137 protein-coding genes and 13 pseudogenes are annotated in these 173,882 nt (G+C 72.3%); 69 read left to right on the plus strand and 81 right to left on the minus strand.

What is annotated here, in order from left to right:
- Nucleotides 1-706: 706 nt before the first annotated feature.
- On the plus strand, nt 707-991 hold the full coding sequence (locus ACZ45Q_RS25870) for a hypothetical protein (RefSeq protein ID WP_468265531.1): 285 nt from the start codon (nt 707-709) through the stop codon (nt 989-991).
- 334 nt (nt 992-1,325) lie between these two features.
- Here ACZ45Q_RS25870 and ACZ45Q_RS25875 read toward each other — a convergent pair whose 3' ends face one another.
- Together ACZ45Q_RS25875 and ACZ45Q_RS25880 are read right to left on the minus strand one after the other, a co-directional pair.
- Complete coding sequence (locus ACZ45Q_RS25875; RefSeq protein WP_468265533.1) at nt 1,326-2,768, minus strand: hypothetical protein; 1,443 nt, start codon at nt 2,766-2,768, stop codon at nt 1,326-1,328.
- A gap of 413 nt (nt 2,769-3,181) precedes the next feature.
- On the minus strand, nt 3,182-3,709 hold the full coding sequence (locus ACZ45Q_RS25880; RefSeq protein ID WP_468265535.1) for an HIT family protein: 528 nt from the start codon (nt 3,707-3,709) through the stop codon (nt 3,182-3,184).
- Between the two features lie 574 nt (nt 3,710-4,283).
- On the opposite strand from ACZ45Q_RS25880, the pseudogene ACZ45Q_RS25885 reads away from it, so the two are divergent.
- Together ACZ45Q_RS25885 and ACZ45Q_RS25890 are read left to right on the plus strand one after the other, a co-directional pair.
- Nucleotides 4,284-4,739 (plus strand): annotated as a pseudogene (locus tag ACZ45Q_RS25885) (methyltransferase domain-containing protein); the annotation flags it as partial.
- 306 nt (nt 4,740-5,045) lie between these two features.
- On the plus strand, nt 5,046-5,612 hold the full coding sequence (locus ACZ45Q_RS25890) for a 2'-5' RNA ligase family protein (RefSeq protein WP_468265537.1): 567 nt from the start codon (nt 5,046-5,048) through the stop codon (nt 5,610-5,612).
- Nucleotides 5,613-6,293: 681 nt separating this feature from the next.
- Here ACZ45Q_RS25890 and alr read toward each other — a convergent pair.
- From alr to ACZ45Q_RS25920, 6 genes are all read right to left on the minus strand, one after another.
- Nucleotides 6,294-7,463, minus strand: coding sequence for an alanine racemase (alr, locus tag ACZ45Q_RS25895; protein WP_468265539.1), 1,170 nt, complete (start codon nt 7,461-7,463; stop codon nt 6,294-6,296).
- 61 nt (nt 7,464-7,524) lie between these two features.
- Nucleotides 7,525-8,760: an MFS transporter gene (locus ACZ45Q_RS25900; protein ID WP_468265541.1), complete on the minus strand. Its 1,236-nt coding sequence runs from the start codon at nt 8,758-8,760 to the stop codon at nt 7,525-7,527.
- A 35-nt stretch (nt 8,761-8,795) separates the two neighbouring features.
- Nucleotides 8,796-9,569 carry a thioesterase II family protein gene (locus ACZ45Q_RS25905; protein ID WP_468265543.1) on the minus strand — a complete coding sequence of 258 codons (774 nt, stop codon included), beginning with the start codon at nt 9,567-9,569 and terminating at the stop codon, nt 8,796-8,798.
- Between the two features lie 10 nt (nt 9,570-9,579).
- A complete protein-coding gene (locus ACZ45Q_RS25910; protein WP_468265545.1) occupies nt 9,580-11,310 on the minus strand; it encodes a non-ribosomal peptide synthetase in 1,731 nt (576 codons plus the stop codon).
- A 1-nt stretch (nt 11,311) separates the two neighbouring features.
- Nucleotides 11,312-12,349, minus strand: a complete 1,038-nt coding sequence (locus ACZ45Q_RS25915) for a TauD/TfdA family dioxygenase (protein ID WP_468265547.1) — start codon at nt 12,347-12,349, stop codon at nt 11,312-11,314.
- Nucleotides 12,350-12,453: 104 nt separating this feature from the next.
- Nucleotides 12,454-12,672 (minus strand): MbtH family protein, encoded by a 219-nt coding sequence (locus ACZ45Q_RS25920; RefSeq protein ID WP_468265791.1) that lies wholly within the window; start codon nt 12,670-12,672, stop codon nt 12,454-12,456.
- Nucleotides 12,673-13,138: 466 nt separating this feature from the next.
- On the opposite strand from ACZ45Q_RS25920, the gene ACZ45Q_RS25925 reads away from it, so the two are divergent.
- Nucleotides 13,139-25,402 carry an amino acid adenylation domain-containing protein gene (locus tag ACZ45Q_RS25925; protein WP_468265549.1) on the plus strand — a complete coding sequence of 4,088 codons (12,264 nt, stop codon included), beginning with the start codon at nt 13,139-13,141 and terminating at the stop codon, nt 25,400-25,402.
- 166 nt (nt 25,403-25,568) lie between these two features.
- Here ACZ45Q_RS25925 and ACZ45Q_RS25930 read toward each other — a convergent pair whose 3' ends face one another.
- The 3 genes from ACZ45Q_RS25930 to ACZ45Q_RS25940 all read right to left on the minus strand — a co-directional run bounded on the left by ACZ45Q_RS25930 (nt 25,569) and on the right by ACZ45Q_RS25940 (nt 27,666).
- Nucleotides 25,569-25,910 (minus strand): MerR family transcriptional regulator, encoded by a 342-nt coding sequence (locus ACZ45Q_RS25930; protein ID WP_468265551.1) that lies wholly within the window; start codon nt 25,908-25,910, stop codon nt 25,569-25,571.
- Nucleotides 25,911-26,420: 510 nt separating this feature from the next.
- Nucleotides 26,421-26,783 carry a hypothetical protein gene (locus tag ACZ45Q_RS25935; RefSeq protein ID WP_468265553.1) on the minus strand — a complete coding sequence of 121 codons (363 nt, stop codon included), beginning with the start codon at nt 26,781-26,783 and terminating at the stop codon, nt 26,421-26,423.
- Between the two features lie 481 nt (nt 26,784-27,264).
- Nucleotides 27,265-27,666: a RidA family protein gene (locus tag ACZ45Q_RS25940; protein ID WP_468265555.1), complete on the minus strand. Its 402-nt coding sequence runs from the start codon at nt 27,664-27,666 to the stop codon at nt 27,265-27,267.
- A gap of 101 nt (nt 27,667-27,767) precedes the next feature.
- Between ACZ45Q_RS25940 and ACZ45Q_RS25945 the strand changes: the two genes are divergently transcribed.
- The 4 genes and pseudogenes from ACZ45Q_RS25945 to ACZ45Q_RS25960 form a co-directional block, all read left to right on the plus strand.
- Nucleotides 27,768-28,151, plus strand: a complete 384-nt coding sequence (locus ACZ45Q_RS25945) for a winged helix-turn-helix transcriptional regulator (RefSeq protein ID WP_468265557.1) — start codon at nt 27,768-27,770, stop codon at nt 28,149-28,151.
- Nucleotides 28,152-28,245: 94 nt separating this feature from the next.
- Nucleotides 28,246-29,172, plus strand: a complete 927-nt coding sequence (locus ACZ45Q_RS25950; protein ID WP_468265559.1) for a tetratricopeptide repeat protein — start codon at nt 28,246-28,248, stop codon at nt 29,170-29,172.
- A 91-nt stretch (nt 29,173-29,263) separates the two neighbouring features.
- Nucleotides 29,264-29,488, plus strand: a pseudogene (locus tag ACZ45Q_RS25955) (transposase); the annotation flags it as partial.
- A 115-nt stretch (nt 29,489-29,603) separates the two neighbouring features.
- A pseudogene (locus ACZ45Q_RS25960) lies at nt 29,604-29,972 on the plus strand (transposase family protein); the annotation flags it as partial.
- Here ACZ45Q_RS25960 and ACZ45Q_RS25965 read toward each other — a convergent pair.
- The 3 genes and pseudogenes from ACZ45Q_RS25965 to ACZ45Q_RS25975 all read right to left on the minus strand — a co-directional run bounded on the left by ACZ45Q_RS25965 (nt 29,962) and on the right by ACZ45Q_RS25975 (nt 32,081).
- Nucleotides 29,962-30,147, minus strand: coding sequence for a hypothetical protein (locus ACZ45Q_RS25965; protein ID WP_468265561.1), 186 nt, complete (start codon nt 30,145-30,147; stop codon nt 29,962-29,964). The pseudogene ACZ45Q_RS25960 and the gene ACZ45Q_RS25965 overlap by 11 nt on opposite strands.
- 652 nt (nt 30,148-30,799) lie before the next feature.
- Nucleotides 30,800-31,096: pseudogene (locus ACZ45Q_RS25970) on the minus strand (molybdopterin dinucleotide binding domain-containing protein); the annotation flags it as partial.
- 361 nt (nt 31,097-31,457) lie between these two features.
- Nucleotides 31,458-32,081 carry a TetR/AcrR family transcriptional regulator gene (locus tag ACZ45Q_RS25975; protein ID WP_468265563.1) on the minus strand — a complete coding sequence of 208 codons (624 nt, stop codon included), beginning with the start codon at nt 32,079-32,081 and terminating at the stop codon, nt 31,458-31,460.
- A 140-nt stretch (nt 32,082-32,221) separates the two neighbouring features.
- Here ACZ45Q_RS25975 and ACZ45Q_RS25980 point away from each other — a divergent pair, with 140 nt between their 5' ends.
- From ACZ45Q_RS25980 to ACZ45Q_RS25990, 3 genes and pseudogenes are all read left to right on the plus strand, one after another.
- Nucleotides 32,222-33,181, plus strand: a complete 960-nt coding sequence (locus tag ACZ45Q_RS25980; RefSeq protein ID WP_468265565.1) for a quinone oxidoreductase family protein — start codon at nt 32,222-32,224, stop codon at nt 33,179-33,181.
- Between the two features lie 70 nt (nt 33,182-33,251).
- A pseudogene (locus tag ACZ45Q_RS25985) lies at nt 33,252-33,687 on the plus strand (helix-turn-helix domain-containing protein); the annotation flags it as partial.
- A gap of 981 nt (nt 33,688-34,668) precedes the next feature.
- The gene (locus ACZ45Q_RS25990; protein ID WP_468265567.1) at nt 34,669-35,973 is read left to right on the plus strand and encodes a hypothetical protein; all 1,305 of its coding nucleotides are present in this window, start codon (nt 34,669-34,671) and stop codon (nt 35,971-35,973) included.
- Between the two features lie 398 nt (nt 35,974-36,371).
- Here ACZ45Q_RS25990 and ACZ45Q_RS25995 read toward each other — a convergent pair whose 3' ends face one another.
- On the minus strand, nt 36,372-36,566 hold the full coding sequence (locus ACZ45Q_RS25995; RefSeq protein WP_468265569.1) for a hypothetical protein: 195 nt from the start codon (nt 36,564-36,566) through the stop codon (nt 36,372-36,374).
- Between the two features lie 292 nt (nt 36,567-36,858).
- Here ACZ45Q_RS25995 and ACZ45Q_RS26000 point away from each other — a divergent pair.
- Nucleotides 36,859-37,183 (plus strand): annotated as a pseudogene (locus tag ACZ45Q_RS26000) (transposase family protein); the annotation flags it as partial.
- A gap of 57 nt (nt 37,184-37,240) precedes the next feature.
- Here the strand turns inward: ACZ45Q_RS26000 and ACZ45Q_RS26005 are convergent.
- Both ACZ45Q_RS26005 and ACZ45Q_RS26010 read right to left on the minus strand, forming a co-directional pair.
- Entirely contained in the window at nt 37,241-37,405 is a 165-nt protein-coding gene (locus tag ACZ45Q_RS26005) for a hypothetical protein (protein WP_468265571.1), read from the minus strand.
- A gap of 126 nt (nt 37,406-37,531) precedes the next feature.
- Nucleotides 37,532-37,906: a hypothetical protein gene (locus ACZ45Q_RS26010; RefSeq protein WP_468265573.1), complete on the minus strand. Its 375-nt coding sequence runs from the start codon at nt 37,904-37,906 to the stop codon at nt 37,532-37,534.
- Nucleotides 37,907-38,468: 562 nt separating this feature from the next.
- On the opposite strand from ACZ45Q_RS26010, the gene ACZ45Q_RS26015 reads away from it, so the two are divergent.
- Entirely contained in the window at nt 38,469-38,732 is a 264-nt protein-coding gene (locus ACZ45Q_RS26015; protein ID WP_468265575.1) for an alpha-amylase, read from the plus strand.
- A 212-nt stretch (nt 38,733-38,944) separates the two neighbouring features.
- On the opposite strand, the gene ACZ45Q_RS26020 is transcribed toward ACZ45Q_RS26015, so the two are convergent.
- Nucleotides 38,945-39,535, minus strand: coding sequence for a cysteine hydrolase family protein (locus tag ACZ45Q_RS26020; RefSeq protein ID WP_468265577.1), 591 nt, complete (start codon nt 39,533-39,535; stop codon nt 38,945-38,947).
- Nucleotides 39,536-39,689: 154 nt separating this feature from the next.
- Between ACZ45Q_RS26020 and ACZ45Q_RS26025 the strand changes: the two genes are divergently transcribed.
- On the plus strand, nt 39,690-40,679 hold the full coding sequence (locus tag ACZ45Q_RS26025) for a GlxA family transcriptional regulator (protein WP_468265579.1): 990 nt from the start codon (nt 39,690-39,692) through the stop codon (nt 40,677-40,679).
- A gap of 277 nt (nt 40,680-40,956) precedes the next feature.
- On the opposite strand, the gene ACZ45Q_RS26030 is transcribed toward ACZ45Q_RS26025, so the two are convergent.
- From ACZ45Q_RS26030 to ACZ45Q_RS26045, 4 genes are all read right to left on the minus strand, one after another.
- Nucleotides 40,957-42,231, minus strand: coding sequence for a hypothetical protein (locus ACZ45Q_RS26030; protein WP_468265581.1), 1,275 nt, complete (start codon nt 42,229-42,231; stop codon nt 40,957-40,959).
- A gap of 146 nt (nt 42,232-42,377) precedes the next feature.
- Complete coding sequence (gene rph, locus ACZ45Q_RS26035) at nt 42,378-45,035, minus strand: rifamycin-inactivating phosphotransferase (RefSeq protein WP_468265583.1); 2,658 nt, start codon at nt 45,033-45,035, stop codon at nt 42,378-42,380.
- A gap of 248 nt (nt 45,036-45,283) precedes the next feature.
- A complete protein-coding gene (locus tag ACZ45Q_RS26040) occupies nt 45,284-45,619 on the minus strand; it encodes a hypothetical protein (protein ID WP_468265585.1) in 336 nt (111 codons plus the stop codon).
- 167 nt (nt 45,620-45,786) lie between these two features.
- On the minus strand, nt 45,787-46,533 hold the full coding sequence (locus ACZ45Q_RS26045; RefSeq protein ID WP_468265587.1) for a phosphotransferase family protein: 747 nt from the start codon (nt 46,531-46,533) through the stop codon (nt 45,787-45,789).
- Between the two features lie 213 nt (nt 46,534-46,746).
- On the opposite strand from ACZ45Q_RS26045, the pseudogene ACZ45Q_RS26050 reads away from it, so the two are divergent.
- Nucleotides 46,747-46,905, plus strand: a pseudogene (locus tag ACZ45Q_RS26050) (transposase); the annotation flags it as partial.
- A gap of 9 nt (nt 46,906-46,914) precedes the next feature.
- On the opposite strand, the pseudogene ACZ45Q_RS26055 reads toward ACZ45Q_RS26050, so the two are convergent.
- A pseudogene (locus ACZ45Q_RS26055) lies at nt 46,915-47,069 on the minus strand (ankyrin repeat domain-containing protein); the annotation flags it as partial.
- A 52-nt stretch (nt 47,070-47,121) separates the two neighbouring features.
- Nucleotides 47,122-47,526, minus strand: coding sequence for a type II toxin-antitoxin system PemK/MazF family toxin (locus ACZ45Q_RS26060; protein ID WP_468265589.1), 405 nt, complete (start codon nt 47,524-47,526; stop codon nt 47,122-47,124).
- Between the two features lie 483 nt (nt 47,527-48,009).
- Here ACZ45Q_RS26060 and ACZ45Q_RS26065 point away from each other — a divergent pair.
- Nucleotides 48,010-48,222: pseudogene (locus ACZ45Q_RS26065) on the plus strand (TetR/AcrR family transcriptional regulator); the annotation flags it as partial.
- Nucleotides 48,223-48,507: 285 nt separating this feature from the next.
- Here the strand turns inward: ACZ45Q_RS26065 and ACZ45Q_RS26070 are convergent.
- Nucleotides 48,508-49,347 (minus strand): annotated as a pseudogene (locus ACZ45Q_RS26070) (amidohydrolase); the annotation flags it as partial.
- A gap of 95 nt (nt 49,348-49,442) precedes the next feature.
- Here ACZ45Q_RS26070 and ACZ45Q_RS26075 point away from each other — a divergent pair.
- The gene (locus tag ACZ45Q_RS26075; protein ID WP_468265591.1) at nt 49,443-49,643 is read left to right on the plus strand and encodes a hypothetical protein; all 201 of its coding nucleotides are present in this window, start codon (nt 49,443-49,445) and stop codon (nt 49,641-49,643) included.
- Between the two features lie 110 nt (nt 49,644-49,753).
- Here the strand turns inward: ACZ45Q_RS26075 and ACZ45Q_RS26080 are convergent, their stop codons facing one another.
- Nucleotides 49,754-50,212, minus strand: a complete 459-nt coding sequence (locus tag ACZ45Q_RS26080; protein ID WP_468265593.1) for a hypothetical protein — start codon at nt 50,210-50,212, stop codon at nt 49,754-49,756.
- A gap of 103 nt (nt 50,213-50,315) precedes the next feature.
- The gene (locus ACZ45Q_RS26085; protein ID WP_468265595.1) at nt 50,316-51,767 is read right to left on the minus strand and encodes an amidase; all 1,452 of its coding nucleotides are present in this window, start codon (nt 51,765-51,767) and stop codon (nt 50,316-50,318) included.
- Between the two features lie 126 nt (nt 51,768-51,893).
- Between ACZ45Q_RS26085 and ACZ45Q_RS26090 the strand changes: the two genes are divergently transcribed.
- Entirely contained in the window at nt 51,894-52,520 is a 627-nt protein-coding gene (locus ACZ45Q_RS26090; RefSeq protein ID WP_468265597.1) for a TetR/AcrR family transcriptional regulator, read from the plus strand.
- Nucleotides 52,521-52,664: 144 nt separating this feature from the next.
- Nucleotides 52,665-53,135 (plus strand): hypothetical protein, encoded by a 471-nt coding sequence (locus ACZ45Q_RS26095; protein ID WP_468265599.1) that lies wholly within the window; start codon nt 52,665-52,667, stop codon nt 53,133-53,135.
- A gap of 249 nt (nt 53,136-53,384) precedes the next feature.
- Here the strand turns inward: ACZ45Q_RS26095 and ACZ45Q_RS26100 are convergent, their stop codons facing one another.
- The 5 genes from ACZ45Q_RS26100 to ACZ45Q_RS26120 all read right to left on the minus strand — a co-directional run bounded on the left by ACZ45Q_RS26100 (nt 53,385) and on the right by ACZ45Q_RS26120 (nt 62,200).
- Nucleotides 53,385-54,533 carry a phospholipase D-like domain-containing protein gene (locus tag ACZ45Q_RS26100; protein WP_468265601.1) on the minus strand — a complete coding sequence of 383 codons (1,149 nt, stop codon included), beginning with the start codon at nt 54,531-54,533 and terminating at the stop codon, nt 53,385-53,387.
- 123 nt (nt 54,534-54,656) lie between these two features.
- The gene (locus ACZ45Q_RS26105; RefSeq protein ID WP_468265603.1) at nt 54,657-57,710 is read right to left on the minus strand and encodes an FAD-binding and (Fe-S)-binding domain-containing protein; all 3,054 of its coding nucleotides are present in this window, start codon (nt 57,708-57,710) and stop codon (nt 54,657-54,659) included.
- 442 nt (nt 57,711-58,152) lie between these two features.
- Nucleotides 58,153-59,355, minus strand: coding sequence for an ABC transporter substrate-binding protein (locus ACZ45Q_RS26110; protein ID WP_468265605.1), 1,203 nt, complete (start codon nt 59,353-59,355; stop codon nt 58,153-58,155).
- A 108-nt stretch (nt 59,356-59,463) separates the two neighbouring features.
- Nucleotides 59,464-59,862: a hypothetical protein gene (locus ACZ45Q_RS26115; RefSeq protein WP_468265607.1), complete on the minus strand. Its 399-nt coding sequence runs from the start codon at nt 59,860-59,862 to the stop codon at nt 59,464-59,466.
- Nucleotides 59,863-60,616: 754 nt separating this feature from the next.
- Complete coding sequence (locus tag ACZ45Q_RS26120) at nt 60,617-62,200, minus strand: glycoside hydrolase family 32 protein (protein ID WP_468265609.1); 1,584 nt, start codon at nt 62,198-62,200, stop codon at nt 60,617-60,619.
- A 160-nt stretch (nt 62,201-62,360) separates the two neighbouring features.
- Here ACZ45Q_RS26120 and ACZ45Q_RS26125 point away from each other — a divergent pair, with 160 nt between their 5' ends.
- The 4 genes from ACZ45Q_RS26125 to ACZ45Q_RS26140 are packed head-to-tail and all read left to right on the plus strand — an operon-like array spanning nt 62,361 to nt 67,005.
- Nucleotides 62,361-63,764 carry an extracellular solute-binding protein gene (locus ACZ45Q_RS26125; protein ID WP_468265611.1) on the plus strand — a complete coding sequence of 468 codons (1,404 nt, stop codon included), beginning with the start codon at nt 62,361-62,363 and terminating at the stop codon, nt 63,762-63,764.
- The gene (locus tag ACZ45Q_RS26130) at nt 63,761-64,717 is read left to right on the plus strand and encodes a carbohydrate ABC transporter permease (RefSeq protein ID WP_468265613.1); all 957 of its coding nucleotides are present in this window, start codon (nt 63,761-63,763) and stop codon (nt 64,715-64,717) included. The genes ACZ45Q_RS26125 and ACZ45Q_RS26130 overlap by 4 nt, the downstream gene beginning before the upstream one ends.
- A 15-nt stretch (nt 64,718-64,732) precedes the next feature.
- Nucleotides 64,733-65,587: a carbohydrate ABC transporter permease gene (locus tag ACZ45Q_RS26135; RefSeq protein ID WP_468265615.1), complete on the plus strand. Its 855-nt coding sequence runs from the start codon at nt 64,733-64,735 to the stop codon at nt 65,585-65,587.
- Entirely contained in the window at nt 65,584-67,005 is a 1,422-nt protein-coding gene (locus ACZ45Q_RS26140) for a glycoside hydrolase family 32 protein (RefSeq protein WP_468265617.1), read from the plus strand. Before ACZ45Q_RS26135 ends, ACZ45Q_RS26140 begins: the two co-directional genes overlap by 4 nt.
- On the opposite strand, the gene ACZ45Q_RS26145 is transcribed toward ACZ45Q_RS26140, so the two are convergent.
- Nucleotides 66,953-68,017, minus strand: coding sequence for a LacI family DNA-binding transcriptional regulator (locus ACZ45Q_RS26145; RefSeq protein ID WP_468265619.1), 1,065 nt, complete (start codon nt 68,015-68,017; stop codon nt 66,953-66,955). The genes ACZ45Q_RS26140 and ACZ45Q_RS26145 overlap by 53 nt on opposite strands.
- Before the next feature lie 470 nt (nt 68,018-68,487).
- On the opposite strand from ACZ45Q_RS26145, the gene ACZ45Q_RS26150 reads away from it, so the two are divergent.
- From ACZ45Q_RS26150 to ACZ45Q_RS26170, 5 genes are all read left to right on the plus strand, one after another.
- Nucleotides 68,488-70,077, plus strand: coding sequence for an SDR family oxidoreductase (locus tag ACZ45Q_RS26150; RefSeq protein WP_468265621.1), 1,590 nt, complete (start codon nt 68,488-68,490; stop codon nt 70,075-70,077).
- 4 nt (nt 70,078-70,081) lie between these two features.
- Complete coding sequence (locus ACZ45Q_RS26155) at nt 70,082-71,455, plus strand: cryptochrome/photolyase family protein (RefSeq protein ID WP_468265623.1); 1,374 nt, start codon at nt 70,082-70,084, stop codon at nt 71,453-71,455.
- Nucleotides 71,456-71,673: 218 nt separating this feature from the next.
- Entirely contained in the window at nt 71,674-73,350 is a 1,677-nt protein-coding gene (crtI, locus tag ACZ45Q_RS26160; protein WP_468265625.1) for a phytoene desaturase family protein, read from the plus strand.
- On the plus strand, nt 73,347-74,345 hold the full coding sequence (locus ACZ45Q_RS26165) for a phytoene/squalene synthase family protein (protein WP_468265627.1): 999 nt from the start codon (nt 73,347-73,349) through the stop codon (nt 74,343-74,345). The genes crtI and ACZ45Q_RS26165 overlap by 4 nt, the downstream gene beginning before the upstream one ends.
- Nucleotides 74,338-75,342 carry a DUF5914 domain-containing protein gene (locus tag ACZ45Q_RS26170; protein ID WP_468265629.1) on the plus strand — a complete coding sequence of 335 codons (1,005 nt, stop codon included), beginning with the start codon at nt 74,338-74,340 and terminating at the stop codon, nt 75,340-75,342. The genes ACZ45Q_RS26165 and ACZ45Q_RS26170 overlap by 8 nt, the downstream gene beginning before the upstream one ends.
- Before the next feature lie 55 nt (nt 75,343-75,397).
- On the opposite strand, the gene ACZ45Q_RS26175 is transcribed toward ACZ45Q_RS26170, so the two are convergent.
- From ACZ45Q_RS26175 to ACZ45Q_RS26185, 3 genes are all read right to left on the minus strand, one after another.
- Nucleotides 75,398-76,978: an FAD-dependent oxidoreductase gene (locus ACZ45Q_RS26175; RefSeq protein WP_468265631.1), complete on the minus strand. Its 1,581-nt coding sequence runs from the start codon at nt 76,976-76,978 to the stop codon at nt 75,398-75,400.
- 193 nt (nt 76,979-77,171) lie between these two features.
- Entirely contained in the window at nt 77,172-77,894 is a 723-nt protein-coding gene (locus ACZ45Q_RS26180; RefSeq protein WP_468265633.1) for a methyltransferase domain-containing protein, read from the minus strand.
- Nucleotides 77,891-79,102 carry an FAD-dependent oxidoreductase gene (locus tag ACZ45Q_RS26185; protein WP_468265635.1) on the minus strand — a complete coding sequence of 404 codons (1,212 nt, stop codon included), beginning with the start codon at nt 79,100-79,102 and terminating at the stop codon, nt 77,891-77,893. Before ACZ45Q_RS26185 ends, ACZ45Q_RS26180 begins: the two co-directional genes overlap by 4 nt.
- 240 nt (nt 79,103-79,342) lie before the next feature.
- Here ACZ45Q_RS26185 and ACZ45Q_RS26190 point away from each other — a divergent pair, with 240 nt between their 5' ends.
- Entirely contained in the window at nt 79,343-79,780 is a 438-nt protein-coding gene (locus ACZ45Q_RS26190) for a glutaredoxin domain-containing protein (protein ID WP_468265637.1), read from the plus strand.
- A gap of 180 nt (nt 79,781-79,960) precedes the next feature.
- Here the strand turns inward: ACZ45Q_RS26190 and ACZ45Q_RS26195 are convergent, their stop codons facing one another.
- The 14 genes from ACZ45Q_RS26195 to ACZ45Q_RS26260 form a co-directional block, all read right to left on the minus strand.
- Nucleotides 79,961-81,073 carry a sensor histidine kinase gene (locus ACZ45Q_RS26195; protein WP_468265639.1) on the minus strand — a complete coding sequence of 371 codons (1,113 nt, stop codon included), beginning with the start codon at nt 81,071-81,073 and terminating at the stop codon, nt 79,961-79,963.
- Nucleotides 81,066-81,782, minus strand: a complete 717-nt coding sequence (locus tag ACZ45Q_RS26200; protein ID WP_468265641.1) for a response regulator transcription factor — start codon at nt 81,780-81,782, stop codon at nt 81,066-81,068. The genes ACZ45Q_RS26195 and ACZ45Q_RS26200 overlap by 8 nt, the downstream gene beginning before the upstream one ends.
- 72 nt (nt 81,783-81,854) lie before the next feature.
- Nucleotides 81,855-82,577 carry a VanZ family protein gene (locus ACZ45Q_RS26205; protein WP_468265643.1) on the minus strand — a complete coding sequence of 241 codons (723 nt, stop codon included), beginning with the start codon at nt 82,575-82,577 and terminating at the stop codon, nt 81,855-81,857.
- Nucleotides 82,578-82,795: 218 nt separating this feature from the next.
- Nucleotides 82,796-83,320, minus strand: coding sequence for a hypothetical protein (locus ACZ45Q_RS26210; RefSeq protein WP_468265645.1), 525 nt, complete (start codon nt 83,318-83,320; stop codon nt 82,796-82,798).
- A 169-nt stretch (nt 83,321-83,489) separates the two neighbouring features.
- Nucleotides 83,490-84,482 (minus strand): LacI family DNA-binding transcriptional regulator, encoded by a 993-nt coding sequence (locus ACZ45Q_RS26215; RefSeq protein ID WP_468265647.1) that lies wholly within the window; start codon nt 84,480-84,482, stop codon nt 83,490-83,492.
- 31 nt (nt 84,483-84,513) lie between these two features.
- The gene (locus ACZ45Q_RS26220; protein WP_468265649.1) at nt 84,514-86,763 is read right to left on the minus strand and encodes an alpha-galactosidase; all 2,250 of its coding nucleotides are present in this window, start codon (nt 86,761-86,763) and stop codon (nt 84,514-84,516) included.
- Between the two features lie 34 nt (nt 86,764-86,797).
- Complete coding sequence (locus tag ACZ45Q_RS26225; RefSeq protein WP_468265651.1) at nt 86,798-88,831, minus strand: beta-galactosidase; 2,034 nt, start codon at nt 88,829-88,831, stop codon at nt 86,798-86,800.
- A complete protein-coding gene (locus ACZ45Q_RS26230; protein ID WP_468265653.1) occupies nt 88,828-89,727 on the minus strand; it encodes a carbohydrate ABC transporter permease in 900 nt (299 codons plus the stop codon). The genes ACZ45Q_RS26225 and ACZ45Q_RS26230 overlap by 4 nt, the downstream gene beginning before the upstream one ends.
- Complete coding sequence (locus ACZ45Q_RS26235) at nt 89,724-90,650, minus strand: carbohydrate ABC transporter permease (RefSeq protein ID WP_468265793.1); 927 nt, start codon at nt 90,648-90,650, stop codon at nt 89,724-89,726. Before ACZ45Q_RS26235 ends, ACZ45Q_RS26230 begins: the two co-directional genes overlap by 4 nt.
- Before the next feature lie 92 nt (nt 90,651-90,742).
- Nucleotides 90,743-92,104 (minus strand): ABC transporter substrate-binding protein, encoded by a 1,362-nt coding sequence (locus tag ACZ45Q_RS26240; protein WP_468265655.1) that lies wholly within the window; start codon nt 92,102-92,104, stop codon nt 90,743-90,745.
- 289 nt (nt 92,105-92,393) lie between these two features.
- A complete protein-coding gene (locus tag ACZ45Q_RS26245) occupies nt 92,394-93,608 on the minus strand; it encodes a cation:proton antiporter (protein ID WP_468265657.1) in 1,215 nt (404 codons plus the stop codon).
- 27 nt (nt 93,609-93,635) lie between these two features.
- A complete protein-coding gene (locus tag ACZ45Q_RS26250) occupies nt 93,636-94,100 on the minus strand; it encodes an alkyl sulfatase C-terminal domain-containing protein (protein WP_468265659.1) in 465 nt (154 codons plus the stop codon).
- Between the two features lie 397 nt (nt 94,101-94,497).
- Nucleotides 94,498-95,469, minus strand: coding sequence for a hypothetical protein (locus ACZ45Q_RS26255; RefSeq protein WP_468265661.1), 972 nt, complete (start codon nt 95,467-95,469; stop codon nt 94,498-94,500).
- A gap of 18 nt (nt 95,470-95,487) precedes the next feature.
- Nucleotides 95,488-95,871: a hypothetical protein gene (locus tag ACZ45Q_RS26260; protein WP_468265663.1), complete on the minus strand. Its 384-nt coding sequence runs from the start codon at nt 95,869-95,871 to the stop codon at nt 95,488-95,490.
- On the opposite strand from ACZ45Q_RS26260, the gene ACZ45Q_RS26265 reads away from it, so the two are divergent.
- Nucleotides 95,870-95,998 carry a hypothetical protein gene (locus ACZ45Q_RS26265; RefSeq protein ID WP_468265665.1) on the plus strand — a complete coding sequence of 43 codons (129 nt, stop codon included), beginning with the start codon at nt 95,870-95,872 and terminating at the stop codon, nt 95,996-95,998. The two genes, ACZ45Q_RS26260 and ACZ45Q_RS26265, sit on opposite strands and share 2 nt — an antisense overlap.
- Before the next feature lie 484 nt (nt 95,999-96,482).
- Entirely contained in the window at nt 96,483-97,754 is a 1,272-nt protein-coding gene (locus ACZ45Q_RS26270; RefSeq protein WP_468265667.1) for an APC family permease, read from the plus strand.
- 200 nt (nt 97,755-97,954) lie between these two features.
- On the opposite strand, the gene ACZ45Q_RS26275 is transcribed toward ACZ45Q_RS26270, so the two are convergent.
- The gene (locus ACZ45Q_RS26275) at nt 97,955-98,260 is read right to left on the minus strand and encodes an Rv3488 family transcriptional regulator (RefSeq protein WP_468265669.1); all 306 of its coding nucleotides are present in this window, start codon (nt 98,258-98,260) and stop codon (nt 97,955-97,957) included.
- A gap of 101 nt (nt 98,261-98,361) precedes the next feature.
- Between ACZ45Q_RS26275 and ACZ45Q_RS26280 the strand changes: the two are divergent.
- The 5 genes and pseudogenes from ACZ45Q_RS26280 to ACZ45Q_RS26300 all read left to right on the plus strand — a co-directional run.
- Nucleotides 98,362-98,511: pseudogene (locus ACZ45Q_RS26280) on the plus strand (three-helix bundle dimerization domain-containing protein); the annotation flags it as partial.
- Between the two features lie 326 nt (nt 98,512-98,837).
- On the plus strand, nt 98,838-99,248 hold the full coding sequence (locus ACZ45Q_RS26285) for an SRPBCC family protein (protein WP_468265801.1): 411 nt from the start codon (nt 98,838-98,840) through the stop codon (nt 99,246-99,248).
- A gap of 137 nt (nt 99,249-99,385) precedes the next feature.
- A complete protein-coding gene (locus tag ACZ45Q_RS26290) occupies nt 99,386-100,144 on the plus strand; it encodes a radical SAM protein (protein WP_468265671.1) in 759 nt (252 codons plus the stop codon).
- A 95-nt stretch (nt 100,145-100,239) separates the two neighbouring features.
- Nucleotides 100,240-100,947 carry a hypothetical protein gene (locus ACZ45Q_RS26295; protein ID WP_468265673.1) on the plus strand — a complete coding sequence of 236 codons (708 nt, stop codon included), beginning with the start codon at nt 100,240-100,242 and terminating at the stop codon, nt 100,945-100,947.
- Nucleotides 100,937-101,728: a class I SAM-dependent methyltransferase gene (locus ACZ45Q_RS26300; RefSeq protein WP_468265674.1), complete on the plus strand. Its 792-nt coding sequence runs from the start codon at nt 100,937-100,939 to the stop codon at nt 101,726-101,728. The genes ACZ45Q_RS26295 and ACZ45Q_RS26300 overlap by 11 nt, the downstream gene beginning before the upstream one ends.
- 16 nt (nt 101,729-101,744) lie before the next feature.
- Here the strand turns inward: ACZ45Q_RS26300 and ACZ45Q_RS26305 are convergent, their stop codons facing one another.
- Complete coding sequence (locus ACZ45Q_RS26305; protein ID WP_468265675.1) at nt 101,745-103,337, minus strand: MFS transporter; 1,593 nt, start codon at nt 103,335-103,337, stop codon at nt 101,745-101,747.
- Nucleotides 103,338-103,564: 227 nt separating this feature from the next.
- Between ACZ45Q_RS26305 and ACZ45Q_RS26310 the strand changes: the two genes are divergently transcribed.
- Nucleotides 103,565-104,149 (plus strand): helix-turn-helix domain-containing protein, encoded by a 585-nt coding sequence (locus tag ACZ45Q_RS26310; protein WP_468265677.1) that lies wholly within the window; start codon nt 103,565-103,567, stop codon nt 104,147-104,149.
- 128 nt (nt 104,150-104,277) lie between these two features.
- Here the strand turns inward: ACZ45Q_RS26310 and ACZ45Q_RS26315 are convergent, their stop codons facing one another.
- Nucleotides 104,278-105,495, minus strand: coding sequence for an NAD(P)/FAD-dependent oxidoreductase (locus tag ACZ45Q_RS26315; RefSeq protein WP_468265679.1), 1,218 nt, complete (start codon nt 105,493-105,495; stop codon nt 104,278-104,280).
- A 165-nt stretch (nt 105,496-105,660) separates the two neighbouring features.
- Nucleotides 105,661-106,989 carry a zinc-dependent alcohol dehydrogenase gene (locus tag ACZ45Q_RS26320; RefSeq protein WP_468265681.1) on the minus strand — a complete coding sequence of 443 codons (1,329 nt, stop codon included), beginning with the start codon at nt 106,987-106,989 and terminating at the stop codon, nt 105,661-105,663.
- Nucleotides 106,990-107,548: 559 nt separating this feature from the next.
- Between ACZ45Q_RS26320 and ACZ45Q_RS26325 the strand changes: the two genes are divergently transcribed.
- The 24 genes from ACZ45Q_RS26325 to ACZ45Q_RS26440 all read left to right on the plus strand — a co-directional run bounded on the left by ACZ45Q_RS26325 (nt 107,549) and on the right by ACZ45Q_RS26440 (nt 137,970).
- Nucleotides 107,549-109,087: a PP2C family protein-serine/threonine phosphatase gene (locus ACZ45Q_RS26325; protein ID WP_468265683.1), complete on the plus strand. Its 1,539-nt coding sequence runs from the start codon at nt 107,549-107,551 to the stop codon at nt 109,085-109,087.
- Between the two features lie 234 nt (nt 109,088-109,321).
- Nucleotides 109,322-110,014: a hypothetical protein gene (locus tag ACZ45Q_RS26330; RefSeq protein WP_468265685.1), complete on the plus strand. Its 693-nt coding sequence runs from the start codon at nt 109,322-109,324 to the stop codon at nt 110,012-110,014.
- An 833-nt stretch (nt 110,015-110,847) separates the two neighbouring features.
- The gene (locus ACZ45Q_RS26335; RefSeq protein ID WP_468265687.1) at nt 110,848-111,462 is read left to right on the plus strand and encodes a helix-turn-helix transcriptional regulator; all 615 of its coding nucleotides are present in this window, start codon (nt 110,848-110,850) and stop codon (nt 111,460-111,462) included.
- Complete coding sequence (locus ACZ45Q_RS26340; RefSeq protein WP_468265795.1) at nt 111,459-112,250, plus strand: enoyl-CoA hydratase/isomerase family protein; 792 nt, start codon at nt 111,459-111,461, stop codon at nt 112,248-112,250. The genes ACZ45Q_RS26335 and ACZ45Q_RS26340 overlap by 4 nt, the downstream gene beginning before the upstream one ends.
- 233 nt (nt 112,251-112,483) lie before the next feature.
- Nucleotides 112,484-113,437 carry an ABC transporter ATP-binding protein gene (locus ACZ45Q_RS26345; RefSeq protein ID WP_468265689.1) on the plus strand — a complete coding sequence of 318 codons (954 nt, stop codon included), beginning with the start codon at nt 112,484-112,486 and terminating at the stop codon, nt 113,435-113,437.
- 72 nt (nt 113,438-113,509) lie between these two features.
- A complete protein-coding gene (locus ACZ45Q_RS26350; protein ID WP_468265691.1) occupies nt 113,510-114,316 on the plus strand; it encodes an ABC transporter permease subunit in 807 nt (268 codons plus the stop codon).
- A gap of 204 nt (nt 114,317-114,520) precedes the next feature.
- Nucleotides 114,521-115,813 carry a beta-ketoacyl-[acyl-carrier-protein] synthase family protein gene (locus ACZ45Q_RS26355; RefSeq protein ID WP_468265693.1) on the plus strand — a complete coding sequence of 431 codons (1,293 nt, stop codon included), beginning with the start codon at nt 114,521-114,523 and terminating at the stop codon, nt 115,811-115,813.
- Entirely contained in the window at nt 115,810-117,597 is a 1,788-nt protein-coding gene (locus tag ACZ45Q_RS26360) for a CoA-transferase (RefSeq protein WP_468265695.1), read from the plus strand. Before ACZ45Q_RS26355 ends, ACZ45Q_RS26360 begins: the two co-directional genes overlap by 4 nt.
- On the plus strand, nt 117,594-118,637 hold the full coding sequence (locus ACZ45Q_RS26365; protein ID WP_468265697.1) for a ketoacyl-ACP synthase III: 1,044 nt from the start codon (nt 117,594-117,596) through the stop codon (nt 118,635-118,637). The genes ACZ45Q_RS26360 and ACZ45Q_RS26365 overlap by 4 nt, the downstream gene beginning before the upstream one ends.
- 65 nt (nt 118,638-118,702) lie before the next feature.
- Nucleotides 118,703-119,671, plus strand: a complete 969-nt coding sequence (locus tag ACZ45Q_RS26370) for a ketoacyl-ACP synthase III (protein ID WP_468265699.1) — start codon at nt 118,703-118,705, stop codon at nt 119,669-119,671.
- Nucleotides 119,664-120,575, plus strand: coding sequence for an SDR family NAD(P)-dependent oxidoreductase (locus ACZ45Q_RS26375; protein ID WP_468265701.1), 912 nt, complete (start codon nt 119,664-119,666; stop codon nt 120,573-120,575). The genes ACZ45Q_RS26370 and ACZ45Q_RS26375 overlap by 8 nt, the downstream gene beginning before the upstream one ends.
- Nucleotides 120,572-121,396, plus strand: coding sequence for an SDR family NAD(P)-dependent oxidoreductase (locus ACZ45Q_RS26380; protein WP_468265703.1), 825 nt, complete (start codon nt 120,572-120,574; stop codon nt 121,394-121,396). Before ACZ45Q_RS26375 ends, ACZ45Q_RS26380 begins: the two co-directional genes overlap by 4 nt.
- Nucleotides 121,393-122,781 carry a beta-ketoacyl synthase N-terminal-like domain-containing protein gene (locus ACZ45Q_RS26385; RefSeq protein ID WP_468265705.1) on the plus strand — a complete coding sequence of 463 codons (1,389 nt, stop codon included), beginning with the start codon at nt 121,393-121,395 and terminating at the stop codon, nt 122,779-122,781. Before ACZ45Q_RS26380 ends, ACZ45Q_RS26385 begins: the two co-directional genes overlap by 4 nt.
- Nucleotides 122,771-124,051: a beta-ketoacyl synthase gene (locus ACZ45Q_RS26390; RefSeq protein ID WP_468265707.1), complete on the plus strand. Its 1,281-nt coding sequence runs from the start codon at nt 122,771-122,773 to the stop codon at nt 124,049-124,051. The genes ACZ45Q_RS26385 and ACZ45Q_RS26390 overlap by 11 nt, the downstream gene beginning before the upstream one ends.
- Nucleotides 124,048-125,673 (plus strand): SDR family NAD(P)-dependent oxidoreductase, encoded by a 1,626-nt coding sequence (locus ACZ45Q_RS26395; RefSeq protein WP_468265709.1) that lies wholly within the window; start codon nt 124,048-124,050, stop codon nt 125,671-125,673. Before ACZ45Q_RS26390 ends, ACZ45Q_RS26395 begins: the two co-directional genes overlap by 4 nt.
- Nucleotides 125,670-126,482: an SDR family oxidoreductase gene (locus ACZ45Q_RS26400; RefSeq protein WP_468265711.1), complete on the plus strand. Its 813-nt coding sequence runs from the start codon at nt 125,670-125,672 to the stop codon at nt 126,480-126,482. Before ACZ45Q_RS26395 ends, ACZ45Q_RS26400 begins: the two co-directional genes overlap by 4 nt.
- The gene (locus ACZ45Q_RS26405) at nt 126,482-128,242 is read left to right on the plus strand and encodes a CocE/NonD family hydrolase (protein WP_468265713.1); all 1,761 of its coding nucleotides are present in this window, start codon (nt 126,482-126,484) and stop codon (nt 128,240-128,242) included. Before ACZ45Q_RS26400 ends, ACZ45Q_RS26405 begins: the two co-directional genes overlap by 1 nt.
- The gene (locus tag ACZ45Q_RS26410; protein ID WP_468265715.1) at nt 128,239-129,906 is read left to right on the plus strand and encodes an ATP-dependent acyl-CoA ligase; all 1,668 of its coding nucleotides are present in this window, start codon (nt 128,239-128,241) and stop codon (nt 129,904-129,906) included. Before ACZ45Q_RS26405 ends, ACZ45Q_RS26410 begins: the two co-directional genes overlap by 4 nt.
- Nucleotides 129,903-130,796 (plus strand): enoyl-CoA hydratase/isomerase family protein, encoded by an 894-nt coding sequence (locus tag ACZ45Q_RS26415; RefSeq protein WP_468265717.1) that lies wholly within the window; start codon nt 129,903-129,905, stop codon nt 130,794-130,796. Before ACZ45Q_RS26410 ends, ACZ45Q_RS26415 begins: the two co-directional genes overlap by 4 nt.
- A gap of 179 nt (nt 130,797-130,975) precedes the next feature.
- Entirely contained in the window at nt 130,976-131,815 is an 840-nt protein-coding gene (locus ACZ45Q_RS26420) for an alpha/beta fold hydrolase (RefSeq protein WP_468265719.1), read from the plus strand.
- A gap of 14 nt (nt 131,816-131,829) precedes the next feature.
- Nucleotides 131,830-132,336, plus strand: coding sequence for a GbsR/MarR family transcriptional regulator (locus ACZ45Q_RS26425; RefSeq protein WP_468265721.1), 507 nt, complete (start codon nt 131,830-131,832; stop codon nt 132,334-132,336).
- Nucleotides 132,337-132,498: 162 nt separating this feature from the next.
- Entirely contained in the window at nt 132,499-133,542 is a 1,044-nt protein-coding gene (locus tag ACZ45Q_RS26430; protein ID WP_468265723.1) for an amidohydrolase family protein, read from the plus strand.
- 169 nt (nt 133,543-133,711) lie between these two features.
- Nucleotides 133,712-136,858, plus strand: coding sequence for a glycosyl hydrolase 115 family protein (locus ACZ45Q_RS26435; RefSeq protein WP_468265725.1), 3,147 nt, complete (start codon nt 133,712-133,714; stop codon nt 136,856-136,858).
- 32 nt (nt 136,859-136,890) lie between these two features.
- Entirely contained in the window at nt 136,891-137,970 is a 1,080-nt protein-coding gene (locus ACZ45Q_RS26440; protein ID WP_468265727.1) for an endo-1,4-beta-xylanase, read from the plus strand.
- A 52-nt stretch (nt 137,971-138,022) separates the two neighbouring features.
- Here ACZ45Q_RS26440 and ACZ45Q_RS26445 read toward each other — a convergent pair whose 3' ends face one another.
- The 13 genes from ACZ45Q_RS26445 to ACZ45Q_RS26505 form a co-directional block, all read right to left on the minus strand.
- Entirely contained in the window at nt 138,023-138,532 is a 510-nt protein-coding gene (locus ACZ45Q_RS26445; protein ID WP_468265729.1) for a GNAT family N-acetyltransferase, read from the minus strand.
- 88 nt (nt 138,533-138,620) lie between these two features.
- On the minus strand, nt 138,621-139,490 hold the full coding sequence (locus ACZ45Q_RS26450; RefSeq protein ID WP_468265731.1) for an AraC family transcriptional regulator: 870 nt from the start codon (nt 139,488-139,490) through the stop codon (nt 138,621-138,623).
- Nucleotides 139,491-139,668: 178 nt separating this feature from the next.
- Complete coding sequence (locus tag ACZ45Q_RS26455; RefSeq protein WP_468265733.1) at nt 139,669-140,193, minus strand: gluconokinase; 525 nt, start codon at nt 140,191-140,193, stop codon at nt 139,669-139,671.
- A 25-nt stretch (nt 140,194-140,218) separates the two neighbouring features.
- The gene (locus ACZ45Q_RS26460; RefSeq protein WP_468265735.1) at nt 140,219-141,265 is read right to left on the minus strand and encodes a glucose 1-dehydrogenase; all 1,047 of its coding nucleotides are present in this window, start codon (nt 141,263-141,265) and stop codon (nt 140,219-140,221) included.
- A 120-nt stretch (nt 141,266-141,385) separates the two neighbouring features.
- Nucleotides 141,386-141,958, minus strand: a complete 573-nt coding sequence (locus tag ACZ45Q_RS26465; protein ID WP_468265737.1) for a GNAT family N-acetyltransferase — start codon at nt 141,956-141,958, stop codon at nt 141,386-141,388.
- 106 nt (nt 141,959-142,064) lie between these two features.
- Nucleotides 142,065-142,955, minus strand: coding sequence for a hypothetical protein (locus tag ACZ45Q_RS26470; protein ID WP_468265739.1), 891 nt, complete (start codon nt 142,953-142,955; stop codon nt 142,065-142,067).
- A gap of 4 nt (nt 142,956-142,959) precedes the next feature.
- Entirely contained in the window at nt 142,960-143,319 is a 360-nt protein-coding gene (locus ACZ45Q_RS26475) for a peptidase inhibitor family I36 protein (protein ID WP_468265741.1), read from the minus strand.
- A 99-nt stretch (nt 143,320-143,418) separates the two neighbouring features.
- Nucleotides 143,419-144,420, minus strand: a complete 1,002-nt coding sequence (locus ACZ45Q_RS26480) for a helix-turn-helix domain-containing protein (protein WP_468265743.1) — start codon at nt 144,418-144,420, stop codon at nt 143,419-143,421.
- Between the two features lie 272 nt (nt 144,421-144,692).
- A complete protein-coding gene (locus ACZ45Q_RS26485; RefSeq protein ID WP_468265797.1) occupies nt 144,693-145,328 on the minus strand; it encodes a response regulator in 636 nt (211 codons plus the stop codon).
- Entirely contained in the window at nt 145,328-146,536 is a 1,209-nt protein-coding gene (locus ACZ45Q_RS26490) for a sensor histidine kinase (RefSeq protein WP_468265745.1), read from the minus strand. Before ACZ45Q_RS26490 ends, ACZ45Q_RS26485 begins: the two co-directional genes overlap by 1 nt.
- A gap of 89 nt (nt 146,537-146,625) precedes the next feature.
- A complete protein-coding gene (locus ACZ45Q_RS26495; protein WP_468265747.1) occupies nt 146,626-147,288 on the minus strand; it encodes a DedA family protein in 663 nt (220 codons plus the stop codon).
- A 700-nt stretch (nt 147,289-147,988) separates the two neighbouring features.
- The gene (locus ACZ45Q_RS26500; protein WP_468265749.1) at nt 147,989-148,768 is read right to left on the minus strand and encodes a hypothetical protein; all 780 of its coding nucleotides are present in this window, start codon (nt 148,766-148,768) and stop codon (nt 147,989-147,991) included.
- Between the two features lie 166 nt (nt 148,769-148,934).
- Nucleotides 148,935-149,909 (minus strand): AraC family transcriptional regulator, encoded by a 975-nt coding sequence (locus ACZ45Q_RS26505; RefSeq protein ID WP_468265751.1) that lies wholly within the window; start codon nt 149,907-149,909, stop codon nt 148,935-148,937.
- A 117-nt stretch (nt 149,910-150,026) separates the two neighbouring features.
- Between ACZ45Q_RS26505 and ACZ45Q_RS26510 the strand changes: the two genes are divergently transcribed.
- Nucleotides 150,027-150,707: an NAD(P)H oxidoreductase gene (locus ACZ45Q_RS26510; protein WP_468265753.1), complete on the plus strand. Its 681-nt coding sequence runs from the start codon at nt 150,027-150,029 to the stop codon at nt 150,705-150,707.
- Between the two features lie 49 nt (nt 150,708-150,756).
- Here ACZ45Q_RS26510 and ACZ45Q_RS26515 read toward each other — a convergent pair whose 3' ends face one another.
- Nucleotides 150,757-151,374: a hypothetical protein gene (locus ACZ45Q_RS26515; protein ID WP_468265755.1), complete on the minus strand. Its 618-nt coding sequence runs from the start codon at nt 151,372-151,374 to the stop codon at nt 150,757-150,759.
- Nucleotides 151,375-151,394: 20 nt separating this feature from the next.
- Nucleotides 151,395-151,745, minus strand: a complete 351-nt coding sequence (locus ACZ45Q_RS26520) for a DUF6223 family protein (protein WP_468265757.1) — start codon at nt 151,743-151,745, stop codon at nt 151,395-151,397.
- A 71-nt stretch (nt 151,746-151,816) separates the two neighbouring features.
- Between ACZ45Q_RS26520 and ACZ45Q_RS26525 the strand changes: the two are divergent.
- A pseudogene (locus tag ACZ45Q_RS26525) lies at nt 151,817-152,239 on the plus strand (sensor histidine kinase); the annotation flags it as partial.
- A 77-nt stretch (nt 152,240-152,316) separates the two neighbouring features.
- On the opposite strand, the gene ACZ45Q_RS26530 reads toward ACZ45Q_RS26525, so the two are convergent.
- Nucleotides 152,317-153,855 (minus strand): fused MFS/spermidine synthase, encoded by a 1,539-nt coding sequence (locus tag ACZ45Q_RS26530; protein ID WP_468265759.1) that lies wholly within the window; start codon nt 153,853-153,855, stop codon nt 152,317-152,319.
- A 175-nt stretch (nt 153,856-154,030) separates the two neighbouring features.
- Nucleotides 154,031-154,576 (minus strand): CGNR zinc finger domain-containing protein, encoded by a 546-nt coding sequence (locus ACZ45Q_RS26535; RefSeq protein ID WP_468265761.1) that lies wholly within the window; start codon nt 154,574-154,576, stop codon nt 154,031-154,033.
- 137 nt (nt 154,577-154,713) lie between these two features.
- On the opposite strand from ACZ45Q_RS26535, the gene ACZ45Q_RS26540 reads away from it, so the two are divergent.
- Together ACZ45Q_RS26540 and ACZ45Q_RS26545 are read left to right on the plus strand one after the other, a co-directional pair.
- On the plus strand, nt 154,714-155,169 hold the full coding sequence (locus ACZ45Q_RS26540) for a VOC family protein (RefSeq protein ID WP_468265763.1): 456 nt from the start codon (nt 154,714-154,716) through the stop codon (nt 155,167-155,169).
- A gap of 113 nt (nt 155,170-155,282) precedes the next feature.
- Nucleotides 155,283-156,203, plus strand: coding sequence for a pyridoxamine 5'-phosphate oxidase family protein (locus ACZ45Q_RS26545; RefSeq protein WP_468265765.1), 921 nt, complete (start codon nt 155,283-155,285; stop codon nt 156,201-156,203).
- A gap of 69 nt (nt 156,204-156,272) precedes the next feature.
- On the opposite strand, the gene ACZ45Q_RS26550 is transcribed toward ACZ45Q_RS26545, so the two are convergent.
- The 5 genes from ACZ45Q_RS26550 to ACZ45Q_RS26570 form a co-directional block, all read right to left on the minus strand.
- Complete coding sequence (locus ACZ45Q_RS26550; RefSeq protein ID WP_468265767.1) at nt 156,273-156,848, minus strand: hypothetical protein; 576 nt, start codon at nt 156,846-156,848, stop codon at nt 156,273-156,275.
- 235 nt (nt 156,849-157,083) lie between these two features.
- Entirely contained in the window at nt 157,084-157,740 is a 657-nt protein-coding gene (locus tag ACZ45Q_RS26555) for a hypothetical protein (protein ID WP_468265769.1), read from the minus strand.
- Nucleotides 157,737-160,178 carry a glycoside hydrolase domain-containing protein gene (locus ACZ45Q_RS26560; protein ID WP_468265771.1) on the minus strand — a complete coding sequence of 814 codons (2,442 nt, stop codon included), beginning with the start codon at nt 160,176-160,178 and terminating at the stop codon, nt 157,737-157,739. The genes ACZ45Q_RS26555 and ACZ45Q_RS26560 overlap by 4 nt, the downstream gene beginning before the upstream one ends.
- A gap of 10 nt (nt 160,179-160,188) precedes the next feature.
- A complete protein-coding gene (locus ACZ45Q_RS26565; protein WP_468265773.1) occupies nt 160,189-160,779 on the minus strand; it encodes a peptidoglycan-binding domain-containing protein in 591 nt (196 codons plus the stop codon).
- 41 nt (nt 160,780-160,820) lie between these two features.
- Nucleotides 160,821-161,408, minus strand: a complete 588-nt coding sequence (locus tag ACZ45Q_RS26570; protein ID WP_468265775.1) for a peptidoglycan-binding domain-containing protein — start codon at nt 161,406-161,408, stop codon at nt 160,821-160,823.
- Nucleotides 161,409-161,662: 254 nt separating this feature from the next.
- On the opposite strand from ACZ45Q_RS26570, the gene ACZ45Q_RS26575 reads away from it, so the two are divergent.
- Nucleotides 161,663-162,643, plus strand: a complete 981-nt coding sequence (locus ACZ45Q_RS26575) for a transcriptional regulator (protein ID WP_468265777.1) — start codon at nt 161,663-161,665, stop codon at nt 162,641-162,643.
- A gap of 293 nt (nt 162,644-162,936) precedes the next feature.
- A pseudogene (locus ACZ45Q_RS26580) lies at nt 162,937-163,874 on the plus strand (aldo/keto reductase).
- 24 nt (nt 163,875-163,898) lie between these two features.
- Here ACZ45Q_RS26580 and ACZ45Q_RS26585 read toward each other — a convergent pair.
- The 5 genes from ACZ45Q_RS26585 to ACZ45Q_RS26605 all read right to left on the minus strand — a co-directional run bounded on the left by ACZ45Q_RS26585 (nt 163,899) and on the right by ACZ45Q_RS26605 (nt 170,918).
- Entirely contained in the window at nt 163,899-164,597 is a 699-nt protein-coding gene (locus ACZ45Q_RS26585; protein ID WP_468265779.1) for a DUF899 family protein, read from the minus strand.
- Between the two features lie 349 nt (nt 164,598-164,946).
- Nucleotides 164,947-165,831: an NAD(P)H-binding protein gene (locus ACZ45Q_RS26590; protein ID WP_468265781.1), complete on the minus strand. Its 885-nt coding sequence runs from the start codon at nt 165,829-165,831 to the stop codon at nt 164,947-164,949.
- Between the two features lie 84 nt (nt 165,832-165,915).
- Nucleotides 165,916-168,135, minus strand: a complete 2,220-nt coding sequence (locus ACZ45Q_RS26595; protein WP_468265783.1) for an MMPL family transporter — start codon at nt 168,133-168,135, stop codon at nt 165,916-165,918.
- Between the two features lie 204 nt (nt 168,136-168,339).
- Nucleotides 168,340-169,548 carry an NAD(P)/FAD-dependent oxidoreductase gene (locus tag ACZ45Q_RS26600; protein WP_468265799.1) on the minus strand — a complete coding sequence of 403 codons (1,209 nt, stop codon included), beginning with the start codon at nt 169,546-169,548 and terminating at the stop codon, nt 168,340-168,342.
- Nucleotides 169,549-169,685: 137 nt separating this feature from the next.
- A complete protein-coding gene (locus tag ACZ45Q_RS26605) occupies nt 169,686-170,918 on the minus strand; it encodes a cytochrome P450 family protein (protein WP_468265785.1) in 1,233 nt (410 codons plus the stop codon).
- Nucleotides 170,919-171,180: 262 nt separating this feature from the next.
- On the opposite strand from ACZ45Q_RS26605, the gene ACZ45Q_RS26610 reads away from it, so the two are divergent.
- Together ACZ45Q_RS26610 and ACZ45Q_RS26615 are read left to right on the plus strand one after the other, a co-directional pair.
- Nucleotides 171,181-171,615: a VOC family protein gene (locus ACZ45Q_RS26610; protein ID WP_468265787.1), complete on the plus strand. Its 435-nt coding sequence runs from the start codon at nt 171,181-171,183 to the stop codon at nt 171,613-171,615.
- 290 nt (nt 171,616-171,905) lie between these two features.
- A complete protein-coding gene (locus ACZ45Q_RS26615) occupies nt 171,906-173,699 on the plus strand; it encodes a beta-ketoacyl-[acyl-carrier-protein] synthase family protein (protein WP_468265789.1) in 1,794 nt (597 codons plus the stop codon).
- Nucleotides 173,700-173,882: the final 183 nt, after the last annotated feature.

The raw sequence follows: 173,882 nt of genomic DNA on the forward strand, positions 1-173,882 counted from the left end.
GAGCGCAGACCGGGCCGCTGCGCGGCCCGGTGCATCGCCTTGCTGTGCAAGGCGGGTGACGCTCCGTCCGCTGCGCTCCCGGAGCGTGCGGGGCGTTGCCCCGCGGGTGGCCTCCGCTGCGCTCCGGCCACGGGTGACGCTGCGCGTCACCTGGTGAACCGCGCTGCGCGCGGTTCACTGCGGGCCTGCGGCCCGGGCGGCAGCAGGGTTGAGCGGTGTGGGGCGGCTCGGTGAGTGACAGTGTGTCAGGGATTGGTTCCTCGGGGCTCGAGGTGTACCGCGATCCCGCTGCCTCTGGGGGTGTGCATCAAAATGATGCCCGGATCGAAACTGGATCTGGTGTGCCCCACCGATCCGGCCGATCCCGCTGGAGGCCGACGGGATCGTCACCAAGATGACAGTGGACCACGTCAGATGTCATCAGTCCGCGGCAGCTGAACACCGCCGCCGAGCAGATCGGCCTGCTCCTGGACCGTCGAGGAGGCCGTGCGGGCCCGTGAGGAGGCCGGCGCCGAGGTGCAGAAGTCGTACGTAATGGAGCTCCGCGAGATCAAGAAGCAGTGCCGGGCAGATCGTCGAGCTGCTGGACTCGGCCACCGTGGCGGTGACGTCGCTGTGAGCCTCGACTGCTGCACGGAGCCCGTCCCCGGGCCGGTGGTCGACACGCGGTGCTGCGTCACGCGTGGACGGCGCTCGGCCCGCTGGCATGCGGCGGCTGGCCGATCCCGTACGCCTGGCGCCCGGTCGGCGTGCGCAGACGTTCGCGGGGCTGGACGAGGTGCTCGCCGGGCTGTACCTGGCGGTCGACGCCGACGGCCGGCTGCGCTGGCTGGGCAAAGGCCACCGCGGCGGCGGCATCGGTGCCCGGCTGAGGGATCACCTCAAGCACCCGGAGCGGGCCCGCGTCTCCATGGGGGTGTTCGTCGTGGCGGCCGACTCGATCACCTGCCGCAGGCCATCAAGGCCGCTGAGGGCCGGGCCGCCGACCTGATCGGGCTGCGTGGCCGCATGGGCCCGCGTACGTGGCCCATGGTCACCCAGGCGCAGTGGCTCGCCTTGGTCGTCTCCCGGCCCGCGTCGCGGATCGTCGGTCCCCGGCCTGCCGGGGGCGATACCGGTGGCCGGTCGGCAACACCGGCCTGACGGACTTGCCCCGGTCCGTGAACGAGTGCCTTCCTGGCCTCCCGCCGGGGAGGCGCTCCGCCGGTGGGCGTAGGAGCCAGACCGTAGCAGGGCTGCGCCGGGGAACGGTGACGTCGGTGCGGCGCGAGGCCGTCGCCGAAGAGGTCTGGCGTGGCGGCCCGTCGTGCTCAAGCGTCTGCTGGCTACCGGCGCAGGTGCGAGAGCAGGCCGGGCCGCCTGGGCGCCTTCGGATCGGCATCCGGCACGGCGGTCTCGGGAGGCTGCGCGCCGCCGATGTCACCGGTGTCTCCGAAGACGGCGTGTCGCACGGCATCCCAGTCTTCGCGGCGCCACCAGTCGAACAGGCGGGCGCTGCCGATCACCGGCACGGGCAGGGCGTCGGCGAACGCGCGGTCGGTGTAGACCTCGGTGTCCCGCTGCGTGGGGTGGAGCTTGATCTGGTGGTTGACCACCAGGACGCCGCCGTCAACACGCTCGGTCCCGGTCAGACCGGGCCAGGTGTTCAGGTGCTTGAGCAGTTTGTCGGGCAGGCTCTGCGGTGGCCGGTTGTTCGCCGACTTGACCTCGACCAGGACTCGGCGGCCGCCATACTCGGCCAGCAGGTCCGCCGACTTGGTGCCGTACACGTCGTCGAGACGGGTCACCGTGGCGCCAGCCGCCACGAGGACGTCGTGCACCGCGTCCTCCAGCGGGTGGCCGGTGCCGAACAGCAGACCGTCGCGCAGCGGATCGGCCACGGCCCGCAGCGCGGCAAGCTGCTGCTGCAGCTCGGTCTGCCGCCGCTCGTGGGCGCGCTGCTCCTCGGCGATTGTCTCGACCAGCCGGGCTTCGGCATCGGTGGCGAACGCCGGGTCGCGCACCAGGGGCGAGCGGACGCGGGTCAGCGCGCCGGGCACGTACGCGGGTAGCGCGTGCTGGACCAGCCACTCCACTAGCAGTCGCTGGTCGGTGCCGTGAGGAACCACGAACCACCGGGCCCCGCCGCCTGCCGGCACCCACACCCCCGCCACCGGGGCGCCGAGGCCGTCGACCAGGATCGGGCGAAGCTCCCCCTCCCCCGGCGGCGGCCACACCCTGGCAGCTCCGGGGCGCGAGGACCTGGATTCCCTGAGGTAGGTCAGTCGGAACCAGGTGTCCGGGGGACGGTTGAGCAGCCGGGTACCAAGGTCGTGTTCGGCGTGGTCCAGGCCGTCGGCGAGTTCGGGACTCACGCCGGCGGGGAGCGGGTTGGCGGAGATCGAACCGTAGTAGTGGGGCAGGTGGATGCCGGGAGCGACGGTGCCGGAGAAGACGTTGTGGCTGCGTGTGCCCGCGCCGGTGCAGGCGACGACGAGGGCGGTCTCACCTCGCTTGCGGGCTCCCTCGGCGTAGCGCTTGTAGGGCTCAAGGCCGGTGGCGGGTCCGAGGAAGGGGGACAGAATGGCCGCGCAGTCGCCTGTCTCCTGATCCTTCCACCGCGGCTCCACCCCAAGCGCCGTCCAGTCCACCACTCCCGGCCGCACCGCAGGGTCGGGCCGTCGTCCCGACCCTGCGGACGTGCCGATCACGTCGGGGGCCGGGGGCGCCGGCGGTTCGCCAGCGATGTGCAGCGGGATCGGGGCGGCGTTCGGGCCGGACGTGCTCATGGTGGACACGGTAACCGCGCCCCCGGCGTGGTCCCTCGTCAATTCTCCGGGAGGCGACGTGCCATGAGCCTGCCCGCTGGCTCATGGCAGCCCTGGGGCCCGCGTGGATGCCTGCCCTGCCGCCCCCGTCACCCCGGTGCCCAGCGGCGAGCAGCAGGGAGCGCACCGGGCAAGGGGCCGCCGGCGCCCGGCTCCCGTACGACGGACAACCGGCACGCACAGCCGTAACGCCCCCCGCCGGGCGAGCAGCTGCCCGGCACCGTCGTACGCCGGCTCAGCCACGGGGACGTGGAAGGGGCCGCCCGTGACGGTGAACGGCCCCTTCTTGAGCGCCGGGCGCGCATCACCGTGCCGGGCGGCGGGTTCCCGGTTGGCATCGGTTTGCGGTGAGTAGCGGTTCAGGGGACTGACCGTCACCGATCACCGGGCCCGCCGACCTGACGGTCGGTGGGCCCGGAACAGTGAGGTCCCGAGCGCAGTTGGTCCAGTTCGCTGCCGATCGCTTCCCGCAGCGCGTCGTGCTGCGGACCGAGCCTGAACTGCTCGTCGCTCCACCGTTCGCGCGGATAGAGCCACACTGGCTTGCCCACCATGTCGGCCGGCTCCCACTCGAACCGCGGCCAGACATGAGCGTGCAAGAACGGGTCCGTGTTCCCCAGGATCTCCAGGTTGACCCGGCGGAAAGCCGGGTCCAGCAGCTGGCAGGCGCGCTCGACCGCTTCACCGAGCTGGTCCATGTCGGACAGGAACGACAGCCGCTTCGCCCTCGGCAGGTCCGACAACCGCTGCACATCCGGTTCGTCCACGAGCAGAACCGAGTAGCCCGGCAGGAACTGAACATCCCCGATCACCGCGAACCCCGACGTCAACCGTCGCAGCACGGTCGGGTTCTCGCCCCTCAGCGCAGCCCCGATCCGGTCCGTCCGCCAGTCACCAGTCATGGCCAAAACCTACATTCCGGTGATCAAGCACCGCTCTCCGATCCTCATGATCCCCGGTACAAGGGCGTCGGGCCTGGGCCCGGGGGCGGGGTGTCGGTTTCGGTGCCCCTGCCCTGCGCGGCTCGAAGGGTTCCGTGAGCCGGTTCCTGGACCGTCGGACAGCGGCGCCGCCTGCCGCGCTCCCGGTCCTGACCCGTCGTCGGCCGTGGTCCCGGCCCTGCTCGGGCTTCCCACGTAGATGTCGCCTTACGTGACATTTCTGTCAGCCCAGCACGACATTTCTCGGCGTTGTGTCCCCCTTGAGGGGACACAACGCGCCCCTTCAGCCAGGTCCATAAGATCTCGTGTCAGCGACGAGCCCGGGTGCTCGTCGTCTCGACCACTGGCATGTCGCCGGCGGAGTCCTCGTTGAGCGGTAGTGGTCGCAGGCTGGTGGCTGCTTGGCTTACTTGCGGGAGTAGGCGGAGGGCGTAGTGCGGTTACCGGCGACGATGCCGACGACAACCGCACGGTCTGTTGTGGCCCCCCAAGGCCGGTGGGTGGTGGTCCAGGCGACTTCATCGACGCGCAAGTTGGCCAGCTCCTGGGCGGCACCGTCTCTTTCATGTCCGCGCGCACGCACGCGGCGCCGGCGTTCGGCAACCCCGCCCACTGGGCCGCGGGCCTACCGGAGACCGGCCTGGCCGCCCGGCACTCCCCGGAGCGCATCACGGCCGGGACCGAAGAAGCGTTCCATCTGCGGTTCCTCGCCCAGTGCGCCGCCCCCGACGCGCAGCTGACGACCGTCGGCGAGGTCGTGCACCTGGTCGACGTGACGACCGGCTCCGCCGCCACCCTCACCCCCGTCGATAGCCGGTGGGAGGTCCGCGAGGGCGGCCCCGTACGGCTGTGGGAGCGGTTCGAGCGCGTGCTGTCCGCGTACGACGAGGCGGACAGGCCCGGGCCGCAGACGTTCACCCTGCACGTCTACGACAGCGGGCAGCACCTGCGGCATCCGCAGATGCCCGGCCTGCCGCTGCCCAGACCCTGAGGGCCCCCAGGACGTCAGGCGCCGGGGCAGGGGGTGTGACGGCTCCCCGCCCGGGCGCCTGGCTGCGTTCACCGGGTTCACTCGTACTCGTCGTCCGCGTCCCATCCGGCGTCGCGGTCGCCGTCGAGCAGGTCACCGCACACCTTGCGACGCGCTCGGTGGGCTTCACGGCTTAGAGTCCAACCACCAGCAGCGGGAGTGAGCGGGGGATATGGAGAGCTTCTTTGCCAGGGTCGAGCGGGTGTGGCCGCGGGGGCGCCGGGATCTTCACTGGCATGTGCTGCCCGCTCCCGCCACGAAGCGGCGGTGCTCGGCAGGCCGTATGCCGGCCTGACCGACACTCCTGGCCTGCACCGGGTCGTGCCCGAGTGGACGCACTGCACGCTGGTGCACGCGATCGGCGCCGACATCGACTCCGACCCGGCCGTCCATGGGGGCATCGGCCGCCTGGTCGAGGACGTCGCACGCCGCGTCCAGGACGTCGAGCCGTTCACCCTGACCTTCGGCCGTCCGGACATAGGGCAGGTCGCGGTCGAGGCGGCCGGCTGGCCCGGCCGGCCGCACCAGGCGCTCGTCGAGCACGTCATGGCAGCCCACCGGCAGGTGTGGGGCGACGCGCACCGGCTGTCGCCCAGCCGGTATCCGCACATCTCCCTCGCCTACGCCGGGCACGGCGCTGAGCACGTCGACCGGCCGGGGCTGAAGGCACGGCTCTCCGACATCGAGGGCCCGCAGACGGTCGACGTGTACGTCGATCGGCTGCACTTGGTTACCCAGCACCACGACGGCGCCCCCATCACCTGGAAGCCCCTCGCCCAAGTGCCCCTCGAGGGCGTCGATGACGAGGCCGTCCTCGACGGCCTAGGGGTGTAGGGCTGCGCGCTGCCGGCTCGGCACAGCGGAGGGGCGGCCTGGGGACCTCCCGCCCGATCAGCCTGACGCGGGCACCGCGCCCTGGCCGAACGCCGGCACGTCAGCAGGCGTGACGTCCTGGCGGAGCCGGGAGAACCGGACGGGGTGGCGCCAGGCACCGCGGTTCTGTGGGGTGTCGACGGCGATCTCGGCCACCAGGTGCGGTTCGACCAGGACGACATCCAGCGGTGTGCGGGACCCCCACGACGTGGTGAAGCGGACGCCTTCCCAGGGGTGGCCGGCCCCGGCCGGGGCGAGGTCGGCGGGCGGCGTCGGGATGCAGGGGGTGTGCTGCGAGCGACGGCGCGCAGGACGCGGTCGGTGTTATAGCGGCCCAGCATCAGGGTCTGGGGGCGGGTGAGGGGGCCGGTGACAGCACCGATGATGGCTTCGGTGGTGTCACGTCGGCGGACCTTGAACATTGCGCGAGCGCCTGGCAGGTAGCGCTGGGCACGGCCGCGGGTCACCAGACCCTCGATGCCCGGCACCCGTGTCCAGGACGTCAGCCACTCCTGCGCCTGCGCGACGTCGTCGGTCTCGGGGCACAGCGTCCACAGCGCGGCCAGCCCGTACTCGGTGAACAGCGACAGCCGCGTCGATTTGGGGATACGCGGCCGGCCCGGTCGATACTCGTAGGCGGGTTCAGCCCGTCCAGGGCCGGGCACCGACCACCGGCACGGTCTGCCGGTTGACGTGCGGGCGATCGAAGTAGGTGGCGACCTCGCACGGGGTGGTGCTCATGGCGAGCGCCCATTCGTGGATAGTGGGGTCGCCGTCCGACTCGCTGCCGATGAGGACCACCTCCTCCCCCTCCTCCACTTTCTCGTCGCCGCAGTTGACGATCATCTGGTCCATGCAGATGCGTCCGACGACGGGGTAGCGCCGGCCGCGGATGGAGACCGCGAGGCGTCCGCTGAGGGAACGCGGGATTCCGTCGGCGTAACCGACCGGGATCAGGGCCAGGTTGAGCGCGCTCGGCGCGACCCAGTCGTGTTCGTAGGAGACGCCCTGACCGGCTTCGACCCGCTTGGTCAGCGCGACGTGACTGGTGACCCGCATGGCAGGCCGGAGGTCGAAACTGTGGCGCTCGGTATACGGCAGCAGGCCGTAGAGAGCCGATCCGGTCCGGATCATGTCGAGGTGGAGGTCGGGCCTGGTGAGCGCCGACAGTGATCCGGCGAGGTGGCGTCGGACGTCGAGGCCGGTGTCGACGGCCTGCCGCCAGGCATCGTCGAGCAGTCTCGCCTGTTCGTCCAGCGTGTGGTGGCCCGGGACTTCGCCGTGGGAGAGGTGCGACCACACCGAGACCACCTCGATCAGGCCCTGGCTCTGGGCGGCCTTGGCGGCGTCCAGCAGGGCCACCGAGTGCTGGAGCGCCGCCCCGCCGCGGGCGAGCCCGGTGTCGACCTCCAGGTGGACCCTGGCCGGGCGTCCGGTGCTTCGTCCAGCGTCGACCGCGAAGGCCAGGGTGCGGGCGGACTGCACCGAGACGTCCACGCCGGCCGCCGAGGCCATGCGCATGCTCTCCGCCGAGTTGTGCGACCAGGCGAGGATCGGGGCGTCAAGGCCAGCCCGGCGCAGTTCGAGTGCTTCGGCCGTGGTGCACACGCCGAGCCAGGTCGCCCCGGCGTCGAGCGTAGCGCAGGCGACGTCGATCGCGCCGTGCCCGTAGGCGTCGGCCTTGACGACGGCCATCACGGCGGTGGCGGGTCGGCTGACGGCCTGTCGGACGACGCGCGTGTTGTGCGCGACGGCTGGCAGGTCCACCAGCACGTTGAGGTAGCGACGCGGAACGATCGACCGAGCCTCCATAGTCAAATCCATTCGTAGCGGTCGGCGTACTGCTGTTCTCTCTTCGCCGCGTCGCTGGTGCTCAGGCGGCCTCGGCCGAGACGTGCCTCGGTCGGGCCGCTTCGCGCAGCAACAGGGTGGTGGCCACGCTGCCCACTCCGGTCAGCGCGATCGCGACGCCGACCGGCACGAACTCGGCGAACACGCCGAACACCAGGGGGCCGACGCCCTGGATGCTCATGGTGGCGGTATTCAGCAACGCGAAGCCCTGACCCTGGAGTTCAGCGGGAACGGCTTCCAGGAAGCGCCGCTGCAGGCCGAGCAGGTAGGCGGAGCCGGTGCCGGTGACGACGTAGGCGGCGGCGACCGCCGGATAGGGCAGGTCCAGGGCGAGCGTGAGCGAGGGGGCGCCCATCACCAGCAGCAGCGGCAGGACCAGACGTTCCCGGGTGGCGGGCCCGAACGCCCGGCCGATGACGATGTCGCCGATCAGCATGCCCACCGAGGTGGCGGCCAGCAGGACGCCGGTCTGCTGGGGGCTGAACCCCCGATGCGCGCTGTACGGGATGAGCAGACTGCCCGCCGCGGCCAGGTAGGCGGCGGGCAGGCACTGCACCATGATCAGCTTGAGCACGCCGGGGTTGGCGACCAGCGCCGCGTTGCCCCGGAGGGTCCGGCGCACGATCGACCCGCTGCCCGTCGCCGGCGCGCTCGCGCGGGGCGCCCGGGCGGGCGACAGGAACAGCCGGCTGATCGCCGCGGCGACCAGGTGCGCCCCGGCGGTGACCAGCATCGTGCGCTCCACGCCCAGCCAGACCACCAGTGTCCCGCCGGCGGCCATGCCCACCATCTGGGCGGAGACCGCGATGAGGTAGGACAGCGAGCGCCCGAGGACGTAGGTGTCGCCGGTGAGGGCTTCCGCGAGGACCCTGGCCGTGGCACCGGTGGTGACCGGGGTCAGGCAGGCCACGCCGGCGACCAGGACCAGGCTGGCGGCGACCGGGAGGTGCCCGAACGCGAGTAGCAGCCCGACCGCACACTGGAGGGCGTAGCCGGCGCTGATGAGGGTGCGCGGGGTGAACCGGTCCGCCATCGCGGCGAGGAACAGACCGCCGGCGGCCTGCGGCAGGAAGTTGATGGTCATCGTCACCGCGGTGAGCAGCGGCGAGCCGGTCCGGTCGTACACCAGCACCGCGAGTGCCACGGCCCGCAGGGTGTCGGACATGACGCCGAGCAGTCGGGCGGCGAAGACGGCACGAAACTGGGCGACCGCGAAGACCTGGCTGTAGGTGGCCTTCACGGTGAACTGATCGGTCATGGGCTGGGTACTCTCGGAGCCTTCGTAGGTCGTTTCTACAGGTTGATCGCGCTGATCCGGGTGGGCAGGGTCCGCCACACCTCGGGGGTGTAGAAGTGGCCGCCGGGCAGCTGGTCGTGCCGGTAGGGGCCGAGGGCCAGCTCCTTCCACTGGGCGGGCGCGTCGGCCTCGATCACCACGTCGTCGGCGCCGGCGAGGAACTGCACCGGCATGGTGACGCCCAGGGCGCCGTTGTGGTGGAAGGTGTCGCGCACGGCGATGTCGGCTCGCATGATCTCCACCGCCATCTCCAGCAGGTCCGGGTCGCCGAGCACGTGTTCGGCGACCAGCCCGTGGGTGCGCATCCAGGCCATCAGGTCCTCGTCGGTGTCCTGGCGGGCCGGGAACATGTCGCGCGGGGTGAGGCCGCGGGCCGGGGCGTTGCACGAGGACACCACCAGGGCGTCGGGGGCGGAGCTGCCCCGGGCCTCCAGCCGGGTGGCGACGTCGAAGGCCACCCAACCGCCCATGCTGTGGCCGAACAGGACGTAGGGGCGGTCGCCGACGGCGGAGACGACGGCGCGGGTGGCGTCCTCGGCGAGCTCGTCCCAGGTGGTGGCGAAGTCCTCCATGAAGCGGCCGTCGCGGCCGGGGTAGCAGACCAGCGCAAGGTCCACGTCCGGTGCGACGGCCTCGGCCCACGGGTGGTAGGGCGCGGTGCCACCGCCGCAGAAGCCCAGGCAGACCAGGGTGGTGGTGGCGGTGTCGTCGAGCTGTTTCGGGCGGATCACGGCGGTGTTCTGCCGGGCCGCGCCCAGGCGGTTGGTCATGTGGTCTCCTCTAGCGCGGGGGCGTCGCGTCCGCGCCGACGTGGGCGGCGCGGACGAACTCCGCGAAGTCCCGTAGCAGCGGCCGCCGGTAGACGTCGCGGATGGACAGGGCCGTGCCGAGCTCCTTCTTGACCCGGGCCACGACGCGGATCGCCATCAGTGAGTGGGCGCCGAGGGCGAAGAAGTCGTCGTCGGCGAAGACCCGGTCCCGGCCGAGGACGTCCGCCCACACGTCGGCGACCAGTTCCTCGTACTTGCCTTCCGGCTGCCGTCCGTCGGTCCGGTCGGCGTCGGGGTCGGGGAGCCCGGCGAGGTCGATCTTGCCGTTGACGGTCAGCGGGAACGCAGCGATCGGGACGAGGCGTGCGGGGACCAGTTGGGCCGGCAGCTGTGCGGCCAGGTGCGCGCGCAGCCCGTCGAGGTCGACGTCGCCGACGCAGTACGCGACCAGGTCGTCGGCCCTGGCGACCACGACGGCGGCGCAGCCTTCGCGGTAGGCGGCGACGGCGGCCTCGATCTCGCCGGGTTCGACCCGGAAGCCGCGCACCTTGACCTGGCGGTCGGCCCGGCCGACGAACTCCAGTACGCCGTCGGCCCGCCACCGGACCTCGTCGCCGGTGCGGTACATCCGGCCTCCGCCGCCGGCGAACGGGTCGGCGACGAAGCGTTCGGCGGTCAGGCCAGGGCGGTTGACGTAGCCGCGGGCGACGGCGGGGCCGGCGAGGTAGAGCTCGCCGGTGACGCCCACCGGGACCTTCGCCAGACGGTCGTCCAGCACGTGGGCCTTGACGTCGGGCAGAGGCAGGCCTATGTGCGGCTCGTCGCCCTCGATCGGGGCGGTGGTGGAGTCGACGGTGCACTCGGTCGGCCCGTACAGGTTGTACGCCTCGACCCGGCCCTGCCGCCCGGCCTCGGCCAGTCGCCGCCACAGCGCGGGGGAGACCGGCTCGCCGCCGAGGAACAGGCGCAGCGACGGGCTGGTGATCCCGGGCTCCACGGCCTCCCAGTGGGACGGGGTGGCGTCGATGTCGGTGATCCCGTACTCGGCCAGTGCGGAGCCGAAGCGGGCGGGGTCGCGCCGCTCCTCCTCGTCGAGGACGACGATGGTGTCGCCGCGGCAGATCCGTGCCCATTGCTGGACGGAGGCGTCGAAGGACGCGCTGGCGTTCCAGCCGACCACGCGGTGCTCGTCGGGGTAGGCGCCGACGGCTTCGAGCCGGTGCAGCAGGGAGGCCACGCCGCCCCGGGTCGCGACGACGCCCTTGGGCACGCCGGCGGAGCCAGAGGTGTAGATGACGTAGGCGGCGTCGGCGGGGGTCACAGGCACCGGCGCGGTGGCGGGGCCGGCGACGGCGGGGACGATCACCTCGACGTCGGCGAGCCGGGTCGGGCGGTCGTCGGCCGCGACGACCAGCCGCGGGCCGCAGTCGCGGGTCATGAAGGCGATCCGCTCGTCGGGGTAGCGCGGGTCGAGCGGCACGTATGCTGCGCCCGTGCTCCAGGCGGCGAGCATTGCGGTGACGAGGTCGACGCCGCGCTCCAGGCAGACGCCGACGTGGTCGCCGCGGCGTACGCCGCGCTCGCGCAGGGCGCCGGCGAGGGCGGCGACGCGGTCGGCGAGCTGGGCGAAGGTGAGGCCGACGTCGCGGGAGCGGACGGCGGGGCGGTCCGGCGTGGCGGCGGCGGCCCGCAGGAACCGGGCCAGCGGGTCGTGGCTGGCGTCGTGCTGACGGTCGGTCATCTCAGACGAACCTCGCCTCGGCGTCGACGGTGGGCAGGCAGTCCCGGACGTTGACCGGGTCGCCCATGGCGACGACGATGCGGCGCTCGCCCCGGAACGGCTCCCGGCCGTGGGCGGTGAGGATGTTGTCGACCACCATCACGTCGCCGGGCTGCCAGGAGCGCCTAGCGGTGGCGGCGGCGTAGGCGGCGTTGAGGGTGGCGAGGTCGTCCTTGGTGAGCGGCTCGCCGTCGCCGAAGGACGTCTCGAATGGGAGGCCGTCGGGGCCGAACTCGTCGACCAGGGATTCGCGGATCTCCTCGTCTAGGGACCACGAGTTCCAGAACGCCATGTGGTTGAACCAGACTTCGTCACCGGTGTGCGGGTGCGTGATGATGCCGGCCCGGATCTGGCTGGTACTCAGGTCGTCGCCGCTCCAGCGGGCGGCGATCAGGTTCTCGGCGCAGTAGGCCTCCACCTGTTCGGCGCGGTCGGCGGCGAAGGCGGTGCGCCAGTCCAGCGAGATCAGGTCGGAGTAGTTGCGCCGCAGCGCCCAGCCGGTGGCACGCATCCGGCGCACCAGGTGGTCGGGCAGCTCACGCAGGATCGCCCGACAGTCGGCGACTGGGGTGGCGCCGCCCTCCGCCGGGGCGGTGATGCAGCAGAAGACCAGCGTTCCCGGGAAGTCCAGGGTGTAGCTGTTCTCGTTGTGCATGCGGATGGGCTGGGCCGGCGGCAGGTCGGTGGAGGAGAACACGTCGTCGCCGTAGCTGTGCCGCGGTGTGGCCTTCTCCCGGTACGGGGTGCGCTGCGGGACGAGGAGGTCGCGGACGGCGCCGAAGTCCTGCACGTCGCGCACCGGCAGGCCGCGCAGGTACAGCGCCCCGTGGGTGCGGGTGGCGGCGCGGAGGTCGTCATCGACCGAGCGCAGCCAGTCCAGCGCGTCTGCGAGTGCGGGCAGCTCAGGGGTGACCACCAGCGGCGGGGCCCCGGCTTCGAGTTGGATTTCGAGCCTGCTGCCGAACTGGCTCGCGACTCCTTGATCGGTGACATTCGCCATCTGACGCCGAACCTCTTCCGGAATTGTGAAAGTCGCATAACGAGAGCATGAAATCGCCGGTGGACGCGCTGTGCACGGGGATCACCGATCCAAACGGCCGCAAATCACCGACCGCCGCCGCGCAGTGCTTCGATCAGCGATTTCGGACGCAGATCGGTCCAATTCTGCTCGATATATTCGAGGCACTCCTCCCGCACTTCCGGCCCGTGGACTGGGCTCCAGCCAGCGGGAACGTCGGCGAATGCAGGCCACAGCGAATGCTGTCCCTCGACATTGGTCAGCACAAGGTATTGACCTTCTGAATTATCAAAAGGATTCGTCAAAATAACCACCCCCATAGCGGCATATTGCTTTTAGATCACCACCCTAACCACGACTTCGAGCGCCTGACAACCGCCTCCGAGAGGCAGCGGCGCCGCCGCGTCGAAATCGGCCGGATCCGTTCGATCGGGCGCGAAATCTGGTGTTGATTATCTTGAATCTAGCACCTACGTTGAAATCGTCATGGCGGCCGGAATCTGCCTGTGGCGTGCCCATCGGCACCCGGGGCCAGACCTGACAGCCGCCGAACCCACGCCCCGGTGACACCGGTCGCGTGTGCCCGGAGTCGGCGCGTCGTGTCCTGTGCCGCTACTTCGGGGGAAGGACGGAAAGAGGCGTATGCCCAGGTTGCCGAAGCTTCCGCACGCACCGCAGGACATTAGGGGGGCCGACGGATCGAATCCGCCCTCCGGGGAGGGAAGCACCACTCGCGCACTGGCCCCTGAACTGCTCGTAGCCACCCGCTCGTTGGCGGCCGACAACGACACCGACCTGTTCTCCGTGCTGACGGCCGCCTACGCAGCGGTGCTGGCCCGGTACGACGGCCCCGAGCTGATCGAGCTCGGCGGCGCGCCCGGCGAGTTGCTGGCGATCACGCCCGGGCGCGAGGACACCTTCGCCGACCTCCTCCGCACCGTCCGCCTGACCGGACGCCGGCAGGTCGACGAGGAGCGCTACCTGTCCGCCGACGCGGTGTTCCGGCCAACGGCCGACGAGCCGTCGAAGCACCAACTGGTGGTCGAGGTGCGGGAGTCCGCCGAACAGATCCACCTGGACGTGGCCTTCGACGCCGACGCGTTCGACCACGCAACCATCGAACGGCTGCTCGGGCACCTGACAACCCTGCTGGCCGCCTGCGTCGCCGACCCGGGCCTGCGCCCGCGCACCGAGGCCCCGCTGCTCACGGCCGCGGAGCAGCAGCGGATGCTGGTCGACTGGAACGACACCCCGACCAGGTTCGACCACGACCGCACCCTGCACGCGTGCGTCGCCGAACGGGTCGCGGCCGACCCCGACGGGGTGCTGCTGATCCACCGCGGCACGGCCTGGAGCGCCGGCCGAGTCGACAGGGCCGCCAACCGGCTCGCCCACCGGCTGCGGGCGCTCGGCGTCGGCCGGGGCGGCCGGGTCGCGCTGTGCCTGGATCGGGGACCGGATCTGATGGTGGCGATCCTGGGAATCCTCAAGGCGGGCGCCGCGTACGTCCCGATGGACGCCGACTACCCCGTCGAACGCCTGGCGTACATGATGGGCGCCGCCGACTGCCACGCCCTGGTCACCGAGGCGCCGCTGGTGCCGCGGCTGCCGCGCACCGACGTCCCGGTGGTGCTGATGGACCGGGACGCCGCGGAGCTGGAGCAGCTGCCGGACCACGCCCCCGAGGACGTCGCCGGCCCGGACGACCTCTGCTACATCATCTTCACCTCCGGCTCCACCGGCCGGCCTAAGGGCATCGCCATCCGGCACCGGGGCGTCGTCAACAACCTGCCCGACATCAGCGCCACCGCCGGGGTCGGCCCCGCGGACCGGGTGATCGCGCTGTCCTCGCCGAGCTTCGACATGTCGGTCTACGAACTGCTGGGCCTCGCCGTGGCCGGCGGCTCGGTGGTCTTCCCCGACCCGGGCCGCAGCAAGGACCCGGCACACTGGCACGACCTGGTGCGGGAGCATGGTGTCACCGTGTGGAACTCCGCGCCCGCTCTGCTAGAGCTCTACCTCGAGCACGTGCGCGCGCTCGACGGCCGGACCGGCATCCGCACCGTGATCCTGGGCGGCGACTGGAGCCTGCCGGACCTCCCCGAGCGCCTGGAGGCCCTCTCCCCCGGCATCCAGGTGCACGTCTTCGGCGGGTTCGCCGAGGTATCCATCTCCTCCACCTGGTTCCTGGCGGGCAAGCCGCTGCCGGGCTGGTCGAGCATCCCGTTCGGACGGCCGATGGCCGGCCAGCGGCTGTACGTGCTGGACACGGAGAAACAGCCGGTCCCGGTCGGCGTGGTGGGCGAGATCCACATGGCGGGCCTCGGCGTCGCCGAGGGGTACTACGGCAACCCGGAACTGACGGCGACGAAGTTCTTCCAGTGGTCGCACGGCCCGGTGCGCTCGGAGCGCCTGTACGCCACCGGCGACCTGGCCAGGTTCCACCCCGACGGGCTGGTGGAGCTGGTTGGACGGATCGACCACCAGGTCAAGATCCGCGGCGTGCGGGTCGAGCTCGGCGAGATCGAATCCGTGCTGCGCGAGGACCCGTCGGTGGCCCGAGCGGTGGCCCTCGCCCGCAAGGACGCCGCGGGCGACCAGCGGCTGGTGGGCTACGTGGTCGCGCGGGCCGGCGCCGAGATCGATCCGGCGGCGCTGCGGCGGCGGATCCGCACCTGGCTGCCCGAGCAGATGGTGCCGTCCGCGATCGTTGTCCTGGACGAGCTGCCGATCAGCCCGAACGGGAAGGTCGACCGCAAGGCGCTGCCGGCACCCACGTACACGGCCGCGGGCGGCCGGGAGCCGAGGGACGCCGCCGAGCGGGAGCTGTGCGCGCTCTTCGCCGAGCTGCTCGGCGTGGAGCGGGTGAGCATCGACGACAGCTTCTTCGACCTCGGCGGCAACTCGCTGCACGGCATCCGGCTGGTGCGGCGGCTGCGGGCCCGGTACGACGCGGACCTGTCGATCAGGACCCTGTTCGACGCGCCCACCGTCGCGCAGCTGGCCGCCCGGGTCGGCGGGCAGGCCGGCCGGCGGCGCGCGCCGCTGACACCGCTGGAGCGCCCCGACTCGCTGCCGCTGTCCCCGGCGCAGCAGCGGCTGTGGTTCGTCGAGCAGCTCAACGGGCCGTCGGCGCTCTACAACATCCCGTTCAGCTTCCGGATCACGGGCCCGGTCGACACCGGGGCGCTGATCGAAGCACTGCGCGACGTGGTGGAGCGGCACGAGACCCTTCGCACCGTGTTCGTGGCCGACAGCGGGGTACCGGAGCAGCGGATCGTGGCCACTCCGGTCGCCGAGAACCTGGTCCGGCAGATGCGCCTGCCGACCGCTGAGTTGGACGCGGCCGTCCGGTACGCGGCCCGGCAGGAGTTCGACCTGGCCACCCAGATCCCGTTCCGGGCCTGGCTGTTCGAGGCCGGGCCGGAGCTGCGCCAGCTGCTGGTGGTGGTCCATCACATCGCGGGCGACGGCTGGTCGATGCGGCCGCTCGCCGACGACCTGACGGCCGCCTACGCCGCCAGGTGCGCGGGCCGGGCGCCCGGGTGGGCGGCGCTGCCGGTCCAGTACGCCGACTACACGCTGTGGCAGCGCGACCGGCTCGGCGCGGTCGACGCGCCGGATACCCCGCTGCACCGCCAAGTGCGGTACTGGAAGGAGCAGTTGGCCGACCTGCCGGTGCGGGTCGGCTTCCCCGCCGACCGTCCGCGTCCGGCGGTCGCCTCGCAGAACAGCGCGACGCTGCCGCTGACCGTCCCCGCCGAGCTACACGAGCGGCTGACGGAGCTGGGCCGCCGCACCGGCACCACCTTGTTCATGGTGCTGCACGCGAGCCTGGCGGCGCTGCTCACCCGCGCCGGCGCGGGCGCCGACCTGGCGGTGGGCACGATGGCGGCCGGCCGCACCGAGGACGAGCTCGACGACTTGGTCGGCTTCTTCGTCAACACCCTGATCATCCGCACCAGCACCGCGGACGATCCGCGCTTCGCCGACCTGCTGGGGCGGGTGCGGGAGACCTGCATCGGCGCCGACGAGCATCAGGACCTGCCGTTCGACCGGCTGGTGGAGGCGCTCAACCCGGTGCGCTCGACCGCCCACCACCCGCTGTACCAGGTCAGTCTGACGCTCCAGAACACGCCGGACGCGCGAATCGAGGTGGCGGGCGCGGAGGTCTCCGCGGAGATCCTGTCCACCGGGAAGCTGCTGACTGACGTGCACTTCGACGTCACGGAGTCGTGGACCGACGACGGCCGGCCGGGCGGGATCCGCCTGGTGGCGCATTACGCCCTGGACCTGTTCGAGGCGGAGTCCGTCCGCTCCCTGCTGGAGGGCTGGGTAGCGGTCCTGACGCAGGCCGCCGACGACCCGGCGACCCGGGTCAGCGAGTTCCCCGCGCCCGGCGGGCGGCAGTCGGCGGCACTGCCGGCGCGCACCGGCGCGGGTGCCGGCGCTCTCGTGCCGGAGCCGCAGGACGCCCTCGCGGCCGACGGCCGGGCCCCGCGCGACGGCCAAGAGGCGCTGCTGTGCCGGCTGTTCGGCGAGGTGCTGGGCGTCGACCGGGTGTCGATCGATGACAACTTCTTCGCGCTGGGCGGCCATTCACTGCTCGCCACCCGGCTGCTGAGCCGGGTCCGCGCCGCCACCGGCTCCGGGCTGCGGGTGCGCCAACTGTTCGAGGCGCCGACCGTCGCCGAGCTCGCCCAGAGGCTGCGCGACAGCGCCCCGCCGCGCGAGCCGTTGACCCCGCAGGTCCGCCCGGAGCGCATCCCGCTGTCGTACGCGCAGCGCCGCCTGTGGTTCCAGGACCGCCTGCAGGGCCCGTCGTCGACGTACAACATGCCGCTCGCGCTGCGTCTGGACGGGCTGCTCGACAGCGCCGCGCTGGAGGGCGCGCTCGGCGACCTGGTCCGGCGGCACGAGTCGCTGCGGACCGTCTACCCGGACGTCGAGGGCACTCCGGAGCAGCGCATCGTCCCGGCCGCGGAGGCGTTCGTTGAGCTCGACCGCCGCCGGGTGGACGCCGCGGACCTGGAGGGCGAGCTGCTGGCGGTCTCCTCCACCCACACCTTCGACCTGGCGCGCGATCTCCCGTTGCACGCCTGGCTGTTCGAGGTGGCGCCGCAGCGGCACGTGCTGCTGGTGATCGTCCACCACATCGCCGGCGACGGCTGGTCGCTGGTGCCGCTGGCCAAGGACCTGATGGCGGCGTACGCAGCGCGGCGCTCGGGCGGCGAGCCGAGCTGGGCACCGCTGCCCGTGCAGTACGCGGACTACACGCTGTGGCAGTTGGAGACGCTGGGAGCCGGCGACCCGGCGAGTGTGATGTCCCGGCAGGTCAACTACTGGACGGAGCACCTCGCGGGGCTACCGGAAGTGGTGTCGTACCCAACCGACCGGCCGCGGCCCGCGGTGGCCTCGTACCGGGGCTCGATGGAGACCTTCGAGCTGCCCTCGGAGCTGCACCGGGAGCTGGTGGCGCTGGCGCAGGACTCGGGCGCGACGCTGTTCATGGTGGTGCAGGCCGCGATGGCGGCGCTGCTGACCAGGATGGGCGCGGGCACGGACACCGCGGTCGGCGCGCCGATCGCGGGCCGGCTCGACAACAGCCTGGACGACCTGGTCGGGTTCTTCGTCAACACCCTGGTGATCAGGACCGACACCAGCGGCGACCCGACCTTCGCGGAGCTGCTGCGGCGGGTACGGGAGACCTGCCTGGTGGCGTACGAGCACCAGGACGTGCCGTTCGACCACCTGGTGGAGCGGGTCAACCCGCGCCGCTCGGCCGCCCACCACCCGCTGTTCCAGATCATCGTGGCGGTGCAGAACAACAAGGCCCCCGACTTCGCCCTGGCAGACCTGGACGTCGCCTACGATGCGCCGCCGACCGGCCGCACCCAGTTCGACCTGCACGTCGACCTGTTCGAGCGGTTCGACGAGGACGGCCGGCCGGCCGGTGTGACCTGCAACATCGACTACGCGACCGACCTGTACGACGCGGCAAGCGTGGTCCGGATCTTCGAGCGCTGGCAGCGGATGCTGGCCGGGGCGGCGGCCGCGCCGGAGACCCGGCTCAGCCGCCTGCCGCTGCTCACCGCCGCCGAGCGCGCCGAGCTGCTGGTCGGGCGCAACGACACCGCCCACCCGGTGCTCGACGCCCCGCTGACCGAGCTGTTCGCCGCGCAGGTCCGCCAGTCCCCGGACGCGGTCGCGCTGGTCTCCCGGGACGGGGAGTGGACGTACCGGCAGCTGGACGAGCGGGCCAACCAGGTGGCGAACTGGCTGCTCGCCCGGGGCATCCGGTCGGAGGACCCGGTCGCCGTCGCCCTGCCCCGCTCGCCGGAGCTGCTCGCCGTCCTGCTCGGCGTCCTCAAGGCGGGGGCCGCGTACCTCCCGGTCGACCTCGGCTATCCGGACGCCCGCATCGACTACATGATGGCCGACGCACGCCCGGTGTGCGTCGTCACCGGCGCCGACGCGGTCGAGCGGCTCGCCGCGCTGGCGCCCGACGCGCAGGTCGCCGACCTGGGCTCCGTGCTGGAGGGCCCCGCCGACGGCGCCGCGCTGCCCGTCGTGCAGCCGGACCAGCTGGCCTACCTGATGTACACCTCCGGTTCCACCGGCCGTCCCAAGGGCATCGCGACGACCCACCGCAACGTCGCCGAGCTGGTTCAGGACCCGGCGTGGGGCAGCGGGCACAGCCGGGTGCTGGCGCACTCCCCGCACGTGTTCGACGCCTCCACGTACGAGCTGTGGGTGCCGCTGTGCTCGGGCAGCACGGTGGTGCTCGCACCGCCCGGCGCAGCCGACCCGGCCGTGCTGACGGGGTGCATCGAGGAGTACGGCGTGACGGCGGCGTGGATGACGGCGGCGCTGTTCACGGTGGTCGCCGCAGAGTACCCGCAGCGGCTGCGCAGCCTGACCGAGATCTGGTCGGGCGGCGACGTGGTACCTGCGTCGGCGGTGGCCCTGGTCCGGGCGGCGGCGCCGGATGTCCGGATCGTCGACGGCTACGGGCCGACCGAGACCACCACGTTCGTCCTACACTTCCCGATCGACGCGGACACCGACCTCGGCGCCGACGTCCCGGTTGGCCGGCCGCTGGCCAACACCCGGGCATACGTCCTGGACGGGGCGCTGGAGCCAGTGGCCGACGGCGTCGCGGGCGAGCTGTACGTCGCGGGCGCGGGCCAGGCCCGCGGCTACCTGAGCCGGGCCGCGCTGACCGCCGAGCGCTTCGTCGCGGACCCGTTCGGGCCGCCCGGATCGCGGATGTACCGGACCGGGGACGTGGTCCGCTGGTCCGCGCGGGGGCAGCTGGAGTTCGTCGGCCGCGCCGACAACCAGGTGAAGCTGCGCGGCCACCGGATCGAGCCAGGCGAGGTCGAGGCGGTGCTGCGGGAGGACCCGGCGGTGCTGGCCACTACCGTGGTGGTGCGCGAGGACGTCCCCGGCGACCGCCGCCTGGTCGGCTATGTGGTGCTGATGCCGGACGCGGACGCCGACCCGGGCGCCTTCGTGGCCGACTGGGAGGCGACGTACGAGACCCTGTACGGGGACGAGAACGCCGTCGGGTTCGGCGCAGACTTCTCCGGCTGGAACAGCTCCTACACCGGCGGACCGATCCCGCTCGACGAAATGCGCGAATGGCAGGCCGCCACGGTCGGCCGGATCCTCGCGCTGGAGCCGGGCAACGTGCTGGAGATCGGCGTCGGCACCGGCCTGCTGCTCAGCGAGCTGCTGCCGCACGTGGAGTCCTACTGGGCCACCGACTTCTCCGCCTCGGTGATCGACCGGCTGACCCGTCAGCTGCGCGACACCGAGTGGGCCGGGCGCACCCACCTGTCCACCCGCGCCGCGGACGACTTCGAGGGCCTGCCCGCCGGGCACTTCGACACCGTCGTGATCAACTCCGTGATCCAGTACTTCCCGGCCGGCGACTACCTGGCGCGGGTGCTGGAGGGCGCGCTGGCACTGCTGCGGCCCGGCGGGCGGATCTTCGTCGGCGACGTGCGCAACCGGATGTCGCTGCGCGCCTTCCACGTCGCGCTCCAGGACGGACGCTTCGGTCCAGACGCCGAGGCGGCGCGGGTGCTGGAGGCGGCCGACGCGGCGTTACGGCTGGAGCGGGAACTCGTCGTCGATCCCGGGTTCTTCACGGCGCTGAGCGGGCGCACGGACGTCGGCGCGGTCGACGTCCGGCTGAAGCGGGGCCTGGGCCGCAACGAGATGTCCCTGCACCGCTACGACGTGACGCTACACAAGGCGCCCGTGCCCTCGCACCCAGTGGCACGGCTGCCCGAGGTGGCGTGGCCGGGTGGCGGCCTGGCGACCGTCGAGGAGATCGTCGCGGCGCACGCCGGCGGCGTCCGGATCCGCGGCCTGCTCAACGAGCGGACCGCGGCGGAGTGGCACGCCCTGAGGGCGCTGGAGGACGCTGCGCCCGGCGCCCGGCTCGCGGACCTCCCGGCGGCCGACACCAGGCACGCGCTCGACCCCGAGTCGCTGTACGCCTGGGGCGACGCCAACGGCCGGGCGGTGGTCACCACCTATTGCGGGAACCGCGCCGACCTGTTCGACGCGGTGGTGCTGCCGACCGAACTGGGCACCGCCCCGCTCGACGGGCTGTGGCAGGCGGAGTCTGGCCCGGGTGCGCTGGTCAACACGCCGACCCGGACGATGGCGGCGGGCCGGCTGATCAAGGTGCTGCGCGCCGGGCTCGCCGAGCGGCTGCCGGAGTACATGGTGCCCTCGGTGCTGATGCTGATCGACACCATCCCGATGACCACCAACGGCAAGGTCGACCGCCAGGCGCTGCCCGCGCCCACGTACACCGGCGACGGTTCGGGGCGCAGCCCGCGCGACGACCGCGAGGCGCTGCTGTGCGACCTGTTCACGGAGGTGCTGGGCGTCGATCGGGTCACCATCGACGACAGCTTCTTCGACCTGGGCGGCCACTCGCTGCTCGCCACCCGGCTGGTCAGCCGGGTCCGCACCGCGCTGGGCGTGGAGCTCCCCGTCCGGGCGCTGTTCGAGGCGCCGAGCGTCGCCGAGCTGGCCCAGCGCCTGACCGGCGGGATACGGGCCAGGCCGGCGCTGGAGCGGGCGGTACGGCCGGCGGCGCTGCCGCTATCGCACGCGCAGCAGCGGATCTGGTTCGAGCACAGCCTGGAAGGCCCGTCGCCGACATACAACATGCCGTTCGCGTTCCGGCTGACCGGCGACCTGGACACGGCGGCGCTACGCGTGGCGGTGGACGACCTGGTGGCCCGGCACGAGCCGCTGCGCACGGTCTTCCCGGTGCTGGACGGCGTTCCCGAGCAGCATGTGCGGCCGGCCGCCGAGGTCGCGGCGCCTTTCACCGAGGAGACGGTGCCGGCCGCGCAGTCCGCGGCCCGGCTCGCCGCGGCGGCCCGGCACGCCTTCGACCTTGCGGCCGAGATCCCGATCCGGACGTGGCTCTTCCGGACCGGTCCGGACGAGCACGTGCTGCTGATCCTGATCCACCACATCGCTGCCGACGGCTGGTCGATGGGCCCGCTGGCCCGCGACCTGGTGACGGCCTATACGGCCCGGCGCTGCGGCGGCGCGCCGGCCTGGGACGCGCTGCCGGTCGAGTACGCCGATTACTCACTGTGGCAGCGGCAGTTGCTGGGCGATCCTTCCGACCCGCACAGCGAGTACACCCGGCAGCTGGAGTACTGGGCGGAGCAGCTCGCGGAGCTCCCGGACGGGGTGGGCTTCCCCACCGACCGGCCGCGGCACGCGGCGACCTCGCAGCTGGGCGCGACCACCTGGCTGGAGGTGCCCGCCCGGGTGCACCGGGGGCTGGCGGAGCTGGCCCGCAGCCAGGGCGCGACGACGTTCATGGTGCTGCAGGCGGCCATGGCGGCGCTGCTCACCCGGTACGGCGCGGGCACCGACATCGCGATCGGTACCGGCATCGCGGGCCGCACGGACGAGGCACTGGAGGAGCTGGTCGGGTTCTTCGTCAACACCCTGGTGATGCGGACCGATACCTCGGGCGACCCGCGGTTCGTCGACCTGGTCGCGCAGGCGCGGGAGACCAGCATCGCCGCGTACGAGCACCAGGACCTGCCGTTCCACCAGGTGGTGGCGCGACTGAACCCGGAGCGCTCGGCGTCGGGGCACCCGCTGTTCCAGGTGGCGTTCTTCCTGCAGAACAGCCCGGTGGAGCGGTTCACGCTGCCCGGGATGAAGCTGGAGGTGCAGGAGGCGCCCACCGGGAACTCGGTGTTCGACCTGTTCTTCAGCGTCTCCGAGCGGCCGGACCGGGACGGCCTGGACGTGATGGTCCAGTACCGCACCGAGCTGTTCGACGCGGCGACCGTGGAGCGGATCACCTCCCGCTGGGTGGCCGTGCTCGACTTCGTCCTGGCGCACCCCGAGGCCGCCCTGTCGAAGATCGACATCGTCTCGCCGAACGAGCGGGCCGAGTTGCTCGGCAAGCGCAACGCCACGGAGGCGGTGTACCCGGAGCAGACCGTCGCCTCGATGATCGAGGAGTGCGCCCGGACGACGCCCGACGCGCCGGCGGTCGAGGACGAGTCCACCGTCCTGACGTACCATCAACTCAATGCCCGAGCCAACAGGTTGGCCCGCCTGCTGGCCGAGCGCGGGATCCGGCCGGAGGACCGGGTCGGCGTCCACCTGGCCCGCACGCCGGATCTGATCGTGGCGCTGACGGCGCTGCTGAAGCTCGGCGCCACGTACCTGCCGCTCGACCCGGCCTACCCGGACGACCGGCTGGCGTACCTGCTCGACGACGCCCGGCCCCGGCTCTGTCTGACCGCCAGGCGGCCCGCGCGGGTGCTCGACGGCGTGCAGAGCATCACGCTGAACGACGACGGGACGGCGGCTGCGCTGGCCGCACAGTCGGACCAGGACCTGGACGTGGCGCCGTGCCACCCCGAGCAGAGCGCGTACATCATCTACACCTCGGGCTCCACCGGCCGTCCCAAGGGCGTCCTGGTGCCGCATCGTGCCCTGTACAAGCTCGCGCAGGAGTACCGCGCCCTGATGCCGCGCGAGCGGCGGGTCGCCCAGTTCGCCGCCGCCGGTTTCGATGTCTCCCTCCAGGAGATGTGCACGGCACTGGCGTCAGGCAAGACCCTGGTGCTCTGCCCCGACGAAGTGCGGCGCGACCCGCAGGCGCTGGCCGCATGGATCGGCCGTCGATCCGTCACCGAGCTGCACCTGCCGAACATCGCGCTGCAGGCGCTGGTCGACGCCCTGCCCGGGACCGAGGACGACCTGGCCCCGCTGACGCACATCGTCCAGGCCGGCGAGGCGATGACCCACTCGGCGTCGCTGCGCCGCGCGCTGGCCCGCAATCGCGCCCTGACCGTGCACAACGAGTACGGGCCGACCGAGACCGGCATCGTCGTCATCGCGTGGCGCGGGCGGGAGCTGCCGTCGTCGCCCTCCGAGGTACCGATCGGCCGGCCGATGGCGAACGTGCGCGTGTACGTGCTGGACCAGTGGCTGGGCCCGGTGGTCGACGGCGTGATCGGCGAGCTGTACGTGGCGGGCGACACGGTGGCCAACGGCTACCTGGGGCAGCGCGCGCTGAGCGCGTCCCGGTTCGTCGCCGATCCGTACGGGCCGCCCGGGTCGCGGATGTACCGCACCGGCGACCTGGTGCGCTGGAACGCCGCCGCCGAGCTGGAGTTCCTGGGCCGGGTGGACGACCAGGTGAAGATTCGCGGGTTCCGGATCGAGCCTGGCGAGGTCGAGGTGGCGCTGCGCGAGGAGCCGGGGGTGGCCGCAGCCGCGGTGACCGTCCGCGAGGACGAGCCGGGCAACCGGTGGCTGGTCGGCTACGTCGTCCCGCCGCCGGGCGGGGCGATCGACACGGTCGCGCTGCGGCGGTCGCTGGAGCGGCGGCTGCCGGCGCACCTGGTGCCGTCGGCGCTGGTGGAGATCCCGGCGATCCCCGTCACCCGGAACGGGAAGGTCGACCGGCGCGCGCTGCCGGCCCCGGGCCGCTCAGCCGGTCGCGGCGGCCGCGCGCCCCGCGACGAGCGCGAGCGGGCACTGTGCGCGGTGTTCGCCGAGGTGTTGGGGATCGAGGAGGTGACCGTCGACGACAGCTTCTTCGAACTCGGCGGCCACTCGCTGCTGGCGACCCGCCTGACCGGCCGGATCCGGTCGGCGCTCGGCATCGACGTGCCCGTGCGGGTGCTGTTCGAGACGCCCACCGTGGCGGGCATTACCGCCCGCCTCGACGGCGCCACCGGCCGCGACGCTTACGCCCCGGTGCTGTCCCTGCGCGGGGAGGGAGATGCCGCACCTCTGTTCTGCGTCCACCCGCTGGGCGGCCTCGGCTGGCCGTACGCCGGTCTGCTGCCGCACCTCGACCGGGCGGCCCCGGTGTTCGCGCTCCAGGCGGAGGGGGTCGCCACCACCCCGGCCAGGTACACCACCCTGGAGCACATGGCCGAGGTCTACGCGGAGCGGATCGTCCGCGCCCACAGTGGCCCGGTCCACCTTCTCGGCTGGTCCTTCGGCGGAAAACTGGCCCACGCCACGGCCGTTCGGCTGGAGTCGCTCGGCGTGGAGGTGTCGTCGCTGACCATCATCGACGCGAGCCCGAACCCGGCCGGGCACCGCGAGGAGAGCGTGTACCTCGACATCCTCGGCATGCTCGGCCTCGACCGCGACGAGATCGACGACTCGATGCTGGAGTTCGAGGGCTTCATCGCCGCCCTGCGCTCCCACGCCGCGCCGCTGGCCGAACTGACCCGTGAGCAGGTGGGCAACCTCGCCGAAATCATGGCGGGCCACCTGGCACTGGCCGACCGGCACAGCGTCGGCGTCTTCCACGGCCGCACCACCCTGGTCGCGTCCAGCCTCACGCTGGCGGCCGGCACGGTCGGCGCGGAGGACTGGGCGCCGTACCTCGCCCGGCAACCCCGCTACAAGGCGGTCGACTTCGAGCACCTGCACCTGATGACGCCCGAAGCCCTCGAGGTCATCGGTCCGCTGGTGAACGCCACGCTCACCGACCAGGCCTGACCCCAGGCCTTCGGAACGCCGCCGGCCGCCGTCGATCACGGTGGCCGGCGGCGTTCCGGCGTTCCCGGGTTGGGGGGACTCTCGGGGATGGGCCCAGCGCCGGTATGCCGCCGACGACGCGAAGGGGCTGGGCCTCAATGCCCTGCCGGCGACCGGTGTTCCCTGGTCAGGCTGAGGTCTTCGGCTGCTCGCGGCCTTGTGCGCGCAGTTCTTCGTTGAAGCGCTGGGCTTCTTCGAGCTGGTCGTCGAGGATGACGATACGGCAGGCGGCCTCGATCGGGGTGCCCTGGTCGACGAGTTCGCTGGCGCGGGCGGCGATGCGCAGCTGGTAGCGGGAGTAGCGGCGGTGGCCGCCTTCGGAGCGCAGCGGGGTGATCAGGCGGTGTTCGCCGAGGGCGCGGAGGAAGGCGGGGGTGGTGCTGAGCGTCTCGGCGGCCCGGCCCATGGTGTAGGCGGGGTAGTCGTCGTCGTTGAGGATGTCGACGGGGCGGGTACTGCGAGGGGGCATAGACCTCTTCTTTCCTGGGGATGCGTCGGGGGGCTTGGGCGCCGTACTGGCACCCGGGCCCCGAGCTTTCAACACCATCTACCGGCCGGCTGCGCCGGCCTTGTATGTCCGCAGGGTCCGCCTGGGAGGGCGGGGCTGCGGGGATCGCGGATGCGTGACCGGGGACCACCTTCCGATCCGGGGCCTTGCGGTACCCGGGCGGACTGCTTCCTCGCCCGGGCGATCCTGATGGCGCGTTCGCTCCTCACCCGGCACAGGATGTTCCGCCAGACCTCATGCCTTTGAGCACGAGCGGAGCGCGTCCACGCCTCAGGCGCCTTCCGCCAGACCCGCACGGCAGGCGGCTGCTGAGCCCCCCTCCCCCGGGCAGGGCCCGAGGCCCAAGCGCTCCGGCGCGCCCCAACTACTGCCCGCTGCCCGCAGGCGTCAGACCGCGCAGACAAGGAGCCCCCCTGCCCGGGAAGGCTGGGGGCTCCGGATTGGTGCATGCGGCAGGGTGGACCGGCCGCGTTAGTCGATCTGCATGTAGAAGCGGTCGTTGGTCTCGGCGGGCCGGTCCAGGCCTTTGTCCCAGGCCAGCATCCGGTCGTCGACGTAGTACTCGCGCAGCATTCCGCCTGCGACGCGGTTGTCCTTCGCCGGCACGGACTTCACCGAGAAGTCCCAGTCGGCGTTGCCGGCTCCTTCGAGGGTGGAGGAGAGCAGCAGCACACCCGGCTCGACGCCACCGGCTTCCAGCCGCTCGGTCGCCAGATCCAGCCCGCCAGCGGCATCCGCCACATCCCGAACACCCATCCGCTCAAGAACCTGAGCAGGCGGAAGGTGCGCCAGCGTCACACACCAGCCCTCGCCGAACAGTTCGGACAGATCCACCAACCAAAGCCTCCACTCATCGCCCCGACGCCCCCCAGCCTCTCGATCCTCGCCCAACCCAGCAAGCAAGCCCCATACCCCTCCCCGGTACGACCGCAGACATGCCCGCGCAGAACCAGCCGCTGGGGCAGGGCAGTGCCGACACGCCCGCCGCGTGCCGCGTCAAGGTCACCGGGAGCTGGCGGCCGCCAGCTCCCGGACTCGGAGGCCGGCCGCTGGACGGTGCCGGCCTCCGTTCCGCTGCCGCTGCGGTCATCGGCCTTGGATCCGTACAAGGCGATGATCGACGGGATCCTGCGGGCGGTCCTGGACGCGCCCAGCAAGCAGCGGCAGCAGCAGCGCACTGTCACCGGATCTTCCACCGGCCGATCGAGGAACAGGGCACCGACGAGGGTAGTGGGGGCGTTCGTGGAACGGTCACTGTGACCGTTCCACGAACGGATCCCTCCAGAGAGTTGCGGGAGGGTGCGAGGAGGAGACCTCAGGCGGGCAGTTTCGTGTCGATGACGAAGCTGATTTCGATGACCTGCCCGGGCAAGGTCAGTTCAGTGACGCCCAAGACCGTGCTGGCCGGGCGGTGGTCGCCGAAGTAGCCCAGGTTGCCCTCCGCCGTCGCCGCGGCGTTCTGCCGCAGGTTCACCACGTACAGGGTTTGCGAGACGACCTGGTTCCGGGTGGCGCCGTAGTGGTCCAGGACCTTGTCCATGTTGGCGTAGGTCTGCTTGAGCTGGGCGACGAAGTCGCCCGCGTAGAGGAACCCGCCTGCCTCATCGAACGAGAGCTGTCCGGAGACGTGGATCAGCTCGCCGGACTTGATCGCCTGTGAGTAGCCGAAGTCGCTCTCGGCCGGCACGTTGTAGTTGAAGACATCAAAGGTGGCCACGATGCTCGCCCTCCCGGTCCGCTCTCTTGTAGTTACTCGGAAACTGTAGGAGAGTGACGTCTGACCTGGAAGAACGCACTTTTCGGTGACTGAGGAACCAGATGGTGACCAAGCAACTACTCAAGGGCCTGCCCGACGACGCCGACCTGCGGCGCGCAGACTCCCTGGCGCGGGAGATCTTCTCGGACGTCGCCAACAAGTGGGCGCTCCTGATCATCGAGGCGCTGGGCGAGCGCACCCTGCGCTTCAGCGAGCTACGGAACGAGGTCGAGGGCATCAGCCACAAGATGCTCACCCAGAACCTGCGCATGCTGGAGCGCAATGGCCTGGTCGACCGGAAGGTGCACCCCACCGTGCCGCCGCGAGTCGAGTACACCCTCACCGAGCCGGGCCGAGCCCTGCGCACCACGGTCGACGCGATATGCGGCTGGACCCACCAGTACCTCGGTCACATCGAGAGTGCACGCGGCCGTTTCGACGCCTGACGGGCACGCAGCGACACCCTCGCGCGATTCCGCAATCCCACACCGCTGGACACCATGTGGCCCGCGCTCCGCCCAGGGGCTGCGTGAGGAGGCCGTGACCACCACTCGGCAGGGCATCGCGGTATGCCGCCGACTGGCCGTGGCGGAACCCGCCAAAATCAACCACCTGGCGCTCGCTCTGAGCAACCTGGGCGGCATGCTCATCGACTGGGGCCGACCGGCCGAGGCCATTCCCCTGCTCGAGCATTCGATCAAGATCACGCGGATCTACAGCGACAAGAGCCACGAGTTCACCGCCGACCTGGCGGGAGCGCTGAAGAACCTCGGCAGCGCCCTGCAGGAGTGCGGGTCTCAACCGGAGGCGATCGCGGCCTTGACCGAGTCGATCGCGACGTATCGGAGCCTGGTGGAGCAGGGAAGACCGCAGTACGGGGTCCCCTTGGCCCGGGCGTTGAACAGCCTGGGGAACGCCCGCGGCCTGGTCGCCGAGGCGAAGGACGACTTCGACGCGGCCATCGCTCTCCTGCGCGGTGAGGATTCCGAGGAGGCGGCGATGCAGATGGCCGCAACGCTGGCCAGTCAGTGCGGAGTCCTGATGCACCTGAACGACCACGAGCGGGCCGTGGCCAAGTCCGAGGAGGCGGTGGCGATCTTCCGACGGCTCGGCGAAACCAACCCCACGGGGGTTGAGCCCTACTTGGCCAGTGCGCTTCCCACCATGGCGGAGGCCTTGATGGCCGTCGGCCGGCTGGACGAGGCGCACACCGCCGCCACCGAGGCGATCGGGATCATCGGCAGGTACTCCGCGGCCAATCCGGACGGGTGGCGACAGCGGCTGATCCGCGCGCTGCGCCTGCTCGGTGACCTGCTCCCCTCACTGAACCGGCACGCGGAGGCGGCCGCTCTCGCCGAGGAGCTCGCGCGGCTGGTCGAGGAGGACCGCCGCGATGCCAAGGCCCTCCACCGGCCCGCCACCGAGAAGCCGAAGGGGTTCTTCTCCCGCTTCAAACGCAGGCGCTGAGTGGGTTTGGTGCGTCAGGGGGTCCTGCCGGATGCGTTCGCGGAAGTGTCACACTTCCAGTCGGAGCTGCACGAGTGTCTGACTGCGCGGGGCGACGCGTGCTGACCGGTCCTTTTGCCACACGTTCGGCCGCGGTGAAGGCAAGCAACAGATGGTTCCCGGCTGGCCTTACTCGGTGGTGGCCGCACTGGAGACCGGCCGCACGTCCTGGACGGCAGTGCTGGACGCGCCCCGCCTGGAGCCCGGCGCCGACGGCGCCGCGGTCACCACGGTTCAGATCCGCGAGGTCGTCGAGCGGCTCATTGCCGCTGGCCAATCGAGGGCACCGTCCTCCTGCTGGCCGTGGAGAAATTGCCCAGCGGCGGCGTGAACAAGCCGCCGGTCTGGCTGTGATGGTCGGGCACCGGCGCCACCGAGGCGGACATAGACCGCTGTCCGCCGCCCACCTCCATGACAGCCAGGACTCATCCCTCTGGTCCGTGGCATCCCGCCCATCCGCTCCCGTCGTGGCCCGCGGCGCAGGCGGCCCGGGTGCGCTGCATCTGCACGGTGGCAAGGGCCACGACCACCGTCACCTGCGGCAATGGCTCGCGTCCCGCGGTATCCAGCACCGTCTTGCCCGCAAAAGCATTGAGTCATCCCAACACCTGGGCCGGCACCGCTGGGTCGTGGAGCGGACCGTGTCGTGGCTGTCCGGCTGCCGACGTCTGCACCGTCGTTTCGAACGCGAGCCCGAACACTTCCTCGCCTTCTCAGCCATCGCCGCGACCCTCATATGCCACCGCAGACTCACCAAGTGAAGTGCACGTGGTCGTCACCCACCGCGTAGACCGGCTGTGACCCGTCACGGAAGCGAACCAGCGAGGCGCCGGCGAACCCGAGACGCGCACAGAGGTCTTCCGCCCCAGGACGCATCACGCTCTCATCGGCGACCACAGCATCCCGGTCATCATCCGTTTCCACCACAGGCAGCACGACCGGGACCGTAGGCCACTCCCGACCGGGCGGCAACGGAGTTTCGTCGACACCATGGCCGCAGACAAGACGCATCATCCGCCGCCGACAAGCCGCGGGTCGCCATCCCCCGTCCGCTGACACGCAGCCTGCCTCACATCCATCGGGCCAGGAACCGGGCTGACAGGCAATCGGTGCCGCAACGACCCGCTGGTACAGGGTCCACAGGTCGCCCGGACGCCATCCGCTCAACAAGCGCAGCAGTCTCACCCCCGACTGCCGCAAGACCACGCCAACCGAAACGGCGTCTAAGGCAGGGCGGAGGGGCCCTGCCCATCACGCCGATGCTGGGCAGGCTGTGTCCGATCGTGCGTGATGACTTGGCGCCCGTGTACTGCCGGGGCGGTCACAGAAACCGGGCGATTCGACAATGATCGCCCCTGATCGATGGGAGGCGTCCGCATGCGGGGCGCGATAAGAACCGCGGTAGGCGTGGCAGCCGCTGGTCTGCTGGTCCTGACGATGGCCAACCCGGCATCCGCCGTCAGGCTTCTGTGATGCCGTACTGGTTGCCGACGCACTTGCGGGCGTCGGCGCCGAACGGCACGAAGGCCCGGTTGTGTGGGGGCCCTGCAGAGTGCTGGTGCCGCCGCAGCGGGCGGCCATGTGCTCATCAGGCGGTAAGGGACTCGATCCGCGCGGGGAGGTGCTTGTGCCAGGGGGTGGCGGCGATGGGGTCGCGCCAGGCGAGGTCGGTGAGGGTGTTCAGGGCGACGCCGGTGCGTTCGGTGTGGCCGTCCTCGGTGGGCAGGTCGAGGCCGAAGCCGTTGGGCAGGGCGGCGTGGCCTGCTTGCAGGCGGTCGTCGATCTCGACGACCGCCTGAGCGGTGGCGCGCTTGGTGGTGATGCGGGCGAGAGCGCCGTCGGACAGTCCGAGCTGTTCGGCCTCGTGCGGGCTGACGCGCAGCGTGCCCTGGCACCGCGCCGGACGGCACCGGGCCTGACGCGGGCCCCGGCACGGGGCCGGTACCGGTTTCGGGTGCGCCGGGGAATTGCGGACGGAGAAATCAGACGGGTTAGTCGGTGCCGATGCCGGGTGCGCTTGTGCTGTAAGGCGGCCATGGTCGAGCTGGGAGTCTGCGCTGCGCGCATGCGCTCATCGACTTCAACACCGAAGCGCCCGAGCTGCTCGCTCGTGGTGCTGCGAAGGTTCCCTCAGCCTCGTCCCGCTGGAGATTGAGGGTGCGTTGCGAGCCAAGACCTCACATTCTGACACGCAGGGCGGGGGCGTACAGGGCTCGGGAGTTGTGGTGGTGCGTCATTGCGGGGGCTCAGTGTCCTGCTTGCGTGCCGCGGGGTGATGAGCCGAGCAGGGGGAGCCATACCGTGTCCACGATCTCGACGATCTTCTCGTCCGGCACCGCGGCCATGGTCATCAGCATGTCGTGGCGCACCAGGTCGAAGGGCAGGTTCACGACGCAATCGGGACGCGGTACATCCGCAAGTTCGCCGCGCTCGACGGCGCGGTCGACGAGCGTCGCGAAGGGGGGCGTCCGGTCCCCGGGGCGCAGGCGGCTGCGCAGGTCGCTGAAGTTGGTGCCGGTCTCGCGGAAGTAGTCCGCCAGCTGGATGCGCAGGAGTATCACCGTACGGGCCCGCTCGGCGTTGACCGTGCGCAGGAGGGTGAGGGCGTCTTGGCGCAGGCTGCCGGTGTCGGGGATGTCCAGTGGACGCCAGTGTCGGGTGAGTGTGGCGATGAGGAGGTCCTCGCGCTGCGGCCAGCGCCGGTAGAGCACCGGTTTGCTGGTTCCCGCGCGTGCTGCGATGGCCTCGTAGGTGAAGCCGTTGTAGCCCAGCTCGACCAGCACCTCCCAGGCGGCATCGGTGATCGCGTTCTCCAGGGTGGCGCCCCTGCGCCGGGTGGGAGTGCTCTCCGTGCGCCGCTCACTCACCAATACCCCCTATGTCCATTTTCATGATACTTCTCCATGCGTTTAGATTCGCTTGCGTATCTTAACTCGCAGCCGTACGCTTGAGGCCACAAGAAACGGCATCGTATCTTAACGATGCCGTGCGCCACGCAAAGGAAACGTGCATGTCCATGATCAAAGCCGCGCTTGTGGAGTCCTTCGACGAGCCGCCGCACTTCCGCTCCGTCCCCGCCCCCGAGGCTGCCCCCGGCCAGGAACTGGTGGACGTCCTCGCCGTCGGTGTGCACCCCGCCACCCGCGGCATCGCCGCCGGCAAGCACTACACGAGTCCCAAGACATTGCCCGCCCTGGCGGGTGCCGACGCCGTCGTCCGCCGGGCAGACGGCAGCCTCGCCTACGTCATGGTCATGGGCGCGGGCACCCTGGCCGAGCGCATCGCCATCGATCCGGCCGCCGCCATCCCGGTCCCGGACGGAGCCGATCCCGCACGCCTGGTCGCCACCATGAACCCTGCCCTGTCCTCATGGGTTGCGCTGCGCACGCGCGTCCCGTTCCAGGCCGGGCAGTCTGTCCTGGTGCACGGCGCCACCGGCAACGCCGGCTCGATGGCCGTCAAGGTCGCCAAGCACCTCGGCGCGGAGCGAGTGATCGCCGCCGGACGCAACCGCACCCGCCTCGACGAACTCACGGACCAAGGCGCAGACGCTGTTGTTCAGCTCGTCCCCGACGAGGACGCCACCACGGTCGCGCTCGCCGAGGCCGCAGCAGAAGTCGACGTGGTCCTCGACTATGTGTGGGGGCCGCCCACCGAACTCGCCATGCGCGCCGTCCTCGGAGCGCGCACCCAGCACACCCGCCTGCTCGACTGGGTACAGATCGGCGGCATGGGCGGAGACGCGATCACCCTGTCCGGGCACGCCCTGCGCTCCAACGCCTTCCGCATCCTGGGCAGCGGCTTCGGCTCAGTGGACATGCAGGTCATGCAGCGGGAGTTCACCGAACTCGTCGCCGCGATCGCCGCGAACGGCATGGCCGTGCGCCCGCACCCGTTCCCGCTCGACCAGGTCGAGGCGGCCTGGGCCCACCAGGACGCACCCGGTGAGCGCACCGTCATCCTCCTGTAACACCCGCCGGCGGCTCCCCGGCTCGATGCACGACCAAGTCGGCCTGCTCTCGCACGCCCACCCCACACAACCCATCTCCCGCACTACCGCCCACAAGTGGGTCCGGCGATGGCGCGCCGAAGGCGACGCCGGGCCTGTACGACCGCTCCAGCCGCCCCCGGAGCACACCGCATCGCACCCCCAAGGACGTCGAGAAGCGCATCTGCGAGCTGCGGCGTGACCGCAGGCTCGGCCCCGCACGCATCGGACCGATCCTGGGCATACCCGCCTCGACAGTCCACCGCATCCTGACTCGCCACGGCCTGAACCGCTTTCGCTGGATCGCCCGACCTACTGGCCGGGTCATCCGACGCTACGAACGCGAGCGTCCCGGGGAACTCGTCCACGCCGACATCAAGGAGCTCGGCAACATCCCCGATGGCGGCGGACATCGGATCGTGGCCCGCCAGCAGGCCGCCAATAATCGGCAGGCCACCACGGACGCCCGTAAAGGCGGCCGGCCGATCAGCCCGGCCCCTCCGGTGACCAGGACGGTCGCCCCGGCAAGGCGCTGAAGATCCGACGACGGCCTGAGAACAGGGTTTTACTGGTGCCTCATGTGCGTGCCCCTTCGCGGGCTGTGGATCAGGAACGGCTGCGCAGCCCGCTGTTGGCGATGAGCGTCGGCACCGGCCGGGAGGAGAGGTCCGTGGGAGGTCGCGTCTGGTTCGCGCCGTCACAGACCGCGCACGGCCGGTGCCACGATGGCCGGGTGGATGACCGCGACTTACGCCCCCTCGCCCGCGCCCGCCGAGCTCTGCCGAATCGTGGCTATCCGCGCGCACCCCAGCATGCGCAGTTCATCGGCCCGCACCTTGGCCGCGGGGATGGACTGCTTCCCCTTCGTCGACGTCTCGGGGGAAGGGAGAGAGGTGTCAGCGTGCCGCGAGGCCCCCTGGCGGGCGGTGTGAGCTGCGGTGATGGGCACAGCGTTGGAATCGTTCGCGGCGCCGTTCAGGGCACTGGATTCCGGGCCGCCCGGAGGGCGTTCAGCACCCCTTGACACGGTCGGGCACGGCTCCGGTCCGGGCTGCCGGGCGCTGCCGGTGTACGTCATGACAAGGCTCCTCGTGCAGGTGGCGCTGGGGCCTGGATGGAATCGCCCCGTCTCACCTGCTAGAGGTGTGGCGACAGTCGACGGTGTGACACTCGCCTGAACGCCGTTACCGACCCGTGATCGTCAGGCAGGGGCGGCTGTCCTCTGACACTGAACAATGGACCGATGGCCAGGAAGGTTGGACAACCATGACGTTCCTGCCATTGATGTCGGACCGAGGGGGCTGGGGGCTCCCTTCGAAGCAGAGGCCAAGGCTGGGTGGGGGATGCGAAGATCAACGGTTTGGACACGCGGGTGGGGGTCGGCGGCGCTGATATGCGCGGCGGCAGTGGTTCTCCTTCCCGTCGTACGGTTCACTGCTGCGGCGCCGCGCGTGGACATGCTGGTTGCGATGACGATGGCGCTCGTGTGCGGCCTGGGGTGGGTGGCGGCCACGCGCCGGGCGCCCGTGCTGGAGCCGGGCCCGCCCGCCCTCGGCCTCGGCGAGGACCGCCCGCCGATCCCCTCGGTGCTCCCCCGGCCTTTCCCCGTCCCGCTCGGCCCGGCGTTCGCCCTCGTGCTCGCTGCCACCGCCGTCGCCTCGGCGTTCCTCGTGGGGCTGCGGCCGGACGGCGCCCAGGGCGAGGCGCTCGACAGGATCCAGCGCGCGCAGCCGCGGGTGTCGACGGGGACCGTCGTACGGGTGGACGGCGAGGAGTTCACCGGCGTCGGGAAGGGCAAGCGGAGCGGCGGCGGCTACTACTTCGCCGATCTGCAGGTCGAGCTGGCAGATCACACGTTGCTCTCCGTGGACCGCGGGATCGTCCGCTCATCCCCGGAGGAGGGCATGCACGTTCAGATCCTGCACGCCCACGGCCGCCCCGAACTGGGCGGCTGGGTGGACGACGGTGAGGACCTCTCGTCGTACCTCTCGCCCTGGTACGTGCCCCTGAACGGCGGAGCGGTGATGCCGTTCGCGGTTCTCCTGGTCGTGGCGTGCTGGGCCGCCGCCATGGTGAACCGGAACCATGAGCGGATCGCGGAGTACGGTCCGCGCAGGCTGCTGACCGAGGACGCGGCGGCGGGGCGGGTGAACGCCGGGTATGTGGAGCGGCTGACCGCGGTACACGACGCCCACACCACGCTCGGCGGCCGGGCCGGCAGCACCAAGGTGGTCGACGGGGTCTGGCTGAGCGCCACGGTCGACGGTGTCAGGTCGGTCGAACTGTGCGTCGACCGCGCCGACGTCCTCGCCCTGGCGACGGCTTTCGGCGAGACGACCGGCCGGCTGGTCTGGGCCCGGCGTTGGACCATGGTGAACGGCAAGACCACGGTCCCGGCGGTCTTCGTCGCCCCTGACGGCCAGACCTTCACCTGCTCCGTCTCCCGCGCCGACATCCGCCGCCTGACCGACGCCGCCGGAGGGACTCACGAGGCGGCGACCACCCCCGGCACGGCGGCCCGTCCCTGGAAGGGCGTCTGCCGCACCTCCCCCGGCATCCGGCTCACCGCCGTCGGGCTGTACGCGGCAGCCGGGGCATCCCTGCTCCCAGCCCTGACCGGGAACGCCAGCCACCTCACCGGCTACCTCCCGCTCGCCCTCACGCCCGTCGCCGCCATACTGACGGCCGTACTCGTGGCCCCCGGCTGGCGCCGCACCCTGCCGCTTCCGGGGTGGGAACGGCGGACGAGCCGGGACGCACGCGTGCGAGCGTGACAGGACGATCGGTGGCCGGCTTCGACGAGCGGGCCACCGCCGCGGCGGAACCTCAGCCCGCCTGCTCCGGTCTGGATCCCCCATCACTGGCAAAGAGTCCAGGTCCGTTGGCACAGGACAGCGACGCACAGCTCGCAGTGCGGTGCGCGCACCAGGTGCGGTGGACCGGTGCGCGCGAGAGTGCCGGGCATCGTCGGAGTGGTGCGGTGCCGGACGCGGTGGCGCACCATCGCGGGGTGCACCACGGTGGAGTCCATCGTCGTCCGGCGCACCCGGGTGGGCTCCACTCGGTGGAGCGTCGGGTGGAGTCCACTGAGTGGAGCCCACTCGATGTTCTGCATCCGGTGGCGGTGCGCGACATCGGGTGGGCTCCACTCAGTGGACGGTGCCCGGCCTCGTCACCACAGCCAGGCGTTGGAGGGCCGCACCCGGGACGGGCCCCGGCGTCGCGGCGCGCGGCCGCGCTGCCGATCCGGTTCTGCCGGGGCGGGGCCGGCGCGACTGCGCGGCGGCGAGGCGGCCATCTGCTCGCGGGCCGCATGGGCGCGGGCGAGGGCTTCGTCGGGGTTGGGCTGGTCTTCCAGGGTACTCACGTGACTCCTCCTGTGGTTCGGCCCGGTGTGCCGGGTGCCACTTTGCTGATCATGCGCTGCTCAACGGCATAGACGGCGTCACGGGCCGCGTGCAGGCGTTCCTGGCCGGCCGGGGTGAGGTGCACGGGCCGAGCGCGGCCGTACTCAACGGAAACCGTGTTCGCGCAGCGCATTGTCCGTGGCGGAGCGCAGCGCGGCCGAGGTGCGCTTGAGGCGGTATCCCACGTGCTCGGTGACGTCCTGTGGGTGTGGCGCTGTGGCTGCGTACCAGCAACGGCACCCAACTGCTGCCCTGTTGGACAAGGCCCCCACCGTCCCCGGCCGTGTCCACCGACCGCGCCGGCGGCCGGACGCCCTGCAGGCAGACGGCGGCTACGACCACAACAAGTACCGGCGCCCGCTCCGGAAACGAGGCGTCCGCCCGGTGATCGCCGAACGGCCACCCGCACGGCTCCGGCCTGGGCATCTTCCGCCGGGTCGTCGAACGCACTATCTCCCGGCCGCACGGCTTCCGCCGACTGCGTATCCGCTGGGACCGACGCGACGACATCCACGAGGCCTTCCTCGGCCTCGCCGCGTGCCCGATCACCCACCGCTACGTCCCACGCCTTTCCTAGGACCTCTGAGGCCGAGGGGAGAACGGAATCGGCACGGGGGCTGGGGCGGCCGTGTGGTCAGTCTTCGAGTGCGGCGGAGGGCTCGTTGCCGTTCTGAGCCTGCTGGGATCGCTTGGGGAGCATTGTGGCCAGGTCCCGAACGCCGTCTTCGTCGATGTCGCCCTTGTGTGCGGCGGACTGCACGGTCCACAGCAGCGTCCTGCCGACCCGGGTCTGGGTCACGGCTCCGGGCTCGCCCTTGAAGCCGGCGGCGTCGAGTCGGGCGTCGTGCTCGTCGCCGATCGGGCCGAGCTTCAGAGGCTTGGCTTTCTGGCCCGCCAGGCCGGCCTGGTTGCCGCAGTAGCCGTTTCAGAGCACGTCATAGGCATCCTGGGCAGCCTGTTCGCTGCCGCAGGCGATGACCTGGAAGGTGACGGAGGCGAAGGGGTCCTCGCGACGGAAGACCGCGGCGCCGAAGAAGCGGGAGTTTTCACAGCCCGCATTGCCGTTGACGGGGCAGGCCTGTCGGCGGTAGAGCTTGTCCATCTCGACGGCTATGGGCTCGAAGGCTTGTTTCCAGCCCCTCATGGCCTCGCCGTCCGGCAGCGTCCGGCCGACCTGATCCTTCGTGAGCACCGCCGCCTTGCCGGTTGTGCCGTCGCTCTCGGGCGCGCCTCCGCAAGCAGTCAGCAGCAGTGGTGTCAGCGCGGTCGCAGCGTGCCACCGGCGCATTCCCATGGCCATGCCGCCTCCCCCTGTGAGTTGGTCATCGTACGCGGACCGCAGGAGATCGCCGCCTGCCCGCTGGTGTTCACCGACCAGCCGTTGTACGAGAGCGCAGCACGCTACGGGCATGCGGTGCACGCCCTCATCGCGCCGGCGGTTCCCGAGGGGACGCCCGCGACGGGATGCGGTCGTATGCCGGTCCCGGCGTCGTGGCAGGGCGGGTGGCGGGCGTCGGGTACATGGGAGGCGATCACCTGCACATCGGCGGTCACGTCACTTCATGAACGCAGAAATCATTGAAGCAACAACTGCGGCACCCCGGACGAGCGTCCTGCATCCGCGCAGATCAAGCAGCTCGCACGCCTGAAAGCGGTCAACTGGCCTGAGTTCGTGATCCCCTCATCGCGCACACCGCTGCATGACTGACACTGTCATTTGTCGAACACAAGACCGCAGCAAGCTCGTCTTGTGACTTCAGGAATTGGATTGAATCCTAGGAAGGCGAACGGTTATGCGCATGCGGGTACTTCGACACGCGGCTCTGGTGGGTGCGGGCGCAGCGCTCGCCCTGTCTCCCCACATGACAGGGCCTGCCTCCGCCGAGGCGCTCCCTGCCGATCCCGCCCCCTCGTGCGTCGCCCTCTACCAGAGCTGGCGGTACGCGCAGGCCCACAACGGCTGCGCCGAGACGGTGACCGTGAAGGTCGTCTACGAGGACGGCGCCGAAGGCACGTGCTCCGCCCTCGGAGCGGGTGAGATCGCCACCGTCGGCGAGGGGTACATCGGCCAGCACGGGCACGCCCGCTACCTCGCCCGCTGTCTGCCGGTCCTGTCCGATGACTGACCGGCGGTGGGTCGGGGTGGGCTGACGGATGCCGCGGGGGAGCGGACAGCGCTCCTGGCGCTGGGTGCCGACGGTCGTGGTCGTCCGTGACGGGCACACCGGGCGGACCAGAACGCCAACCGCTTGCGGCGGCCGGAGGCCGGCGGCAGGCCGGCCGGCCTTCGGCCGCGCGCTGTACACGGCCCACGAGGTGGCCGAGCGCTACAGCTTCATCAGACGATCTCCTTGTACGACGGAACGACAACCCCGTACAGATCGGCGATGGTGGCGAGGGCGCTGTCGTGGACCTGCCGGGCGGGCAGCTCGGTGCCGGTGACCGGCAGCGCGCGGGTGGCGCAGGCGTCGGCCACGACGGTGGGGCGGTTGCCGCGCAGGAAGGCACCCTGGGCGGTGAACGCCACGCACATGTGGGTCATGAAGCCGGCGATGACGAGGTCGCTGTGGCCCGCCGCGTCGACGTGCGCGTCCAGGTCCGTGCCGACGAAGGCGTTCGGGGCCTGCTTGACGACGACGGGCTCGCCGTCGACCGGGGCGACCTTCGGATGAATCTGCCCGATCTCGGCCCGGATGTCGTACGGGGTGCCCTCGCCGCCGTCGTTGACGACGTGGATGACCTTCATACCCTCCCTGCGGGCCCGGGCCAGCAGCTCCGCGGCGGCGTCGAGCGCCTCCCGCCAGCCGTCCAGCTCCATCACGCCGGTCGTGTAGGTGTTCTGGTAGTCGATGAGGACCAGCGTGGACTCGGCCGGCTTCGCGGGGGTGTCGTCGAATCCGTTGAGCCGGCGCAGCGTGGTTCTGGGCATGGCAATACCGCCTGACGATGTGGTCGGGTCATGAGGGGGGCAGCTCACCCATCGCGGTGACCTGCGCCTATGACGCTATGACCCGAACCCGGACGTCGGCAATGTCATCTAACATGCAGTTACCGACATCCATGATGGCTGCTACGGGGGGCCGTTGAGCGTGCGACGACTGATCGTCATCGTTCTCTTCGAGGGCGTCGACCTGCTCGACGTCACCGGACCACCGGAGGTCTTCTCCCTGGCCCGCCGGGAGACGGACGAGGCGGCCGCATACGAGGTGCTGCTGGCCGCCGAGACCATGGCACCGGTCACCACCGCCGCCGGGGTACGTGTCTTGCCCGACACCACCTTCGGCGACTTGTCCGGCAGGAGCCTCGACACCCTCGTCGTGCCGGGCGCCGTCGAGATCGACCGGGAGCGCCGCGTCCACCCGCTCACCGATCCCGCGGTGGTGGACCGCGTGCGGCAGCTGGCCGGCCGGACCCGCAGGGTCACCTCCGTCTGCGTCGGCGCGCACATCCTCGCCGCCGCCGGGCTGCTCGACGGCAAGCGGGCCACCACCCACTGGTCGACAGCGCAGCAACTCGCCGCCGAACACCCAGAGGTCGAGGTCGACGCCGATCCGATCTTCATCCGCGACGGCGCCGTGTGGACCGGCGCGGGCATCAGCGCCTGCCTCGACCTCTCCCTCGCACTGATCGCCGACGACCTCGGCGAGTCCGTCGCGCTGCGGGTCGCCCGTCAGCTCGTGATGTACCTCAAACGCCCCGGCGGCCAGAGCCAGTTCAGCGTGCCCCTGGAGCAGGTGGCCGCAACGCGGCGCATCGAGGATCTCCGCCACTACATCCTGCGCAACATCGCCGAGCCGCTCACCGTCGCGGACCTCGCCGCTCAGGCCCATGTCAGCGACCGGCAGCTCACCCGGATCTTCAAGAGCGAACTCGGCACGACCCCGCACGCCTACATCGAGTCGGCCCGTGTCGAGGCGGCCCGCCGGCAGCTCGAGTCCACCGACGCAACGCTGGAACGTATCGCGACGGCCAGCGGCTTCGGCACCGTCGACACCCTGGTCCGCGCGTTCCGCCGACGGCTCGACGCAACGCCGACGGAGTACCGCCGGCGGTTCCGTACGAGCGTGGCGTGAGTCCGTACGAGCATGGCGTGAGAGGGCGCCACGTTCCAACCGGTGCCCGCGAAACAGCCGTCGATCAGCTCCGGCCGGTTCTGGAGCGTCCTTGGGCGATGGGTGACCGTGTGGCTGGCGTGGGCCGTGTCGCCTGAGGGTCGAGGTTTCTGCTACGACGGCGCCCGTCGCCAGGGCGCCCCTCGTCTCCCGTTGCCATACTGATGACGCCCAGAGTGACCACGGTGACCTCGCCGACGGAAGGTGCCAGGCCAGTCGGACCCTGTTGTTGGATCTTCTAGATGACGGCGACTTTGGGATAGCGGTGGATCAGCTCTGCTGCTCGGTGCTTGACGTCGAACCCTTCGGTCATGGCCACGTAGCCACGCGTTTCGTGCAGGCCCCAGTCGCCGTCATCCTCCCGGTAGAAGGCGTGGGCGGTCCTGAACTGCTCGGGGGTGCCGATCACGACGTCGGCCAGGTACTCGGCGCTTCGCTGTTCGGCCGTTGGGTTGGCGGTCAGCCTGTTCACGGTGGTGCCGGTGATTCCAGCCACTGCGGTGAACATCTCGAACCACTCGAGTGACTCGGTCTCGGAGGCTGTCATCACGTGCACGCCGCCGCCGTGTGCGGGGCGGCCGGAGGCTGTCCGCGACTTGGTCGCGTAGAGCATGGCGACCGGGAGCGCCGAAGCCAGCTTGTCCCGGCCGTCCAACGCCTGGATCATGGCGCTGTTTCCGACGCTGCACGCCAGAGTCGCCCGAATCAGATCGTCACCGACCACAATACCCAGCTGTCTCCTGAGCATTTCGACAATCAGGGCGATCATTTCCAATCGCACCTTCTTGGCGAAATCCGTTTCGCTCAGCAGCTGCACCGGTTCGGTGTAGGTGATCCTCGCGGCACCGAGCCGCACCCGCTGCGCGCTGATCAGGCTCGGCAGCGGGTTGCCCGGCATCCGCCGGCGCAGGTCCAGCGACGTGGTCACCCCGACGGTGATCCAGTCCTTCGTGTCCAGCACGTCGCGCATGCTCGGGGGTGGCGGTGAAATGTGCCAACTGTGGGCCGTGGTCGCATCCTCGACCATCCGAGCGGAAATCCGGTCCGCGTCGACCACGACCGACAGCGACGGTTGCGCGATCACTCCGTCGAACAGGTCCGTGCCCATTCCGCAGGCAGCGAACCGGTCCAACGTAGCCAGACGCCATCGCCCGTTGTCCCTGCGCAACGTGGCGTACTCGTAAGAGGGGTTGATCAGGAATACCGGTGTGTTGCCCGTCGGAAGGAGGATGAGCGCCGCCCGCCACGTGACGTGCGGGAAGGCGGTGAACTCGGGCACGTCACCGGCCGGATACTCGAGCCATCGCGCTGACCGGCAGCCGCGGTGGTGCAGTGATGCGTCAGCTGTGTCGGCTGTCGCCTGCACCGCCAGGGCCGGCTTCTCCCATCGCCCGAACTGCCGACCGCATGTCTGACAGTCCACCGCCCAGAGGTTGGCGCGGAGCTCGGCCAGAAGTTCAGGGCCGAGTTGCGTTTGTGTGGTCGAGTCGGTCAACAGCCTGGACACCGGCATGCGGTGACCCCCGTCTCCTGCGGCGCGTCATCGGTGGTCCGTACGTGAATGAACTATGACGCTCACGCCGAGGCGCGCCAAGTACACAGCAGCCCCTTCTGACGAACTGTCCCCGGCCGCAGACGCGGGGGGGCGCGGGGCCTGGATCAGGGCAGGAGTTCGATGGAGCCGTCCGTGCCGTGGAGACGGATGCGTTGGCCGTCGCGGATGCGGCGGGTGGCCTCATGGACGCCGACGACGGCCGGGAGGCCGTACTCCCGTGCGATGACCGCGCCATGGGTCATCAGGCCGCCGACCTCGGTCACCAGGCCCGTGATGCCGACGAACAGGGGGGACCAGCTGGGGTCCGTGTACGCCGTGACCAGGATGTCGCCCGGCTCGAGGTCGGCCTGCGCCATGTCGTGGACCACGCGGGCGCGTCCCTCGACGGTCCCGGCGGAGACCGCGAGACCCGTCAGGGCTCCGGGCGGCACGTCCTCGCGCCGATAGGCGCCGTGGAAGCTCTCCCCGTCGGAGGTGAGCACCCGCGGTGGGGTGAGTGACTCGAAGACGCGGAACTCCTCCTTGCGCTGCCGCACGAGCCGGCCGTCGACACGCTGCACGCGCACGGCGTCGTGCAGCTCCTGGAAGGTGAGGTAGTAGATATCCTCCTTCTCGGACAGCACACCGGCCTCCACCAGGCGTTCGGCCTCCTCGAGCAGGGCCTGCCGGTAGACGAAGGAGCGGCTGACGATGCCGTACTTGGGATACTCCCGGTACCCGATGAAGGTGCGGACCCGGTCGATCATGCGCTTGGTCTCGTCGGCCTTGCGCTGCCCGTCCGGCAGGGTGCGCAGGCGTGCCAGCACGTCCTGTTCCTTCTGCCGTGCCTTGTGCCGTCCCTCGTCGAAGCGACGCTTCGCGGCGTCGGGTTCGAAGTTGCGGACGTTGTCGAGGATCGCGGGCAGGAGCGCGGTGGGGCGTTCACGCCAGCGTGGCCGCGTGATGTCGATCTCACCGGCGCAGCGCATGCCGTAGCGGTCGAGGAAGGCCTCGATGGCGTCACGGGCTTGGGTTCCGCCGGGCAGCTTCGGCAGTCTGTCGAGGAAGTCGTCGTCCTCGGCGCTCTGCAGGAACGCCACCACCTGTGGATGCGGGCGGATCGCGTCCGCGACGTCGAGCAGGTCCAGTCCCATCTGCGAGGTGATGTTGCCGGGGACGGACAGGGTGAGCGTGTCGGCGGCGTTCGTCTCCCCCAGCCACTGGTACAGGCGGTCGTTGAGCCACCGCGTGGCCTCCATCCCCGCCATGATGACCTGCATGCTGAGCGGGTCGCCCAGGACGCGCTTGTGCTCCTCGAAGGCCTCGAGGAGGAAGTCGAACAGCGCCGGTCCGGTCCTGGTACGGATCTCGCGTTCCAGGGCGGTGACGGACGCCTGGCTGCGTGCGATCAGTTCGGTGACGACGGCGGGGTCGGTCTCGAGCGGGGTGGAGGTGGCGGGGCCGGGCAGGGTGCCGGCGGGTCGGCTTCCGGGGGCGGAGGCGTGGTCGGGGGCCCGGGTGGCCTGCGCTGGGGCGGTCTGCGCCGGGGCCGCCTCGCCGCGGTTCAGGGCCGTTTCCAGGGCATCCCTGATCAGCGGGTCATCCCTGCCCATCATCTCCAGCAGAGCCGCACGGCTCTCCGGTGCGGCCAGGCGGCCGGTGACGTCGACGAACAGCCTTCCGCCGGCCGGGTGCATCGGGACCATGGCCGTCAGCTGCCACATCGACAGGCCCAGGGGCTTCATCGCGTCGGTCATCATCTGCTGGTGGCCGACGGACACGTAGACGTGACGCTCGTCGTCGCCGGTTACGGGCACGGGGAAGAGCGTGGTGATCGGCCGGCTCTGGACGACGTGGAAACCGTTGTCGTCCAGGCACCATTCGATGTCCTGGGGGCGGCCGAAGTGGGCCTCGATCCGCCGTCCCAGGCGCACCAGTTCCACCACCTGGCCGTCCGTCAGGGCCGGCTGTGACTGCCGCGCCGGGTCCATGGTCACCTGCTGCGTACCGCCTGCCGGCACGGCCTGAACAGCACGCTCCTTGACGGCGACCGATCTGTCGACGACCTCACCGTCGCGCACCCTGAAGACGTCCGGGTTCACCAGACCGGAGACCAGGGCCTCCCCCAGGCCGAAACCGGCGTCCACCGTGGCCACCTTCCGGTTGCCCGTGACGGGGTCGGCCGTGAACAGCACACCGGCGGACCGCGGGATGACCATCCTCTGCACCACCACCGCCATCCGCACGGTCCGGTCGTCGATGCCGTTGCGCCGCCTGTAGGTGACGGCCCGTTCGGTGAACAGCGAGGCCCAGCACCGCCTGACGTGCTCCAGCACGGCCTCGGGTCCCACCACGTTCAGGTACGTGTCCTGCTGGCCGGCGAAGGAGGCCGTCGGCAGGTCCTCCGCCGTGGCGCTGGAGCGGACGGCGTAGGCGGCTCGTTCGCCGTACGTGGCGAGGGCGCGGGTGATCGCCGCCGCGATGTCGGCTGGGACGGCGGTCTCCTCGATGGCCCGGCGTACCCGTGCGCTCAGCGCGCCGGTGGCCTCCCGGTCCTGCGGGTCCGCATCCGCCAGCTGATCGAGCAGGCCGTCCATCGACGGCGCCTCGGCCATGACCCGCCGGAAGGCGTCGGTCGTCACGCAGAACCCGGCCGGCACCCGGACGCCGTCGATCCGTGACAGGGCGCCCAGGTGCGCGGCCTTGCCCCCGGCTCTCGCTGCCTGTCCTGCGTCGATCTCCTGAAGAGCCAGGACGTACTGCCCGACGTACTGCTCGGTCACTTCGGCACCTCCGAGGGCCGCTCGCGCCCCGTCACGTCACGGGGACCCGTTGCATCACCGGTGCCTCAAGCTGACGTCTGCGCAGGTTGTCGCACCGGCCGACGATTGTGCGCCCTGACCAGGGGCTTGCGGCAAGCCCCCCATCGCGCTATACCTTGAGAGTGGCGAGGAGAAGGTTCTCCTCGCTTTCGTCGTCTTCCGGGGGAACGGCACACGCGATCATGAGCGCAGGTGCGGTCAGCCGTCACTCAGCCTTTTCGAGATCCGACCGAGCCGGATGTCCGCACGCCTGAATCCTTGCGTGCCGAGAGCAGGAACAGGACCGCGGAAGCGGCGACGAAGCCGAAACCGACGTTCATGCAGACCATGACCGTCTCGAATGAGGCGTCGGCGATCCGGGGAATGCCGTTGACGAGCACAAGGGCGTAGATGCACAGAACGCCGTAGGCGCGAAGCCGCATCCCGGCCTGTCGCTTGCGCATCCACGGCGGTGTCCATCCGGCCAATATCGCCACCGGCACCGGCAGCATGAGCACCGTGGACACTGCCAGCGCTGTCCAGTGGTACAGCGGATTACCGTTCACCCCGCCCCCTCGCATGCGATCGCCGCCCTACACAGGGGGTGGCAAGGGCCCTGCTGGCGACGGCTGTGTACCGCACCCTGTCGAGAGCAAGGGCAGGCGACGCGCCCAGGAGATGGCGTGCTCGATGCGTGAGAACGCATACGCGGCAGTCGGGTGCGCCCGCGGCCTCACATGCGGGATCTCAGCACGTCGACCTCACAGCCCGGCGCGAAGGGGTCGAAGCCGTGCTCGATCAGCCAGCGGACTGCCAGCAGGCTGCGCAACGACCACCACGCGTGGATCACGTCCAGGTCGACGCCGGTGCCGTAACCGGCGACGACGTGGTCGAGTTGCTCCTCGTGTCCGAGCGTGAAGGTGGCGAGGTCGTACAGGGCATCACCCTGGCCTGCCTCGGACCAGTCGATGATTCCGGTGACCTCGTCGCCGTCGACGAAGACGTGCGCGATCTGCAGGTCGCCGTGTGTGAACGCCGCAGTCCACGGCCTCAGCGCGGCCTCGGCGACCTGGCGGTTGCGGGTGACCAGGTCGGCGGGCAGGATGCCGTTCGTCACGAGCGACTCGCACTCGTCGTCCAGTTCCGCCGCCAGCGCGACGATGTTCCGGCCGGCCCGGCCCGGCCGAGGCGGCAGGGGTGCGTCGTGCAGCTTCCGGATGGCAGCGCCCGCCGCGGCCCAGGCAGCCGGCGACCCGGTCGACGGCCCGCCGAGGCGCCCCAGAGTCGTCCCCGGGAGTGCGGCGATCGCGAGCACGGGCGGCTCGCACCACAGGACCTCCGGGGTCGGGACCGGCGCGAGGAACATCGCCTCGACCTCGGCGTCGATGCGCGTCTGATCGGCGTCCACCTTCAGGAACACGTCACCGACGCGCAGAGTCGCGCGCTCGGAATGGGCGACGACGACTTCGACCTCATCCATGGGCGACCAGTATCCCGGGGATGATCGCCGACGTCGCCACGTTTATCGAGTGGTATTACGGGCCTGACCGCGTCCCGGGCCATCGAGGGGCTCGTGAGGTTCTGGTTCCGGGGCCTCGGGTGCGCACCGCCGGATGAACCAATGCTCAGCGGGGACTGATCGAACGTCGCCCCGGCCGGGCCTGATCTGCGCCGATGGTCACGAGGACGTGGCATCAAGGACCGCGTCGACCGCGAGGGGGCCGAGACCTCGCAGCGGCTGGGCTGCCACCGCTGGACCATCGAGCGCACCATGTCCTGGCTCGTCGGCTGTCGTCGCCTCCACCGCCGCCATGAACGCAAGGCCGAGCTCTTCCCTGCCTTCACGAGCATCGCCTGCGCCCTATCTGCTTTCGGCGGCTCGTCTGCCGACGTGGGATTGCAGCAGCTTCTTCGCCAGGTCGTGGCCATAGTGATTGGCCACGTCCATGGGGGTACGGCCGTCTGGGTCTGCGAGCTCCGGATCCGCCCGAAGGCCAGCAACACGGCCATGGTGTGCGGGGCAGCGGTCAGTCGTCGACGAGGTCGAGCCGGGCAGCACGGGCGTCCGCTACTCGAGTCCTTCGAGACGGCGGGCATTTTTGATCTCGCTGATCCTGGCAGCCGTCAACGGGGTCCGCTCCCTCCTCTCTCCGGCGGCACGGAGGGCTTCTCCGACCTCGCCGAGCTTCACGGAGGACAACACGCCCGCCCGCTCGATCAGGTCGTCCCGGGCCACGGTGGTCAGCCATGTGCACGGAGTAAAGCCTGGACGCGGGAACGCGAACCGCAGCACGCCTTCGAAGGGCAGTCCTTCCGGGGCTCCTACGGCCACTTCAACGCCCAGACCGCTGATGTCGACGCCCGCCGGCGCAACGACCTGCATCGCCTGGAACCCGGACGACTCCTCGTCCGAGAGCAGCACGACCGGGCGTCGCTCATCGAAGTCGACCCACCAGACTTCACCGCGTTGCATGTGTCCTCCTGGCACGAGACGGGCGGGCGAACGCTGCGTGCCCCGTGCGGGACACGGCAGGGATGCGGCCCCGTCTTCGCACGTCGTGACCGAGGGGCGGTGAAGACGGGCGCGGCCACCGTTGATCACCGGTGTGTCAAGACTGAAGATCATGCGGTGGCCACGAGCCACAGCGTAGACGCTGCCCGCCGGCGGGAGGCGTTCGAGGTCCTGATGTCCCGGACAGCGGGCCGGTTCGTGGACGTGCGGCCCGGACCGCTGCCGGGCGGCGGGACTGGGCGAGGACGCCGTCTTCACGACCAAGCCGGAGCCGGCCGCCCGCATGATCGGCCGGTTCCCTGTCAGCACGGGTGCCGGGAAGTTCCGCCGCGAATGCCCTGGCCGTTACGGCGGCCCGGGCCACCGTCACCTGGCGCTGCTTGAGGTCGACCATGTCCACCTTGAGCACGGCTTCGGAGCGGTGAGGGTGGGTCTCGGGTGAGGCTGAGGGCCGAGCGCGCCGCGGGCCTGCCCAGGCACGACGGGCAGTGCGCCCACGGCCCGCATGTGACGGGCATGCCGGCCACGGGCCGCTTCCCCACACTGGCCAAGGCCGTGTACGACGGCACGGACGTGGACGCCGAGACATCCCTCGCGGCCGGCCTGGATTGGGTCCTCGACGCCCTGGCCGCCGACATCACCCGGCCGCCGGCGTGACGCTTTGGCCGGCTTCTCGGCGATCAGAGGTTCTGCTTGGTGAGCTCGCCGCCGGTGCGGATGGATCGGCCGGTGAAGACCTGGCAGCCCCGGCGCCGTTGCGGCATCAGGGCCGGCGGCGGTCCAGGCATGCCAGGGCAGCCGACTCCAGCGCCGTGACGCCCGTCTCCAGCACCGCCGGGTCGGGGGCGAAGCGGAGGTGTGGTTGCCGGGGACGGCGAGGAGCTTTTCCGCTGCGCTCTCCCCCGGCGCCGCGTGCCACACGCCCCACGGCGTGCCGCCCACGAACCAGTAGGCGTACGGGATGTCCGTGCCGCCGTTGTGCTCGGCCGTGCCGAACAGCGGGAAGTCCTCGCTGCCCATGAGCGGCGCGTACTCCAGGACCGCCGCCGGGCCGAACTCCTCGCGGTGCGCGGCGCGGACCCGGTCGACGGTGGCGGGGTCGTTGCTGGTGACCGGGAAGTCGTGGGAGAGGGTCAGGCGCGGCGGGAGGGGGCAACCGGAGGCGGCGCACTCGGCCTCCGCGATCCGGCGGACGGCGTCGAGGACGCGGGTGCGGGCGGGCTCGCCGCGGGTGCGGATGGTGAGGGTGAGCCGGACCTCGTCGGGGATGACGTTGGCCTTGGTGCCCGCCTGAACGGTGCCCACGGTGACCACCGCGGCCTCACGCGGGGAGATCTCCCGGGAGACGACGGTCTGGAGGCGGGTGACGAAGTAGGCGGCGGTGACCACCGGGTCGACGCAGTTCTCGGGCGCGGAGCCGTGCCCGCCACGGCCGTAGATGCGGACCTCGACGTCCAGGGCGGCGGCCATGAGCAGTCCGGGGCGGTGCCCGACCGTGCCGACGGGGGCCGGGCCGACGTGCTGGCCGAGAATGACGTCGGGGCGGGGGAAGCGGGTGAACAGGCCGTCGGCGAGCATGGCGCGGGCGCCCTCGGCGGTCTCCTCGCCGGGCTGGCCGACCAGGACCAGCGTGCCGCTCCAGGCCTCGCGCCGGGCGTACAGGCGCTCCACCGCCCCGGCGGCGCAGGCGACGTGGACGTCGTGGCCGCAGGCGTGCATCACGCCGGGGACGGTGCTGGCGCAGGCCAGGCCGGTGCGCTCGGTGACGGGCAGGGCGTCCATGTCGGCGCGCAGCCCCGGCGGCCCGCACCGCCGACCGGGTACTGACCGTCGCCGTGGCGTGCGGCCGGCCCCCGGGCATCCACCGGCTACGGGACGTGCTCCTGGAGTACCACCTGGCCCGCCCCGGCGACAGCGCCCCGCACATCGCTGCGCTCCTCGACCCGGTGGCCGACCGCCCCGAACTGACCGGCATCGACCACGCCACCGACCACGGCGCCGCCCTGATCCTGGCGGCCACACTGCTGCGGGAGACGCCGTCCGGCCGAGGGGGCTGGACGGCGCGTCGTCAAGCTTGATCTTGACCAACGTGCGCCGACAGCTCTATGACTGCCTCCAGCACGAACGGTGCTTCGAGGAGGTCGTCGCCTTCCCTACCGCGACCGAGGCTCTCGCGGTGTGAGATCCCTCAGCCACCGGTTGCGAGGGACCAGCGCTCTTGGATGACGGCCTGCTTCCGTTCGAGTTCCCCATCCATCATCCGGTTGGTGAAGGTCCCCGGAATCGTGAGCGAGCGCCCATGGGTCCTGACGACCTGGAGGTCGCACCAGATGCCGCTCCGTGACACCCGCTGCCGCTTCTCGATGCGGGCGACCTCGCTCCAGGGAACCACTCGCCTGCTGACGAAGGTGCGGAACTCCAGCCCCGTCGCGGTCAGGAGGACCCGGCCGTAGATCGAGTTGACCGTGCTGAAGACCACGACCACGGAGACGACCCCCAGGCCACCGACCCACCACCATTTTCCCGGTTCGTGCGTGGTCAAGGTCATCGCCGCCGTCACACCGACGAGCGCCGGCGTCAGGATGCCGGTCCGCCACCAGTGCCTCTGCCGGTCACGAGAGTCGAAGCCGATCCACACGTCGGGCATGTCCATAACACTACCGGCGCACCCGCGGCGACGTCGTTCCCCAGTGGCTCGCTGCATCGTCCTCGTCCTCGTCCGTGGCTCCGGGCTCCTTCGGAAGCGGGCGTCAGGGGCCGGTGGGGTCCCCCGCCCACACCGTGGGTGTCCGGCCCGACCAGGGGCTTGCCTGTTCGAGTTGTCCGGCGAAGCGGAAGAGGCGGTCTTCGAGTCCGTAACCGGCGGCGAACTGCATGCCGATCGGCAGCCCCGTCCCGGCGTCGGCCGCCAGGGGCACGGACATGGCGGGCGTGCCGGCGACGTTGAACACCAGGGTGAACGGTGAACGGTCGTTGATGCGGTCGATCCAGCCGAGGCCGTCCAGCGCCTCGGCGTCCCCGGCGAGGGTGCCCAGGGGCAGGGGCAGGTCCGGCAGGGTCGGGGTGAGCAATATGTCCCGCACGTCGAAGTACCGTGCCAGGCTACGAGCGACCCTGTTCCGGATCGTGAGAGCGGCGACGAACTGGGCGCCGCTGACCCGCTGTCCGTAGCGGTATCCGGCGAGGGTGAGCGGCTCCAGGGTCGAGGAGTCGACGGGCCGGCCGAAGGCGGCCGCCAACTCGTCGACCTGAGCCGTCAGGTTCGCCGTCATCAGACGGGCGTTGGCCAGGACGAACTCCTCCCAGCCGACCCCGAGGTCGACCTCGGTCTCCTCCACCCGATGACCGAGGGACTCGAGCAGACGCACGGTCCGACGGAGCGCGTCGGCCACGGGCGGGGTGGTGCGACGTCCGCCCCACGCCTGGGTGAGGACACCGATCCGCAGCCGGCCCGCAGGGCGGGTCACCTCCCGGGTGTACGGCCGGGACGGCTGCTGGGCGAAGTAGGGGTCGCCCGGCTCCGGGCCCCGGATCTGGTCCAGCAGTGCCGCACTGTCGCGTACCGTGCGGCTGACGCAGCCCTGCACGCCCAGGCCGTTGAAGACCTCGTCGGCACCGGGGCCCATGGAGACCCGGCCGCGCGTGGGCTTCAGCCCGAAGAGGCCGTTGCAGGCGGCGGGGATGCGCAACGAGCCGGCGGCGTCGGTGGCGTGCGCGAACGGCACCACCCCGGCGGCGACGGCCGCGCCCGCGCCTCCGCTGGATCCGCCCGCGCTCCGGTGCACGTCCCACGGATTGCGGACCGGGCCGTGCAGCCGTGGTTCCGTCGTGATGCTGTAGGCCATCTCCGGGGTCGCGGTCCGCCCGAACGTCACGAGGCCCGCGCGGCGAAAGCGCACCATCAAGGAGGAGTCGGCGCCGGCGACGTTGCCGCGCGCGAGCCGGCTGCCCAGCTCCATTCGCCTCCCGGCCATCGAGACCGCGATGTCCTTGATCAGGAAAGGCACCCCGGCCAGCGGCGCGCTGCCGGGGTCGGGCGCGTCGTCGGTCGGCCATGTCTCCACGATGGCGTTGACCTGCGGATTCACCGCCTGCGCGGCCTCGCGTGCGGCTGTTTGGACTTCGGCGGGGGTCGCCTCGCCTTGGGCGATCAGCTCCGCGAGCCCGACCGCGTCGAAGCTCACGTACTCGGACATTCTCACTGTCACTCCCAGCAGACGGAACGATACCGGCGGGTCTCCGATGAGACCGAACGGTATCGCATGGAACGGGCTGGTACCGTAGCAGGGGGCGGGGACCCGCACCGGACCGGACGTCACGGAGAAGTCATGGCATCGACCGCCAGAAGGCCGAGCAGGGTGGCGAAGCTGCCGCCCCGTGAGCGCATCCTCGACGCAGCGGAGGAGCTCTTCCAGAGCGAGGGGATCCGGCGGGTGAGCGTCCAGACCATCGCCGAGAAGGCCGAGACCACCAAAATGGCGATCTACCGGCACTTCGAGACCAAGGACGCGCTGGTCGCGGAGTGGATGCGGATCGTCGCCGCCGACTACCAGGCGGCCTTCGACCGGGCCGAGGCCGACCACCCCGGCCGGGCCGGGGAGCAGATCCTCGGGCTGGCCCGTTTCATCGCCGAGGGTCTGCCCGCGATCTCCCACCGGGGCTGCCCGTTCATCAACTCCCTCGCCGAGCTCCCCGACCGCTCCCATCCCGCACGGCAGGTGATCGAGGAGCACAAGGCCCACCAGACCCGCAGACTGGTCGGCATGTGCACCGAGGCCGGGTTGTCCGACCCCGAGCAGGCCGCTGCCGAGATCACCTTCGTACTCGAAGGCGCCCAGGTCAGCACGCAGAACGGAAGCATCGCCCAGGCGGGAGATCGGCTGATGCGGACCGTGGAGGGGATCCTGGATCGGTACCGCACCCCTCTCGGTGCGCCCCGCACGGCCAACGGCTGACCGCCCGGGCCAGTCCGTCACACCGCCAGTACCGACGCCGCGTCCTCTGCCTCGCCGGCCACCTCCCCGGATCCGAGTCGTCACCCTCTTGAGCGACCGCCACGCCAGGACGAATATGTGACGTGACGCACAAAGAGGTAAACCATGAACAACCGCGGTATCGCATCGATCTTTGTAGCGGTCATGACGGCTGCCGGCCTGGCGGTCGGCGGCTGCACCACCGACGACGGCGAGTCCACCCCGGCACCCACCGAGAACTCACCGACCGAAGAGCAGCAGACACAGCGGCAGAACGAAGAGCCGCAGGGCGGCCGGGAAGAGGCCCCAGCCGACGAACGCGATGATCTCGTCAGCTTCAAGATCGATGACCGGTCGCAGGCAGGCTTCAAGAACATCTGGGTCACCTGGACGATCGAGAATCAAAGCTCCGAGAAATCCAACTACTCATGGGACTGGGAGGCCATCGCCCCTAACGGCGAGCGGGTGTACAACTCCACGGAGTACGTGACCGACGTCCAGCCTGGACAGACAACCACTGGCGAGACGCCCACGACACTCCAGACCTCGGACGTGAAGCTCAACATCACGGAATTCGAGCGAACCAAGGCTTATTGACCAACAAGAGCCGTCCCGTACAGAGCCGGGACCTTCACCGGCGAGGCGGAGCATCGTCCTGCCGCTCCGACCATGATCGTCTCGGGTCGTCGCCCCACTCCCCCTCCCTGGTGATCAGGGAGGGGGAGCATGTCGGGGGCGGTGTGTGTTCCACCCGCCTGCCCGGCGCTCGGCTCGGTCTCATGCTCGTGGCACCGGCTGCTGGATACCAGTGCGTGCCCGCACGTCATGGGCAGGCCGGCGCGGTGGTCACGGGTCGCAGGGCTGGGCGCCTTCTCCGGGCCCGCTGTATTCGTCCGTGGCCATCCACAGTGCCTGGAACTGGTTGATGTACCGATTGGTGACCGCGCCGTTGACGATGCGCAGCATCGCGTCATTGGCCCGCGTGGCGGAGTTCTCGGTGAGGTTGTAGGAGCCGACGAAGACCGCCTTGCGCCATTGGCCCGCATACTTGGCGTCGATCAGCAGCAACTTGTTGTGGTTCCAGCCATTGCAGTGGATGTTGCTTTCAGCGACACCTGCGCTGCGCAGTTGGTCGCGGCCGCCCTTCTTCTGCACGATGATCTTCACATCGCAGCCCAGCGACTCCAACCGGTTCAACTGGTCGGCGACGGCCCTCGAGGTGGGGCTGTCGTCGAGGAGGCTGGCTTCCACCCAGACGCGGTTGTTGCCGTCGGTGCATGCGCTGACGTTGCCCAGGACATCCGCCACCCGATTGCTTTTGGGCTGGGGGTAGAAATACGCCTTGGACAAGTCGTTGCTTCCGTCGATGGTTCTCTTCTGGTCGGTGTCCCAGGTCTCGTTGCCGTAGGTCCACGTGTGGGCGTACAGGCGGCGCCAGTAGTTCACGTAGGCCGAGAACAGGAGGTCGTCGTCCCGGACGATCAGCATGTTCTGGGCATGCTTCGCCTGGGTGCCGACCAAATTCTGGGACGACTGCATCACCAGCTTGGTATCGCCCTTTTTGATCAGGAAGAACTTGTTGTGCATCGAGCCCTGCTCGGTTTCGATGCACGATTTCGGGCAGTACCAGATGTCTATCCCGTGACCCGTGAGCATGTTCTGGATGGTCGCGTCCGCCTTGCCGATCACGAGCCGGACGCTCACCCCCATGTCGGCGGCCCGGGTCAGGGCGTCCGCGACTTCCTTGCCGCGGCCGGCCGTGTCGGACTCCCACTCGAAGAGGGCAACCCTGATGTAGTGCTCACCGGGCTCACCGGCAGCCTTCGCGTCGGCCGTCGCATTGATCTTGCCCAGGATTTTAGAGACGAGAATGGTGCTGGCCTGCCCATTCCCGTACGTGAAGCAGGTTTCGTACTGGCCGCCCTCGACTTCCACGCAGTCCGGGGAGGCAGCCGACGCCGGTGGCGTGGCGAAAGTGGCCAGCAGCAGCGACATGACGAGCATCACCGCAAGCCGCAAAGGGGTTCGCCGGAACCCGTGTCTGTTTCTGATCACCGATTGATGCTATGGCATGTACAGGTTCAATGCAGAAGTGGAGTTGAGGCCTTCCTCGAGGAGTCACGTCACTCGGGACGCCCGGATGACACGTCGCGCGCCGACGGCGGCCGTGAGGAGGGCGGCGCCCGCGCCGGCCAGCGGCAGCAGTGCGCGTCGCCGCGGCGGTGCGGGCCGGTCCGCCACGGCCTGCCTCCCGTGCAGGCCGGCCGCGAGGATCTCGGCGAGGTGCAGGGGGGTGCGTCCGATGCCGGCCTGGTCGACCTGCGTACGGCAGCTGAAGCCGTCGGCGAGCACCAGGGTGGAGGCGTCGGCCTGCCGTACGGCGGGCAGCAGCCCGGCCTCGGCGCAGGCCATGGACACGTCGTAATGGCCCTTCTCGAAGCCGAAGTTGCCGGCCAGGCCACAGCACCCGGCGTCCAGGACGTCCGCGTCGACCCCGGCGCGCTGGAGGACTTCGCGGTCGGCGTCGAAGCCCATGACGGCGTACTGGTGGCAGTGACGCTGGACGACCGCCCGGGCGTCGACCCGGGGTGGCCGCCAGTCGTCCGCGCGCTCCACGAGGAGTTCGGCGAGCGTCCTGGTCTGGGCTCGCAGCCGCTCCACGTCCGGGTCCTTCGGCAGCAGTTCCACGGCGTCGGCGCGGAGGACGGCGGTACAGCTCGGTTCCAGACCGACGACGGGAGTGCCCCGGCGCAGGTCCTCGCGGAGCACGTCGAGAGTGTGGCGCAGGACCCGTTCCGCAACGCCCAGCTGTCCCGTGGAGATCCAGGTCAGCCCGCAGCAGACCGCACGGTCGGGGACCTTGACCCGGAAGCCGGCCGCTTCCAGGACCTCGACGGCGGCCCGCCCGACGGCGGGGTGGAAGTGGTCGGTGAAGGTGTCCGGCCAGATCACGACCTCGCCCCGGTGTCCGTCACCGCGCGGCGCGCCCCGCGCCCGCCACCAGTCGGTGAAGCGCTGCTCGGCGAAGACCGGCACGTCCCGCTCCGGCGCCACCCCGCCCAGCGCCTTCGCCGCCCGCGCCGCCCAGGGCAGGGACGCCAGGGCGTTGACGGTGCGGGGCGCGAGCGAGACGGCCCGCGCGACGGCGGGCAGCCAGCCCATCGAGTAGTGGGCGAGCGGCCGCATCCGTCCCTTGTAGTGGTGGTGCAGGAACTCGGCCTTGTAGGTGGCCATGTCGACGTTGACCGGGCAGTCGGTCTTGCAGCCCTTGCAGGCGAGGCAGAGATCGAGGGCGTCGTGCACCTCGTCGGAGCGCCAGCCGTCCGTCACCGGGGAGTCGCCGTCGTTGTTGACCATCTCGAACAGCAGGCGGGCACGGCCCCGGGTGGAGTGCTCCTCCTCGCGGGTGGCCCGGTAACTGGGGCACATCACGCCGCCTTCCAGGGAGCGGCACTTGCCCACCCCGACGCAGCGGGCGGCGGCCCGGCTGAACTTGCCGTCGTCGTGCGGGAAGGAGAAGGCGGTCTCCGGTTCCCAGGGGAGATGGTCCGCTCCCAGCCGCAGGTTCTGGTCGAGGCGGTAGGGCAGGACGACCTTCCCGGGGTTCATGCGGTTCTCCGGGTCGAACAGGCCCTTCAGCCGCTCGAAGCCCTCGATCAGCTCCGGCCCGAACATCTTCTCCAGCAGTTCGCCCCGGGACTGGCCGTCCCCGTGCTCGCCGGACAGCGACCCGCCGTAGGAGACGACCAGATCGGCGGCGCGTTCCACGAACGCCCGCATCCGGGCGACACCCTCCTCGGACTCCAGGTCGAAGGGGATGCGGGTGTGGACACAGCCGTGGCCGAAATGGCCGTAGACCGACGGGTGGCCGTAGTCGAATTCCTCGTACAGGCGTTTGAGGTCGCGCAGGTAGTCGCCGAGGCGGCTCACGGGCACGGCCGAGTCCTCCCACCCCTCCCAGGTGTCCGGCTCGCCGGGGACGTGCGCGGTCGCACCGAGGCCGGACTCGCGGACCTTCCACAGCTGTCCCATGTGCTCGGGGTCGTCGTACCAGGTGTGGCCCACTTTCGCGGGCTTCGCGTCGATGAGCGCCCTGGCCCGCTCCCGCACCTCCTCGCGCGTGTCGCCGGCGAGCTGCACCATCAGGTAGGCCCGCCCCTCGGGCAGTTCCTCCAGCGCGTCGGGGTTGAGGTGCTTCTCCTGCTGGAAGCGGATCAGCTGGTGGTCGACTCCCTCCAGCGCCGCCGGCTCGTGCCCGAGGACGGCCGGCACGTGGTCGGCGGCCTGGCAGATGTCCTCGTAGCCGAGGACGACCAGCGCGCTGTGCTTCGGTACGGGAACGAGTTCGAGTTCCGCGCGCACCACGGTGACCAGCGTCGATTCGGAGCCGGTCAGCAGTCCGGCGACGTCGAATCCGTGCTCGGGCAGGAGCGAGTCCAGGTTGTAGCCGGAGACCCGGCGCGGGATGTCGGGATAGCGCTCGCGGACCAGGCCGGCGTACCGGTCGCGCAGGGCCCTCATGCCGCGGTACAGCTCCGCGACGCGCCCGTCGGCCGCGGTGAGCCGTCGCAGTTCGTCGTCGTCCGTCCGGCCCACCCACAGGCGTACGCCGTCGTAGGTGAGGATCTCCAGGCGGTGCAGGTTGTCGACGACCTTGCCGTAGGCCTGGGCCGTCGAGCCGCACGAGTTGTTGCCGATCATCCCGCCGATCGTGCAGTTGGGATGCGTGGCCGGCCTGGGGCCGTACATCAGACCGTGCTCGGCCAGTTGCCGGTTCAGATCGTCCAGCACGATGCCCGGCTCGACGACGCAGCGACGGTTGTGCACGTCGACGGAGACCAGCCGGTTGCAGTACTTGGTCCAGTCCAGGACGACGGCGGTGTTGCAGCACTCGCCGGCGAGGCTGGTGCCGCCGCCCCGCGACAGCAGCGGCGCACCGTGTTCACGGCACACCGCCACCGCCTCCCGGGCCGCCTCGACCGTGCGGGGGACGACCACACCGATGGGTACCTGCCGGTAATTGGAAGCGTCCGTCGAGTACGTCGCCCGGGTGCCCGCGTCGAAACGCACCTCCCCGTCGACGCGGGACCGCAGATCCCGCTCGAGGGCTTTCGCGTCGGGGCCCTCCTGCGGACGCCTGACGACGGGAAGGGGGAGATCGACCGGGTCCATGAACAACTCTCCACTGGGTGACGAAGGGTACTCCCGGATGCTCCGGTCGGCCCCGGGGCAGCCGCACCGTCCGCCTCTTCGGCGGTCGGCGCGCGGCGTCGGTGCCGGCCGGAGCCGTCAGGGCGCGCCCGATGCGGTCCGCCGTGCCGGTGCCGGAAGCCGGCGGCTTGTCGGCCGGCGCCCCGCCCGGTTCCGCGATGACGTCCCTGCCGCGAACCACCGGTTCCGCCATCCTTCACCGACCGGATTGCCCCGACCGTGTATCCACGGCTCCGCGCACACAAACCGGGAGGCCCGTTCGGCGCAACGGCGCCGGTGCACAGCAGAGACCGCTCACGACTCCGCGCGGCCGGTCGCCGGGAGATCCCCAGCCGTCCGCCTGACACCAGGCAACCGGAGGCGGCTGAGACACCGGTCCGTCACCCGGATCAGGCGCCGCTCGTCAGGTCGGCATCAGGTCGCCGGTGACGGGGACGTCGGGGGCGTCGGTGTTCGTGACGAGGGCGAGGTCGGGGCCCTTCGGGCCGGGGCGCCACTGGCCGCCGGCCAGACGCAGCAACGCGATGTTGGGGGTGGGGCCGCGCTTCCAGTCGAGCGTGCCCGCGATGGTGGAGACGGTCGTGCCGGCGAGAGCCTGGGCGACGGCCGCGCGGTCGGTGGGGTCGTCAGCGGTGCTGAGCGCGTGGTGAGCGGTTTCCGCCAGCGCGTGGGCCAGGCCGAGCGGCTGAAGCCAGGATTCTCCGGTGTCGCGCTGGTAGGCGTGAGCGAGATCGGCGCAGGTGGTGCCGTCCAGGCTGGAGCGGTAGGGGTGGTCGGGGCTCCAGTAGACCAGGGTGGCGACGCGGGCCTCGGCGATTTCCGCCTGGACGTCCCGAGCGGTGGTGCTGTGGGTGTGGGGGTAGGTCAGCCACCGCGAGCACGTGATCAGCCGGGGGCGGTGCCCGGCCCGGCGGGCCCGGCGGAGGAACAGGGCCAGATCGGCTGCGGTGGCGGCGCTGGTGACGATGTCGGCGCCGTCGTCCCGCATCCGGTCGACCTGTGCTCCGAAGTCGTCGGCTGATTCCCGGTAGGGTCCCAGGTCGACAAGGCGGTGTCCGCGCGCGGAGATGACCGGGGCGAAGCCGTACCTCTCGTGGCGGAGCAGGCTGCCTTGCAGGTCGTCGTTCCACAGGCAGCCGACGGCGTGCGGGCCGCCGTCCATCTGCTCCCACAGGTGAGCGAAGACGGTGGCGATGTCGTCGAGGCCCCAGGCGAAGTGGTAGGTCCACCGAAAGGAGTGCTCCGGGCCCGCGCGGCGGGAGTGGACATAGGCCTGCCACGGGAAAGTGGTCGACAGGCACGGAACGCACAGTTCCTCACAGGCGTCCGCGACGGCCGGCAATACCTGGGTCCCGGCCATGGTCACCACCATGTGTGCGTGGTCGGTGGTGACCAGGTCGTGGACGGCTTGCCGGGCCGCCGCCGGGTCGGAGCGGCTGTCCCGCACGGCGACCGACACGTCGTAGCGGCGGCCGCTGTTGCGGATGTGGGCAAGCCGGGGCGCCAACGCCTTCATGATATACGTCAGCGGCTTGCCCAGCGGCGCCAGACGCCCTGTCAAGGGCGCCACCACACCGATGGTCAGCCGGGCGGAGGACGGGTTCACCTGTACTGCCTGCTTTCTCGTGGCTCGCCGGACGGAGCCGGTGAAGCGTGGCGGTGGACGGCGTCACGCTTCCCGGCTCCGGCGGTACTTCTGTGATCCGGTGCCTCGTCAGCGGCCGGAGCGATCGACGGTGACGCACGTGGTGCGGCTCATCACCGAGACCGTCTCGTTGCCACAGTTGTTGCTGTGCCCCGAGGCATTGCGGGCGAACAGCAGGTTGGACAGGATTCCGCCGGTGGGGCCGGCCTGGTCACCGCCACTGCTGTCACCGGTGTCCTCGGACAGACAGGTGCGGTCCTTGAAAAGGGCCACCTTTCCCGTACCGCACAGGTTGGCGTGGCCGGAGGAGTTCCGACCGGACAGATTGGACAGCAGTCCGCCCGGCCCCGCATCTCCGTCACCGGCATGCGCCGCGGCCAGGCCCATCGGCGCGGCCAGCACCATCCCCACGATCGAAGCCACCACCGCGATGCGCCGCACACCGAACATCTGCACCGTGTTCCTCACTGTCTTCCTCATCACTGATCGTTGCCGGCCCTGCCGGCCGGTCCCACGAGCGATAACGACACTCCGCCGAAACGGCACTGGCACCGGGCCGGTGAATCATCAGCAAGGCAGTTGATCAGGACACACGAAAGAAATCTCGCCTTCGGCGGGTTGACAGAAGGCCGGCGGGGGGAAATCGCACCCGTGCAGCAGGTTGCTCGCAGACCCGGCGGCTGATCGCCGCCGACGGGCCCCGTCGGTCAGGCAGGCGGCCGGCCCGTGATGGCCGGCAGGGTCGTCGTCCTGATGCGGCGACAGGTCACGAAGCCGTACCCGGCCAATGCCGTCCAGATGACCGCATTGATCAGGGGCCACCACAGGTCCCATCCACGTGCGCCCCGGATGAGATGCACGGCCCAGCTGACCGACCAGCTCACCGCGAGGAGAAGCGCCGCCCATCTGGCCCACCGCCAGATCCCCATGGTCCCTCGGGCGCGGGCCTCCTGTGTCCTCCGCTCGTCCTGCCGCATTCGCGTGCCGTCCATGACACCCCGTCTACCCCCTTCCCGGCCGCTGCCCCAGGCCCTCCGAGAGAGACCGGAAACGGATGCCTCGGGCCGAGGGGTGGCAGGGGGCCGCGCGGCCGGGGACGGCACGGCCGCCGGGGCCGGGGGGACGGGTGCGGCGGCCGCCGGGCAGTGACCCGTAAGCCCTGGAGCTCGGACAGGATGTGAACGGCCGGGCGGACCGGCCCCTCTCCCCGTCGCCGGACGTTTCAGACCGCGAACTCCCGGATCACCACGTTGCGGAAGAGCGCGCGTCCCTCGATCGTGAACAGGGCGACGCCGGTGTCGATCAGATACGGAAACACCTGTGAGGAGTGCACGTACCGGCCGTCGTCGACGAACATCTCCACCGAGGTCCGGTCCACCAGGATCCGCAGCCGCACCCGCCGTGCAGCCGGGTCGAAGGGGCTGTGGCTCTCCTGCCACTTCCCGGAGACGTCCGGATTCCACGCACGGCGGCGATTGAGGAAGGCGTAGTCCCGGTACACGCCCGCGTCGACATGCCTGCTCCCGTCACCCGAGCGCCGCAGCTGAAGCCCGGCGCCGGCCACCTGGTCCCAGGTGATCTCGCAGGTCACCTCGTACGCCGTGCCCTCGTAGTCCAGCACCCGGGTTCCCTCGACCTCCAGGTCGCCGAGCCGCACCGTGCGGGAGACGTACCTCTCCAGCGCGGCCACCGGCCGTGATGCCAGGTAGTAGGTGCCGGAGGACGTCGACTCGAGGGTGACCTCGCGGACGATCGAGTCGGTTCCGTTGAAGCCACCGCTGTCGATCGTGGGGGTGACGTTCGCGTAGTCCCAGTTGTTCAGCCAGGCGATCGCGTGGCGGACGCGGTCGTCCACGCGGCCGGCCGCGTCCCGCTTCTCGAAGGTGACGGCGCCGTACCAGTCCCAGCCGTGGTCCAGCCACTGCGGGTCGGCGGCGTCAGGTGTGAACGTCGTGCCGTCGAAGTCGCCGGTCCAGTAGGCGTAGGTGTTGGGCTGCCCGGACGCCTTGCCGTTGGCGCTCACGCCCAGCACCCACTTCGCGGTGCCGTTCCCGGCGGTGATGCGGAACAGGTCGGGGCACTCCAGGACACCGATCCCCTCCTTGACGAAGCCGCCGGCGTACGTCCAGGACTTCAGGTCCCGCGAATGGTAGAAGCCGACCTTGGTGTTCTCGGCCAGGGCCATCACCCATCGGCCGCGTTCGGCGTCGCGGATCACCTTGGGGTCGCGGAAGTCGCGCACGCCCGGGTTGGGCAGCACCGGGGAGGTGCCGTGGTGGGTGAAGGTGCGGCCGCCGTCGGTGGACCAGTACAGGTACTGGGCCTGGCTGTTCGCGTTCTCGACGGGCTCCATGGTGACCAGGGCGACGACCGCGCCCGGGCCGAACCCGGCGGTGTCGCCGGTGTCCACCACCGCCGATCCCGACCACACGTCGCCGTTGGGCGTGGTGTCCTTGGGCACCGCGACGCCCCGGTCGGTGAACGTGACGAGGTCGTTGCTGGTGGCCAGACGCCAGGCGGTGCCGGCCGTGGTGCCGCCGGCGAAGTAGTCGGGGTTGTAGAGGTAGTAGTAGTGGTACTCGCCGTCGATCCAGACCGGACGCTGCGGGTCGTTCTTCCACTGGTCGGGGACCGTGAAGTGGTACCGGGCACGGTGGTTCGGGCAGCCGGTCCCGCGCTCGGCTCCGGTCTCGGCTCCGGGCTCGGTTCCGGTCCCGGGCTGGGCCGCGGCCGGTCCGGCGGACAGCAGGGCGGCGGACGTTCCCGCGGCTCCGGCCAGCAGCACTCTTCTGGACATTCCAGGCATCACTCATCGATCCCTTCGTCGGGACGAGCGGCTCGTGTGCACCAGGACTGTAGACCTAACTCGTTAAAGGTCAAGGCGTCCACGGCCCTTGACATCCGCGCGGAACGGTTCCCATCATCTGGGTCATCAACGTCCGGCTAACACGAGTTAGGGCCGCTCGATGAACTCACTCAAGCGCCGCACGCTGCTGCGGCTCGGCGGCTACGGGGCCGGTGCCGCCGCGCTGGCCGGCACCGCTGCCGGCTGGGACCGGCTCACCGCGGGGGACATCCCCGGCCGGGACGACGGATCCCTCGTCGTCGCCACGCTCGGTTCCGCCTTCGACCAGGAGGCCGTGCGCTTCCTCGGCGAGGGGTTCCGTGCCCTGCACCCCGGCATACGGCTGCGCGTGAACGCCGTACAGGCGGTCGACTGGTCCGACTTCTTCGCCAAGATCCTCACCCAGATCGCCGCGGGCACCGCCCCCGACGTGGTCTACGTCGCCACCGAGGGCGTGCAGCTCTTCGCACGGCGCCTCGGTGTGCCGCTGGACCGCTGGGTCGAGCGGGATGCCGCCGAGCTGCGCGAGTACTTCACCGACGTCCATCCCGCACTGGTGGAGTCGATGATGTACGAGGGCAGCCTCTACCAGCTGCCGCTGGAGTTCAACGCCGCGGACATGTACCTCAACCGGCAGGTGCTGCGCCGCGCCGGTGCGGACCTCCCGCCGCCGGACTGGACCCGCGACGACTTCACCGGCCTGCTGCGCCGGATGAAGCGGACCAGCGACTCCCGTTTCACTCCCTACTTCTGGACCAACCGTCTGTGGGGCGGGGTGGTCCCCTGGCTCTTCGCGGGCGGCACGAATCTGCTCGCGGAGTCGAAGGCGCCCGGCGGCACCTGGCTGTGGGACAGCTTCTACCCGCCCGACCAGCGGCAGGGCCGCGGAGGCGGCTTCCGCTGGACCACCCCGCAGGCGACCGACGACCGGGTCGAGGAGACGTACGAGTACCTCGCCTCCCTGATCAGGGACGGGCTGTGCACACGGCCCGAGGGCGGCAACGGCACCAACCTGGTCGGCGTGTTCTCCACCGGTCGGGTGGGGGTCACCCCGGCGGGCGGCTTCTGGGCCGGTGGCCTGCGTCTGGCCGGGATGAAGCCGACCGGTTACGACGTGCAGTACTTCCCCCGGTGGCACACCCAGCGCCACCAGTTCGGGGCGGCCGGCTACGCCATCCTGCGCACGTCCGAGCGGCAGGAGGAAGCGTGGGAATTCATCAAGTTCGCCGCGCGCAAAGACACGTTGACGCGGCTCTTCCGGGCCAACCAGACCACTCCGGCACGTCGCTCGATGCTCACCGCGGAACGCTACCGCGAGAGCGGCCCGAGGAACTGGCAGGCGTTCTACGGCACCCTCGACCGGTTCCCGGACACCGGTCCCGTCCCAGCGCCGCCGCAGGTCGCCGAGGTCGAGCAGGCACTGCTGAAGCACACCGGTACGGCTCTGGCCTCCCCGCGCGCGGTGCGTCCGGCACTGCGCCGGCTCCAGGAGGACCTGGAGAAGGCCATGGAGCGTGACATATGACGGACACCCAGGTCCCGGCCATGCGGTCCGAGCGGGCCGCCACGCGCCCGGCAGCGGTCCGGCCCACATCCGCGGCGCGTGAGCGCGGCACCCGCCTGCTGGCCGCGCTGTTCCTGGCGCCCACCGTCGTCGGCATCGTGGTCTTCACGGTCGTACCGATCGCCGGCTCGGTGGTTCTGAGCCTCTTCCACTGGAACGTCATCGATCCGCCGCGCTTCGCCGGCACGGCGAACTACGGTGCGGCACTCACCGACTCCACCGTGCTGGTCTCCTTCGGCAACACGCTGCTGTTCATGGTCCTGGCGGTCCTGCTCCAGCTGCTGATCGCGCTGATGCTGGCGCTCGCGGTGAACGGGCGGATGCCGGCGTGGCTGCGCTCGGCGTTCCGGTCGGCCTTCTTCTTCCCGCTGGTGCTGTCCGCCGCGTCCATCTCCGTGGTGATGAAGTACCTGTTCAACCAGGACTTCGGGGTCGTGAACTGGCTGCTCGGCCTGGTGGGCGTGGCCCCGGTGCCCTGGCTGACCTCGGAGAACGGCGCCATGGCCGCGGTGATCCTGGTGTACGTCTGGCAGCAGTTCGGATTTTCGTTCCTGCTGTTCGTGGGCGGTCTGAACAACATTCCCAAGGAGATCCACGAGGCCGCCTCCCTCGACGGCGCGACCGGCCTGCGCAAACACCTGCACGTCACACTGCCCCTGCTGTCCCCCACCCTGCTGGTGGCGTCCGTGGTCGGCATCATCAACGCCCTCCAGGTCTTCGAGCAGCCGTACGTCCTGACCAACGGCGGCCCCGGCGACTCCACACGCACCGTCGTGATGGTCATCTACGAGACCGCCTTCGAGCAGCTCCGCTTCGGTACGGCGTCCGCGGTGGGCGTGCTGCTCTTCGCACTGATCATGGCGGTCACCGCCCTCCAGTTCCGGCTCAGCCGGCGTTTCGTCCATTACCAGTGACCCGGGTGTGAGTCCATGAGCCAAGCGACCCTGACCACCAGCCGCGTCCGGCACTCCCTCGCGCCGTGGGCGCGGATCACCGCCCTGGCCGCGTGCGCCCTGCTCACCCTGGGGCCGGTCGTCTGGACCGTGTCCACCTCGCTGCGCACGCCGGCCGAGTCCTTCGACCTCCCCCCGGAAGTCATTCCGAGCAGTCCGACGACCGAGGCCTACGGCGAGGTCTTCGAGCAGATCGACATGTGGCTGCTCGCCCTGAACTCCACCCTGGTGACCGCGCTGATCGCGGTGGGCCAGATGGTCACCGCGGGGCTGGCCGGGTACGCCTTCGCGCGCCTCGACTTCCGGTTCAAGAGGTCCCTTTTCGCCCTGGTGCTGGCGACCATGATGGTGCCGCTCCAGGTCACGATCGTCCCGGTGTTCCTGGTGCTGAAGTCCGTGGGCCTCACCGACACCCTGCTCGGTCTGATCGTCCCCGCCTTCCCGACCGCCTTCGGCACCTTCCTGATGCGTCAGTACTTCCTCGGCATGCCCAAGGACCTCGGCGAGGCCGCGATGCTCGACGGGGCCGGCCCCTGGCGGGTGTTCCGGTCGGTGTACGCCCCGCTCGCCGCGCCCGGCCTGGCCATCGTGGGCGTCCTGGCCTTCAACTACCACTGGAACGAGTTCTTCCGCCCGCTGATCCTGGAGACCTCCAGCCAGAACCACACCCTGCCGCTGGGCCTCGTCTCCCTCCAGGGCAACCTCGGCACCGGCTCCATCTCGGTGGTGCTCGCCGGCGTCGTGCTGTCCATGATCCCCGCCGTCGCCGTGTTCGTCGTCGGCCAGCGTCCTCTCCGTGAGGGCATCACCTCCGCAGGAGTCAACCGTTGAGCCCCGCCGCTGCGACCCCCGACCCCGACGCCCCGCGCCTGAGGGTCCGTCCGCCCGCCAACTGGATCAACGATCCGAACGGCCCGTTCCGCCGGCGCGGCCGGTACCACCTCTTCTACCAGTACAACCCGCACGCGCCGGTGCACGCCGACATCCACTGGGGTCACGTCTCCAGCCCCGACCTGGTCCGCTGGCAGCACCACCCCGTCGCCCTCGCGCCGACCCCGGGCGGGCCCGACGAGGGGGGTTGCTGGTCCGGCTGCGTGGTCGACGACGACGGTGTGCCGACCGCCGTCTACACGGGGATCGGCCGGGACCACACCGGCCTGGGCACCATCTGCCTCGCGCCGGCCGCGGATCCCGGCGACGAGATGCTGACCGAGTGGAAACCGCTGCCCACGGCGGTGGTGGCAGGTCCTCCGGCCGGACTGGACGTGGTGATGTTCCGCGATCCGTTCGTCTTCCGGCACGGCGGGCGGCGCTGGGCGCTGGTCGGCGCCGGTCACGCCGACGGCACACCCTCGGTACTGCTGTACGACTGCGACGACCTGTACGACTGGCGGTTCGCCGGAGTGCTGATCGACGGCCGCGACCACGTCGCGACGGCCGCGTTCGGCGGCGCGGCCACCGGCTGGGAATGTCCGCAGTTGTGCCGGACTCCTGCGGGCGACTGGGTGCTCGTCGTGTCTCTGTGGGACGAAGTGCCCCTCGGCACCGGGTACCTGACGGGCGGTCCGGTGGGCGGCACCGACGGCGGATGGCGCTTCGTGGCCAGGGCCGGGGGCCGTGTGGACCACGGTCGCGACTTCTACGCGCCCGCCCTGCTCCAGGAGGCCGGCCGCATCCTGATGTGGGGCTGGTCGTGGGAGGCCCGCGCACAGGCGGAGATCGACCGCGCCGGCTGGGCCGGCGTCCTGACCACGCCCCGCGTCGTCGACGTGGCCCCGGACGGCACCCTGAGGATCGACCCGGCCCCCGAGACGCGACTCCTGCGCGCCGCCCGGCCCTTCACCACGGGCCCGGGACCGGTACCGCTGCCGCACGCCTACGACCTGTCGGTCACCGCCCGCGCACCCACCGGTGTACGTCTGCTGCGCTCGGCGCCGGGCGCGCAGCTGAGCCTCCTCGTGGACCCCCTGCGGGGAACGGTGACCCTGGACCGCGGCGGCCGGCCCCGCGCGGCCCACCCGGGGGACGGAACCGTCGTGGCCCGGACACCGGCCGGGAAGGAGGTCACGGTACGCGTCCTCGTGGACGGGTCGCTGTACGAGGTGTTCGCGGGCGGCCACGCCGTGATCACCGAACGCGTGTACCGGCGACCGGGCGATGTGCCGGAACTCCTCGTGACGGGCGAGGGGGCGTCCGTCATCGGCTGGGAGCAGGTCCCACCGACTCCCGGTCGACGACGGGACAGGTGATGCGCCGCACGGTGGGGCTCGGCATCCGTCCCGTGCCGATGGCGTCCAGCACCAGCCGGACCGCGGCCTCGCCCATCGCCCGGTGCGGCAGCGCGACGGTGGTCAGGGGCGGGGACAGAAACGCCGCCATGTGTTCCTGATCGTCGTAGCCGATCACCGACAGGTCGCCGGGCACAGTGAGTCCCAGCCGGGCCGCGGCGTGCAGGACGCCCGCCGCGACCCGGTCGTTGTAGCAGAAGAGCCCGGTCGGGTACCGCCCTGCGGCGGCTTTGCCGAGCAGCCGCAGGGCGCCCTCGTATCCACCGGAGATCTCACCACCGGTCCGCACGACCCATTCCCTGGGAATCGAGACCCCCTCGGCGCGCAGCGCGTCGCGGAAGCCCTGGAGCCGCTCCGCCGATGCGATGTCGGCCTCTCCCCCGACGACGGCGACGCTGCGATGGCCGTGGGCGAGCAGCAGCCGCGCGGCCGCCCGGCCACCCGCGCGTTCGGCGGGGACGACCGCCGGCAGGGAACCGTCTTCGGGGAGGCAGTTGGCGAGGACGGAGTGCGTGCGGTGGAGCCCCTCGGGCACACGGACCCGGCGCAGCGACATCGCGGCGTAGATGATTCCGTCGACCCGCCGGTCGAGGAGTTCGGCGACGGCTGCGTCCTCCTTGGCCGGGTCTCCGCCGGAGTCGACGGTCAGGACGAGGTGTTCGCTGTCCCAGGCGGTCTCCATCGCGCCGCGCAGCAGGCGCCCCGCGAACGGAGTGGAGGCGATCTCGTCGGTGACCAGGCCGATCACCGCCGTGCGACGGCTGCGCAGGCCACGGGCCACGGGGTCGGGCCGGTAGCCGAGCTGAGCAGCGGCCTGCCGGATGCGTTCCTGAGTGGCGAGGGAGAGGTTGCCCTCGGCACGGCCGTTGAACACGAAGGACACGGCCGTGTGGGACACACCGGCGAGCCGTGCCACGTCGCGGGAGGTGGGACGTCCCGACCGCGACGCGTCCTTGTCCTGCGCGGCTGCCATGCCCCTGCCCGCCTCCTCCCCCGGCCTGTGCCGGTCGGTGCCGCTCACCCTATCCGCATCGGATACTGCCTCACGAGGCCGACCGGAGTGCGTCGGGGGGCCGGCGCCGTCTCCGCGCCGGGCCGCCGCCGACACCGCGTGACGCCGCGAGCGGCGGCCTCGTTCGAGCCGCTCCCTCGTGCACAGGACACCGGGGACGTCAGGGCGGCCCCCGGAGACGCGGGAGGCGACTCGGGTCGGGGCACATCCAGCGGGGCCTACAAGGAGAGGTCGCCCTCGGCGCGGCCGTTGAACGGGTCGCGGACCGAGCCGGGCGTCCGGTCCCCTCCGCGGCGAGGGGCGCGGCGAGGATCAGTACTCCGTCCGGCTGAACAGGGCGGGCACGGGGTCGTTCATCCGGCACGGGGAGCCTCACGCGACGTCTCCTGTAGGGGCCGGCCGTGTGCGCGGCCGGGGACGGGAGGCGGAGCATGGCCGAGGACGGGCAGGGGCTGCACTGTCTGGTCACCGGGGCGTCCGGGTACATCGGCGGCCGCCTGGTGCCGGAGCTGCTCCGGGCCGGGCACGGCGTCCGGTGCCTGGCCCGCTCCCCCGGCAAGCTCCGCGACCACCCCTGGGCGCCGTACGCCGAGACGGTGCGCGGGGACGTCACGGACGCGGCGTCGGTCGCCGCCGCGATGCGCGGGGTCGATGTCGCCTACTACCTGGTGCACGCCCTCGGCAGCGGCGCCGGCTTCGAGGACACCGACCGGGAGGCCGCCCGGATCTTCGCCGAGCAGGCGCACGCCGCCAAAGTGCGCAGGATCGTCTACCTCGGCGGGCTCGCCCCCCGCGACGTGCCCGGCCGGTCGCTGTCGCCGCACCTGAGGTCACGCGCCGAGGTGGGGGACATCTTCCTGTCCTCCGCGGTGCCCGCCACGGTGCTGCGGGCGGCCGTCGTCATCGGCTCGGGCTCGGCCTCCTTCGAGATGCTGCGCTACCTCACCGAACGCCTGCCCGTGATGATCACTCCCAGCTGGGTCCACACCCGCACCCAGCCCATCGGGGTCCGGGACGTGCTGCGCTACCTCGTCGGCTCGGCGACCATGCCCGCCGGCGTCGACCGGGCCTTCGACATCGGCGGGCCGGACGTCCTCACCTACCGGGACATGATGCTGCGGTACGCGGCCGTCGCCGGGCTGCCGCGGCGCGTCATCGTGCCGGTGCCGGTCCTCACCCCCCGGCTGTCCAGTCACTGGGTCGGCCTGGTCACCCCGGTGCCCGCCTCCCTCGCCCGGCCGCTGACCGAGTCCCTGCGCCACGAGGTCGTCTGCCGCGAGCACGACATCGCCCGGTACGTCCCGGACGGCCCGGGCGAGCCGCTGCCGTTCGACGAGGCGCTGGCCCTGGCGCTGCGCAGGGTACGGGAGGCGCAGGTCACCACCCGCTGGTCCTCCGCCTCCGTGCCCGGCGCCCCCAGCGACCCGCTGCCCACAGACCCGGACTGGGCGGGCGGCAGTCTCTACCTGGACGAGCGGGAGCGGCCGGTCGACGCGTCCCGGGCAGCACTGTGGAGGGTGATCGAGGGCGTCGGCGGCGACAACGGCTGGTACTCCTTCCCGCTGGCCTGGGCGGTCCGCGGCCGGCTCGACCGGTTCGCCGGGGGCGTCGGACTGCGCCGGGGGCGCCGGGACACCGAACGTCTGCGGGTCGGCGACTCCGTGGACTTCTGGCGGGTGGAGGAGATCGAGCCGGGCCGGCTGCTGCGGCTGCGCGCCGAGATGCGGCTGCCGGGCCTGGCCTGGCTGGAGATGTACGCCGGTTCCGACGACCGGGGCGGCACCGTCTACCGGCAGCGTGCCCTGTTCCACCCGCGCGGGCTGCTGGGCCATGCCTACTGGTGGAGCGTCGCCCCGTTCCACTCCGTCGTCTTCGGCGGCATGGCCCGCAACATCGCCCGGGCCGCGGCGGCGGGGCCGGGCGACGGCCCGACCGCCGCCCGCGCCTCACGCCTCGGGCGGGTCCGCGCCGGGCTGTCCGTTCGGCGACGGACGCGTTCCGCACCACCGCACCAGGAGTGACACCATGACCGTCGCGGTCGTCCTGTTCACCGCAGACCTGCGTCTGCACGACCATCCGCCGCTGCGGGCCGCGCTGAAGGCGGCGGACGAGGTGGTGCCGCTGTTCGTCCGCGACCCCGCCGTCCACGCGGCCGGCTTCGACGCGCCCAACCGGGCCGCCTTCCTCGCCGACTGCCTGGCCGACCTCGACGCGTCGCTGCGCCGCCGCGGCGGGCGGCTGGTCGTGCGCTCGGGCCCGGTCGCCCGGGAGGTCCGCGCCGTCACCGCCGCGTGCGGCGCCACGGAGGTCCACATGGCGGCGGGCGTCTCCGGCCACGCCCACCGCCGGGAGGAGCGGCTGCGCCGGGAACTCGGCGCCGGTGGTGTACGGCTGCTGGTGCACGACACCGTCGTCACCGCCGTCGCGCCGGGCGCCGTGGCACCGGCGGCCTCGGACCACTTCGCCGTGTTCACGCCCTACTTCCGCCGCTGGTCCGGGCAACCGCTGCGCCGGCCCCTGCCCGCGCCGCGCACCGTGCGGGTCCCCGACGCGGTGCGCGGCGAGGAGCCGCCGTCCCGCGCGGCGATGCGGGGCCTGTCGCCGGGGCTCGCCGAGGGCGGGGAGACGGCCGGGCGGGCCCGGTTCGCACGCTGGGCCCGGGCGGACCTGCCCCGCTACGCCGAACACCACGACGGCCTGGCCGGGGACGCGACGTCCCGGCTGTCGCCGTACCTGCACTTCGGGGCGGTGTCGCCGGTGGAGCTGATCCACCGGGCCCGGGAGCGGGGCGGCGCCGGAGCCGAGGCGTTCGTACGGCAGCTGTGCTGGCGCGACTTCCACCACCAGGTCCTCGCCGCCCGGCCCGAGGCGTCGGTCCGGGACTACCGCACCCGGCACGACCGGTGGCGCGACGAGCAGGAGGCGGCCGGGGACATCGCCGCGTGGCGGGAGGGCCGTACGGGCTACCCGGTCGTCGACGCGGGCATGCGGCAACTGCGCGCCGAGGGCTGGATGCACAACCGGGCCCGGCTGCTGGTGGCGAGCTTCCTGACCAAGACGCTGTACGTGGACTGGCGGATCGGCGCCCGGTACTTCCTTCGGCTGCTGGTGGACGGCGACATCGCCAACAACCAGCTGAACTGGCAGTGGGTGGCGGGCACCGGCACCGACACCCGCCCGCACCGCGTCCTCAACCCGGTGCGCCAGGGCAGGCGTCACGACCCGGAGGGCACGTACGTACGCCGCTGGGTGCCCGAGCTGGCGGACGTCGGCGGCGCGGCGGTGCACGAACCCTGGCGGCTGCCGGCGGAGCAGCGCGCCCGGCTGGGGTATCCGGAGCCGATCGTCGGCCTCGGGGACGCGCTGGCGCGCTTCCGGCGGGCCCGTGGTCGCGCATGAGGACCGGAGACAGCGCATCCGGCCCGCGGCTGCGGGCGGAAGCGCACGGCACAGAGCGCGGACGCGCCGATGTGCGGACGCCGATGATCGGACAGGAAGGGTTTGCGCATGCGGGGACCGGGGCCGACGCCGGCCGGATCTGCGGAGGGGGGCGACGGAGAGCGGCCGCGGCCGGCGTTCGCGTGGCGCGTCGCCCCGCATCTCGTCGAGGTGCCGGCATGAGGACGGTGAAGGGGCCGACCGACCACGTCGTGGTGGTCGGCGCGGGGCTTTCGGGTCTGGCGTGCGCCCTGCACCTGCTGGGCGCCGGGCGCCGCGTCACGCTCGTCGAGCGGGACGCCGGTCCCGGCGGCCGGGCGGGCCGGCTGCGGCTCGGGAACTATCTGGCGGACACCGGGCCCACCGTGCTGACGATGCCGCACCTGGCCGACGAGGCGTTCGCGGCCGTCGGTGACCGTCTCGCCCGCCGCGTCGAACTGCTGCCCCTGCACCCCGCGTACCGGGCCGGGTTCGCGGACGGGACCTGGCTGGACGTGCACACCGACGGCGACGCCATGGAGGCGGAGGTGCGGCGCTTCGCCGGCCCCGCCGAGGCGGCGGGCTACCGCAGGCTGCGGCACTGGCTGGAGCGGCTGTACCGGGCGCAGATGGGCCGCTTCATCGACGCCAACTTCGACTCGCCGTTGCAGCTGCTGCACCCGGACCTGGCCCGGTTGGCGGCGCTCGGCGGCTTCGGACGGCTGGACGGCCGGATCGGCCGCTTCCTCTCCGACGCCCGCTTGCGCCGGGTCTTCTCCTTCCAGGCCCTGTACGCCGGAGTCGCCCCGGCCCGGGCGCTGGCGGCCTACGCGGTGATCGCCTACATGGACACCGTGGCCGGCGTCTGGTTCCCCAAGGGGGGCGTGCACGCGCTGCCCCGGGCGATGGCGGACGCGGCGGCCGACGCCGGTGCCGAGCTGCGCTGGTCGTCCGAGGTGAGCGGGCTGGAACGCGCGGCGGGCCGCGTGCGGGCCGTGCACCTCGCCTCGGGCGAGCGCGTCCCGTGCGACGCGGTGGTGCTCACCTGCGAACTGTCCGCCGCGCACCGGCTCCTGGGCCGGGCACCGGTGCGCCCGGTGCCGCTGCGGCACTCGCCGTCCGCGGTGGTCCTGCACGCCGGAACCGACCGGACCTGGCCCCGTCTCGCCCACCACACGCTGTCGTTCGGCACCGCGTGGGAGCGCACGTTCGACGAACTGACCCGCTCGGGAACGCTGATGAGGGACCCGTCCCTGCTGATCACCCGTCCGACGGCGCACGACCCCTCTCTCGCCCCGCCGGGCCGGCACCTCCACTACGTCCTGGCGCCCTGTCCGAACACGGACGTCGGCCCTCCCGCCGCCGCCTGGCGGGAACTGGGCCCGCGGTACCGCGACAGCCTGGTCGCCGAGCTGGAGCGGCGCGGCCTGGACGGGTTCGCCGACAGCGTCGAGGAGGAGGCCCTGGTGACCCCGCTCGACTGGACGGCCCAGGGCCACGCGGCCGGCACCCCGTTCTCCGTCTCCCACACCTTCGCCCAGACCGGCCCGTTCCGGCCGCGCAACCTCGTGCGCGGGCTGGACAACGTGGTGCTGGCCGGGTGCGGGACCACGCCGGGCGTGGGCGTGCCGACCGTCCTGATCAGCGGGAAACTCGCCGCCGCCCGCGTCACCGGCGCCCCCGCCGGGGCCGCCCGCCGGGCCGTGGCCGCGGACCGCCGCCCGGCCGCTGCGACCGCTCCGGTCACATCGACCACTGCGGCTGCCAGGACCGCTCCGGTCACATCGACGACCCCGGTTACCGCGACCGCGCCGGCCGCTCCGGCTCCCGAACGCCCCGACGTCCCCGACCGCCCCGACCAGCGCAGGTGCCCATGACCCGTCGTGAACTGGACGCCGCCGGGATCACCGGCCCCCATCTGCGCGCCGCCTACGCCCGGTGCCGGCGGCTCAACGCCCGCCACGGCCGGACCTACTTCCTGGCCACGCGCCTGCTGCCGCTGGAGCGCCGCTCGGCCGTGCACGCGCTGTACGGCTTCGCCCGCTGGGCCGACGACATCGTCGACGACCTGGACCGGCGCTCCACCCCCGACGAGCGCGACCTGCTGCTGAAGCGGCTGGAGGGCGACCTCGCCCACGCGCTGCGCACCGGCGGCGGCACGGAACCGGTCGTGCGGGCCGTGGCCGACACCGCCGCCCGGTACGGCATCGACACCACGCTGTTCGCCGAGTTCCTGGCCTCCATGCGGGCCGACCTGACCGTCACGGACTACCCGACCTACGCCGATCTGCGGGCCTACATGCACGGCTCGGCCGCGGTGATCGGCCTCCAGATGCTGCCCGTGCTCGGCACGGTCGTCCCGCGCGAGGAGGCGGCGCCCCACGCGGCGGCCCTCGGCGTGGCGTTCCAGCTGACCAACTTCCTGCGGGACGTGGGCGAGGACCTCGACCGGGGCCGGGTCTACCTGCCCGCCGACCTGCTGGCCGCGCACGGCGTGGACCGGGCGCTGCTGGAGTGGAGCAGGCGCAGCGGGCGCCCCGATCCGCGGATCCGGGCGGCGCTCGTCGCGGCCGACGCGCTGACCCGGGGCGTGTACCGGACGGCGGAGCCGGGCATCGCGATGCTCGACCCGCGGGTGCGGCCCTGCATCCGCGCCGCGTACACGCTCTACGGCGGCATCCTCGAGGAGATCGCGCGGCAGGACTACACCGTGCTGCACCGCCGCGCGGTGGTGCCGCGTCGCCGCCGGGCGGCCACCGCCGCGGCCGGGGTGCTGCGGGTGGCCGGCGCGCGGTGGCGGGCCCGGCTGCCGCACGCGGCACTCGCGCCGGGCTCCGCGCCGCTGGAGGGGAAGGGGACGGGCCGTGGCTGACCGATCGGAGAAGGCCCGCTGGACGTCGCCGCTGCGGCGGCGGCGCGGGCCGGGCTGGGCGGGGCAGACGCCGACCTGGCGCGCGGCCCGGCCCGCGCTGATCGCCGACGCCCTCGCCCGGGCGTCGGCCCGGTCCTCGGGCAACTGGTTCGTGGTCGGCGCTTCCCGGGACGTGCGCCCGGGTGGACCGTGCGGCAGGACGGTCGGCGGTGTCGAGGTGGTGCTGTGGCGCTCGGAGTCCGGGGAGCTTCGCGGGGGCACCGGTGTCTGCCCGCATCTCGGCGCCCCGTTGCGGGAGGGCCGGGTGGTGTGCGGCACGCTGGTGTGCCGCTGGCACGGGCTGGCTCTGGACGGCTCTGCGTCCGCCGGCTGGCGGCCGTATCCCGTCCACGACGACGGGGTGCTGGTGTGGGTGCGGCTGGACGCCGTCGGCGGCGAGGAACCGACGCCGCAGCCGGTGGTTCCGGAGCGTCCCGTGGCGGCCGGCGCGGTGGAGGCGGTGTTCTCGGCGGTCGGGCGGTGCGAGCCGCAGGACGTGGTGGCCAACCGGCTCGACCCGTGGCACGGTTCCTGGTTCCACCCGTACTCCTTCGTCGATCTGACGGTCGCCCGGGAACCGCAGGGGGAGGACGACGACGCCTTCGTCGTCGACGTCTCCTTCCGGGTGGCGGGCCGTCTGGTCGTTCCGGTGCGGGCGGAGTTCACGGCGCCGGAGCCGCGTACGGTCCTGATGCGCATCGTGGACGGCGAGGGTGTCACGTCCGTGGTGGAGACCCATGCCACGCCGCTGACGGCCGAGGGGGACGCCCGGCCGCGCACGGCGGTGGTCGAGGCGGTCGTCGCCACCTCGGACCGGCGCGGTTTCGCGCTGGCCCGGGCCTTCGCCCCCGTCCTGCGCCCGTTGATGCGGCACACCGCGGGGCGTCTGTGGCGCGACGACCTGGCCTATGCGGAGAGGCGCTGGGCGTTGCGGAGCACCGGGCGCTTCCCGGGGTGAGCCTCGGTGGTCCCCGCCCGGTGCGGATCGTCCTGGGACCGTCCGGCGGGCCGCTTCACCGGTGCGCGGGGCGACCCGCGAGCGCGCCGAGGGCCCGCAGCACGGGGGAACGGCCCCGCCGGGGCACCGTCCACAGCACCTGGCCGCGCACGCCCCACCCGGCGAGGAGGGCGTTGGCCGCCAGGAAGCCGGTGGTGGCGGCACGTTCCATCAGGGCCACGGGCAGGTCGCAGCGGATCCCGTCGCCGGCCAGCGTCAGCCACGGGTGGGGAGTGCGCACGGTGGGCCGCCGCCGGTACGTGCCCACATGGAACAGCGGGCAGTCCGAACGCCACTCGTGCCGTGCGTCGACGACGCGCGCCCGGCGGGTCTCCGGGTACACCCGGTGCAGTTGCCCGAGCAGTTCCTCCCGCACGGTCCGCGGGTCGGCGCCGGTGGCCACGGCGTAGGCGTGCAGTTCCACCACCGATCCGCCGTTCTTCTCGGCCCAGCGGGCGGCCTCGCCCTCGTAGCGCTCCAGGACGCTGACGTTGTCCAGGCCGCCGTAGCCGCTGGTGCCGAGGAAGCCGGGGCGGTCGGCCCGCACCGGCCGGTCGAGCCAGAACCGGGAGACCAGGAACGGCGGGGCGGTGCGCAGTGCGGCGATGCCGTCCCGCCAGGGGCCGGTGCCGAGGCCGGGCGAGGCGGCGACGACCCGCCGCAGCCCCGCGGTGTCGAGGGCGAGCACCACCGCGTCGTACCGGCCGGTGCCGGTGCCGGTGCGCACCTCGGCCCCAAAGGCACCGGCGGGCTCCACGCCCTCGACGGCGGTGCCGGTGCGCAGGTCCGCACCGAGGCGGCGGAGGTAGTCGCCGAGCGGCTCCCACAGGGCCTGGGGGAAGGGTTCGCCGGGCACGTCGAAGAGCAGGCCTTCCGCGGAGCCGAGGAAGTAGATGTGGAACATCAGCATCAGCTCGGCGGCGGACAGGTCGCGCGGGTCGGCGAAGAAGCTGCGCGAGAACACCTCGAAGGCCAGGTGGTGCGCGGCCTCGGGGAAGCGGACGCGTTCCAGGAAGGCGGTCGCCCCGAGGCCGTCGAAACGCGTGTACACCTCCGGCACCCGCACGTCCAGCAGCGGCAGCGCCGCACGGGCGTCCATCGCGGTCAGGTCGCGCCAGCCGAAGGTGGGGCTGAGCGCGACGAAACCGAGGGCGCTCAGGGGCGGGGTGCGCGGGACGCGGGCGAAGCTGTCGGTCGGCCCGCCGCTGTGCCGCAGGGGGTAGTCGGGCAGTGGGGTGAGGCGGGCGAGGGCGGGGTCGGTGCGCCGCAGCAGGCCGCGCAGGTTGTAGTACTGGCGGAAGAAGGCGTGGAAACCGCGGCTCATGGTCGCCTCGGAGCCGTCGGCCAGCCGGGTCCGGTACCCGGCGAGGCGGCCGCCGAGGGTCTCCTCGCGTTCGTAGAGGGTGACGCGGGCGCCGCGTTCGGCCAGTGCGGTGGCCGCGGCGAGACCGGCGATTCCGCCGCCGGCCACGGCGACGGAGGGGGCGTCCGCCCGGTCGAACCGGTCCCGGCCGGGTGCGGGCATCAGGACGTCGGCCTTGCGGTCGCGGCCGCGCCGGGCAGGGGCGTGGGTGCGAGCGCGGGTGCGGGTGCTCATGGGGTGACCTTCCTGCGGGTGCACGGGGTCGCGGGGTTGCTCGTCCGGCGGGTGCACGAGGCCGCGGGGCTGCCCGTCCGGCGGGTGCACGAGGCCGCGGGGCTGCCCGTCCGGCGGGTGCACGAGGCCGCGGGGCTGCCCGTCCGGGCGGTCCGCCGGCTCGCCGGGCTGCGTCTGATGCCGGTGCCGGTGCTCATCGGGCGGGCCGTCCCGCGGCGTCCGTCGTGGGGTTGCGGGCGACGAACGTGTGGGTGATGCCGGTCTGCCACCCCGGCAGGGGCAGGGCGCGCGCGTCCGTGAAGCCGGCGCGGGCCAGCCGGGCGGTGAAGGCGGACGCGGTGTCGAAGGCGAGGACGCTGCGGTACAGGGCCCGGTCGCCGGTGAGCGTGCCCGCCGGGACGACCACTCCCCCGCACACGGCCGTCCACAGGGCCCGGTGCCCCGGTGAGCCGCCGAGGCTGTACTCGTGGACGGCCAGGCGCCCGCCCGGCCGCAGCAGCGTCCGCACCGAGCCGAGGACCGCGTCCGGGTCGGAGACGTTGCGGAAGAGGTAGGCCGCGAAGACCGCGTCGAACGGGCCTTCGTCGGCCGGCGTCAGCTCCTCCGCGCTCAGGTGCAGGAACCGCACGTTGTCCGGCCAGTGCTTCTCCAGCGCCCGCCGCAGCATGCCCGAAGAGGCGTCCACCGCGGTGACACGCGCCCGGGGTGCGGCCCGCAGCAGGGCGCGGGTGGAGGCACCGGTGCCGCAGCCGAGGTCCAGGACGTGCAGCCCGGCCCCGTCGCGGGGCAGCCGCAGCCGGCGGGCCGAGCGCAGCAGGTCGGTGCGGTATCCGGGGTTGAGGGCGGTGAGCCGGTCGTAGGTGCGGGACGCGTGGTCGAAGGCGCGTGCCAGGTCGTGGTCGCGCAGCAGGGTCATCGGGGGCTCTCTCCGGTTCCGGGGGCGGAATGGGTCCGGCGGGGCAGAAAGGGCAGTTCGGCCGCGGTGCGCAGCATCGGCCCCACCGGGGTGCGCAGCCCGATGCCCCACTCCTCCCGCAGCGAGGTGGCGCCGTCGAGGAAGCGCAGCAGGCGGTGCGTCGGTGTCCGGCGGAACAGGCCGGTGAAGAACGCGGGGCCGTCGACGCGCCCGGTGTCCAGGGCCCGCAGCAGCACCGCGTCCATGGCGAGCGCCCGCCGCCGGTGCGGTGGCGGCACCGTGCCGCGGCCGGCGCGCAGGGCGGCGGCGATGGCCCGGCTGTCCCGCTGCACGGCAGCGAACGTGTACCCGGTGGCCGGGCGGGTCGCGCCGCCCGCGGTCCCGATACGGGACACGGCCGCGCCGGCCCGCCGGGGGAAGCGCGCGTCGGTCATGGGGACGACCCCCTGTTCCGCCGTCTCCACGACGAACGCGCCCAGACCCAGCACCTCACGGGCGTAGTGCTCGAGCGCGGCCTCGTAGGCCTCGGTGGTCAGCGGTGTCCGGGAGAACTCGGTGTACTCGACGAGGGCCCGGTCGGGGGCGAGCGGCAGGACGTAGCCGAAGGCGAGACCGTGCCGCGGCTGGGGCACGCGGAAGTCCATGAGGCCGGCGACGGCCGTCTCGAACCGGTCGGCGGCCGTGCGGACGAACCAGCCGCGGAAGTGTTGCAGCAGTTGTGTCCTGGCCGGGGGCGGGGCGGGCAGGGACCGCGAGTCGAACACGTGGCGTGCGCGCAGGGTCAGGGTCCGGCCGGCGGGGTCCGTGCAGCGGACCTCGGCGCCCCCGGGCATCTCGCGCACGGTGTGCGCCGTGGCGCGCAGCAGCCGTCCGCCGGGTGCCTCGGCCAGCCGTGCGTGCACCAGCCGCTCGAAGGCCGTCGAGCGCACCATGCGGTAGCGCGCCGGGGCGGGGTCGAGGGTGAGCGCCTCGCCGTCGGGGCCGTGCACCCGCAGCAGGGGCCAGGTGGCGGTGACGGCCTCGGCGAACTCGCCGGGGTCCTCGTCCCAGTAGCACCAGGTGCGTTCCGCCGGCCGCCCGGGACCGTCCGGCGGCTCGACCACGGTCACGGTCGCCGCGCCGGTCTCGATCAGCCGGTACGCCAGACTGAGGCCGGCGGCACCGCCCCCGACGATCACCACGTCCGGGGTGGGGGCGCTGCGGCTCACCGGTCCCCGCGCTCTCCGCCGGCCGCGGCCCGCACCGCGATCATGTCCATACTCCGCTCCCGCCACTGGCTCGACGTCACCGATCCGTTCCTCCCATCGCTTCCCGCCGGAGGTCGTGTCCGGACGCGGCAGGCTGACGGTGGGTGCCGCGTGCCCCCCATTCCATCGCGGCAACGCACTGTCCCGGTGGACGACTGGCCGTGCAGCGGGACTGGTCGGCCATCGATAGCCTGAGTCACCATGAAGCGCGCTTGGATCCTGCCGATGCTGCTCGTGCTCAGCGGCTCGGCCGTCGCCGCCGGGCAGCTTTTCAACGGGAGCCCCGGCACAGCCGCCGCACTCCTGCTGGCGTTCCTGGCGCTCGCCGGCGTGCACTCACCCTTGATCTTCCCGAGGCCGATCGGTGCGCAGGAGGCACAGCGCCGCAGCGCGGTCGACGGCCGGCCTGTCGTCTTCTGGCGGCCGGGCTGCAAGTACTGCATCCGGCTGCGTATCCGGCTGGGCCGCAGCGCCCGCCAGGCGTACTGGGTCGACATCTGGCGCGACCGGGAAGGAGCCGCGGCGGTGCGAGCGGCCAACGACGGCAACGAGACCGTGCCGACCGTCGTCGTGGCGGGCCGGCCACACACCAACCCCGATCCCGGTTGGGTGCGCGAGCAGCTCTTCCCTTCCGCGTGATCGAGTCCGCTTGATCGAGTCCGCTTGATCGGAGCGGCATGATCGAAGCGGCGCCCTGACGGCGCGGCGGTCCGCGGCCGAAAACCGAGCGTCGCTCTGCCCTACCTGCCCTTCCTGCCCTTCGGCCCCCGGCGAAGGCGCCTGCGTTCGAGCGGCGCCTGCCCCTCGCCGCCGAGCCGCTCACGGGAGCGCGTGGTGTGTGCCGTCGGGCGCGGGGAACGTGCCGGGCAGCCGGACCGTGGCGAGGAGGCCCCCGGCAGGGCGGGGGGTGAGGGTGAGGGACCCGGCGTGGGCGCGGACGATGCTGTGGACGATGGCGAGACCGAGGCCCACGCCGGCGTGTTCGTCGGTGCGGGCGCGCTCTGCTCCGCGCTGGAAGGGTTCGGTCAGGGTGGGGATCAGTTCCGGTGCCAGCCGGTTGCCCGTGTTCTCGACCCGCAGCACGCCGACGTCGCCCTGCGCCTCGGTGCTGACCGTCACGGTGCCGCCGGAGGGGAGGTTGTGGACGATGGCGTTCTGGACGAGGTTCGTCACCATCCGCAGCAGCAGCTCCGGGGAGCCACCGGTCCGGGCCGCCCCGCCGGTGACGTCCAGTGTGACGGCGCGTTGTTCGGCCAGCGGCAGCAGGGTCTCCGCGGCCTCTTCGGCGAGCAGGGAGAGGTCGACGCTCTCGCGGGTGAAGTTCCCGCGGTCGCTCCGGCTGAGCAGCAGGAGGGCCTCGATGAGGCCGATCGCCCGCGTGTTGACGGCGTGCAGGCGTTCGATGAGCGGGTCCCGGTCCCGCGCGGGGTCCTTGCGGGCGACGTCGAGGAGCGTTCGTGAGACGGCCAGCGGGGTGCGCAGTTCGTGAGAGGCGTTGGCGGCGAACCTCCGCTGCTCGGCGACGTGCGATTCGAGCTGCTCGAGCATCGAGTCGAACGCGTCGGCGAGTTCGCGGAACTCGTCCCGGCGGCCCCGCAGGTGGATCCGGTGGGACAGCGACCCGTGACCGGCCCGGCGTGCCGCGGCGGTGATGTGGGCGAGCGGGGCGAGCATCCGGCCGGCGAGGAACCAGCCGCCGACGAGGCCGAACAGAAGGAGGAAGCCCATCGCCACGGCCGCGGCGGGCACGAAGGTGCGCACCAGAAGGTACCGGTTGGGCGCGATGCCGAGCAGGCCCTTGGGACTGTCGGGGACGTAGCGCAGGATGAAGACCCACACCACGGCCAGCAGGAGGGCGCCGGCGACGGCCAGGAATCCGGCGTAGCTGAGGGTGAGTTTCATACGGGCGCTGAGCCCTGGGCGCCTAGTCATGCGTACGGCGGGAATCGACGGGGTGGCTGCCGGGGGCTCTGCCCGGCCCGCCGGTGTCGATCCGGTAGCCGACGCCGGGGACCGTCGCGATGACCCACGGTTCACCGAGCCGCTTGCGCAGTGCGGAGACGGTGATGCGCACCGCGTTGGTGAAGGGGTCGGCGTTCTCGTCCCAGGCGCGTTCCAGCAGTTCCTCGGCGCTGACGACGCCGCCTTCGGCCGCGACGAGGACCTCCAGCACGGCGAACTGTTTGCGGGTGAGGGCGACATGGCGCCCGTCGCGGAACACCTCCCGGCGGAATGGGTCCAGCCGCAGGCCCGCGATCTCGCGGACCGGGGGGCGGGCGTACGCGCGTCTGCGGTCGAGTGCCCTGAGCCGCAGGACCAGCTCCCGCAGTTCGAACGGCTTGGTGAGGTAGTCGTCGGCGCCGAGGGCGAAGCCGGACGCCTTGTCGTCGAGCCGGTCGGCGGCGGTGAGCATGAGGATGGGCATGCCGCTGCCGGAGGCGACGATGCGCCGGGCGACCTCGTCGCCGGACGGGCCGGGGATGTCGCGGTCGAGGACCGCGATGTCGTAGGAGTGCACGCCGAGCATCTCCAGGGCTGTGTCGCCGTCGCCGGCGATGTCGGCGGCGATCGCCTCCAGCCGGAGACCGTCACGAACGGCTTCGGCCAGGTAGGGCTCGTCCTCCACGATCAGTACGCGCATGTCGGAAGCCTATGCAGGGGTGTGTGTCGCCGGTGTACGGGCTTGGGCGGGTGCGTCCACCGGGGAGGTGGCTCAGCCCGCCGCTGCGGATGCGGGGTGCGGCCGGTCCGGCGACGCCTGGGGCTCCGTACGCCACCAGCGGCGCGAGGCCAGCGCGGCCAGGAGGGCACCGGTGGCGTTGACCAGGACGTCGTCCACGGAGGACACCCGGTCCAGCCGCAGGACGTACTGCGCGGTCTCGACCAGGACCGAGCAGCCGGCGCCCAGCGCCAGGACCCGCGGCACGGACGCCAGCGCCGCGAAGCGTATCGGGGCGAAGAAACCGAGGGCCGCGAAGATCAGGAGATTGCCGGTGATCCCGAGCAGCCCCATCGCGAGCAGGTCCCGGAGGGGCATCAGGCTCACCCTGGCCGGTGCGGTGCCGGCCCCGGCGCCCGGCATCATGGTCAGCCACAGCAGTGGCACCGTCCCGTGGACCATCCCCACCTCGGCGAGCGACCTCCGCCACGCCGCCGTGACACCAGCGGCACGCCGGCGGCGCGCCAGGGCCCAGGCGACCAGCACGGCGAGCGGCAGCGTCACCAAGGTCATGAGCACCACGCCGTTGAAGGTGTCGAGACATCCGTGCCACCGGCCGGCCATGCAGCGGGGAGCTGCCATCAGCAGCATCCGGCGCACGAGGAACAGGATGCCCGCCAGGCCGAGCACCGCCAGGCCGAGGAGCACCGTCGTGCGGGCGCGCATGCGGGTGCGGGGACGGCGGGGCGCTACGTGGGAGGATGCGGCGTGCTTCATGCCCTCATCACAGCCCAAGGGGTGTTGCGGCGGCGTATGCGGATTTCGATATGCCCGCGATATGTCCCGGACCGTGGTGGCCGGGCCCCGGTCCGTCAGGTCTGCGGCTGAGTGGGTGGCGGGACCGGGCGCCGGGCGCGCGCCGGCGGAAGCCCTCGGCGGTCGGGTGAACCCCGGCTCGTGCAGCCGGGGTTCACGCACGCCGCGCCGGCTCGTGGTCAGCAGCCGCCGCAGTTGTAGTAGGTGACGTCCCAGTGGTTGCCCTCGTCGGCGTAGACGTTGCCGGAGGCGGATCGCCACTGCGGGGAACCGTCGCCGCGGACGCCGATGTAGGTGAAGGAGCTCTTGATGTAGTTGCCGAGGCAGGTGTACTTGCTGAAGTCCAGCTTGTAGCCGTTCCAGTGCGAGTACGTGCCGGAGGCGTGCCCGGTCTCCGTGCCGCCCGTGATGTTCAGCGCGCAGCCGCTGGCCCGCTTCAGGGTCTGGGCTCCCTGGGCGGTGGCGAGGTTGAGCTGGTCGAAGGAGGTACAGGTCGGGTTGTTGCGGTTGGAGCAGCCGCCCGAGGACGACCAGGTGATGCCGGCCTCGCGGAACATCGACGTGGCGGTGGAGTGGCTGATCTTGGTGACGGCGAAGGCGTCACCCGCCGTTCCGATCACGACGGCGCCGGGAGCCACGACGAGTGCGAGCGCGGTGAGGATCGAGCGAATCCGGACGCCGACGACCGCTTTGATGCGTTTCACGTGAAACCTCCTGCGAAGAGCCATGGGGCATGTGGGGTGACCGTGCAGGTGGTGCGTGGTGGTGCAGATCGCGCACCGAGATCATGCCGGGGTCTACGCGCGTTGGCCAGAGGGCCTGTGCCCGAGCCTCCCCAGGGCCCTCGGTGCGGCCCATGGCGAGAGGCCGGGCTCACACCGACGCGCGTGCCACGAACTCGGCCTTGACGTGCACCGTCTTGTGGACCGCGCGGCCGTCGAGGCGCTCGGTGAGGAGGCGGGCGGCCGCCCGGCCGACCTCGGACGCCGGATAGCGGATGGTGGTCAGCCGGGGGCGGACCAGGGACGCGAAAGAGGCGTCGTCGTGACCGATCAGGGCCACGTCACCGGGGATGTCGATGCCGAGTTCATGCGCCTTGTCCATGGCGCCGACGGCGATGACGTCGTTGCCGCAGAACACCGCGTCGGGACGGTAGCGGCGGTTCATCAGCTCGCCGAAGCCCGCCGCACCGGCCTCCCGGGTGTGCTCGCCCCGCACCACCAGCTCGTGCGGGAGCGACATGCCGAACTGGAGGGCCAGCGCGCGCAGATGCTTCAGACGGGGGTCCCCTCCCGTGGCGTCGCGGGGTCCCGCGATCATCGCGATCCGGCGGCGCTGCGCCGCGGCCACCTGCTCCAGCGCACGGCGGGTCGCCACGCGCGCGTCGGGAGTGACGAGGTCGATCGGGCCGAAGGGGACGTCGGCGCTGACGACGAGGGGCATACCGGCGTCGATGAGCGGCTTGAAGTCGTCCGGCTTGAGCCGGAACGGGGTGATGATGACGCCGGCGAACCGCTGCTGGACCGCCTCGGCGAGCAGCGCGCGTTCCTCGTCGCGGCGCGCGCGGGTGTTGCAGACGACGACGTGCAGGCCGAGGCCGCGCAGTTCCTCCTGCAAGGTGGCCGCGAGCTGCGCGAAGAAGGGGTTGGCGATGTCCGGCACGATCAGTGCCACCAGGCTCGACCGGCCGGTGCGCAGACTGCGCGCCGTGACGTTGACGGTGAACGACAGTTCCTCGATCGCCGCTTCCACCGCCGCCCGGGTTTCGGGCGCCACCGGCCGCTTACCGGAGAGCACGTAGGAGACCGTGGCCGACGACACGCCGGCCGCCCGGGCGACGTCGGCCATCGTGACCCGTTCTCGCACCACACCCGCTCCCTTCCACGGCCACCCTACTTCACCTGCGACTTGGCCCGAGAGAGCGCTTCCCGGCGAGGGCCGGGGGAGGCGCGGCCCCGCCCGGCCAGGCGTCCGGGCCCGCGCCGTCCACGCGCCGCAGCCGCACCAGCGCGCTCGCGCAGTCGCCCGGCGGAAGGTCGGGCAGCGGAAGGCCGAAGGCCATCAGGGTCGCCCCCGACCACTCGCGTCCGGTGTCCTCGTCGCGGTACCGGGCCGCCTGCTGAAGGCCGCGCAGACGCAACGGCGGCTGTGGCGGACCGAACGCCGTGCCGGGCCGCCAGACCAGGACGACCGCACGGTCACCGTCGGAGTACTGCACGGCCGTCAACAGCCCTTCCCCGGGCGGCAGCAGGCGGAACTGCTCTCCCCGCTGCACCACCGGACGGATGTCCTTGTAGATCCGGACCAAATCCGCGGCCTCGGAGAGCTCGGCGTCCGTCCAGCGCGTCAGGTCCCCTCCGATGCCGAGGACACCGGCCATGGCGCTGTGGAAGCGGAACCGCAACGGCACCACCCGCCCGGTGAGCGGGTTGGGGCTGTCGGTCACCCACGCCGACATCACGCGCGCCGGGTAGAGCTGGCTGAAGCCGTGCTGGATGCGCAGGCGGTCCACGGCGTCGGTGTTGTCGGAGGTCCACACCTGGTCGGTGCGGCGCAGGATGCCCGGATCGACGCGTCCGCCTCCGCCCGCGCACGCCTCGATGCGCAACTGAGGGAACTCCGCCCGCAGTTGGTCCAGTACCTGGTACAGCCCTCGGGCGTGCTCGACGTGCACGCGCCGGGCGTCGGGTCCGCCCCCGTGGACGCCCGCCTCGGTGAACGAGCGGTTGAAGTCCCACTTGAGGAAGTCGACCGCGTTGTCGGTGACCACCTGGCGCAGCCGTGCGAGCGCCCACTCGGTCACCTCCGGCCGGGAGAAGTCCAGCACCAGCTGGTGCCGCAGTTCGGTGGCCGTGCGGTCGGGCAGGTGCAGGACCCAGTCGGGGTGGGCGCGGTACAGGTCGCTGCCGGCGTTGACCATTTCGGGCTCCACCCACAGGCCGAACGCCATGCCCAGGCGGTGCACCTCGTCGGCGAGCGGGCGCAGGCCCCTGGGGAACCGCCTCGGGTGGGGCGTCCAGTCGCCGAGCCCCGAGCGGTCGTCCTCACGGCCGCGGAACCAGCCGTCGTCGAGCACGAACAGCTCCGCGCCGACGGCCGCGGCACGGCGGGCGAGGGCGATCTGGTTCTCCTCGCTCACCTCGAACCACGTGGCCTCCCACGAGTTGTAGAGGACCGGCCGCAGCTCCCGCGGGTGCGGCAGGACGCGCGTGCGCAGATGGCGGTGGACGGCCCGGCTCGCGCCGCCGAAACCGTCGCCGGCGTGCAGGGCCAGGCTGACCGGGGTGCGGTACCGTCCGCCGGGCCTCAGGCGCAGCTCGGCGCCCTCGTGGCCCTCGCCGGCCAGGACGCCGGTCCGGCCGGCGGCCGTGCGCTGGGCGGTGATGCGCCAGCTGCCGCTCGCCGCGAGCGCGACGACCCACACCTCGCCGTGCTCCTCCGTGGCGTCCCCGGGGTCGAGGGCGATCCAGGGGCTCGCGTGGTGGCCCGTGTGGCCGCGCCTGCTGCCGAGCACCGTCTCGCCGACCGGCAGCACGGACCGCTGGAGGCGGCCCTCGTCGGACCATCCTCCGTGCACGGCGCTCAGCCGCCAGTCCGGTCGCTGCGGGAGCGGCCAGTGGGCGCAGGCGTACCGGAGCAGGAGCACGTCGCCGTCGTCCGGCGTGCCCGTGTGCACGAACTCCGTCCACCGTTCCAGCACGTCGCCGTCCGGCGCGACGCGGTAGTGCAGGCGCCAGGCCAGCGGCCGGGTGCGGTCGCGCAGGAGGACGACGACGTGGTCGTCCTCGAGCAGGACCACGTCCTGCACGGTCGGTTCGACGGGACTGCTGCCGTCGGCGAAGCGCACCTCGAAGGCGGGCGCGCCGAAGCGGGCGCCGCCGTCGGCCGGGTACTCCTCGGTGCCGTCCCAGCGGCCGGCGAAGCTGTTGTCGTGGTCGCTCCACAGCGGCAGCGCGGCCGCGTCGGCGAGGGGCAGCGCGGCGCCCCAGTGGACGTGCCGGACGGTGCCGGCGGCGCGGTCCACCCGGAAGACGTAGGCGCCGCGCGCCGTGCGCAGCAGCACGGTGCCGCTCGTCTCGTCCAGCTCCACGCGGCGTGACGGGCCGGCGGACGACGAGGGGGCCGGGCGGGCGGGGTCGGTGGTCACGTGGCCGTACCTCATTCGGGATCTCGCGGACGGATCAGGCGGAGGCGGGCGCGTGGTCCTCGCGGACGACGACCACCGACCCGGGCGGCACCACGGCCCGGCCGCCGGCGAGTTCGGCCCCGGCGAGGGCCTCGCCGGCGACGGGAACGGTCACCGTCTCCTCCGTGTGGTTGATCAGGAACAGGTAGGAGTGCCGCGGCCCGGTTCTGCGGACCGCCTCCAGACCGGAAGGCGCCTCGACGACGGGGGTGATCCGCGCCCGCTCGCTCACCGCGCGCAGCAGTTCCCGCAGGGCGGGCACGGGCAGCCGGCCGGCCGCGTACCAGGCGGTGCCGCCGCCGAAGGCGTGCCGGGTGGCGGCGGGTCCGCCGCGGGCGGGGCCGCCGTCGGCCGTGTCCGCGTAGCGCAGCACCGTGGTGCAGCCGCGGGGTTCGACGCGTTCCGTCCACTGCTCGACGTGCGTTCCGTCGGCGAGCCGGGCCCGTTCGCCCGTCCGCAGCGGCAGGAACTCGTCCACGACGAGTCCGAGCACGTCCCGCAGCGCTCCCGGGTGGCCGCCGAGGCGTACCCGGTCACAGTCGTCGACGAGTCCGCTGAAGCAGCCGACGGCGAGGTGGCCGCCCTGCTGGACGTACTGGGTGAGGTTGTCGGCGTCGTCGTCCGACAGCAGATACAGGTTGGGGGCGACGACGGCCCGGTACGGCGTCAGATCCGCGCCGGGGGGCACGAGGTCGCAGGTGATGTTCATGGTCCACAGCGCCTCGTACCAGTCGCGGACCGCGTCCAGGTAGCGGAACGTGGAGGAGGGACGGGCCTGGAGTTCCACCGCCCACCAGTTGTGCCAGTCGAACAGCACCGCCACGTCGCCGCGCACGCGGGTGCCGGTGACCTCCTTCAGGGCGGCCAGCTCGGCGCCCAGGGAGCTGACCTCCTTCCAGACGCGGCCGTCGGTTCCGGCGTGCGGCAGCATCGCGGAGTGCCACTTCTCGGCGCCGGCGCGGGATTGCCGCCACTGGAAGAACATCAGCCCGTCGGCGCCGCGGGCGAGGTGGGTGAGGCTGTTGCGCCGGGTCTCACCGGGGCGTTTGGCCACGTTGACGGGCTGCCAGTTGACGGCGGAGGTCGAGTGCTCCATGAGCAGCCAGGGGCGGCCCCCCGCCATCCCGCGGGCGAGGTCGGCGTTGAGCGCGAGGTCGATGTGGCCGTCGGGGTCGGCGGCGGGCAGGTAGTGGTCGACGGAGACCAGGTCGCACTCGGCCGCGAAGGCGTACCCGTCGGCCTTCTTCTCCAGGGTGCCCATGACGTTGGTGGTGACCGGCACGTCAGGGGTGATCCGGCGCAGCAGTGCCGTCTCGGCGCGGTGCCGGGTGAGCAGTGCGTCGGAGGAGAAGCGGCGGTAGTCGAGTTCCTGTCCCGGGTTGCGGAAGGCGGTGGTGTCGCGGGGCGGGTCGATCTCCTCCCAGTCGCCGTAGCGCTGGCTCCAGAAGTCGGTGCCCCAGGCTTCGTTGAGGGTGTCGAGGCTCTTGTACCGGTCCTGGAGCCAGGCGCGGAAGGCGCTCGCGCTGGTGTCGCAGTAGCACAGGGCGTTGTGGTTGCCCCACTCGTTGTGGACGTGCCACAGGACGAGGGCGGGGTGGCCGCCGTAGCGGCGGGCGAGTTCCGTGACGAGGGCGTCGGCGGCCTCGGCGTAGGCGGGGCTGCTGGGGCAGAAGGCCTGCCTGCTGCCGTGGGCGAGGCGGGTGCCGGAGGCGGTGACCGGCAGGGCGTCGGGGTGCCGGCGGGTGAACCACGGGGGCGGCGCCGCGGTGGGGGTGGCGAGGTCGGCGGCGATGCCGTTCGCGTGCAGCAGGTCCAGGATCTCGTCGTGCAGGCTCCAGTCGTACGTGCCGGGCCGCGGCTGGATGCGGGACCAGGAGAACACGCCGACGGTGACGAGGTTGACACCGGCTTCGCGCATCAGGCGGACGTCCTCCCGCCAGACCTCGCGCGGCCACTGCTCCGGGTTGTAGTCGCCTCCGTAGGCGATCCCGCCGAGCCGGCGGGTCACTTCGGCGAGGGGGTGGTTCACGATTTCACGGCTCCAGCGGCGAGTCCGGCGCGCCAGTAGCGCTGCAGGAGGAGGAAGGTCAGCACGATCGGCACGACCGAGACCAGGGCGCCGACGATGGTGAGGGTCTGCAGTTCGGGTAGCCGGCTGGTCTGCGACTGCCAGGTGAACAGTCCGAGGGTGACGGGGTAGAGCTTCTCGTCCTGCAACATGATCAGGGGCAGCAGGAAATTGTTCCAGATGACGACGAACTGGAACAGGAAGACGGTGACCAGCGCCGGGGCCATCAGGCGCAGCGAGATGGTGCGGAAGATGCGGAACTCGCTCGCGCCGTCCACCCGGGCGGCCTCCATCACCTCGTCCGGGACGGACGCGGCGGCGAAGATCCGGGAGAGGTACACGCCGAAGGGGCTGACCACGCTGGGCAGGAACACCGACCAGAAGGTGTTGGTGGCGTCGAGTTCGGCGAACATCAGGAACAGCGGCAGGGCGAGCGCGGTGGCCGGCACCAGGACGCCCCCGAGGACGACGGAGAAGACCGCCTCCCGTCCGCGGAAGGCGTACTTGGCGAGGGCGTACCCGGCCGCCGCGGCCAGCAGGGTGGCGACGGCGGCCCCCACGCCCGCGTAGAGCAGGCTGTTGAGCAGCCAGCGGGCGTAGACGCCGTCCTGCTGCGCGAACAGCGAGGTCAGGTTGTCGCCGAGGTGCCAGTCGGCGGTGCGGAATCCGGGCGTGGTGACCAGGTCGCTCTGGCTCTTGGTCGAGGAGACGAACAGCCAGTAGACCGGCAGCAGCATGTAGCAGGCGACCGCGGTCATGAAGGTCACGGCGACGACGGTGGACACCCCGGCGCGTGGCCGCCGGCCCGCGGTGGCGGCGGGGGCGTGGGCCCCCTCGGTGCGGGTGAGGAAGCTCATCCCTGCCTCCTGGAGGTGAAGCGCAGGAACGCGAACGACAGGACGAACGTGACGAGCGCGAGGACGACGGACAGGGCGGCGGCCTCGCTGTAACTGTCGCCGGAGGCCAGGGAGTAGGCGGCGACGTTCGGGGTGTAGGTGCTCGTGACGCTGGTGGAGATGGACCGGAAGACCTGTGGCTCGTTGAACAGCTGGAAGGTGCCGATGATGGAGAAGACGCCGGTGAGGATCAGGGCCGGGCGGATGATCGGGATCTTGATGCGCAGGGCGATGGTCCAGCCGCTCGCCCCGTCCATCCGGGCCGCCTCGCCGATGTCGGAGGGCACGGCCTGGAGGGCGGCGTAGATGATCAGCATGTTGTAGCCGGTGTACGTCCAGGTGACGACGTTGGCGATGGACCACAGGATCGCGTCCGGGCCGAGCAGGTCGACGTGCAGGCCGGCCGACTCCAGCAGGTCCACCACGGGCGACAGCCGCGGGTCGTACAGGAACGCCCACATCAGGGCGGCGACGACGCCGGGGATGCCGTACGGCACGAAGTACACGAGCCGGAAGAACCGCTTGGCGCGTGCCACCGCGGAGTCCAGCAGCAGCGCGAGGACCAGCGCGAGCAGCAGCATCACGGGGATCTGCACGAGGGCGAGACCGAGGACGCGCAGCAGGCTCTCGGCGAAGTAGTCCTCCCCCAGGACCCGCCCGTACTGCTCGAACCCGGCGAAGACCGTCTCGGTGCGGCCGAAGGTGCCGCCGGTGCGTTCGGTCTTGTGCAGGCTCTGCCAGAAGGCGTAGCCGACGGGGACGAGGGTGAACAGGACGAAGGGTATGAGGAAGGGGGCCAGGAAGGCGTAGGGGGCGAGGGTCCGGCGCGGACGGCGGCGCGCCGGGGCGGGAGCGCCGACGGGCGGAGCGGGTGAACCGCTCACCGGGGCGGGGGCGTTGGTGGAAGTCACGGGCAGCCTTCGAGATGCTGTTCCCCGCCGTCCGAGGGCGGGCGGGGAGGCCGGGAGGGGACCGGTCACTCGGCCACGTCGAGCGACTGCTTGCGCAGGGACTCGGCGCTCTGCGCGCCGGTGTCCTCGAGCACGTCACCGAGGGTCTTCTTGCCGGCGATGGCGTTCGCCGTGCCGTCGCTGAGGAAGCGGTAGGTGTCCGTCATGGTCGGGCCCCAGGTGAAGCCGGTGTCGACGTTCGCGGAGGCCTCGGCGAAGACGTCGAAGATCTTCTGCTCGCCGTAGAAGTCCACCGGCTGCTTGAGCGCGGGCAGTTCGAGGCCGGTCTTGGCCGCGGGGTAGAGGCCGCCCTCGCGGTTGAGGATCTCCAGCGCCTCGGGGTCGGTGTTGAGCCACAGGGCGAACTCGGCCGCCTCGGCGGGGTGCTTCGTCCCGGCCATCACCGTGGTGGTGGAGCCGCCCCAGTTGCCCGCCCTCCGGTCGCCCTCCTTCCACTGCGGCATCGGCGCGACCGCCCACTTGCCGTTCGTGGACCGGGCGTTGTCCCGGATGGTGCTGTAGCCCCAGGCAGCGCTGATCCAGGTGACCACCTCTCCGGAGTTCCACGCCTTGTACAGCGCCGGGGAGAAGCCCTGGAGGTCGGTGGCGACGAGCTTGTCGTCGATCAGCTTCTGCCAGTAGTCGGCGACCTGGCGGCTCTCGGGCCGGTCGACGGTGACCTTCCAGGTGTCGCCGTCGCGCTCGAACATGGTGGCCTTGTTCTGCCACAGCAGGCCGGTGAACCAGTTGGGGTCGGTCTGGGAGAAGTGGGTGATGAACTTCCCCTCCTTCTTGATCGTGCGGGCCTGTTCCGCGTACTCCTCCCAGGTGGCGGGGGCCTCGAGGCCGAGCTTGTCGTAGACGTCCTTGCGGTAGAACAGGGCCATGGGGCCGGTGTCCTGGGGGACGGCCCAGACGCCGTCCTCGCCGCCGGCGCCGAACTCCACCTGCGACCAGGTCCAGTCGACGAACCGGCCCTCGGCCTCCTTCACGCCGGGGCAGGAGGAGATGTCCGTCAGGCCCTCCTTGAGGCGGAAGCTCGCCAGGGAGTCGTACTCGACCTGGCCGAGGTCCGGCGCCTTGCCGGCCTTCAGGGCGTTGGACATGTTCTGGTAGGTGCCGGCGTTGCCCGCGGGGGTCGTCTTCAGCTTGACCTGGATGTCGGGGTTCTTCGCGTTCCACACGTCGACGGCCTTCTGCATGCCCGGGACCCAGGACCAGTAGTCCAGCGTGACCTTGCCCGAGGAGGGCTTGCAGGAACCCCCGGCCCCGCCGCCGGCCTTGTCGTCACCGCCGCCTCCGCCGCAGGCGGTCAGCGCCGCGAGGGCGAGGACCGTACCGCCGATCACGCAGCGTCGGGCCAGGGATGTGCGATCACGCATCGTCATGGGTTGCTCCTTGCAACGGGGGCCGCTCGTCGCAGCGGTGGGCAAACGAGACCCCAAGGAGCGACGCAAGTCAACCTCTTGAGACGAACTCACGGACAAAGAGGCCCGTTCGTTACCTGTTCAATCGGCGACTCCAGGCTGGACATTGCCTACTGACCTGCACTTTTATCAAGCTGTGCACGAAATGCAGGCGACCCTCTCGCACGGCGGAATCGATTACGCTACGGTGCTGGAGATGGCCGGGGGCGGCCGCACGGCTGCCTCGGCCGTGGATGACCGGGCGGCGCCGTCACCAGGCTTCCGACTCCGTCGTGGAGAGCGGCGCCGGCCCGGCGGGCCCGCCACCGGCCCGCAGCCTCATCGCCGGCAGCGGCAGCACGAGCACGGAGAGCATCGCCGCGCCGACCAGCGCGGCCGCCTCGTCGGTGCCGAGGACCTTCTGGTCGACGCCGATCGTCGTGATCGCCACCACCAGCGGCAGACAGGTGGAGGCGAAGAGAGCGAGCGCGGGCCGGCCGCCGGGGCCGAGCCCGCGCGGCGCCAGCAGATACACCGGCCCGCCCCGCACCAGCAGGAACAGCAACAGGAACACCGGCAGCAGGGCGAGTGCCCGACCGCCGTGCAGCAGGGCGTCGAGGTCGAACTCGATGCCGGTGACGACGTAGAAGAGCGGCACCAGGAAGCCGAACCCGAGCGCCTCCACCTTGCCGAAGACCTCGTCGCCGTGGGCGGGCGAGGCTCCGCGCAGCACGAGCCGGGTGAGGACCCCGGCGGCGAAGGCCCCGAGGAGGATGTCGAGTCCGAACGCCTCGGCCAGGGCCAGCATGCCGACGAGCAGCAGCATGACGAAGCGGATCGCGAACTGGCCACTGCTGTGCAGCGTCGTGTCGATCAGCCGGGAGAACCAGGGTGGCCGGGGCCGCACCGCCCACCACACGGCACCCGCGGTGATCACCGCGAACGCGATCAGCAACGCAGCCGACTCGGCCGGCTTGCGTCCGCTGAGCAGCAGCGCGATGGCGACGATGGGCCCGAACTCGCCGACGGCGCCGAACGCCGACACCACCGTTCCGAAGCGGCCGCGCAGCTCTCCCCCGTCCCGCAGGATCGGCAGCACCGTGCCCAGCGCCGTACTGGTCAGGGCGGTGCCGACGACCAGCGCCTGATACGTCCCCCCGCCGCCGATCAGGAACCCGAGTCCGATGCCGAGACCGAGGGAGATCAGCCAGGCCCCCGCGGCACGGCGGAGGGTGGGGCCGCGGACGGCGGCGAACTCGATCTCGTACCCGGCCAGGAAGATCAGCATGGCCAGGCCCAGGTCGGACAGTGTGTCGGTGACCTGATCGGCATGGGCCCAGCCGAGGACGCCGGGACCGATGACGATGCCGAGGCCGATCTCGAAGATGACGAGCGGGATGGGGAACCGCCGCGCCGTCCCCTCCGCGAGGAGCGGCGCGAGCACGGCGGCCGTCATGATCAGGATCAGCGTCCCGGGATGGAACATGCGTCCCCCTCAGCACCTGGCGCGGGCTCACGGCGTGACGATCGCGAAGTCCGGGTCCGGCTCACCGAGGTGACCGAGCAGCTCGGTGAGTCTGCCGGCATCACCTGCGATCTCGACGCCGTCCCTGGCCGCCGGGTCGCCCGGGGCGGCGCCGAGCAGGAGCGCCGCGCCGTACATGCAGGCGGCGCGGCGGCTCATGGCCGTCCCCGCGTAGACGTTCTCGCTGACGGCGTGCTCGAGGTGTCCCGCCGGGGCGAGGACGCCGCGGGCGCCCTCGACGATCGTCATGTTCGACAGGTCGAAGCCGCGCACCTGGTAGATACCCTCGGTCACTTCGAACAGGCCGTGCTCGGAACAGAGCCGGCCCTGCCGCCACCCCCGCCGGGCGTCTTCGAGGTCCTGCTCGTCGTCGAAGGGGAACCGCCGCAGCGCGGCCCGGTCGGCCTCGGTGATGCCCGGCTCGGCGGGCCTGGATCCGCAGGTGTGAGGCATGTCGCCCTCCCTCGCTGACGGCACCGCTGCCCCGGCGGCACCGCGGACACAGCCAGTGCCACCCTCGCCCGCCGCCGGTGCGGGCACTACCCCGTGCGCGCCACACAGGTGAACGGCGGCCCACGACGACTCGTGCGGCGCAGGGTGGCGGACGCGGGGCGTCCCCGTCTCCCTGGCCCCCGACGAGACGCTCCTGCCACGGCGCCCCGCCCCCGAGTGGTGCGGCGCCTTCGGGCACTGCTGGATCGGGTGCGGGCCGGGGCGCCGTTCGCCACCGTCCGACCACCGGCCCACCGATGCCGGCAACCGGCAGCCCCCTCAGCCACGCCCGACACCTTCGACCCCGACGGCATCCCGGCACTGTGACCCATAGGGATCACTCTTCGGACGTCGAACCTCACGGGCGGGGCAGTTCGCGCCCCCTCAGCTCTTCGGCAAGCGCCGGCAGTTCGTTCAGCGTCTCGTTCGCCCGGTCGACCAGCCTGTCCAGCCCGTCCTTGTCGACACCTCGGGGGATGCGGCTCACCTCGGTGATGATGCGGCGGCAGATCCGTTCGGCCTCCGCCATGTACTCGGCGACGGCGGAGCGCGGATCCCAGAAGTCGTCGTTGACGCGGTAGCGGCTCCAGACGTCGAGGTCGGGCGGCAGCTCGTCGCGACGTGCGGCGCCCGCGGACCAGTCGGGCACGGCGCGGCCCCGGCCCCGCAGTTCGTCGTCGATGGTGTCGCGGAGGCTGTCGCACGCGCTGTGGAACCCGTGGATCTGCTCCATCAGCTCCTCGACACGGGGGACATGGACCGCGTTGCCGGGGCAGGCCACCGCGACGGGCTTCGACGTCGTCTGCTTGTCCGCACCGTCTCGGGTCAGTGTGAGGCGGAGCAGATAGGCGAACGTCTCACCCGGGTGCTCGGAGGGCCGCCCCCGGGACGGGCAGGTCTCGGCACGCAGGATGACCTTGAAGCGATCGGATTGCAGCGGGCCCACCTCGTGTGAGATGTGGGTGACGAGGGGCTCTGCCTCCCGGCCCGGGTCCGGGAGTGTGACCTCGTACTCGGCCGACGGGGAGAGCATCGCGGGCCCCGAGGCGTCGGTGTACGGCAACAGGACGTCCAGTACCGGGAACCTGGCCGACCACAGGACCTCCAGGGTCATGCGTTTGATGATCGTGGGCTGGCCGCCTCGGTTGCGCAGCTTGACGTCGAGTTCCGCCGGGTCCACCGCCCGCCCGCCGCATCCGGCGTGCACATCGGCGAGTTCGAGATGTTCCCGAGGAGAACGCTGCCCCGTACGGGAGATCAACCAGGTCGCCCCGACCGTGAGCAGAGTGCCGCCCACTCCGGCGAGCACAGCGAGGATCTCGGTGGACAAAGCGATGTCACCTCTGTTTCAGGCGCTGAAGAACAGCTTCCGGCGGGCGAGCCGCGAGAACGTGCGGTTGCCCCGGGACCATGCGGCACGCCAGTAGTGGTGCCGGGCGCGGGTACGGTCGCCCTGCTCTTCCGCGATGGCGCCCAGGTTGTACGTGGCCTGTACGCGAGCCGTGCGGGACGTTCCGGCCCGCACCTGCTCCAGGAGGCGCAGGGCGGTCGCCGTGTTCCCCCTCTGGTGCTCCAGCACGGCCAGGTTGGCCGTGGCGCGGGGTCCGAAATCGTGGTGGCCGGCCTCCCCCACGGCCTCGTAGGCGAGGCGCCGTTCGTCCGCCGTCAGCCGTGAGCGGCCGTGCAGGCTTCGGATCGGAAGGGTCTCGTCGTCGCCGTCGACCGCGTACATGAACACGATGGCCGAGGGCAGGCCGTCCCAGGGGAGTGCCCGCGCCACCCTGTTCGCCGTCCGCAGGGCCCGGACAGCCCTGTCCTTCTTCCCGCACCGCACCCAGCAGCGGGCCGCCAACGCGTAACAGCAAGCCGTCCCCTCCGCCTCCGGGCTCGCCTGCGCAGCGGACTCGAACGAGCGAGCGGCAGCCAGGTAGTCACCCCGCTCGTAGGCTTCTATGGCCCGCCCCGGCGCGAGCATCGACCTGAACACCCGGGTCAGATCCACTCCCGGCTCATTGAGCATGAATGGGCCACCTCCAGAGAACCAACACCCGCATTGCCGCGCCGAGTTGCGGATGACCAGATACCCGAACGAGGCTGCCGCCAAGCGCACGAGCGGGGGCGGAAGCCGTCTCTGCCGTCGCCCGGCATGGACCCCACGGCGCGAGGAGGAGACGGGCCGCGCCGGCCAACCGCCCGGATCGGCGCAAAGAGGCCGGGCGACGAGGGCTGGGAGGCGAGTTCCCGCCAGGGGTCGGGCCGTGGGCGCTGCTCCGGCCTCATATATCGTCTTCCGATATCGGAGGCCGTAAGGTGTGCGGCCGTGTGCCGCTGAGGAGTGTGCCCATGAGCAAGCCATCGACCGCCGGCGGCGTCCCGGAGGAGTTGCGGCGGACGCTGGGGGTGCCCGACGCCGTCGTGATCGGTCTGGGCTCGATGATCGGCGCCGGGATCTTCGCCGCGCTCGCCCCGGCCGCGCACGCGGCCGGCTCCGGGCTGCTGATCGGCCTGGCCCTGGCCGCGGTGGTCGCCTACTGCAACGCCACCTCCTCGGCGCGGCTCGCGGCTCGCTACCCCGCCTCCGGCGGCACGTACGTGTACGGCCGTGAGCGGCTCGGGGAGTTCTGGGGCCACCTGGCGGGCTGGGCGTTCGTGGTCGGCAAGACGGCCTCCTGCGCGGCGATGGCGCTCACCGTCGGCTCGTACGTGTGGCCCGGTCAGGCGCACGCGGTCGCCGTCGCGGCGGTGGTGGCGCTGACCGCGGTGAACTACACCGGGGTGCAGAAGTCCGCACTGCTCACCCGGATCGTCGTGGCGGTCGTCCTGGCGGTGCTCGCCGCCGTGGTGGTCGCCGCCCTCACCTCCGACGGGGCGGACGCGGCCCGACTGGACGTCGGCTCGGACGCCTCCTTCGGCGGGGTGCTCCAAGCGGCCGGGCTGCTGTTCTTCGCGTTCGCCGGATACGCGCGCATCGCCACCCTGGGCGAGGAGGTCCGCGACCCGGCCCGCACCGTCCCGCGGGCGATCCCGATCGCGCTGGGCATCACCCTCGTCGTCTACGCCGTGGTCGCCGTCTCCGTCCTGACGGTGCTGGGCCCGGACGGGCTGGCCGAGGCGGCGGCGCCGCTGTCGGACGCCGCGCGGGCGGCGGGCGCCGACTGGCTGGTCCCCGTCGTCCGCGTCGGTGCGGCCGTCGCCGCGCTCGGTTCCCTGCTCGCCCTGATCCTCGGCGTCTCGCGCACCACCCTGGCCATGGCCCGTGACCGGCACCTGCCGCACGCCCTGGCCGCCGTCCACCCGAGGTTCCAGGTGCCGCACCGCGCCGAGCTGGTGGTCGGCGCCGTGGTGGCCGTGGCCGCCGCGACGGGGGATCTGCGCGGGGCGATCGGGTTCTCCTCCTTCGGCGTCCTGGTCTACTACGCGGTCGCCAACGCCTCCGCCTGGACCCTCGCCCCCGGGGAGGGCCGCCCGGCCCGGGGCATTCCGGTCGTCGGGCTGGCGGGCTGCCTGGCGCTGGCCTTCGCACTGCCCGTGTCGTCGGTGATCTCCGGTGCCGCGGTGCTGGCCGCCGGCGCCGCCTGGTACGGCGTCCGCCGCCGGTTCGCCACGCGAAGCTGACCACCCCTGCGGTCCGCCCGGTCACCCGATCGGGCGAGCACCGCCCCGCTGGTGCCGACCTGGCTCGGCCGGCTCGACACGTCCGCCGGCAGAACCCTCGGCGGCTGACACGGCCAACCCCTACGACACGCCCGCTCCACGGAGGCGTGAAGCCGCCGGTGCCCCTCTGCCTCGCGGAACCCGGGGATCACCGAGCGGCTCTACGGGGCGTCGTCGCCGAGAACCTCCCGGGCCAGCTCCTTGAGCGCCTTGCGGTCCTCGGCCAGGGCCCTCTTCCCGGCCTCGGTCGCCTTGTAGACGCGCCGGGTACGGCCGTCGACGACGCGCTGCTCCGAGGTCAGCAGTCCGTCCGCCTCCAGCCGGTGCAGCGTCGGATACAGCGTGCCGGGGCTGATCCGGTAGCCGTGCGAGGCCAGCTCCTCGGTCATCCACGCGCCGTGGATCTCCTCCTCGGCCGCGTGATGAAGGATGTGCAGCCGCACCGCACCCCGCTGGAACCCCCGCACCCGTGCCCCACCTCCCCGCCCACAGGGCAGTGACGAAACCGATATCGGACACCGAGTCTACGACGGGGGTCACCGTTCACTCCGGCTCTGCGCGCGCCGCAGTGGTCAGCGAGCACTCCCTCGACCGCGTCATCGAGCGCCTCACGGCCCGCCTCCCCCACCACGAACCCAAGACCGTCACCGAGACCGTCCACGCCGCGCACGCGCGCCTGGCGTGGAACGCCACCGTCGGCGCCCACCTGGCCGCCCTCACTCAGCGGCGGATCGGCGCCGGAGCCGGCCTCTGCGAGGCCGATGTGCGCGATCCTGGAGAACATGGACATCGAGGCCATGGGGAACGGCACCGTCCCCGCGGAGGCCGAGCAGATCGTCGTGGTGGTCGAGGAAGCGGCTCCGCAGGAGAGCCGGTGAGCGCCCGCGGCATGCGCGCCGCGGCCCGGGCCGCCGGCGTTGGCGGCTCGCTGGCAGCCGCCTACCTGGGGCTGGTGACCGGCGCGGTCCCGGTCGACGTGGGCGTGGGGCGACGTACCCGCGGGCTGATCCGCAGACCGTCGACATCGCGGCGCCCCGGGAGACGGTGTTCGACGTGGTGGCCGGGCCGTACCTGGGCCGCGCCCCGCGGGCGGTGCGCGAGAAGCTGCGCGTGCTGGAGCGCGGCAGCGACATGGTGCTGGCCGAGCACTCCACACCGGTCGCCGGCGGGCGGCTGCGGGCGGTGACGGTGGAGACGGTCCGTTTCACCCGGCCCGAGCGCGTCGACTTCCGCCTGGTGCGCGGACCGGTGCCGCACGTGACCGAGTCCTTCCTCCTGGACGAGACCACGGCGGGGACACGGCTGGTGTACGAGGGACAGCTGGGCACCGACTTCTGGCGGCCGGGGCAGTGGTGGGGCTCCGCGGTGGCCGCCCGCTGGGAGACCAGGGTCGCCGCCTCGCTCGCCGCGGTCAAGGCCGAGGCCGAGCGCCGCGCGCAGGCGGCGGGCGGGTGATCTCCGCGGCCGGTCCGGCGAGCGCGCTCACCGTTTCCGCCGCCCCGGAGGGCCGCTGCCCGTCCGTCACGAACCTGAGCCCGCGCCACCGTGACGACGATCCGCACCGCCACGTCCCCTTCGAGAGGAGTGCCGAGATGGCCCAGACCCCGACGCCGAGGCGCAAGGTGGACCGGGACGAGGTGTTCGTGGAGTTCACCAAGTCGATCTGCCCGCTGTGCAAGGCACCGGTCGACGCCCAGGTCAACATCCGCGAGAGCAAGGTGTACCTGCGCAAACGCTGCCGCGACCACGGGGAGTTCGAGGCCCTGGTGTACGGGGACGCCGAGGAGTACCTGGCCTCGGCCCGCTTCAACAAGCCCGGCACCATCCCGCTCACGTTCCAGACCGAGGTGAGGGACGGCTGCCCGAGCGACTGCGGGCTGTGTCCGGAGCACAAGCAGCACGCCTGTCTGGGGATCATCGAGGTCAACACCGGCTGCAACCTGGACTGCCCGATCTGCTTCGCCGACTCCGGCCACCAACCGGACGGCTACTCCATCACGCACGGGCAGTGCGCACGGATGCTGGACGCCTTCGTCGCCTCCGAGGGTGAGGCGGAGGTGGTGATGTTCTCCGGCGGCGAGCCCACCATCCACCAGCACATCCTGGACTTCATCGACCTCGCCCAGGCCCGCCCGATCAGGAACGTCAACCTCAACACCAACGGCATCCGGCTCGCCACGGACAGGAACTTCGTCGCCGAACTCGGCAAGCGCAACGAGGTCCCCGGCCGCTCCGCGAACGTCTACCTCCAGTTCGCCGGCTTCGACGAGCGCACCCACCTGGAGATCCGCGGCAGGGACCTGCGGACGTTCAAGCAGCGGCCCTGGACAACTGCGCCGAGGCAGGGCTGACCGCCACCCTGGTCGCCGCGGTCGAGCGGGGCCTGAACGAGCACGAGCTGGGGGCGATCGTCGAGTACGGCATCGATCACCCCGCCGTCCGGTCGGTGGCGTTCCAGCCGGTCACCCACTCGGGCCGGCACGTGGAGTTCGATCCGCTGAACCGGCTCACCAACCCCGACGTCATCCGCCTCATCGACGAGCAACGACCCGGCTGGTTCCGGAGAGGTGACTTCTTCCCCGTCCCCTGCTGCTTCCCCACCTGCCGCTCCATCACCTACCTCCTCGTCGGCGGCGAGCCCGGCGACCGCACCGTCGTTCCCATCCCGCGGCTGCTGAACGTGGAGGACCACCTCGACTACGTCACCAACCGCGTCATGCCGGACGACGGTATCCGCGAGGCCCTGGAGAAGCTCTGGTCCGCGTCCGCGTTCATGGGCACGGCGACGACCGAGGAGAAGTTGCGCGCGACCGCCGAAGCCCTGGACTGCGCCGACGCCTGCGGCATCGACCTGCCCCAGGCGGTGAAGGACCTCGACGACAAGGCGTTCATGATCGTCGTGCAGGACTTCCAGGACCCCTACACCCTCAACGTCAAGCAGCTGATGAAGTGCTGCGTCGAGGAGATCACCCCCGACGGACGGCTCATCCCGTTCTGCGCCTACAACTCCGTCGGCTACCGCGAGCAGGTCCGCGCCGAGATGTCCGGCGTGCCCGTCGCCGGCGTCGCGCCGAACGCGCTGCCCCTCGCGGGCCGGCTCACCACGACTCCGTACGGCTCCAAGGCGGCGAAAGGCGGACAGGGTGAACAGTGACGAGGTCAAAGCCTGCTGCGCCGACGCCTACTCCAAGGACGTGGTCGCGCTGCTGCTCGGGGACTCCTACCACCCCGGCGGCACCGCCCTGACCCGCCGCCTCGCCGACCGCCTCGCGCTCCCCCCGGGCGCCCGGGTCCTGGACGTGGCCTCCGGCCGGGGCACCACCGCCCTCCTCCTCGCCGACGCCCACCGGGTGCGGGTGGACGGCCTGGACTACTCCCCCGCCGGCACCGCCCTCGCCCAGGGCGCGGCCCAGGCCGCCGGGCTCTCGGACCGAGCCGTGTTCACCACCGGTGACGCCGAGCACCTGCCCTACCCGGACGGCGTGTTCGACGCGGTGGTGTGCGAGTGCGCCCTGTGCACCTTCCCCGACAAGGCCCGGGCCGCGGCAGAGTTCGCCCGCGTCCTCGCGCCCGGCGGCCGGGTCGGCATCACCGACGTCACCGCCGACCGTGATCGGCTTCCGGCCGAGCTGACCGGCCTGGCCGCGCGGATCGCGTGCGTCGCCGACGCCCGCCCGGTGGAGGAGTACGCCGCCGTTCTGGACGGCGCGGGGCTGCGTACCGTGACCACCGAGCGCCACGATCCGGCGCTGCTGCGGATGATCGACCAGATCGAGGCGAGGCTGAATCTGCTGCGCATCACCGCCCCGGCCCGCATCGCCGAGGCCGGCGTGGACCTGGCGGCGGCCCCGGCCGTCCTGGCTGCGGCCCGTGCGGCCGTCGCGGACGGCGCGCTCGGCTACGTCCTGCCGACCGCTCTCTCCTCCCGGCTGTGACCCGGCTCGTGTGCGGTCAGCCGACGGACGCGGCCTCAGCGAGGTCTGTCTCGTCCGCCGTCGCGGAGGCAGTGTTCCCGGGGCCGCGCAGGGCTATGTAGACGCACAGGGCGGCCATGATGGCGGCGCCGGCCCACATGGCCTGCTGCCAGCCGTCGACGAAGGACTGCTGGGCCGCGTGGAGCACGTCCGGTGCGTGCGGTCCGGTGCTGCCCGCCACCTCCACCGCGTGGGCGACGCCCTCGCGGGCGGTGTCCGCGGCGGCCCGGGGGATGCCGTGCAGCTCGTCCTCGATGGCGCTGCGGTAGCCGGCGGACACGAGGGCGCCGAGCAGGGCGATGCCGAGTGCGGTGCCGAATTCGCGGGTGACGTCGTTGAGGGCGGAGGCCACACCCTGCTTCTCGCGCGGCAGGGAGCCTGTGATGGCCGCCGTGGAGGGGGTCATCGACAGGCCCATGCCCACGCCCATGGCGAGCAGTCCGGGCAGGAGGGAGGGGTAGCCGCCGCTGACGGAGAGAAACAGCGCCATGAGGGCCATGCCGACGCCGGCCAGTGCGATGCCCACGACCATGGTCGAGCGTGCGCCGATGCCCGCGGCCAGCTTGGGGGCCAGGCCGGAGGCCGTCATCATCGCGAGGGCCATGGGCATCATCGCGACCGTGGACAGCAGGCCCGACCAACCGAGTACGGCCTGGAAGAACGGGAACAGGACCACGCCGATGCCCGCCTGGACGCCGAAGACCACCAGCAACGTGATCGCGCCGCCCGACAGGCCCCGTTCCCGGAAGAGCCGCACGTCCAGCAGGGAGGCTTCGCGGCGGTGCAGCTCCCATGCCACGAACCCGGCCGTGGCGATCAGGCCGATGGTCAGGCCGGCCAGTGTCGCGGGCGCGGCCCAGCCGCGTTCGGGGCCTTCCTGAAGGACGAAGATGAGGCCGACCACGGCGATGACGGAGACCAGCGCGCCGACGGTGTCGAATCGATGGGCCGGGGCCTCGCGGGAGTTGGGAACCGACTTCGGCGTCATGGCCAGGGCCGCGAGCGCCAGGACCGAGGGCAGGGCGAACAGCAGGCGCCAGTCGGCGACGTCGACGAGGAGCGCGGAGAGGAACATGCCCAGGATGCCGCCGCCTCCGGCGATGCCGGTCCACACGCCGATCGCCTTGCCGCGCTGCTCTTCGGGAAAGGTGGAGGTGATGACGGCGAGCGTGATCGGCATGATCGTGGCGGCGCCGATGCCGGCGGCCACGCGGGCGGCGAGCATCACTTCGGCCGTCGGAGCCAGGCCCGCGACCACGGTGGCGGCGCCGAAGACCCCCAGTCCGGCGACGAGCACGGGCTTGCGGCCCACTCGGTCGCCCAGGGCGCCGAGCGGCAGCAGCAGCGCGGCCAGGGCGAGGGTGTAGATGTTGATGATCCACAGGATCGTGCCCTGGGAGGCGCCGAACTCCACGGCCATGTGGGTCTGCGCGACGTTCAGCCCGGTCACCGAGGCGATGACCGCCATCAGGGCGACGGAGACGGTGATCAGGACCGCGCGCAGTTGACGCGCGTCGGGGGCGCCCCGGCCGTCGGCCGGGGCGCCCGGTGCAAGCTGGTCGGTACTCATGGATTCCTCTCGAAACGGCATGCCGGATCAGCGCCGGAGCGTGACCGGTCGCGGGGTGGCGGGGGCGGGCGGGGCCCGGGGCGGCGCACACGTCGGGGCGTGCGGCGGCCGGTGCCGCGCCGGACGCCGACAGGCGGGGGCGTGGCCCTGTGCGCCGGCCCGGGACCTGCGGACCATCTGCACACGACGCTAAGCCCGGTATGCGTATGCGTCATAGACTGTTGCCCATGACGCAAGAAGATGGAGATCTGGACAGCCTCGTACGCAAACGCATCCGCGCCCTGCGGGTCGCACAGGGCTGGTCCCTGGAGGAACTGGCCTCCCGCGCCCACCTCAGTCAGTCCTCGCTGAGCCGCATCGAGAACGGCAAGCGCCGGCTGGCGCTGGACCAGCTGGTCGCCCTCGCCCGCGCTCTGGACACCACGCTCGATCAGCTCGTGGAGACCGCCACCGACGACGTCGTCACCAGCCCGACCATCGACAACACCCACGGCCGGATGCGCTGGGCCGTCAAGGCCGACCCCGGGATGAGCGTGGTGCGCCAGCGCATGACCGAACCGCCCCCGGAGAACCCGGCGCGCATGCGCGCCCACCCGGGGCGCGAATGGCTCGTCGTCCTGTCCGGCACCGCGATCCTCATGCTCGGTCACCGCCGCTTCCGGCTGGAGACCAACCAGGCCGCCGAGTTCCCGACGATGATGCCGCACGCGATCGGCGCCGGCGGCGGACCGTGCGAGATCCTCGGCATCTTCGACCGCGACGCCCGCCGCGGCCACCAGAGCGACGACGACACCCGAGGCGCTCCCGAGTGACCGTCGGGCCTATCCGCCTCGGTGCGCAGAGCGGTCACCACGACGAGCACGCGACGGCATCGCGGGCCGGCGAGTCGCCGACCGCCGCGACGGCCTGATCCGGCTCGAAGCCCACTCCTGGGTACCGGTCAGGCCGCGCGGTCAGGGGCGGCCTGCGCCTCGGCCTGGTGGGCGCCGTCGGCATGCAGCAGCTTCCGGCGCTTGGCGGCGCCGCCCGGCGCGCGGTGCAGGCGGAACGAACCAGGCTTGTGCGCCTCCTTGGACAGGTGCCCGGGGATGGCCGTGCAGACCATCTCCTTGATCCTGGCGCCCATGCCTTCGTCGATGTGCAGCCACACCGCGACGTCCGATCGGTTGGCGAACTGGTAGATGCCGGCGCTGCGGCCCAGGCTGATGCACTGGGCGTAGAACCCCTGGTGGATGGTCTTCGGCTGCTCGCCCGCGAGCCGGCTGAGCACGGTGTCGGCGGCCCGCGCGCCCAGCGGGGTGGCGTTCAGGCAGCTCATCCGCAGCGGCTGGTTCGACGGCGCCGCCGAGTCCCCGGCCCCGAGGATCCGGTCGTCGTCCACGCTCGTCAGCGTCTCGTCCGTGAGCAGGCAGCCCACGGCGTCGGTGCTCAGCCCGCTGCGCGCGGCCAGGCCGGGCACACCGAAGCCGACGGTCCAGACGGTCACCCGGCTCGGCAGCTCACGGCCGTTCGCGAGCCGCACGGTGTCGCGGGAGACCACGGTCACCTTCGCGCCGGGGCCGTCGATCACCCTCACACCGAGCTCGGCCAGCCGCTCGGCGACCGAGCGCCGGCCCCGGGTGTGCAGGTACGGGCCGAGGACGCCGCCGCAGACCAAGGTCACCCGACGGCCGGTCTCCGCCAGCTCGGCGGCCGTCTCGATGCCGGTGGGCCCGGCGCCGACCACCGTCACGGGGGCGGTCGCGGGCGTCGAGTCGAGGACGGCACGCAACCGCTGGGCCTCCTCCAGGGTGGCGAGCGGGTAGGCGAACTCAGCTGCTCCGGGCACGGCCGGTTCCGCGCTGCCGCTGCCCACGGCGTAGATCAGGTAGTCGTAGCCGAGCGTGCCGCCGACCGCGAGCTCCACGCCGCGCCCGGCCGGGTCGATCCGGGTGACCGTGTCGACCACCAGCCGGACGCGCTCGGCCAGGACGTCCCGGTAGGCGACGACCGCGTCGTCGGACCCGCCCACCAGCTGGTGCAGTCGGACCCGGTGGACGAGGTCCGGGCGCGGATTGATCAGCGTCACGGTCACGTCGTCGCGCTGCGTCAGCCGGTTCGCGGCCATCACGCCCGCGTATCCGCCACCGATCACGACCACACGCGTGTTCCCCGTCATGGTGCCTCCTCCGATTCCCGGTGCTCGGCCATAAGTCACCGCGCCATCGGCGGCTGTGACAGGACGGAGTGGACTGTGAGTCAGATCACGGAACGTGGACCTTTTCGCTGTGATGGGCGCAGGGGAAGTCCCCGGTCTGCTGCGCCCGCTCGCCGGCCTTCGCTGTCACGGCCCGCCGGCCTCCGTGGCCGTGGCCTCGTCCGCCGTCGGTCCCGGTGATCCGGCGGTGGTGGCGGCGCCGGTGCCGGCGGCCTCGCCGAGCCCGGGGGCCACCGCTCCTTCGTCCGTCACTCCCAGGACCACCTTGGTCCAGCCCGCGTCCCGCCGGTCGAAGCGCCGGTACGCCTCGACGGCGTTCTCGGCGTCGCCCCAGCGCGTGACCAGCGGCGTGGGATCCAAGGTCCCGGCGCCGACCAGCGACACGAGAGTCGGCACGTAGCGGCGGTGGTTGCAGTTGCCGGACCTCAGGGTGAGGTTCTTCATGAAAGCCTCACCGAACGGATAGTGCTGCACCTGCGGCGGATAGACGCCGACCGTGCCGACGGTGCCCGCCTTGGCCACCATCTGTACCGACCACCGGGCGGCCAGCGACGGCGCGTCACCGGGGACCCAGGTGTCGCCGTCCGGGTTCCGCTCGGGGGCCGCCTCCTCGACTTCGTGGTCGAACTGGCCGGCCTGCTCCCGCACCGCGTCGGCGGCGGGGCCGCGCTGCGGCCGCTGGGCGTCCACACCCACCGCGTCGACGACGCGGTCGACACCGATCCCGCCGGTCAGCTCGAGCACCGCCTCGACCGGATCCTCGGCATTGAAGTCGACCGTCTCGGCGTGCTGGCTGCGGGCCACATCGAGCCGGTCGGCCACGCCGTCGACGACGAGGATCCGCCCGGCCCCCTGGAGCCGGGCACAGGCGATGGCGGCCTGTCCCACCGGGCCGGCCCCCACGACGGCGACGGTGTCGCCCTCGCCGATCTCGGCCAGCCGGGCGCCGAACCACGCGGTGGGAAAGATGTCCGAGAGCAGGATCGCCTGAGCGTCGTCGACGGTGTCCGGCAGCGGTACGAGACCGACGTGCGCGAAGGGAACGCGGGCGTACTCGGCCTGCAGACCGTCCAGGCCGCCCGCCGCCTCCGGCCCGCCGAAGAACACGGTGCCCGCCCGGCGCCCGCCGGGGTTGGCGTTGTCGCACTGCGCGTAGTACCCCGCACGGCAGTAACTGCATGTTCCGCATGCCACCGTCGACGGCACCACCACCCGGTCCCCCGGCCGGAGGTTGCGCACGCCGGGACCGGCTTCCTCCACCACCCCGACGGCCTCGTGACCGAGGATCCGGCCCTCTTGCAGGCCCGGCATGGTGCCGCGGACGAAATGCAGGTCGGTGCCGCAGACGGCGGACGTGGTGATGCGCACGATCGCGTCGTACGGATCCTTGATCGTCGGTTCCGGCACGTCGTCCAGGCGGATGTCCCCCGGTCCGTGCCACACGACAGCCTTCATGGGGATGCTCCCTCCATGGGTTTCCGGCGAAGGACTCCCGTTGCGACGGGGTCGGTGATCCGCTCGCCCGCCGGGGTCGGGGACTCCGTGCCGCCGGCTCCGGCTCGCCGCTCGTGTCGGCAGCGGCGGACCGCCTCGACCGAGCGAGGCGATGTGTCCCTGACCGGTTTTCCTGACGGGCGTCCGGCAAACAGGCGCCGACGGGTGCCGGTCCTTTCCCCGGCCGGACCGGCCCGCCGGCCCCGCGCACGGCATGTCCCCGGTGGCCCGCCCCTTCCCCGGCGCCCAGAATTGTTCGGGCACCGCCTCGCCGCGCATCGCTGGAGGCCACCGCCCCATGGATGATCACCATTCGGAGCTCGACCCCCGGGCCCGCCTGGAGCTCGGGGCGATCAGGGAGCTCCTGCACGCACAGCGACGGCGCATCCGGGCCTACGCCCAGAAGTTCCCCGACGTCGTCGCCGAGCGCCCTCGGCCACGGGCTCCGGTGATCACACGGACATCGGAGCCATCGGGACAATCGGTGCCGTCGGAGCCGTCGGAGCCGTCGGGACAGGACGTGCTGGAGGCTCTCGCGGTGCCCGCCCTGTTGCTGGCTCCCGTGCTGGGTGACGACGGCGAGGTCGTCGATGCCTGGTGCACGCGCCGGAACGCGGCAGCCGGCTCCTACGCGACCGAGCGGCTCCCCGCCGGTTCGACGGCCCTGTGCTCAGGATCGCTGTACGAACGGTTCCCGTCACTGCGCCGGACGCCGGTTCACGAGATGATCGACCGCGCACACCGGCATCGCGCACCGCAGGGCCCTGTGGCGATCGAGTGGGCGGCCGACGACGGCGTCGGTCCGGTGAGGCTCATCGCCGAGGTCAGCGTCAGCCCCTGCGCCGACCAGCTGCTGCTCACCTGGGAGCCCGGCCACCGCCGGCACATGGCCGCCGCCGCCCAGCACCTGGTGCGCACGTGCTGGGCCGAATGGAACCTGGGCGACGACGGCATCGAGCCCTCCCGAGGGTTCCGGCAGGTACTCGGTCTGACAGCGGACGCCCCGGTGCCCGGCCTCGCCGACCTGGCCGGTGCCCTGACCGGCGACAGCCTGCCGGGCTACTACGACATGCTGTACGAGGTCATCCTGCGCAAGCAGACGGCCATCTGCTCGCTCCGCCTCACCCGGGTGCTCGACCGGATCACCCGCATGACGGCCGAGCCGGTGCGGATCGCTCCCGGCGGCCTGGTCTGGGCGGTACGCGCGGTGCTCACCGACGTCACCGCCGACCACCGGCGCCGTGAGGCGGCCGAGCGCGCCGCGCAGGAAGCGCGCCGGCAGCGCCGGCACGCCAAGACGCTCGGGGACGTCGCTGAGGCCCTGCGCGAAGCGGTGCTGCCCGCCTTCCACGACGAGCTGGCCGCCTACGGTCTCCAGGCCGCAGCCGTGTACCGCCCCGACGCCCGCGAGGCCGGAGTGGGAGGCGACTGGTACAAGGCCCGCAAACTGCCCGACGGCCGGATTCTCGTCGCACTCGGCGACGCCAGGGGGCATGGACTGGCCGCCGTCACTCTCATGGCGAAGCTGCGCTACGCGCTGGCAGGCCTCGCCTACACCGAGCAGCCCGTCGAGCAGTTGACCCGCTGGCTCAACGAGACGGCCTGCGCGGACGGCGCCGAGTCCACCGCCACGGCCGTCATCGCCGACTACGACCCGGAACGGTCGCTGCTGCGCTGGGCATCCGCCGGACATCCCGAGCCCGTACTGGTGCGCGACGGACGTGCCGAGTCCCTGCCCTCCCCCGCCGACGGACCGGGACTGCCCCTCGGCGTCCTGCCCGGCGCGACCTACACCGCCGAAGTCGTCCGGCTCAGGGTCGGCGACATCCTCCTCATGTACTCGGACGGCCTCACCGAACGCCGCGGCAGTGACCCGGACCGGGACACGCTGCGCTTCCTCGACGCCGCCCGAGCCGCCCTGCGGACCGCACCCCCCGGCCCCGGCCCCGACGGGCTCCACGACTACGCCGAACACCTCGTCGCGCGTCTCGACGGACCTCATCGCTCGGACGACGCCACCCTCCTCGCCCTGCGCCGGATCGCCCCGCCGGGCGGCTAGAACGTCCGGGGTGCCGTGTCGGCCAGACGTGAGGCCGGCCGGGCCGGCGCGTCCGGGCCCGATCGGACCTCGCAGGTCCCGGGCAGGGCCCTGGCACTCCCGCGGCAGGAGTCCTCACCGCCTGCTCCGCCCGCAGTAGGCGGCGAACCCTGCCGGCGACGGATGGGCGCCCGCCCCCGTACCGGGCATATTGACCGGTACGCCCCGAATCCATCCGCACGGCAGGAGTCCCGCATGCTGCTGATCGACGTCTTCGTACCCAAGAACGCCCTGAGCGACAAGGAACGGCAGGCCCTGGCCCAACGGCTCATCGACACGCTCTTGACCGAGGACGACAGTCACGCCGCCGAGGTCCTCGACGCCCAGCGCACGCTCACGCAGGTGCTCGTGCACGAACCGGCCACCTGGGTCCTGGGCCGGCGCCCGAGGACGGACCCCGCGGACCCGCCCCACTACGTGGTACGGGTCACCGTACCGGCATCGTGGCGCAAGGAGATGAGCAGCGACACCGTCGAGATCGTCACCGGTGCCCTGGCCGAGACCGAGCGGGCCGCCGGCCGCGACCCGGAGCGGGTACGGCGGGAACCCGACGCCGTCGTCCTGATCGACGGCATCTCCGAAGGCAGCATCGGCGTCCACGGCAGGGCCGTGAGCAGTCTGGACCTCATGGAACTCCTCTCCCGTCCCTACCGTGACACCGCCCCGCCCCACGACGACACCCCGCCCAGTGACGACACCCCGCTCCGTGACGACGCCCCCTCCCGCCCGGCGCACCAGCCCACCCGGGGCCGGCTCACCGACCCGGTGTGCGGCATGAGCGTCGACCTCGCCGACTCCCCGCCCACGCTGGTGTACGAGGGCGTCCTGTACGGCTTCTGCCACGGTCTGTGCCGGCGGTCCTTCGCCGAGGAGCGCGGGATGCACTGATCGCTCCCGTCGTCCGCTCGACCGCCCAGGCCCCGCGGGTCACCGCCCTCACGCCACCCTCATCCCATCGATAAAAGCGGACATGTCAGATCTATCGCTGCATACCGGATAACATGCGTAAAGTGCGACGCCGAACAAAGGATGCGTCAATTCCTGGCGGGCATTCTTGACTGCCGGGCAATAATCGGCTGCGTGACAGTGGACGCTCCGGAGGTTATTATTGGCCCGGATTCGGGGCCCGAACTCTCGCAGTGGTTCGCCCCGTGCGGCCTTCATCGGCCACCGGGCTGTAACGCGCCACCAGGGGGAAGTCGTGCCTCAGCCAAATAACCCCTCAGGGTTAGGCTCCACCCGCGAGACCAGGCGGGTCGTCATGCCGGACCACCGCGATCCGGGCAGGTTGCGCCTGCCACGCCGCCGCGCACACGCGCCGGGCCCACTGTTCCCGAGGATGTCACAGAGCCTTAACATCCCCACCGAAAACTGGAATCAAAGGCCCGTGAGAGTGGAACCGCGCGCGGAGCGGAAGCGTCTTGCACAGGGATTCCCATTCCCACGCAGACCATCTACGTGCCGGTGCAGACTTTCTACGCGCCAGTAATGACTGCCGGCCCGGAATTTCTTACCACCTGATTACCCGGCAGTATCCCGCGAAAATGCTTCGCGCGCCCGCGAGCCTCACCGGCCCGCTTCCACGCCGCCCCGGCACCGCACCGGAGCGGACTTCCCAGCGGCGGGGTGGGCGTCATCCCGCCAATGCTGTTCACCACATTCACAATATGCCGAACGACTGGGCGCCCGACCGGCGCCGTTGGAGTACGAGGGGTTCTGGTATGGCCGAGACGGGCGGACGCGGACTGATCGTCCTGCACTCGTCACCTTTGATACGCAAGGCGATCCTCGATCTGTTCCGGGGCGATCCGAACGTCACCGTGCTGGGCGGCTGCCCCCATCCCACCGCAGTCGACGCCCTCCCCGGCGGCCGGCCCGACGTGGCGCTCGTGGAGTACGAGCAGTGGCCGGAGGTCCGCGGCAACCGGGCGTACTGGAGCGGAACCCGCGTCATCCTCTACAGCAGGAACAACGCGCCCCGCAGCGTGGTGGACTGCATCAGGGGCGGGGCCGCGGGGTTCGTGCACGAGTCGTGCCCGCCCGAGTCCATCGTCAAGGGACTGCACGATGTGCTGAGCGGGCGCAGCTTCTGGCACCTGGGCGCCGACGAGCCCCCGCCGCCGGCCCGGGACACCGGCGTGTGCGGCACATGGAAGCTGAGCGGACGCGAGGAGGAGATCCTCGGCCTCTTACTGCGGCGCCGCTCCAACGAGGAGATCGCCCAGGAGCTCTGCCTCACCCAGCAGACCGTCAAGAACTACGCGAGCCGGGTCTTCCACAAGGTGGGCGTGTCCGGCCGCAAGGAGCTGTTCAGGATGCTGAGGCCTTGCGGATGACCCCGCCCGAGACGGCGCCCGAAGCGGAGCAGAACCCGCTGCTCGCCGAGCGGAACGGGCGGGTGGTCACCCTCACGCTCAGCCGGCCGCACCGCCGCAATGCGATGTCCACCGCGATGCTGGACCAACTGGCGGCGACATTGACCGAGTTGACGGGCCGGCGAGGGTCGGCGCCGGGTGCGCTGGTGCTCACGGGGGCCGGCGGAGCCTTCTCCAGCGGCGCCGACACCCGTGAACCCGACTGGCGCGATCTGTCGAGCCGCGCGGTGCGACGGGCCCACTTCCGCACGGTGTTCGCCGCGCTGCACGAGGCGCCCTTCCCCGTGATCGCGGCCGTCGAGGGGTACGCGCTCGGGGGCGGCCTCGAACTGGCCCTGGCCTGCGACCTGGTGGTGGCGGGCGAAGGTGCGCTGTTCGGCCTTCCGGAGCTGGGGGTGGGCGCGGTCCCCGGCGGCGGCGCGGTCCACTCGCTGCTGCGCCGGGCCGGACGCGGTGTGGCCGCCCGGATGCTGCTGATCCCCGGCGAGCGCCTGCGGGCGGACGAACTCGCCCGGCTGGGCGCGGTGGAGCGCATCGTGCGCGACGGCGGCGCGCTCGCCGAGGCGCAGGCGCTGGCGGCGTCGGTGGCCGCCGGGGATCCGGCACTCCTGGAGGCAGGCGTCCGGCTGTTGCGGGACTCCGGGCATCTGGACCGCACGGCGGCGCTCGGGGTGGAGAACGGCTACTGGTGGCAGGCGGCCTCCGCCGCGAACCGGGAGCCTGCCCCACCCTCGGAGCACCGTTCCTGACGCCGCCACGACCTGAACGTTTCGGGCCACAGGGGCAGGGGCTTCGTTGCAGCACGTGAGCCGCCCCGATAGCCTGTTGATCAGATTCAGTAAGAAGTGAATGTGCTGCGTGTCGTGTCGTACGGCAGATGCCGACCCCCCACCCCCCACCCTCCGCCCCGACGCCCGCCGGACGCCACACCGGCCGGCCGTGGACGCACGAGCCGTGGGCGCAAGAGGAGAGCAGAAGAGACGTGACCCCTCTCATCGAATGTACGGACGTCACCAAGAAGTTCGGTGACTTCACCGCGCTGAGCCGGCTGGACCTGACGGTCCCCCAGGGCGTGGTCTACGGATATCTGGGCCCCAACGGAGCGGGCAAGAGCACCACCATCCGCATGCTCATGGGCCTTTCCCGGCCCACGTCCGGCACGGTCCGGGTCCTCGGCCAGGACCCGGCCCGGCCCGAGGTCCGCGGGCGCATCGGCTATCTGCCCGGCGAACTGCGGCTGGACGAGCGGCTGACCATCGGGCAGACCCTGGCGTCCTGGGGGCGGCTGCGGGGGCTGGCCGACACCGCCTACCGGGACGAGCTGGTCCAGCGGTTCGGCATCGACCCGTCGCGGAAGGTACGGGGACTGTCCACGGGCAACCGCCGCAAGGTCGGCCTGGTCGGCGCCTTCATGGCCAAGCCGGAACTGCTGATCCTGGACGAACCGACCAACGGGCTCGACCCGTTGATGCAGCAGGTGTTCCTCGGCACGGTCGAGGAGGCCCGGGACAACGGGCAGAGCGTGCTGCTCTCCTCGCACATCCTCTCCGAGGTCGAGCGGGTCGCGGACCGGGTAGCGGTGCTCCAGGGCGGCAGACTCGCCGCGTCCGGTCCGACGCAGGAGCTGCGCCGCCGGGCCGCGCAGCGCTTCCACATCACCTTCGCGCAGGGCGAGGACCTCCCGCTCGCCGCGCTGGCCGCGCTGGACGGGGCGTCGGAGGTGGAACGGCGCAGGCCCGGGGGCCAGGAGGTCAGCCTGGCCTGGACCGGATCGCCCGGCCCGCTGCTGAAGCTCCTGGCGGGACACCGGATCACCACGCTCACGGCGCCCGAACCGGACCTGGAGGAGGCGTTCCTGGAGTACTACCAGAGCGACGCCCCGGGCGGCCGGGGAGCCGCGGCCGACGAGCCGTCGGCGGGCGCCGCCGTGCGGTAGCCGCCGCGGGAACCACCGCCACGGGTCTCAGTCACCAAGGCCGCTCCCCCGGGCCGGCCGGAAGGGAAACACATGTCGTCGCCCAGCTCGGAGATCTTCCGGCGCGGAGTACAGATCCAGAAGCGCACCCTGATCGCCTGGTCGGCCGCGCTGGTCCTGCTCGCCCTCTCCGTCGCCGGGGCCTGGCCCTCGATGGAGAAGTCCGGCGCCCTGGAGGACTTCGCCTCCGGCGTCTCGCCCGAGGTGGCCACGGCCTTCGGCATCGACCAGATCAGCAGCGCCAGTGGCTACCTCAAGGGCAACCTGTACGCGGTCCTGCTGCCGCTGCTCCTCGGCCTGATGGCCGTGACCGCGACCGCCGCCCTGACCGGCGGCGACGAGGAGGCCGGACGGCTCGAACTGCTGCTGGCGCTGCCGGTCGCCCGCCGCACGGTGTTCCTGGTGCGCTTCCTCTGCGTGGCCTTCGGCCTGGCCGTCACCAGCCTCCTGGTCTGGCTGTCGGTGTACGGCTCGGTCGTCGCCTTCGACATGGACGTCTCCGGGGGCGGGGTCGCGGCCGTGACGCTGACGGTCGGCCTGCTGGCCGTGCTGCACGCCGGGGTCGCCTACGCCGTCGTCGGATTCGGATTCGGACGCGGTCCCGCACTGGGCGTGGCGGCCGGTGTGCTGGTCGTCGGCTATCTGCTGCACGCCATCGCGCCGATGTCCGACGCCCTGGAGCCGCTGTCGAACATCTCCCCGTGGGAGTGGGCGCTGGGCAGCGACCCGCTGGTCAACGGCGTTCCGTGGGGCGGGGTCGCGCTGCTGGTGGTCCTCTCGGTCGTGGTCGTCGCCGCCGGTACGCACGCGGTCGGCCGACGGGACGTCAAGAACGCCTGAGCCGCACGCCCGCGCCCTCGCCCGCCCCAAGCGGTCCGGCCCCTCCCTCGCGGAGGCGCCGGGCCGCTGTCGTGCGCAGGGGCGTGCACCGCACGGCGTTGACGGATCCGCCCGGAAATCGAGTACTGGGAGTCACCACACCAGTCGCGTATGAGTACTTGACGGCCATATCGAGGCTCATGTAAGGGCAGTTAGCTTCGGTCCATGGACAGCAGCCGAGCCCCTTCCCCGGACCCCTCCGATCCCGTCGTGCTGACCGGCATCGGGTGCGTGCTGCCCGGCACCCCCGATGTCCATGCCTTCTGGAGGCATGTCTCCACCGGAACCCCACAGGTGAGCCGGCTGGAGAAGCCGGCGTTCGCCGCTGCCGGGCTGCCGGTCCACGCGGCCGCGCAGCTCGGTGCGTTCGACACCGCGGCCCGGCTGCCGGACCTCGATCCGGCGCACGCCGCGAAGTACAACCGCGACATCCTGGCCACCATGGCGGCCGTCGGCGACGCGCTCGCGGACGCCGGGATCGCCCGGGGCCAGGTCGCCCCGGAGCGGCTGAGCATCGTCCAGTCCTCCTCCCGCGGCCCGCTGTCCTGGTGGGCCGAGACCATGGCGGCGGGCCCGGACGAGAACCCGTACGCCGGCAGGGCGACGGCCATGTTCCGCGGCCTCGCCGGCTGCCCGGCCACGCTGGCCGCCATCGCCGTCGGGGCGAAGGGCCTGGTCACCACCGTCAGCAGCGCCTGCGTCGGCGGGCACCACGCGATCGGTCTCGCGCTGCGCGAGCTGCGTGCGGGCAGCGCCGACGTGGTCCTCGCCGGCGGCCACGAGTTCCCGATCACCCCGGAGGTCGCCCGCTGCTACCTGGGCCTCGGCGACGGGGTGCTCTCCCCGGAGCAGGAGGACCCCGCCTCCGCCGTCCGCCCCTACGACCGCGACCGGCGCGGATTCGCGCTGGGCGAGGGCGCGATGACGCTCTGCCTGGAGCGCGAGTCCTCCGCCCGCGAGCGCGGCGCACGCATCTACGCACGGATTCTCGGCCACCGCGCGCTCAACGAGGCCAACCACGCCACCAGCATGGATCTGACCGGGGACGTCACCGCCTCGGTCGTCGCGGGGGTGCTCGACGACGCCGGGCGCAAGCCCGAGGAGATCGGCTACGTCTGCGGCCACGGCACCGCCACCCGGTACAACGACCTCGCCGAGAGCCGGGCCCTGCGCCGGCTGCTGCCACACCACGACGACGCCGGCCTGCCGCCGCACGGCTCCAACAAGCCCATCTACGGCCACACCTTCGGCATGGCCGGGATCATCAACGTCGCCGCCACCTCGCTGATGCTCCACCACCAGCGGCTGGCCCCGACCGCCAACCACCGCACACCGGACCCCGAGTGCGACCACGACCACGTGGCCGAGGGGCCCCGCGACGCCGAGTTCGACCTCGCGGTCTCGCTGTCCTTCGCCTTCGGCTCGCAGACCTCCGTCATGGCCCTGGAGCACGCATGACCACAGCGTCCGAACGCCCCGCCGCCACCGGCCACCGGAGCGGCCCCTACCTGGCCGCCGGCCCCGACGACCTGATACGCCGCTTCGTCCGCGAGGGCGACCACGTGCACGCGGCGGCAACGATGTCACGGCCCAACGCCCTGCTCAACGCGGTCTGCCGGACCTTCGCCGGCAGCCGGAGCCTGACCGTGAGCACCACCGCCGTGCACTCCAGCGCCCACGCGCTGGCCCTCTCCGGAGCCGTGCGCAAGGTGATCACCGGCTTCGTCGGGGACACCTACCCCTCGCCGCGCCCCAACCGCCTCTACCGCGAACTGGCCGAGGGCCGGCCGTTCGAGATCGAGATGTGGTCGCTGCTGAGCTACACCCAGCGGCTGATGGCCGCGGCGCTCGGCCAGCCGTTCGCCACGACCGGCTCGATGCTCGCCGAGACCGACCTCCGGCACGGCAAGGAGGGCAGCCTCCACCTGGTGCCGCACCCGGAGGACCCGGAGCGCACCGTCGCCCTGCTCAGCCCGCTGCGCCCGCGCTTCGCCCTCTTCCACGGCGTCGTCGCGGACCGCCGGGGCAACGTCGTGGCCTGTCCCCCGCTGGGCGAGGGCCCCTGGGCCGCGTACGCCGCCACCGACGGCGTCCTCGCCTCCGTGGAGGCGATCGTCGACGACGAGGTGGTCGCGGCGATGCCGGACCGGGTGGTGGTCCCCGCCGCCCGCGTCCTCGGCCTGTGCGAGGCTCCGCTCGGCGCCCACCCGCAGTCGCTGCGCACGGGCCGTCTCGCCGGAGTCGACGGTTACCTGGACGACTACGACTTCCTCTCCGGCATCGTCGGCGCCTGCAAGACCCCGGAGACCGCCGCCGCCTGGTACGAGGAGTGGGTGGGCGGGGTGTCGGGCCACGCCGAGTACCTGGAGAAGCTGGGCGAGCGGCGCCGCACCGGCCTGGTCCTCCCCGCCCCGCCGGACGGCACCGCCGCCGCGGGGAGGGCCCAGGCCCCGGTGGACGCGACCGCCGCTCCCACCGAGCAGGAGCAGCTCATCGTGCTCGGTGCCCGCGCCGTCGCCGACCTGGTCCGGGAGCGCGGCTACGACACGCTGCTCGCCGGGATCGGCACCTCGCACATGGCGGCGTGGCTGGCGGCCAGGCTGCTGGCGGACGACGGCATCCACGTGCGGGTCGCCGCCGAACTGGGCCTGCAGTCGATGGACCCCGAACCCGGCGACGTCTTCCTCTTCAGCCAGCGCCACGCCGAGCGTTCGCAGATGCTCGCGGGCGTCGCGGAGACGCTGGGCGGCGCGGTCGCCGCCAACCCCCGCTGCCTGGGCGTGCTGTCGGCGGCGGAGATCGACCCGGACGCCAACATCAACACGACGCTGCTGCCGGACGGCCGCTGGATCACCGGCTCCGGCGGGGCCAACGACATCGCCTCCACCGTGGACTGCGTGGTGATCGCGGTCGCCTCGGCCCGCCGCTACGTACCGCGGCTGGCGCACCTGACCAGTCCGGGCCGGCGGGTCCGCGACGTGGTCAGCCAGTTCGGGCGCTTCACCCGCACCGGAGCCGGCGCGGCGTTCGAGCTGACGAGCTGGCTGCCGCCGGTGCGCGGCCGGGGCCGCACCGAGGCGGACCTGCCCGACGGGCCCGAGGCGGCGGTCCGCGACCTCACCGGCTGGGACTTCCCCGACGGCTCCACGGGGGTCAGCGCGTTCCTGAACGACGAGAAGGCCGTCACCACCGAAGAACTCGCGCTCCTGCGCACCATGGACCCGGAAGGCTGCTACCGATGACCATCACCGCCGAGACCGTCCCCGACCCGGCGACGGCCCATCTGCGCCCCCTGCCGCCCACCGCGATCGCCCCCGTGCGGCTCGCCGGGATCGGCCACTACTTCCCCGGCGAGCCGATCACCAACGCGCACTTCGAGCAGCTCGACGCGCTGGGCATCGACGACGCCTGGATCCGCGAGAACACCGGCATCGTCAGCCGCCACTGGCCGGCCGACGACAAGGAGCGCGCGGTGGAGATGGCGGCCCGGGCGGTGGACGACGCGTTGAGCGCCGCCGGTCTGGGACCCGACGACATCGACCTCGTCATCGGCACGACCTCGACGACCCGCCCGCGCACCAACCCCTCCAGCGCCACCAACAACTACATGGACATCTCGCTGCCGTTGCAGAAGCAGGCCGGGCTGCGCCACGCCACCTGCTTCGACGTCACCTCGGTGGCCTGCGCCGGCTTCATGTACGGCACCGCGACGGCCGCCGCGATGCTCCCGGCGCTGGGCATGCGCAACGCGCTGGTCGTCTGCGCCGAGAACCCCCGCCCGATCCTGAACTTCGACTACCGCTACTCGGCGCTGTTCGGGGCGGGCGCCGCCGCGGCGGTCTGGTCGGCGGACACCGCGGAGCGCGGGCTGCTGGACGTGGCGCTGCACGCGGACGGCTCGTACTTCGACGCCTTCGACATCGACGAGAACGACAAGATGCTGATGCGCGGCCGGGAGGTCGGCGCGGTCGGCCCGAAGCTGCTCACCCACGTGGGCCGGGAGATCCTGGAGCGCAACGACCTGACGGTGGACGACGTCGACTGGTTCGTGCCGCACCAGGGCAACCTGAACATGATCAACCAGGTGTGCCGGGAGCTCCGGATCCCGCGCGAGAAGCTCCTCACCAACATCCAGCAGCGGGGCAACACCTCCAGCGTCTCCATCCCGAGCTGCCTCTCGGAGAACCTGAGCGCCGGGACGATCCGCTCCGGCGATCTCGTCGCGGCGATCGGCATCGGCCGCGGCTTCAGCTGGGGCGCGATGCTCCTGCGCATGCCGTGAGCCCGGCCGCATCCCCCTCCGCCGGGCCGTGGCCGGCACCACCGCACAGTACGGGAAGACGAGAGATGGACGACGAGACCTCCCTGTGGCGCGAGAGCGGACTGCGCCTGTCCGGATTCGGGCACTACTACCCACGCCTCCTTCTCGAGAACGGCGGCGCCGAGGACCCCGCGGGCAACGCGGTGGACGAGGCCGTCATCGGCCGGCTCGACGTCCGCAGCCGCCATGTGGCGGACGAGGAGGAGACCCCCGCCTACATGGCGGTGCGCGCCGCCCACGCGGCGCTGGAGCAGGCCGGCGTCACGCCCGACGAGCTGGACCTGGTGATCGTCAGCAACTGGACGGACCGCCAGTTCGTCCCCGAGTGGGCCCCGCACACCGCCCATCTGCTGGGCGCCGACCGGGCGCTGGCCTTCGACGTGTGCGGCGCCTGTACCGGGTTCGTGCACGGCGTGCAGACGGCGGCGGCGTACTTCGGCACGCACGCCGGCTGGCGGCACGCGCTGGTCGTCTCCAGCGAGCGGTTCTCGCGCCGGGTGCGCCCCGGCAGCAAGGGCGAGCTGATCGTGGGCGACGCGGCCGGCGCGGCCGTGCTCTCGCGCGGCGCGGAGCCGGACGCGGGGCTGTGGGACTCGCTGCTGATCAGCGACGGCTCCGGCCGGGAGACGGTCACCGTGCACCCGCCCAACGGGTGGATCAAGAGCAGCCGCGAGCTGGTCTCGATCGCCGCCGACTCCCACGCCGACCTGGCCGCCCGGATGCTGGCCCGCTCGGGCGTCAAGATGGACGAGATCGACTGGGTCGTGCCGCACCCCGGCACGGGCCAGCTGCACACCGCCGTACGCGAACGCCTGTCCATCCCGCGGGAGCGCTTCGTCACCAACTACGAGACCCGGGCGAACACCGGCAGCGCCTCGGTGCCGATCGTGCTGTCCGAGATGGCGCGCGACGGCCGGCTGAAGCCCGGTGACCTCTGCTACACGCCCACGGTGGGCTCGGGCTGGTACTACGGGGGGCTTCTGTTCCGTGTCTGATCAGCCCTCACAGTCCCGACAGCACGACGGCGTCCGCGGGACCGCCCTGGTGACCGGCGGCAGCCGGGGCCTGGGCGCGGCCATCGCCCGCCATCTGGCCGCCGCCGGCTGGCACACCGTGATCTGCGGGCGCGACCCCGAGACCCTGGACGCCGCCGTGAAGGCGGCGGCCGACGACGGGCTCGCCCTGCACGCCGTGCGGGCGGACGTCACCGACGAGCGCTCCGTGGCCGACCTGTTCGAGCGGCTGGCCGAGGACGCCCCGCCGCTCGGGCTCTGCGTCAACAACGCGGGCACCAACTTCTCCCGCCGCCTGGTGAGCGTCAGGGAACGGCCCGACGGGCCGCCCCTGCTCTCCCCGCACCCGCTGGAGGACTTCGAGCGGGTGGTGACCTCCCTGCTCACCGGCACCTTCCTGGTGGGCCGGCACGCGGCGCAGACGATGCTGGCCGCCGGCACGCCCGGGGCCATCGTCAACATCTCCTCCACCGTGCGCAAAGGCGCGTACGGGCAGTCGGCGTACTGCGCGGCCAAGTCCGGGGTGGAGGCGCTGACCCGCACCTGGGCGACCGAGCTGGGCGAGTACGGCATCCGGGTCAGCGCGGTGGCGCCCGGAGTCGTCGACGGAGAGGCACTGCGCCGCCGGTCGGCGGCGAGCGAGCGGCACGCGGCCTACATGGCCGACCTGCGGCGCCATGTGCCGCTGCGCCGCTGGTGCGACGAGCAGGACGTGGCGGAGGCGGTCGCCTTCGCCGCCGACAACCCCTCGGTGACCGGCACGGTGCTGGAGGTCGACGCGGGCGGGCTGCCCGCCCGCGTCCTGCCCCCGGCCGACCGGATCCCCGCGACCAGCACCCCAGCCGCGACGGCGGACCTCCCCGAGAAAGCGGAGAACACAGCATGACCAGCGGCTTCGCGCCCACCCTGCTCCAGGGCAGGACCACCTTCCTGACCGGCGCCAGCAGCGGCATCGGCGCCGTCCTGGCGACGATGCTCGCCGCCCACGGCTCCCGCGTGGCGCTCATGGCCCGCAGCGAGAAGGAGCTGCGGCTGCTGGCCGAGCGGATCGAGGCGGACGGCGGACGGGCGGTGGCGGTCCCCGGCGACCTCACCGACCCCGACAGCGTGCGCGCCTGCGTCCGCGAGGCCGAGGAGCGGCTCGGCCCGGTCGACCGGCTGGTGCACTGCGCGGGCGAGGCCCGCAACCAGGCGTTCCTGTGCGACCAGGACGAGGACCAGTGGATGGCCACCCTCGACATCAATCTGCTGGGGGCCTTCCGGGTCGCCCGTGCGATCGTGCCGGGGATGATGGAGCGCCGCGAGGGCAACATCGTGATGGTCTCCTCCATCGCCGGAAAGCGCGGGCTGCCCGCCAACACCTCGTACTGCGCGTCGAAGTTCGGGCTGAACGGCCTGACGCAGGCGCTCGCCGCCGAGCTGGGCGCCTTCGGCGTGCGGGTCAACGCGGTCTGCCCGGGGCTCACCGACAGCCCGGCCGCAACCGACGGCGAGCGGTACGGCGACCCGTTCATGGCCGCCATCGCCAAGCACCACGGTCCCCCCGACCTGACCTGGGAGCGGTACCTGAAGCGGGCGGTCAACAGCACCATCCTGCGCCGTCTGGTGCGCCCGGAGGAGATCGCGGCGCAGGTGCTGTTCCTGCTCTCCGACCTGTCCGGCGGGATGACCGGGCAGGCCGTCAACGTGGACGCGGGGGCTCTGTGAGCGAGGAGTACGGCCGGGCGCGGGGCGGACCGGCACCGCCTGAGGAGCTGCTCGCCCCGGCGGCGCGCCCCTGGGCCCCCGGGCCCCGGGACGCGCTGGTCACCGGCATGGGCTTCTGTCTGCCCGGCGCGGGGGACGAGCCGGTGCGCACGGCCGGGCAGGTCTGGGCGACGGCCGCCACCGGGACCAGTCACGTCGAACGCGACGGCTTCCACCACGGCACCGTGCGCGGGGCCCGGGAGGCGTTCGGGGAACTGCTGCCGGACGTCCCGTCGCGCTATCTGCGCAGCTACGCCGACGTCCACCTGTACGGGATGGTCTCGCTGGTCGAGGCCTGCCGGGACGCCGGCCTCGACCACGCGGCGGGCGAGTTGCGCGGTGCGGACGTGCTGACGGCGCGGGCGGGGGTGGACAGCAACTACGACAGCTACCGCGCCTGGCACGACGCCGATCCGGCGACGGTCGGCCCGAAGGAGGCCAAGTCCCTGTTCGTGCGGCTCCTGGTGGCGGGCACCTCCAGCGACGTCGGCCCGGTCCAGGCCGCGTTCCTCGGCTCCACCGGCGCCAACTACACGGTGAGCTGCGGCTGCGCCTCCTCCTCGGTGCTGCTCGGCATCGCCCGCACGATGATCGCCGCGGGGCAGAGCGACCTCGTCGTCGTCACCGGGGTGGACCGCTTCGACACCGAGCGGGTGCTGCACGGGCACCGGTTGCGGGAGGTCGTCGAGCGCGAGGCGGTCACCGTGCGGCACAACGACGATCCGCCGGCCGCGCCGCGCCACGACCGGCCGATGCGCCCCTACGACGCGGCGGGCGACTGCATGAACTACGGCGACGGCTCGGTGACCCTGGTCCTGGAGAGCCGGGAACACGCCGCCGCACGCGGCGCCCGCGCGTACGGGGCGGTCCTCGGCCAGGCCACCACCCGCTCCGGGCTCAACAGCGCGGTAGCCATCGACACCGGCGGCAGCGCTCTGGCCGAGGCGGCCCGCCGCGCCCTGGGCGACCACACCTCACTGGCCCGGATCCCGTACGTCAACGGGGGCGGTGAGGGCGACGCGCTGTTCACCCGGATCGAGTCCAACGCCGTCCGCTCCCTGTGGGGCGACAGGTCCGGGCAGGTGCTGGTCAGCTCGCAGGAGGCGTGCTTCGGGCACAGCGGCGCCCCGCTCGGCAATCTGGGCACGGCGCTGACGCTGATGATGATGCGCGAGGGCGAGGTCTGCCCCACCGCCAACTGCGCGGTCCCGTCACCGGCCTGCTCGTTCGACCCGGTGCCGGGGACGAAGACGCGTGCGCTGGAGTTCGACCGGGCGCTGAGCTTCAACTACCAGGTGGGCGGGGTCAACAGCGCGCTGCTGCTGGGGGGTGGCGATGCCCGCTGAGACACCCCTGCTGCGGCTCTCCGGCGCCGGGTTCGTGCTGCCGGGGCCCGACGGCCGTGCCTGCACCGACCTGGACACCTTCTGGCGGGTGGTGCGCGACGGGACGAGCTGCCTCTCCCCGTACGCCCACCCCGACCTGCCCCTCCGGATCGCCGGAACGGTCGGGCGGTGGGACCCGGAGCGGGAACTGCCGCTGTCGCAGCGGCAGATACGCCGCTCGTCGCGCGCCGGGCTGATGGCCACCGGCGCGGTCGCCCGGGCCCTGGAGCAGGCCGGGCTGGCCGCCGCAGACCTCGACGCGGAGCGCACCGCGCTGGTCGCCTGCTCGCTCCAGTTCGCCTTCCCGGAGACCGAGCGCTACTACGACCTGGCCCGGGACAAGGGCGTCGCCGCCCTCGGCATGGAGTACTGGCTCAACGGGACCCCGCCCAGCGTGATCGGCACCGTCGCCTCCGGGCTCGGGCTCCCCTGCCAGACGCTGAGCGTGGCGGGCTCCTGCAACGTGGCGCTGCGGACGCTCCACCTGGTCCAGCAGATGTTCCGCTGCGGGGACATCGACCGGGCCGTCGTCGTCGGTGTGGACACCACCGTGGACCCGGTGTTCGTGGCCGGCACCAGCCACACCGGGCGCAGCGGCTACCGCGCCTCCTCGCTGTCGGACGACCCCTCCGACGTCCGGCCGCACGACGAGATCCAGACCGGCAACGCCACCGGGGAGGGCGCGCTCGCCGTCGTCCTGGAGGACCCGGCGGCGACCGGGGACCGGCCGGGGCTGCGGTACCGCGCGCATCTGCGCACCTCGCGCTCCAACGGCCCCTCCACCGTCGCCACCGGCCCGCCCGACAACGTGGTGGGCGACGTGCTGGCCACTCTCGCGTCGGCCGGGCGCGGACCGGGCGACCTGGCGTTCGTCAACGACTACGCGGACGGCAACCGGTTCGTCGAGGACCACCTGTGCCGGGCGCTGGCCGGGATACGGGAGGCGACCGGGTACGACGGCGCGCTGCGGCTGACCAACCAGGAGGCGGTCTTCGGGCACGTCGCCGGGACCGGCGGCCTGGTCAAACTGCTCGGCAGCCTCCTCATGCTGCGCCACGGCCGGATCGCCCCCAGCGCCAACACCCTGACGCCGTACGCGGCGCTGCCGGGCGATCCGGTGCTCGCGGGCGGCCTGGCGACCGGGGGCGACAGCGCGCTGGTGCTGGCCTCCGGGGCGGGCGGCGACGCCACCAGCATGCTCATCGAATACGAAGGCGGCGACTTGCCATGACCCATGTACACAGCACGGCGGCACGGCCCGGGACGGCCGTGGCAGGGGATTCGCTGCGGGCGCCGGTCGACGCCCGCCTGGTCGTCGACGCCACCGGGGCGCCGGGCGCTCCGGTCGGCGCGCTCACCGACGCGCTCGGCGCGCTCGGCCTCGCCCCCGAGGCCCTCGAGGCCTCCGAGGCCCCCGGAGCCCCCGGCACCGGCCACGCCGGCACCGCGGAACCCGCCCCGGCCGCCTACTGCGCGCTGCTGCTCGGCGAGGAGGCGTACGGCGCGGAGCGCTCGCCGGGACTGGACCGGGCACGCATCCGGGCCGCCGCCCTGGCGATGGCGTCGGCGGGCCGGGGCCGCCTGGTCCTGGTGACCGACGCGACGGGCGAGCCGCACGCCGGGACCGACCCCGGCCGGCACGCCCGGCTCGCCGCCGACCGGGCCTGGTGGCAGCACCTGGTCACCGAGGTCGCCGGGCGCGGCGTCGTCGGCAACACCGTGGTCACCGGCTACTCCCCCGGCCTGGGCCACCGTCTCTCCCCCTCCGCCGAGGCCGGTCTGCTGCGCTATCTCGTGCAGCGCCGGCCCACCACGGCCGCCAATGTGGCCGCCGGCGTGGCCTTCCTGGTCTCCGAGGGATGCTCGTACCTGGTCGGGGAGACGCTGCCGGCCGACGGGGGCGCGGGACTCGGCCACATCCCGTCGCTGCCCGCGAAGCCGCCCGCCGTCCCCGCGCCGCGGCGCGGCGCCGCGGTCGCGCAGCCGGCCCCGGAACCGGTCACCGGCCAGGACCTCCTGGGACGTAGGGTCCTGGTGGCGGGGGCCAGCAGCGGCATCGGCCGGGCCGCCGCCCTGCATCTGGCGGGGCGCGGGGCGGACGTGGTGCTGGCGGCGCGCCGGACACCGGCGCTGGAGGAGGTCGCCGCCGGCATCGAGGACCGCGGCCGCCGCGCCTGGACGCTGCGCTGCGACCTCTCCGACGCCGAGGACGCCGCGTCGCTCGGCGAGCGCGCCTGGAAGGCGGCCGGCGGCGTCACCTCCTTGCTGTACGCGGCCGGGCACCTGGGTTTCAGCGCGGTCGGCGGCGACCCCGCCTCCGCCGCCCGGACCTTCGCGGTGAACCTGCACAGCTTCGTCACGGTCACCGAGTACCTGACGGGCCGCTGGCGGGACGAGGGGACGGCCGGCGCGGTGGTCGGGGTCTCCTCGGTCAGCTCCACGCTCAGCCCGGTCGCGGGGCTGGAGTACTACGGGGCGAGCAAGGCGGCGATGGCGCAGTACATCCGGTGCCTCGCGGTCTCGGTGGCCCGCCACGGCATCCGCGCCAACTGCGTGGCCCCCGGCATCATCGAGACGCCGATGGGCGACGCGGCGGGCCCCGAGCACCGGCGCGGCTGGATCAGCCGGATACCGGCCGGACGGGTCGGCGACCCGCGCGAGGTCGCGGCCGTCCTCGGCCATCTGCTCAGCGGATCGGCCGCCCGGACGACCGGTGCCGTGCTGCGCGCGGACGGCGGCTTCGGCCTCGGCGACGTGGCGCCGCTGCGGCCGGGCTACCCGGGACCGGCGCTCTCGGAGCCCGCGATCGCGGAGCCCGCGCCGTCGGATGCGGCGCGGGGGGAGCAGCGGTGAGCGCCGCGGGAGTGACGGACGGCCCGGTCGCCCTCGTCGCCGGCGCCTCCTCCGGCATCGGGGCCGCCGTCGCCCGCCGCCTGGCCGCCCGCGGCAGCGCCGTGGCGCTGGTCGGACGGCGGGAGGCCGAGCTGAAGGAGGTCGCGGAGTCGATCCGCGAGGCCGGGGGGACCGCGCTGCCGCTCGCCCTGGACCTGGCCGAGCCGGGCGCCCCCGCCGAGGCGGTCGCCGCGACCGCCGCCGCGCTGGGGCCGGTCGGGCTGCTGGTGTGCAGCGCGGGCGCCATCCGGCTGGCCGCCGTCCACGAGACCGAGGAGCGGCACTGGGAGCGGCAGGTGCGGGTGAACCTCACGGTGCCGTTCCTGCTGGCCCGCGCGGTGCTGCCGGGGATGCGGGAGCGCGGCCACGGCTGGGTCGTGAACATCGGCTCGGGCGTGGGCTCGGAGGTGGTGCCGGGCAGCGGCGGCTACGGCGTCAGCAAGCACGCCGTGCACCGGCTCACCGAGCTGATCCACGAGGAGAACCGCGACTTCGGTGTCCGCGCGGTCACCGTCGCCCCGGGCTGGGTCTCCACCCGGCTCGCGGCCCGGCCCCGCGACCTCGGCGTCCCCGAGGAGGAGGTGCTGGACGCGGAGGACATCGCGGACACCGTGGAGTGGCTGCTGGACCGGCCGGCCCGGATGAGCGTGGGCCCGCTGGTCCGCGTCGAGCCCTCGGCGAGCCGGGCCGCCGCCGGTGACGCCATGACCCGCCATCTGAACCGCTCCCGCGCCCAGGGTGCCGGACCGGCCGCCGAGGAGGACCGCTGATGGGCAGGACCACCCTCATCGAGCACGACGTGCCGGTGGAGATGCGCGACGGGACGGTGCTGCGGGCCGATGTGTGGCGCCCCGCCGAAGGACCGCCCTCGCCCGCCGTCCTCTTCCGCACCCCGTACGGCAAGTCCGCCCTGGGACTGGCCACGCTGACCCCGTCCCAGTGCGTGGACCGGGGATACGCGGCGGTGGTGCAGGACACCCGGGGCCGGTTCGCCTCGGAGGGCGAGTGGGCGCCGCTGGACTGGTCCCAGGAGGGCCCGGACGGGTACGACACGGTCGAGTGGACCGCGCGGCAGCCGTGGTGCGACGGGAACGTGGCCATGGCAGGCACCTCGTACCAGGCGATCGTCCAGTGGCTGGCCGCCATGGAGAAGCCGCCGCACCTGCGGGCCATCGCGCCCGCGATGTCCACCTCCGCGTCCTTCGACGCCGAACATCTGGGCGGCTTCCTGCGGCTGGACCACCTCACGAGCTGGCTCGGTCTGACGGCGCTGGAGTGGGTGCAGCGCCGGGCCGCGGCGGGCGATCCGGTGGACGCGGCGGTCGTCGCCGAGGTCGTGCAGCTCCTCACCACGCCCGACGTGCCGCTGCGCCGCCGGCCGTTGTCGGCCGTCCTCGACTTCGAGGGGTTCCCCGGCCGGCTGCGGGACGTCCTCGCGGGGAAGGCGGCGACGGTCGCCGACTACCGTATCGGCGACGTCGGCGTGCCCACCTTCTCGGTGGGCGGCTGGTACGACGTGTTCTCCTACGGCACGATCGAGCTGCACCGCGCGATGCGCGCCCAGGACCCGGTGGCCGGGCGGCACGAGCTGGTCGTCGGGCCCTGGGTGCACTCCGGTCAACTGCCGCAGGTGCAGGGCGAGGTGAACACGGGCCTGTACGGTTCGGCGCAGGGCGCGCGGCTGGCCGATCTGCATCTGGACTTCTTCGACCGCCATCTGCGACCGGCCGGGGACGGCGCCGGGCGGGCCGCGGGCGGTGACGGCGCAGGAAGGCCGGCGGGCGGTGACGCAGGAAGGGCGGCGGGCGGTGACGTCCGGTACTTCCTCTTCGGTGACGACACCTGGCACCGGGCCGACGGCTGGCCGCCGCCCGAGGCCGTGGACGCCTCCTGGTACCTGGCGGGTGCCGAGGGCGGCGGGAAGGACGGCCGGCTGCTGCCCGGACCGCCTCCAGGGGGCGTGGGGCACGACGCGTTCACCTACGACCCGGAGGACCCGGTGCCCTCGCACGGCGGGCGGGTGCTCCAGCTCGGCCGGCTGGCGGCTGGCCCGCTCAACCAGGCGCACCTGGAGAGCAGGCCGGACGTGCTGCTGTACACCTCCGAGCCGCTCTCCGAGCCGCTGGACGTCGTCGGCCGGCAGCGGCTGCGGCTCCGCTTCGGCTCGGACGCGCCCGCCACCGCCGTGGTCGCCAAGCTCACCGACGTGTACCCGGACGGGCGTTCGCTGCTGGTGGCCGAGGCCAGTCTCCGGCTGCAGGGCGAGGGGGACGCCCCGCCGGACGAGCCGTACGACGCCGATCTGCTGCTCGGGGACACCGCGTGGCGGTTCGCTCCCGGACACCGGCTGCGCGTCCACGTCACCAGCAGCAACTTCCCCCACCTGGACCGGCATCCCAACCTCCCCGGTCCGGTCGGCGAGGCGGAGCACTGCCGGCCCGCACGGCAGACGGTCTGGTACGGGGGCCCGTACGAGAGTGTGCTGCGGTTGCAGGTCCTGCCCGCCGCGGGCGCCGGGGGGACCGCGTGAGCGAGGACATCCTCGATCCGGCGTCCGCCGACGTGCCGACGGCCGAGCAGTGCGTCCTCGGCCCCCTGCTCCGCCGCCGCGCCGCCGCCACGCCGACCGCGCCGTACGCGCTGATGCCGGACGGCGACCGGTGGACGTACGCGCGGACGCTGCGGGAGACGGAGGAGACGGCCGCCGCGCTCCAGGCGCTGGGCGTCGCCCCCGGGGAGCTGGTGCTGAGCTGGCTGCCCAACGGGCCGGACGCACTGCGTGTCTGGTACGGGGTCAATCTGGCGGGCGCGGTCCTGGTGCCGCTGAACGTCGCCTACCGGGGCGCGATCCTGCGCCAGGTGGTCGCCGACTGCGGGGCCGAGGTGCTGGTCTGCCGGCCGTCGCTGGCGGCCCGGCTGGCGGAGACGGACGGAGGGGCCGGGTCGGTGCGCACGGTGGTGCTGCTGCCGGGTCCCGACGACGTGCCGCAGGAGGTGGCCGCGCTCGCCGGGCGGCTCTCCGGGCGCTACCGGGTGGAGACAGGACTGCGGGCGGACCGGGCGGAGTTCACCGAGCCGGTGCCCGCGCCGCAGCCGTGGGACCCGCAGACCGTCGTCTACACCTCCGGGACGACCGGCCCCTCCAAGGGGGTCGTCTCCTCCTACGCGCACCTGTACAGCAGTTGCACCGCCGCCTTCCACGGCATGGCCGGACCGCGGGACCGCTATCTGCTCCAGCTGCCGCTGTTCCACGCGGGCGGCACGATCGGGGCGTACGGGATGCTGGTGCACGGCGGTTCGGTGACGGTCGTGCCCGCCTTCAGCACCGATGAGTTCTGGCCGCTGGTCCGCCGTACGGGGACGACCCTGTGCACGCTGCTCGGCGTGATGGCGACCTATCTGCTCAAGCAGCCGCCGCTGCCGCAGGACACCGCGCATCCGCTGCGGGCGGCCTACGTCATCCCGTTCACCGAGGGGGCGGCGGAGTTCTCCCGGCGGTTCGGCGTGTCGGTCCGCGCGCTGTTCAACATGACCGAGGTGTCGTGTCCGGTGCTGTCCGCGCCGGACCACCGCCCGGGGGTCCCGCTGCACTGCGGGCGGCCCCGGCCGGGCATCACCGCCCGGGTCGTCGACGACCACGACCGGGAGGTGGCGGACGGCGAGGCGGGCGAGCTGGTGCTGCGGGCGGACCGGCCGTGGTCGTTCCTGAGCGGCTATCTGGGGCGGCCCGCCGAGACGGCCGCGGTCTGGCGCAACGGCTGGTTCCACACCGGGGACACCTTCCGGCGCGCCCCGGACGGCGGGCTGGTCTTCGTGGACCGCAAGAAGGACGCGATCCGCCGGCGCGGCGAGAACATCTCGTCCTTCGAGGTCGAGGCCCAGGCGGTGGCCCACCCGGGGGTGCTGGAGGCGGCGGCGGTGGCGGTCCCCGGCGACGAGGGCGAGGACGAGGTGCTGCTGGTGGTGGCGGGCCGCGACCCGGCGGCGCCGGTCGACCCGGCGGCGCTGCTGGAGTTCCTCCGGGAGCGGCTGGCCCACTTCATGCTGCCGCGCTACATCCGGGTGCTGCCACAGCTCCCGAAGACCCCCACCGGCAAGCCCACCAAGCACACGCTGCGCGCCGAGGGCGTGGTGGCGGGGACGTGGGACCGCGAGGCGGCGGGCATCCGCATACGCAGGGAGAGGATCGTATGAGCCAGGGAGCGATCGACGCGGGCCGGGGGTCCGCGGCCGAGTGGGCGGGCGCGGCGACCGAGTCGTTCGCGGACTTCGCCGACCGGGTGGACGGCAAGGAGGACGTGCCGCTGCGGGCCTCGCTGGCGGACGGGGTCGCCACGCTGACGCTGGACCGGCCGCGCCGCCGCAACAGTCTCGATCTGACGCTCTCCCGCCATCTCCTGCTCGGCCTGATGTGCGCGGGCGACGACCGCCGGGTGCGCGCGGTCGTGCTCACCGGGAGCGGCGGGGCGTTCTGCGCGGGCGACGACGTGGAGAGCGTACGGCGGTGGCGGCTGGGCGACCGGGTGGACACCCCCTTCGACCCGGTCACCTCGGACGCGCACTACCTGCGGGTCTGCGAGGCGATCCTGCACCTGCCGAAGCCGGTGATCGCGGGGCTGACCGGCGCGGCGGCGGGCGCGGGGGCGGAGATCGCCTGCGCCGCCGACTTCCGGCTGGCGGACACCCGTGCCTCGATCGGCAGTTGCCTGGCCGGGGTCGGCCATGTGGGGAACGTGGTGCTGATGTCCCGGCTGGCCGGTCCGGCGCGGGCGACGGAGATCTACCTCACCGGGCGGATGGTGTCGGGGGACGAGGCGGTGCGCCTGGGCCTGTTCGACCGGCTGTGCGCACCGGAGGATTTCGACCGTGAACTGGCGGAGCTGGCGGGCCGGTTCGCCGCGCTGCCGACCGCGTCGGTGGGGCTGTTCAAGGAGTTGCGGGAGCGCAGCTGGGGGCAGCCGGCGGAGTACGGGCTGCGGCTCCAGGACGCGTACCACCTCAAGACGCACGCCACGGTGGCCGACGCCCGCGAGGGGATGGCCGCCTTCGCGGAGAAGCGGCGGCCCCGCTTCACCGGCGGCTGAGGGCTCCGGTGTCCGCGCCGGGGCCGGCGGCAGGCCGGTGCAGCCGTCCGCCTTTGCGGCCGCGACGGAGAGAGTATTCTGATTCTGATGAACGTAGCGCTGCGGAACCCCCGCCCGACGGCCTCGCCGCCCCCTCCCCCGCCCGCGTCCGCCGCCGGCCGCGACGAGGAGTCCGGACGATGACCGGCCCCGAGAGCCGGGGCGCCGCCGGGTCCCGGGTCGAGGAGACGGCGCACAGCCTCGACGCCTTCGGCGCCCGGCTGCACTACTGGACGGCCGGCGCGGCGGACCGACCGGGGATCGCCCTCACCCACGGCGCCGGCGCCGACCACCGCATGTTCGATCCGCAGATCCCGGCCCTGGTGGAGGCGGGCTACCGCACCCTGCGCTGGGACGTGCGCCACCACGGGGCGTCCGCCTCCGGCACCGGCGGCTTCCGTACGGCCGACGCGGCGGACGACCTGGCGGCACTGCTGGACGCGGCCGGGATGCCCCGGCCCGTGGTGCTGCTGGGCCAGTCGATGGGCGGCAACATCGCGCAGGAGTACCTGCGCCGGCGGCCCGAGGAGGTCTCCGCGCTCGTGGTGATCGGCTCCACGTCCAGCACCCTGCCCATCACCCGGCGCGAACGGCGCAGGCTGGCCCTCTCGCGCTTCCTCATGCGGCTGGTGCCCTTCGGCCGGCTGACCCGGTCGATGGCGCGGGCGTCGGCCGAGAGCCCGCAGGCGCGGGAGTATCTGCGCGAGGCGTTCGCGGCGAACGGGCGGCGTTCCTTCCTCACCACCTGGGACGGCATGACCCGCGCGATCGACCCCTGCCCCGGCTACCGCGTGGACAAGCCCGAGCTGCTGCTCTGCGGTGAACGCGACGGCACCGGTAACATCCGCTCGGCGATGGAGCGGTGGAGCGAACGCGATCCCCACAGCGAGTTCCATGTGATCCCCGGCGCCGGACACGTCGCCAATCTGGACCGTCCCGACGAGGTCAACCGGCTGACCGTCGCCTTCCTGAAGGCCTGAGACCCAACGAGACCATGACTGACCACGACATCACCCCCGACGCGGGCCCCGTCGGTGCCTCCGGCTCCGAGGGGTTCGGCGACGCCGAGGCGTCCTTCATCAACGAGATGGGCTCGCTGATGGAGCGCTGGGGCCTCCCGCAGGCCACCGGCCGCCTCTTCGGCTACCTCCTGCTGCGCAACAAGCCGGTGGACCTCGACACCATGACCCGCGAGCTGGGCCAGGCCAAGAGCGGACTGAGCGTGGCCGCCCGCCAGTTGGAGGCGTGGGCTCTGGTGCGGCGCTCCACCCGCCCCGGCAGCAGGCGGATCGACTACGAGGCGGTGGGCGACCTCCACCACCTGCTGCTGGTGAACAACGCCCACATGCGCAAGTTCACCGAGACGCTGAGCTCGGGCGTCCCGGTGGCGCGCGGCGTGGCCCGGGACCGGCTGGCCTCGCTGGCCGAGCTGTTCAGCGGGTACGTGGAGCAGACCGAGGCGCTGGTGGCCGACTGGGAGGCCCGCCGCGCCGCCCCCTGACCCGGCACGGCCCACGGGCCGACGGCACGCGCCATCCCCGGGGCCCTCTTCCGGTTTCCGACTCTGGATTCCCGCCGGCCGACTCCCCACTCCCGGCCCTCGACCCCCGACCCCCGACCCCCGACCCCCGACTCCCGACTCCCGACTCCCGACGGAGTGATCGTGAACGTGTCGTGCGGCCTCGTGCCGAGCAACGGAACAGCGGCGGCCGGTGCCGTGGCGGATCCCGCCGCCCCGGGTCGACCGCCGGTCGTGGACGCCTGCTCGCTGGTGTACGACGACGCGGCCTGGCGGGTGTATCTCAACCGGCTGGGCGAGAACGCCCCCGAGTACCTGGACGTCTTCTCCGCCTCGTTCTGCCGGTACTTCGACGCCCCGCACACCGCGTACCGCGACGCGCTGGCCGTGTGCTGGCAGGACGCGGTGGACGTGCTGCTGCCGCCGGACCGGCCGCCCTTCGACCTGGCCGCGCACCTCGCGGACCGGCGACGGCAGGGCGTGACGGGAGAGTTCGCCATGGGCTCGGCGGAGCGGCTGCCGGACGGCCGGACCGTCAACGAGTGGCTGCTGGAGACCGTCCGGGACGTACGCGACCGGATCCACGTGTGGGCCGGGATCTCCCTGCGCGACCCGGCCGCCGCACTGGGGGAGCTGGAGCGGTCGCTGGCGGCGGGGGCGACCGGGCTGTGCGTGATCCCCTTCCTGGACGGCACCGATCCGGCCGATCCGCGGTTCGCGCCGGTCTGGGACGCGGCGGCGTCGGCGCGACTGCCGGTCTGGCTGCACACCGGTCACCACTTCGCCCGGAGCCACCCCAGCGGCCTCGGAAGCTGGCGTACGGTCGAGGCGCTGGCGGGCCGCCACCGCGAGCTGCTGCTCGTCGCCGGGCACGCGGGCTGGCCCGATGTGCGCGAGACGCTGCTCACCGCCGCCCGGCATCCGGGGGTCTACCTGGAGTTCTCCTCGCATCGGCCCCGGCACATGCCCAAGCCCGGCTCGGGCTGGGAGCCGCTGCTCCACCACGCCCGGGGACTGGCCCGGGACCGGGTCCTGTTCGGCACCTCGACCTGGGTCAATCCCGGGCCGACCGGGCCGCTGGCGGACGAGCTGGCCGCGCTGGGGCTGCCGGACGACGTGGTCACCGCGTGGCTCTCGGACAACGCCGAGGCGCTGGTCGCCCGGTCGGCCGGGGCGCACCCGGGCTGAGCGAGCCATCGGCGGTCACCGCCGACGCGCTGTCACGTCCTCCCCCACTCGAAACTTTTCGTTGCCGACGACCCATTGTTCCCGCGCAGCGGTTCGCCCACCATTTGTCAGGCCGCTGAGCAAATTGCTCCGTGAGCCGTGGGCGGGCAGCCGAGGGAGTGGTGTCGCGATGGGGCGGGACGTCAGCCGGAGAAGGGTTCTGGGTACCGGTGCCGGTCTGGGGGCGGGCCTGGCCGCGCTTCCCTCCGTGCCCGGGACCGCACACGCGGCGAGCCGGGACGGAGCGGGCGGGAGGCCGGGGGCGCCCACCCGCACCGACGCCGGCGCGTACGTCACGTTCCGCCCGGAGCGCGGGGCCTTCCCCCTGGTACGGGCCCGCCGCGCCGCCCCGGTCCTGGTCGACGAGGACGACCACCCCGGTGTGGTGCGGGTGGCGGCCGATCTGCGGGCGGACATCGAGCGGGTCAGCGGCGTGCTCCCGGACGGCCGGCGGGGCCCGGCGCGCGAGGTGGTCGTCGTCGGCACCGTGGGCCGCAGCGCTCTGGTCGACGGCCTGATCGCCTCCGGCAAGCTGGACGTCACCGCCATCCGCGGCAAGTGGGAGACCTCCCAGCAGACCGTGGTCGAGCGGCCGATGCCGGGCGTGGACCGCGCCCTGGTGATCGCCGGCAGCGACCAGCGGGGCACCGTCTTCGGTGCGTACGACGTGAGCCACGGCATCGGCGTCTCGCCCTGGTACTGGTGGGACGACGTGCGGCCCGTCCGGCGCCCCGAGATCTACGTCAGGGCCGGTTCCTGGACCCAGGGCACCCCCGCGGTGAAGTACCGCGGCGTGTTCATCAACGACGAGAACCCCAACCTCGGCACCTGGGCCCCGCAGTACTTCGGCGAGGGCAAGGCGCCGGGCTACCCGGGCGGCTTCAACGCCGACTTCTGGGAGAAGGTCTTCGAGGTCCTGCTGCGGCTGAAGGGCAACTACCTCTGGCCCGCCGTGTGGGGCAGGGCGTTCGCGGAGGACGACCCGGAGAACCACGCCCGCGCCACCGCCTACGGCGTTGTCATGGGCACATCCCACGAGGCGCCGATGATGCGCGGCATCGAGGAGTGGAACCGCCACGCCGTGCCCGCCGTCCGGGACGCGGACGGCACCGTCGTCACCCCGGGCCGCGACCCGTACGGCGGCACCGGTGAGTGGTCCTTCCGCCGCAACCGCGCCGCCGTGGAGGCGTACTGGCGCGAGGGCGTCGCGCGGATGCACCGGGAGGGCTTCGAGGGCGTCGTCACCCTCGGCATGCGCGGCAACGGCGACACCAGCCTGCCGGACGGCGACGCCATCGAGCTGATGGAGGAGATCATCGCCACCCAGCGGCGGATCATCGCCGAGGTGACCGGCTCGCAGACCTCGGTGCCGCAGGTGTGGACCCTCTACAAGGAGGTCCAGCGCTACTGGAGCCGCGGCCTGCGCGCACCCGACGACGTGACCGTGGTGCTCTGCGACGACAACTGGGGCAACATCCGCATGCACCCGGACCCCGCCGAGCCGCCGCGTCCGGGCGGGTACGGCCTGTACTACCACTTCGACTACGTGGGGGCCGGCCGCAACTACAAGTGGGTGGACACCACGTCGCTGCCGAACATGTGGGACCAGCTCCACCAGGCGTACGGCTACGGCAACCGCCGCCTGTGGGTCACCAACGTCGGCGACCTCAAAGGCAACGAGCTGCCGACGCAGTACTTCCTGGACTACGCCTGGGACCCCGCGCGGTGGGAGCTGGAGAACATACCGGAGTGGGAACGGCGGTACGCCGCCCTGCACTTCGGGGCGGAGCACGCGGAGGCGATCGCCGGGATCCTCTCCCGGTACGCGCATCTCCAGCAGCTGCGCAAGCCCGAGCTGCTCAACCGCCGCATCACCCTCGACCCCGCCAAGGACCCGGCCACCGACGACGACGCGGTGGTCTACGACGACCAGGAAAGCCCCTTCCACTGGGGCGAGTTGGAGCGCGTGACGCAGGCCTGGCGGGAGCTGGACAGGGACGCCGCGCGCATCGGCCGCCGGCTGCCCGCCTCCGCGCAGGACGCCTGGTTCGAACTGGTCGGCTACAACGTGGCGGCCACGGCCAACGTCTACTACCTGCGCGAGGCCGAGTTCACCAACATCCTCTACGCCCGCCAGGGCCGCGCCGCCACCAACGACCTGGCGGCCGAGGCGGAGGCCGGCCTGCGGGAGGACTTCCGCCTCCAGGACGTCTTCAACAAGGAGATCGCCGGTGGCAAGTGGAAGGACTTCCAGCTCCAGCCGCACATCGGCTACGGCGACGTGGAGCGCTACGGCCCCGACGCCGGCTGGCAGCAGCCCGAGCTGCACCACGTGGCCCTCCCCGACGAGATCTTCCCGGCGGTCCGGCGCATCGACCTGCCGGACACTGCGGAGATGGGCGTGGCGGTCTCCGGGTCGCAGGAGTGGTGGCCGGGGGCCGAAGGACAGCCGGTGCTCCCCGAGTTCAGCCCCTACCGGACCGGTGACGACGTCTGCGTGGACGTCTTCAACCGCGGCTCGCGGCCCTTCGCCTTCCGGGTCACCTCGTCGGCGCCGTGGCTGCGGGTGGACCGCCGCCGCGGCACGGTCGGGCGGCAGGTCCGGCTCACGGTGAGCGTGGACTGGCACCGGGCGCCGGCCGGCCGCGGCGAGGCCGAGCTGACCGTGGAGGGCGCGGGCCGCACGGTGACCGTCAAGGCGGTCGCGGACCGGGTCTCGCCGCGTGGCCTCGAGGGCTTCGTCGAGGCAGGCGGGTACGTCGCGATCGACGCCGAGCACTACAGCCGGGCGGTCGGCACCCGTGACGTGGGCTGGCTGCGGATCGACCGGGTCGGCCGGGCCACGGCCGGGATGACGCCCTCCCCGGTCACCGCCCCGGCGCAGACCCCGGGCGGCGACGCGCCCCGCCTGGAGTACGAGGTCACCCTGCTGACCCCGGGCGAGGTCACCGTCTGGGCGTACGTCTCGCCGCGCAACCCGGCGCTGGCCCGGCCGGGCCTGAAGTACGCGGTGTCGTTCGACGACGACGCCCCGCGGACCGTCGACGTCATCGCCGCCACCGGTCCGGACGACGGCGGCCTGAACAAGCGCTGGGCACGCCACACCTCCGACAACGTCAACCGGACGTCGACCACGCACACCGTCGCCCGGGCCGGGGCGCACCGCCTGACGTTCTGGATGGTGGACCCGACGGTCGTCCTCCAGCGGCTGATCGTCGACACCGGCGGCCTCCCGGAGACCTACCTGGGCCCGGTGGAGAGCCACCGCGTCCGCTGACCGGCATTCCCGTACCGAACGAGAGGACCGTCATGAAGCACTTCCGCACGGCCGCCGCCGTCCTGACGAGCGGGGCCCTGCTCTTCACGGCCGTACAGTCCGCCCAGGCCGCACCGGACGGCTCCCACCGCCACCCCAAGGGGGCTCCGCTCAAGGCCCTCGCCGAGCGGTCCGACCTGCTCTTCGGCACGGCCGTCAATACGACGGCGCTGGCGGAGGACCGTACGTACCGCAAGATCACCGCCCGCGAGTTCAACTCGGTCACCGCCGAGAACGTGATGAAGTGGGAGACCCTGCAACCCCGGCCGGGCGTCTACGACTTCACGGAGGCCGACGCGCTGGTCGCGTTCGCCGAGCGCAACGACCAGCAGGTGCGCGGGCACACCCTGCTGTGGCACAACCAGCTGCCGGCCTGGCTGACCGACGGTGTCGCCGACGGCTCGATCACCGCCGAGGAGCTGCGCGGGATCCTCCGCGACCACATCACCACGGTGGTCCAGCACTACCAGGGCAGGATCTACCAGTGGGACGTCGTCAACGAGGTCTTCGAGGAGGACGGCAGCTACCGCGACTCGCTATGGTACCGGCAGCTGGGCCCGTCCTACATCGCCGACGCCTTCCGCTGGGCGCACCAGGCCGACCCGGAGGCGAAGCTGTACTTCAACGACTACAACGTCGAGGGCGTCAACGCGAAGTCCACCGCCTACCACGACCTCGCCCGTGAGCTGCGCGCCCAGGGGGTGCCGGTGCACGGCTTCGGCATCCAGGGACACCTGGGCACCCAGTACGGCTTCCCGGGTGACGTGCCGGGCAACCTGAAGCGGTTCGCCGACCTGGGCATGGAGACCTCCTTCACCGAGGTCGACGTCCGCTCGGTCATGCCCGCCGACGCGACGAAACTGGCCACCCAGGCCGACTACTTCCGCCGCATGCTCGACGCCTGCCTGGATTCCTCGCAGTGCACCTCCTTCACCATCTGGGGCTTCGCCGACCACTACTCCTGGGTGCCCTCCACCTTCGAGGGGCAGGGCTCGGCCAACATCTACGACGAGTCGTACCGTCCCAAGCCGTCCTACTTCGCGATCCGCGCGGAGCTGGCCGCGGGCCGCTGACCCGGGCGCCCTGTGCACCCGCACCCGTCGAGCAGGTGCCGCCGCGGCGGGTTCACAGGGCCTTGCGCAGGAGGACGCACATCGTCTCGTGGCGCCGGACCGACCCGTCGGGCCCTTCCTCGTCCCAGCCGTCCGGCTCACGGCCGTACGCGACATAGCCCAGGCGCTCGTACAGGGCGCGCGCCCGGGGATTGTCCTCCTCCACGGCGAGCGCCGCCCTGCGCAGCCCGCGATCCCGGATCCGTTGTTCGGCTGCTCGGACGAGCAGCGTTCCCAAGCCGCAGGACCGCAGCGCCGGCAGGACGGCGAGCTGCCACAGGGTGCCGGCCCCGTCGGAGGCCCGGTAGTCGATGCCGCCGATCGCCACCGGCAGATCCGCGGGGGTGCACACGGCCAGGTATTCCACCTCACCCGCCGCGACGCGGGCCAGTGCCCGTTCCACGTGGCGCAGGTGGGTGTCCGAACCCGACCAGGTGCACGCGGGCAGGTCCTCGGGCAGGAGATCGCGCACACGCACAGGCAGGGTGACGGTGGCCTCGGTGGAGTCGTCGTCGGTGTTCACGCAGGGAAGGATGCGCCGACGGCACCGGCACGACAACGGATTTCTCCGGAGAACCTCTACTCGCCTCTGCTCGTACGGCTCTCCGTTGTCAGGCCGGTTCGACCGGCAGCCACAGCTCACACGTCGCCGTCGAGAAGTCCGGGGCCCGGTCGAGGACCGACACGATCGACGGGCCCGGACGCAACCGCCAGGGATTGGAGGGGAACCAGTCGGTCGCGGTGGCGGCCCAGGTGGTCTGCAACGTCCGCGGGTGCGGACCGGCGGTGCGGAAGACCGCCCACCGGCCCGCCGGCACCTCGATGGCGTCGAGGTCCTCGGGGACCGGGACGTCCCGGGCGACCGCGACACCGTGCAGGTAGGTCAGTTCGCTGCCCTCCTCGGCGTCGGGGGCCAGGTCGTCGCAGACCTGGAGCAAGCCGGCCGGGTCGGTGCCGCTGAGGGTCTTCAGACGCGCGTGCTCCTCCTGCGGCAGTGCGCCGATGTGCTGCTGGATGTGCGGATTGATGCCCTCGTGGATGAGCGGAACCCTGGCGGCATGTCCGATCAGCCGGAACTCCGGGCGGTCGACGACGCGGGCGTCCATGGGGGTGCTCCCTTCTACGGTCAGGCGGAACCTGAGCTGCGGTTGTGTACGCAAGGGACCTCCGTGACGGCGCACGTCTCCCACGGCCGCACCGTGAACGGCCCGGAACGCACGTCCGAACGCCTCCGTCGAGCCGTAACCGTGCCGGACCGCGATGCTCAGCAGATCGTCCTCGCCCCGCACCACGTCCGCGGCGGCGACGGTCATACGGCGCCGCCGCACGTACTCCGACAGCGGCATCCCCGCCAGCGACGAGAACATCCGGCGCAGGTGGTACTCGGTCGTGCCGAGCGCCGTGGCCAGGCCGCGGACGTCGGGGTCCTCGGCGAGGTGCTCCTCGACGAGATCGACGAGCCGGTTCAGAGCCGAGATCACGGAGGCCTCCTTTCCGCGTCAAGCCTGGCAGCGCACACCCCGCCACCACCCGACCGCAGCGAACCGGATCGATCGGACACCCCACGACGCCCACCGCCGACGAGCAGTGCGACGACCCCCGGCTACGGCCTGCACGGACGCCGGGGGCAGCGGGGCTCCGGGCGTGCGGCCGACGCCGTTACCCGGTCTCGCCCCCGCGCCCGGTGACCGCGGCGTGGGCGAGGGTGGCTGTTTCCTCGGGGGTGCCGTCGATCGGGACGGCCGCGCCCGGCTCGTCGTCGGACAGGGGTTCCAGGTCGGCGAACTGGGTACGGAGCAGGGCGGGCGGCATGAAGTGGCCCCGTCGCTCGGTGATCCGGGCGGCGATCAGCTCGGCCGAGCCGTCGAGGTGGAGGAAGAAGACCTGCGGCGCGGCGGAGGCCAGCCGGTCGCGGTAGCGTCGCTTGAGCGCCGAGCACGCCACCACCGCGCCGCTGTCCGCGTGGGCGGCCAGCCACTGGGCGATCGCCTCCAGCCAGGGACGGCGGTCCTCGTCGTCGAGCGGGTGGCCCGCTCTCATCTTCGCCACGTTCGCCTCCGGGTGGAAGTCGTCCCCCTCGGCGTAGGGAACGCCGAGGGATTGCGCCAGCAGGCGGCCCACCGTGGTCTTTCCCGAGCCCGACACGCCCATGACGACGACCGAGGGAGCGGTGTTGTGAGACATCCAGGCCTTCCGAGGTGTCCGGTTCCTACAGTTCGATGATCACCTTGACGTCGTCCGGGTGCGGCGTGAACGCCTCCGCCGCGTGCTCCAGCGGCACCCGCCGGGTGATCATGCGACCGAGCCACGACAGGTCGGTCTTCGCGAGCGCGTCCGCGGCCTGACGGTAGTGACGCAGATTGGCGTTGACCGATCCCACCACCGCGTCGTTCTGCAACACGATCTCCCTGTTCACGGCCCCCGCGTCCACGGTCGTCCGGCGGCCGGCGGGCGACACACCGGTCAGGCACACCACTCCGTAGGGCGCGGTGCCCGTCAGCGAGGCGAGGACCGGCTCGTTCGCGCCCGTGGCCTCGATGACGACGTCCGGGCACACCGTGGAGACGACCTGGTCGGCATCCTCGGTGTGATAGACGGCGCCCAGGTCCTCGACCAGCGCGGGCTTGGGGCCGTCGGTCACCCGGTCCAGCACATGCACCTGAAGTCCGCGCTGTGTGCCCAGGAGGGCGGCCAGCAGACCGATGGGACCGGCACCGGTCACCAGGACACGACGCGGCTCGAACCAGGCGCGGGCTCCGACCCGCTCGACCTGTTCCCAGGCCTTCGCCACCACGGTGGCCGGCTCCATGAGCACACCGACATGCTCCAGTTGCGGCGCCAGCCGCACCGCGTAGTCGGCTTCCACGGACCAGGTCTGCGCGCCGTAGCCGTCGATCTCCTTGATGCCGCGCTCGGTGTAGCGGCCGTTGCGGCACATGTCGAACTCTCCGTGCGCGCAGGCCCCGCACGGCTCGGGGTCGGGACGGCGCACCACTCCGGCGACCAGGTCGCCGGGCGAGAACCCGCTGCCGGACGGCGCCTGCCGCACCCGCCCGAGGGATTCGTGTCCCAGTACCAGCCGCTCACGGCCCGCCGGGGCCCAGCCGTACTCGCCCCGGGCGATCTCCCGGTCCGTCCCGCACACCCCCACCGCCAGGCCCCGCACGAGCAGCTCGCCGTCGGCCGGTACGGGACCGGGCACGTCCCGTACCTCGACGGACCCCTTCTCGCCGGGCTTCACGGTCACTGCACGCATCGCCAACCTCGTCTGCCTCTGGTTCCCGGACCGGTTTCCTGCTCGGCGCAGCCGACGCCACGCCTCCCACGTGCCCGTCGCGGCCGCGGGACGGGCGGGTACCCGCAGACGGGTCTCCTATCAGCGGTCCGGGACCGGCGCGGGCGACGGCCGCCACTCTCGCCTGAGCAATCCGAACACCCACGTGTCGGACACCTCGCCGTCCACGACGCACTCCTCCCGCAGCGTCCCTTCCCGCACGAATCCGATCTTCTCCAGGACCCGGGCCGATGCCGTGTTGCGCGTGTCGGTCTCGGCCTGGACCCGATTCAGGTCCAGGGTGCCGAAGGCCCACCGCAGCAGGGCCTGCGCGGCTTCCGTGGCGTAGCCGTTGCCCCACATCGCGTGATCGAGGCAGTAACCCAGCGACGCGCTGCGGTGGTCCGGGTTCCATGCGGTCACCGCGCACCAGCCGGCGAAGGCCCCGTCAAAGGCGCGGTCGACGGCCACCCGCGCCCCGGTGCCTTCGTCCGCCATCTTCCGGCACATGGCGATGAAACGTTCGGCGCGGGCCCGTTCGTTCCATGGTGGTGAGTCCCAGTAGCGCATCACGAGGCTGTTGCTGTGCAGCGCGAAGAGAGTGTCCGTCTCGGCGTCGGTGAAGGGCCGCAGGCGCAGGCGAGGGGTGTGCAAGGTGGGAGTGTCCAGGGTCATGAGCGCCATGGTGCTTGCTCACGGGGCGGGCGGTACACCCGATATCCCGGGCCCGGCCCGCCGTGGCGGCAGCGGGTGCGGTGTCGGGCGGGGGGTGCGCGGGGTGCTACGCGGGGTTCGCCCCGCGCAGGGCGCGCTCGCGCAGTTCCTTCAGGTCGGCGGCCCGCTTCCAGGAGGAGGCCGGCAGGCCGTCCTGGACGCGCCGCTGGACCGCACGGGTGACCTCGGCGAGTCCGGCGCGGCTCTGGCACGCCGCGTCGAGCCGGGCCAGCCGTTGTTCCCGGCGTCCGGCCCGCACCAGGGCCTGCCGGTCGTCCGCGGCCTCGAGCACGGCCCGCTGGACGACGCCGCGGGCCTGCTGGAGCGTGTCGTGCCTCTCCCCCCGGTCCCGCATGCACGCGGCCCATGTCCTCTGTGCCGCGAGGAACTCCGGGTCGGCGGTGACGGCGGAGACGACCGAGGCGCTCACGCCGGCCACGTCGATACCGGCCTGTTCCCAGTCGGGGCCGTAGACGTCGCGCCGGGCCCGGTACACGCAGCCGTCGGTGTTGATCCGTACCGACGGCGCGCCACGCGCGGTCAGCGTCACCTGCTGCTCGTCCGTGCCGACCAGCGCCTCCTGCCAGGCCGAGCGCCGGGCCGTGGACAGCCGCCCGAGGTGACGGGCGTTGGGGTCCCGCGGGGTGCCCGCCAGCGCGGCCGACGCGAGCCCGTACCCGTCGGTTCTGGCGCTGTCCTGCGTCAGCAGCCCGTAGGGGTTCGCGGAGGGCACGGGGGCGGCCGGGACGGGGCGGTAGGGGAAGCCGCGGCGCCGCATGCACGAGGCGACGGCCTCTTCCTCTTCGTCGTGCAGCGTCCGGGCCTGCTGGGCGGAGACGCTCTCCGCGCCGTTCAACGGGACGGGCAGGCCGCCGTCGGCCCGGTGGGCGGATGCCTGGCCGCATCCGCCCACCGCCAGCAGACACACGGCGATCAGGGCTGCTGGTCTCCGCTTCACGGCATCAGCACCAGTGGTTGGAGGCGACGTTCTTGTAGAAGGCCGTGCCCGCGAGGTCGCCGATCCCGTAGCCCCTCGGGATGTTCACCGAGGAACCGGTGCGGCTCAGTCCGCTGTAGATGCGGACGTTGCACTGGGTGCCGGAGTTGGACACCGAGACCGCGTTGTTGAACTTGTGGTACTGGAGCAGGTTGCTGTTGTTGCCGTAGACCGTGCCGGGGTCGCCGCGGTAGTTCGTGTAGAGGTAGGCGCACAGTGCCCCGGAAGGGCACGGGTCCGCGGCCGCGGGCGTGGCCAGCGCGAGGCCCGTCCCCAGAGCGGTGGTGGCGATGACCGCTGTACCCGCGATCAGTTTCTTCAGCATGTGGTCGTTCCCCTCCCATGGCGATCGGTGATGACTTCACCGCCATGAGCACGCTAGCCAGCGTCGCGCTCCCGGCCATCGGCCTCGCGTGCCCACCCGTTACCGACGCGTGCCGTCGCCGTGCAGCATCAGGTCCCGGTACTCGCCCGGGGGCATGCCGTACGCGGTGCGGAAGGCCCGGCTGAAGGCGGCGGGCCGTGGGAAGCCCCACCGGGCTCCGATGGCGTGCACCGGCAGATGGCCGAGGTGCGGGGCGGCGAGATCGCGGCGGCAGCGCTCCAGACGCGCCTGTCTGATGTAGCCGGCGACCGTGGTGTCGTGCTGTGCGAAGAGCCGGTGCAGGGCGCGCACGGACATCTGGTGGGCGGCGGCGACGGATGCCGGCGTCAGGTCCTCGTCGGCCAGGTGTGTTCGGATGAAGGAACGGATCCGGTGGAACAGGACGCGCTGCCGGGACTCGGGCGGCACCGCTCGTTCGCGGTCGAGGTGGTGGGCCAGCACCGCGCTCACCAGGTCGAGGGCGGTCGCCTCCAGGCGCAGGGCGTCCTGGGGCGTGCAGTGAGCGGCCTCCTCGCTCAGACCGGTGAGGAAGCGGGCGAGCAGCAGGCCGACGCCCGTCCTCCCGGAGAGCGGGACGGCCAGGAGCCGGGCGACGTGCGTGTCCCTCAGGGGCAGCCGCCGCTTGGGGAACTGGAGCACCAGCGAGCAGGCCAGGCCGGTGTCCGCCGCGGCTGCCTCGAACGGGCGGGAGCTGTCGTACAGCACCATGTCACCGCTCTCCGGCTCCGCGCCGGACCCGCGCTGCTGCGCGTCCTGCCGGTCGGGCCCGGCCAGGGCGCGGAGGAGGGCGAGTTGGTACAGCTCGGCGTCGCAGCGCCGGACGAGCGGCGCGGTCTGTCGGGAGTCCAGGGGGCTGTGGGCCGGTGCGGACAGCCGCACGTCCTCCCCCAGGGACACCGCCACCGCCCTCGGCCGGGCCCGTGGCGGGTCCTCGTCCCGTAACCGGAAACGGGTGGGCGTCAGGGCCGCGGTCGTGGTGACCGCCCGGCCGCCGGCCCTCCTGTCGGCCAGGAGCGCGTCACTGTCGAAGAAGGCTTCCATGTTCCCCCCGGAACCTCGTGTGATGGAGGCATGCCAAGGACGCCCCCGGCAGACGATCGTGCCCAAGGGGTCAGGTGGACGACAGCGCCCTTTCGGCCTCTCCGCCCGCGGGCACGCCTTCACGCCAACCTCGGCCCCCGGGAGCCGGCGGCCACCGCCGACGGGTTTCGGACGCGGCCGGCTCGGCCCCGGTCCGGCACACCCTTGCCGTCAGGGAGTGACCGCGGCGTGCCGGGCGACGGGGGTGCCGCCTGCCGTCGGGTACGTGGCGGTCAGGACTCCAGGTAGCGCAGTACGGCCAGGATGCGGCGGTTGTACCCCGTGGCGTGCGCGAGTCCGAGCTTGTCGAAGATCGTGTTGAGGTTCTTCTCCACCGTGCTCATGGAGAGGTGCAGCTTCTCGGCGACGGCCGCGTTGGTGTGCCCCTGGGCCACCGCCTCCAGGACGCTCCGCTCGCGTGGGGTCAGCCGGGCCAGCGGGTCGCTGTGCGCCGTACGGATCACCAACTGGCGTACGACCTCCGGGTCGAGGGCGGCTCCGCCCGCGTGGATCCGCTCCAGCGCGTCGAGGAACTCCTCCACCTGGGCGACCCGGTCCTTCAGCAGATAGCCGACCCGCTCCACGTTCGACGTGAGCAACTGCGCCGCGTAGTTGCGCTCCATGTGCTGGGACAGCACCAGGACCCCGGTCCCCGGCCACCGCTCGCGGATCTCCAGCGCGGCCCGCAGCCCCTCGTCGGTGTGGGTGGGGGGCATCCGGATGTCCACGACGACCATGTCCGGTGGCCGGGCCTCGACCTCCCGCAGCAGGGCGACGGCGTCGCCCACCGCGGCGAGGACCTCGTGGCCCTCCTCGGTGAGCAGCCGGACCAGCCCCTCTCGCAGCAGGGTCGAGTCCTCGGCCAGCATTACGCGCACGGGATCTCCGCGGTGATCGTGGTGGGCCCCCCAGGGGGGCTGTGGACGTGCAGCCGGCCGTCCAGGGCGCCGACCCGGCTGCGCAGCCCGGTCAGTCCGCCGCCCTCCGGTTCCGCGCCGCCGACGCCGTCGTCCTCGACCCGGACGACGAGGACCGGCCCGTTCTTGCCGACGCTGACCTGGATCTCCGTGGCGGCCGAGTGCTTGGCGGCGTTGGTCACCGACTCCGAGACGACGAAGTACGCGGCGGTCTCGACGGAGGCGGGCAGCGGCTCGTCGAGCGAGAAGTCGGTCCGGACGGGGATGCCGCACCGCTCCGACACCCCGGCCAGCGCCTCCTGGAGCCCCTGACTGTCCAGTGCCGTCGGATACACCCGCCAGGCCACTTCCCGCAGTTCCGTCAGCACCTCCTGCGACTCCTTGTGGGCCTGCTCCAGCAGGCTGCACGCCTGCTCGGGCGTGCGGCCGGCGCGACGGGCCCGGCCGAGGAGCATGGCCAGCGCCACCAGGCGCTGCTGCACCCCGTCGTGCAGGTCGCGCTCGATGCGCCGGCGCTCGGTGTCGACGGCTTGGAGCACCGCCGCCCGGCTGGTGGCGAGTTCGTCGATGCGCCGCTGCATCAGTTCGCGCTCCGTCGGGCCGAAGCACTCGCGGGCCAGCCGCGCGTCGAGCGCCGCCAGCGAGAACAGGCCCTGCACGTCCAGGAAGAGCAGCCCCCCGCCGAGCAGGACCTGCGTGACCAGTTCCCTCCAGTCGAGGGTGCCCCGGACCAGGCTCGCGACGAGCAGGCCCGCGAGGACGGCACCGACGGCGAGCAGGCCGAGCACGACGCCGGTGAGCAGACCGGCGTACGTGCGGGCGGCGAGGTAGCGCAGAACACGCTGGTCGGGAACGGGACCGGCGGGGAGGCGGTCCCCGAAGAAGACGCAGCGGCGCCGGCGTTCGAGCGCCGTCAGCCACCGGGCTCCGGCGGCGAGGACGGCGAACGCCCGCCGCCGGGTGCGCGGCCACAGCAGCAGCGGACCGAGCGGGACGCCGGCCGCGACGAAGTACAGCAGTCCCAGGAGCGCGGTCGGGCAGCCGAGGAGGACTCCGGTGGCCCGCAGGGGCAGTGCCACGGCCGGTACGGCCGGTGTCGCCGTGGACTCGCCTCCCGGCAGCGCGGTCGAGGGCGTCGGCGGGAGCGGCTGAGTGGTCATGTCCGCCGATTCCCCGTGCACGCTCGCCGAGCGTAGTCGGGCGGCACAGCCGGGGCAAGATCGTTCGGCCCGGGTGGGAGCGGGGCCGGTCACGGCGTACGGCGGTGCCGGGCCCTGCCGCGGGAGCGCGCCCGGACGACGAGGTAGCAGGCCGACGCGGCGACCACCAGGACCAGGACGCCCTTGCTGATCACCCCCACGTACGCGCTGACGGTGTCCCACTGATCGCCCAACCAGTAACCGGACATGACCAGTACGGTGTTCCACATCAGGCTGCCGAGGGCGGTCAGTGCCAGGAAGGCCGGCAGCGGCATGCGCTCGAGGCCGGCCGGCACGGAGATCAGGCTGCGGAAGATCGGCACCATGCGGCCGAGGAGGACGGCCTTGGTGCCGTTCTTGGCGAACCACTTCTCCGTCCGCTCCAGGTCGGAGGTCTTCACCAGGGGCAGCCTGGCCCAGACCGTGTACATCCGCTCACGGCCGAACAGCGCGCCGATCCAGTAGAGGACGGTGGCGCCGGCCACGGACCCGAGAGTGGTCCAGAACAGGGCCGCGAAGAGACTGATGACACCCTGTCCGGCGGCGAATCCGGTCAACGGCAGGATGATCTCGCTCGGCAGCGGCGGGAAGAGGTTCTCCAGGGCGACGGCGAGGCCGGCGCCGGGCGCGCCCATCGCGTCCACCAGGTCGGCCGCCCATCCCGCGATGCCGTCCGCCGGCTCCTGTGGCAGCGCAAGGGTGATGTGGTCCATTTCGGGATCTCCAGGTACGAGGCGCACACCGCGGGCCGGTGCCGCGATCTGGTGATCACGCTAGGAACCCCAGGTCGGCACCGGTACGCGGCTGGCCGTCGACATGGCGCGGTTTCCCTCACCCCGGACCCTGCGGTTTTCCGCAGGGGAACCGGGCCGCCCCACCGGCTCGGGGAACCTGCCGCGACGGCCCGGCGTCGTGTCTGGTGTCTGATGCGTCGGGGAGCAGTGGGGGCAGTGTGGAGGTTGATCCGCCGTGGTGGGTCGTCATCGTGATCTCGGCCGGAGCGACCGTGGTCCTCGGGGCGGTCCTTCTGTCCGTGATCGCCGCGGTCGCTCTCGGAGCGGGCTGGGCGCGCAGGCGGTACCGCCGCGCCGCCGGCTCACGTCCCGCCGACGGCGGGAGGCATGGATGAACCACGCCCCCCGGGTCTCATCGCCGGCAGCCTCAGATTCGACGCGTCGGCCGTGTCCCCACCGGCCCGTCACCTGCGGTGCCGGCGGACCAAGGAGTTCAGAAGAGCGGCTCCACGCTCCTGTGCCCGCTTGACGGCCTCGAACTGCTTGCCACGGGTGTGGGCGCACCGGGTGCCCGCCGTGGAACCCGCCCAGGAGACGGGCCGGGACGGGCGCCTGATCAGGCTTCAGAGTCATGTACCCGGTGCCCTTTCGGGGGTGCCCGCAACCCGCGCGTGATCGTTCACGGGTCGTTCCGTGCCGCCTCGCGGGCTTCGGTGAGGGCTCGCCGCCTGAGGCTGCCGCCGAACAACTGGATCCTGGTGGCGGCCAGGACGTCGTCCGTGCCTATGGTCCGCCCGTCCCCGGTGCGGGTGGACAGGGCCGAGAACGCATCCTTGGGGGACGGGGTCGGGGACGGGTCCGGTTCACCGGGCGTCACCAGGGTGACCGTACCGAAGCGTTTGACCCCGCCCTCGCGGACGACCATGGCCGCGTCCCGGGCGAGGTCGGTCAGGAACGCGCTCGCGATGCCGTCCAGGTCGCGGACCACCGCCGGTACGGCCGTCACCCCCCGGCTCCGCAGCAGCTTCCTCACCCCGGCCTCGAACCTGTGGGCGCCGGCCACAGCACTCGGTTTGCGCGACCTGCTGCGCCGGTGCGACGGCACGACAACGCCCTCGGCGTCGTACAGGACACCGACCCTCCCTTGAAAGGTCGGGCTGTGGTGGTACCACGCGCCGCCCACCTCGAGTTCGACGTTCCGGTCGATGGCCGAGACGAGGTCCGCGGGGGCCAGCTTCTTCCGGCCCTCCTCCGCCGCCGCTCTCCTCGCGCCGTCGACGATCCCGGTCAGCACCGTCCGCGTCACCGACGCGGCGGCCCACGCGGCCGACCGGGAGACGTGCAGCGAGGTCACGTCCCTGAACACCGCTTTGACGAGAGAGGGCTTGAACGGCGGGACGGCCATGACCGAGGCGGTCTCGGGGCCGCCGCGCTCAGGGCGTGCGGGCTGTGTGGTCATCGGAAGAGACGCTCCCTGATGTCGAGTTGTCGAAGGCTCGCCCACACTTCACCACGCGGCAGCGCCCGTGAGTTCTCCCGGGGCCGCCAGTTCGGTGAGAACGGCGAGGTCCGCGCTGGCATCGCCCTCGGTGACGAGCCGCGGGAGTGGTGACCGAGTCGCGCGCCTACCGCGTCGCCGGTTGCCTCGATGGCCGGGAGCCGGCGGCTCGCGCGGCCACCGCGGCGCGGAACGTGCTGGGGCTGAGGCCCTTGTGGCGTTTGAACGCGGCGCTGAAGCCGAAAGCGTCGGCGTAGCCGACCGACTTGGCGATCTGCGCGATGCCGAGGTCGGTGTCGGCCAGCAGCGCCTCGGCCTCGTCCATCCGGCACTCGGTGAGGTAGGCGAGGGGCGGGCGGCCCATCAGCTCGGTGAAGCGCTTGGCGAACAGCGCCCGGGACACGCCGGCTCGAGCGGCCAGGGAGGCCACCGTCCAGGCTTCGGCGGGCCGCTCGTGGAAGGAGTGCAGGGCAGGCCCGAGTACCGGGTCGGCCAGGCCCCGGTACCAACCGGGCGCGTCGGCGCCCGCCTTGTCGAACCAGCTGCGCAGCGTGCACACCAGGGCCCAGTCGAGGAGCCGGTCCATCAGCGCCTGCGAACCGGCGGAGTGATGGGCGGCGTCGACGGCGGCCGTCTCCAGCCAGGTGCAGACCTCGGCGTCCTCCGTGACGACCAGCACCGGCGGCAGGGCGCGCAGCAGCCGCTCGTGACGGTGGCCCGAGGCACGGTAGGCGCCCACGATCAGCGCGGTCGCCTCCTCGGTGTCGGTGCCCCAGTGGATGCCGGCCAGTTCCTCGGCGGTGCACTCGGGGTTCGCGGTGAAACAGGCGATCTCGTACGCGGCGTGGGAGCCGTGCACGGTGGCGGGGCGGTCCGCGAGGTGGAACGGTTCGGGTCCGCGCACGATGGCGGTGTCCCCCGCGCCGATCGCCCGTTGCGTTCCGTCGGACAGCAGCAGGGTGCCGCCGCCGCGCAGCACGGTGATCATGATGAGCGGTGCGGCGTCGGCGAAGCGGATGGTCCAGGGCACCGTCAGGACGGCGTGGCTGACGACCGACCCTTCGGCCCGGATGCCGCTCAGGAGCGCGCTCAGAGGATCCATGGACGACACCGTAGACGATCTCCTATGTTTCGAAGCGTTTCTCCCATGGATCATCTACGTCGTCGCGGCTGTACTGGACTTGTTCATCGGACCGATCCACATCAGCCGGGAGACACCGTGACGCAGCACGACAGCCGTGCCAGGACAGCCCTCGTCGTCGTCGCACACCACCGCACCGATTCCCTCACCGCGCACACGGCCCGCCGTGCCGCCGCCCGGCTCGAGGCCGCCGGCTACCGCGTCGACCTGCTCGACCTGCACGCCGAGGGGTTCGACCCCCGCATGAACGTGGCGGACCAGCCCGACTGGGGCAACCGGGAGAAGAGGTACTCGGACGAAGTCCACGCCCACATGCAGCGCATCCTGGAGGCCGAGGCGGTCGTCGCGGTCTTCCCGGTGTACTGGCAGAGCGTGCCCGCCATTCTCAAGGGCTGGATCGACCGCGTATGGAACTACGGGCTCGCCTACGGCCGCAGCAGGCCCCGCCTCGCCGGAAAGCGCATCCTGTGGCTGGGCCTGGCCGGAGCCACCTCCGACGATCCGATCGTGGAGGGAATGCAGTCCCTCCTCGAGACCAACCTGAACGAAGGCATCGCCTACTACTGCGGATTCTCCCGCTCCACCGTCGGCCTGCTCACCGACGCGGAGGAGCGCCCGCAGCGCGTCGACGCCGAAGGCAACCTCCTCGTCGGTGACGCCGTGACAGGCGCCGAACGAGAGGCGCAGTACGCGGCCTTCGACCGTCGCGCACGGGAGTTCGTGGAGAAGTTCGCCGCCGAGGAGGCCGTGGCCGCATGACCGACGCAGCGGGGGCCGGCAGACGGCGCCGGGCCCCCGCTCGGCGGGTTCACTCGTGCCGGGCGAAGACTTCGCGGAGGGCGCAGAGGTCGGCTTCCTTCTCCTTCTCGTCCTCGTACCGGCCGTGGTCGTCGCGGTACGCCACGACGGTCTCCGGGGTGAAGTCCTGGCCGAAGAGGTAGACGTCCAGGCAGTAGTCGAAGCCCGAATCACCGAAGAGGTCCACGTCCCCGCGGCGGCAGTACGCCGCCAGGCCGTCGGACACGTGCCAGCGCGTGCCGTCGTACCAGAAGACCCCGCCCGCGTAGTGAATCGTCCGGCCCGTCGCGGGGTCTGTGAGGTTCAGCGACTCGTAGTTCTCGGGACGGTCGCGGACCAGGGCGGCGAGGGATGCGGGAACACCCTCGTAGAGGGACTCCTGGAGGGCGAAGTCCTCCTCGGCGTACAGATTCAGCTCCGACTCGTGGTCGAACGTCAGCAGCAGCACGCGGCCGTCCTCCGCGAAGTACCAGACCCCGGACTGGCCACCGCCGTCGTTCCAGGCCAGACGGCGGGCGCCGGTCACGGTCACCGGTGCGACCCCGGCGAGGTCGTCGACGACGGCGGCGCGTCGCCGCACTTCCGGAAGGGGTGTCGCCGCCAGGGCGTCCCACGTCGCGTTGCTCATTCCCGCAGGGTATCCACCGCCTACGACAAGGCCTTCGCCACCTGCCTCGGCGCCGTCGCCGAGCGCTTCACGGCGCGGCGGCCGAGGAGTACGGCGCCCAGTCCCACGGGGACGGCGACGACGGCACCGGCGAGCCCGTTGCCGGAGCCGGGACCGCCGTCGGCGGTGGCCACGTGCAGCACCGCGGGAACCGCGCCGACCGCTCCCGCCGCGATGGCCGCCATCCCCCCGGCGCGCGCTGCGCCGGGGGGATGGCGGCCGACGCGGGCCTGGGCCAGCCGGCCGACGGCCAGCCCGAGCGCCCCCGCCGCGAGCGCCAGGTTGGCGCCTGTCCGCCCGTCGCCGACGATCCCACCCTCGGCGGCCGCCATCAGTGCTGCTGAAGCGCTCAGGACGGTTCGTCGTCCCGGCCGTGGTCACCGACTGGGTGATCGCCGTGGACGTGGCGACGCTGCTGCTGGTCACCGGGTTGACCGGGCCCCAGCCGCCCGGGGACGGGGGACTGCTGGGCTCCGTGCTGCTGGCGGCCGGCGGGCTGGCGCTGGCCGCGCGCCGCCGGGCGCCCCTCGTGGTCCTGGCCGTCACCGGCGTGTGCGCGGTGGGCCACCTCGGGGCCGGTTTCGAGGTGCTCGCCGTGTCGTACCTGGTCGCGGTCTACGGCGCGGTCCGTGCCGGGCACCGCGCCGTCACGTCGGCTGTCTCCGTGGCGCTGCCGGCCATGCTCCACGTCACGGCCCTCGTCGTCCACGACGGGACGGCCCGCGAGGTCGTGACGCAGGCCCGGAGCACCCTCGAACTCGCCTGGCTGATCGCCGCCTTCGCCGCCGGAGAGGCGGTGCGGCAGGCCGAGCGGCGGGCGGACGAGCCGAGCGCACTCTGGCGGTGTGCGCCCCAGTCGCCCCGGTGACGGCGAGGTCCGGTCCGCGGATGCCGCGTCCGCCGTCAGCGGTCGCGCTGCGAGCCGTAGGGCTGGAGGAGTTGGTCGACGGGCGCGTAGTCGTCGGTGAGCGGGCGGGCGCCGCCGATCCAGGACGTGACGTCGTCGCCGGTGGCGATCGTCCAGCCGGTCTTCCGGGCGTCCAGCGCTTCCTGGATCGGCCGCGGGTCGATCGCCCGGTCCGAGGCGACCACCACCAGGTTGCCTCCCACCGGGGTGCCTGCCGGTGCCGGCCCGATGTCGGTGGGTGCGCCGAGGAGAGCGACGTACCGGAAGGTCTCCTTCAGCGTTGCCGCCTCGGCCCGTGCGAAGGCCAGCTCCCCGTGATCGATGAGGTTGGCGACGTACAGGCCGTCCTCGTCGAGCACCCGCCGCACGTCGGACAGGGCCTCCACCGTGGTGAGGTGCCAGGGAACGCTGACGCCGCCGAAGGCGTCGCCGACGACGAGGTCCCGGCTGTCGGTGTCCAGTCTCCGCAGGCCCAGGCGGGCGTCCTCGGCGCGTACGTCGATGCCCTCCTCCTGTTTCAGGCCGAGCCGGTCGCGGTCGATGCGCACGACGCCGCTGTCGAGCTCCGACACGGTGCTGCGGGTTGCGGGGCGTGTGGCCGCGAGGTAGCGGGGCAGGGTGAGTCCGCCGCCGCCCAGGTGATGGGCGGCGAGTGGCCGGCCCTCGGGGAAAGTGGCGTCGACCACGGAGGCGATGGCGCGCACGTACGTGAACTTCAGGAACGCCGGGTCGTCGATGTCCACGTAGGAATGGCTCACGCCGTCCAGGACGAGGGTGCGACCGCCGTCCCGGTCGGGGTCGGCGACGACCCGTGCGCAGTGGTACCGGGTTTCGACGTCGCAGCCGCCCGGCGCTCCCGCGGTGGCGAGTCCGCCGGCGACGACCACCAGGGTCAGGGCGGAGGCGCCGCCGCTCCACCTGCGCATCCGCCATTCGACCAGCACCGAGGCCAGCACCAGCAGCATTCCCAGGCTGATCAGGATGCCGCTGACCGGCAGCCGTGAGACCAGGACGAAGCCGGTGACGACGGTGCCGAAGATGGAACCGACGGTTCCGACGCCGGACAGCCGGCCGACGACCGTTCCCGTCTCGGCGAGGGAGGTGAGGCGCAGCTTGGTCACCATCGGTGTCACCGCGGACAGCAGAGCGCCGGGGACGAGGATGGTCGCCGCCGCGATCAGCAACAGCAGCGCCGGTGCCCACTCCGCGGTGCTGCGCAGCACCGCAGGGGTGAGCGCCACGACCGCTCCCGACACGCCCAGCAAGGGACTCAGCAGCCGACGCGGGTCGACCTGGTCGGCTGCCCGCCCGCCCGCCCAGGAGCCGAGGGCGATCGCGGTGAGGGCGATGCCGATCACCATGGTGCTGGTCTCCAGGGTGAGGCCGAGGTAGGGGGCCAGCAGCCGCAGGGCGACGATCTCGACCACCAGGACCGCGGCCGAGGACCCGAACACGAGCGCGGCGGCCACACGCGGACCCGGGCCGACGTTGCGAGGCGCGTCCTCGGCGAGAGGCGAGGAAGACAGTCCGGTCACGGGCCACATCCTTCCATGCGGCTCGTCGGCCGAGTGGAAGCGGCGGGAATCGGGTGCCCCGTCGAACCTTTGACGGGGCACCGCACGATCGCGCGTCTGACGGGGCGCGCACGATCGGGCGTCTGACGGAGCGCCGCGTGGTGGCTGCCGTGTCACGTTCCGGGGCGGCCCCGGCTCAGTCCTCCTTCGCCCGCGCGTAATGGCGGGAGGCCTTGGCGCGGTTGCCGCACACCGCCATGGAACACCAGCGGCGGGTTCCGTTGCGCGAGGTGTCGAAGAAGTGCAGGACGCACGCCTCGTGCGCGCAGGCGCGGATACGGTCGGGCGCCCGGCGGAGCAGGTCGAGGTAGTCGCGTGCGGCCGTCCATGCCGGGCCCCAGGCCGGGTCGGCGAACTCCGGCCGCTCCCCCGGCCCTTCGGGCCCGAGCGTGGCGCGGATCCGGCCGTGGTCGAGGACGGTGTCGAGGGCGCGGACGCCGTCGGGGTCGGCCGGGGTGTCGACGACCGCGGCGAGGGCGTCCCGGGCGCTGCGCACGTGGGTGAGCGTCGCCTCGTCGGCCCGGAAGCCGTGGGCGTCGAGACCGGCGCTCACCAGCCAGGTGGCGAGTCCGCCGGTGTCCGCGAGCAGGTCGCGGAGGGTGCCGTCCTGGACCCATCGCGTGTTGAGCAGGTCCAGCGAAACGGGCTCGCCCACCAGCGGCCGGGGATCAGGTTCCGGCATGGGTCCGTCACTCCCTCTCGGGCTTCGGCTCCGACGTGTTTCTAACCCCTCAACTTTACGTGATCAGTTGACGCCTCTGGCATCTAACCCCTAAAGTCACTATCAGTGGTTAGACAAGTCGACGAGAGGGACACGCCATGACGGCGACCAGCACGCTGCGTACCGGCCACATCGGCCTCAATGTCACGGACATCGACCGTTCCCTGGCCTTTTACGGCGGACTCCTGGGCTTCGACGTCCTCGGCGAGGGCAAGGAGGAAGGCCGCCGCTTCGCGTTCCTCGGCCGGAACGGCGAGCTCACGCTCACGCTGTGGCAGCAGGCCGACGACGGCTACGCACCGGCCCGGGCCGGCCTGCACCACCTCGCCTTCCAGGTCGACACCATGGACCAGGTCCGCGCCGCCGAGGCCGAACTGGCCGCGCGCGGTGTCGACTTCGCGTACGAGGGGGTCGTGGCACACGGCGAGGGCGGCGGGTCCGGCGGGATCTTCTTCCACGACCCCGACGGCACCCGCCTGGAGATCTACGCCACGGCCGGCGCCGAAGGCGCTCCGGCCCCCACCGCCGAGGGCCCCACCTGCGGCTTCTTCTAGATCGGCACGTCGGGGCCCAGGCCCGGACCCGCCCTCGAAGCCCGTGGGCCGGGTCCGGCAGGAACGCGGAAGTCACGAGCGGAAACACCGACCAGGGAAGGACCTGACCGGCCATGAACTCCAGCCGTCGCACCTATCACGAGGGGTCCGTCGCGGTGCAGACCCGCGTCGGGGTGCGGGACGCCGCCGACCACGTCGGGCGTTCCATCGGGCGGGACATCCGCCCGGTCGCCGCCGCGTTCCTCGAGCTCCAGCCCATGCTCGTGATCGGTGCGGCGGACGGGGAGGGCCGGGTGTGGAGCTCCCTGCTCACCGGCGCGCCCGGGTTCGTCCGGGCCACCGGCCCCACCACCGTGTCGGTCGCGGGCGGTGTACCCGCCCGCGACCCGCTCCGCGCCGCGTTCCCCGAGGGCCGCCGCACCCCGGTCGGCACCCTCGCCCTGGACCCGCGGACCCGCCGGCGCATGCGCCTCAACGGCACGGCCGTCCCCGGCCCGCGCGGCCTGTCCGTCCAGGCCGAGGAGGTCTTCTCCAACTGCCCCAAGTACCTGCAGAAACGTGAGCTGTACGGTCGGGACGAGGCGGCACGCACCGGCCCACCGCGCGAGGGTCACCGCCTCACCCCCGCCCAGCGGTCGCACGTGCGGGCGGCCGACACGTTCTTCATCGCCACCCTCGGCCCGGACGGCGCCGCCGACGCCAGCCACCGCGGCGGCAACCCCGGTTTCGTCCGCGTGGCCTCCCCCACGGAGCTGACCTGGCCGGACTACCCCGGCAACGCCATGTTCCTCACCCTCGGCAACCTGGAGTCGGACGCCCGGGCCGGACTGCTCTTCGTCGACTGGTCCACCGGCACCACCCTCCAGCTCTCGGGCACCGCCCGCACGGAGTACGCCGGCCCGGCCCGCACCAGCCGCTTCACCGTCGAGCGCGTCGTGGAGACGCAGAGCGCGAGCCCACTGCGCTGGTCACCCCCCGAACCCTCCCCGGCCAATCCCCCGGTCACCGACGACACGGGCGCCGCCCCGGCGTAGACGAACGCCACCGAGGTGGACGGGGGGCACCGGGTGCCGACGACCGGTCCGGCGCCCCACCGGAGGAGTTCAGCTGTGCTGCATCCAGACGTTGGGCTCCTGATACACGCCCTCGTCGGCCGAGCGGCTGATGAGCAGCAGGCCGAGTCCGTCAGGGATCACGTACTCACCCGACTCGGGGAAGGTCATTCCGGTCCAGCGTTCCCACTCGGCAACCGTGCCCGTCATCGTCTGCGACGCCGGAGCCGCCGCCAGTATCCTGGCGCCAAGACGCTGGTGGGTTCGCAGCCACGGGTCGAGAGCCAGCCCGTCCGCACGGCTCCACCGCATGAACCTCTCGATCGGTGCCAACGGGTACCGGGCCTTGGTCGTCGGGCGGACCGGAGCGATGACACGGTCCCAGCCGGCTTCACTCGCTGCCCGACGCAGTGCCTTCAGGGTCTCCCCCGCCAGCCCTCGCCCCTTCCGTGACGGGGTGACGATCGCTCCGCAGATCACCAGGGTGTCGGGCTCGATCCCTTGCTCACGGCCCTCCACGGCCCGGACCAGCGAATCGGTGTATCCGGTGGGGAGGGACTCGGGCAGGCCGTCCCAGCGGATCGGCACACCCCAGCCCGACGCGACCGGAACGTCGTGGTCGTCCACCAGCATCAGGTTCAGGTCGGAGAACCACTCGCCGATCCCTGCCTATGTACTCCTTGACCTGCCGGTCAGCGGTGATGAACTCCGGGAAGCCTTCGCTGAAGAGTTCCTCGAGATGCGCCTCGTCCCAGCTTCGGGCGTCGGTCCGTTCGATCTTCACATTCACCGCGTGATCCTAGTGCTGCTCCGCGCAAGTTCGTGGAGGGGTATTGATCAGGGCGTGGGGTCGCGGCACCCCCTACGCGGTCTGGGCCCGTTCCAGTCGCCGGGCCTTGGCGCGCCGGTCCGGTGACGTCGGGTCGGCTCCGGTGCCGGCCCCCTGGCCGGGGTGCCGCTCCCAGCCTCTGATCCGGGCCGCGATGCGGGTGAAGGCGCGGCTGTCCGGCGGTACGTCGATCTGGAAGTGGGAGAGCTTGGTGGGCGTGAGGTCCGCGCCCCAGCGGACCAGGCCCTCGCAGTCGGCCAGGATGTCCCGTACGACGGCCTTCTCCCGGGTGCTCACGCCCTCCGGGCCGCCGATCGGCCAGGCGTGCGGGTGGAGGCAGACCGCCGTACCGGAGAGGTAGTTCGACTCCCAGTCGGCCGCCGTCCGGTGGTCGGGGGAGTAGCCGGTCACGCTCTCGCCGCCCTCGGTCAGCGGCCGGATCTCGTAGTGCCACCGGCGGGCGACGTGCAGCAGCACAGGCGCGGCGTCCCGGTGCAGGGCAACCGTACGGCCGGCCCCGGAGATGGCGAACCGGTCGATGGCCTCGGGCGCGATGGGCCAGCCGTTCGCGGACCGCCCGCCCCGCGGGCCGGCGGCGGCGTGCGCCGGGCCGCCCGCGCCCACCGCGGTCAGGGCGGCGGCACCGATCAGGCCGGTGCCGGTGGCCAGTACGTCTCTGCGGGTGATCACAGTGCCTCCGGTTCCGCGTTCGCGAGCGCGATCAGTTTCCCGGCGAAGCCGTCGACGAAGCCGTCGAGTCCGTCGCCCAGGGCCCACGGCTGCTCCCACGGCTCCAGGTCGCGCAGCAGCGCCAGCCGGCCGGCGTTCATCGCCAGGCTGTTGTCGCCGCCGGCGAGGGCGTCGCGCACGATGGGAACGGCGGACGCCTTGGTGCCGCCGAACCTCTGGTAGGCGAAGGACCGGAACCGGCGGTGCGCCCGGCACCGGTCGCTGCCCTCGACGTTCTCCGCCAGGTAGTAGGCCCGGATCGCCTCGGACACCTTCTGGACGGTGCCGTCGCGGAGCAGCTTCGCCAGGTTGTACGCGTCGGCGTCGGCGCGCAGGTCCTGCTCTCCGAGTGCGCTGGACCGGCCGGGATTGGCCAGGTACAGCCGGCAGAACTCGGCCCCGCCGAGGTCCTCGTAGTCGTTGCGCCACTCGGCGAAGAGGGCGATCAGGTCACCCAGCCATCCGGTGCCGTCGCCCAGCGTGCCGTCGTCGCTCGTCGGGTAGTTCCACAGCATGCCCTGGCAGGACGCCATCACATGCTGGAAGTCCACCGCGGAGTGGGCCACGGGGTCGTTCGGCCAGCGGTACGGGATGTCGAGCCACAGGTTCTCCGAGTCGAGGAAGTCGATCCAGGCGGGGTCCACGATCCCCGTCGCCACCCGCCAGTGCAGCTCGGTGTACTTGAGGTGCCGGAAGTACATCATGACGTAGTCGCGCTTGCCGTAGTGGACGGCGTTCGACTGCTTGAACTCGTCGTACGCGGCCTCGATCCGCTCCACGTGGTGGACCTGGGCGATCATGTCCTGGTACCGCTCGTCCACGTGGAGCCTGGAGACCGCCGGGTCCGCTCCCGTACGCCAGACGTTCTTGTCCAGCCCCATCGGCGCGATGGTCCCGTCCGTGAAACCGGTCGGCGGGTCGGCCTTCGGGTTGTACTCGTAGATCTGGTTCAGCGACCAGTTCGGCGGCAGCGGGAAGCCCATGTTCCCCGAGTACTCGAAGGACATGCCGGCGACGAACGACCAGCGGGCGCCGGTGGCGTCGGAGACCCGGGCGCACACGTTCCGGGTGCCGTACACCCCGAAGTCGTAGTGCGCGCCGCGTTCGGCCAGGCCCTCGCGGACCCCCTCGAAGTACTCGATGATGCTCGGGATCTCGTGGTCCTGGGCGTCGTAGTCCACTGCGAAGTAGATGCACGCCCCGGGCGGGATGCCGTGCTCCTTGGCCTTGCTGTGGGCGATGAGCCCCTGGTCGTAGCCCTTCGGCCTGGTGAAGTTGAAGAGCTGGGTGCCGTTGTACTGGAACAGCGGGATCAGCTTCAGGCCGGAGTCGATGATGGTCTGGGCCTCGCCCGGCCGGAGGGCCTTGCCGATGTAGTACTGGTCACCGGGCGGCAGGTGCTCGTCCAGGTAGCGGCCGACGGCCGAGAACCCCTTGGCCCGCAGGGCGGCGGCCTTCGCCGCCGTGATGGTCTCGGCGGTGTCGCTGCCCGTACCGGGGCGGGTCTCGTCACCCTTGGATATGAGCAGCTCGGCCCACGTCTGGAAGGTGCCCGTGCCATGGATCCCGTTCTGGGTGAACTCCTGGAACACCCGCAGCCAGCTCTCCGTCGCCGCCGTGAACTCGGCCTTCCCGTCTTCCCAGGGGAAGTCCACCGGCGCGCCCCCGTCGTACGTCGGCGAGTTGAACCAGCACGCCGCCTTGAAGAGGTACGCGAGCTTGCCGGTGTCGCCCTTCTTCAGCACGTGCTGCTTCAGGGCGGCCGTGGTGCCGGGACCGAAGTATCCGCTGATGGTGGAGGTGGGCAGCCCGATCTCGTACTGGATGGCCATCAGCAGACCCTTCTGGGTCTCCCGCGCGTAGGAGCCGTCGCAGGGCACGAGGCCCATCGCGGGGACGACGTATCCGGCCACGTAGGTGCGGTTCAGATACTGCTGGACGGCGCGGGTCGTGGCACTGGCCCCGGGCACCCGCCGGAACTGGTCCATGCGCAGCAGCGCCCGGGTGACGCGGGCCCACAGCCACCAGTTGTGGTGGCCGGCGACGCCCATGTCCTCGTACAGCATGCCGAGGGAGTTCTCGGCGGTGCTGTCCCACTTCTCGGCGAAGACGGAGCCGGTGTAGCCCTTGCACCACAGGGCGTAGTTGTAGATGCGGACGATGTTCTTGTCGGGTTCCGCGCCCGGGAGGAGGCGGTGGGCGTAGACGGCGTTCAGCGTGCCGTCGCCGAAGTTCTGCACCACCGGGGAGATGCCGAGCTCGTGCTGGAGCGCCTGGGTGAGGCTGAGCACGGTCTGCCATCCGGTCGAGCCGTCGGTGGCGCAGGGAACGTAGCCCCGGACGTCCTTGTACGTGTTGTTCACCCAGTGCTGGGCTTCCAACACCATCGGGTCCGACATGCCGGGGCTCCTATCGGACGGTCCGTGAGGAGAAGTGGACGCGGGTGCCTTGGTCGAACGTGTGGAACCCGTCGCCCCGCGACACCAGGTGGAGGTGGTAGGCGCCGCCGTCGCGGTACTTCGAGCTGTCCCCTCGGTGGAAGTCCACCCGGCCCACTCTGGAGCTGTCGTACGACACCCTGGTACCGGAGCTGTTCCAGACCAGCAGATCGTCGGCCTTGCCCCAGGTGGCGTCGCCGACCATGCCGTCGGCGGACAGCCCGTAGCGCTTCTGCCAGGTGATGGTGGCGTCCCTGGTCCGCGGCCCGAAGTCGCCGTCGGTCTCGCTCAGGTCCAGCAGGTGCTCCGACGCGAGGATGCTCTGCCAGAGCACGACGATGTCGGTGTTCGAGGAGTTTCCGCAGCCGTAGCAGAGCGAGTTGCCGAGCTCGCCGAACTGCTCGCCCCAGTCGTCGGTGAGCCTGCCGTCGCCGTCCACGAAGGAGGACGAGTAGGCGCCCGAGTTGCCGGCATAGGCGGCCTGCGCCGGGCTGACCGTCAGCAGCGCCGACAGGCCGGCGGCGGCGACAGTGAAGGCGAGCTTCGTGCGGGTCTTGCGCATGGTGGTCCCCCTGGGGAAAGCGCTGGGATGCGCGGCGAAGGTCACAGGACGGTCAGCGAGCCGAACTGGATGCGGTAGCCGCCGAAGTCCTTGGCGTGGTCGTGCCGGTAGACCCGGTACAGCTTGTAGGCGCCCCCGTCGCGGTACTTGCTGGTGTCGCCCCGGTAGAACATCACCGCCCCCGACTGGTAGCTGGCCGTGTACCCGGCCATCGAGTTGGTCTGCCAGCTCAGCCGGTCGTCGGCCTTGCCCCAGGTGGCGTCGCCGACCTTGCCGTCAGCGGACAGCCCATAGCGCTTCTGCCAGGCGATGGTGGCGTCCCTGGTCTTCGGACCGAACTGGCCGTCGATGTCGCCCAGGGTCAGCAACTCCTCGGCGGCGAGGATGCTCTGCCAGAGCACGACGATGTCGGTGTTGTTGGAGTTTCCGCAGCCGTAGCAGAGCGAGTTGCCGAGCTCGCCGAACTGCTCGCCCCAGTCGTCGGTGAGCCTGCCGTCGCCGTCCACGAAGGAGGACGAGTAGGCGCCCGAGTTGATCGAGTAGGCCGCCTGCGCCGGGCCGGTGGCGAGCAGCGTGGACAGGCCGGCCACGGCCGCGGTGAGGCCGAGCTTCCAGGATGTGATGCGCACGGGTGCTCCTCGTGCCGGATGGATTGGGGAACGCCGCCCACGGGCGGCGGCAGCGCAAACGATCGCCCACCGCCCTGGCCCGCTAAAGCTTTTGCGACGTGGTGCAAAGGCCGGGCGCCCGGACCGGGGGCTGATTACGGCAAGCGCTTGCCCCCTCGCTCTTTCCGGACCTGCGGCCGGCGCTTGCCCACTGCTTTTCATCGGTCAGTGTGTGACACTTTCCGTGCTGCTCAGTGATCGCAGGAGGGGGACCTGTGCTTCGCATACATTTCACCAGCACCGATCTCGGCCGCATTCGTGTGGCCCGCACACTCGACCCGATGTGGGAGATCGTCCTCAGCGTCCATCAGCTGACGCGCCCGAGACCCTGCTTCGCCACCTGGAGCCGGCAGGTCCGCCGCCGGCTCGCCGAGGCCGGACTGGCCCGCGACTTCCATCTGCTGGCGGCGCTCGCGCCCGCCAGCGCCTACTTTCCCGACTTCCTGACCCCGGCCGGGCACACCACCAGCTTCGCGGCCGGCGTGGAGGAGATGCTGTCGACCGGCAGAGGGCGGTTGCGCCACGAGGTCGGCCGGCTCACCGCCGAGCCGCCGGGTGTGCCCGGGTGGCTGGACGACGTCGCCGCCGGGCGGCCCGCCGCGTTACGGCGGCTCGGCTCCGCACTGCGGCGTTACCACGAGGTGGTGCTCACCCCGTACGCCGCAGAGGCCGCCGCGCTGACCGCCCGGAACGTGGCCGCGCACAGGGAGCACTCCCTCAGCCGGGGCATCGAGGCGGTGCTGACCGGACTCGGCCCCACCGCCCGCTGGCGGACGCCGGTGCTGGAGGTCGACTATCCCGTACGGCAGGACCTGTGGCTGGAGGGGCGCGGGCTGTCCCTGATCCCCAGCTACTTCGGCGTGGACCACCCGATCACCCTCGCCGACCCGCAGCTCCAGCCGGTGCTGGTCTACCCCGTCAGCCGCGAGGCGGAATGGCGGCCGGGGCGCGGCGGCGGCCCGGCGCCGTCCGACGCGCTGGCCGAGCTGCTCGGTAAAACGCGGGCGACGGTGCTGCGGCTGCTGGACGCAGAGCTGACCACTACGGCGCTGGCGGACCTGGCAAGGATCTCGGCGTCGGCCGCCAGCCGGCACGCGGCGACCCTCCGGCACAGCGGCCTGGTGACGACCCGCCGCCACGGCTTGTGCGTGCTGCACGCCCGTACGCCGCTGGGGAGCGCGCTGGCCCACGGGTGACGGCAAACGCCCGGCCCGGTGCGCGGGGGGGTCGGCCCGGTGCGTGGCCGTGGAGCATGCCGCTTTCGCCGCGTCACCGTCCGCGCGGCAGACCGGCCGGGCTCAGGAGGACCGTCTGATCAGACCGAACACCCCTCCACGAACTTGCGCGGAGCAGCACTGGCACACCGCCTGTGAACGGCCGCGAACGGCCGCTCGCCCGAGCAGGCCGGGCCCGATCGGCATGCGCAGGCCCGGTCGGCGCACGAGGTGCCTCTTGACCTGGAGAGCACTCCGGCTCCGAGCATGGCGGCATGAACACCACCCATCCGCAGATCGTCCTCGGCACCATGGACTTCGGTACCCGTGTCGGCACCGACCGGGCCTTCGCGATCCTCGACTCCTTCGTCGCCGGCGGCGGGGTCTGGCTGGACACCGCCAACTGCTACTCCTTCTGGACCGACCCGAGCGGCGTCGGTGGCGCCAGTGAGCGCGTCATCGGCTCGTGGCTCAGAGCGCGCCCGGGAGCGCGCGACGCGGTGCGGATCGCCACGAAGGTCCGGCACAACCCCGTCGTCCCGCACTCCTGGCCGGCGAGCGCCGAGGGCCTCTCCGCCCGTGCCGTCCGCGTCGGCGTGGAGCAGAGCCTGGAGCGCCTCGGGGTCGACCGCGTCGATCTGCTCTGGGCCCACGCCGAGGACCGCACCGTGCCGCTGGAGGAGACGGTGGGCGCCTTCGGCGAGCTGGTCGCGAAGGGAGTGGCGCCGAGGGTCGGGGCGGCGAACCATCCCGCCTGGCGGGTCGAGCGCGCCCGGTCGCTCGCGCGGCAGCAGGGCGTGGAACCGTGGTCGGCCCTGCAACTGCGCCATTCGCTCGTGCAGCCGCGCCCGTCCGCCCCGCCGGCCGAGAGCGGTCACCGCATGCTCACCGCCGAGGACCTGGACCTGGCGCGGACGGAGGGGCTGACCGTGTGGACGTACAGCGCGCTGATGTGGGGTGGGTACGTGCGCCAGGACAAGCCACTGCCCGGGATCTACGACCACCCCGGGACCACCCGGGTGCTCACGGTCCTGGACGACGTCGCCGACGCGCTCTCGGCCACGCGGAACCAGGTCGTCCTCGCGTGGCTGATGCGGCAGGGAATCGACCCCATCGTCGGGGCGAGCCGGGTGAGCACGTCGAGGAGGCACTCGCCGCACGCCAGGTCCGGCTGGCCGACGACCATGCGACGCGCTTCGCCGAGGCGCGCTAGCGCGCCGTCGGCACCGCAGCCGGGTCAGCCGGTGGGTTCGTCGTAGTCGATGCTCGGGTACCAGTCGCCGCGGCCCTGGGGGAGCAGGTCGAGGAGGTGCCAGACCGGGTTCAGCAGGTCGATGCCGCGCTCGTCGATGTCGCCGGCCATGCGCGGGTGCGCGGAGTAGAAGTGGCGGACGGTGCCGTCGGCGTCGCGGGTGAACACGGAGACGGTGGAGTCCTGTTCGCCGTCCTCGTCCTCGCTGCCCAGGTCGTACTTGAACGTGCTGTCGCCGCAGCTCAACAGCCGCAGCCGGTGCCAGCCGCGCCGACGGGCGTGGCTGCGGAGGGCGGGGAGACCGGCGGCGGCTGCGACGACGAAGTCGGCGTTGCGTGCGACATGGTGGGCGATGCCGTTGTAGCCGTCGATCCACAGGGTGCACATCGGGCAGGGGTCGGTCTGCCGCTTGCCGTACATGAAGTGGTAGACGATCAGCGGGCGGCCGGGGCCGGTGAACAGGTCGCTCAGAGCGACCTCGTGGACGGGGGTGTCGCCGTCGTCCAGGCCGGCGGGTCCCTCCAGGAAGACGTAGTCGTCCACGGGTGGCCCCTGGGGGAGCGCCCGTCGCAGGGCCGCCACCCGCTCGCGGTGCCGCATGAGGTCGATCTCGGCCTGGCGCAGTTCCTCGCGGGCCTCGAGGTGGTCCGCCGACTCGCCGGCCAGTCTGGTGTGCCGCCACATCCCGTCCTCCTGGGCTGGGCATCTCCGGCGCCGGTCCGGGGGCAGCTCCGTGCTCCCGCTGTCCGGGACCGGCCCTTCGAGTCTAGGGCGGGTCCGTGGCCGGCGGCATCCGTGGCCCGGCTCCTCCGGTCCCTGCGACCGGGCCGGCCCGCGGGGGGGGGGGGGGCCGCCGCCCAGCCCGCTGCGGCCGGCCCACCTGCCCCTCGCCCACCCCGCGGACACCGCGGGCCGCTGACGCCGGCGATCCGTCGGTGTCCCGGTGTCAGCGCCCGCGCACGGCCGTGCGCGGGCGCTCGCGCGCCACGGGATCGTGCGCCGCCTCACCGGTCATGGCGGGCGCGCACGCCCGTCACGCCCGGTCCGCGGCGAAGGCGTCCGCGTGGTCCGCGGCCCACCGGGCGAAGGTGCGCGCCGGACGGCCGGTGATCTTCTCGACGGTGTCGACGACCGTGCGCCCCACCTCCGGGGTGTTGCCGTAGGCCTCGAGCAGGAAGTCGACGACCTCCTGCGGGTGGCCCGCCTCCCGCCACCGGGCGACGGCCTGCTCCTCGGTCAGCTCGACCAGGGTGATCTCCCGCCCGCACGCGGCGGCGATCGCCGCCACCTTGTCGCCGACGGTCAGCAGCTCGGGCCCGGTGATCACGTACTCCTGGCGGCCGTGTCCCTCCTCGGTGAGGGCGACCGCGGCGACCGCTCCGATGTCGCCTTCGTGGACCATGGCGCTCAGCCGGGAAACGAACGGCTCGCGCACCTCGCCGCGGGCCGCGATGCCGTCCGCCCACTCCAGCGCGTTGGCCATGAACTCCACCGGCATGAGCACCGTCCAGTCCACCCCGTCGTCGGCGCGCACGGCGTCCTCCAGCAGCGAAGGCCCGCCGCCGTGCAGCACGGTGACGCGGCGTACGCCGGCCGCGCGGGCCAGTTCCAGGATCCGCGGGCCGGTCTCCAGCGGGGCGAAGTACGGCCCGCCGAAGGTGATCAGGTGCAGGCCGGTGACGCCTTCCAGGGCGGGGGCGAGGCCGTCGGGCTCGGTCAGATCGCCCTGCACGACCTCGACGCCCTCGGGGAGGGCGGCGCCCGCCGGGTTCCGGGTGAGGGCTCGGACCTCGTGCCCGCGGGCGAGCAGTTCGGCGACGACCTGCCGGCCGACGGTCCCGGTGGCGCCGGTGACGAGGATCTTCTGGGGACGGGCCGGGGTGGTGCGGGGGCTGCTGTGGGGCTGGGTGTCAGTCATGGAACGACCGTAGGAGGGCTTGCGGTCAGCTTCTGTCCGCGAGGACGCGGCCGCCGTCGGGCGGCCGCGTCGTCGTCCGGTGCGTCAGACCCCGGCCGCCTCCGGCTCGCGGGCGGGCTCGGCGGGACCGGCGGTGTCGCCGAGTTCCTTGTGGAGCTTCTCGCCCTCGACGTCGACGTTGGGCAGGAGGCGGTCCAGCCACTTCGGCAGCCACCAGGCCTTGGTGCCCAGCAGGGCGAGCACGGCGGGCACGATGGCCATGCGGACGACGAAGGCGTCGAAGAGGACGGCGACGGCGAGGCCGAAGCCCATCATCTTGATCATGTCGTCGTTCTCCATGATGAAGCCGGAGAAGACGCTGATCATGATGATCGCGGCCGCCGCGACGACCCGGCCGCCGTGGGTGAAGCCGGTGGTGACGGAGTCGGCGGCGGACGAGCCGTGGACGTAGGCCTCGCGCATGCGGGTCACGAGGAAGACCTCGTAGTCCATGGCCAGGCCGAACACCACGCCGATCATGAAGATCGGCATCATCGACATGATCGGCCCCGGCTGGTCGACGCCGAAGACGTCCGCGAGCCAGCCCCACTGGAAGACCGCGACCACCGCGCCGAGTGCCGCCGCCACCGAGAGCAGGAAGCCCAGGGCCGCCTTCAGCGGGACGAGGACGGAGCGGAACACCAGCATCAGCAGCAGGAAGGCGAGGCCGACGACGAGGGCCAGGTACGGGACGAGTGCGTCGTCCAGGGTCTGCGAGAAGTCGATCGTCATCGCGGTCATGCCGGTCACCAGCATGACCGCGCCCGTCTCGGACCTGATGTCGCCGGAGAGCGACCGGATGTCCCTGACCAGGTCCTCGGTGGCCGCGTCGCTCGGCCCGGTCCTGGGCACGACGGTGAGGAGGGCGGTGTCGCCCTGCTCGTTGAAGGTGGCCGGGGTGACGGCCGCGGCCTCTCCCAGGGCGGTGATCTCCTTGCCGACGGCCTCGGCGGCGGCCTTCGGGTCGTCGGCGTCCCGGGTGTCGACGGTGACCATCAGCGGGCCGTTGAATCCGGCGCCGAAGGACTCCGACAGCATGTCGTAGGCCTTGCGCTGCGTGGTGTCGGGTGCCGAGCTGCCCTCGTCCGGCAGGCCCAGTTCCAGGCTGGCGGCCGGTACGGCGATCACGCCGAGGCCGAGCACGGCGGTGAGCAGCACGGTCACCGGGCGGCGCAGGACGAAGCGGGCCCAGCGGGTACCGAGCCTGGGCTTCGCGGGCGCCGTCCCCCGTCCGGCGTCCGCCTTGCGGTCCTTGCGGCTGAGCGCCTTGCGGCCGGCGAAGCCCAGCAGCGCCGGGGTCATGGTGAGGGCGATCAGCACGGCGATGCCGACCGTGGCGGCGGCGGCCAGGCCCATCTTCGTGAGGATCGGGATGTTGACGACCGCGAGGCCGGCCAGGGCCACGATGACGGTGAGTCCGGCGAAGACGACGGCGGAGCCGGCGGTGCCGACCGCGCGTCCGGCGGCCTCCTCGGGGGCGCGGCCCTCGGCGATCTCGGCGCGGTAGCGCGAGACGATGAACAGGGCGTAGTCGATGGCGACCGCCAGGCCGATCATCATGGCCAGCGTGGAGGTCGTGGCGGACAGTTCGAGGGTGCTGCCGAGTGCTCCGATACCGGAGATGCCGATGCCGACGCCGATGATCGCCGAAAGCAGCGGCATCCCGGCGGCGACGAGTGAGCCGAAGGTCAGCAGGAGCACCACGGCGGCGACGCCCATGCCGATCAGCTCGGCCGTGCCGCCCAGTTCCTGCTCGGCCATGACCGCGTCGCCGCCGGTCTCGACGGTGAAGCCGTCGCTGCGCGCCTCGCCGGTGGCCGCGGTGAGCGACTCGCGGGCCTGGTCGGTCAGCTCCATGGCGTTGACCTGGTAGGTGACCGAGGCGTACGCGGTCGTGCCGTCCTTGCTGACGGCGTTCGCCTCGAACGGGTCGGCCACCGAGGCGACCTGCGGGCCGTCCGAGAGGGCGGTGACCAGTTCGTCGACCTTGGCCTCGCCGGCCGGGTCGGAGATCTTCTCGCCCTCGGGGGCTCGGATGACGACACGCGCCGTGGCGCCTTCGGCACTGGCCGCCGGGAAGCGCTCGTCGAGCAGGTCGAACGCCTTCTGCGACTCGGTGCCGGGCATGGAGAAGGAGTCTTCGGGCGGGGCGGGCGCGGTGGACGCGGCGACACCGGCGCCCACGAGTATGGCCACCCACAGCAGGGCGACGAGACCGCGGCGCCGGAACGCGCGTCGGCCGAGTCGGTACAAAAACGTTGCCACCTGGGACCAATCCGTCGTAAACGGGCAGGACGAGACCCGGCAGAGGGAAGGGCAGGGGTTCTGGCCGGGGTTACCCGTTCATGCTCACCCGGGTTCCGCCGCGTTTGATCCGTCCCTGGGGCTGGACCCGACTACTGCGTCCGGTGTAGTGCGTCCCTGTGCGCCGGTCCCCGGGGCGTAGGTCCCGAGGGATGGATGTACGCCTCATTTGTTCCATCGTGGAACCATTGGGCGTCGGCCGAGGTCACCGACGGGGTCGGGGAACGACCTGTCGCCGAAGAGGATCCGGCCGGCCGCGGCCCTGCCGAGCGGGGTGCGCAGCAGGGTGAAGGCCGCCGTCGCCGCCGCCGGGGTCCGCACCTGGGCCAGTGCCCGGCGCAGCGTGAGGCGCCCCCGGAACTCCGCGCGCAGAGCGGCTCCGTCGTAGTGGGCCAGGGCGTCGGGCCTCCCGGAGCGCAGCGCGTCGTCGAGAACGGAGGCCGCCAGTTCCGAGAGCCGCAGGCAGGGGTCCAGTCCCCCGGCGGTGAGGGGGGAGACGGCGCCGGCCGCGTCGCCCACCAGGAGGCCGTCGGCGCAGCCGATGCGGCGCAGCACCCCGCCGACGGGTATCGGGCCGCCGCGCCGCTCGACCACCTCGGGACGGTCCGTGTCGGCCAGCCCCGGGGCACAGGCGCCGAACCGGGCGAGGGCCCGGCGCAGCCCGTGCGGGAACCGCTCGGCGTAGCCCGCGACGCCGACGTGCGCGTGCCGCCCGTCGTTGACCACCCAGGCCAGGTAACCGGGGGCGATCGAGGGGTCGATGACGCAGTGGAAGGTCGGGGGTCCGTCGCTCGCGGACACCTCGAAGACCTCCTCGGCACCGACCAGCAGGTGGCGGTTGCGGTCGAGGCCGAGGTCCCGGGCGACGGTCGAGCGCGCTCCGTCGGCGCCGACGACGAAACGCGCCCGGATCGCCACCGGTCCGTCGCGGTCGATCAGCTGAAAGGTGCCGTCCCCCTGCCGGCCGGCGTAGCGCGTGCCCAGCGCGATCCGCACGCCCGCCTCCGCCGCGACGGCGGCCGACGCTTCGTAGAGCGGCGCCATGTCCCCCACGCGGTACTCGTCCCGGTCGCTGACCAGGCTGACCGGGCGGCGCAGGTCCGGGGGGTAGAGCACCATCCGGCGGATCGGCGGGCCGAGGTGCGCGGCGGGCAGCGGGAAGTCGTCGAGCGTCTTGCGGACGAAGATCCCGGTGGTGCGGATCGCGGTGCCGAGAGCGGACCGCCGTTCGGCGAGGAGCACGTCGTGGCCCCGCCGGGCGAGGAGGGTGGCGACGTGCAGGCCGGCCAGTCCGGCACCGACCACCAGGACGTCCGTACGGGCCATGGTCCTCGGGGTCCCGCAGTGGTCGGGATCGCCGGTCGGCATCGGCATCGGCATCGGCATCGGCATCGGCATGACAGTACCTCATTCCTATCGAGTAGCGATAGGAACCTATCGACTTTCGATAGACCGGGCAACCGCGGGGCCGGCCGTCGAAGCGATGCGTCGTCGGGGCCGGCCCCGGGAGATCACCGGGCGGCGGGCCCCAGGCGCACCGGCAGCGCGGTGTGGCCGTTGCTGATCAGGCTGGGCAGGGGCGTCAACTCCTCGACGGGTACCGCCGGTTCGATCTCCGGGAAGCGTTCGAAGAGCAGACGCAGGGCGGTGGCGACCTCCAGGCGGGCGAGCGGGGCGCCGAGGCAGAAGTGGACGCCGTGCCCGAAGGCGAAGTGGTCCTTCGCCGGCCGCGTGGCGTCGAAGCGGTCGGCGGACGAGCCGTGCAGGGCGGGATGGCGGTTGGCGGCGGAGAAGGAGACGAGGATCGCGTCGCCCTTCGCGATCGTCCGCCCGTCGGGCAGGGGGATGTCGGCGAGGGCGCAGCGCAGGGGGACGTGCTTGACCGCGGGCTCGTGCCGCAGCGTCTCCTCCACGACGTCGCCCCAGTCGGCGCGCCCGGCCCGCAGGTGCGCGAGCTGCCCGGGGTCGGCCAGCAGGGCGGTGACCGCCTGGTCGATGACGTTGACGGTGGTCTCGTACCCGGCGCTGATCATCAGCAGGAGCGTGTCGCGCAGTTCGGCGTCCGTGAAGCCGCCGCCGTCGCCCTCCTCGTCGCGGGCGGCGACGAGGACGGAGGTCATGTCCTCACCGGGACGGGCGCGCTTGTCCGCGATCAGCTTGTCGAGCGTCTCGTACAGGGCGCCGGTGTTCGCCGCGGTCTGCTCGGCCGTGAGGGTCGTGGCGAAGATCCCGTCGACCATGGAGCGGAAGAGCGGGCGCTGGTCCTCGGGAACGCCCATCAGCCGGCCGATCACCGCGATCGGCAGCGGATAGGCCAGCCGTTCCCGCAGATCGACGGTGTCCGCGGCCGGTACGGCCGCCAGGTCGTCCAGCAGCTCGCCGACGATGGCCTCGACTTCCGGGCGCATCGCCTGGATGCGCCGGGCGCCGAACGCGGGCGCGACCATCCGCCTGAGCCGCCGGTGGTCGGCTCCGTAGGCGGTGAACATGTTGCTCACCGCCACCCACAGCGCCAGCGGCCAGGTGGCGACGGTGTCGGCGAAGGCCGGCCAGTGGGCGCGCGCGTCCTTGGAGACGTGCGGGCTGGTGAGGAGTTCCTTCAGGAGCCGGGGGTCGGAGACGGACCAGGCGGTCACCCCGAGGATGTCCACCTTGGTGGCCGGGCCGAGGTCCCGCAGGGCCCGGTCCTCGGCGTGGTGGTCGGTGCTCGCGGGATCGAGCACGAGAATCCGCTGGTCGGACATGTGCCGCTCCTTCCAAGGCTGAGGGTGTGCCTTCCGCGGGGTCCGCCGGGTGCGACGGGTGCCCTCCGGGAGGTGAGGGAGGGGACGGACTGACGACGGGGGCACGCGGGCGCTCCGGTCTCGCCGATGAGACGGGTCGGGGGCTTCGATGCCTGCACCGTAGAGGGCACGAAGCCGCCCCGACCACCTGTTCTTCGGTCAAGATCCCGCGCTGCGAGGCCATTTCGCCGCGCACGGAAGGGACCGTTGGTACGGTTCCCCGATGTCCGTGGTCAAGCAGTTCCAGGTCACCTTCGACTGCGCGGAACCCGAGCGCGTCGCCCGCTTCTGGTGCGAGGTGCTGGGGTACGTCGTCCCCCCGCCGCCGGGAGGGTTCGCCACGTGGGACGAGTTCCAGCGCTCGCTGCCACCCGAGCGCCAGGGTGCGGGGTTCGTCTGCGCGGACCCCTCGGGCGAGGGGCCGCGCCTGTACTTCCAGCGCGTACCCGAGGGCAAGACCGTCAAGAACCGGCTGCACCTCGACGTGCGGGCCGGCACCGACCTGGTGGGGGAAGCGCGCCTCGCCGCGCTCGAGGCCGAGTGCGCGCGACTGGTCGCGCTCGGTGCGGTGCGGGTGCGTCTCCTGCCCGCCGACGGCGTCAACGAGTCGTGCATCGTGATGCAGGACGTCGAGGGCAACGAGTTCTGCCTCGACTGAGCGGCGCCGGCTCCCCGTCGGCCGAGGTGTGCCGGTTCCGCCTCGGCCGAGGCCGCCGCCGACGCGGAGGGTCCCGCGAGGGGTTTGTGACGTTTCGCACAGGGCAGACGTGCACCGTCAACTCGTGCGAGGCGTCAACGGGTTGGGCGATGTGTCACGCGCCACGCTCCTGGTAGAGCGGGGCAAATCGGTCATGTTCCGACTTCAACAATGGCCGGTTCGAATGTCGCACGGAACACTCGGAACCGCCCCCAGTACGACAGTTCGGACAAAAGCGAGCATGTACCGCCATGACCCACTCCCCCGAAACTCCTGAAGTACCCATACGCCCGTACACCGTCAGCGCCGCCGAGGTCGTCCCCGGCGATCTGCTCGCCCTGTCGCACGAGGACGCGGCGCAGCACCGGTGGCACGTCGTCACGCACACGCAGCCCGTGTCCCCCGAGGTGATCCGCCTCACGCTGCGACCGCCGCAGGGCGGCGTGGACCGCGACGAGACGCTGCGGCGCGAGCAGCGGGTGACCGTCGCCGGGCGGCGGCTGGACGTGGCCGCGGTACCGCTGGTCAGCTCCCCCGCCCTCGACGACGCGGAGTTCCGTGACGGGGACCGGGTGACCTCCCTGCGGGCCGTTGATCCGCTGGCCGAGGAGGTGACGTACGTCCGCCGCTGGGGCGTCTGGCGCCGGGACACGGACGAGGACGCGGAGCGCGGTGTGACCGACGCCGAGGTGCGCGGGTGGGCCGCCGGGGCCGACCGGGACGGCCACGTCGTGCGGTACGAGCCGCGGCCCGTACGGGAGGCGGAGGCGGCCGGAGCGCGGCGCGTCGTCGTCACCGGGCTCGGCGCCGTCACCCCGCTGGGCCTGGGCACGGACGAGTTGTGGCAGGGGCTGCTCGAAGGGCGGCACGGCATACGGGAGTTGGCGGACGAGGAGTTCGACGGGCTGCCCGTGCGGATCGCCGGGACCGTGCCGGTGGACCCGGCCGGGCTGCTGCCCCGCCAGGCGGCGCGCCGCATGAACCGCGCCGCCCAGTTCGCCGTGCTGGCCGCGCGCGAGGCGTGGGCGGACGCGGGGTACGCGGACGGCGGCACCCGTGAGAGCGGGCTGGACCCGGAGCGGGTCGGGGTCAGCCTCGGCGCCATCCTCGGGGACGCCTCCGTGCTCGTCGGCGGGGACCGCACCCTGCGGGACAGGGGACCGCGCGGTGTCTCCCCTCTGACCACACCCATGACGGTGCCCTCGCAGGCGGCCTCCCAGGTCTCGCTGGACCTGCACATCACCGGCGAGGCGCGGACCGTGACCAGCGCCTGCGCCTCCGGCACCGAGGCGATCGGGCAGGCCGTCGACCGCATCCGGTCCGGCCGGGTCGACGTCGCCCTCGCCGGCGGTGCCGAGGCGGTCGTCACCCCGGCGATCATGGCGTCCTTCGCCGCCATGCGGGCGCTGGCCGACGGTGACCCGTCGGCGGGCTCGCCGTCGCACCCGTTCGCCAAGGACCGTGCCGGTTTCGTCAACGGGGAGGGAGCGGGGGTGCTCGTCCTGGAGTCCGAGGAGCACGCGCGCGCCCGTGGCGCCCGGATCTACTGCGAGGCCGCCGGATGGGGGCTGTCCGCCGACGCCCACCACGTGGCGGCGCCCGATCCGTCCGGCGAGGGCATCGCGCTCGCGCTGCGCCGCGCCGTCCGGGACGCCGGGGGCCGGCTCGCGGACGTCGTCCACGTCAACGCGCACGCCACCGCCACGGTCGACGGCGATCTCGCCGAGGCGCGGGCCCTGCGGGGCGTGCTCGGTGAGCGCAGCGTGCCGGTGACGGCCCTCAAGGGGCACCTGGGGCACCTCCAGGGTGCCGCGGGCGGCGTCGAGGCCGTCGCCGCGGTCCTGACGCTGTACCACCGGCTGATGCCCCCGACGGTCGGCTGCGCGGAGGTCGACGACGAGATCGACCTCGACGTCGTCCGCGGCGAACCGCGCCCGCTGCCGGCCGCCGGCGACCTGGTCCTGAGCAACTCCTTCGGCTTCGGGGGCCACAACGCGGTCCTGGCACTGCGCCGGGTCGGCCAGGACCCCTCCCGGGACCGGTGACCTCGGTCCGCTCGCCCGCAGGGCGGTGTCGCCCAGGGGCGCAGCGGACGAACCGTGGGCCGGCCGAGGGCGGGGGGGGGGGGGGGGGGGGGGGGGGGGGGAGGGGGGGGGGGGGAGGGAGGAGAGGGGGGGGAGGGGGAGGGGAAAGAAGCCGGAGCTGCTGAGAGTGCTTCAGCGGAGGCT

The organism is Streptomyces sp. NPDC031049 (assembly GCF_055571015.1).

Coding starts and splice junctions, on each gene's coding strand:
- ACZ45Q_RS26485 (WP_468265797.1), bottom strand. CDS start 145,328: ATGCTGGCCGAGGACTCGACCCTGCTGCGAGAGGGGCTGGTCCGGCTG.
- ACZ45Q_RS26615 (WP_468265789.1), top strand. CDS start 171,906: ATGACCCACTCCCCCGAAACTCCTGAAGTACCCATACGCCCGTACACC.
- ACZ45Q_RS26560 (WP_468265771.1), bottom strand. CDS start 160,178: ATGTCGGACCCGATGGTGTTGGAAGCCCAGCACTGGGTGAACAACACG.
- crtI (WP_468265625.1), top strand. CDS start 71,674: ATGAGGACGGTGAAGGGGCCGACCGACCACGTCGTGGTGGTCGGCGCG.
- ACZ45Q_RS26145 (WP_468265619.1), bottom strand. CDS start 68,017: ATGGCAGCCGCGCAGGACAAGGACGCGTCGCGGTCGGGACGTCCCACC.
- ACZ45Q_RS26515 (WP_468265755.1), bottom strand. CDS start 151,374: ATGAGCAACGCGACGTGGGACGCCCTGGCGGCGACACCCCTTCCGGAA.
- ACZ45Q_RS26265 (WP_468265665.1), top strand. CDS start 95,870: ATGAACACGATGGCCGAGGGCAGGCCGTCCCAGGGGAGTGCCCGCGCC.
- ACZ45Q_RS26340 (WP_468265795.1), top strand. CDS start 111,459: ATGACCCCGCCCGAGACGGCGCCCGAAGCGGAGCAGAACCCGCTGCTC.
- ACZ45Q_RS25875 (WP_468265533.1), bottom strand. CDS start 2,768: ATGAGCACGTCCGGCCCGAACGCCGCCCCGATCCCGCTGCACATCGCT.
- ACZ45Q_RS26540 (WP_468265763.1), top strand. CDS start 154,714: ATGACGGCGACCAGCACGCTGCGTACCGGCCACATCGGCCTCAATGTC.
- ACZ45Q_RS26415 (WP_468265717.1), top strand. CDS start 129,903: ATGAGCCAGGGAGCGATCGACGCGGGCCGGGGGTCCGCGGCCGAGTGG.
- ACZ45Q_RS26480 (WP_468265743.1), bottom strand. CDS start 144,420: ATGGAAGCCTTCTTCGACAGTGACGCGCTCCTGGCCGACAGGAGGGCC.
- ACZ45Q_RS26015 (WP_468265575.1), top strand. CDS start 38,469: ATGACAGGGCCTGCCTCCGCCGAGGCGCTCCCTGCCGATCCCGCCCCC.
- ACZ45Q_RS26465 (WP_468265737.1), bottom strand. CDS start 141,958: ATGACCCTGGACACTCCCACCTTGCACACCCCTCGCCTGCGCCTGCGG.
- ACZ45Q_RS26370 (WP_468265699.1), top strand. CDS start 118,703: ATGGACGACGAGACCTCCCTGTGGCGCGAGAGCGGACTGCGCCTGTCC.
- ACZ45Q_RS26245 (WP_468265657.1), bottom strand. CDS start 93,608: ATGTTCCATCCCGGGACGCTGATCCTGATCATGACGGCCGCCGTGCTC.
- ACZ45Q_RS26500 (WP_468265749.1), bottom strand. CDS start 148,768: ATGACCACACAGCCCGCACGCCCTGAGCGCGGCGGCCCCGAGACCGCC.
- ACZ45Q_RS26585 (WP_468265779.1), bottom strand. CDS start 164,597: ATGTGGCGGCACACCAGACTGGCCGGCGAGTCGGCGGACCACCTCGAG.
- ACZ45Q_RS26425 (WP_468265721.1), top strand. CDS start 131,830: ATGACTGACCACGACATCACCCCCGACGCGGGCCCCGTCGGTGCCTCC.
- ACZ45Q_RS26350 (WP_468265691.1), top strand. CDS start 113,510: ATGTCGTCGCCCAGCTCGGAGATCTTCCGGCGCGGAGTACAGATCCAG.
- ACZ45Q_RS26360 (WP_468265695.1), top strand. CDS start 115,810: ATGACCACAGCGTCCGAACGCCCCGCCGCCACCGGCCACCGGAGCGGC.
- ACZ45Q_RS26565 (WP_468265773.1), bottom strand. CDS start 160,779: ATGCGCAAGACCCGCACGAAGCTCGCCTTCACTGTCGCCGCCGCCGGC.
- ACZ45Q_RS26200 (WP_468265641.1), bottom strand. CDS start 81,782: ATGCGCGTACTGATCGTGGAGGACGAGCCCTACCTGGCCGAAGCCGTT.
- ACZ45Q_RS26205 (WP_468265643.1), bottom strand. CDS start 82,577: ATGAAGCACGCCGCATCCTCCCACGTAGCGCCCCGCCGTCCCCGCACC.
- alr (WP_468265539.1), bottom strand. CDS start 7,463: ATGGAGGCTCGGTCGATCGTTCCGCGTCGCTACCTCAACGTGCTGGTG.
- ACZ45Q_RS25980 (WP_468265565.1), top strand. CDS start 32,222: ATGTCCATGATCAAAGCCGCGCTTGTGGAGTCCTTCGACGAGCCGCCG.
- ACZ45Q_RS26475 (WP_468265741.1), bottom strand. CDS start 143,319: ATGCTGAAGAAACTGATCGCGGGTACAGCGGTCATCGCCACCACCGCT.
- ACZ45Q_RS26130 (WP_468265613.1), top strand. CDS start 63,761: ATGACGGACACCCAGGTCCCGGCCATGCGGTCCGAGCGGGCCGCCACG.
- ACZ45Q_RS25880 (WP_468265535.1), bottom strand. CDS start 3,709: ATGACTGGTGACTGGCGGACGGACCGGATCGGGGCTGCGCTGAGGGGC.
- ACZ45Q_RS26305 (WP_468265675.1), bottom strand. CDS start 103,337: ATGAGTACCGACCAGCTTGCACCGGGCGCCCCGGCCGACGGCCGGGGC.
- ACZ45Q_RS26590 (WP_468265781.1), bottom strand. CDS start 165,831: ATGACTGACACCCAGCCCCACAGCAGCCCCCGCACCACCCCGGCCCGT.
- ACZ45Q_RS26405 (WP_468265713.1), top strand. CDS start 126,482: ATGGGCAGGACCACCCTCATCGAGCACGACGTGCCGGTGGAGATGCGC.
- ACZ45Q_RS26365 (WP_468265697.1), top strand. CDS start 117,594: ATGACCATCACCGCCGAGACCGTCCCCGACCCGGCGACGGCCCATCTG.
- ACZ45Q_RS26330 (WP_468265685.1), top strand. CDS start 109,322: ATGCTGCTGATCGACGTCTTCGTACCCAAGAACGCCCTGAGCGACAAG.
- ACZ45Q_RS26420 (WP_468265719.1), top strand. CDS start 130,976: ATGACCGGCCCCGAGAGCCGGGGCGCCGCCGGGTCCCGGGTCGAGGAG.
- ACZ45Q_RS26505 (WP_468265751.1), bottom strand. CDS start 149,909: ATGGATCCTCTGAGCGCGCTCCTGAGCGGCATCCGGGCCGAAGGGTCG.
- ACZ45Q_RS26060 (WP_468265589.1), bottom strand. CDS start 47,526: ATGCAACGCGGTGAAGTCTGGTGGGTCGACTTCGATGAGCGACGCCCG.
- ACZ45Q_RS26100 (WP_468265601.1), bottom strand. CDS start 54,533: ATGTCGCTGCTGCTGGCCACTTTCGCCACGCCACCGGCGTCGGCTGCC.
- ACZ45Q_RS26605 (WP_468265785.1), bottom strand. CDS start 170,918: ATGTCCGACCAGCGGATTCTCGTGCTCGATCCCGCGAGCACCGACCAC.
- ACZ45Q_RS26045 (WP_468265587.1), bottom strand. CDS start 46,533: ATGGATGAGGTCGAAGTCGTCGTCGCCCATTCCGAGCGCGCGACTCTG.
- ACZ45Q_RS26190 (WP_468265637.1), top strand. CDS start 79,343: ATGAAGCGCGCTTGGATCCTGCCGATGCTGCTCGTGCTCAGCGGCTCG.
- ACZ45Q_RS26230 (WP_468265653.1), bottom strand. CDS start 89,727: ATGAGCTTCCTCACCCGCACCGAGGGGGCCCACGCCCCCGCCGCCACC.
- ACZ45Q_RS26335 (WP_468265687.1), top strand. CDS start 110,848: ATGGCCGAGACGGGCGGACGCGGACTGATCGTCCTGCACTCGTCACCT.
- ACZ45Q_RS26010 (WP_468265573.1), bottom strand. CDS start 37,906: ATGGCCATGGGAATGCGCCGGTGGCACGCTGCGACCGCGCTGACACCA.
- ACZ45Q_RS26315 (WP_468265679.1), bottom strand. CDS start 105,495: ATGACGGGGAACACGCGTGTGGTCGTGATCGGTGGCGGATACGCGGGC.
- ACZ45Q_RS26095 (WP_468265599.1), top strand. CDS start 52,665: ATGAACAACCGCGGTATCGCATCGATCTTTGTAGCGGTCATGACGGCT.
- ACZ45Q_RS26155 (WP_468265623.1), top strand. CDS start 70,082: ATGACCGTCGCGGTCGTCCTGTTCACCGCAGACCTGCGTCTGCACGAC.
- ACZ45Q_RS26440 (WP_468265727.1), top strand. CDS start 136,891: ATGAAGCACTTCCGCACGGCCGCCGCCGTCCTGACGAGCGGGGCCCTG.
- ACZ45Q_RS26355 (WP_468265693.1), top strand. CDS start 114,521: ATGGACAGCAGCCGAGCCCCTTCCCCGGACCCCTCCGATCCCGTCGTG.
- ACZ45Q_RS25915 (WP_468265547.1), bottom strand. CDS start 12,349: ATGGCGAATGTCACCGATCAAGGAGTCGCGAGCCAGTTCGGCAGCAGG.
- ACZ45Q_RS26520 (WP_468265757.1), bottom strand. CDS start 151,745: ATGGCGGCCGCCGAGGGTGGGATCGTCGGCGACGGGCGGACAGGCGCC.
- ACZ45Q_RS26390 (WP_468265707.1), top strand. CDS start 122,771: ATGCCCGCTGAGACACCCCTGCTGCGGCTCTCCGGCGCCGGGTTCGTG.
- ACZ45Q_RS26535 (WP_468265761.1), bottom strand. CDS start 154,576: ATGCCGGAACCTGATCCCCGGCCGCTGGTGGGCGAGCCCGTTTCGCTG.
- ACZ45Q_RS26165 (WP_468265627.1), top strand. CDS start 73,347: ATGACCCGTCGTGAACTGGACGCCGCCGGGATCACCGGCCCCCATCTG.
- ACZ45Q_RS26150 (WP_468265621.1), top strand. CDS start 68,488: ATGGCCGAGGACGGGCAGGGGCTGCACTGTCTGGTCACCGGGGCGTCC.
- ACZ45Q_RS26135 (WP_468265615.1), top strand. CDS start 64,733: ATGAGCCAAGCGACCCTGACCACCAGCCGCGTCCGGCACTCCCTCGCG.
- ACZ45Q_RS26320 (WP_468265681.1), bottom strand. CDS start 106,989: ATGAAGGCTGTCGTGTGGCACGGACCGGGGGACATCCGCCTGGACGAC.
- ACZ45Q_RS26490 (WP_468265745.1), bottom strand. CDS start 146,536: ATGACCACTCAGCCGCTCCCGCCGACGCCCTCGACCGCGCTGCCGGGA.
- ACZ45Q_RS26250 (WP_468265659.1), bottom strand. CDS start 94,100: ATGCCTCACACCTGCGGATCCAGGCCCGCCGAGCCGGGCATCACCGAG.
- ACZ45Q_RS26240 (WP_468265655.1), bottom strand. CDS start 92,104: ATGACGATGCGTGATCGCACATCCCTGGCCCGACGCTGCGTGATCGGC.
- ACZ45Q_RS26380 (WP_468265703.1), top strand. CDS start 120,572: ATGACCAGCGGCTTCGCGCCCACCCTGCTCCAGGGCAGGACCACCTTC.
- ACZ45Q_RS25870 (WP_468265531.1), top strand. CDS start 707: ATGCGGCGGCTGGCCGATCCCGTACGCCTGGCGCCCGGTCGGCGTGCG.
- ACZ45Q_RS26020 (WP_468265577.1), bottom strand. CDS start 39,535: ATGCCCAGAACCACGCTGCGCCGGCTCAACGGATTCGACGACACCCCC.
- ACZ45Q_RS26120 (WP_468265609.1), bottom strand. CDS start 62,200: ATGCCTGGAATGTCCAGAAGAGTGCTGCTGGCCGGAGCCGCGGGAACG.
- ACZ45Q_RS26460 (WP_468265735.1), bottom strand. CDS start 141,265: ATGCGTGCAGTGACCGTGAAGCCCGGCGAGAAGGGGTCCGTCGAGGTA.
- ACZ45Q_RS25900 (WP_468265541.1), bottom strand. CDS start 8,760: ATGACCGATCAGTTCACCGTGAAGGCCACCTACAGCCAGGTCTTCGCG.
- ACZ45Q_RS26105 (WP_468265603.1), bottom strand. CDS start 57,710: ATGGACCCGGTCGATCTCCCCCTTCCCGTCGTCAGGCGTCCGCAGGAG.
- ACZ45Q_RS26090 (WP_468265597.1), top strand. CDS start 51,894: ATGGCATCGACCGCCAGAAGGCCGAGCAGGGTGGCGAAGCTGCCGCCC.
- ACZ45Q_RS26030 (WP_468265581.1), bottom strand. CDS start 42,231: ATGCCGGTGTCCAGGCTGTTGACCGACTCGACCACACAAACGCAACTC.
- ACZ45Q_RS25910 (WP_468265545.1), bottom strand. CDS start 11,310: ATGACCGACCGTCAGCACGACGCCAGCCACGACCCGCTGGCCCGGTTC.
- ACZ45Q_RS26270 (WP_468265667.1), top strand. CDS start 96,483: ATGAGCAAGCCATCGACCGCCGGCGGCGTCCCGGAGGAGTTGCGGCGG.
- ACZ45Q_RS26610 (WP_468265787.1), top strand. CDS start 171,181: ATGTCCGTGGTCAAGCAGTTCCAGGTCACCTTCGACTGCGCGGAACCC.
- ACZ45Q_RS26175 (WP_468265631.1), bottom strand. CDS start 76,978: ATGAGCACCCGCACCCGCGCTCGCACCCACGCCCCTGCCCGGCGCGGC.
- ACZ45Q_RS26310 (WP_468265677.1), top strand. CDS start 103,565: ATGACGCAAGAAGATGGAGATCTGGACAGCCTCGTACGCAAACGCATC.
- ACZ45Q_RS26125 (WP_468265611.1), top strand. CDS start 62,361: ATGAACTCACTCAAGCGCCGCACGCTGCTGCGGCTCGGCGGCTACGGG.
- ACZ45Q_RS26180 (WP_468265633.1), bottom strand. CDS start 77,894: ATGACCCTGCTGCGCGACCACGACCTGGCACGCGCCTTCGACCACGCG.
- ACZ45Q_RS26600 (WP_468265799.1), bottom strand. CDS start 169,548: ATGCCGATGCCGACCGGCGATCCCGACCACTGCGGGACCCCGAGGACC.
- ACZ45Q_RS25990 (WP_468265567.1), top strand. CDS start 34,669: ATGACGATGGCGCTCGTGTGCGGCCTGGGGTGGGTGGCGGCCACGCGC.
- ACZ45Q_RS25930 (WP_468265551.1), bottom strand. CDS start 25,910: ATGCCCCCTCGCAGTACCCGCCCCGTCGACATCCTCAACGACGACGAC.
- ACZ45Q_RS25945 (WP_468265557.1), top strand. CDS start 27,768: ATGGTGACCAAGCAACTACTCAAGGGCCTGCCCGACGACGCCGACCTG.
- ACZ45Q_RS26435 (WP_468265725.1), top strand. CDS start 133,712: ATGGGGCGGGACGTCAGCCGGAGAAGGGTTCTGGGTACCGGTGCCGGT.
- ACZ45Q_RS26395 (WP_468265709.1), top strand. CDS start 124,048: ATGACCCATGTACACAGCACGGCGGCACGGCCCGGGACGGCCGTGGCA.
- ACZ45Q_RS26545 (WP_468265765.1), top strand. CDS start 155,283: ATGAACTCCAGCCGTCGCACCTATCACGAGGGGTCCGTCGCGGTGCAG.
- ACZ45Q_RS26260 (WP_468265663.1), bottom strand. CDS start 95,871: ATGTACGCGGTCGACGGCGACGACGAGACCCTTCCGATCCGAAGCCTG.
- ACZ45Q_RS25905 (WP_468265543.1), bottom strand. CDS start 9,569: ATGACCAACCGCCTGGGCGCGGCCCGGCAGAACACCGCCGTGATCCGC.
- ACZ45Q_RS26195 (WP_468265639.1), bottom strand. CDS start 81,073: ATGACTAGGCGCCCAGGGCTCAGCGCCCGTATGAAACTCACCCTCAGC.
- ACZ45Q_RS26455 (WP_468265733.1), bottom strand. CDS start 140,193: ATGTCTCACAACACCGCTCCCTCGGTCGTCGTCATGGGCGTGTCGGGC.
- ACZ45Q_RS26495 (WP_468265747.1), bottom strand. CDS start 147,288: ATGGACCACATCACCCTTGCGCTGCCACAGGAGCCGGCGGACGGCATC.
- ACZ45Q_RS26080 (WP_468265593.1), bottom strand. CDS start 50,212: ATGCCCGACGTGTGGATCGGCTTCGACTCTCGTGACCGGCAGAGGCAC.
- ACZ45Q_RS26290 (WP_468265671.1), top strand. CDS start 99,386: ATGGCCCAGACCCCGACGCCGAGGCGCAAGGTGGACCGGGACGAGGTG.